This is a genomic window from Pectobacterium peruviense (assembly GCF_003312355.2).
In the GTDB taxonomy this organism is placed as follows: Bacteria; Pseudomonadota; Gammaproteobacteria; order Enterobacterales; family Enterobacteriaceae; genus Pectobacterium; species Pectobacterium peruviense.
In genome coordinates this window covers 1037827-1267490 of record NZ_CP161826.1, presented here as the reverse complement: position 1 = coordinate 1267490, position 229664 = coordinate 1037827, and the positions used below count along the sequence as shown (strand labels likewise).

Annotated in this window: 216 protein-coding genes, 9 tRNA genes, 6 rRNA genes, 6 pseudogenes and 1 other annotated feature (2 of these 238 only partly in view); of the genes and pseudogenes, 108 read left to right on the top strand and 129 right to left on the bottom strand. The window is 51.4% G+C overall.

Translation table 11 applies throughout. The features are described 5' to 3' along the window. Positions 1 to 429: the 5' portion of an ABC transporter permease gene (locus DUT67_RS05800; protein ID WP_039307158.1), read on the bottom strand. The gene continues 342 nt to the left of window position 1, outside the view; only the first 429 of its 771 coding nucleotides appear in the window; the start codon lies at positions 427 to 429; the stop codon falls past the left edge of the window. After that, complete coding sequence (locus DUT67_RS05795) at positions 426 to 1364, bottom strand: ABC transporter ATP-binding protein (protein ID WP_113631568.1); 939 nt, start codon at positions 1362 to 1364, stop codon at positions 426 to 428. The genes DUT67_RS05800 and DUT67_RS05795 overlap by 4 nt, the downstream gene beginning before the upstream one ends. A 403-nt stretch (positions 1365 to 1767) precedes the next feature. On the opposite strand from DUT67_RS05795, the gene can reads away from it, so the two are divergent. Continuing rightward, positions 1768 to 2409 carry a carbonate dehydratase gene (can, locus tag DUT67_RS05790; protein ID WP_005969011.1) on the top strand — a complete coding sequence of 214 codons (642 nt, stop codon included), beginning with the start codon at positions 1768 to 1770 and terminating at the stop codon, positions 2407 to 2409. 59 nt (positions 2410 to 2468) lie between these two features. Here the strand turns inward: can and hpt are convergent, their stop codons facing one another. Further along, positions 2469 to 3002, bottom strand: coding sequence for a hypoxanthine phosphoribosyltransferase (gene hpt, locus DUT67_RS05785; RefSeq protein WP_189339462.1), 534 nt, complete (start codon positions 3000 to 3002; stop codon positions 2469 to 2471). A gap of 152 nt (positions 3003 to 3154) precedes the next feature. On the opposite strand from hpt, the gene DUT67_RS05780 reads away from it, so the two are divergent. Then, on the top strand, positions 3155 to 3589 hold the full coding sequence (locus DUT67_RS05780) for a GNAT family N-acetyltransferase (RefSeq protein ID WP_113627953.1): 435 nt from the start codon (positions 3155 to 3157) through the stop codon (positions 3587 to 3589). Here DUT67_RS05780 and DUT67_RS05775 read toward each other — a convergent pair whose 3' ends face one another. Together DUT67_RS05775 and DUT67_RS05770 are read right to left on the bottom strand one after the other, a co-directional pair. Continuing rightward, positions 3590 to 4675: an ABC transporter ATP-binding protein gene (locus DUT67_RS05775; protein WP_113631566.1), complete on the bottom strand. Its 1086-nt coding sequence runs from the start codon at positions 4673 to 4675 to the stop codon at positions 3590 to 3592. A 4-nt stretch (positions 4676 to 4679) separates the two neighbouring features. Further along, entirely contained in the window at positions 4680 to 6365 is a 1686-nt protein-coding gene (locus DUT67_RS05770) for an iron ABC transporter permease (protein WP_113631565.1), read from the bottom strand. Positions 6366 to 6734: 369 nt separating this feature from the next. On the opposite strand from DUT67_RS05770, the gene DUT67_RS05765 reads away from it, so the two are divergent. The 7 genes from DUT67_RS05765 (at position 6735) to nrdF (ending at position 13283) form a co-directional block, all read left to right on the top strand. Continuing rightward, positions 6735 to 7082: a YacC family pilotin-like protein gene (locus DUT67_RS05765; protein WP_011094845.1), complete on the top strand. Its 348-nt coding sequence runs from the start codon at positions 6735 to 6737 to the stop codon at positions 7080 to 7082. Positions 7083 to 7190: 108 nt separating this feature from the next. Further along, a complete protein-coding gene (speE, locus tag DUT67_RS05760; RefSeq protein ID WP_113631564.1) occupies positions 7191 to 8054 on the top strand; it encodes a polyamine aminopropyltransferase in 864 nt (287 codons plus the stop codon). 45 nt (positions 8055 to 8099) lie between these two features. After that, positions 8100 to 8894: an adenosylmethionine decarboxylase gene (gene speD / locus DUT67_RS05755; RefSeq protein ID WP_113631563.1), complete on the top strand. Its 795-nt coding sequence runs from the start codon at positions 8100 to 8102 to the stop codon at positions 8892 to 8894. Positions 8895 to 9494: 600 nt separating this feature from the next. Continuing rightward, a complete protein-coding gene (gene nrdH, locus DUT67_RS05750) occupies positions 9495 to 9734 on the top strand; it encodes a glutaredoxin-like protein NrdH (protein ID WP_011094848.1) in 240 nt (79 codons plus the stop codon). 10 nt (positions 9735 to 9744) lie between these two features. Beyond that, positions 9745 to 10152 (top strand): class Ib ribonucleoside-diphosphate reductase assembly flavoprotein NrdI, encoded by a 408-nt coding sequence (gene nrdI / locus DUT67_RS05745; RefSeq protein ID WP_010280810.1) that lies wholly within the window; start codon positions 9745 to 9747, stop codon positions 10150 to 10152. Further along, positions 10131 to 12296 (top strand): class 1b ribonucleoside-diphosphate reductase subunit alpha, encoded by a 2166-nt coding sequence (gene nrdE, locus DUT67_RS05740; RefSeq protein ID WP_113631562.1) that lies wholly within the window; start codon positions 10131 to 10133, stop codon positions 12294 to 12296. Before nrdI ends, nrdE begins: the two co-directional genes overlap by 22 nt. Before the next feature lie 24 nt (positions 12297 to 12320). Then, the gene (gene nrdF / locus DUT67_RS05735) at positions 12321 to 13283 is read left to right on the top strand and encodes a class 1b ribonucleoside-diphosphate reductase subunit beta (protein ID WP_048261654.1); all 963 of its coding nucleotides are present in this window, start codon (positions 12321 to 12323) and stop codon (positions 13281 to 13283) included. Positions 13284 to 13404: 121 nt separating this feature from the next. Here nrdF and DUT67_RS05730 read toward each other — a convergent pair. Further along, positions 13405 to 13481, bottom strand: a tRNA-Asp gene (locus tag DUT67_RS05730). Between the two features lie 171 nt (positions 13482 to 13652). Further along, positions 13653 to 14390 carry a DNA polymerase III subunit epsilon gene (gene dnaQ, locus DUT67_RS05725; protein ID WP_048261657.1) on the bottom strand — a complete coding sequence of 246 codons (738 nt, stop codon included), beginning with the start codon at positions 14388 to 14390 and terminating at the stop codon, positions 13653 to 13655. Between dnaQ and rnhA the strand changes: the two genes are divergently transcribed. Continuing rightward, positions 14344 to 14910 (top strand): ribonuclease HI, encoded by a 567-nt coding sequence (gene rnhA / locus DUT67_RS05720; protein ID WP_167389302.1) that lies wholly within the window; start codon positions 14344 to 14346, stop codon positions 14908 to 14910. The genes dnaQ and rnhA overlap by 47 nt on opposite strands. A gap of 19 nt (positions 14911 to 14929) precedes the next feature. Here the strand turns inward: rnhA and DUT67_RS05715 are convergent, their stop codons facing one another. After that, complete coding sequence (locus DUT67_RS05715; RefSeq protein WP_113631561.1) at positions 14930 to 15640, bottom strand: class I SAM-dependent methyltransferase; 711 nt, start codon at positions 15638 to 15640, stop codon at positions 14930 to 14932. Between the two features lie 43 nt (positions 15641 to 15683). Between DUT67_RS05715 and gloB the strand changes: the two genes are divergently transcribed. Both gloB and mltD read left to right on the top strand, forming a co-directional pair. Next, complete coding sequence (gene gloB, locus DUT67_RS05710) at positions 15684 to 16439, top strand: hydroxyacylglutathione hydrolase (protein ID WP_113631560.1); 756 nt, start codon at positions 15684 to 15686, stop codon at positions 16437 to 16439. Positions 16440 to 16509: 70 nt separating this feature from the next. Then, a complete protein-coding gene (mltD, locus tag DUT67_RS05705) occupies positions 16510 to 17883 on the top strand; it encodes a murein transglycosylase D (protein WP_113631559.1) in 1374 nt (457 codons plus the stop codon). Positions 17884 to 17952: 69 nt separating this feature from the next. Here mltD and DUT67_RS05700 read toward each other — a convergent pair whose 3' ends face one another. The 9 genes from DUT67_RS05700 to rluD all read right to left on the bottom strand — a co-directional run bounded on the left by DUT67_RS05700 (position 17953) and on the right by rluD (position 29186). Beyond that, positions 17953 to 18741 (bottom strand): endonuclease/exonuclease/phosphatase family protein, encoded by a 789-nt coding sequence (locus DUT67_RS05700; protein WP_113631558.1) that lies wholly within the window; start codon positions 18739 to 18741, stop codon positions 17953 to 17955. Between the two features lie 233 nt (positions 18742 to 18974). Beyond that, positions 18975 to 19051 (bottom strand) — tRNA-Asp (locus tag DUT67_RS05695). A 52-nt stretch (positions 19052 to 19103) separates the two neighbouring features. Beyond that, positions 19104 to 19219 (bottom strand): 5S ribosomal RNA (gene rrf, locus DUT67_RS05690). A 129-nt stretch (positions 19220 to 19348) separates the two neighbouring features. Continuing rightward, a 23S ribosomal RNA gene (locus DUT67_RS05685) occupies positions 19349 to 22254 on the bottom strand. Between the two features lie 228 nt (positions 22255 to 22482). Beyond that, positions 22483 to 22558, bottom strand: a tRNA-Glu gene (locus DUT67_RS05680). Positions 22559 to 22700: 142 nt separating this feature from the next. Continuing rightward, a 16S ribosomal RNA gene (locus tag DUT67_RS05675) occupies positions 22701 to 24243 on the bottom strand. Together the 16S, 23S and 5S rRNA genes with 2 tRNA genes alongside form the textbook arrangement of a ribosomal RNA operon. A gap of 487 nt (positions 24244 to 24730) precedes the next feature. Further along, positions 24731 to 27307 carry an ATP-dependent chaperone ClpB gene (clpB, locus tag DUT67_RS05670; RefSeq protein ID WP_113633161.1) on the bottom strand — a complete coding sequence of 859 codons (2577 nt, stop codon included), beginning with the start codon at positions 27305 to 27307 and terminating at the stop codon, positions 24731 to 24733. A gap of 133 nt (positions 27308 to 27440) precedes the next feature. Continuing rightward, complete coding sequence (gene yfiH / locus DUT67_RS05665; protein WP_113633160.1) at positions 27441 to 28166, bottom strand: purine nucleoside phosphorylase YfiH; 726 nt, start codon at positions 28164 to 28166, stop codon at positions 27441 to 27443. Positions 28167 to 28208: 42 nt separating this feature from the next. Further along, positions 28209 to 29186 carry a 23S rRNA pseudouridine(1911/1915/1917) synthase RluD gene (gene rluD, locus DUT67_RS05660; protein WP_048261714.1) on the bottom strand — a complete coding sequence of 326 codons (978 nt, stop codon included), beginning with the start codon at positions 29184 to 29186 and terminating at the stop codon, positions 28209 to 28211. Positions 29187 to 29320: 134 nt separating this feature from the next. On the opposite strand from rluD, the gene bamD reads away from it, so the two are divergent. The 3 genes from bamD (at position 29321) to pheA (ending at position 32231) form a co-directional block, all read left to right on the top strand. Beyond that, a complete protein-coding gene (gene bamD / locus DUT67_RS05655) occupies positions 29321 to 30055 on the top strand; it encodes an outer membrane protein assembly factor BamD (RefSeq protein ID WP_011094861.1) in 735 nt (244 codons plus the stop codon). A 323-nt stretch (positions 30056 to 30378) separates the two neighbouring features. Continuing rightward, positions 30379 to 30720: a ribosome-associated translation inhibitor RaiA gene (gene raiA, locus DUT67_RS05650; protein ID WP_048261716.1), complete on the top strand. Its 342-nt coding sequence runs from the start codon at positions 30379 to 30381 to the stop codon at positions 30718 to 30720. Between the two features lie 196 nt (positions 30721 to 30916). Continuing rightward, positions 30917 to 31042 (top strand) — a sequence feature (Phe leader region). Between the two features lie 28 nt (positions 31043 to 31070). Beyond that, on the top strand, positions 31071 to 32231 hold the full coding sequence (gene pheA / locus DUT67_RS05645) for a bifunctional chorismate mutase/prephenate dehydratase (RefSeq protein ID WP_113628059.1): 1161 nt from the start codon (positions 31071 to 31073) through the stop codon (positions 32229 to 32231). Positions 32232 to 32332: 101 nt separating this feature from the next. Here pheA and tyrA read toward each other — a convergent pair whose 3' ends face one another. After that, complete coding sequence (gene tyrA, locus DUT67_RS05640; RefSeq protein ID WP_113628060.1) at positions 32333 to 33454, bottom strand: bifunctional chorismate mutase/prephenate dehydrogenase; 1122 nt, start codon at positions 33452 to 33454, stop codon at positions 32333 to 32335. Between the two features lie 6 nt (positions 33455 to 33460). After that, on the bottom strand, positions 33461 to 34534 hold the full coding sequence (locus tag DUT67_RS05635) for a 3-deoxy-7-phosphoheptulonate synthase (protein ID WP_113628061.1): 1074 nt from the start codon (positions 34532 to 34534) through the stop codon (positions 33461 to 33463). A gap of 229 nt (positions 34535 to 34763) precedes the next feature. Here DUT67_RS05635 and btsR point away from each other — a divergent pair, with 229 nt between their 5' ends. From btsR to DUT67_RS05620, 3 genes are all read left to right on the top strand, one after another. After that, the gene (gene btsR / locus DUT67_RS05630) at positions 34764 to 35480 is read left to right on the top strand and encodes a two-component system response regulator BtsR (protein WP_048261727.1); all 717 of its coding nucleotides are present in this window, start codon (positions 34764 to 34766) and stop codon (positions 35478 to 35480) included. 48 nt (positions 35481 to 35528) lie between these two features. Then, the gene (locus DUT67_RS05625) at positions 35529 to 35876 is read left to right on the top strand and encodes a DUF2799 domain-containing protein (RefSeq protein WP_113628065.1); all 348 of its coding nucleotides are present in this window, start codon (positions 35529 to 35531) and stop codon (positions 35874 to 35876) included. Positions 35877 to 36133: 257 nt separating this feature from the next. Next, a complete protein-coding gene (locus tag DUT67_RS05620) occupies positions 36134 to 37072 on the top strand; it encodes a class I SAM-dependent methyltransferase (RefSeq protein ID WP_113628062.1) in 939 nt (312 codons plus the stop codon). Positions 37073 to 37322: 250 nt separating this feature from the next. Here the strand turns inward: DUT67_RS05620 and DUT67_RS05615 are convergent, their stop codons facing one another. From DUT67_RS05615 to DUT67_RS05595, 5 genes are all read right to left on the bottom strand, one after another. Beyond that, entirely contained in the window at positions 37323 to 37790 is a 468-nt protein-coding gene (locus DUT67_RS05615) for a hypothetical protein (RefSeq protein WP_048261735.1), read from the bottom strand. Continuing rightward, the gene (locus DUT67_RS05610; RefSeq protein ID WP_368350135.1) at positions 37790 to 37948 is read right to left on the bottom strand and encodes a hypothetical protein; all 159 of its coding nucleotides are present in this window, start codon (positions 37946 to 37948) and stop codon (positions 37790 to 37792) included. Before DUT67_RS05610 ends, DUT67_RS05615 begins: the two co-directional genes overlap by 1 nt. A gap of 509 nt (positions 37949 to 38457) precedes the next feature. Beyond that, on the bottom strand, positions 38458 to 39057 hold the full coding sequence (locus tag DUT67_RS05605) for a DUF2441 domain-containing protein (RefSeq protein ID WP_113633159.1): 600 nt from the start codon (positions 39055 to 39057) through the stop codon (positions 38458 to 38460). A 2-nt stretch (positions 39058 to 39059) separates the two neighbouring features. Next, entirely contained in the window at positions 39060 to 40088 is a 1029-nt protein-coding gene (locus tag DUT67_RS05600) for a site-specific integrase (RefSeq protein WP_113633158.1), read from the bottom strand. 18 nt (positions 40089 to 40106) lie between these two features. Then, entirely contained in the window at positions 40107 to 40970 is an 864-nt protein-coding gene (locus tag DUT67_RS05595) for a helix-turn-helix domain-containing protein (protein WP_113633157.1), read from the bottom strand. A gap of 159 nt (positions 40971 to 41129) precedes the next feature. Here DUT67_RS05595 and DUT67_RS05590 point away from each other — a divergent pair, with 159 nt between their 5' ends. From DUT67_RS05590 to DUT67_RS05580, 3 genes are read left to right on the top strand one after another with little or no spacing between them, the layout of a single operon-like run. Beyond that, positions 41130 to 41315 (top strand): hypothetical protein, encoded by a 186-nt coding sequence (locus DUT67_RS05590; RefSeq protein WP_223254660.1) that lies wholly within the window; start codon positions 41130 to 41132, stop codon positions 41313 to 41315. 38 nt (positions 41316 to 41353) lie between these two features. After that, on the top strand, positions 41354 to 41863 hold the full coding sequence (locus tag DUT67_RS05585) for a phage regulatory CII family protein (protein ID WP_113633155.1): 510 nt from the start codon (positions 41354 to 41356) through the stop codon (positions 41861 to 41863). A gap of 13 nt (positions 41864 to 41876) precedes the next feature. Then, positions 41877 to 42281, top strand: a complete 405-nt coding sequence (locus tag DUT67_RS05580; protein WP_113633154.1) for a hypothetical protein — start codon at positions 41877 to 41879, stop codon at positions 42279 to 42281. Here DUT67_RS05580 and DUT67_RS05575 read toward each other — a convergent pair. Further along, positions 42259 to 42465 carry a hypothetical protein gene (locus DUT67_RS05575; RefSeq protein ID WP_113633153.1) on the bottom strand — a complete coding sequence of 69 codons (207 nt, stop codon included), beginning with the start codon at positions 42463 to 42465 and terminating at the stop codon, positions 42259 to 42261. The two genes, DUT67_RS05580 and DUT67_RS05575, sit on opposite strands and share 23 nt — an antisense overlap. 136 nt (positions 42466 to 42601) lie before the next feature. On the opposite strand from DUT67_RS05575, the gene DUT67_RS05570 reads away from it, so the two are divergent. From DUT67_RS05570 to DUT67_RS05520, 11 genes and pseudogenes are all read left to right on the top strand, one after another. Further along, a complete protein-coding gene (locus DUT67_RS05570; protein WP_189339561.1) occupies positions 42602 to 42778 on the top strand; it encodes a hypothetical protein in 177 nt (58 codons plus the stop codon). Beyond that, complete coding sequence (locus tag DUT67_RS05565) at positions 42775 to 43275, top strand: replication protein B (protein ID WP_113633152.1); 501 nt, start codon at positions 42775 to 42777, stop codon at positions 43273 to 43275. The genes DUT67_RS05570 and DUT67_RS05565 overlap by 4 nt, the downstream gene beginning before the upstream one ends. Positions 43276 to 43336: 61 nt before the next feature. Next, positions 43337 to 43585, top strand: coding sequence for a DUF2732 family protein (locus tag DUT67_RS05560; RefSeq protein WP_113633151.1), 249 nt, complete (start codon positions 43337 to 43339; stop codon positions 43583 to 43585). Further along, the gene (locus DUT67_RS05555; protein WP_113633150.1) at positions 43585 to 43893 is read left to right on the top strand and encodes a DUF5405 family protein; all 309 of its coding nucleotides are present in this window, start codon (positions 43585 to 43587) and stop codon (positions 43891 to 43893) included. Before DUT67_RS05560 ends, DUT67_RS05555 begins: the two co-directional genes overlap by 1 nt. Continuing rightward, a complete protein-coding gene (locus DUT67_RS05550; RefSeq protein ID WP_113633149.1) occupies positions 43893 to 44117 on the top strand; it encodes a TraR/DksA family transcriptional regulator in 225 nt (74 codons plus the stop codon). The genes DUT67_RS05555 and DUT67_RS05550 overlap by 1 nt, the downstream gene beginning before the upstream one ends. Further along, positions 44114 to 44395 (top strand): hypothetical protein, encoded by a 282-nt coding sequence (locus tag DUT67_RS05545; protein ID WP_223254659.1) that lies wholly within the window; start codon positions 44114 to 44116, stop codon positions 44393 to 44395. The genes DUT67_RS05550 and DUT67_RS05545 overlap by 4 nt, the downstream gene beginning before the upstream one ends. After that, a complete protein-coding gene (locus tag DUT67_RS05540) occupies positions 44392 to 46686 on the top strand; it encodes a replication endonuclease (RefSeq protein ID WP_113633148.1) in 2295 nt (764 codons plus the stop codon). Before DUT67_RS05545 ends, DUT67_RS05540 begins: the two co-directional genes overlap by 4 nt. Position 46687: 1 nt before the next feature. After that, positions 46688 to 46886, top strand: a pseudogene (locus tag DUT67_RS05535) (hypothetical protein). Positions 46887 to 47648: 762 nt separating this feature from the next. Continuing rightward, positions 47649 to 48215, top strand: a complete 567-nt coding sequence (locus tag DUT67_RS05530; RefSeq protein WP_113633145.1) for an ABC-three component system protein — start codon at positions 47649 to 47651, stop codon at positions 48213 to 48215. Further along, a complete protein-coding gene (locus DUT67_RS05525) occupies positions 48209 to 48709 on the top strand; it encodes an ABC-three component system middle component 5 (protein ID WP_113633144.1) in 501 nt (166 codons plus the stop codon). The genes DUT67_RS05530 and DUT67_RS05525 overlap by 7 nt, the downstream gene beginning before the upstream one ends. Continuing rightward, a complete protein-coding gene (locus tag DUT67_RS05520; RefSeq protein WP_113633143.1) occupies positions 48696 to 50633 on the top strand; it encodes an AAA family ATPase in 1938 nt (645 codons plus the stop codon). Before DUT67_RS05525 ends, DUT67_RS05520 begins: the two co-directional genes overlap by 14 nt. Positions 50634 to 50958: 325 nt before the next feature. Here DUT67_RS05520 and DUT67_RS05515 read toward each other — a convergent pair whose 3' ends face one another. Together DUT67_RS05515 and DUT67_RS05510 are read right to left on the bottom strand one after the other, a co-directional pair. Further along, positions 50959 to 51978: a phage portal protein gene (locus DUT67_RS05515; protein ID WP_113633142.1), complete on the bottom strand. Its 1020-nt coding sequence runs from the start codon at positions 51976 to 51978 to the stop codon at positions 50959 to 50961. Further along, positions 51975 to 53744, bottom strand: coding sequence for a terminase ATPase subunit family protein (locus DUT67_RS05510; protein ID WP_113633141.1), 1770 nt, complete (start codon positions 53742 to 53744; stop codon positions 51975 to 51977). Before DUT67_RS05510 ends, DUT67_RS05515 begins: the two co-directional genes overlap by 4 nt. 139 nt (positions 53745 to 53883) lie before the next feature. Here DUT67_RS05510 and DUT67_RS05505 point away from each other — a divergent pair, with 139 nt between their 5' ends. The 11 genes from DUT67_RS05505 to DUT67_RS05455 all read left to right on the top strand — a co-directional run bounded on the left by DUT67_RS05505 (position 53884) and on the right by DUT67_RS05455 (position 59499). Then, positions 53884 to 54738, top strand: coding sequence for a GPO family capsid scaffolding protein (locus tag DUT67_RS05505; RefSeq protein ID WP_113633140.1), 855 nt, complete (start codon positions 53884 to 53886; stop codon positions 54736 to 54738). Positions 54739 to 54787: 49 nt separating this feature from the next. Next, a complete protein-coding gene (locus DUT67_RS05500; RefSeq protein WP_113633139.1) occupies positions 54788 to 55903 on the top strand; it encodes a phage major capsid protein, P2 family in 1116 nt (371 codons plus the stop codon). 3 nt (positions 55904 to 55906) lie between these two features. Further along, on the top strand, positions 55907 to 56566 hold the full coding sequence (locus DUT67_RS05495) for a terminase endonuclease subunit (protein ID WP_113633138.1): 660 nt from the start codon (positions 55907 to 55909) through the stop codon (positions 56564 to 56566). Positions 56567 to 56657: 91 nt separating this feature from the next. Then, entirely contained in the window at positions 56658 to 57161 is a 504-nt protein-coding gene (locus tag DUT67_RS05490; protein ID WP_113633137.1) for a head completion/stabilization protein, read from the top strand. Then, positions 57161 to 57364 carry a tail protein X gene (locus tag DUT67_RS05485; RefSeq protein WP_039475917.1) on the top strand — a complete coding sequence of 68 codons (204 nt, stop codon included), beginning with the start codon at positions 57161 to 57163 and terminating at the stop codon, positions 57362 to 57364. The genes DUT67_RS05490 and DUT67_RS05485 overlap by 1 nt, the downstream gene beginning before the upstream one ends. Then, positions 57355 to 57576, top strand: a complete 222-nt coding sequence (locus DUT67_RS05480) for an HP1 family phage holin (RefSeq protein ID WP_039276177.1) — start codon at positions 57355 to 57357, stop codon at positions 57574 to 57576. Before DUT67_RS05485 ends, DUT67_RS05480 begins: the two co-directional genes overlap by 10 nt. Next, complete coding sequence (locus tag DUT67_RS05475) at positions 57560 to 58069, top strand: lysozyme (RefSeq protein WP_113633136.1); 510 nt, start codon at positions 57560 to 57562, stop codon at positions 58067 to 58069. Before DUT67_RS05480 ends, DUT67_RS05475 begins: the two co-directional genes overlap by 17 nt. After that, a complete protein-coding gene (gene lysB, locus DUT67_RS05470) occupies positions 58066 to 58512 on the top strand; it encodes an Rz-like lysis system protein LysB (protein WP_113633135.1) in 447 nt (148 codons plus the stop codon). The genes DUT67_RS05475 and lysB overlap by 4 nt, the downstream gene beginning before the upstream one ends. After that, positions 58397 to 58639, top strand: a complete 243-nt coding sequence (lysC, locus tag DUT67_RS05465; protein ID WP_223254661.1) for an Rz1-like lysis system protein LysC — start codon at positions 58397 to 58399, stop codon at positions 58637 to 58639. Before lysB ends, lysC begins: the two co-directional genes overlap by 116 nt. Further along, the gene (locus DUT67_RS05460) at positions 58602 to 59057 is read left to right on the top strand and encodes a phage tail protein (protein WP_113633133.1); all 456 of its coding nucleotides are present in this window, start codon (positions 58602 to 58604) and stop codon (positions 59055 to 59057) included. The genes lysC and DUT67_RS05460 overlap by 38 nt, the downstream gene beginning before the upstream one ends. Then, positions 59050 to 59499 carry a phage virion morphogenesis protein gene (locus DUT67_RS05455; RefSeq protein ID WP_113633132.1) on the top strand — a complete coding sequence of 150 codons (450 nt, stop codon included), beginning with the start codon at positions 59050 to 59052 and terminating at the stop codon, positions 59497 to 59499. Before DUT67_RS05460 ends, DUT67_RS05455 begins: the two co-directional genes overlap by 8 nt. Positions 59500 to 59538: 39 nt before the next feature. Here DUT67_RS05455 and DUT67_RS05450 read toward each other — a convergent pair whose 3' ends face one another. Beyond that, a complete protein-coding gene (locus tag DUT67_RS05450; protein WP_113633131.1) occupies positions 59539 to 59856 on the bottom strand; it encodes a BrnA antitoxin family protein in 318 nt (105 codons plus the stop codon). Beyond that, on the bottom strand, positions 59819 to 60094 hold the full coding sequence (locus tag DUT67_RS05445) for a BrnT family toxin (protein ID WP_113633130.1): 276 nt from the start codon (positions 60092 to 60094) through the stop codon (positions 59819 to 59821). Before DUT67_RS05445 ends, DUT67_RS05450 begins: the two co-directional genes overlap by 38 nt. Positions 60095 to 60462: 368 nt before the next feature. On the opposite strand from DUT67_RS05445, the gene DUT67_RS05440 reads away from it, so the two are divergent. Next, positions 60463 to 61128: an ORF6N domain-containing protein gene (locus DUT67_RS05440; protein ID WP_113633129.1), complete on the top strand. Its 666-nt coding sequence runs from the start codon at positions 60463 to 60465 to the stop codon at positions 61126 to 61128. A 40-nt stretch (positions 61129 to 61168) separates the two neighbouring features. Here the strand turns inward: DUT67_RS05440 and DUT67_RS05435 are convergent, their stop codons facing one another. After that, positions 61169 to 62227, bottom strand: coding sequence for a hypothetical protein (locus DUT67_RS05435; protein WP_113633128.1), 1059 nt, complete (start codon positions 62225 to 62227; stop codon positions 61169 to 61171). 92 nt (positions 62228 to 62319) lie between these two features. On the opposite strand from DUT67_RS05435, the gene DUT67_RS05430 reads away from it, so the two are divergent. The 14 genes from DUT67_RS05430 (at position 62320) to DUT67_RS05365 (ending at position 74633) form a co-directional block, all read left to right on the top strand. After that, positions 62320 to 62955, top strand: a complete 636-nt coding sequence (locus DUT67_RS05430; protein WP_113633127.1) for a phage baseplate assembly protein V — start codon at positions 62320 to 62322, stop codon at positions 62953 to 62955. Continuing rightward, a complete protein-coding gene (locus DUT67_RS05425) occupies positions 62952 to 63296 on the top strand; it encodes a GPW/gp25 family protein (protein WP_113633126.1) in 345 nt (114 codons plus the stop codon). The genes DUT67_RS05430 and DUT67_RS05425 overlap by 4 nt, the downstream gene beginning before the upstream one ends. 3 nt (positions 63297 to 63299) lie before the next feature. Next, positions 63300 to 64208 (top strand): baseplate assembly protein, encoded by a 909-nt coding sequence (locus DUT67_RS05420; protein ID WP_113633125.1) that lies wholly within the window; start codon positions 63300 to 63302, stop codon positions 64206 to 64208. Further along, a complete protein-coding gene (locus DUT67_RS05415; RefSeq protein WP_113633124.1) occupies positions 64201 to 64812 on the top strand; it encodes a phage tail protein I in 612 nt (203 codons plus the stop codon). Before DUT67_RS05420 ends, DUT67_RS05415 begins: the two co-directional genes overlap by 8 nt. After that, on the top strand, positions 64809 to 66710 hold the full coding sequence (locus DUT67_RS05410; protein WP_368350115.1) for a phage tail protein: 1902 nt from the start codon (positions 64809 to 64811) through the stop codon (positions 66708 to 66710). The genes DUT67_RS05415 and DUT67_RS05410 overlap by 4 nt, the downstream gene beginning before the upstream one ends. Next, the gene (locus DUT67_RS05405) at positions 66710 to 67351 is read left to right on the top strand and encodes a tail fiber assembly protein (RefSeq protein ID WP_113633122.1); all 642 of its coding nucleotides are present in this window, start codon (positions 66710 to 66712) and stop codon (positions 67349 to 67351) included. The genes DUT67_RS05410 and DUT67_RS05405 overlap by 1 nt, the downstream gene beginning before the upstream one ends. Before the next feature lie 255 nt (positions 67352 to 67606). Beyond that, positions 67607 to 68776: a phage tail sheath protein gene (locus DUT67_RS05400; protein WP_113633121.1), complete on the top strand. Its 1170-nt coding sequence runs from the start codon at positions 67607 to 67609 to the stop codon at positions 68774 to 68776. A gap of 14 nt (positions 68777 to 68790) precedes the next feature. Further along, positions 68791 to 69312, top strand: a complete 522-nt coding sequence (locus DUT67_RS05395; protein ID WP_113633120.1) for a phage major tail tube protein — start codon at positions 68791 to 68793, stop codon at positions 69310 to 69312. Between the two features lie 67 nt (positions 69313 to 69379). Next, a complete protein-coding gene (locus tag DUT67_RS05390; RefSeq protein ID WP_113633119.1) occupies positions 69380 to 69676 on the top strand; it encodes a phage tail assembly protein in 297 nt (98 codons plus the stop codon). Positions 69677 to 69690: 14 nt separating this feature from the next. After that, a complete protein-coding gene (locus DUT67_RS05385) occupies positions 69691 to 69813 on the top strand; it encodes a GpE family phage tail protein (RefSeq protein ID WP_010310409.1) in 123 nt (40 codons plus the stop codon). Further along, on the top strand, positions 69806 to 72685 hold the full coding sequence (locus DUT67_RS05380; RefSeq protein WP_113633118.1) for a phage tail tape measure protein: 2880 nt from the start codon (positions 69806 to 69808) through the stop codon (positions 72683 to 72685). Before DUT67_RS05385 ends, DUT67_RS05380 begins: the two co-directional genes overlap by 8 nt. 1 nt (position 72686) lies before the next feature. Then, entirely contained in the window at positions 72687 to 73172 is a 486-nt protein-coding gene (locus tag DUT67_RS05375) for a phage tail protein (protein WP_113633117.1), read from the top strand. After that, on the top strand, positions 73169 to 74332 hold the full coding sequence (locus DUT67_RS05370) for a phage late control D family protein (protein WP_113633116.1): 1164 nt from the start codon (positions 73169 to 73171) through the stop codon (positions 74330 to 74332). Before DUT67_RS05375 ends, DUT67_RS05370 begins: the two co-directional genes overlap by 4 nt. 82 nt (positions 74333 to 74414) lie before the next feature. Next, positions 74415 to 74633, top strand: a complete 219-nt coding sequence (locus DUT67_RS05365) for a DNA-binding transcriptional regulator (RefSeq protein WP_072010066.1) — start codon at positions 74415 to 74417, stop codon at positions 74631 to 74633. Positions 74634 to 74806: 173 nt separating this feature from the next. On the opposite strand, the gene rplS is transcribed toward DUT67_RS05365, so the two are convergent. The 5 genes from rplS to ffh form a co-directional block, all read right to left on the bottom strand. Continuing rightward, entirely contained in the window at positions 74807 to 75154 is a 348-nt protein-coding gene (gene rplS / locus DUT67_RS05360; RefSeq protein ID WP_005970359.1) for a 50S ribosomal protein L19, read from the bottom strand. Between the two features lie 62 nt (positions 75155 to 75216). Continuing rightward, on the bottom strand, positions 75217 to 75972 hold the full coding sequence (gene trmD / locus DUT67_RS05355; RefSeq protein ID WP_039350655.1) for a tRNA (guanosine(37)-N1)-methyltransferase TrmD: 756 nt from the start codon (positions 75970 to 75972) through the stop codon (positions 75217 to 75219). Between the two features lie 38 nt (positions 75973 to 76010). After that, the gene (rimM, locus tag DUT67_RS05350; RefSeq protein ID WP_012822831.1) at positions 76011 to 76559 is read right to left on the bottom strand and encodes a ribosome maturation factor RimM; all 549 of its coding nucleotides are present in this window, start codon (positions 76557 to 76559) and stop codon (positions 76011 to 76013) included. Positions 76560 to 76577: 18 nt separating this feature from the next. Continuing rightward, a complete protein-coding gene (gene rpsP, locus DUT67_RS05345) occupies positions 76578 to 76826 on the bottom strand; it encodes a 30S ribosomal protein S16 (protein ID WP_015841363.1) in 249 nt (82 codons plus the stop codon). Between the two features lie 157 nt (positions 76827 to 76983). Next, a complete protein-coding gene (gene ffh, locus DUT67_RS05340; protein ID WP_113628063.1) occupies positions 76984 to 78345 on the bottom strand; it encodes a signal recognition particle protein in 1362 nt (453 codons plus the stop codon). 169 nt (positions 78346 to 78514) lie between these two features. Between ffh and DUT67_RS05335 the strand changes: the two genes are divergently transcribed. Together DUT67_RS05335 and DUT67_RS05330 are read left to right on the top strand one after the other, a co-directional pair. Beyond that, positions 78515 to 79309, top strand: coding sequence for an inner membrane protein YpjD (locus DUT67_RS05335; RefSeq protein WP_113628064.1), 795 nt, complete (start codon positions 78515 to 78517; stop codon positions 79307 to 79309). Positions 79310 to 79418: 109 nt separating this feature from the next. Beyond that, positions 79419 to 80674 (top strand): IS3 family transposase gene (locus tag DUT67_RS05330; RefSeq protein WP_113628139.1). Its coding sequence is split into 2 segments (ribosomal slippage): positions 79419 to 79770 and positions 79770 to 80674, totalling 1257 coding nucleotides; the frame shifts between segments, so codons are not numbered across the junction. Positions 80675 to 80694: 20 nt separating this feature from the next. Here DUT67_RS05330 and luxS read toward each other — a convergent pair. From luxS to DUT67_RS05260, 14 genes are all read right to left on the bottom strand, one after another. After that, positions 80695 to 81210 (bottom strand): S-ribosylhomocysteine lyase, encoded by a 516-nt coding sequence (gene luxS / locus DUT67_RS05325; RefSeq protein WP_048261743.1) that lies wholly within the window; start codon positions 81208 to 81210, stop codon positions 80695 to 80697. A 150-nt stretch (positions 81211 to 81360) separates the two neighbouring features. Beyond that, positions 81361 to 82914 (bottom strand): glutamate--cysteine ligase, encoded by a 1554-nt coding sequence (gene gshA, locus DUT67_RS05320; RefSeq protein WP_113625547.1) that lies wholly within the window; start codon positions 82912 to 82914, stop codon positions 81361 to 81363. An 82-nt stretch (positions 82915 to 82996) separates the two neighbouring features. Then, positions 82997 to 83425 carry a YqaA family protein gene (locus DUT67_RS05315; RefSeq protein WP_048261749.1) on the bottom strand — a complete coding sequence of 143 codons (429 nt, stop codon included), beginning with the start codon at positions 83423 to 83425 and terminating at the stop codon, positions 82997 to 82999. After that, positions 83422 to 83988: a fructose-1-phosphate/6-phosphogluconate phosphatase gene (yqaB, locus tag DUT67_RS05310; RefSeq protein ID WP_113625546.1), complete on the bottom strand. Its 567-nt coding sequence runs from the start codon at positions 83986 to 83988 to the stop codon at positions 83422 to 83424. Before yqaB ends, DUT67_RS05315 begins: the two co-directional genes overlap by 4 nt. Before the next feature lie 388 nt (positions 83989 to 84376). After that, a tRNA-Arg gene (locus DUT67_RS05305) sits at positions 84377 to 84453 on the bottom strand. A 51-nt stretch (positions 84454 to 84504) separates the two neighbouring features. Beyond that, a tRNA-Arg gene (locus DUT67_RS05300) sits at positions 84505 to 84581 on the bottom strand. 71 nt (positions 84582 to 84652) lie between these two features. Then, positions 84653 to 84729 (bottom strand) — tRNA-Arg (locus tag DUT67_RS05295). Positions 84730 to 84737: 8 nt separating this feature from the next. After that, positions 84738 to 84830 (bottom strand) — tRNA-Ser (locus tag DUT67_RS05290). Positions 84831 to 85124: 294 nt separating this feature from the next. Next, entirely contained in the window at positions 85125 to 85310 is a 186-nt protein-coding gene (gene csrA, locus DUT67_RS05285; RefSeq protein ID WP_005972168.1) for a carbon storage regulator CsrA, read from the bottom strand. Positions 85311 to 85629: 319 nt separating this feature from the next. Next, positions 85630 to 88257 carry an alanine--tRNA ligase gene (gene alaS / locus DUT67_RS05280; RefSeq protein WP_113625545.1) on the bottom strand — a complete coding sequence of 876 codons (2628 nt, stop codon included), beginning with the start codon at positions 88255 to 88257 and terminating at the stop codon, positions 85630 to 85632. 137 nt (positions 88258 to 88394) lie between these two features. After that, positions 88395 to 88883, bottom strand: coding sequence for a recombination regulator RecX (gene recX, locus DUT67_RS05275; protein ID WP_113625544.1), 489 nt, complete (start codon positions 88881 to 88883; stop codon positions 88395 to 88397). A gap of 45 nt (positions 88884 to 88928) precedes the next feature. Then, positions 88929 to 90002 carry a recombinase RecA gene (gene recA / locus DUT67_RS05270; RefSeq protein ID WP_048261760.1) on the bottom strand — a complete coding sequence of 358 codons (1074 nt, stop codon included), beginning with the start codon at positions 90000 to 90002 and terminating at the stop codon, positions 88929 to 88931. 107 nt (positions 90003 to 90109) lie between these two features. Continuing rightward, on the bottom strand, positions 90110 to 90604 hold the full coding sequence (gene pncC / locus DUT67_RS05265) for a nicotinamide-nucleotide amidase (RefSeq protein WP_113632987.1): 495 nt from the start codon (positions 90602 to 90604) through the stop codon (positions 90110 to 90112). Between the two features lie 235 nt (positions 90605 to 90839). Beyond that, positions 90840 to 91175, bottom strand: coding sequence for a hypothetical protein (locus DUT67_RS05260; protein WP_048261765.1), 336 nt, complete (start codon positions 91173 to 91175; stop codon positions 90840 to 90842). Positions 91176 to 91656: 481 nt separating this feature from the next. Here DUT67_RS05260 and DUT67_RS05255 point away from each other — a divergent pair, with 481 nt between their 5' ends. From DUT67_RS05255 to DUT67_RS05245, 3 genes are all read left to right on the top strand, one after another. Further along, a complete protein-coding gene (locus DUT67_RS05255; protein WP_113632986.1) occupies positions 91657 to 92145 on the top strand; it encodes an SRPBCC family protein in 489 nt (162 codons plus the stop codon). Between the two features lie 82 nt (positions 92146 to 92227). Continuing rightward, a complete protein-coding gene (locus tag DUT67_RS05250) occupies positions 92228 to 92902 on the top strand; it encodes a MarC family NAAT transporter (RefSeq protein ID WP_048261769.1) in 675 nt (224 codons plus the stop codon). Between the two features lie 177 nt (positions 92903 to 93079). After that, a complete protein-coding gene (locus DUT67_RS05245) occupies positions 93080 to 94678 on the top strand; it encodes a sensor domain-containing diguanylate cyclase (RefSeq protein ID WP_113632985.1) in 1599 nt (532 codons plus the stop codon). Positions 94679 to 94938: 260 nt separating this feature from the next. On the opposite strand, the gene DUT67_RS05240 is transcribed toward DUT67_RS05245, so the two are convergent. Together DUT67_RS05240 and DUT67_RS05235 are read right to left on the bottom strand one after the other, a co-directional pair. After that, positions 94939 to 96135 (bottom strand): MFS transporter, encoded by a 1197-nt coding sequence (locus DUT67_RS05240; RefSeq protein WP_189339552.1) that lies wholly within the window; start codon positions 96133 to 96135, stop codon positions 94939 to 94941. 121 nt (positions 96136 to 96256) lie between these two features. After that, positions 96257 to 97138, bottom strand: a complete 882-nt coding sequence (locus tag DUT67_RS05235; protein ID WP_113632983.1) for a LysR family transcriptional regulator — start codon at positions 97136 to 97138, stop codon at positions 96257 to 96259. A gap of 215 nt (positions 97139 to 97353) precedes the next feature. Here DUT67_RS05235 and grxB point away from each other — a divergent pair, with 215 nt between their 5' ends. Then, positions 97354 to 97989, top strand: a complete 636-nt coding sequence (grxB, locus tag DUT67_RS05230; RefSeq protein ID WP_113632982.1) for a glutaredoxin 2 — start codon at positions 97354 to 97356, stop codon at positions 97987 to 97989. An 88-nt stretch (positions 97990 to 98077) separates the two neighbouring features. On the opposite strand, the gene DUT67_RS05225 is transcribed toward grxB, so the two are convergent. The 6 genes from DUT67_RS05225 to DUT67_RS05200 form a co-directional block, all read right to left on the bottom strand. Further along, positions 98078 to 99403: a glycosyltransferase gene (locus DUT67_RS05225; RefSeq protein ID WP_113632981.1), complete on the bottom strand. Its 1326-nt coding sequence runs from the start codon at positions 99401 to 99403 to the stop codon at positions 98078 to 98080. 11 nt (positions 99404 to 99414) lie between these two features. Next, a complete protein-coding gene (locus DUT67_RS05220; RefSeq protein WP_189339551.1) occupies positions 99415 to 100269 on the bottom strand; it encodes a TauD/TfdA family dioxygenase in 855 nt (284 codons plus the stop codon). 67 nt (positions 100270 to 100336) lie between these two features. Further along, positions 100337 to 101302, bottom strand: a complete 966-nt coding sequence (pvcA, locus tag DUT67_RS05215; RefSeq protein ID WP_113632980.1) for an L-tyrosine isonitrile synthase — start codon at positions 101300 to 101302, stop codon at positions 100337 to 100339. 431 nt (positions 101303 to 101733) lie between these two features. Next, positions 101734 to 101934, bottom strand: coding sequence for a hypothetical protein (locus DUT67_RS05210; RefSeq protein WP_223254652.1), 201 nt, complete (start codon positions 101932 to 101934; stop codon positions 101734 to 101736). 67 nt (positions 101935 to 102001) lie between these two features. Next, positions 102002 to 102190: a hypothetical protein gene (locus DUT67_RS05205; RefSeq protein WP_368350134.1), complete on the bottom strand. Its 189-nt coding sequence runs from the start codon at positions 102188 to 102190 to the stop codon at positions 102002 to 102004. Between the two features lie 13 nt (positions 102191 to 102203). Beyond that, entirely contained in the window at positions 102204 to 102437 is a 234-nt protein-coding gene (locus DUT67_RS05200; protein ID WP_368350114.1) for a hypothetical protein, read from the bottom strand. 19 nt (positions 102438 to 102456) lie between these two features. On the opposite strand from DUT67_RS05200, the gene DUT67_RS05195 reads away from it, so the two are divergent. Then, a complete protein-coding gene (locus tag DUT67_RS05195) occupies positions 102457 to 102612 on the top strand; it encodes a SymE family type I addiction module toxin (RefSeq protein WP_113632979.1) in 156 nt (51 codons plus the stop codon). A 95-nt stretch (positions 102613 to 102707) separates the two neighbouring features. On the opposite strand, the gene DUT67_RS05190 is transcribed toward DUT67_RS05195, so the two are convergent. Beyond that, on the bottom strand, positions 102708 to 103178 hold the full coding sequence (locus DUT67_RS05190; RefSeq protein WP_113625534.1) for a hypothetical protein: 471 nt from the start codon (positions 103176 to 103178) through the stop codon (positions 102708 to 102710). 335 nt (positions 103179 to 103513) lie between these two features. Beyond that, positions 103514 to 105313: pseudogene (locus tag DUT67_RS05185) on the bottom strand (RHS repeat-associated core domain-containing protein); the annotation flags it as partial. A gap of 37 nt (positions 105314 to 105350) precedes the next feature. On the opposite strand from DUT67_RS05185, the gene DUT67_RS05180 reads away from it, so the two are divergent. Further along, the gene (locus tag DUT67_RS05180) at positions 105351 to 105506 is read left to right on the top strand and encodes a SymE family type I addiction module toxin (RefSeq protein ID WP_113633055.1); all 156 of its coding nucleotides are present in this window, start codon (positions 105351 to 105353) and stop codon (positions 105504 to 105506) included. A gap of 82 nt (positions 105507 to 105588) precedes the next feature. Here the strand turns inward: DUT67_RS05180 and DUT67_RS05175 are convergent, their stop codons facing one another. From DUT67_RS05175 to DUT67_RS05160, 4 genes are all read right to left on the bottom strand, one after another. Further along, positions 105589 to 105924, bottom strand: coding sequence for a hypothetical protein (locus DUT67_RS05175; RefSeq protein WP_113633056.1), 336 nt, complete (start codon positions 105922 to 105924; stop codon positions 105589 to 105591). Beyond that, complete coding sequence (locus DUT67_RS05170; RefSeq protein WP_113633057.1) at positions 105924 to 106355, bottom strand: hypothetical protein; 432 nt, start codon at positions 106353 to 106355, stop codon at positions 105924 to 105926. The genes DUT67_RS05175 and DUT67_RS05170 overlap by 1 nt, the downstream gene beginning before the upstream one ends. A 1057-nt stretch (positions 106356 to 107412) precedes the next feature. Beyond that, positions 107413 to 108456 (bottom strand): site-specific tyrosine recombinase XerC, encoded by a 1044-nt coding sequence (xerC, locus tag DUT67_RS05165; RefSeq protein ID WP_113633059.1) that lies wholly within the window; start codon positions 108454 to 108456, stop codon positions 107413 to 107415. Between the two features lie 33 nt (positions 108457 to 108489). Continuing rightward, positions 108490 to 111369: a CHC2 zinc finger domain-containing protein gene (locus DUT67_RS05160; protein WP_113633060.1), complete on the bottom strand. Its 2880-nt coding sequence runs from the start codon at positions 111367 to 111369 to the stop codon at positions 108490 to 108492. 114 nt (positions 111370 to 111483) lie between these two features. On the opposite strand from DUT67_RS05160, the gene DUT67_RS05155 reads away from it, so the two are divergent. The 3 genes from DUT67_RS05155 (at position 111484) to DUT67_RS05145 (ending at position 112624) form a co-directional block, all read left to right on the top strand. Next, positions 111484 to 111879: a helix-turn-helix domain-containing protein gene (locus DUT67_RS05155; RefSeq protein ID WP_113633061.1), complete on the top strand. Its 396-nt coding sequence runs from the start codon at positions 111484 to 111486 to the stop codon at positions 111877 to 111879. Positions 111880 to 111953: 74 nt separating this feature from the next. Beyond that, complete coding sequence (locus DUT67_RS05150) at positions 111954 to 112283, top strand: SymE family type I addiction module toxin (protein ID WP_113633062.1); 330 nt, start codon at positions 111954 to 111956, stop codon at positions 112281 to 112283. Further along, entirely contained in the window at positions 112280 to 112624 is a 345-nt protein-coding gene (locus DUT67_RS05145; RefSeq protein ID WP_113633063.1) for a SymE family type I addiction module toxin, read from the top strand. Before DUT67_RS05150 ends, DUT67_RS05145 begins: the two co-directional genes overlap by 4 nt. Before the next feature lie 42 nt (positions 112625 to 112666). Here the strand turns inward: DUT67_RS05145 and DUT67_RS05140 are convergent, their stop codons facing one another. The 4 genes from DUT67_RS05140 to DUT67_RS05125 all read right to left on the bottom strand — a co-directional run bounded on the left by DUT67_RS05140 (position 112667) and on the right by DUT67_RS05125 (position 118437). Next, on the bottom strand, positions 112667 to 113056 hold the full coding sequence (locus DUT67_RS05140; protein WP_113633064.1) for a hypothetical protein: 390 nt from the start codon (positions 113054 to 113056) through the stop codon (positions 112667 to 112669). 10 nt (positions 113057 to 113066) lie between these two features. Beyond that, on the bottom strand, positions 113067 to 113483 hold the full coding sequence (locus DUT67_RS05135) for an HNH endonuclease (RefSeq protein ID WP_368350113.1): 417 nt from the start codon (positions 113481 to 113483) through the stop codon (positions 113067 to 113069). Positions 113484 to 114480: 997 nt separating this feature from the next. Continuing rightward, complete coding sequence (gene xerC / locus DUT67_RS05130) at positions 114481 to 115524, bottom strand: site-specific tyrosine recombinase XerC (protein WP_113633059.1); 1044 nt, start codon at positions 115522 to 115524, stop codon at positions 114481 to 114483. A gap of 33 nt (positions 115525 to 115557) precedes the next feature. Further along, positions 115558 to 118437, bottom strand: a complete 2880-nt coding sequence (locus tag DUT67_RS05125; protein WP_113633060.1) for a CHC2 zinc finger domain-containing protein — start codon at positions 118435 to 118437, stop codon at positions 115558 to 115560. A gap of 114 nt (positions 118438 to 118551) precedes the next feature. Between DUT67_RS05125 and DUT67_RS05120 the strand changes: the two genes are divergently transcribed. The 3 genes from DUT67_RS05120 (at position 118552) to DUT67_RS05110 (ending at position 119692) form a co-directional block, all read left to right on the top strand. Then, complete coding sequence (locus DUT67_RS05120; protein ID WP_113633061.1) at positions 118552 to 118947, top strand: helix-turn-helix domain-containing protein; 396 nt, start codon at positions 118552 to 118554, stop codon at positions 118945 to 118947. A 74-nt stretch (positions 118948 to 119021) separates the two neighbouring features. Next, a complete protein-coding gene (locus DUT67_RS05115; protein ID WP_113633062.1) occupies positions 119022 to 119351 on the top strand; it encodes a SymE family type I addiction module toxin in 330 nt (109 codons plus the stop codon). Then, entirely contained in the window at positions 119348 to 119692 is a 345-nt protein-coding gene (locus DUT67_RS05110) for a SymE family type I addiction module toxin (protein WP_113633063.1), read from the top strand. The genes DUT67_RS05115 and DUT67_RS05110 overlap by 4 nt, the downstream gene beginning before the upstream one ends. Before the next feature lie 42 nt (positions 119693 to 119734). On the opposite strand, the gene DUT67_RS05105 is transcribed toward DUT67_RS05110, so the two are convergent. From DUT67_RS05105 to DUT67_RS04975, 27 genes are all read right to left on the bottom strand, one after another. Continuing rightward, complete coding sequence (locus DUT67_RS05105; RefSeq protein WP_113633064.1) at positions 119735 to 120124, bottom strand: hypothetical protein; 390 nt, start codon at positions 120122 to 120124, stop codon at positions 119735 to 119737. A 10-nt stretch (positions 120125 to 120134) separates the two neighbouring features. Beyond that, positions 120135 to 125024 carry an RHS repeat-associated core domain-containing protein gene (locus tag DUT67_RS05100; protein WP_368350112.1) on the bottom strand — a complete coding sequence of 1630 codons (4890 nt, stop codon included), beginning with the start codon at positions 125022 to 125024 and terminating at the stop codon, positions 120135 to 120137. Positions 125025 to 125044: 20 nt separating this feature from the next. After that, positions 125045 to 125962: a DUF4123 domain-containing protein gene (locus tag DUT67_RS05095; protein ID WP_113625533.1), complete on the bottom strand. Its 918-nt coding sequence runs from the start codon at positions 125960 to 125962 to the stop codon at positions 125045 to 125047. Beyond that, entirely contained in the window at positions 125959 to 126915 is a 957-nt protein-coding gene (locus DUT67_RS05090) for a DUF4123 domain-containing protein (protein WP_113625532.1), read from the bottom strand. Before DUT67_RS05090 ends, DUT67_RS05095 begins: the two co-directional genes overlap by 4 nt. 159 nt (positions 126916 to 127074) lie before the next feature. After that, on the bottom strand, positions 127075 to 127773 hold the full coding sequence (locus DUT67_RS05085) for an ankyrin repeat domain-containing protein (protein WP_113625549.1): 699 nt from the start codon (positions 127771 to 127773) through the stop codon (positions 127075 to 127077). Between the two features lie 80 nt (positions 127774 to 127853). Then, the gene (locus DUT67_RS05080; RefSeq protein WP_048261795.1) at positions 127854 to 129227 is read right to left on the bottom strand and encodes a PAAR domain-containing protein; all 1374 of its coding nucleotides are present in this window, start codon (positions 129225 to 129227) and stop codon (positions 127854 to 127856) included. Positions 129228 to 129236: 9 nt separating this feature from the next. Next, entirely contained in the window at positions 129237 to 131273 is a 2037-nt protein-coding gene (gene tssI, locus DUT67_RS05075; protein ID WP_113625531.1) for a type VI secretion system tip protein TssI/VgrG, read from the bottom strand. Positions 131274 to 131448: 175 nt separating this feature from the next. Beyond that, positions 131449 to 131967: an Hcp family type VI secretion system effector gene (locus tag DUT67_RS05070; RefSeq protein ID WP_048261798.1), complete on the bottom strand. Its 519-nt coding sequence runs from the start codon at positions 131965 to 131967 to the stop codon at positions 131449 to 131451. A gap of 549 nt (positions 131968 to 132516) precedes the next feature. Next, a complete protein-coding gene (locus tag DUT67_RS05065) occupies positions 132517 to 133872 on the bottom strand; it encodes a tetratricopeptide repeat protein (RefSeq protein ID WP_113625530.1) in 1356 nt (451 codons plus the stop codon). 28 nt (positions 133873 to 133900) lie between these two features. Continuing rightward, on the bottom strand, positions 133901 to 135337 hold the full coding sequence (locus DUT67_RS05060; protein ID WP_039293263.1) for a VasL domain-containing protein: 1437 nt from the start codon (positions 135335 to 135337) through the stop codon (positions 133901 to 133903). Between the two features lie 49 nt (positions 135338 to 135386). Next, positions 135387 to 138884: a type VI secretion system membrane subunit TssM gene (gene tssM / locus DUT67_RS05055; RefSeq protein ID WP_113632886.1), complete on the bottom strand. Its 3498-nt coding sequence runs from the start codon at positions 138882 to 138884 to the stop codon at positions 135387 to 135389. 24 nt (positions 138885 to 138908) lie between these two features. Continuing rightward, positions 138909 to 140333, bottom strand: coding sequence for a type VI secretion system protein TssA (tssA, locus tag DUT67_RS05050; RefSeq protein ID WP_113632887.1), 1425 nt, complete (start codon positions 140331 to 140333; stop codon positions 138909 to 138911). 11 nt (positions 140334 to 140344) lie between these two features. Further along, on the bottom strand, positions 140345 to 140905 hold the full coding sequence (gene vasI, locus DUT67_RS05045; RefSeq protein WP_113632888.1) for a type VI secretion system-associated protein VasI: 561 nt from the start codon (positions 140903 to 140905) through the stop codon (positions 140345 to 140347). Then, positions 140905 to 142473, bottom strand: a complete 1569-nt coding sequence (locus DUT67_RS05040) for a sigma-54-dependent Fis family transcriptional regulator (RefSeq protein WP_113632889.1) — start codon at positions 142471 to 142473, stop codon at positions 140905 to 140907. Before DUT67_RS05040 ends, vasI begins: the two co-directional genes overlap by 1 nt. A 2-nt stretch (positions 142474 to 142475) precedes the next feature. Beyond that, a complete protein-coding gene (gene tssH, locus DUT67_RS05035) occupies positions 142476 to 145073 on the bottom strand; it encodes a type VI secretion system ATPase TssH (RefSeq protein ID WP_113632890.1) in 2598 nt (865 codons plus the stop codon). Between the two features lie 13 nt (positions 145074 to 145086). Continuing rightward, entirely contained in the window at positions 145087 to 145863 is a 777-nt protein-coding gene (gene icmH / locus DUT67_RS05030; RefSeq protein WP_048261814.1) for a type IVB secretion system protein IcmH/DotU, read from the bottom strand. 15 nt (positions 145864 to 145878) lie between these two features. Continuing rightward, on the bottom strand, positions 145879 to 147216 hold the full coding sequence (gene tssK / locus DUT67_RS05025) for a type VI secretion system baseplate subunit TssK (protein WP_048261817.1): 1338 nt from the start codon (positions 147214 to 147216) through the stop codon (positions 145879 to 145881). 2 nt (positions 147217 to 147218) lie between these two features. Beyond that, a complete protein-coding gene (tssJ, locus tag DUT67_RS05020) occupies positions 147219 to 147740 on the bottom strand; it encodes a type VI secretion system lipoprotein TssJ (RefSeq protein ID WP_113625524.1) in 522 nt (173 codons plus the stop codon). Next, on the bottom strand, positions 147740 to 148960 hold the full coding sequence (tagH, locus tag DUT67_RS05015; RefSeq protein ID WP_113625523.1) for a type VI secretion system-associated FHA domain protein TagH: 1221 nt from the start codon (positions 148958 to 148960) through the stop codon (positions 147740 to 147742). Before tagH ends, tssJ begins: the two co-directional genes overlap by 1 nt. 2 nt (positions 148961 to 148962) lie before the next feature. Then, positions 148963 to 149961 carry a type VI secretion system baseplate subunit TssG gene (gene tssG / locus DUT67_RS05010; protein ID WP_048261823.1) on the bottom strand — a complete coding sequence of 333 codons (999 nt, stop codon included), beginning with the start codon at positions 149959 to 149961 and terminating at the stop codon, positions 148963 to 148965. Next, positions 149925 to 151691, bottom strand: coding sequence for a type VI secretion system baseplate subunit TssF (gene tssF, locus DUT67_RS05005; protein WP_048261825.1), 1767 nt, complete (start codon positions 151689 to 151691; stop codon positions 149925 to 149927). Before tssF ends, tssG begins: the two co-directional genes overlap by 37 nt. A 2-nt stretch (positions 151692 to 151693) precedes the next feature. After that, a complete protein-coding gene (gene tssE, locus DUT67_RS05000; RefSeq protein WP_005972060.1) occupies positions 151694 to 152125 on the bottom strand; it encodes a type VI secretion system baseplate subunit TssE in 432 nt (143 codons plus the stop codon). A 5-nt stretch (positions 152126 to 152130) separates the two neighbouring features. Continuing rightward, positions 152131 to 153609 carry a type VI secretion system contractile sheath large subunit gene (tssC, locus tag DUT67_RS04995; RefSeq protein ID WP_048261827.1) on the bottom strand — a complete coding sequence of 493 codons (1479 nt, stop codon included), beginning with the start codon at positions 153607 to 153609 and terminating at the stop codon, positions 152131 to 152133. Positions 153610 to 153640: 31 nt separating this feature from the next. Continuing rightward, a complete protein-coding gene (gene tssB / locus DUT67_RS04990; protein ID WP_010282535.1) occupies positions 153641 to 154144 on the bottom strand; it encodes a type VI secretion system contractile sheath small subunit in 504 nt (167 codons plus the stop codon). Between the two features lie 1160 nt (positions 154145 to 155304). Beyond that, positions 155305 to 156717 (bottom strand): efflux transporter outer membrane subunit, encoded by a 1413-nt coding sequence (locus tag DUT67_RS04985; RefSeq protein WP_113625522.1) that lies wholly within the window; start codon positions 156715 to 156717, stop codon positions 155305 to 155307. Then, a complete protein-coding gene (locus tag DUT67_RS04980; protein WP_113625521.1) occupies positions 156714 to 159857 on the bottom strand; it encodes an efflux RND transporter permease subunit in 3144 nt (1047 codons plus the stop codon). The genes DUT67_RS04985 and DUT67_RS04980 overlap by 4 nt, the downstream gene beginning before the upstream one ends. Before the next feature lie 82 nt (positions 159858 to 159939). Beyond that, positions 159940 to 161112: an efflux RND transporter periplasmic adaptor subunit gene (locus DUT67_RS04975; RefSeq protein ID WP_113625520.1), complete on the bottom strand. Its 1173-nt coding sequence runs from the start codon at positions 161110 to 161112 to the stop codon at positions 159940 to 159942. A gap of 189 nt (positions 161113 to 161301) precedes the next feature. Here DUT67_RS04975 and DUT67_RS04970 point away from each other — a divergent pair, with 189 nt between their 5' ends. Continuing rightward, positions 161302 to 161874, top strand: coding sequence for a TetR/AcrR family transcriptional regulator (locus tag DUT67_RS04970; RefSeq protein ID WP_113625519.1), 573 nt, complete (start codon positions 161302 to 161304; stop codon positions 161872 to 161874). 169 nt (positions 161875 to 162043) lie between these two features. Further along, positions 162044 to 162184, top strand: coding sequence for a hypothetical protein (locus DUT67_RS04965; RefSeq protein ID WP_262983459.1), 141 nt, complete (start codon positions 162044 to 162046; stop codon positions 162182 to 162184). Between the two features lie 68 nt (positions 162185 to 162252). Here DUT67_RS04965 and DUT67_RS04960 read toward each other — a convergent pair whose 3' ends face one another. Further along, complete coding sequence (locus tag DUT67_RS04960; protein ID WP_048261837.1) at positions 162253 to 162567, bottom strand: PTS sugar transporter subunit IIB; 315 nt, start codon at positions 162565 to 162567, stop codon at positions 162253 to 162255. Between the two features lie 197 nt (positions 162568 to 162764). Here DUT67_RS04960 and DUT67_RS04955 point away from each other — a divergent pair. After that, positions 162765 to 162872: pseudogene (locus DUT67_RS04955) on the top strand (NIPSNAP family protein); the annotation flags it as partial. 29 nt (positions 162873 to 162901) lie between these two features. On the opposite strand, the gene DUT67_RS04950 reads toward DUT67_RS04955, so the two are convergent. Beyond that, entirely contained in the window at positions 162902 to 163447 is a 546-nt protein-coding gene (locus DUT67_RS04950) for a hypothetical protein (RefSeq protein ID WP_113625516.1), read from the bottom strand. Positions 163448 to 163564: 117 nt separating this feature from the next. Here DUT67_RS04950 and DUT67_RS04945 point away from each other — a divergent pair. Beyond that, positions 163565 to 163823 (top strand): annotated as a pseudogene (locus DUT67_RS04945) (tyrosine-type recombinase/integrase); the annotation flags it as partial. A gap of 274 nt (positions 163824 to 164097) precedes the next feature. Then, positions 164098 to 164730 (top strand): hypothetical protein, encoded by a 633-nt coding sequence (locus DUT67_RS04940; protein ID WP_113625515.1) that lies wholly within the window; start codon positions 164098 to 164100, stop codon positions 164728 to 164730. 226 nt (positions 164731 to 164956) lie between these two features. On the opposite strand, the gene tssD is transcribed toward DUT67_RS04940, so the two are convergent. After that, a complete protein-coding gene (tssD, locus tag DUT67_RS04935; RefSeq protein ID WP_368350111.1) occupies positions 164957 to 165325 on the bottom strand; it encodes a type VI secretion system tube protein TssD in 369 nt (122 codons plus the stop codon). 562 nt (positions 165326 to 165887) lie between these two features. Here tssD and DUT67_RS04930 point away from each other — a divergent pair. After that, entirely contained in the window at positions 165888 to 166535 is a 648-nt protein-coding gene (locus tag DUT67_RS04930) for an EcsC family protein (RefSeq protein WP_113625513.1), read from the top strand. Positions 166536 to 166846: 311 nt separating this feature from the next. Next, a pseudogene (locus DUT67_RS04925) lies at positions 166847 to 167149 on the top strand (tyrosine-type recombinase/integrase); the annotation flags it as partial. 14 nt (positions 167150 to 167163) lie between these two features. Here the strand turns inward: DUT67_RS04925 and DUT67_RS04920 are convergent. Next, a tRNA-Thr gene (locus DUT67_RS04920) sits at positions 167164 to 167239 on the bottom strand. Between the two features lie 527 nt (positions 167240 to 167766). Here DUT67_RS04920 and DUT67_RS04915 point away from each other — a divergent pair. Further along, a complete protein-coding gene (locus DUT67_RS04915; RefSeq protein ID WP_113625512.1) occupies positions 167767 to 168186 on the top strand; it encodes a hypothetical protein in 420 nt (139 codons plus the stop codon). Between the two features lie 270 nt (positions 168187 to 168456). Here DUT67_RS04915 and proA read toward each other — a convergent pair whose 3' ends face one another. From proA to gpt, 5 genes are all read right to left on the bottom strand, one after another. After that, on the bottom strand, positions 168457 to 169710 hold the full coding sequence (proA, locus tag DUT67_RS04910) for a glutamate-5-semialdehyde dehydrogenase (RefSeq protein ID WP_113625511.1): 1254 nt from the start codon (positions 169708 to 169710) through the stop codon (positions 168457 to 168459). Between the two features lie 10 nt (positions 169711 to 169720). Beyond that, on the bottom strand, positions 169721 to 170824 hold the full coding sequence (proB, locus tag DUT67_RS04905; protein ID WP_048261848.1) for a glutamate 5-kinase: 1104 nt from the start codon (positions 170822 to 170824) through the stop codon (positions 169721 to 169723). 123 nt (positions 170825 to 170947) lie between these two features. After that, on the bottom strand, positions 170948 to 171322 hold the full coding sequence (crl, locus tag DUT67_RS04900; RefSeq protein ID WP_048261851.1) for a sigma factor-binding protein Crl: 375 nt from the start codon (positions 171320 to 171322) through the stop codon (positions 170948 to 170950). Positions 171323 to 171426: 104 nt separating this feature from the next. Next, entirely contained in the window at positions 171427 to 172677 is a 1251-nt protein-coding gene (frsA, locus tag DUT67_RS04895; protein WP_113625510.1) for an esterase FrsA, read from the bottom strand. A gap of 217 nt (positions 172678 to 172894) precedes the next feature. Then, a complete protein-coding gene (gpt, locus tag DUT67_RS04890) occupies positions 172895 to 173353 on the bottom strand; it encodes a xanthine phosphoribosyltransferase (protein WP_048261856.1) in 459 nt (152 codons plus the stop codon). A gap of 332 nt (positions 173354 to 173685) precedes the next feature. Between gpt and pepD the strand changes: the two genes are divergently transcribed. Continuing rightward, the gene (gene pepD / locus DUT67_RS04885) at positions 173686 to 175146 is read left to right on the top strand and encodes a beta-Ala-His dipeptidase (RefSeq protein ID WP_113625509.1); all 1461 of its coding nucleotides are present in this window, start codon (positions 173686 to 173688) and stop codon (positions 175144 to 175146) included. Between the two features lie 64 nt (positions 175147 to 175210). Here the strand turns inward: pepD and dinB are convergent, their stop codons facing one another. Beyond that, complete coding sequence (gene dinB / locus DUT67_RS04880; RefSeq protein WP_113625508.1) at positions 175211 to 176269, bottom strand: DNA polymerase IV; 1059 nt, start codon at positions 176267 to 176269, stop codon at positions 175211 to 175213. Positions 176270 to 176344: 75 nt separating this feature from the next. Further along, the gene (locus DUT67_RS04875; RefSeq protein ID WP_113625507.1) at positions 176345 to 177145 is read right to left on the bottom strand and encodes a helix-turn-helix transcriptional regulator; all 801 of its coding nucleotides are present in this window, start codon (positions 177143 to 177145) and stop codon (positions 176345 to 176347) included. A 222-nt stretch (positions 177146 to 177367) separates the two neighbouring features. Between DUT67_RS04875 and DUT67_RS04870 the strand changes: the two genes are divergently transcribed. Then, a complete protein-coding gene (locus DUT67_RS04870) occupies positions 177368 to 178138 on the top strand; it encodes a class I SAM-dependent methyltransferase (RefSeq protein WP_317616509.1) in 771 nt (256 codons plus the stop codon). Positions 178139 to 178406: 268 nt separating this feature from the next. Further along, a complete protein-coding gene (gene dpaA, locus DUT67_RS04865; protein ID WP_048261866.1) occupies positions 178407 to 179141 on the top strand; it encodes a peptidoglycan meso-diaminopimelic acid protein amidase in 735 nt (244 codons plus the stop codon). Here dpaA and DUT67_RS04860 read toward each other — a convergent pair. Then, a complete protein-coding gene (locus DUT67_RS04860) occupies positions 179112 to 179879 on the bottom strand; it encodes a class II glutamine amidotransferase (protein WP_048261868.1) in 768 nt (255 codons plus the stop codon). The two genes, dpaA and DUT67_RS04860, sit on opposite strands and share 30 nt — an antisense overlap. Before the next feature lie 50 nt (positions 179880 to 179929). Further along, the gene (gene lpcA / locus DUT67_RS04855; RefSeq protein WP_005975726.1) at positions 179930 to 180511 is read right to left on the bottom strand and encodes a D-sedoheptulose 7-phosphate isomerase; all 582 of its coding nucleotides are present in this window, start codon (positions 180509 to 180511) and stop codon (positions 179930 to 179932) included. 347 nt (positions 180512 to 180858) lie between these two features. On the opposite strand from lpcA, the gene fadE reads away from it, so the two are divergent. Continuing rightward, positions 180859 to 183306: an acyl-CoA dehydrogenase FadE gene (gene fadE / locus DUT67_RS04850; RefSeq protein WP_113632891.1), complete on the top strand. Its 2448-nt coding sequence runs from the start codon at positions 180859 to 180861 to the stop codon at positions 183304 to 183306. A 265-nt stretch (positions 183307 to 183571) separates the two neighbouring features. Then, on the top strand, positions 183572 to 183922 hold the full coding sequence (gene yajD, locus DUT67_RS04845; protein ID WP_048261875.1) for an HNH nuclease YajD: 351 nt from the start codon (positions 183572 to 183574) through the stop codon (positions 183920 to 183922). A gap of 75 nt (positions 183923 to 183997) precedes the next feature. Here the strand turns inward: yajD and mtnK are convergent, their stop codons facing one another. After that, entirely contained in the window at positions 183998 to 185200 is a 1203-nt protein-coding gene (gene mtnK / locus DUT67_RS04840) for an S-methyl-5-thioribose kinase (protein WP_113632892.1), read from the bottom strand. A gap of 118 nt (positions 185201 to 185318) precedes the next feature. Between mtnK and mtnA the strand changes: the two genes are divergently transcribed. Then, positions 185319 to 186347, top strand: a complete 1029-nt coding sequence (gene mtnA, locus DUT67_RS04835; protein WP_113632893.1) for an S-methyl-5-thioribose-1-phosphate isomerase — start codon at positions 185319 to 185321, stop codon at positions 186345 to 186347. A gap of 246 nt (positions 186348 to 186593) precedes the next feature. Here the strand turns inward: mtnA and DUT67_RS04830 are convergent, their stop codons facing one another. The 3 genes from DUT67_RS04830 to DUT67_RS04820 are packed head-to-tail and all read right to left on the bottom strand — an operon-like array spanning position 186594 to position 188439. Beyond that, on the bottom strand, positions 186594 to 187139 hold the full coding sequence (locus DUT67_RS04830; protein WP_113625502.1) for an acireductone dioxygenase: 546 nt from the start codon (positions 187137 to 187139) through the stop codon (positions 186594 to 186596). Further along, positions 187136 to 187825 carry an acireductone synthase gene (gene mtnC / locus DUT67_RS04825; RefSeq protein ID WP_011094991.1) on the bottom strand — a complete coding sequence of 230 codons (690 nt, stop codon included), beginning with the start codon at positions 187823 to 187825 and terminating at the stop codon, positions 187136 to 187138. The genes DUT67_RS04830 and mtnC overlap by 4 nt, the downstream gene beginning before the upstream one ends. Next, the gene (locus DUT67_RS04820) at positions 187822 to 188439 is read right to left on the bottom strand and encodes a methylthioribulose 1-phosphate dehydratase (protein ID WP_048261892.1); all 618 of its coding nucleotides are present in this window, start codon (positions 188437 to 188439) and stop codon (positions 187822 to 187824) included. The genes mtnC and DUT67_RS04820 overlap by 4 nt, the downstream gene beginning before the upstream one ends. Before the next feature lie 180 nt (positions 188440 to 188619). On the opposite strand from DUT67_RS04820, the gene DUT67_RS04815 reads away from it, so the two are divergent. Together DUT67_RS04815 and DUT67_RS04810 are read left to right on the top strand one after the other, a co-directional pair. Beyond that, positions 188620 to 189777 (top strand): pyridoxal phosphate-dependent aminotransferase, encoded by a 1158-nt coding sequence (locus DUT67_RS04815; RefSeq protein WP_011094993.1) that lies wholly within the window; start codon positions 188620 to 188622, stop codon positions 189775 to 189777. Next, positions 189765 to 190532, top strand: a complete 768-nt coding sequence (locus DUT67_RS04810) for an amidohydrolase (RefSeq protein WP_011094994.1) — start codon at positions 189765 to 189767, stop codon at positions 190530 to 190532. The genes DUT67_RS04815 and DUT67_RS04810 overlap by 13 nt, the downstream gene beginning before the upstream one ends. Before the next feature lie 42 nt (positions 190533 to 190574). Here the strand turns inward: DUT67_RS04810 and hpxK are convergent, their stop codons facing one another. The 7 genes from hpxK to DUT67_RS04775 all read right to left on the bottom strand — a co-directional run bounded on the left by hpxK (position 190575) and on the right by DUT67_RS04775 (position 197372). Further along, on the bottom strand, positions 190575 to 191837 hold the full coding sequence (gene hpxK / locus DUT67_RS04805) for an allantoate amidohydrolase (protein ID WP_113632894.1): 1263 nt from the start codon (positions 191835 to 191837) through the stop codon (positions 190575 to 190577). Continuing rightward, positions 191834 to 193078 (bottom strand): alanine--glyoxylate aminotransferase family protein, encoded by a 1245-nt coding sequence (locus DUT67_RS04800; protein ID WP_113632895.1) that lies wholly within the window; start codon positions 193076 to 193078, stop codon positions 191834 to 191836. Before DUT67_RS04800 ends, hpxK begins: the two co-directional genes overlap by 4 nt. A gap of 49 nt (positions 193079 to 193127) precedes the next feature. Then, complete coding sequence (locus DUT67_RS04795; RefSeq protein WP_113632896.1) at positions 193128 to 193871, bottom strand: amino acid ABC transporter ATP-binding protein; 744 nt, start codon at positions 193869 to 193871, stop codon at positions 193128 to 193130. After that, a complete protein-coding gene (locus DUT67_RS04790) occupies positions 193852 to 194505 on the bottom strand; it encodes an amino acid ABC transporter permease (RefSeq protein ID WP_011094998.1) in 654 nt (217 codons plus the stop codon). The genes DUT67_RS04795 and DUT67_RS04790 overlap by 20 nt, the downstream gene beginning before the upstream one ends. Further along, positions 194502 to 195170, bottom strand: coding sequence for an amino acid ABC transporter permease (locus DUT67_RS04785; protein ID WP_011094999.1), 669 nt, complete (start codon positions 195168 to 195170; stop codon positions 194502 to 194504). The genes DUT67_RS04790 and DUT67_RS04785 overlap by 4 nt, the downstream gene beginning before the upstream one ends. Before the next feature lie 12 nt (positions 195171 to 195182). Continuing rightward, a complete protein-coding gene (locus DUT67_RS04780; protein ID WP_113632897.1) occupies positions 195183 to 195989 on the bottom strand; it encodes a transporter substrate-binding domain-containing protein in 807 nt (268 codons plus the stop codon). Between the two features lie 543 nt (positions 195990 to 196532). Next, positions 196533 to 197372, bottom strand: a complete 840-nt coding sequence (locus DUT67_RS04775; RefSeq protein ID WP_113625489.1) for a MurR/RpiR family transcriptional regulator — start codon at positions 197370 to 197372, stop codon at positions 196533 to 196535. 192 nt (positions 197373 to 197564) lie between these two features. Here DUT67_RS04775 and DUT67_RS04770 point away from each other — a divergent pair, with 192 nt between their 5' ends. The 4 genes from DUT67_RS04770 to hpxZ are packed head-to-tail and all read left to right on the top strand — an operon-like array spanning position 197565 to position 201159. Further along, positions 197565 to 199151, top strand: a complete 1587-nt coding sequence (locus tag DUT67_RS04770) for a gamma-glutamyltransferase family protein (RefSeq protein ID WP_113625488.1) — start codon at positions 197565 to 197567, stop codon at positions 199149 to 199151. Positions 199152 to 199176: 25 nt separating this feature from the next. Continuing rightward, positions 199177 to 199368 (top strand): oxalurate catabolism protein HpxX, encoded by a 192-nt coding sequence (gene hpxX, locus DUT67_RS04765; RefSeq protein WP_113625487.1) that lies wholly within the window; start codon positions 199177 to 199179, stop codon positions 199366 to 199368. Then, positions 199365 to 200783, top strand: a complete 1419-nt coding sequence (locus DUT67_RS04760) for an AtzE family amidohydrolase (protein WP_113632898.1) — start codon at positions 199365 to 199367, stop codon at positions 200781 to 200783. Before hpxX ends, DUT67_RS04760 begins: the two co-directional genes overlap by 4 nt. Next, the gene (gene hpxZ / locus DUT67_RS04755; protein WP_113625485.1) at positions 200773 to 201159 is read left to right on the top strand and encodes an oxalurate catabolism protein HpxZ; all 387 of its coding nucleotides are present in this window, start codon (positions 200773 to 200775) and stop codon (positions 201157 to 201159) included. The genes DUT67_RS04760 and hpxZ overlap by 11 nt, the downstream gene beginning before the upstream one ends. A gap of 45 nt (positions 201160 to 201204) precedes the next feature. On the opposite strand, the gene DUT67_RS04750 is transcribed toward hpxZ, so the two are convergent. After that, complete coding sequence (locus tag DUT67_RS04750; RefSeq protein WP_113625484.1) at positions 201205 to 201597, bottom strand: VOC family protein; 393 nt, start codon at positions 201595 to 201597, stop codon at positions 201205 to 201207. A 669-nt stretch (positions 201598 to 202266) separates the two neighbouring features. Between DUT67_RS04750 and proV the strand changes: the two genes are divergently transcribed. The 3 genes from proV (at position 202267) to proX (ending at position 206064) form a co-directional block, all read left to right on the top strand. Beyond that, entirely contained in the window at positions 202267 to 203469 is a 1203-nt protein-coding gene (gene proV / locus DUT67_RS04745) for a glycine betaine/L-proline ABC transporter ATP-binding protein ProV (RefSeq protein WP_113625483.1), read from the top strand. Continuing rightward, complete coding sequence (gene proW / locus DUT67_RS04740; protein ID WP_113625482.1) at positions 203462 to 204745, top strand: glycine betaine/L-proline ABC transporter permease ProW; 1284 nt, start codon at positions 203462 to 203464, stop codon at positions 204743 to 204745. The genes proV and proW overlap by 8 nt, the downstream gene beginning before the upstream one ends. A 314-nt stretch (positions 204746 to 205059) precedes the next feature. After that, entirely contained in the window at positions 205060 to 206064 is a 1005-nt protein-coding gene (gene proX / locus DUT67_RS04735; protein WP_048261913.1) for a glycine betaine/L-proline ABC transporter substrate-binding protein ProX, read from the top strand. A 102-nt stretch (positions 206065 to 206166) separates the two neighbouring features. Here the strand turns inward: proX and DUT67_RS04730 are convergent, their stop codons facing one another. Next, positions 206167 to 207057: an alpha/beta fold hydrolase gene (locus DUT67_RS04730; protein ID WP_113628055.1), complete on the bottom strand. Its 891-nt coding sequence runs from the start codon at positions 207055 to 207057 to the stop codon at positions 206167 to 206169. Between the two features lie 90 nt (positions 207058 to 207147). Here DUT67_RS04730 and DUT67_RS04725 point away from each other — a divergent pair, with 90 nt between their 5' ends. Then, positions 207148 to 207729 carry an ABATE domain-containing protein gene (locus DUT67_RS04725; protein WP_113628054.1) on the top strand — a complete coding sequence of 194 codons (582 nt, stop codon included), beginning with the start codon at positions 207148 to 207150 and terminating at the stop codon, positions 207727 to 207729. A gap of 137 nt (positions 207730 to 207866) precedes the next feature. Here the strand turns inward: DUT67_RS04725 and DUT67_RS04720 are convergent, their stop codons facing one another. Next, positions 207867 to 209027, bottom strand: a complete 1161-nt coding sequence (locus DUT67_RS04720) for a lactonase family protein (RefSeq protein WP_113632899.1) — start codon at positions 209025 to 209027, stop codon at positions 207867 to 207869. A gap of 169 nt (positions 209028 to 209196) precedes the next feature. Here DUT67_RS04720 and DUT67_RS04715 point away from each other — a divergent pair, with 169 nt between their 5' ends. The 7 genes from DUT67_RS04715 (at position 209197) to DUT67_RS04685 (ending at position 216742) form a co-directional block, all read left to right on the top strand. Continuing rightward, entirely contained in the window at positions 209197 to 210417 is a 1221-nt protein-coding gene (locus DUT67_RS04715; protein WP_113632900.1) for an MFS transporter, read from the top strand. A 169-nt stretch (positions 210418 to 210586) separates the two neighbouring features. Further along, positions 210587 to 211318, top strand: coding sequence for an AzlC family ABC transporter permease (locus DUT67_RS04710; RefSeq protein ID WP_048261924.1), 732 nt, complete (start codon positions 210587 to 210589; stop codon positions 211316 to 211318). Beyond that, a complete protein-coding gene (gene ygaH, locus DUT67_RS04705; RefSeq protein ID WP_113632901.1) occupies positions 211315 to 211656 on the top strand; it encodes an L-valine transporter subunit YgaH in 342 nt (113 codons plus the stop codon). Before DUT67_RS04710 ends, ygaH begins: the two co-directional genes overlap by 4 nt. Before the next feature lie 176 nt (positions 211657 to 211832). Continuing rightward, a complete protein-coding gene (mprA, locus tag DUT67_RS04700; protein WP_048261927.1) occupies positions 211833 to 212348 on the top strand; it encodes a transcriptional repressor MprA in 516 nt (171 codons plus the stop codon). 276 nt (positions 212349 to 212624) lie between these two features. Continuing rightward, positions 212625 to 213800: a multidrug efflux MFS transporter periplasmic adaptor subunit EmrA gene (emrA, locus tag DUT67_RS04695; RefSeq protein ID WP_048261930.1), complete on the top strand. Its 1176-nt coding sequence runs from the start codon at positions 212625 to 212627 to the stop codon at positions 213798 to 213800. A 17-nt stretch (positions 213801 to 213817) separates the two neighbouring features. Beyond that, complete coding sequence (gene emrB / locus DUT67_RS04690; RefSeq protein WP_048261932.1) at positions 213818 to 215353, top strand: multidrug efflux MFS transporter permease subunit EmrB; 1536 nt, start codon at positions 213818 to 213820, stop codon at positions 215351 to 215353. Positions 215354 to 215557: 204 nt separating this feature from the next. Beyond that, positions 215558 to 216742 (top strand): NupC/NupG family nucleoside CNT transporter, encoded by a 1185-nt coding sequence (locus DUT67_RS04685; RefSeq protein ID WP_113628049.1) that lies wholly within the window; start codon positions 215558 to 215560, stop codon positions 216740 to 216742. 193 nt (positions 216743 to 216935) lie between these two features. On the opposite strand, the gene DUT67_RS04680 is transcribed toward DUT67_RS04685, so the two are convergent. Next, positions 216936 to 217385: a DUF3574 domain-containing protein gene (locus tag DUT67_RS04680; RefSeq protein ID WP_048261935.1), complete on the bottom strand. Its 450-nt coding sequence runs from the start codon at positions 217383 to 217385 to the stop codon at positions 216936 to 216938. 69 nt (positions 217386 to 217454) lie between these two features. Next, a complete protein-coding gene (locus DUT67_RS04675) occupies positions 217455 to 218606 on the bottom strand; it encodes a tRNA/rRNA methyltransferase (protein WP_113628048.1) in 1152 nt (383 codons plus the stop codon). 249 nt (positions 218607 to 218855) lie between these two features. Between DUT67_RS04675 and trxC the strand changes: the two genes are divergently transcribed. The 5 genes and pseudogenes from trxC (at position 218856) to DUT67_RS04650 (ending at position 224791) form a co-directional block, all read left to right on the top strand. Next, on the top strand, positions 218856 to 219275 hold the full coding sequence (gene trxC, locus DUT67_RS04670; RefSeq protein WP_048261939.1) for a thioredoxin TrxC: 420 nt from the start codon (positions 218856 to 218858) through the stop codon (positions 219273 to 219275). A gap of 146 nt (positions 219276 to 219421) precedes the next feature. Beyond that, on the top strand, positions 219422 to 220174 hold the full coding sequence (locus tag DUT67_RS04665) for a tRNA-uridine aminocarboxypropyltransferase (protein ID WP_317616508.1): 753 nt from the start codon (positions 219422 to 219424) through the stop codon (positions 220172 to 220174). A gap of 32 nt (positions 220175 to 220206) precedes the next feature. After that, entirely contained in the window at positions 220207 to 222855 is a 2649-nt protein-coding gene (locus tag DUT67_RS04660) for a bifunctional acetate--CoA ligase family protein/GNAT family N-acetyltransferase (protein ID WP_113628047.1), read from the top strand. 199 nt (positions 222856 to 223054) lie between these two features. Continuing rightward, complete coding sequence (pssA, locus tag DUT67_RS04655; RefSeq protein ID WP_113628046.1) at positions 223055 to 224410, top strand: CDP-diacylglycerol--serine O-phosphatidyltransferase; 1356 nt, start codon at positions 223055 to 223057, stop codon at positions 224408 to 224410. A gap of 62 nt (positions 224411 to 224472) precedes the next feature. Then, positions 224473 to 224791 (top strand): annotated as a pseudogene (locus DUT67_RS04650) (YfiM family lipoprotein). On the opposite strand, the gene DUT67_RS04645 reads toward DUT67_RS04650, so the two are convergent. From DUT67_RS04645 to DUT67_RS04620, 6 genes are all read right to left on the bottom strand, one after another. After that, positions 224788 to 226068, bottom strand: coding sequence for an MFS transporter (locus tag DUT67_RS04645; RefSeq protein ID WP_113628045.1), 1281 nt, complete (start codon positions 226066 to 226068; stop codon positions 224788 to 224790). The pseudogene DUT67_RS04650 and the gene DUT67_RS04645 overlap by 4 nt on opposite strands. 263 nt (positions 226069 to 226331) lie before the next feature. Beyond that, positions 226332 to 227587 (bottom strand): IS3 family transposase gene (locus tag DUT67_RS04640; RefSeq protein ID WP_113628139.1). Its coding sequence is split into 2 segments (ribosomal slippage): positions 226332 to 227236 and positions 227236 to 227587, totalling 1257 coding nucleotides; the frame shifts between segments, so codons are not numbered across the junction. 105 nt (positions 227588 to 227692) lie between these two features. Continuing rightward, positions 227693 to 227808, bottom strand: a 5S ribosomal RNA gene (gene rrf, locus DUT67_RS04635). A 36-nt stretch (positions 227809 to 227844) separates the two neighbouring features. Further along, a tRNA-Thr gene (locus DUT67_RS04630) sits at positions 227845 to 227920 on the bottom strand. An 18-nt stretch (positions 227921 to 227938) separates the two neighbouring features. After that, positions 227939 to 228054, bottom strand: a 5S ribosomal RNA gene (gene rrf / locus DUT67_RS04625). Between the two features lie 129 nt (positions 228055 to 228183). Then, positions 228184 to 229664: ribosomal RNA gene (locus DUT67_RS04620) — 23S ribosomal RNA — on the bottom strand (it continues 1425 nt past the right edge of the window).

The following is a 229664-nucleotide window of genomic DNA, read 5'->3' as shown; positions in this document are numbered from 1 at the left end:
AACGATGATCCACCAGGCATGAACATGCAGCGGAACGAAGAACAACGACACGGCAGTAACCAGTACACCAACGCAGACACCACGCGCGATTCCCCCACCAATATAACCCGCAATAATCACATGCGTTGGCACCGGTGCGACCAGTAACTCTTCAATATTGCGCTGAAACTTGGCGCTGAAAAAGGAAGAGGCCACATTGGCATACGCGTTGGTAATCACCGCCATCATGATCAGACCCGGCACGATAAACTGCATGTAAGTGAAACCATGCATTTCACCAATACGTGAGCCGATCAGGTTGCCGAAAATAATAAAGTACAGTGTCATGGTGATCACTGGTGGCACCAGCGTCTGAATCCAGATCCGCCCAAATCGGGTCACTTCTTTAACCCAAATACTCTGTAGCGCCACCCAATACAAATGCATCATGCCTTTTCTCCCTTACCGTTCGCCCCGTCCCCATTAACCAACGTGACAAACAGCTCTTCCAACCGGTTAGCTTTATTACGCATACTTAATATTGTTATCCCTTGCGCGCTTAGCTGGCTGAATAACGCGTTCAGGCCTTGCTCGCGCATCACATCCACTTCCAGCGTTGACGTATCTGTCAGGCGGAACACATAACCTTCAATCTGTGGTAGCGGGCTTTTCGCCGCCAGATCGAAAATAAACGTTTCGGACTTAAGCTGAGCAAGCAACTGCTTCATCGAGGTATTCTCCACCAGCTCTCCCCGCTGGATGATCCCGATGTTGCGGCACAGCATTTCCGCTTCTTCCAGATAGTGCGTCGTCAGGATAATCGTGGTGCCCTGCGCATTCAGCTCCTTCAAAAAGCCCCACATGGAACGACGTAATTCGATATCCACACCAGCGGTCGGCTCATCAAGAATCAGCAGCTTAGGCTCATGCATTAACGCACGTGCGATCATCAAGCGACGCTTCATCCCGCCGGACAACATCATCGCTTTTTCGTTACGTTTCTCCCACAGATCCAGCTGTTTCAGGTATTTTTCGGCACGCGGCAACGCATCCTGACGTTTAACGCCATAGTAACCCGCCTGATTAACCACGATCTGTAATACGGTTTCGAAAGGATTGAAGTTAAATTCCTGCGGAACCAACCCCAGTTGGCGCTTCGCATTGACTTTATCCAGTTCAAGGTCGTAGCCAAAGACGCGAACTTTACCGGCAGTTTTGTTCACCAACGAGCTGATAATCCCAATCGTGGTCGATTTTCCTGCGCCGTTCGGCCCCAGTAGCGCATAGAAATCCCCCGCTTCCACGTTCAGGTCGATTCCCCGTAACGCCTTGACGCCTCCCGAATAAGTTTTGGTTAGTTGCGCCAGTTCCAGTGCATATGTCATAAGAAATGGATTGCCTTATTATCAGTGAGTTCTACAGATTCGAAGTGTGACAAATAAATACTCTAAATAATTCAAGTTTCAGGACAAAACGTTAACGTTTTGAACAACGCAACGCGTTGGCCCTTTAGGGCGATGCTCAACCATGAGCATCGTAACGCGGCAAGAGAAGGACAAATTCGTCGGGAACGAATTTGACCAGCCAACGGCTGGCATCCGGTGAGAGACAGGATGTCTCTCATTTCATCCCGATGAGCTTACTCAAGTAAGTGATTCGGGTGAGTGAACGCAGCCAACGCACATGAAATTTGAAGTATGACGAGTATAAACTATCGTTTTTCAAACGACGCATGTTGCCTTATATTACTCCCCACTGCCCCTTGTTTGTTACAGGTCATTTACTTTCATGAAAGAAATTGAAACGCTCATCGCGAACAACCAGCTTTGGTCTAAAACGATGGTGGAAGAGGATCCTGGCTATTTTGAACGTCTGGCGCAGGCACAACGTCCTCGTTTTCTATGGATTGGATGCTCGGACAGTCGCGTACCTGCGGAAAGTCTGACAAGCCTTGAACCTGGTGAGCTGTTTGTTCACCGTAACGTCGCAAATCTGGTCATTCACACCGATCTCAATTGCCTGTCAGTTGTACAGTATGCTGTCGAAGTTCTCGAAGTCGAACACATCATCATCTGCGGCCACTACGGCTGTGGCGGTGTTCAGGCGGCGGTGGAAAACCCTGAATTGGGTTTGATTAACAACTGGCTGCTGCATATCCGTGATTTGTGGTACAAGCATAGTTCGCTGCTGGGGGAATTGCCTCCCGAACAGCGCCTGAATACGCTCTGTGAAATCAACGTTGTCGAGCAGGTTTATAACCTCGGCCACTCCACCATCATGCAGTCCGCATGGAAGCGTGGGCAAAAAGTCACAATCCACGGTTGGGTTTACGGTATTCAGGATGGCCGTCTGCGCGATCTGGAAGTGACTGCGACCAACCGAGAGACGCTAGAACAGCGTTATCGCCGCGCGATTTCCACGCTGTCTTGATTCGCTGTCTGACGCCCACTCGCTGGGCGTCGCTCACGGCATCGGCCTTATCTTGGCTGTTATTCTTGCGGAACAACCTTGCCGACGTAAGGTAAATGGCGATAGTGCTGAGCATAGTCGATACCGTAACCCACGACGAACTCATCAGGGATCGAGAACCCAACCCACTCCACTTTCACTGCCACTTCACGGCGCTCCGGTTTGTCCAGCAACGTACAGATAGCCAACGATTTCGGCTCACGCAGTTGCAGAATTTCCCGCACTCTGCTCAGCGTATTGCCCGAGTCGATGATATCTTCGACGATCAATACGTCCTTACCGCGAATATCTTCATCCAAATCTTTCAGGATTTTAACATCGCGCGTACTGTTCATACCGCTGCCATAGCTGGATGCAGTCATGAAATCTACTTCGTGAGGGACATCGATCGCCCGGCATAAATCAGCCATAAAGATAAACGATCCGCGTAATAGCCCCACCAGCACCATATCGCTGCCGCTATCGCGGTAGTGTCCGCTGATCTGTTGCCCCAGTTCGGCAACCCGCGCCATCACTTCCTGCTCAGAAATCATGACTTCCACGGTATGTTTCATCATACTGATAACTCTTTGAAGTAAGGTATTCAGCACCATCGGCAAAATGACAGACTCATTATCGATGATGCGCCAATGCTGATGTTTAAATCAGTCTGGGCAGTGCCCAGGCGCGCGAAGTATATCAGAAACCACACCATGAAGGAGACATCATGAGCACACCACCTGTGGATGTTTGCTACAAAGTGAACGCCCCGCTTTCCAGCCAGCAGTTCGTTGAGCTCTTGGCGAAAACCTCATTGGGACCGCGCCGTCCGCTGGATGATGAGACGGCGATTGCAGGTATGCTTAAGCACGCCAACCTACTGGTTTCCGCATGGCAAGGGGAAACACTGGTTGGCATTGCGCGCAGCGTGACGGATTTTCATTTTTGCTGTTATCTGTCCGATCTGGCGGTATCAGACGACTGTCAGCATGCGGGAATAGGAAAGAAGCTGATTCAGCAAACCGCCCAGCAGTTGGAAAAAGGCTGCAAAATTATTTTGCTGGCCGCACCGCTGGCGGTGGATTACTACCCGAAATTGGGGTTTGAAAAGCACAACAGCGCTTGGCTCATGCCTGCATCAGATCTGCACTCAGAGGCGTAATCATTTCGTTTCGGGGCTTTCAGCCGTATTGCTGACGGTCGGTAAAGCAGGATACAAGACCGGAGGATCCGTCTTAATGCTTAAACGCACCTGCTGTCCTGGTTCAAACCAGTTGCCGGTCTGCACCAGCAGCATCAGCTCTCCCAGCTTCACCCGATACAAATTTGACGTGCCCATAAATAATCGATCTTCGATCGACGCCGGGCCATCGGGATCGAGCGCGAGCGCTACATCTGCCGGACGCACCATCCAATCGCACTGCGAATCGATCGACTGATTGAGCGGATGTGTCGCGTGGTGATCGCCCAATGGGCTCTGCCATTGATGGTCGCTCATAATTTTCACAGGCAAATAGTTCGTATTCCCCATAAAATCAGCCACAAAGCGGCTATTCGGACGATGATACAGCTCGGATGGGTAGCCCTGCTGCATGATCTTCCCTTCATCCAGCAGAATCAGATGGTCGGCGCAGGCAAAGGCTTCCTCTCTGCTATGAGTGGCGAAAACCGCCGCGACATGACGCTGTTTGAGAACCTGCCGTAACTCGGTGATCAGGCGATAGCGAGTCTGGCTGTCCAGACCTGGAAATGGCTCGTCCAGCAGCAATAGCTTTGGCTCACAGGCCAGCGCACGGGCAATCGCCAAACGCTGCTGCTGTTCATTAGATAACTCGTGTGGATAACGCGCAGCGACATCATCCAACTGCAAGAGCGCCAGCATCTCCGCACAGATGGGCTTCACCTCGCTTTCCGGGCGGCCATATAAACCAAACGCAATATTGCCTTCCACGGTGAGATGCGGAAAAAGCGCATAGTCCTGAAAAATCAGTCCAATCTGACGCAGTTCAGGCAAGACATATTCCTGCGGTGAGCTGACAGGCTCTCCCTCTAGCAAAATCTTGCCCTGAGTAATCGGCAGCAGGCCCGCGATCACCTGTAATAGCGCCGTTTTACCGCAGCCGTTCCTGCCCAGCAGACAGATAGTCTCATCATTGCGCACGGCAAATGAGATGTTCTCCAACACGGGAGACTGCTGCAACGTACAACTTACCGCCTGAACGCTCAGAATATCTATCGACGCGGCCATGTGACTATCCTTTTATATTCAGTGCGCGATTCAGCCAGAAAACCGGTATCAGCCCTACCGCGACTAACATCAGCGCTGGAAAAGCCAATGACGCAATCTGCTCACTCGCCGTAAAGCGAAAAACATACGTTGCCAACGTATCAATCCCAAAAGGACGCAGCAGCAGCGAGATATTCAGCTCTTTCATACTTTCAGTGAAGATCAGCAACGCCCCGATGAACATGCTGCGACGCAGCAGCGGAATATGTACGCGTGACCAACGGTTAAGGGGAGAAGCCCCCAGCACGAGACTCGCGCTGTCCAGCGACCTTGGAATGGCTTCCATACTGCGCTCAAGACTGTCCAGCATCAGACGTCCAAATTTAACGCTATAGGCAACAATGAGAATAAATAGCGACCCTGCCAGCAAAGCGTCCGCACTGGGAAGCCCGGCAGCGCTGGCAAACAGATTTATTCCGCTATCCACCAGCGACAGCAAGGTAAACAGCCCGACGGCTAGTACCGCGCCAGGTAAGGCAAAACTCAGGCTAACCAGCCGAACCGGCGTCTGATTGGCGAACACGCCAGCCGTGCGTGTGTAGAAGATAAACGACAGTGTCATTAACGTAATGATGATGGTCGCCGTGGCGGACGCCAACAGGCTATTCATCACCGCGTGGAGGAATGCCATATCCCATATCGACATCATGTGTCGGATAGCGAGAAAGAGTAGATATAGAACTGGCAACAGGAACGACAAACAAACAACGCCCCAGCAATAACAGCGAACCGCCCTGCTGCGCCAACCACTCAATACAGGCGGCACAACCAGAGAGGAATTCGCTTGAGCTTGATAAATTTTCTGCTTCCGACGCCAGAGATTAACCAGAAACATCAAGAGAAAAATCGCGGGCAGAATCAATACCCCAAGGCGCGCGGCTGCCCCCAAATCGCCCTGTCCCTGCCAGATATCCAGCACCTGTGTTGTCATGGTTGGAATACCCAGATAAGACGCCGCACCATAATCACCCAATGTCTCGACCACCACTAACGCACCACCACAGGCAATCGCCGGCAGTGCAATAGGCAAACATAAGCGGCGGAATACCTGAGCGCGCGTCTGATTCAGTAAGCGAGCTGAATGAATCAGACTGGCAGGTTGTTTTACTAACGCTTCACGCACCAACAGGTAAATGTAGGGATACAACACCAGCGCCAGAACCAAACTCACACAGCCAAGTGAAACGGGTAGCCCAGCAACGTAGGATTCTCCCCACGGCGATGCTATCCGCAGTCCTTCTTCCCTTAACAACAGGAACAGGTGCCGTAACGCATCGGTATAAAGGTAAGCGAGCAGGAAAGCAGGCATCGCAAGCGGCAGGCAAAGCGCCCATTGCAATACGCGATGGCCGGGAAAGCGGTACATGGCGATAAACCAGGCCGAAGGCAAGCCAAACAGTAGACTGAAGAAAAGCGTCCCCATTACGATGGCTGCAGAATGTATCAGGTAAGTGGGTAAACCGATTTGCCACAGTTGCGCAAACCCCAGTCCGCTGGCAAAAAAAGCCTGATAAAAAACCGTCGCTAAAGGAAGCAGCAACAGTCCCGCCAACAACCAACTACTGACGCGCCAGACACCGGAGATCATAGAATAAAAACTGTATTGGATGAGATCGCTGTTATTAATAACAGAGCCTGACAGCCGCGTCATCGTATCAAACAGCGATAAATAGGCTCTAATCCTACGATTAACCCAAGATGATTTTCATTACTTAGCATCGATAAAATAAATGTTAATTATTTCAAAAGATTACACTCATGCGCTTTCCATCTTCTCAGTACTTATTTTTTATCACGATCCCCTAAATAATTCGAGTTGTAGGGAAAAACGTGAGTATTTTTCACCACGTACAGCCTGAGCCCGACAGGACGAGGTCCACGAATGAATAAAGTAACAAAACCAACGCCCATGCAGCTTGAAGAATAGCGCGGGATATCAGATGTTTCCCGTAAGAAAACTTGGAATCCCATGGGATATCTGTGATAACGTCATCTGACGATATTTGGAACAGGTTCAACCATGAAAAACTCTGCGCTGGCTCTGCTCCTGCTAAGCCTGATGAGCTTCTCTTCCGCCAGCAAGGCGCTGAATGAATTTGAAGCGGAAGATCTGGCCGATCTGACCGCGATCTTTGTCTATCTGAAAAACCACTGTGGCTATCAAGACCTGCCGAATGAGCAAATTCGTCGGACGCTGGTTGCCTTTGCTCAGCAGAATCGCTGGGACCTCAGCAACTACAACGCTTACGACATGACGGCAATGGGTGAAGACAGTTATCGCGATCTCAGTAAAATCGCTATCCCGACACCGAAGAAATGTCAGTCTCTGGCACGTAATTCACTTGGCTTGCTCTCCTACGCACAATAATTCCTTTGCTCCTCCGCATTGACTGAAAGTTGACCGTGCAAGCGGTAAAAGAGTCGGCTATGATGGCGCGCCAATTTTCATGGCTGTTATCGCGGAGGAAGCTCTAACATGTCCCAGAAAGAAATTTGGTATGAAACCCTGCATGCCAACTTTGGCCAGTATTTTTCGGTTGATCGCGTGTTGTATCACGAGAAGACCGATCATCAAGATCTCATCATCTTCGAAAACGACGCATTAGGCCGCGTGATGGCGCTTGATGGCGTGGTGCAAACCACCGAGCGCGATGAATTCATCTATCACGAAATGCTCACCCACGTTCCTCTTCTGTCGCATGGCAACGCCAAACGCGTACTGATTATCGGTGGCGGCGATGGCGGCATGCTGCGGGAAGTCAGCCGACACCGCGGTGTCGAGCAAATCACGATGGTGGAAATCGATGCTGGCGTGGTGGAATTCTGTCGCCAGTATTTGCCCAACCACAGCGCGGGTAGCTATGACGACCCACGTTTTAAGCTGGTGATCGATGACGGCGTCAACTTCGTCAGACAGTCCAGCGAAAAGTTTGACGTCATTATTTCCGATTGCACCGACCCCATCGGCCCTGGCGAGAGCCTGTTCACCTCAGATTTCTATCAGGGTTGCGCCCGCTGCCTGAACGAAGGCGGGATCTTTGTCGCTCAGAATGGCGTGTGTTTCCTGCAACAGGATGAAGCCATCGGCAGCCATAAAAAACTCGGCCACTATTTTAATGATGTCAGCTTTTATCAGGCGGCGATCCCGACGTATTACGGCGGCATTATGACATTCGCCTGGGCCAGCAATAACCCGGCACTGCGCCAGATAGATGCCGCAACCCTGCGCCAGCGTTTCTCGCAATCCGGCATCACCTGTCGCTATTACACGCCTGATGTTCACATCGGCAGCTTTGCCCTGCCACAGTATCTGTTGAGTGCGCTACAGAATGCGCAATAATCCATCACTTAGGGTAATCACACAGCCACAAGGGGGTGACGTAAATTGCACAAGCTGAAGCTACACGGCTTTAACAACCTGACGAAAAGCCTGAGTTTTTGTATCTACGATATCTGTTACACCAAAACGGCCGACGATCGCGATGGTTATATCGCCTATATCGATGAGCAATATAATGCTAACCGTTTAACAGAGATCCTCACTGAAACCTGCTCAATTATCGGTGCCAACGTCCTTAACATCGCGCGCCAGGACTATGACCCACAAGGCGCTAGCGTAACCATTCTGGTCAGCGAAGAACCTATCGATCCGCGTGACGTGGACACATCAGAACACCCTGGCCCGCTGCCTAACTCCGTCGTTGCGCATCTGGATAAAAGCCATATCTGCGTTCATACCTACCCGGAAAGCCACCCCGAAGGCGGGCTTTGCACCTTCCGCGCAGATATCGAAGTTTCTACCTGTGGCATAATCTCACCGCTGAAAGCGCTGAACTACCTCATCCACCAGCTTGAATCCGATATTGTGACCATTGACTATCGCGTGCGGGGATTCACTCGTGATGTTAATGGCATAAAGCATTTTATCGACCATCAAATCAACTCAGTCCAAAACTTCATGTCCGAGGATATGAAATCGCTCTATCACATGATGGACGTGAACGTGTATCAGGAAAATATCTTTCATACCAAGATGTTATTGAAAGACTTCGACCTTAAGCATTACCTGTTCAACGTCAGCCCAGAAGAACTCAGCGCTGCCGAACGGAAAAGAATCACCGATCTGCTGTATCACGAAATGCAGGAGATCTATTACGGCAGAAACCTGCCCGTCCTGTAATCGACCGCCAAAGGCAGCGTTGCTGCCTGATACTGCTGACAAAGCCTGCCATGCGGTAATAACGGATAGATCGTAAAGACGCTGTGAATACATCCCTGTACGCTCGAGCCGCGACATCCTTGTCGCGGACGCTTTACTCTTCTATTCCGTTACTACCGTTTTCGTTCGGTAAATAAGTTTGTCGACAGCCTTTGGTAAATAGAGCTCCTGAGACATCCGCGGCTATCAGACATTGTCATCAACCAGCATCACGGTTTTATTCTGATCGAGCAAAAGTCGTTCTTTCTATTTCCTCCTCCTTCCCTTTTCGTTTTTTCGCACACTATTTCGTCAAGAATGATGTGCATCACATTTATTTCTTTCTGCATTTTTTACTTGCATTCTCTAACGGCCTTGCCACATCTGGGTTCGCGTTAATTTAGATAAGGCCAACTAAAAATCATATATCTTGTGTGGTTGAAATTTTAAATGCCTACATCTAGTATTCCTTGTGTGGCACTCGCGTAACGGGTCGCTACCCAGTGGATCGGTTCGGGTGAACGCGCCCTGAAGATAGCCGCTCCGACATACTTCTTTCACGCCAAAGGGTAAATACGAATCATGCGTATTACTATTTTCACCAAGCCAGATTGTGTTCAATGCAACGCCACATGTCGTGCGCTGGATAAGCAGGGAATTAACTATCAACTGGTGGACTTAACTGAAGATGAACAGGCGTTACAGCAGGTAAGAGCGTTGGGCTATCAGCAGGTGCCCGTCGTGATGACGGCCAATGACCATTGGAGCGGCTTCCGCCCAGATAAGATCAGTACTCTGAACGCCGCCCTGCAATTGCAGTAAGGGAGGCACTATGAACCCGCTGGTCTATTTCTCCAGCCAGTCGGAAAACACGCATCGCTTCATTTCCAGGGTTGGTTTACCAGCCCTGAGAATTCCGATAGCGACAGAACAGCCTGCATTGAAAGTTGATCGCCCCTATATTCTGGTTGTCCCCAGCTACGGCGGAGGCAGCACGAAAGGGGCAGTGCCGCGTCAGGTCATCATCTTTCTCAACGATCCGCACAATCGCGCTTACCTGCGCGGCGTGATTGCCGCAGGCAATACCAATTTCGGTGCAGCGTACTGCATCGCCGGTGACATCATCGCGCAGAAATGTCAGGTGCCCTACCTGTACCGCTTTGAATTGCTAGGCACAGCAGAAGACGTTGCAAATGTGCGTAAGGGAGTAACTGAATTTTGGCAACAACAGACCACGTGAGTGTAAAGGCAACCAAGGCCGAAGCGGAAGCCCACTCGCTCGATTACCATGCGCTGAATGCCATGCTGAACCTCTACGACGCGGAGGGAAATATCCAGTTCGAGATGGATAAGCTCGCGGCACGCCGTTATTTCCTACAGCATGTGAACCAGAACACCGTGTTTTTCCACAATCTGGAAGAAAAACTGCGTTATCTGGTTGAAGAAGGCTACTACGAAGCGGACGTGTTGGATCAATACAGCTTCGATTTCATCAAGAGTCTTTTCCAGCAGGCTTACGCTCACAAGTTTCGCTTTCAAACCTTTCTGGGTGCATTCAAGTACTACACTGGCTATACGCTCAAAACCTTTGATGGCAAACGCTATCTGGAACGCTATGAAGACCGTGTCTGCCTCGTAGCACTCGCCCTCGCCAAAGGGGACACCGTACTGGCTAGCGCGCTGGTCGACGAGATCATCAGCGGGCGCTTCCAGCCTGCCACGCCGACGTTCCTCAACTGCGGTAAAAAGCAGCGCGGTGAGTTGGTCTCCTGCTTCCTGCTCCGTATTGAAGACAATATGGAGTCGATTGGTCGAGCGATTAACTCCGCGCTTCAGCTCTCAAAACGCGGTGGCGGCGTAGCCTTCATGCTCAGCAACATCCGCGAAACCGGCGCGCCAATCAAGCGTATTGAAAATCAGTCGTCCGGCATTATTCCTATCATGAAAATGCTGGAAGACGCCTTCTCCTACGCCAACCAGCTTGGCGCACGTCAGGGGGCTGGTGCGGTATACCTCAATGCGCACCACCCGGATATTCTGCGTTTCCTGGATACCAAACGGGAAAATGCCGACGAGAAAATCCGTATCAAGACGCTGTCTTTGGGCGTAGTCATCCCCGATATCACGTTCCAACTCGCCAAGAATAATCAGGTGATGTACCTGTTCTCACCTTATGATGTCGAACAGGTTTACGGGGTGCCGCTGTCAGAAATTAGCGTGACCGAAAAATACCATGAGATGGTCAACGACAAGCGCATCCGTAAATCCCAAATCAAGGCCCGCGAGTTCTTCCAGGTTCTCGCCGAAATCCAGTTCGAATCCGGTTATCCCTACATGATGTTTGAGGATACGGTGAATCGCGCGAATCCGATTCACGGCCGCATCAATATGAGCAACCTGTGTTCTGAGATTTTGCAGGTTAATGATGCCAGTCTGTACGACGACGATCTCGGCTATCGCCATATTGGCAAAGACATCTCCTGCAACCTCGGTTCGATGAATATCGCCAATGCGATGGCATCGCCTGATTTCGGCCAGACGGTTGAAATGGCGATCCGCGCACTGACCGCTGTTTCCGATATGAGCCACATCAGTTCTGTGCCGTCTATCGAAAAAGGTAACGACGAATCGCACGCGATTGGTTTAGGTCAGATGAATCTGCACGGCTACCTGGCGAAAGAGCGTATTTTTTACGGCACAGAAGAAGCCATCGATTTCACCAATATCTATTTCTACACCGTCGCTTTCCACGCGATTCGGGCATCGAATGCGCTAGCGATAGAGCGTAATCAGCGCTTCTCAGGCTTTGAGCTCTCCAAATACGCCACAGGCGAGTATTTTGATAAATACATCGAACAGCAGTGGGAACCAACGACAGACCGCGCACGTGAGCTGTTTGAACAGGCTGGCATCCACATTCCCAACCAGCAAGACTGGGCAGCGCTGCGCGAATCTGTGATTGCACACGGTATTTATAATCAGAACTTGCAGGCTGTTCCGCCGACTGGTTCGATTTCGTATATCAACCACTCGACATCCAGCATCCACCCGATTGTGTCACGCATCGAAATTCGTAAAGAGGGCAAGATTGGTCGCGTCTACTACCCTGCCCCTTACATGAACAACGACAACCTGGAGTATTACCAGGACGCCTATGAAATCGGGCCGCAGAAGATCATCGACACCTACGCCGCCGCAACGCAGCACGTCGATCAGGGGCTGTCGCTGACGCTATTTTTCCGCGATACCGCCACCACGCGTGACATCAATAAAGCGCAGATCTATGCCTGGACCAAGGGCATTAAAACTATTTATTACATTCGCATACGGCAAATGGCGCTGGAAGGCACCGAAGTTCAGGGCTGTGTGTCCTGTGCGCTATAAGCCATCGCGGAAGGAAATCGAAACATGACCGCACTCACTCGCGTCCAGGCGATTAACTGGAACAAAATTGAAGACGACAAGGATTTGGAAGTCTGGAACCGGCTAACGTCTAATTTCTGGTTACCAGAAAAGGTGCCGCTCTCTAACGATATCCCGTCGTGGAGCACGCTAAATACCCGCGAACGTCAGTTGACGATTCGTGTGTTCACCGGCCTGACGCTACTGGATACCATCCAAAATACGCTAGGCGCACCAACGTTAATGCCCGATGCGGTGACGCCGCACGAAGAAGCCGTGCTGTCTAACATTAGCTTTATGGAAGCCGTGCACGCTCGCTCTTACAGCTCCATTTTCTCAACGCTGTGCCTGACCAGCGAAGTGGATGATGCTTATCGCTGGAGCGAAGAGAATCCGGCACTACAGAAAAAATCCGACATTATTCTGTCGCACTACCGTAGTGACGATCCGCTGATGAAAAAAGTCGCCAGCGTGTTTCTGGAGTCATTCCTGTTCTACTCTGGATTTTACCTGCCGATGTACTGGTCAAGCCGCGCCAAGCTGACCAACACGGCGGATTTAATCCGGCTTATCATTCGTGACGAAGCCGTACACGGCTACTATATTGGCTACAAATTCCAGAGAGCACTAGCGAAGGCCGATCCCGCTCGCCAGCAGCAGGTAAAAAACTTCGCTTACGACCTGCTACAGGATTTGTACGATAACGAGGTGCTGTATACACAGGAACTCTATGACGGCGTGGGTTGGACGGAAGATGTGAAGAAATTCCTTCACTACAACGCCAACAAAGCACTGATGAATCTGGGCTATGAAGCGTTGTTTCCCGCCAGCATGACGGATGTGAATCCTGCGATTCTCTCGGCGCTATCGCCAAATGCCGATGAGAACCACGACTTCTTTTCTGGCTCCGGTTCGTCTTATGTGATCGGTAAAGCCGTCAACACCGAAGACGAAGATTGGGATTTCTAAAAAAATGGCCACCGCGTTCTGCGGTGGCCATTTTTCTACAAGCTATTTTCTACAGCTCTTTTTTATAAGGGCTATAAATGAAAAAACCCTGAATCATTGCTGATTCAGGGTCTCCAATAAGTGGCGGAACGGACGGGGCTCGAACCCGCGACCCCCTGCGTGACAGGCAGGTATTCTAACCAACTGAACTACCGCTCCACTCGTGCTCACTGAGCGGGATGAATACTAAGATGATGGCACTATTACGTCAATGCTTTTTATAACTAACCGTTTCTATTTGTTTATAATTTCATCTTACTGACTATTTTCTCACCCAAGGCATCATCAAACAATCCGTTTTGCTACGCAAAGGGCAACACTTCAGCGACGTTATTCTGTCCGCCACAGGCAACTACCGCCTTTTTTAGCAACCAAATCCAGACGTTGTTCATGCGCGAGCAGCTCTGTTTCATCAGCGTAAAGCACCTTTAACGCCGATTGAGGGCGGACAATCCTCTGGATAGTTTCATTATTCTCATTCTGCCGCTGCGCTTCACCTTCCATCGAAAAAGTCAGAGAAGTTTGACCACCGGTCATCGCCAGATAAACTTCTGCCAGAATTTCGGCATCGAGCAATGCGCCGTGCAACGTACGCTTGCTGTTGTCTATCAAATAGCGATCGCAGAGCGCATCCAAGCTGTTACGCTTACCGGGAAAGATCTTCCGCGCCATAAACAGGCTATCGGTGATCTTACAGAATGTCTCTGTCTTGGGAATATCCCGATTCAGCAACCGAGATTCGTAATCCATAAAGCCGATATCAAACGTCGCGTTATGAATGACCAATTCCGCGCCACGGATAAAATCGAGAAAATCATCTGCAATATCAGCATACGTCGGTTTATCAGCAAGAAACTCATCGCTGATACCATGTATGTTATAGGCTTCTGGATCCACTAAACGATCGGGTTTGATGTAGACGTGAAAATGACGGCCAGTCAGGCGGCGGTTAATCACTTCGACCGCACCGATCTCGATAATTTTATGCCCTTCGTAGTGAACCCCCAGCTTATTCATACCGGTGGTTTCTGTATCCAGGACGATTTGTCGCGTAATTTCAGTGCTCATCGTTTTCGTTTATGTCAGACTTGCCGTTTTTACCATGAGGGAGAGTCTACCAGAGATGCGCAAACAGGTAGAAATTTTCACCGACGGATCTTGCCTCGGTAATCCCGGCCCCGGCGGTTATGGTGCCCTGCTGCGCTACAAGCAGCACGAAAAAGCATTGAGTGCTGGTTATCGTCTTACGACGAATAACAGGATGGAGTTGATGGCCGCAATTGCAGCGCTTGAAACACTGACTACCGACTGTGACGTCGTACTCAGCACAGACAGTCAATATGTTCGTCAGGGAATCACCAGTTGGATTCATAACTGGAAAAAACGTGGTTGGAAAACAGCCGACAAAAAACCTGTCAAAAATGTCGATCTCTGGAAAAGACTGGATAGCGCGATTCAGCGCCATTCCGTGCGCTGGGAATGGGTAAAAGGGCACGCGGGTCACCCAGAAAACGAGCGCTGCGATGAACTCGCTCGCGCTGCCGCCAGTGCGCCAACGCTTGATGACACCGGTTATCAGGCTGAGTAAATCACCTTAGCCGTCCACCTCATCTCCGATATATCTTTGTTGCGCCCACCGTGCGGCGCACAGATGCTTTTCGCAACCGCGCTCTCATCGGCGTGAACGTCAGTGGAATGGTTCGCTTTCGGGCAATAATCAGCATCAGGCATCCCAGCATCGGAATATGTTTATTCAACTTCCCTTTATTCTTTCGCCATGGCGTAACGTGAAAATGAGTCTGATGAATAACTTCGTAGTTCAATAGTCCCAGCCAGTCCGTGATACGCATTCGAGTGAACATGCGGCTGCAATAGGGATGCTTTTTATTAAGCCGAGGGATCAGTTTGCCAAGACCAACCAGACTGATCGGGTTAAACGTGCTGAGTATTAGCCAACCATCATCCACCAAAACACGATCAACCTCCCGCAGAATGCGATGCGGGTCCGATGAATAAGAGAGCGTTTGGGCGAGCAAACAGGCATCAATAGACTTTTCAGAGAAGGGTAATTGATAGGCATCAGCCATAACGTGAAGGTTATCACCGTGTGGAGCAACATTGACCTGATGCGCAATTGCGCACTCTGTTACTTGGATTTCCGCACTCAATGCCCCGATCTTGATTAGATGAAAACCAAAGAGTTTTGGCCACCATGGCAACAAGGCCTGTTCAAGCGACTCACGATAAAATTGCCCGCAGGTGATATCATCCCATGAATCAGGTGCAACAATGGTCTGAGGGATTTGTGCCGATTTCATCTTCTGTTGTCGTCCCCAGGCTACTAGCAAAAAGAGGTGATGAATGAATCTTATCAGTATCCCCGCACTTCAGGATAACTACATTTGGTTATTGAGCAATAAAGCAAACCGCTGTGTGATCGTCGATCCAGGTGAGGCAAGTCCAGTGCTTAATGCGCTCGCTCAAAACTCACTTTTGCCCGAAGCAATTTTGCTCACTCACCACCATAACGACCACGTGGGAGGCGTCAGTGAGATACTCAATCATTACCCTAACCTGCCCGTTTTTGGCCCAAAAGAAACTGCGAAATGCGGCGCAACCTACCTGGTTGAGGAAGGAAATACCGTCTCTTTGTTAAATTCGGAATTTTCTGTAATTGAGGTTCCAGGACACACTTCTGGTCATATTGCCTACTATAATGCGCCATTTTTGTTCTGTGGCGATACGCTATTTTCAGCAGGATGTGGTCGTATCTTTGAAGGCACACCGAAGCAAATGCATGAATCCATTCAAAAAATAGCAGAACTTCCTGACGATACCGTGGTGTGCTGCGCTCATGAGTACACGCTATCAAACTTAAAATTTTCTAATGCTATATGGCCTGAAGATCCAGATATTGAATCTTATCTTCATAAAATCAGTCAGATACGAGAAAAATCGCAGTCTAGTTTACCAACAACACTAGGTCTGGAGAGAAGAATCAATCTATTTCTCCGCTGCCATGATATTGATTTAAAAAGAAAATTATCAAATGAACCTGAAAATATAGAGAATTGGCAAGCTTTTGAGATGCTACGCAGCAAGAAAGACTGCTTTTGAAGGTTTAGGTTGTGCTATTCCTCTAATCAAAGTATCCTTGCTCGTCTTTTAAGCAACTATTGACCAACATATGAAGGCTAAAGCGATGATTATCGCCTCAGTCTTGCTGGCAGGTTGTCAGGTCTCACCCCATGACACCTCGCAACCTAAACAGCATGCACAGAGTTTGTCTTCGGCAAGTCAAAGTGAAGCAGGAAAGTACACAGATGGTCGAGAGGCCTCCGCGCGATGGCTAGATGACGATAGTCTCGTGCAACGAGATCTGTGGAACTTCATTGGCGACGAGCTGAAGATGGAGGTTCCGGATAACGCCCGGATCCGCGAGCAAAAAATGCGTTATTTGAAAAATAAGAGCTATCTCCACGATGTAACATTACGGGCAGAGCCGTACATGTACTGGATAGTCGAGCAGATTAAGCAACGTAAGATGCCGATGGAACTGGTACTGCTACCCATAGTGGAGAGCGCTTTTGATCCAAGTGCCACATCATCCGCCAATGCCGCTGGGCTATGGCAGATTATCCCTGGCACAGGACGTAATTATGGTTTGAAACAGAACCAATGGTACGACGGGCGTCGCGACGTGATTGCGTCTACGACGGCTGCGCTGGATATGATGCAACGCCTCAACACGATGTTTGATGGTGACTGGTTATTGACAGTTGCTGCATACAACAGTGGTGAAGGACGTGTCATGCAAGCGATGAAATCGAATAAAGCAAAAGGAAAACCGACCAGCTTCTGGGCATTGGCGTTACCACGTGAAACGTCAATTTATGTTCCTAAAATGCTGGCCTTAAGCGACATTCTTAAAAACAGCAAAAAATACGGCGTGAATCTGCCACAGCCCAATGAAAGCCGGGCATTAGCCAAGGTGGAATTGGGGCAGCAGATAGAGTTGACACAAGCAGCTGAGATGGCTGGCCTGTCGTTGAACAAACTGAAGAGCTATAACTCGGGCTATAAACGTAATGTTACCGCGCCAAATGGGCCACATTACATTATGGTTCCTAAAGCTCATGTTGAGCAGTTGAAAGACTCACTAGCTGATGGCGACATCGCAGCGGTTCAACCAACACGTTTAGCGCAAACACAGTCAACACCAGCGTCACAGCAGTATAAGGTACGTTCAGGTGATACCTTATCGGCTATTGCAGCACGGCTTAATGTCAGCACGAAAGATTTACAAAGCTGGAACAATCTGCGTAGCGCTGGAGCGCTTAAGGTTGGTCAGACGCTGCAAGTTGCTAAAGTTTCAGGCAATAGTGGCTCTATCACCTACCAAGTACGAAAGGGTGATTCGCTTGCAAGCATTGCTAAACGCCATGGCGTAAATATCGCTGATGTGATGCGCTGGAATACGGTTATCAACAAGAATGCCAACATCCAGCCAGGCGATCGTCTGACGCTATATGTTAGCAGCAATATAAAACCTGATTCTTAAGGTATTATCAGAATCAGCTACAAAAAACAGCCCTCCTACAGTTTGTAGAGGGCTGTTTTTTTATGGCAATTAAATCAGGCTAAATTCGACGAGCAGTGGATTATGATCTGAGGCCTGGGTTACCAATACAGAAGACTGGTTAACGGCCATCTCACGGTAAAAAATGAAATCTAACGGTCGACCAAACGCTTTACGTCGCTGATCATCGACGAAATTCACTTCCTGCAGCCCCATCCTTGTCGCAAATCGATTCAGTGCATTGATCCGTTGTTGGCTCCATGCATTAAAATCTCCAGCCATAATAGCCGGCCCTTGATGATGCACGAGTTGCTCTCCAATTGCAGCCAACTGCTTGGTATAAACCTCAACACCAAAGCTAAAGTTAACCGCATGGATGTTGATAACCATCAGCCTCTGGCCATTCTGAAGCGCATAAACCGTTACCAGAGAGGACTTAGCCAAACGCAGCAAAGGTTCCCTTTCACGTAAAGGACAGCAATATATCGGCTGGGCAGCTGATAGCGTCATCACACCTGATGGGTGTTGTGGAAGGATAATCGCAGGTACTTGATCGGCTGAGAGGTAGTTAGTGGTTGCAAAACGGATGAGTTCTGGCGTACTTTGCGCTTCCTGCAACAGGACTAATTGGGTGCCTTTACCGAAATTCTGCAATACGGAAAGCCAATTCAACCTTTGCTGCTTGAAAATGTTCCACACCATTACGCGTAAGACATCGCCCTCCAGCAGCAATGAGCCTGTCGGTAGAGCTTGTTCGGGGTAATTAATTTCCCCAGGAGGAAAGATACGTACAGCTGGCTGGCCAGCAACATATCTCATTGCATAAGTTCTTTTCCGCACGCCTCATCCACAATTAGTTTCAATACACCAATACCCTATCAAAAAAGAGTCTCCTTCTGTTATAAGAATTTTATCGCAGAGTGGCTATGCACGCCCATCGACAGGAAAGGAAAAGGTAAAATGGTTAGCAAAAAAACGTAAAGAGAAGGAAAAATAGGAAAGTATCTAAAAAATTCTAATCTATACATATGCAAAAAGCCCTAAGCTAACGCTTAGGGCTTTTTGCAAATAAGTGGCGGAACGGACGGGGCTCGAACCCGCGACCCCCTGCGTGACAGGCAGGTATTCTAACCAACTGAACTACCGCTCCACCGAATTTCTCTACAACCACCAGATTTCTCCGGCTTACTGCTTAATTTGATGCCTGGCAGTTCCCTACTCTCACATGGGGAGACCCCACACTACCATCGGCGCTACGGCGTTTCACTTCTGAGTTCGGCATGGGGTCAGGTGGGACCACCGCGCTATCGCCGCCAGGCAAATTCTGTTTCATCCCAACCGTTATGCACTGCTTACGCGCTCGCACAACCATCAGAACCAATCTTTGAACAAGCTGAATTTCGTTTTATATGAGTCTTTCATCACACCAAAACATCTTCGGTGTTGTAAGGTTAAGCCTCTCGGGTCATTAGTACTGGTTAGCTCAACGTATCGCTACGCTTACACACCCAGCCTATCTACGTCGTCGTCTTCAACGGCCCTTCAGGGGCATCTAGTGCCCAGGGAAGACTCATCTCGAGGCAAGTTTCCCGCTTAGATGCTTTCAGCGGTTATCTCTTCCGCACTTAGCTACCGGGCAATGCAATTGGCATCACAACCCGTACACCAGTGGTGCGTTCACTCCGGTCCTCTCGTACTAGGAGCAACCCCTCTCAATCTTCCAACGCCCACGGCAGATAGGGACCGAACTGTCTCACGACGTTCTAAACCCAGCTCGCGTACCACTTTAAATGGCGAACAGCCATACCCTTGGGACCTACTTCAGCCCCAGGATGTGATGAGCCGACATCGAGGTGCCAAACACCGCCGTCGATATGAACTCTTGGGCGGTATCAGCCTGTTATCCCCGGAGTACCTTTTATCCGTTGAGCGATGGCCCTTCCATTCAGAACCACCGGATCACTAAGACCTGCTTTCGCACCTGCTCGAGCTGTCACTCTCGCAGTCAAGCTAGCTTATGCCTTTGCACTAACCTCCTGATGTCCGACCAGGATTAGCTAACCTTCGTGCTCCTCCGTTACTCTTTGGGAGGAGACCGCCCCAGTCAAACTACCCACCAGACACTGTCCGCAACCCGGATTACGGGTCTACGTTAGAACATCAAACATTAAAGGGTGGTATTTCAAGGTTGGCTCCACAAGAACTGGCGTCCTCGCTTCAAAGCCTCCCACCTATCCTACACATCAAGGCTCAAGGTTCAGTGTCAAGCTATAGTAAAGGTTCACGGGGTCTTTCCGTCTTGCCGCGGGTACACTGCATCTTCACAGCGAGTTCAATTTCACTGAGTCTCGGGTGGAGACAGCCTGGCCATCATTACGCCATTCGTGCAGGTCGGAACTTACCCGACAAGGAATTTCGCTACCTTAGGACCGTTATAGTTACGGCCGCCGTTTACCGGGGCTTCGATCAAGAGCTTCGCCTTGCGGCTGACCCCATCAATTAACCTTCCGGCACCGGGCAGGCGTCACACCGTATACGTCCACTTTCGTGTTTGCACAGTGCTGTGTTTTTATTAAACAGTTGCAGCCAGCTGGTATCTGCGACTCCCGCCAGCTCCATCCGCAAGGGACTTCACCGACAGGAGCGTGCCTTCTCCCGAAGTTACGGCACCATTTTGCCTAGTTCCTTCACCCGAGTTCTCTCAAGCGCCTGAGTATTCTCTACCTGACCACCTGTGTCGGTTTGGGGTACGATTTGATGTTACCTGGAGCTTAGAGGCTTTTCCTGGAAGCGTAGCATCGGTTACTTCATCACCGTAGTGACTCGTCATCACGCCTCAGTGTTAACAATGACCCGGATTTACCTAAGTCATCCACCTTCACGCTTAAACCGGGACAACCGTCGCCCGGATAACCTAGCTTTCTCCGTCCCCCCTTCGCAGTAACACCGAGTACAGGAATATTAACCTGTTTCCCATCGACTACGCTTTTCAGCCTCGCCTTAGGGGTCGACTCACCCTGCCCCGATTAACGTTGGACAGGAACCCTTGGTCTTCCGGCGTGCGGGTTTTTCACCCGCATTATCGTTACTTATGTCAGCATTCGCACTTCTGATACCTCCAGCAACCCTCACAGGCCACCTTCAACGGCTTACAGAACGCTCCCCTACCCAACAACACCTAAGTGTCGCTGCCGCAGCTTCGGTGCATGGTTTAGCCCCGTTACATCTTCCGCGCAGGCCGACTCGACCAGTGAGCTATTACGCTTTCTTTAAATGATGGCTGCTTCTAAGCCAACATCCTGGCTGTCTGTGCCTTCCCACATCGTTTCCCACTTAACCATGACTTTGGGACCTTAGCTGGCGGTCTGGGTTGTTTCCCTCTTCACGACGAACGTTAGCACCCGCCGTGTGTCTCCCGTGATAACATTCTTCGGTATTCGTAGTTTGCATCGGGTTGGTAAGTCGGGATGACCCCCTAGCCGAAACAGTGCTCTACCCCCGAAGATGAGTTCACGAGGCGCTACCTAAATAGCTTTCGGGGAGAACCAGCTATCTCCCGGTTTGATTGGCCTTTCACCCCCAGCCACAAGTCATCCGCTAATTTTTCAACATTAGTCGGTTCGGTCCTCCAGTTAGTGTTACCCAACCTTCAACCTGCCCATGGCTAGATCACCGGGTTTCGGGTCTATACCCTGCAACTTAACGCCCAGTTAAGACTCGGTTTCCCTGCGGCTCCCCTATACGGTTAACCTTGCTACAGAATATAAGTCGCTGACCCATTATACAAAAGGTACGCAGTCACCCAACTAGTAGGCTCCCACTGCTTGTACGTACACGGTTTCAGGTTCTATTTCACTCCCCTCGCCGGGGTTCTTTTCGCCTTTCCCTCACGGTACTGGTTCACTATCGGTCAGTCAGGAGTATTTAGCCTTGGAGGATGGTCCCCCCATATTCAGACAGGATGTCACGTGTCCCGCCCTACTCATCGAACTCACAACTTGTGCATTTTTGTGTACGGGACTATCACCCTTTACTGTGCGACTTTCCAGACGCTTCCACTAACACACAAACTGATTCAGGTTCTGGGCTCCTCCCCGTTCGCTCGCCGCTACTAGGGGAATCTCGGTTGATTTCTTTTCCTCGGGGTACTGAGATGTTTCAGTTCCCCCGGTTCGCCTCATGACACTATGTATTCATGTCATGATAATGTGTCGAAACACATTGGGTTTCCCCATTCGGGTATCGTCGGGTATAACGCTTCATATCAGCTTACCGACGCTTATCGCAGATTAGCACGCCCTTCATCGCCTCTGACTGCCTAGGCATCCACCGTGTACGCTTAGTCGCTTAACCTCACAACCCGAAGATGTTTCTTTCGATTCATCATCGCGCTGCGATTATTTGAGAGACTCATTGACAGACTGACTCATCACGACCTACCCGAAGGCAGTCCTGTATGTTCAGCTGTCATGTTTCAATTTTCAGCTTGTTCCAGATTGTTAAAGAGCAATATCGTAAACATGACTCCAAAGAATCATCTTTAAGATATTTGGTGATAATGTCTTTCACTCATTATCGGATTGGCGTCCCCAAGGGGATTCGAACCCCTGTTACAGCCGTGAAAGGGCAGTGTCCTAGGCCTCTAGACGATGGGGACACGAAAAATCCGTACCGAATTAAAAATCCGGCACTATCGCGTCAGCATGAGTCTACACTCATGACATCAACAGGTGCGCTTGCTCAGTATTTTCATCAGACAATCTGTGTGAGCACTTCACGTAACACACATCTTTTTTTGGTAAGGAGGTGATCCAACCGCAGGTTCCCCTACGGTTACCTTGTTACGACTTCACCCCAGTCATGAATCACAAAGTGGTAAGCGCCCTCCCGAAGGTTAAGCTACCTACTTCTTTTGCAACCCACTCCCATGGTGTGACGGGCGGTGTGTACAAGGCCCGGGAACGTATTCACCGTAGCATTCTGATCTACGATTACTAGCGATTCCGACTTCATGGAGTCGAGTTGCAGACTCCAATCCGGACTACGACGTACTTTATGAGGTCCGCTTGCTCTCGCGAGGTCGCTTCTCTTTGTATACGCCATTGTAGCACGTGTGTAGCCCTACTCGTAAGGGCCATGATGACTTGACGTCATCCCCACCTTCCTCCGGTTTATCACCGGCAGTCTCCTTTGAGTTCCCGCCATTACGCGCTGGCAACAAAGGATAAGGGTTGCGCTCGTTGCGGGACTTAACCCAACATTTCACAACACGAGCTGACGACAGCCATGCAGCACCTGTCTCAGAGTTCCCGAAGGCACTAAGCTATCTCTAGCAAATTCTCTGGATGTCAAGAGTAGGTAAGGTTCTTCGCGTTGCATCGAATTAAACCACATGCTCCACCGCTTGTGCGGGCCCCCGTCAATTCATTTGAGTTTTAACCTTGCGGCCGTACTCCCCAGGCGGTCGACTTAACGCGTTAGCTCCGGAAGCCACGCCTCAAGGGCACAACCTCCAAGTCGACATCGTTTACAGCGTGGACTACCAGGGTATCTAATCCTGTTTGCTCCCCACGCTTTCGCACCTGAGCGTCAGTCTTTGTCCAGGGGGCCGCCTTCGCCACCGGTATTCCTCCAGATCTCTACGCATTTCACCGCTACACCTGGAATTCTACCCCCCTCTACAAGACTCTAGCCTGTCAGTTTTGAATGCAGTTCCCAGGTTAAGCCCGGGGATTTCACATCCAACTTAACAGACCGCCTGCGTGCGCTTTACGCCCAGTCATTCCGATTAACGCTTGCACCCTCCGTATTACCGCGGCTGCTGGCACGGAGTTAGCCGGTGCTTCTTCTGCGGGTAACGTCAATCAGCAAGGTTATTAACCTTACTGCCTTCCTCCCCGCTGAAAGTGCTTTACAACCCGAAGGCCTTCTTCACACACGCGGCATGGCTGCATCAGGCTTGCGCCCATTGTGCAATATTCCCCACTGCTGCCTCCCGTAGGAGTCTGGACCGTGTCTCAGTTCCAGTGTGGCTGGTCATCCTCTCAGACCAGCTAGGGATCGTCGCCTAGGTGGGCCATTACCCCGCCTACTAGCTAATCCCATCTGGGCACATCTGATGGCAAGAGGCCCGAAGGTCCCCCTCTTTGGTCCGAAGACGTTATGCGGTATTAGCTACCGTTTCCAGTAGTTATCCCCCTCCATCAGGCAGTTTCCCAGACATTACTCACCCGTCCGCCGCTCGTCACCCGAAGAGCAAGCTCTTCTGTGCTACCGCTCGACTTGCATGTGTTAGGCCTGCCGCCAGCGTTCAATCTGAGCCATGATCAAACTCTTCAATTTAAGATTTGTTTGATTTGCTGAACTCGTCAGCGATGCTCAAAGAATTAAAACTGTTTATTCGTAATGAATTTCACTGTTGTTCACTCTTCAAGACTTTTTATATCGTTAAGATACGGTCTTGTGAGTGCCCACACAGATTGTCTGATTATATTGTTAAAGAGCAGTGCCACTTCTTCGGTGGCGCGGGCTGCATATACTATGCTAATCCGCTTTAAAGTCAAGTCATTACTGACCGCCTTCATTAAATCTTTTTCCTGTCACCACAACCGCGTGTCGCTGTTGCCGTGTCAGTGGATGCGCATTATAGGGACTTCTCGGCGGCTGACAAGCGCTAAATGCAAAATAATTCCCAAGCGTTCAAAAACAAACCAAAAAACATCATTTAGCACATTACCCATACAAAACATGAATACAATATGAGCTTAAGACGTAAAAACGGGAGACATTCATTAGCGAATGCCCCCCGTTGATGACTTACCGCTTCACATTATTCTTGCCGTGCGACTATCAGTTCACCTTCAACATCTAATGTGATCGGTTTACCGGGTATCAGTTTCCCCCCCAGTATCTGCTGGGCGAGTGGGTTCTCTATCAGTTGCTGTATCGCTCTTTTAAGCGGACGCGCACCATAGACAGGATCAAACCCGACCTCTCCGAGCATATCTAAAGTAGCATCCGCGATTGTGACGCTATATCCACGCTCTTCAAGACGTTTGTACAGTCTCTGGAGCTGAATTTGTGCGATCGAAGTAATATGTGCCCTTCCTAGTGGATGGAATACGACGACTTCATCAATACGGTTAATAAACTCAGGACGGAAGCTGTGGCTAACAACTTCAAGAACCATATCTCTCATTTCGGTATAGCTGCGCTCACCAAAACGTTCCTGAATAAGGTCAGATCCCAAGTTTGACGTCATGATGACGACAGTATTGCGGAAGTCGACCGTTCTCCCCTGTCCATCAGTAAGGCGGCCGTCATCCAATACCTGAAGCAAGATATTGAACACATCAGGGTGTGCCTTTTCGATCTCATCCAGCAAAATGACCGAATAGGGACGACGGCGTACGGCTTCCGTCAAATAGCCCCCTTCTTCATAACCGACATATCCAGGAGGCGCACCGACCAAACGTGAAACCGAGTGTTTCTCCATAAACTCAGACATATCGATACGCACCATCGCATCGTCACTGTCGAAGAGAAAAGTTGCCAGCGTTTTGCAGAGTTCAGTTTTCCCCACACCTGTTGGCCCGAGGAACAGGAATGAACCGATTGGACGATTAGGATCGGATAACCCTGCTCGGCTACGACGAATAGAATTCGCTACCGCCTCAACGGCTTCGTTCTGCCCGATCACTCGCTGATGCAGCTCATCTTCCATTCGCAATAATTTTTCTTTCTCACTTTCCAACATGCGAGAAACAGGAATTCCAGTCCAGCGTGCCAGCACATCGGCGATTTCAACATCTGTGACTCGATTACGCAGCAAATGCACCGTTTTTCCTTCCTGCTGCGTTGCGGCTGCCAACTGCTTCTCTAGCTCGGGGATTTTGCCGTATTGCAGCTCAGACATTCTCCCCAGGTCTCCCTGACGTCGAGCCTGTTCCAACGCAATTTTGGCCTGCTCTAAAGAAGCCTTAATATTCTGCGTTCCGGTGAGTGACGCTTTTTCCGCTTTCCACTCTTCGTCTTGTTGGGAATATTCACGCTCTTTTTGGTCAAGTTCCGTACTTAGCAACTCAAGCCGCTTTTGACTGGCCTCATCAGATTCTTTCTTCAGAGCCTGTTGTTCCAGCTTTAACTGGATGATTCGTCGCTCAAGCCGATCGAGAGGCTCTGGTTTTGAATCAATCTGAATACGAATACTGGATGCCGCCTCATCAATCAGGTCAATGGCTTTATCCGGTAACTTACGATCCGAAATATAGCGATGGGACAACATTGCCGCTGCAACAATCGCTGGGTCAGTAATTTGCACATGATGGTGCAATTCATAACGCTCTTTCAATCCACGCAAAATCGCAATGGTGTCTTCAACGGTAGGTTCCGCGACAAACACTTTCTGGAAACGACGCTCAAGCGCGGCGTCCTTTTCAATATATTGACGATATTCATCCAGCGTCGTCGCCCCAACACAATGCAGCTCACCTCGAGCCAGCGCGGGTTTTAGCATATTGCCGGCATCCATCGCGCCATCAGCTTTACCCGCCCCCACCATCGTATGCAGTTCATCAATAAACAGAATGACATTACCTTCCTGTTTAGACAGATCGTTGAGCACACCTTTCAGACGTTCTTCAAACTCACCACGATATTTCGCACCAGCCACCAGCGCGCCCATATCTAGAGAAAGCACGCGCTTGTTTTTCAGGCCTTCAGGCACTTCTCCATTAACGATACGTTGGGCTAACCCTTCAACTATCGCCGTTTTACCCACACCGGGTTCACCAATTAATACCGGATTATTTTTGGTCCTACGCTGTAAGACCTGAATAGTGCGACGAATCTCTTCATCACGCCCGATAACCGGGTCGAGCTTGCCTTGTTCTGCACGTTCAGTGAGATCAATAGTGAATTTTTTTAATGCCTGGCGCTGATCTTCAGCCCCTTGATCGTTCACTTGCTCTCCTCCTCTCACTTGATCAATCGCGTTCGTTACACCTTGCTGCGTGACACTCGCCTTTTTCAATATATCCCCCAGCGTGCCGCGAGACTCCAAAGCAGCAAGCACGAAAAGTTCTGAGGAAATAAAGGTATCACCACGCTTTTGCGCAAGTTTGTCGCACATATTCAATGCGCGAACTAACTCGTTCGAAGGCTGGACATCACCATCAGTGCCTTCAACCTGAGGCAAACGCGTGATTGCCTGGTCGATTTCAGCTTTCAGGTGATTAAGATTGGCTCCTGCGACAGTCAGAAGTGGACCAACAGTTCCTCCGTCCTGATGAAGCAAAGCGCTCATCAAATGAAGTGGTTCAATAAACTGGTGATCGCGCCCAAGGGCAAGAGACTGGGCATCAGCAAGAGCAAGTTGGAATTTGTTGGTAAGACGATCCAGACGCATAACACCTCCCGTACACTGGTCAAAATTGCTACTGGAGATTAAATGAGGTCATCCCTCAAAAATTTCAAGGTTATTTTGCCAGTCGTGACGGGATTTAAATGTTACTTATCTTGGATCGCCTTAATTCAATAGGTTATATCAGCCAGATTAAACTTGCCATACGGCCCGTCACGCCATCACGCCGATAAGAGAAGAATTTGTGAGGTTCGCTCACAGTACAGGAATTCCCACCAAAAATTTGCGTTATCCCTGCAGCGCGTAAACGCAGACTCGCTAGCTGGTATATATCGGCAAAAAATTTGTTTCCTTCAGGCCTAAATGCAGAGGCCGCCGACGCGTTATGCTGAATAAACGCATCCCTAACTTCAGGACCGACTTCAAAAGCATCAGGCCCGATAGCGGGTCCAAACCATGCCATAATTTGCGCGGGCTTCGCTCGAAAACAGGCTACTGTCTCTTCCAGCACACCCGCGTGTAATCCTCGCCAACCAGCATGTGCGGCAGCGACTTCATTGCCGTTGATTGCACAAAAAAGCACAGGCAAACAGTCGGCCGTCATCACCGCACAAACCTGACCTTTCTTATCGGTATAGGCAGCATCACCGCAAACGGACGATGGCAACGCCTCGCCAATACGAATCACATCAGTACCGTGAACCTGTTCCAACCAATGTGGCATAGCAGGAAGACCAGCCATCTCCACCAGCGTTTGCCGATTTGCGCTGACTAGTTCGGACTCATCACCCACATGATTCCCAACATTCAGCGAGCCATAAGGTGCCAAACTACGCCCGCCAATACGCGTCGTGCTGCAAGATTTCACACTTTCTGGCAAAGGCCAGTCGGGGTATATCAGCATAGTCCGTCACCTCTATAGTCAGCACTTATCGTATTGAATGCATTACCAGTCGAGTTGATCCTGAAACGCCGCGGTATCGGCTTTCAACGCATCAATCAAATCGACCATATCCTGCGGCAGTGCCGCATGCCATTCCATTTGAATTCCGGTAATAGGGTGGTAGAAACGTAACATGGTAGCGTGTAGTGCCTGACGATCGAAGCCACGCAGCGTTTTAATGAAATCATCCGACGCACCTTTTGGCGGACGAGGACGACCACCGTATAACTGATCGCCAACCAACGGATGATCAATATGCGACATATGCACACGAATCTGATGGGTGCGCCCCGTTTCCAGACGCAACCGCAAACGGGTATGCGCACGGAAATGCTCCATAATGCGATAGTGAGTCACAGCGGGCTTGCCCATTGGGTGCACCGCCATGTGAGTACGCTTGGTTGCGTGACGGGCGATAGGTTGCTCTACCATGCCACCAGCCGTCATCGAACCAATCGCAACAGCCTCATACTCACGGGTAATCTCGCGCGCTTGCAATGCTTCAACTAAACGTGTCTGTGCTGGTACAGTTTTCGCCACCACCATAAGCCCAGTGGTATCTTTATCAAGCCGGTGCACAATCCCTGCGCGAGGCACATCAACAATCTCAGGATAGTGATGTAACAAGGCATTCAATACCGTGCCATCTGGATTACCCGCACCGGGGTGAACCACTAGACCTCTGGGTTTATTGATGACCAGAATGTCCTCATCTTCATACACGATATCCAGCTTGATATCCTGTGCTTCCCAGCGTGCTTCTTCTTCAATCAATGCATCAATGGCTACCGATTCGCCGCCAAGTACTTTCTCTTTTGGCTTATTGATGACATTGCCGTTAATCTGTACCCGATTCTCAAGAATCCACTCTTTTATGCGGGATCGTGAATAATCAGGGAACAATTCGGCCAAAGCCTGATCTAAACGTTGTCCGAGTTGAGATTCGGCCACCGTTGCGGTGAGTTGTACTTGTTGTGCCATATTATGCAGCTTCTTCGTTAACGTTGGGTTTTGACGGCGATGCCGTTTAAAATAATGTACTATTGTAGCTGGTCTAAATCGGGAGCTAAACGGACAGCCTCCCGGAATAACATTCTGAGGATAATCAAAACGTCATGACGCGTATGAAATATCTGGTGGCTGCCGCCACGTTGAGCCTGGCGCTGGCTGGTTGCTCCAGCAATTCCAAAGATGCGGTTCCTGATAGTCCGCCATCTGAAATCTATGCCAATGCTCAACAAAAACTGCAGGACGGCAACTTTAAAGCAGCCATCACGCAGTTGGAAGCACTGGATAACCGGTATCCCTTTGGTCCATATTCGCAGCAAGTACAGTTGGATTTGATCTACGCCTATTACAAATCCGCGGAGCTGCCATTGGCCCAAGCTTCTATTGACCGCTTCCTGCGACTCAACCCGACCCATCCAAACGTGGATTATGTCCTGTACATGCGCGGCCTGACCGACATGGCGCTGGATGATAGCGCGTTACAAGGCTTCTTCGGCGTCGATCGTTCCGATCGCGATCCGCAGTATGCCCGCACCGCATTCCGGGATTTCAGTAAGCTCATTCAGGGGTATCCGAACAGCCAATACGCCACCGACGCAAACAAGCGTTTGGTTTACCTCAAAGAGCGTCTGGCCAAGTATGAACTTTCTGTCGCGCAATACTACACGAAACGTGGCGCTTATGTGGCAGTAGTTAATCGCGTTGAGCAAATGCTGCGTGATTACCCAGATACTCAGGCAACAAAAAATGCCCTGCCGTTGATGGAAAGCGCTTACCGTGAACTGCAGTTGGCCGCACAGGCAGACAAAGTCGCAAAAGTGATTGCCGCTAATCCTGCATAAACGATAAGTGACAGCCAATAATGAGACGGCAGCTTCGGTTGCCGTTTTTTTATGTTTCTACCAGTTCGTTATACATCGATAAGCAGGAAAAAATAGGGTTAGCAGGAGTCAAAAACAGCGCGGTAACATCAATACATCCTATCAATAATGGCACAGGCCAGATGACCCCTCAAGTACTTCCCTTCTATTCCCGATGGCGCTTCACAAATCGCGTTTTCTTGACAAAAAGTGACGAAAAAAAGCGATCAAAATCACGCTTTTTGCCACAACTCGCTGTATGCTGAAATTATCCAAGACGGACATAGGCAGAGAGGTAAGTTTATATGACTATTAATATTACCAGTAAGCAAATGGATATCACCCCCGCAATTCGTCAACATGTCGAAGACCGTCTTACTAAGCTGGATAAGTGGCAAACCCAGCTGATTAACCCGCATATCATTCTGTCAAAAGAACCTCAGGGTTTTGTGGCTGATGCCACGATCAGTACGCCGAATGGCCCGCTGGTTGCCAGTGCTAAACATGACGATATGTATGCCGCTATCAATGAGTTGATTACCAAGCTCGAACGCCAGTTGGACAAACTCCAACACAAAGGTGAAGCCAGACGCGCGGTAGCGGGTGTTAAAGAAGCGAATCTACAACCGACGCAAGAAGAAGAGTAATCTCCACTCTCTTCATCTCAATATAACGCGCCCTTGGGCGCGTTTTTGCATATTAAGCGCCGCTATCTGCGTCCTAAAGAGCCAATGCGATACACAGTTTAAAAGTGCACTCGGCGATTTTGTATTGACAGGATGAAAAGCCAACAGTTACCTTACCTGCTCAGAATCTGGATATTTTCCTGACTAACCGAGTAAACATGATCAATAAACTGTTCTTCTTCGTATTCTTTTTCACCTTCCCCTGATTTGGGAGGCGATTCGTCGTAAGAGTAAGAATACGAAGACGAACAAAAAAGCCTCCTGACCAGGAGGCTTTTTTTATATAAGAACATAAGACAGGTAACAGCATCATGACAGACAACCCATTACTGGTACTGCGAGAGCGCATCAGCGCATTGGATCTGCAATTAATTGAACTATTGGCACAAAGACGAGAACTCGCGTTGGACGTAGCCCGTAGCAAATTACATTCGCATCGTCCAATCCGGGATAAAGAACGTGAGCGTGATTTGCTGGACAAGCTGACAGCCGCAGGGAAAAAACACCACCTTGATGGTCATTACGTTACCCGCTTATTTCAGCTCATCATTGAAGATTCAGTACTGACGCAGCAGGCGCTCTTACAGCACCACCTCAATCAAACAACGTCACACTCTGCCCGCATCGCCTTTCTCGGTCCGAAGGGGTCTTATTCCCATCTCGCAGCCCGCCAATATGCCGCACGACATTTCGAGCAATTTATTGAGTGCGGTTGCCAGAAGTTTCAGGATATTTTCAACATGGTGGAAACAGGGCAAGCCGACTATGCCGTTTTACCCATTGAAAATACCAGTTCCGGCTCGATTAACGATGTCTACGACCTGCTGCAACACACGGGGTTATCCATCGTTGGTGAATTAACCAACCCTATTAACCACTGCGTCTTAGTTGCTACCGATACGTCATTGACACAGATCGAAACGGTTTACAGCCACCCTCAGCCATTCCAGCAGTGTAGCCATTTCATAAATCGTTTTCCGCACTGGAAAATTGAATATTGCGAGAGCACAGCTGCGGCGATGGAAAAAGTGGCTGCGCTCAATTCTCCAACAGCAGCAGCACTCGGCAGCGAAGCTGGTGGCCAACTTTACCAGTTACAGGTACTGGAACATGATCTGGCCAATCAATCGCAAAACATCACTCGCTTCATTGTATTAGCTCGTAAGCCGATTGACGTGACTGAACAAGTACCCGCAAAAACCACGTTGATTATGGCAACAGGTCAACAGTCAGGTGCACTGGTGGAGGCACTGCTGGTATTACGTGATAACGGCATTGTGATGACCAAGCTGGAATCCAGACCGATCAACGGTAACCCGTGGGAAGAAATGTTCTATCTTGATGTGCAGGCCAATTTACGCGGCGATGCTATGCAGAAAGCGCTAAAAGGATTAACCCCCATTACCCGCTCGTTGAAAGTGTTGGGCTGTTACCCCAGTGAAAACGTCGTACCTGTTGATGTAAACGAATAGTCGATGTGAACGAATAATTGAAAAAGCCATCATGGTTTCCCACCGGGATGGCTTTTCAAGCACAATTCCAATATCAAGCACCATCTAAAACTCAAACGTACTTACTGGCGAATATCATTTGCCTGACGTAAAAGCACGCGGCTTTCAGCCTGAAAGCGTTTGGCATAGTCGCCGAACCAGTGTTCAACCTTCTTAAAGCTGCTGATAAACTCCGCTTTATCTACCTGCTCCAGTAACTCAATGGCTTCGCCAAAACGTTTGTAGTAACGCTTAATCAACGCCAAATTGTCCTCTGAAGACATAATAATGTCGGCATACAACTGTGGATCCTGCGCAAACAGTCGCCCAACCATAATCAATTCCAGACGATAGATTGGTGATGACAGCGCTAATAGCTGTTCAAGTTGCACATTCTCTTCCGCTAAATGCAGGCCATAGGCAAATGTCGCGAAGTGACGCAGCGCTTGAATAAACATCATGTTCTGATCGTGTTCGACCGCGCTAATGCGATGCAGACGCGCACCCCATACCTGAATCTGTTCCAGTAGCCACTGATAAGCTTCCGGCTGTCGGCCATCGCAATAAACAACAACCTGTTTGGCAAGGCTACCGCTGTCTGGCCCAAACATCGGGTGCAAACCGAGTACCGGACCATCATGCGCCGCCAGCATCGCCTGAAGTGGACCATTTTTCACTGAGGCCAAATCAACCAAAATACAGTCGTCTGGCAAGGCAGGCAGACGAGCAATAACCTGTTCGGTAACATGAATCGGCACGCTGACAATCACCATGCCAGCATCAGACAATAGCTCATCCGCACGCGGCCAGTCATCTTGCTCCAGGATCCTCACCTGATATCCCGACAGCGTCAGCATTTTCTCAAACAGATTCCCCATTTGACCACGGCCACCAATGATGACAACCGGACGCAATTGTGGGCACAGCGTTTTAAAGCCTTTGTCGTTTTCGCTGGAATAGGATTCGCGCATGGTGCGCCGCAGGATATCCTCAATAAGATCCGGCGGAACTCCCATCGACGCCGCCTCTTTACGGCGTGAGCTGAGCATGGCCGCTTCACGATCGGGCGCATAAATGGGTAAACCATAGCGACTTTTCACTTCACCCACTTCCGCCACCAAACGCAACCGACGTGATAAGAGCGCGACAAGCTCCTTATCTACTTCATCTATCTGATCACGTAATGCGGTCAGTTCAGCTACCATATCTTGTTACTCTCCTGAATGTTTCACACGTGCGGCACTCAGATCTTGATGAACGGAACGCAGCAACGTTTCTGTACTTTCCCAACTGATACAGGCATCCGTGACCGATACACCGTAGCGCATATCTGAACGCGCTTGTTCTGAAGACTGGCTCCCCTCGTTAAGGTGGCTTTCCAGCATCAATCCTATAATCGAACGATTTCCCGCCTTGATTTGCTCAATTGCAGATTCAACAACAAGTGGCTGACGGCGGTAGTCTTTATTCGAATTGCCGTGGCTACAATCTATCATCAGCGCAGGTCTCAGTCCCGCTTCCTGCATCTGTTTTTCACATTCGGCGACATCTTGCGCACTGTAGTTTGGTTCTTTACCACCGCGCAGAATCACGTGACCATCAACGTTACCCTGCGTTTGCAGCAAACAAACTTGCCCAGTTTGATTGATACCGACGAAGCGGTGAGGCATCGCGGCAGCTCTCATCGCGTTGATCGCTGTTCCCAAACTGCCATCAGTACCATTTTTGAACCCGACTGGCATCGACAGGCCAGAAGCCATCTCGCGGTGCGTTTGTGATTCAGTCGTACGTGCGCCGATAGCTGACCAGCTAAATAGATCGCCCAGGTACTGCGGACTGTTCGGATCAAGCGCTTCTGTCGCTAGCGGCAGCCCCATATTCACCAGTTCCAACAGCAACCCACGAGCGATGTGCAGCCCTGATTCCACATCAAATGAACCATCCATGAACGGATCGTTGATGAGCCCTTTCCAGCCCACGGTTGTGCGTGGCTTTTCAAAATAAACGCGCATCACAATGTAGAGGCGATCGTTCAATTCAGCAGCAAGCGACTGCAGGCGGCGCGCGTATTCCAACGCAGCATCCGTATCATGAATAGAACAAGGCCCGCAGACAATCAGCAGCCGGTCATCACGGCCATGAATAATATCTGCGATGGTCGCTCTCGCTTGCGCAATGTCGCGTTGCTCCGCGTCGTTAAGCGGAAACTTGGCTTTCAATTCATCGGGAGTAATCAAAACCTGTTCTGCACTGATATTAATATTATTAAGTGAATCTTTTTGCATGATCCCATTCCTGAAGAGTTCGGTATGTTCGCGATCGTCTTTACAACCTACGCGTAATGTTTACACCATAACACGAACCGTAAAGATTTCAATCCACATGGTGTAAATAAAAAATCACCACCCTAAATATTGCCAGAAAAACAATATCTGCATGCTCTATCACTCCCCGACGCAACCATGCTAATCCCTAGCATGAATAATGGTAGAATCACGCTAACAAGGGGGAAGGATGCTGAAAACCATAATCATCGATGACGAACAGCTGGCACGCGAAGAGCTCAGCCTGCTATTGGAAAATGAATCTGATATCACCATCATTGCACAGTGCAGCAATGCGCTAGAGGCAATACCCGCTATCCATAGGCTGCAGCCGGATGTGATTTTTCTGGATATACAGATGCCAAAGGTCAGCGGGTTAGAGCTGGTTGCCATGCTGGATCCAGAAAATATGCCTTACGTCGTCTTCGTGACAGCCTATGATGAATACGCAGTAAGAGCATTTGAAGAACATGCTTTTGACTATTTGCTAAAACCACTGGATGCACAGCGGCTGAGTAAAACACTAAATCGTCTGCGCCGCGGCACAAGTGTAAATAAAAACGTACAGATAATTTCAGAACCTTTGCTGCGCCATATTCCCTGCAACGGACACAATCGTATTTTTTTGCTCAAGATTGAGGAAGTCGAGTATCTTTGTTCGGAACTCAGTGGCGTGCACGTAGTGGGAGTCAGCCAGTCTGGCTACACCCAACTTTCACTGAAAACGCTGGAAGAGAAAACGCCTTTTGTCCGTTGCCATCGTCAATATATGGTTAACACGGAGCAACTGAAAGAAATCCAGCTAATGGAGAACGGCGCAGCAGAAGTGCTAACACACACGGGAAAACATATCCCCGTCAGTCGCCGCTACCTCAAGCTACTGAAAGAAAAGCTGGGCATCGCCTGATAACGATGTTCATTCAGGCCAATGGCCGCAAATATTAAAGGTTTGATGATGAAATACAGTTATGTCTTGGCTGTAATTCTTTCAATGACAGCATGCCAAAGCAACACACCGTCTCTACCGGCTAAAAGCGAGTCAGGATTCTGGTATGAAGCTGGTTACCAGGATGCGACCTCTGGCATGGTCGTAAAAGACGATGGCACCTTGCAGGAATGGTTTGGTAATCCACAGGTTGACCGTGACACCTACCTGCGCGGTTATCAGGCAGGGCAATTGGCTTTTTGTCGTGCAGATAACATGGAAGAATGGGGAAAAGCAGGGAAAAACTTTCCCGCCAGCTGCGATGGCGTAGAAGCAGCGGAGACACTGCGAACCCACTGGCAACAGAATCTACCTTAACATCTTCCTGAATAACGATGATCCATACTAATACGCAACGTAGCTGACAGAAAGCTAGGATTCATCGCATCTGGTAACAATTCCACTCACTTTTGTACTCGCACAGAAATACGCCAGACATACCTCGCCCCTATTATTGCCAACATGAATAATCACATTAAGTTATTAAAAATCTAATGTTGGGATAACGAAAGCTCATAGGTCACTTCGAGTTAATCCCATTATTTCTGATAGCGATTATATTATGGAGTGCTCATATGCCCGGTTCAAACAAGCCTCATAACGCGTCTCTGAATAGTAGCCCAAGACTCTTGTCACACGATACCTCATCAAAAGAAAGCCATGATGAACGGGTCGCGGCGGTAAAAAACAAAATTCTCGAGTCAGGCGTTCACCTCGGGATTTCCGTAGAAGAACAGTTGGCGCTTCTGGATGCTTTTTCCCATCTTGAGTTAGGTCAGTTTTTACTAAAACACCATGGGCTAAATGCGTACTGGACACATAATGTGATAACACATCGGCCAGATCGCTATGTTAATCCACTCGAAGAAATCATCTACACACAGTTACCCAGCGTTTTGGCAACACGTGAACGATTCGGTATTTTCCAGCGCCTGCTTCAAGAGCTCTTGCGCCCCGACGCCATCATGGTATCCGTCCCCTGCGGCGTCATGGCAGATTTACTGCTGCTGGATTATACGCGGCATCGAGATGTGAAATTAATCGGGATCGATCTGGATAAACAAGCGCTGGAAGAAGCGTATAAACTTGCCAGTCAGCAAGGGTTAGAAAACCAGATATCATTGGTTCTTGCTGATGCCTGGACAATTGATCTAGCAGCACAAGCCGATGTGATTACCAGCAATGGACTCAATGTTTATGAGCAAGATGATGACAAAGTCACTGAGCTTTACCGCGTGTTCTACTCTGGATTGAAGCCAGGAGGCACGCTGATAACCAGCTTTATGACACCGCCCCCTACGCTGTCGCAAGATTCCCCATGGGCAAGCTCTGACCCGAAATTGCTAGCACTTCAGTATGTACTTTTCTCGCGCATTATTGGCGCAACATGGACAGCATTTCGTACCCACAAACAAACACAGTCGCAGTTAGAGCAGGCCGGATTCACAGACATTCAGTTTATAAACGATCGTATGCACATGTATCCAACAGTTATCGCGAATAAACCTTTCTGAGCAGGATAGGAAATTGGCACCAACGCGATACGTTGATCGCCGTAACCGATCAATATCGGAAAATTGATCTGTATAAACGTTTATAAAATAACCACATCTGATGTCATCATGATGCTGAAATTCAAACAATAATGATGGCATCAGGGAAAGCGAAGCCCACCAAAGATGGTGGGCTTTTTACTGTCATAATAGTGTTCAGGCACCGGTTAGGGATAAAATGGCGGCACTAATTAACCGCCATAAAAATGCTCTAATTTACAAATACACAATTACGACCGGCTGGAGCACCAATAATACGCGTTACACTTTCACATCTAACAACAATCTTCTGTCCTTTCTTTAAAGAGATCGCCGTTGATTTCTCTGAATCGATAATATGCATCATTGCAGGAAGAAACTCATTACTAGTTTTTAATTGAACAATAATAGCGTCGGTAAAATCCTTATCAATAGATTGTACTGTGCCTGATATTTCTACAATCTTCCCTTTCATTTTTTCATCTATAGCAACTTCATTCTCTTCATAAGCGTTGAACAATCCGCTAGCAGTAGTCTTATAAACCTCTGGCGCTTTACTTTCTGGCACAGGAGTACTTACAGCGTTACTCACAGAAGCGTTAGATTCACTACCTTTGTTTGCTTTTTTGTCATCTGCGAAATAACCAATAACAATTAAAGCAACAAAAATATAAAGTACCCACTTAAAAAACTTCTTCATTACATATCCCTGAGTAATACAACTTTTTTAGTTTCCATCACAACCCCCAGAAGGGTTACCTTATCAATATCACATTCAAAACTTATTGTTTCACCCGTAATATTAATTCTTTTATCAGGAAGAACGGCAACAGTATAAACGTCGTAACTCCCATCAATATCAAGTAACCATAAGCCATTACTTGATTTTTTTGCTAAAATCGATCATCCAAGAGTAATTCACCTTTCCAACGAGCCTTGAATCATTACCGACAGAAGAAATGAAGTCAGGTTCCAAAGACCAATATTAATTAGCTCACCGGATACTCAAACAAAACAACTCCAGCAGGTAGTCACCGAACTAACTATCACGTTAAAACAATTACTACGTGCAATAATGGACTGTCGTTATAATCAAACCAGAGAGCCTTATTCGTAACTGGCTCTCTGACGGAACTATCATACTCGTCCCTGCAAGTACCTGAGATGTCTTTTATCTATCTTTTCTCTGCCGCCACTCAGACAAAAAAAAGCCTAGCAATTTCGCTAGGCATTTTAAAAATAACAACTTTCGGATGTTGCGAAAGCGCTATCTTAGTTAAGACGCTCTTATGCAATAGCATTGAAAAATATGGTTATTTTATAAAATACAGTTAGTTATGTGTACATCTGGTGCAACCAAGTGTAGCCTAAAACGTGTTGCGTGGACATAATGTGGACTCGACCCCAACTACAACTACTCCCCCTTCCACCAATATCTCTTTCCTACCGTCTTCATTTCCAGTCCAATATCCACGCGCCTTAGACATCATTTGGTCATCATTATAAGTCGGTTCAAGATTATCTAAGTTACCAGCATAAGTAACAAAAATATTAGCGTTTGGTAAAGGCTCGACTACTAGGAGGGAGTAAGGGCTATTGGTTTCATTGAGGCTGTCTATCCAGCACTCAAGATCTTCTTTCCTAGGTAATAAAAATGTACAAGATTGTCGTGATGGCAAACAGGGATATTCTGAAGCTCGAACCCTTTCAAAAACCTGCTCCCGATGGAGATGCTTTAAAGCTTTGGCACGGCCATTGATTGCCAGCAGTTGCGACTTACGATAAGTAGCTGGAAGAGTGAGAATATAATCTATGGGAACAGAGTCCTCACCATTTGCCGCATATACACAACACTCCACTATATTTTTATAATAATTATTATATCCAGAGTGGTTTATTTTTTCACCTACACTCCATTGTTTATTGGGTGCTTTATGAACATTAAGATGATAGAAATAATTTGGCATCACTATTTTCCATTTGATTTACTTAAAGGATTTAATATCACCGCTTCTTCTAAATGATCCGGTGCAAAGTGCGCATACCTCATCGTTTCGCGGATATTAGCATGACCTAAAATTCTCTGTAATACTAAGATATTGCCCCCATTCATCATAAAATGGGAAGCAAAGGTATGTCGCAAAACGTGCGTTTTCTGCCCTTCTGGCAGAGTAATACTTGTCGTCGCCAGCACTTTCTTAAATGTCTGGTAGCAGGGTTTGAACATTCGCCCCTGTCGTGTGGCTAATTCATCATGCAGCCACTGCGAGATCGGCACCGTTCGATTCTTCTTCCCTTTAGTCTTGAAAAAAGTCACTTTAAAAGGCGACAGCTGGGAACGGGTCAGGTTTTCCGCTTCGCTCCAACGCGCACCAGTAGACAAGCACACCTTCACAATCCACGTTAGATCTTCATTGCCGTATGATTCACACGCCCCCAATAATTCACGAATCTGAGGGTGTGTTAACCACGCCATTTCCTTGTCTTCTTCTTTGAAAACACGGATACCGTCTAGAGGGTTAGGCAAATTCCACTCCCCTAGCCTTTTTAATTCACTGAACACAGCGGTTAGATACTGTAGCTCTCGGTTGACTGTGATCGGTTTCACAGCCCAACGCTCTGGATTGTCATGGTATCCGTTACTGATTTCACCCCGTAACCGCTTATCACGGTAGTGCGCAAAATCTTTAGCAGTAAAACGAGACGCTATTGGGTCGCCCAACCCATCACAGACAATTTTCAGCTTTCCCATGCGGGAACTGATAGCCGTAAGAGATTGGCCGTGTAAGTGATACCAGAGATCGATAACTTCACTAAGACGGCGGCGATCTTCTTTCTCTCCTAACCACGGCTTTTCACTGGCTTCATTCAGAGTGTATTGCTCAAACGCAGTCGCTTCGCCTTTGGTCTGGAATGTTTTACGGACGCGCTTACTATCGCGCCCGTTAATACGGAAATCAGCGCGCCATTCTCCAGAGGGGAGTTTAGTTACAGCCATAACGTTAATGCCTGCTATTTAAATATGTTTTTCCAACGTTAAGAAAACTAGACCAACAGGTTTAACGTCACTGACATCACAATCAAACTGCGCAGAACTACTGCTTACTTTGAGCTTATTCCCCGGCAATCGAGCGATATCGCAAACATCAATAGCCCCGTCTAAATCAACGAACCAACGCCCATTACTGATAGTTTTTGCGTCTCTATCGATTACCCAGGAATTTTTAGTGCCATCTACAAACGCGGGGGAAGACACAGAAGCAGGTATGAGGGCTTTGTCACATACCCATGAACCAACGGATTTTAACTCGCCGGATAAGAGCTGGTATTTAGGGATATCCGTTACATTCTCATTAGCGGGTAGAGAGAACGCCGCTTCACCTTTCATGTCTCCCTGCCCTGTTACCAGCCAACGGAGAGAAACCCCAGTTTCAAGAGCGCAGGTCACGACAATATCACCAGGGAAAAAATTACGTCGAACCCATGAACTGATCGTGCCTGACGATAGGTTGAATCGCTCACCTAACTCTTTTTGCATTTCAAAGCCGTAAGCATCCAGCATGCGTCGCAGAATCGGCTTACCCCCTGCCGAGAGCACCATATCGTAAAGGCTTTTACCCACTTTTCCTTTCAAACGGTCATTAACAACCGATGAACTTAAATTTTTAAGTTCTCCTGTTAATAACCAAATGAGATCGGCTCCTGTATCAATAGCACAAGAAAGAATTGCACTGCTCGGAACGCTGCCCCGTTGCATCCAGTTGCTTACATTTCCGGGATGAATTTTCATAACCTCGGCCAAAGCCTTCTGAGAAGAAACGTTATAGGAGGCATAGAGCCTTTCTAAAACCTCTTCAGCATTCTGAGTTTCACTAATCATTTTACGCCCAATGGAAATCTAAAGACTTTACAAAAGTCATAAGGTGTTTTAGATTGTCCCCCGTAGAGACAAAATGCACGCCAATGCACTAAAACAACAGCCAACTAGAGATATTGATTTATGACATCACAAATTGCAATCCCTTCCGGAAAGGACGTCATGACATATGACGAGTTTGCCGCCGCCTACGGGTACAGCCTGCGAACCGTCAAACAGATGGTTTTCGATGGCGATCTCCTTATCATGCCTCGTAAAAAAGAAGGAAGTGCCGCCCGTATTAACATGGTTGCTTTCCGTGCCCGGCTGCTACAGCAAGGTATCAACTGCCGTTACGTTGCTGCGTAAGCTGAACTTAATTATTTAAGTTAACAGGGATGATGACTATGTTTGATTACCAAATGGCTAAACAACCGCACTTCAACAACGCTTGCCGGGCATTTTCCAACAAGCAGAATCTGGCTGATGTGGCCGAACGTATCGGCATGAATGCGCAAATGTTGCGTAACAAACTGAATCCAGAGCAGCCGCACAAATTGACCTGTGACGAGCTGATGACCATCACCGATGTAACCGAAGACGCCACGCTGATCGATGGGCTTTTGGCGCAGCTTAATTGCCTGCCAGCCGTGCCAGTGAATGAGGCAAAGGCGGAACGGCTAACCACGTATGTATTGCAGGCCACCGCCGCAGTGGGCGCGGTTGCTGCTGAAAGCGTATCCGATGAGCGTATGACGCCAGCGCGTCGTCATAACGTGATCGAGAGTATCAACGCGGGTGTGCGTTATTTGTCGCTGGTCGGCTTAACGTTACAGACGCGTATTCAAGCTAATCCCGCGTTAGCGTCAACCGTAGATGCACTGAGCGGTATTAGTGCGTCGTTGAATATTGGGTGAAATCGGAGTTCATATGTCATCACTTGTTTCTTATTCACATACCAGTCAAAAAGTAGATAGCATCAAAATTGAAGATTCCTCAAAACCAATAGTTTATCGGGGGGATTTAGATGATGTGGATTTTATTGCATGGTTAAGAAAAGTTGCATCAGCTATTGAAGGAAAGCAGCGATATGAAGCTGAAATTAAATCAGCGAAGATATCATTAAGAGATAAAGAAAATGAGCAAAAAAGTGCATACGAATTTATTAATGCATTCGTTTATTTAGCACATGAAGATGTAGAACTGGATAAAGGGAGGTACAAAGCAGAGATAAAACACAGAAAAAACGGCATGTCTATGGATGCCGTTTTGTACTCAAATAAACCAATAAATGCTGATGATGTAGGTGAGGTTATTCAGCGTTACGTAAGTTGATTTGTGCGCCTAATATCGAATGAAGCTCTTTCGCTTGTTCTAAAGTAATTTGCAATGAAAGTATATCGCTGGCGTTTAATTTCGTTTCGGCGCTAATGGATATATGGATGTTAAAAAAATCATCACTTTTAAATCCACCAGATATGATTTTTTCAGGGTGAATCTGAATAACATTTCTTGCCATTAGTACGCTCCTTGCGTGGTTGGTTGTTTTTGGCGATTCAATCCTACCACAACACCATGCGCCGGGCATGGCTAAAACCCGGCACCTATTCGCAACCGTCTATCCGTGGGCGGTTACCAATAGGAAGGAGGAAACCATGCAAGCACCAATATCAATAGCGCCGTTCCTCTGGTGGCACCAGACGGAGACAAAGCCAGACTTTACGATCACCCACGGCAAAGGCCGTCAGGGGATCATCATTCGTACCCGCCGGGAGAGTGTTAGCCAGCGGGTTATCCACTCTATCAAGTCAGTGTTACGGGGGAAAGCATGACAGCCTTTACCGTCAGCAGTATGCAGAATTTACCCGCCGGGCTGCGTAATGTGATCGGCAAGCACTTTGCTGATAGTCGCTGGCGTGAAACCTGCGCCTATTACAACGGGCTACATGAGCGCGACCGTTTAACTATCTGCTTTCATGCGCAGATGAAAAAGAGCCAGACCGTTTACCGTCTGGAGGAAATGCCAACCGCAGAGCGTGAGCGGATTGTTTGCGCAATTGATGAGCTGCGCCGCATATTCTCGCTGAGCCGCAAGCGTCGTGAAAAAACCTCGACCTTTTTAAGTTGGTTAAGTGTCGGTGAAAGGCGAACGTTATTTTTTCATGCGGGATTAAGTGAAAATGAATTTAATCAGCCTTACTGGAGGATTGATGATGTTTCATGTCCGTGGCGAAATAAAATATCACATGCCTTAAATGAGCTATTCAGCTTGTTTGAAGCCGCCCCCGATATCCTGACGGCAATTAAACCCGAAGAATATCTGAATTAAATAACCCCTGAAATTAATTAGGCGCTTAACCGCGTCGGGACTCCCTTTATCTGAGGATTATATGCACATGTATAAAACAGTCGGTCAGGCGATGCACCGCAAGGCTGAAAGCGAGGGCATTCAGTTAATGCTTTCTCAGGCACGCAATGAGGCGAAAGCCGATGCGCACACGTCGTTTTCTTCTCGTCTGGATAAGTTGGCGACTCACGCCGCTATTAATGAATTAAGCAGTGTTGAAATCATCGAATTATTACGTCAGGAATCAGACGCCTTTAATCATTCCGGGTCAGATATCAAGGCGGTGATGTAATGGAAAACCCAGCTTACAACCGCGTCGATATCAACGGCAATTATGCAATAGCGAAAGTCGGCTATGACTTTGCGCTGGGCGAAATTAAATGCGGGAAAGAAGACGGCGACCAGCCTTATTTATCCACGCTGGCTGTTTATCAAAATCCCGTCAGCCTCATTAACGATTTTGTGCATCGTGCTATCGCCACCGAAATTTGGCGCGGAAACGTCACCGATGCCAAGAAATTGATGACCGAAAGCAAGCGCTTTGCGGCGCTGTGCCAGTCAGCTTTTGACCAGCTCAATAACGATAAGGAGCAAGAGTAATGCCGGATTTAATGGACATGGTGCAGCAGCGCCAGCAAGACATGTTAGACCATCAGATCACCAACGCCCGGAACGTCCAGCGCGGCGTTTCTGCGTTCGAGTGTGAAGACTGCGATCAACCGATACCCGAAGCGCGCCGCGCTGCAATCGACGGCGTGATCCGCTGCGCGACCTGTCAGGGCATTCACGAACTGAAAGGTAAGCATTATCGGGGTGGGTTATGAGTCCTCGCATTATGCCTGCTGGGCTTGTTCGTCCCAATTGTCCACCGTCTCCGCCGTCTCCATCCCTTGAGGCGCTGGGATTAGTAATCAGAGCACGCGAATTAGCACAAGAGATTGCCGAGCAAGAGCGAGACAAAGCTGATTTAACGCAACTGGTTCTAAGTGAAATTAGTGATTTTTTTGCAGGTATAAGCCAACCCGGCACGCCAGAGACAGCGGAAGAAATGCAGGCCGCATTAATGGCGCGTGTTGAATCAGTGATGCGCGATCATCAATGAGCGTTACCCACCGGGGGCGCTCCGCTCCCACCCCACCGCCATCTTTCCCCGGCAGCACCCGCGATGCGTTCGTGGGTGCGCATTCGTGGAATGCCCCCCGCCCGGCCATCGTGCCAGAAGAGAGACAGCTTACCCGTGAGGAATGGACTCAGGGGCAAGCCGTTTTATCGAAAATTAACCAGCAACCGCACTTCCTGCGGGAAATCTGCCTGAACCGTTACGCGTACCTGAAAAAAAATAAAGGGATGCTCACCGCTAATCGTTTTCTGGTTAATAGCTTTATGCAGCGCATGTGGCCGCGTATTGAGGCAATCAATACGCGCCATGCCATGAATCGCCACGCTTCCGAGCGTTTCCTGTCTGAATCTGACGATTATCAAACGCTGCCCGGTATGAATGACAAAGCGCTGGGGCGTCTGGCTGCGCGCATTTCCGACCAGATATTTTCGGCGTATGAAGAAATGAGCGATGCCATGAAAGCGGAGCACGGCGATCAGCCTGATGCGCTCTTTACCGATGCGGCACAGGCTGAGCTTTTCGGCCATGTCGCCAGAATGGCTCGTGCGTTCAATATCACCCCGCTTTTCTGGAAGAACTACCGCAAAGGCACGCTGAATATACGTAAAGCAATAGCCAGCCTGCGCCGACTGTTTAATGAAGAATGGTGGGTGCGCCAGCTTAAAGCCCAGCGCACACGCTGGCGTGAGGCGTTGATGATTGCCGTCGGGCAGGTCAGTAAAAAAGCCTCACCCTATTCCAGCAAGATGGCGATCCGCGATGTACAGGCGCGTCGTCTTGCCAACATGGATTACCTGAAAAGTTGTGAGCTGGAGAACGTCGCTACAGGTGAACGTATCGACCTGATCGACAAGGTAATGGCGAGTATTTCCAACCCAGAAATCCGCCGTATGGAGCTAATGAGTACCATCGCGGGAGTGGAGCGTTACGCCAGCGAACAGCGAGATGTCGGGATGTTTATCACCATCACGACCCCGTCGAAATATCACCCGACCCGCGTGATCGGCAAGGGCGAAAACGAGACAGTCCAGTTTAACCGGAACTGGGACAACGAAGCGTTTACGCCGAAAGACGGCCAGCGCTATCTGGTCAAAATTTGGAGCAAAATGCGCACGGCATTTAAAGACGCAGACCTGAAAGTTTACGGGATGCGCGTTGTCGAACCGCATCACGACGGGACACCACACTGGCACATGATGCTGTTTTGCAAGCGCGCACATCGCCAATCAGCCATCGATATTATGCGCCGCTACGCCATGAAAGAAGACGGCGCCGAACGCGGCGCGGCTAAGTACCGCTTTGAATGTAAACACCTCAATAAAGGCGGCGCGGCTGGCTATATCGCTAAGTACATCGCAAAAAATATTGATGGGTACGCGCTCGACGGCCAACTGGACGACGAAACCGGAAAGCCGCTGCGTGATATGGCCGCTGCTGTCACCGCGTGGGCGTCAACGTGGCGCATCCCCCAATTTAAACCTATCGGTATTCCCACTATGGGCGCTTACCGCGAGTGCCGTAGCGGCACGTTACGCAGCGTCAATCTTACTGACCAGTTCGACGAGCAAGTCGAGGCGGTTCGCTGTGCCGCCGATGTTGGCGATTTTTCCGCATACATGGCCGCACAAGGCGGCGCGAATGTTTCCCGCGAACTGCAAACGGTGCGTGTTGCGCGCCGGATATCTGACCAGCTCAACGAGTATGACGAAGAGGTGCAAAAGGTGGTCGGAATTTTCGCCCCGCATTTGGGCGCGGGTCATGTTTTTGAAACCCGGACAACCGAGTGGCGCATTGTTTCTAAAGCCGTTGAAGTTCAGCCTTTGACTTTAAAAAGCGCCCCCGGCGCGCCTCGGAGTCCTGTCAATAACTGTGGGTTGGGTTCTCAACGGTCAGGCGAAAATGTCAAAACGCAGGCCGAAAACAGCGGCATAGCGACGACATCAGAAACCGATAACACACCGATTGACTGGAATGACGACGCGGCTGTGAGGGCGCTAGGAATGCGTCTGCGTGAGCAATCCGTCAGGAAGAATCATAAACAACGCGACTTTGACCCCAATACCCTCCGCGATCCGTCACCGTCAGCCAGATTAACGGGCGAAGAACGGGAGCGGATACCCCGCATTCAGCGTGATTTGATGCAGCGCGGTATCAGCGTTCAACGCTGGGAGCTGGAAGCACTGGCGCGCGGGGCAAAGATGAAGGTTGACGGCGAACTTATTTCATACCCGGCGGCTGATGAGTGGCCGGGGTTTAGTCATAAGATGGAATAAAATGCCTAAATCCCCCACCGAACGTAAAGCCACCCAGCGCGCACATCAGCGTAATGCTGGCGTGATGAAGGTCGAAATTCATGTTGATGCGCGAGAGCTGGAAATGCTGGGAGAAATTACCTGTTACTGAGGGCTGCCTATCCGGTGCGTCTGAGTGTTGGAACCAACAAAGCTGGCATGATTTAAAGTTAATTCTGTGAATACCAAGGCGTGAAATGTTTAAGTGACATGTCACACCGTATTAATCGCGCTGGACACATAACCAATCAGTCACACAGAGCACACTAAGTGATTGACGAAAATTTCAATATGCACAATACTGTATATGTATACAGTAAAGATAAGGAAGTGGCCCCCCTTGGAAAACACGGAACACATACAAGCTGTTTTGTCGCGGGTTCAGTTAATCGCTGACATATCGTTAGTGGCTCAGTGCGATGTAGGAGAATTAAAAACCGCGATGTCAATCATTGCGGATTTGACGAGCGGCACGATAGAAACCAGAGAACACCGAGGGCTTAGTGATAAATCGGAACTGGTCGAGTACCTTAAAAAACGATTAGAGGATGCCGTCTTTTAGCAATGCATGCAAAATCTAAAAAGCAGATGGTGGTTGTGGATATGGCTAGCTCTTTGAGTTTTTTTATTAAGAAATGAGTATGTGATCCATTCCGCATAAGCAGTTGAAGTTCTTGAGTTGTAGATAGGCAGTATTCATTTTAATATGCGTGCATAAAATCTACATCAAGGATATCAGAATGGACTGGATTACTCATATCATCACTTTTTTGGTTGGGCTTGGCTCTGGTTGGTCGATTCGAATTGCGTATTCGTCACGCAAACAAGTTGGCGATTCTACTGCAAATTCAAACAATAACACTGTGACTCAGACAGGTAACAGTGTTACGAACGGTAGCATTGTTGGCGGTAACCAGGATAACTCACATTAAGAGGGATTTAGTGTGTCTATCGAACAGTCAGGCAACGCCGTTACCAATGGCGACATAATTGCTGGTAATCAGACCAATCAGACTATTCATCAGTACGCTGCAAAGAGTACTAATCGCGAGATACAGGGTCTCTATGATCGTCTAAAGAGGGGAGATTCTGGTGATTCAAACTCGGCATTTTGTGCTGAATTGGAGCATTACATGTCTCTTCAGCCAGAAATTGATGTTAGAGGTTTGGATGTTAAATTAATTGAGAGTAATAGAAAGGATTTATTATTTTTAGCGAAACAGATGAAGGAAAAAGCAGCAAAAGCTATAATGCGCCGTCAAACCTCACGAACTGCACAAAGAATATTTGTAATTATTTTAGACCAGATCCATTATGATTTTATAATGAAGGTGACTCCACTTATAGAAGAAGACAGCCCCAGAATAATTGTTGATGAAAAAATTAGCTCAATAATTGATGATTTATATACTTCATTAGGTGAAAACTTATTAGAGTTGACAGCTAAAGATCTTTTGGGGTTATTATTTTTCCTCGGTGGAAATTGTCATATAAGGTGGGATAAATGTTAATTTACCATCCAGCATATGATGCGTATCATTGCATTTTTAGAATGATTGCGTTGATAGATCATGTAAACGAAATTGAAGTTGATAAAGTAAGAATATTAGATTTTTATCTTATTTTCCCGGCTTTGGTTTCTGAAATTAGAATGCCTCATAACTACAGCTCTGTTAAAAAAGAGGCAAAAAAGTATTCCAATGAGTATAGGAATCCTATTAACACCTCGTCAACCTTTAGAGATATGCATGAGATTCAGATGGCAGCGATTAGGTGTCTGGCAGCTACTGGGTTGATTGAGATAAAACCTCTTGAAAGAGATCTTATCAAGCGAACGAATAAGTCTATACCAGATGGTTTACTCTTATCAATGCGCGATTTTCTCAATGCGAAAGAAGAGATCTATACTTTTATCATAAGTAAATTATCGAAATTCCATCTGACAGGGAAGGATGGGCTGAAAGATAGAACGAATTTAATGGAGTTTAGATATGACTTTTCTTAATCCATCTTTTTCTGTAATTAAATTGAAAGTTTTTCAACATGGACACGAAGCATTTAGCTGCGATTTTCATAAAGGTGTGAATGTCATCAGAGGACGTAATAGCTCTGGTAAAACAACCATTATGGATCTGCTTGCTTTTTCTATTGGTGCAGAAAACATTAGGTGGAAACCTCAAGCTCTTCTATGTACCTTGACTCTGGTTGAAGTTCTTTTAAATAATAAGCCCGCATGTTTCAGAAGGGAGATTAGTAAGGAATCCATGCGGCCATTAAGTATTTTCTGGGGGGGGATGGATGAAGCACTACAATCTTCACCTAGCCAGTGGGAAACATACCCTTTCAAACGTTCAGAAAAGTCATTGAGTTTTTCTCAAGTGATTTTGAATGCGTTAGATATGCCACTAGCACAGGGAGAAGGTGCATCAATTTTAACGATGCATCAAATTCTTCGTGTACTATATGCAGATCAACCTTCGGTTCATAGTCCTATTTTTAGAAACGATAATTTTGATAGAGCCCTAACCAGAGAAACTGTTGGTGATTATTTATGTGGTATATTTGATGACATTCTATATAGTTCATTGATTAGACTTAAACAAGTCGATTCTGAACTGTCGACTAAAATTACAGAGTTGAAAAGCATATTTACAGTGCTAGGGCGTTCTGGTCAATCCGAAAACATTCATTTCATCGAGCAAAGAATAAATGATTTAGAGAAAGAGAAAAGTGATATTTATCATAAAATAAATGAATTGAAAGGTCGTCCGGTATCTGATGGAAATAATAAAAAATCTGACAGGGAAAAAACAAATAATCTACGTAAAAGTTTGAATAAAGCGAAAGAAGAGGAAGTAAAAAACACTGATAATATTAACGTATTGGAGATGGAAGTAGCTGACTCTGAGATGTTTATTAATGAATTAGAGGCAAGATATCAAGCACTGAATGAATCAGGTATAGCGAGAGAATATTTCAGCAATGTACAGTTTCAATTTTGTCCTAGCTGTTTAAGTGAATTGCATAGTTCCTCTGAAAGTGGATGTTCGCTGTGTAAAAGTCATGCGCCAGAAGGAAGCGAAGCTCCGCAGTTACTGAGGATGAAAAATGAAATCTCTGTGCAATTGAAAGAGTCAAAATATTTACTTGAACATAACGTTGAGAAATTAAAAATCCTGAGACTCCAAGCACCAATATTAAAGAAAAATGTTCAAGCTCTTATTCGAGAGTATGAAGCTGTTTCTACCGTATGGGAAAATGCCTACGAAATAGAATTTGAAGCACTAACTAAAGCGCTTGGTCGAGTTGAAGAAGAGATTAATCAAGCGTATGAGTCGCAGAAATTAAGTGATGTAATTTCTGAATTGCAAAAGAATCGTGATGATTTGCAATCAGAGAAAGAGCGACTAGAGTCACTCATAGAATCCTTGCAAAGCAAAGAGGAGAACAGGAAAAAAGATATTTCTCAGACTGTTGAATCTATTATGACAAGGCTTCTTAAGCTAGACCTCCCATTACAAACTGAATTTATTAATCCTAAGCAAATTAATTTTAGCTTTGTGGATAACGAAGTATATGTTAATGGTTCTAAAAATTTCTCAGAAAGCTCTGCTGTAGTGCTAAGACATATTTTTCATTTGGCGCTTCTTACTGCAAGTCTTGAAAAACCTTATATGAGGTTGCCTCGATTCTTAATGCTAGATGGGATCGATGATGGTGGTATGGAGAAGGAGCGTAGCCACAATCTGCAGAAAATCATAGTCCAAGAAGCAGAAACATATGAGTATGATTTTCAGTTGATTTATGCAACGTCAGAAATTAATCCGAAGTATGACAACACAGATTTAATCGTTGGAAGATATTTTAATCCTGAAGATCGATCTCTCAATGTGAGTTATATCGCAACTGATAATGGAAAATTAATCTAAATGCATAGGAACCATGCAATATAGTGCATGATTTTGCATTCTTTTTTACATCAGATTTTTCCAGCTATCAGCAGTGCTGGCGCGGCTAGGAACTCCTAATGCACCTGCATGAAAACCGACACACAAAGCGGGCAGGCGTGGCGGGGATAGCATTGCGCGCAAGGGCGTTTAGGCGTGATTCATCCCGCGCCGCTGCGTCCCGCTATGAGGTGTTCCGCTTTGATGTCGTCGTGAGATTGGTTTTTCACTGGAGCGCGTAGAACGCGATTGGTGAGGTCTGAGCGGGTGTAAAAAAAGCCGCGGGTTAGGCGGCTGGGTTGCAGGGTTACTCTTCTATCAGTTTGTAGGGCTTAAACGCGATCACCTCTATTCCCACGTAGTTATTAATTTCCTTCATCCTTTCCTGTAACGGCGTCAGCTCGTTTCTGACAAACACCTGACTCGCCTTTTCCACATCCCCAAAGCCGCCCGTGTTATTCGGGATAATCCCCATCATCTGCGGCGGTACGCGGTGGGCGCTGAGCAGGTCGTCACGGCTGGCGTTCTTAATGTTAAAGAAATCATCTTTAGTTGCCACCTCGCTGAGCGGCACAATCTTGATGCCGTCCGGCTTGCCGTTGGGGGCGTAGAAAAACAGATTCTTAAAATTCCCCAGCCCCTTTGTATTACTCATCGCGGCGCGTAACTTGTCTACGTCGGTGCCGCTTTGTGCCGCATCGGTCACGTACATGATGTAACCCGCATGTGCACCATTCTGGTAATACTTGCGCCGGAACAGCGTCGCCGATTCGTTCAGCCATGCCGAGTTCAACGAGCTGATATATTCCGGCAGGCCGTACATTTCCTGATTAATATCAGGCTCAAGCAGATGGAACACGCTACCCGGTTCAAAGCGGTGCGGTTCTTTGAATGACTGCACGAACCAGTAAACATCGTCCTCTATCCCGCGCCGGGTATATTTGGCCGGGCTAGATTCCAGCCGCAATAAGCCCCCTACCCGATTCAATCGTTTTTCCAGAAACGCATTCCCAAACACCAGATAGTCGAGCACGAAGCGGCTAAAATCCTGCTGACTCAATAGCGGGTGCGGGATAAACGTGCTCACCAGAATGTTACGTTTCACATAGATGGGTGAGCTGTGGTGTACCGCCGCACGCAGGCTTTTAGCCAACCCGCTAAAGTTGATCGGCGGCTCAATCCATCGGCCATTATGGATACACTCGGCATAGTCCAGAATGTCGCGGCGATCCAGAACGGCAGACGGTTCACCAAAGGTAAATGCTTCCATCGGCTGCGGCTGGTTGACGGGCTCCGATGTTGACTTGCGATATTTACGCTTTTTCATTCGTTAAAATCCAAAATGCTGACAGGGACATGACCGTTAATCGCGGTCAGGGGTTCGTTTAACAGCGCGTGCATGGTTGCCCATGCCACATCGGCGTGGCTGATTTCTTCGCTGCGGCTGGCTTCGTAAGTTGTGCGGTTACCGCTGGCCGTCATGGTTTTGCGTATGGCCATAAACGATTGAGTGATGTCGGTGTGGCTGGTGTCGTACTCCAGCCGCCCACTTGTGATCGTGTCTTTGGCCTTGAGCACCATCGCGGTTTTGATTTCGGGTGAGTATTTGATTTCACGCGCGGCGGGGAAGAAGCCGCGCACAAGCTGGTAAACGCCCTGACCGATGCCAGTTGCATCAATGCCGATGTATTCGACGATGTATTTTTCCGTTAGCAGCTTGATAGCCTCGGCCTGTGCGGCAAAGTCCATTCCTTTCCACTGGAAGCGCTCAAGGATACGAAACTTACCGCCCGGAGCCTGCGGCGGTGCCAGTACCACACAGCCAGCGCTGTCACCTGTGTGTGACGGGTCGTAACCAATCCAGACAGGTTTATAGGCAAACGGGCGCAGCGCGTAGGGGTTAAAATCCTCCCACTCTTCCAGCGCATCGACCATGCAACGCTGTAATTCCTCAAACGGGAATACGGACGCCTTATCATCAACAAACTCGCACATCAGCAGGTTCTGATACTCTGCCGGGCTGTATTCCAGCGTGAGTTGGTCAAGGTCGAACAGGTTACAGCCCCCGGCCAGCGCATCTTCTACCGTCACAATCTGCCGCCACTGGCCGTCACCGCACAGCACGCCGCCGGACAAATTCGCGTGGCTTAAATCCAGATGGAGGTGATCGGCCTTGTTGCTGCGCCCCTTGTTGAACAGCTCACCCGACCAGAACGGATAGGCGCTGTGTGCCAGACTCGATGGCGTTGAAAAGTACGTGCTGCGCCACTTTTTGTGCAATGACATGCCACTGGCGACTTTGCGCAACTCCTGAAACTTGGGTATCCAGAAATATTCATCCAGATACAGGTTTCCGGTGTAGCTCTGCGCGGTACGGATATTGGTGCCGAGGAAGAACAGGCGCGCTCCGTTGGGCAGAACCATCGGATCGCCTTTCAGGTCAACATCGACCAGCCGGGCAAAGTCGATGATGTAATTTTTAAAGACGTGTGCCTGCGCCTTACTGGCACTGAGGAAAATCTGATTGCGCCCGGTAGTGAGCGCATCAATCAGCGCTTCCCGCGCAAAATAGAACGTCGCCCCAATCTGGCGCGATTTCAGGATATTGCGGATACGGTGCTGTAGTCCGGCCTGATGCCAGCCGCGCTGGTACTCGAAAATCTCACTCAGGAAAATGTCGTTCAGCTTCTCGATAGCCGACTCGCTGAACATATTCTTTTCTGGTGCCTTACGTTCACCCTTGTTGCGGTTGCGCACGTTGGGATTGAGATCGGCCTCGTTGCCAGTCTGGCTGTAGCGGTTTACCCGCGCCAGCCGCTCAATCTGACGGCCTAACAGGTCAATCTCTTTGTAGTCATGCCCCTCCTTTTTCGTCTTCATGATGAGCTGAATCAACCGCGCCTCAAGGCTGGCTTCAACACGCGATACCGGGGCGATAGCGTCCCAGCCGTCGCGCTGTTTCCAGCTCTGAACGGTCGGCGTTTTCTGGTTCAGCATTTCCCCAATCTGACGCACCGAAAAACCCTGCCAGTAGAGCAAAGCCGCCTGTCGCCGTGGGTCGCTGATGATGGTGGTATCGATGGCTGTATTCATGACGGCAAGGCTACGTCAGCGACGCCCCTCCCCGCCTTAAGTGCCTGTTGTGCCAGCGGTTAGCAAACCGTGATTGATGGCGCGCCATAGTGTCACGCCGGATACTCGCCCCGACTTCCCGCAAACAACGGATGAGAAAATGGCAAAGAAAGTTTCTAAGTGGTTCCGCGTTGGTGTCGAGGGTGACACTTGCGACGGTCGCGTGATTGACGCGAACGATATTCAAAACATGGCGGAGACGTTTGATCCGCGCGTCTATGGTTGCCGCATCAACCTTGAGCACCTGAAAGGTTTACTGCCTGACAGTCCGTTTCGTCGTTATGGCGATGTGGTCGAGCTGAAAGCCGAAACGATTGATGATGATTCAGCCCTAAAGGGCAAGCTGGCGCTGTTTGCCAAAATCACTCCGACCGACGAGCTGGTCACTCTGAATAAGGCCTCGCAAAAGGTCTATACCTCCATGGAGATCCAGCCCAATTTTGCCAACACAGGCAAAGCCTATCTGGTCGGTCTGGCGGTTACTGACGATCCAGCCAGCCTCGGCACGGAAATGCTGGAGTTCAGCGCCAAAGCCAAACATAGCCCGCTGGCAACCCGCAAATCCTCCCCGGAAAACCTCTTTTCTGTCGCCACCGAAGTAACGCTGGAGTTTGAAGACCTACCGGACGTGGAGCCGACGCTGTTAACCCGCGTAAAAGCCCTGTTTGGCCGCAAACAGTCCAGTGATGACGCCCGTTTCAATGATGTGCATGAGGCGGTGGCCGAAGTGGCCGGACAGGTGCAGACCAACGCCGACAGCGTGGAGCAGCGCTTCACCCAGCTTGAGCAGCGCCAGCAGCAGGACGTTGCCACCCTGACGCAAAAGCTGAGCGCCAGTGAGCAGCAGTTAAGCGACCTCAAAGCCACGCTGGACGGCACAGAGAGCTTGTCGCAAAAGCGCCGCCCCCCGGCAACAGGTGGCGACGGCGAAGCCTCGTTGCTGACCAACTGCTAACCGGGGCACTGATCCTCGATACCCTTTTTCGGAAAGAACAGGAAAAACCATGCGTAAAGAAACCCGTTTTAAATTTAATGCCTACATGACCCAGCTTGCCGCACTGAATGGCGTTGAGGTGGAAACGCTGAGCAAGAAATTCAGCGTTGAGCCGTCCGTCACGCAGTCGCTGATGGAGGTGGTGCAAGAGTCCTCTGACTTCCTGACCCGCATCAACATCGTGCCAGTTGCTGAGCTGACCGGGGAAAAGATCGGCCTCGGCGTGTCCGGGTCAGTTGCCAGCACCACGGATACATCAAACGGTGACGAGCGTGAAACCGCTGATTTACTGAGTCTGGAAGCACGCCAGTACAAGTGCGAACAGATGAACTTTGATTTCCATATCCGTTACAACACCCTTGACCTATGGGCGCGTTTTCAGGATTTCCAGTTGCGTTTGCGTAACGCTATCGCCAAACGTCAGTCGCTGGATTACATCATGGCCGGATGGCACGGCGTGAAGCGTGCGGCGACCTCTGACCGTGCTAAAAATCCGCTCTTGCAGGACGTGGCGGTGGGCTGGTTGCAAAAGTACCGCAATGAATCTGCCAAACGTGTGATGAGTAAAGTCGTGGGCGAAGACGGCGCAGTGATTTCCGAGCAAATCCGCGTCGGTGAGAACGGTGATTATGCCAGCCTCGACGCCCTCGTGATGGATGCGACCAACACCATGATCGACGAATGGCATCAGGAAGACCCGGACTTGGTGGTGATTTGTGGCCGTCAGTTGCTGTCAGACAAATATTTCCCACTGGTCAATAAGCAGCAGGAAAACAGCGAAATACTGGCCGCTGATGTGATTATCAGCCAGAAGCGTATCGGCAACCTGCCTGCCGTGCGCGTGCCGTACTTCCCGGCCAATGCCCTGATGATCACCCGTCTGGATAACCTGTCTATCTACTACATGGACGACAGTCACCGTCGCCATATTGAAGAAGTCGCCAAACGAGACCGTATCGAAAACTACGAATCCATTAAACAGGATTATGTCGTGGAAGATTACGGCTGTGGCTGCGTGATCGAAAACATCCAGCTCGGTAAGTTCCCTGAACCACCTGAAGCGGAAAAAGCCGCAGAGCCTGCCGCGTCAGGTACTGAAACCTCAACCGATAACGCCGGAGCTTAAGCCATGCTAAGCCCCGCCCAGCGTCACATGATGCGGGTATCGGCTGCTGAGGCGTCGCAGCGGGAGAATGATCCGCTGCGACAGGCCACCGGGTACGAGCAAATGCTGTTCCGGCTTGCGGCTGACAAACGCACGTTAAAACAGGTGCGCTCCATCGAGCGTAAAGCCGAGATGAAAAGCGGGCTGTTACCCAGCTATGCACCCTGGGTGGCGGGTGTCCTCGCCAACGGTCGCGGCGCACAGGACGCGGTATTAATGACGGTCATGGTGTGGAAGCTCGACGCCGGGGACGTTCCCGGCGCGCTGGAGATTGCCCGTTATGCCACCGCACACAAGCTGGTGATGCCAGAGGGGTACACCCGCCCAACGCCGTACCTGTTAGCCGAAGAGGTGGCCGACGCGGCGACCCGCGCCCATACCGCCGGGCAGGCGGTCAATATTGAGCTGCTGATCGACACGCTGACGCTCACCGACGCCGAAGACATGCCCGATCAGGTACGCGCCAAACTGCACAAAATCATCGGCCTGATACTGCGCAGCGGCAAGCCTGAGCAAGCCCTGTTTCACCTGAAACGCGCCTTTCAGCTTGATAGCCGAAGCGGTGTGAAAAAAGACATAGAGCGGCTGGAAACCGCGCTGCGCAAAGCAGCGGCCTGTCGTTAACCCAACGCGCCCCGCGCCGGGCGGCACACAGGCCGGAACAGTTCACTGTTTTCTGTGCCTGTGTCCACCGCCCACCTATTCAGAGGTTGTCATGACGACAATGATTTTCCCCGTGAAAGCGGAGCCACACCCGGATGCGGTGGTTATCCCTGTGCCTGCGAAACAGGATGAGGTAATCGAAAACACTTTTTTCTGGCCTGCTGTGGATCCGGGAACGCTGCGCACGCTGATGCGCCTTGAGAACACCGTCACGCCGGAGCGCCTGCGCCATGCGGCGAAAACCGCGATTTCTGAGGTTAACGCCGAGCTATACGAGTACCGCGCGGCACAGATGGCGGCAGGGTTTAAAACGCTGGACGCGGTTCCCGCAGAGCGACTCGACGGCCAGAGCGAAAAGGAGCACCACTATCTGTGTGCGGTCAGTGCCATTACCACGGCGACGCTGTACGAGCGTTACCGAAGCTATGACGCCAGCGCCAAAGGCGACCGCAAGGCCGATGCGCTCGACGGCACGATTGATGAGCTGTGGCGCGATGCGCGCTGGTCAATCAGCCACTTGCAGGATAAGCCCCGCTGCATCATCGGGCATATCTGATGAACGTTATCGCACAGCAGGGCGACACGCTGGACGCCCTGTGTTATCGCCACTACGGACGCACGCAGGGTGCCGTTGAGGCGGTGTTAGCGGCTAATCCGGGGTTGGCTGAATACGGGGCGATTTTGCCCCACGGCACCGCAGTAACCTTGCCGGATATTGCCAGCGCCCCTGTCGCAGAAACGGTGAGTTTATGGGATTGAATATGGAAAGAATCACGTCGTTTATCGCGTACTGGATAAGCGTGGCGCTGGCCTTTTTTGGGGCGATGACGCCGCAGGATTTCGCGGCCTATTTCGGGGCGCTGGGGGTGGTGTTCACCGTTGGCGTTAACTGGTACTACCGCCGCAAGAGTTACCAGCTATTGAAGAGCATCGATAATCCCCGCGAGGTTATTCATGAAATCACTCGTTAAACGCTGTGTTATTGCCACGGTGTTAGCGCTGGCCGCGTTAGTGCCGGATTTTTCCTTGCTGAAAACGTCACAGGAGGGGCTGGCGCTGATTGCCGACCTTGAGGGGTGCCGCTTAAGCCCCTATCAGTGCAGCGCGAACGTGTGGACAAACGGGATCGGACATACCGCAGGCGTGGTGCCGGGGAAAACCATCACCGAGCGTGAGGCGGCGGTCAATCTGGTTGCCGATGTGTTGCGGGTAGAAAAGGCGTTGGCACGCTGTATGGCCGTTAATATGCCGCAGGCCGTCTATGACGCGATAGTGAGCTTTGCGTTTAATGTTGGTGTCGGTGCGGCCTGCCGCTCTACGCTGGCGTTTTTTATCAATAAAGGCCAGTGGCGCAACGCCTGTGACCAGTTGCTGCGCTGGGTGTATGTCAACGGCGAGGTATCACGCGGTATTGAAACCCGTCGCCAGCGTGAGCGCGCCGTCTGCCTTAAGGGGGCTTCATGAGCAAGCCCCTGACGCAGTTCTTCGCCATCGTTGCCGCCTGCCTGTTGGCTGTGCTGGTTATCACTAAGTGGCAACTGTCCCGCGCTGAAAACTCGTTAAGCCAGCAGGCTATTACCCTGAGCCAGCAAAAAGACACGTTGCTGGCGCAGGATGCCGCCATCGGGTCGTTGCAGGACAACGCCCGGCGCAATGAACAGGCACAGGCGGAACTCCGCACGAAACTGTCACAGGCCGGGCAACTGGCCGCGTCCCGCGATAAAAAAATCACGAGGTTACTCAATGAAAATGCCGATCTGCGTCGCTGGTATGCCGCTGCTTTGCCTGACGATTTTAAGCGGCTGCACACCCGCCCCGCCTTTGACAACCCCGACGCTTATTTACGTTGGCTGTCCGAAAGTAACGAGCTGCCCGATGCCGGGCAGCAGCCCGGAAACGAACGGTGATTTAAGCGCGGATAACCGCCAACTGGAAAGCGCACTGGTGAGCTGTGCGCTACAGGTCGAAACCATCAAACACTGTCAGGAGCAACACGATGCTGAAACCCAACAGCCTGCGCCGCGCCTTAAGTGATGCGGTGCCGGTACTGAAAAATAACCCGGACATGCTGCATGTATTTATCGACAGTGGCGCGGTGGTGTCCACGCTGGCCGCGTCGCTGTCGTTTGAGAACCAGTACACGCTGAATCTGGTTATCACGGATTTTACTGACGATATCGACTGGTTATTAGTACCGATTCAGGCGTGGTTACGAGAAAATCAACCGGATATCACTCATGACAGCAAAGGCTTTACCTACATCGCTGACATTAACGATAACGGTAGCTGTGATATCAGCATCAGCCTGAAACTCACCGAGCGGGTGATCGTGAAAGAAGTTGATAAAGCACTGCATGTGACCCACGCGCCAGAGCCGCCGTTACCTGTTCCCGTCGAGCGTCCGATGTCACTGTACATCAGCGGTGAGTTAGTGAGTACGTGGCATGAGTGAGCTGAAACCGTTTGATGACAAGCTGGCCGGGCTGCTTGCCAGCCTGTCGGTGTCTGGCCGTCGAAAACTGGCCGGAACAGTGGCAAAAGCCCTGCGCGGTAGCCAGCAACAGCACATCAAACAGCAGCAGGCACCAGACGGCACGGCCTATGCCCCGCGCAAAGCCCAGCCAATCAAGGGCAAGAAAGGCCGGGTTAAGCGCCAGATGTTCCAGAAACTGCGTACCGCTAAATATCTGAAAGCCAAAGGCACCGCCGATGCGGCCAGCGTGGAATTTATCGGGCGGGTACAGCGCATGGCACGGGTGCATCACTACGGTTTACGTGATCGGCCTAGCCGTAACGGTGGCGACGTGCAGTATGAGGCAAGGCCGCTGCTGGGGTTTAGCGATCGAGAGATAAAAGAAGTTGAGGGATTACTGATAGAACATCTGAGCAAATAGGTGAAGCCCCGCGGATGCGGGGCAGCAATGACGTGTTTTTTATCTGCGAAAATTTGGATGAGTAGCCAGCCATTCCTTTAATGCCTCATTCATTCGCGTTTGCCAACCGGGGCCACTGGCCTGAAAACGTTCAATCACGTCAGCATCGTAGCGGATAGTTTTAGCGACTTTCGTGGGTGCCTTCTGTAGTCCCCGTGTTCTACCAATCGTTTTTCCGCCAACTTTCATCACCGCACCTGACCAGTCATCTGCGGTGGTGAGTGGGTTATCATCGTCATGGGCAATGTCGCTATCTTTCAAAGCCTTTAGGCGATTCAGGTCAGTTCGGATAGTGGTTCCAATAGAATTTTTGCTCATGTTTATCCGCCTTTCTCATTGAAATAATATGGTCATCGTCACCGCGTGGCGTATGGGCTACCATCACAACCACCACGCCACCCAGCAGGCCAAGCGTCTGATAACGCAGTTCGTCATACTCATAACGAGTATCTTCACGAGTAATCGTGAAACCCTCAAAGACATGGGGCGCATCTTTGAAATCAATTCCATGCTTTTCCAGATTGATTAAGCGCTTATTTTCGTCGTAGCTGATCATCCCCCCTCCTTTGATAATTAAATTGTAGTTACAATATGGCATCGCGTCAATTTTTTTGTAGTTACGATATGCGGCAAGCATCGCGGGAGAAACAAAACGGTTGATTTTACCTGACAGTTTCCGCTATGGTTCGCTCAACGAGGCGTCGAAACCTCTTCTCAGTGCGGTCAGAACCAACCCCGACAGTGTTGGATTTTTTATGCCTGTCATTTAGTGAGCGCAATAAGCGATCACACCCCGATCTATGTCGGGAGGGCGACGAATACAACACCCGCAAGGGAAATTAGTCCGCGGTCTCACTGAGCCGTTTCGAACCTCCCGGCACCACTCCGATTGTGGTAATTCGAAAAAATCAGTGAGGTCATTTTATGACTAACCAACTATCTGTAGAAAGCCTGTCAGTTCTTACCTATAACGCAGCACCTGTAATCACTACAGAGTCGCTAGCTCAGCTTTACGGTACAAGTTCTCATTCCATAACAAAGAACCATCGCAGCAACGTTGCGCGATTCGTGGCGGGGAAGCATTTCTTTAAGATAGAGGGGGACGAGTTACGTCTCTTTAAGCACAGAGTCACTAATAGTGACTCTGTTAAAAATGACAGACTGACAGATAGTCAGTCTGTCGCAAGACAAGCCCGTAGTCTCATCCTCTGGACGGAACGCGGCGCAGCGCGTCACGCGAAGATGCTGGAAACCGATCAGGCGTGGGATGTGTTCGAGAAGTTGGAAGAATGCTACTTCAACCCGCAGGAAAAAACCGTTCCACCTGAACCGAAAAAGCCCGTTCACCCTTGCGAACTAGAATTTTATATTCCTGAGACGCCACTTATCTTCAACCATATTCAAACCTCGCAGCTCAATGCGTTATTCAAATCGGTGGAATATCTGACCATGGATTTTTGGCCGCATATGCAAGCGCTATTCCCAACACTGGATTGCAAACACGGCTCAGCAGTTAATACCGTGAATTTGTTGATGCGGTTGTTAAAGGATAAACGTGCAGAGTGTGATGAACTGAGTAAGCAGAACTGATTTATTGGCAACTGCCCCGCTTGAGCGCGGGGCTACACATTCATTTTCCCTTCACGCTTTCAATCAATTTTGCTATTTGCTCAATCCCGTCAAAGGTCGAGGGGATTTTATCTTCTGATGGCATGATGTTTGAAAAAATTATTGATTCGAATTTTTCCAATGAATTTCCGTCATTGGCTTTCATTTCCTTTGCATACTCAGAATATTTTTGTATAAAGCGACAAAGTGTTTTCCTTAATTCAATTTGATTAGTCTGGGCTTTTATAGAGGTGTAATTAGTCAAGGAAATCCTAAAGTAATAAATGAATATGAAGGTCAATGTAAAGGCCGGAACCAAACTAAATAACGAAAGCATTGAGTCAAGTTTAATAATCCCTTTGTAAACCAAAGAAACGTCAATACCAAAAGGCAATAAAACCAAAACCCCAATTACTAAAGTAAACCAAAAAGCTCGATTTAATTCTTTCTCTTTATTTTTTGATAAATCATTAAAGCCATCATATAATGCTACAAAGTTATAAGCATTCTCCTGTTGTTCAAGTTTGGATTTCAGTACCTCAACTTTATTTATTTGCATTTCTATTTTCCCATCCCAAGAATCCATACGTGTCTTTAAATTCCTTTCAGCTTCCGATGCTCTTATAAAATATTGAATATCATCACCTTGGTAACATTCCCTCAATAGAAAAAAAGGCATTAAAGTTAGCGTGAAGTCAATTTGATCTTGAGTTGTTTCACTGAATTTATGTTTGTTTTTAACTGCAAAATCAGATATACCAGCAAGGTTAAACCCGATCTTTTCTTTTTTGTAAAAATAAAGCTCCATGAAAAACCTAAATAAAGATGAAAACACTAAATCTATCATTTCATTAGTTGGCTCAGGTTTTAATTCATTTCTAAAATCATTACCAATGCGTTTTATATTGTAATAAGTGAATTTATCCCACTCTAATGCTCCATTCCTCATGCTATTCAGAATATTTATCATATATTCATTTCTTCTTTTTTCGAACTCACCCTCCAGAGTAAGAGCAGATAGTTTTCCCTCATAAATTTCTATTAATCGTTTAGTTGATTCATCGTTAAAAAAATCGTCCATGTAATCGCTCTCGTATCAAATAATCAGTTGTTTAGAAGCAGGCACAACAGCACTAGTTTGCCTGAAAGGCCACCAGTATCCATCATGAAATCATGAACACACAAGCCACCCTTACCGAAATCCTGCGCCTCTTGCGCAATCTGAACCGTGTCGGCGTCGTGACCCACGTCAACACGGATGACGCCTTATGCCGGGTGCAAACAGGCGAAATGACCACAGGCTGGTTGAACTGGCTGACGCGTCGCGCCGGGCGTTCACGTGACTGGTGGGCACCGTCCATCGGTGAACAGGTGTTGATCTTGTCCATCGGCGGCGAACTGGACACCGCCTTTGTGCTGCCCGGCATCTATTCCGATGATAACCCCGCGCCGTCAGTCTCTGCCGATGCGTATCACGTCAGCTTTCCCGATGGTGCGGTGGTCGAGTACGAACCTGCTACCGGGGCGCTGACCGTCAGCGGGATTAAAACCGCCGATATCACCGCCTCTGAATCCCTCACCGCCACAGTGCCACTGGTCACGGTGAGAGCGTCAACCCGCATCACGCTGGACACGCCCGAAGTGGTCTGCACCAACAAGCTGATCACCGGAACGTTGGAAGTACAGCAAGGCGGGGAAATGCGCGGCAATATTCAGCATTCCGGCGGGTCGCTGTCGTCCAATGGCAAGGTGTTGCATACCCACAAACACCCCGGCGACAGCGGCGGCATGACAGGTGCACCACTATGACAGTTCGCTACCTCGGCATGAGCCGTGAAAACGGCCAGACGCTCGGCGACCTTGAGCACATTCGCCAGAGCGTGCGCGATATTCTCATCACGCCCGTCGGGTCGCGGGTGATGCGCCGTGATTACGGGTCGCTGCTGTCGGCGCTGATCGACCAGCCACAAAATCCCGCCGTGAAATTACAGGTCATGGCGGCGTGTTACATGGCGCTGCTGCGCTGGGAGCCACGCATTACGCTGACGGCCATCAACCTGACCAGCGCATTCAACGGTCAGTTGTACGTTGATATCACAGGCGCGCTGGCTGACAGCAACGCCTTTTTCCTTTCTGTTTCTGTGAGCTGACCAATGGCGATGATTGATTTAAGCCAGCTTCCCGCGCCTGCCGTGGTGGAAGAACTGGATTACGAGGCAATTTACACCGAGCGCAAAGCCATGCTGCTGTCGCTCTACCCGGAAGACCAGCGCGCCGCCGTTGCACGCACGCTGTCGCTGGAATCCGATCCACTCGTCAAGCTGTTGCAGGAAAACGCCTACCGTGAACTGCTGTGGCGGCAGCGCGTCAATGAAGCCGCACGCGCCGTGATGGTGGCGTTTGCGCAGGGTGATGACCTCGACCAGCTCGGTGCAAATTTCAGCGTGTCCCGTCTTGTGATCACCCCGGCTGACGATTCAACCCTGCCGCCAACGCCAGCCCTGATGGAATCCGACAGCGATTTTCGCCTGCGCATTCAACAGTCGTTTGAGGGTTTGAGCGTGGCCGGGTCGGTCGGGGCTTACCAGTACCACGGACGCAGCGCCGACGGTCGCGTGGCGGATGTGTCGGTTATCAGTCCCAGCCCGGCCAGCGTCACCGTGTCGGTACTGTCACGCGAGGGCGACGGCAGCGCCAGCCCGGAGCTGGTCGCCATCGTCGCCGCCGCGCTGAACGGTGAAGACGTGCGCCCAGTGGCTGATCGGGTCACGGTGCAGTCTGCCGCCATTGTGCTGTATGAGATTGACGCCACGCTGTACCTGTATCCGGGACCGGAAAAAGAGCCTGTTCGCGCCGCTGCTGAACAGAAGCTGAAAACCTATATCAGTGCGCAGCACCGATTAGGGCGGGATATTCGTCGCTCGGCGATTTACGCTGCGCTGCACGTCGAGGGCGTGCAACGGGTCGAGCTGACGACACCCGCCGCTGATATCGTGCTGACCGATGCGCAGGCGTCCTATTGTTCCGGTTATCAATTGAGTGTAGGCGGTGCCGATGAGTGATAGCCGCCTGCTGCCTGTCGGGTCGTCGGCGCTGGAAGTGGCCGCCGCCACCGCCTGTGCCGAGATTACCCGCGTACCGGTTCCCCTGCGTCTGCTGTGGAGCCCTGATACCTGCCCGCTGAACCTGTTGCCCTATCTTGCGTGGGCGTTTTCCGTTGACCGCTGGGATGAGGCATGGCCGGAGAGCGTGAAACGGCAGGTTGTCCGCGATGCGTTTTTTATCCATCGCCACAAAGGCACGATTGGTGCGCTGCGTCGCGTGGTGGAACCGTTTGGTTATCTGATCCGTATCAGCGAATGGTTTCAGAACGGCGGAGAGCCAGGCACGTTTCGCCTGGACATCGGCGTGCAGGATAGCGGTATCACCGAAGAGACCTTTTACGAGCTGGAGCGACTGATTGCCGACGCTAAGCCCGCCTCGCGGCACCTGCTGGGGCTGAATATCAACCTCGATACACAGGGCACGGCCTGTGTTGCCGCCACGGTATACGGTGGCGACGACCTGACCGTATATCCCTATTTTCCTGAAAACATCACGGTGTCCGGTCTGGATGTGACCGGAGCAGCACTTCATTTAATTGACAACATGAGCGTAACCGCATGAGCGCAACCTATTTTGCCCTGTTAACGAACATCGGCGCGGCCAAGTTGGCTAACGCCACCACGCTGGGAAGCAGCCTGAACATCACCCGGATGGCCGTCGGTGATGGTGGCGGTTCACTACCCGTTCCCAATCCGGCACAAACTACGCTGATCAACGAAAAACGCCGGGCGGCACTGAATACGCTAAGCGTTGACCCGAAAAACCCCAGCCAGATTATTGCTGAGCAGGTTATTCCCGAAAATGAAGGCGGCTTCTGGATACGTGAGATCGGATTGTTTGACGACGACGGCAATCTGATTGCGGTCGCCAACTGCCCCGAAACCTACAAGCCCCAATTGCAGGAGGGCAGCGGCCGCATCCAGACCGTGCGCATGATTTTGATTGTCAGCAGCACTGACGCGGTGACGCTGAAAATTGATCCGGCGGTCGTGTTAGCCACGCGGGGCTATGTCGATGAGGTGATTGAGGCACACGAAAAAAGCCGCAAACATCCAGACGGGACGCTGACGGCAAAGGGATTCGTGCAACTGAGCAACGCGACGAACAGCGACAGTGAAGCGCTGGCCGCCACCCCGAAAGCGGTAAAAGCCGCGAATGATAACGCCAGCGGGCGCGTGCCGTCTGGCCGCAAGGTAAACGGTAAGGCGCTGACCGCAGACATTACTCTGGGTGCCGGAGATGTGGGGGCATATACCAAACTGGAAACCGATACCGCCGTATCTGTCGTTGCTGCTGCCGCTAACAATGCCGCCACCGCAGCGGCCAGCGCCAACACGAACGCCAATGGCCGTGTGCCGTCTGGCCGAACCGTCAACAGCAAAGCGCTGTCGGCAGATATTTCCCTGAGCGCTGGGGATGTCGGTGCCTATACCAAAGCCGAAACCGATACCCGCGTCGCCGCAGCGACCACCGCCGCCAATAATGCCGCCACCGCAGCGGCCAACGCCAACACGAACGCCAATGGCCGTGTGCCGTCTGGCCGAACCGTCAACAGCAAAGCGCTGTCGGCAGATATTTCCCTGAGCGCTGGGGATGTCGGTGCCTATACCAAAGCCGAAACCGATACCCGCGTCGCCGCAGCGACCACCGCCGCCAATAATGCCGCCACCGCAGCGGCCAACGCCAACACGAACGCCAATGGCCGTGTGCCGTCTGGCCGAACCGTCAACAGCAAAGCGCTGTCGGCAGATATTTCCCTGAGCGCTGGGGATGTCGGTGCCTATACCAAAGCCGAAACCGATACCCGCGTCGCCGCAGCGACCACCGCCGCCAATAATGCCGCCACCGCAGCGGCCAACGCCAACACGAACGCCAATGGCCGTGTGCCGTCTGGCCGAACCGTCAACAGCAAAGCACTGTCAGCAGATATTTCCCTGAGCGCTGGGGATGTTGGGGCATTACCTATAGCGGGAACCGCAGCGGCAGCGTCCAAGCTGGCGACCCCCAGAAAAATTAATGGCGTGGCGTTTGATGGTACAGCGGATATTAATTTACTCAGTGATTTTCCAGTCGGTGTCCCTATTCCATACCCATCTGCAACCCCGCCCACGGGCTGGATAAAGTGCAACGGGCAATCATTTAATAAATCACAGTATCCTATTTTATCCTCCCTCTATCCCTCCGGCGTTCTACCTGATTTGCGCGGCGAATTTGTTCGTGGATGGGATGACGGACGCGGTGTTGATGCGGGACGTACGCTGTTGTCATATCAGAATGATGAGCTGAGGTCACACGCGCATGGCAACGTTCCGAAATATTTAGCCCCTGGCGGAGATAGTGACCGTGGCAGTTTTTTTTCATTGTTTTCTGTTGATGACGTCGGAATAACAGCAGAGGTGGGTGGTACAGAAACCCGTCCCCGCAATATCGCCTTTAACTACATCGTGAGAGCAGCATAATGAGCAACTATTCAACCCAAATTAAAAACGCAGAACTGAACGAGCGCGGGCTGGCGATTAACTCAGGATGGATTACGGTCTATCACGTTAATCCTGCTACGCGAGAATACCAGAGCGCCAGCTATGAATATGTGATGCAGGGCGTTGGCCTGCCTGCCGACAGCTACGCAGACGAGCCGCAATTGCCGCCTGTCGGCCAAGCCCTGCGCCGCAGCGATGACGACAAATCATGGGAACAAGTGCCGGACTATCGCGGCCAGACGGTTTACAGCACGGAAACCCGCCAGTCGCAGATCGTTACGCAGTTCGGTGAACTGCCGGATAGCGTCACGCTGCTGAAACCCGCTACGGAATTCGATAAGTGGAACGGGAAAAAGTGGCTGATCGACAAAGCAGCTAAAGCCACCGCTGCTATCAAATCCGCACAGCAGGAGCTGGCAACGCGCAAAGCGGACGCCACGTCGCGCATTACCGAGCTGACGTATGCGGTTAATCTGGACATTGCGACCGACGCCGAAAAGACCGCGCTGGCAGCGTGGCAAAAATACACCGTGTTGCTGAACCGTATCGATGTTAACGCTACTGATATCGACTGGCCGATGGCACCGGGTAACGAATTGATCGCTACCGCCGATCAATAACGCCTAATCGATCTGTATAAACGTTTATAAAATAGTCACCCAAAATGCCATTATGTTGTTGGTTTTAAAAATAATGACATGTCAGGGAAAGCAAAGCCCACCGTTAGCGAGACGGTGGGCTTTTTTTGTGCATGTTTTCCGTCTACGTGTTGTGCCAGCCCCCACCGTACCAGCATCACTCGCCCACACCCGCACCACGCCAGACAATAGCCGCTCCTAATGCAGCAATCGTGCTATTAGCTGGAGCCTGAATTTATGAGTGATTTTCACCACGGCGTGCAGGTCGTCGAAGTTTCCGACGGCACGCGCGTTATTTCCACCGTTTCCACCGCGATTATCGGCATGGTGTGTACTGCACCCGATGCCGACGCGGCCACCTTTCCCCTCAATACCCCGGTACTGATTACCAACGTGCTGTCTGCCGCTGGCAAGGCCGGGAAAAAAGGCACGCTGGCTGCGGCGCTGTCTGCCATCGCCGACCAGTCCAAACCCGTTACCGTTGTGGTTCGCGTGGCCGAGGGCGACGACGAGGCCGAAACCGTCAGCAACGTGATCGGCGGCAGTGACGAAAACGGCAAATATACCGGGATGAAAGCCCTGTTAGATGCGCTGACCGTCACGGGCGTAAAACCGCGCATTCTCGGTGCGCCGGGGCTGGATTCGTTACCCGTTGCCACCGCGTTAGCGTCCATCTGTCAGTCGCTGCGTGCCTTTGGTTACGTCAGTGCGTGGGGCTGCAAAACCCTGTCGGATGCCATCAACTACCGCGAGAATTTTAGCCAGCGTGAATTGATGGTGATCTGGCCGGATTTTATCGCGTGGGACACCACGGCCAACGCCAGTACCACGGCATATGCCACCGCACGCGCGTTAGGACTGCGCGCCAAAATCGACCAAGAAACCGGATGGCATAAAACCCTGTCTAACGTCGGTGTGAACGGCGTGACAGGTATCAGCGCGTCGGTGTATTGGGATTTGCAGGCACCCGGCACCGATGCGGATTTGCTGAATCAGGCAGGCGTAACCACGCTGGTTCGCAAAGACGGCTTTCGCTTCTGGGGTAACCGCACCTGTTCTGACGATCCGCTGTTCCTGTTTGAGAACTACACCCGCACCGCGCAGGTGCTGGCCGACACGATGGCAGAGGCGCACCTGTGGGCGGTGGATAAGCCCGTTACCCCGACGCTTATCAACGACATTATCGAGGGGATCAAAGCCAAATTCCGCGAACTGAAATCCGGTGGCTACATTATTGACGCCAATTGCTGGCTGGATGAAACCGCGAACGATAAAGACACGCTCAAGGCCGGGAAACTGTATATCGATTATGACTATACCCCGGTTCCCCCACTTGAAAATCTCACCCTGCGCCAGCGCATCACCGATAAATATCTGGTGAATCTGGCCGCGTCGGTCAACAGCTAAGGAGCTAACGCGCTATGGCACTGCCTCGCAATCTGAAATTTATGAACCTGTTCAACGACGGGATGAGCTACATGGGTGTAGCGACTGCCGTTACGCTGCCGAAACTCACGCGCAAGCTGGAGAACTATCGCGGCGGTGGCATGCCCGGCAGCGCGCCCATCGACTTTGGGCTGGATGATGATGCACTGGCGATGGAATTTACGCTCGGCGGTTTTGCTGACGAAACCCTGTGGAGCCAGTACGCCGCACCGGGTGCCGATAAAGTGCTGCTGCGCTTTACCGGGTCATACCAGCGTGATGACACCGGGGAAATTTCTACCGTCGAAGTGGTGATGCGTGGCCGTCATAAAGAGATCGACGGCGGCGAGAGTAAGCAAGGGGAAGCCACCGAAACCAAAGTGTCAACCCAATGCACGTACTACAAGTTAACCATCGACGGCAACGAAATGATCGAGATTGACACCATCAACATGATTGAGCGTGTTATGGGCGTTGACCGTCTGGAACAACATCGCCGGGCGATTGGTCTGGCGTAACCCTGTCCGGCCAGCCCGGTGCTGGCCGTCTTCTTTCTATTTTTTATCTGAACACAGAGGCAACATCATGAACAAAGACGACAACATTGTAACGCTGGAAACCCCGATTAAACGCGGCGAAACCGTCATCGACACTATTACCCTGATTAAACCGAATACCGGAACGCTGCGCGGCGTCAGTCTGGCGGCACTGGCCGGATCGGACGTTGACGCGATGATTAAAGTGCTGCCGCGCATGACGATGCCAGCCCTGACCGAGGCCGAAATCACCCGCCTTGAACTGCCGGATATGATTGCCATCGCTGGCAAGGTGATCGGTTTTTTGACGCCGAAATCGCAACAGGAAACCTCCCCCGAAGCCTGAGTGTTGATGAACTGATGGCGGACATCGCGGTGATTTTTCACTGGCCGCCATCGGAGCTGTACCCAATGACCCTCACAGAGTTGATCCTGTGGCGCGACAAAGCGCTGAAACGCAGCGGACACCATAACAATGAGTAACACTCTACAGTTAAGCGTTTTGCTGAAAGCCGTGGACAGGGCAACCCGCCCGTTTAAGGCGGTGCAAACCGCCAGTAAAAAACTGTCGGGCGATATCCGTGATTCACAGACCCAGCTCAAAGACATGAACGCGCAGGCCGGGCGTATCGACGGTTTCCGCAAGGCGAAAAACCAGCTCAGCGAAACAGGCACGGCACTCCAGCAGGCGCAGGCGAAAGCCGCCGGGCTGTCGGCAGCTCTGCGCAATAGCGAAAATCCCACCAAACGGCAGGCACAGGCGCTGGAGCGGGCGAAACGTCAGGCCTCCACGTTAAAAACAGAGTATGCGGCGCTGCGCCAGTCGGTACAGCGCCAGCGTACCGAGTTAGAGCAGGCAGGCGTCAGCACGCGCAACCTGTCCGGCGAAGAGCGCAAATTACGCACGAATATTACTCAGACAACGACGCAGCTTGACCAGCAACGCGCCGCGCTTTCCCGCGTCAGTCAGCAACAGGAAAAACTGAACGCGGTCAGACAGCGTTATGAAAAAGGCAAAGAAATCACCGCCGGGGTGCGTAATACCAGCGCGGCGGCGTTTGGCCTCGGTTCAGCGGCGCTGTATGCCGAAAGCCGACTGATTGCGCCGTCGGTGCAGGCTGACGGACACGGGGCGCGCATTGCGGCGCAGACGGGCGGGAATGCCGCCGACGGCGAACAGTACACCCGCGTTATCAAGGAGGTTAACGCCTCCGGTGTGAGTAACGATCTCACTCAAATAGCGGACGCGGTGGCCGCCGTTCGTAGCACGTTGGGGACGCTGGGCGAGGTGGGCGAAACCGAACTGGCGCGCATATCGCGTAAAGCACTGGACATACAAACGGCGCTCGGTGGCGATGCGACAGAGAGTATCCAGATAGCCGCCATCATGATGAAAAATGGCCTCGCGAAGAACAGTGACGAGGCGTTTGACTTGATGGTGTCCGGGATGCAGCGCGTGTCTGCGCAGATGCGCGGCGAACTGCCGGAAATCCTGCATGAGTATTCGACCCACTTCCGCAACATGGGATTCAGCGGATCGGAAGCCATGACACTGTTAGTGGACATGGCGCAGCAAGGCAAGTTTGCGCTGGACAAGACAGGCGACGCGGTTAAAGAGTTCTCAATCCGTGGGTCGGACATGTCCAAAGCCAGTATTGAAGCCTATGACGCTGCCGGACTCAATGCCGCCAAAATGTCTACCGCCATTGCCAGCGGCGGCGATAAGGCGCGGGCGGCAATGCAGAAAACCGCCAACGGGCTGCTGAAAATCAAAGACCCGGCAGAACGGGCAAACGCGGCCATTGCCCTGTTTGGTACGCCGATTGAAGACCTGTCGATTGACCAGATACCGAAATTTCTGGCCGCGCTGGCCGGAGCTGAAAACAAGCTCGGTGACGTGTCCGGGGCGGCTGACCGCATGGGCGATACCCTGCGCGATAACCTCGAAGGGGATATCGGGCGGCTACAGGGCGCGATGTCCAGTCTGCGCTTTAACCTGTTCAATGACGATGACGGCGCGCTGCGCAAACTGACGCAGGCCGCGACGGAATGGTTAAATCGTGTCAATGAATGGGTCAAGGCTAACCCGGAGCTGACGCGGCAGATAGTGATGGTGGGTGGCGCTGCCACGGCGTTAATTACGGCACTGGGCGGGATCGGGCTGGTTGCGTGGCCTGTCATGAGCGGGATTAACGCATTAATTGGCGGAGCGGGTTTACTGAGTGCCGGATTGCGGTTCGCCGGAACACGCGGCATTACGCCCTTGTCAGGGGGATTAAACCGCCTCGGCGGGATGATCGGCTGGCTGGCAAAGTCGCCGCTGATGCTGCTACGTGCCGGAGCCTCTGCGTTGACCTCGGTATTCGGGTCGGTCAGTAACCCGCTGACCATTATCCGGGGCGCGATGTCAGGGTTTGGCCGGGTGCTGATGTGGCTGTTTACGTCACCGCTGGCACTGCTGCGCACAGGCATTACGCTGGTTGGCAGTGCGTTAGGCGTGTTGCTGTCACCCGTCGGGCTGGCCGTCGCGGCGATTGTTGGCGGTGCGCTGCTTATCTGGAAGTATTGGGAGCCCATCAAGGCGTTTATCAGCGGCGTGGTTGAGGGATTTGTTGCAGCCAGTGCGCCGATTATTGCGGCGTTTGAGCCGCTTCAGCCTGTCTTTACGTGGATAGGTGACAAAATCAAGGCGCTGTTTGGCTGGTTCGGCGACCTGCTGACGCCTGTCAAATCCACTGCCGCCGAGCTGGACAGCGCGGCCAGCATGGGGAAACGCTTTGGTGAGGCGCTGGCAAGCGGGCTGAATATCATCATGAACCCGCTGGAGTCGCTGAAAAAAGGCGTGTCGTGGCTGCTGGAAAAGCTGGGGCTGGTTGACGATAAATCGAAGAAGCTGCCGACGGCTGAAAATATTATGCCGCCGGAGGAAGCCGCCGCGCTTAAGGCGGGAGTCAGCACGGCACCGGTTCCGCAAGGTAACGACGCAAAGGCGATTGCAGATCGCTACAGCGGTGTACGCGATAACGGCGGTGGGATCAAGCTGGGAGAGTTTGCCGTCGTCGGTGAACATGGCCCGGAAATCGTTGAGGGTCCGGTCAATGTCACCAGCCGTAAAAAAACGGCGGCGATGGCGTACGCTGCCATGAACATGTCAACTTATCGACCGATAGCGCCGACGATTCAGGCCAGCGCGGCATCATCCCCGGTCAGCATTCACGCGCCAATTAGCATTGTTGCCCAGCCCGGTCAGAGTGCGCAAGACATCGCGCAGGAAGTCACACGCCAGCTTGAGCAGCGGGAACGGGCGGCACGGTCACGCGCATTCAGCCAGTACAGTTATCAGGGAGGCGAATAAGATGATGCTCACATTAGGGCTATTTGTGTTCCAGCTCCAGACCCTGCCCTACCAGAACATGCAGCGCAACGTTGATTACCGCTGGCCGTCAAACAGCCGCGTTGGTCAGCGTCCGGCGTTGCAGTTCTTAGGCATTGAAGACGAGAAAATCACACTGTCGGGGGAACTGCTGCCGGAAATCACAGGCGGCACGCTGTCATTGTTGATGCTGGAGACGATGGCCGATCAGGGGCGCTCATGGCCGCTGATTGAGGGTAGCGGCACCATTTACGGTGTGTTTGTGGTGAACAGTATCAGCCAGACGAAAACCGACTTTTTCACGGATGGCCGCGCCCGGCGGATTGAGTTTACCATCACGCTGACCCGCGTGGACTCGTCGCTGTCTGCCATGTTGGGCGATTTACGCCAGCAAGCTGACGGCTTGATCGGCAGCGCCGGGGAAATGGCTAACAGGGCGCAATCCGCTATCGGGGGATTATTCGCATGATTAACCCGCTGAATGTTCGTGCGGGCAGTAAAACCGCCCCGGCGTACCTGCTGCGCCTGAATGAGCAGGACATCACGACCGTTATCACCCCGCGCCTGCTATCACTGAGCCTGACAGATAACCGAGGCTTTGAGGCCGACCAGCTCGACATCGAGCTGGACGACAGCGACGGGTTGTTGCAGTTACCCCGCCGGGGCGCGGTGCTGTCGGTATTTTTGGGCTGGGAAGGTGAAGCGCTGATCGGCAAAGGCGATTTTACGGTGGATGAAATAGAGCACCGTGGCACGCCGGATACGCTGACCATCCTGGCGCGGAGTGCCGATTTTCGCGGGTCGCTGAACTCCCGGCGTGAGCTGTCGTATCACGACACCACGCTGGGGGCGATTGTTGAACAGGTAGCGAAGCGTAATAACCTTGCGCCGATGCTTGCCGATGGTTTTGCGGGGATAAAAATTCCGCACATCGACCAGACGCAGGAAACCGACGCGGTATTTATTACCCGGCTGGCCGAGCGCAACGGGGCGATTGTGGCAATCAAGGCCGGGCGTTTGCTGTTCATCCGTCCCGGAACGGGGAAGACGGCCAGCGGCAAGCCCATCCCGCAGCAGATTATTGAACGCAGCGACGGCGATCAGCACAGTTTTAGTCTGGCTGACCGGGGCGCGTATACAGGCGTAACGGCAAGCTGGCTGCATACCAAAGAGCCGCAGCCTGAAAAGCCGAAAACGGTGACAGTAAAACGTCAGAAAAAAGTGTTATTGCATCAGGGGGCACAACCACAGAAGACACACCCTAAAGCGAAAAAGGCAAAGAAGGAGCCAGAAGCCCGCGAGGGGGATTATCTGGTTGGCACCGATGAAAACGTGCTGGCGCTGACCACGGTTTTTGCGACTAAGGCACAGGCCATACGTGCCGCACAGGCAAAGTGGAACAAGCTGCAACGCGGTGTCGCGGAATTCTCTATCACGCTGGCAATGGGGCGCGCCGACCTGTTCCCGGAAACGCCTGTTCAGGTGAGCGGATTCAAACAGGTGATCGACGAACAGGAATGGACAATCTCAAAAGTGACGCACAGTTTGAGTAATTCAGGGTACGTTACCGCGCTGGAGCTAGAAGTGCTGCTGTCTGATATTGAGTATGAGAGCGATGAGGAATCTTAAAAAAATAACATTAAGTTTAAATTTTTAAGTTTAATGTTTTTGTCTATAATGCGGACATTATTAGACAAGACAGGTGATTTCTATGATGCATTGTCCGCTCTGCCAAAATGCAGCGCACGCGAGATCCAGTCGCTACATTACAAATAAAACAAAAGAACGTTATCACCAGTGCCAGAATATCAACTGTGGTTGTACATTCAAATCAATGGAAACTATAGCGGATATTATTATGACACCGGGCGATGTTAAGCCCGTACCGCCACATCCTGATCGGTCAAATCAGGGGTCGCTTTGGATTTGATGAGCCAATTAAGAAGCCTGCGAAAGCGGGTTTTTTTACGCCTATTGGATAGCAACGACCCTTGGCTTTTATTTTTCCGTGGACACAATGTGGACATCAAGACAAAAAAAAGCCTAGCTATTACGCTAGGCCTTTGAAAAATAACAACTTTCGGATGTTGCGAAAGCGCTATCTTAGTTAAGACGCTCTTTGATACGAGCAGACTTACCAGTACGCTCACGCAGGTAGTACAGTTTGGCTTTACGCACGGCACCACGACGTTTAACAGAGATGCTGTCAATAACTGGAGAGTGAGTCTGGAATACACGCTCCACGCCTTCGCCGTTAGAAATTTTGCGAACAGTGAATGCAGAATGCAGACCGCGGTTACGAATAGCGATAACCACGCCCTCGAATGCCTGCAGACGTTTTTTGCTGCCTTCAACAACCCATACCTTCACTTCTACGGAATCACCCGGACGAAATGCAGGTACGTCCTGCTTCATTTGTTCGTCTTCGATTTGCTTAATAATGTTGCTCATAATATGTCTCTTACCCTAGGTAAACTGATAGTTGGGTTCGCGCAGTAAACTGGCGTAACCACCTAATACTCTTGTTGCTCAGACTGATATTCACGTTGGAATTCAGCCAGCAACCTTGTTTGCTCGTCAGTCAGAGCTAGGCTTTTCAGAAGTTCAGGTCTTCTAAGCCAGGTTCGGCCCAGCGACTGCTTCAATCGCCAGCGGCGTATTTCCGCATGGTTGCCAGACAGTAGTACTGCCGGAACGTCCATGCCTTCCAGTATTTCAGGGCGAGTGAAATGAGGACAATCCAGCAATCCATCGGCAAAAGAATCTTCTTCTGCTGAAGCCTGATGTCCCAGAACGCCCGGTATAAAGCGGGCGACGGAGTCAATCAGGGTCATCGCTGGCAGTTCCCCACCGCTGAGTACGTAATCCCCTATAGACCATTCTTCATCGATCTCGGTTTTAATTACGCGCTCATCAATCCCTTCGTACCGTCCACAGACCAGAATCATCTTCTGGTTCGTAGCAAGTTGACGTACGCCTTGCTGATCTAATTTACGGCCTTGAGGTGATAAATAAATCACTCTCGCGCCTTCGCCTGCCGCTGCTTTTGCTGCGTGGATCGCATCCCGTAAAGGTTGCACCATCATCAGCATACCGGGGCCGCCGCCATAAGGCCTATCGTCCACGGTGCGATGCCGATCGTAAGTGAAGTCGCGAGGACTCCAATACTGTACGTTCAGCAGGCCATTTTTAACTGCCCGGCCAGTGACTCCGTAATCAGTAATTGCCCGGAACATCTCTGGAAACAGGCTAATCACCCCAATCCACATAGCTTCGTTCCGTTGGATACTACTGGTCGATTCAGAGTTCAAAAACCAGGATCCCAATCTACTTCAATAGTCTGAGCAGAAAGGTCGACGCGCTTAACAACCTGTTCGGTGAGGAACGGAACCAGCCGCTCCTTGACTCCGAAGGCATCTTTCAGGTTAGCCTTTATCACCATCACATCATTCGAGCCGGTTTCCATCATGTCGATGATTTTACCCAACTCATAACCTGTTACGGTCACGACCTGACAGCCAATAAGATCCTTCCAGTAATAATCACCTTCACCCAGATCGGGCAGTTGTGACGAATCTACGACAATTTCACAATTGGTCAGTAAATTAGCCGCATCACGGTCATCAGCACCTTTCACTTTGATGATCAGATCCTGATTGTGATACTTCCAGCCTTCAATCTCGACAAGCTGCCAACCGCTTTTACTCTGGATAAACCAAGGTTGATAATCAAAAATGCTATCGGCATCTTCGGTGGATGAAAACACTCTGAGCCAACCTCGGATGCCATACGCCGACCCAATTTTCCCCATCACAATCGGGTTAACGGGAGGTTTTGGACTAAGTTGATTGCTCATTATCACCACCGCAACAGATTATGCTGCTTTTTTAGCGTCTTTGATCAGCGAAGATACGCGATCAGACACAGTTGCACCCAGACCAAGCCAATGCTCGATACGGTCCAGATCCAGACGCAGGGCTTCTGCTTGACCAGCTGCGATTGGGTTGAAGAAACCTACGCGCTCGATGAAACGACCATCACGCGCATTGCGGCTGTCGGTCACGACTACTTGATAGAAAGGGCGTTTTTTCGCGCCGCCACGTGCCAAACGAATTGTTACCATAACATCCTCTTTAGTGAATAAAACAACTGGGCCCCATCGAGGAACGGAGCCCAGTATGTCATATAAAAAGCCCGAAAATTTTACTCATTTTGGCGCAAAAAGCAATCTAAAGCGTATAATCTCGCCAAGAGTTTCTCTGCACCATCGGTTTTGAAGGTTAACGCCCCGGGAATCCTGGTGGCATCATCCCTTTCATACCGCGCATCATTTTCGCCAAACCGCCGTTTTTCATCTTCTTCATCATTCGCTGCATGTCATCAAATTGCTTCAGAAGACGGTTCACATCCTGCACCTGCATGCCAGAACCCTGTGCGATACGACGTTTACGCGAACCTTTGATAATCTCGGGTTTAGCACGCTCCAGAATCGTCATCGAATTAATGATCGCCTCCATACGCACCAGCACCTTGTCATCCATTTGCGATTTAACATTATCAGGTAGTTGGCCCATGCCAGGCATTTTACTCATCATGCTCGCCATGCCGCCCATGTTGCGCATCTGCTTAAGCTGATCCAGGAAATCGGTCAAATCGAATCCGTCGCCCTTCTTCAGCTTCTTGGCCAGCTTCTCTGCCTGTGTACGATCCACCTTGCTTTCAATATCTTCAATCAGCGAAAGCACATCGCCCATGCCAAGAATGCGTGATGCGACGCGATCGGGATAGAATGGCTCTAGCGCTTCGGTTTTTTCGCCGACACCAAGGAATTTAATCGGCTTGCCAGTAATATGGCGGATAGATAACGCCGCACCGCCGCGGGCATCACCATCAATTTTGGTGAGGATCACACCAGTCAGCGGCAGTGCTTCATTAAAGGCTTTCGCCGTATTCGCCGCATCCTGCCCCGTCATGGCATCAACCACAAACAGCGTTTCAACCGGCTTAATCGCTGCATGAACCTGCTTGATTTCATCCATCATCGCGTCATCGACGTGGAGACGACCGGCGGTATCGACCAACAGGACATCGTAGAATTTCAACTTAGCGTGTTGTAACGCACGTTCTACGATAGCAAGCGGCTTCTCCTGCGCATCAGACGGGAAGAAATCGACACCTACCTGCTGTGCCAGCGTTTCCAACTGTTTAATCGCCGCAGGGCGATAAACGTCAGCAGAAACCACCAGCACCTTTTTCTTCTGCTTTTCACGCAGGAACTTACCCAGTTTGCCCACGCTGGTCGTTTTACCTGCACCTTGCAGACCCGCCATCAGGACCACCGCAGGCGGCTGAGCGGCAAGGTTCAGCTCGGCATTAATTTCGCCCATTGCGCTGACAAGTTCGTTTTTAACAATCTTGACGAACTCTTGACCCGGCGTCAGGCTTTTGTTGACGTCATGCCCAACAGCACGTTCTTTTACGCGATTGATAAAATCACGCACCACGGGTAACGCTACGTCGGCTTCCAGCAATGCCATACGGACTTCACGCAGCGTTTCTTTAATGTTTTCTTCAGTCAACCGCCCGCGGCCGCTGATATTGCGCAATGTGCGCGAGAGTCGATCGGTTAAATTTTCAAACATATCTCATGCTCAACGTAAGACAGGCCGCCAGCGCGACACGAATGGAAGAGATTATACACAAAAGCGGGAACGATCTCAGCGCTGCTGACGGAGAACTGTTGGTACCCACGACGACTAACGCTATACTGATTCTCTATTTTACCTAGTTGATATTTAATAACCTATTTGTATGTCTGTTTTCGCTATTGTGGCGCTTGTCGCCTACACACTCAGCCTCGGACTGATTATCCCCAGTCTGCTGCGCAAGAACAGTGCATATCGTCGGCTGGCAATACTCTCGGCCAGCGCTGCGCTAATCTGCCATGCGGTGGCGCTTTATCAACGCATTTTCGATGTTCAGGCGGGTCAAAACCTTAGTCTGTTGAATATCGGTTCGCTTGTCAGCCTCATTATTTGTACGGTTATGACGATTGTCGCAGCACGCGATCGCGGCTGGTTTATTCTCCCTATCGTCTACACCTTTGCGCTGATCAATCTCGCCTTCGCCAGCTTCATGCCAAGTGAGTTTATTACGCATCTGGAAGCGTCACCGGGGTTGATGATCCATATCGGCCTGGCGCTTTTCTCCTATGCAACCTTGCTGATTGCGGCACTTTATGCGCTCCAGCTTGCCTGGCTTGATTATCTGCTCAAGAACAAAAAACTCGGTTTTGCCGCTGACATGCCTCCGCTGATGGGCATTGAACGTAAGATGTTTCACATCACGCAGATTGGCGTCATCCTGCTCACGCTGACGCTCTGTACCGGCTTGTTCTATATGGATAACCTCATCGATAACAAAGAGAACCTGCACAAAGCGGTGTTCTCCCTGTTTGCCTGGTTCATCTATATTCTATTGCTCTGGGGGCATTACCATGAAGGCTGGCGAGGTCGGCGCGTCGTCTGGTTTAGCCTCATTGGCGCACTGATGCTGACGCTTTCCTACTTTGGCAGCCGGGTTATACAACATTTTCTCGCGGTCTGACATGTTCACGAGCACAAAAAAGAGAGCCCACTTTCGGCTCTCTTTTTTTATCTGTTTGATCCGTCCTGAATAGCGTTGACACGTCCCTGACTTAAATACGGAGAACGTGATGATGACTGAGTTCAAACGTACCCAACGTGATTATCCTCTATCCTTTAAAATAGCCGTCGTTGAACAGGTCGAAAAAGGCGAGATGACCTATAAACAGGCCCAGCAGCGATATGGCATTCAGGGGCGCTCCACCGTTCTTGTCTGGCTGCGTAAATATGGCCAGCTTGACTGGAGTCCCGGACTTCCTGACCTGATGAAAAGGAAACTGCTTGTGGCTCAGACAAATACCCCACTTACACCCGAGCAAAGAATCAAAGAACTTGAAGAGCAGCTTAAGCTGGCGAATCAGAAAGCTGAGTTTTTTGAATCTGTTATCAACGTCCTGAAAAATGATTACGGGGTAAGTGTCGTAAAAAAGCGGCCCGGCAAGTCCTTGCGCAGAGTCAGGCCCCAAAAGTCACCGTGACACGCGCATGCCAGCTCCTGGGGCACAGCAGACAGGCATGGTACCAGCATAATGCAAGGTGCAATAAACGACATGAACACAATAGTCAGGTTCTTGATTTTATTGCCCGAGTTCGGTGCCGTCAGCCACGTATAGGCACACGCAAACTCCACTCTCTGTTGAACCGTCAGGCAGGTGAAACACTCAATATCGGGCGTGACCGCCTGTTTAGCCTACTGGGTAAACACCGGCTTCTGGTACCCGTAAAGCGGGCATACCACAAAACGACCAACAGCCATCATCGTTTTTACCGGCATCCGAACTTGCTGAAGTCTGGCCCCGAACAGGTTACTGTCCTTCAGCCGGAGCAAGTCTGGGTCGCCGATATTACTTATCTACCAGTACGCAGTGGCACGGTCTATCTGAGTTTGGTCACGGATGCCTGTTCCAGAAAAATCATGGGTTACCATGTAGGGGATAATCTGCAAACTGAAAATGTGGTAAAAGCCTTCAAACGTGCGTTACGACAAAGAAAAACAAAAGGGCCGTTGATACACCACTCTGACAGAGGGCTACAATACTGTTCAGCGCTTTACCAGTCGGTACATGAGAGAAATGGGATAACCTGTTCAATGACAGATGGTTATGACTGCTATCAGAATGCGCTGGCTGAACGGATAAACGGCATCCTGAAAAATGAGTTTTTACTCTCTCGCCCAGCTAATCTGGCACAAGCGAGGAAAATGGTAAAAGAATCTGTGGCGATTTATAACCATGAGCGGCCACATCAGGCCCTGAAATACAAAACGCCCGATGAGGTTCATCAGGCGTTTTACAGGCAGAAAACTGTCAACCCATATCAGGACTAGTCAGTTCATACCCAAAAAAACTAGATATGTAGCTCAGCCAGTTTATCTTTCGGCAGTGCCAGATCGTCATTTTGGTTGATACCAACATCGTGATCCAGAATATGCTGAGCGATTTCCTGAGCTTCTTCCAGTGAATGCATATCATAGGTGCCGCATTGGAATTCATTCAGTTCAGGGATTTTACGCTGGTCAGTCACTTTCAGAACGTCCGCCATCGCGGCTTTCCAGGAAGCAGCAACACGTTGCTCATCCGGCGTACCGATCAGGCTCATGTAGAAACCGGTACGGCATCCCATCGGAGAAATATCGATAATCTCAACGCCATCACCGTTTAAATGATTCCGCATGAAGCCAGCAAACAGGTGTTCTAGCGTATGAATGCCACGCTCAGGCATGACTTCGATGTTCGGACGGCAGAAACGCAGATCAAATACCGTAATAGTGTCGCCATGAGGGGTTTTCATGGTTTTAGCGACCCGAACAGCAGGTGCAGCCATTCGAGTGTGGTCAACGGTAAAGCTATCTAGTAACGGCATAATGCCATCTCCTCATAGAAAAAATTCATTTTTTCTCGTTTCCGGGAAACTTTTCCTTTTTATGCGAGTCTGACTTACTGAAAGACGCGCATTTATTATCATCCCTATTAGAGATGTTTATTTGGCCACAGTTTCTGTGGCCTTTTCTTTTTAATGCGTCGCCAGATAATCGTCAAAACCCATCGTATCTTCAGACTCAATCTGACGCTGGCGCTGCCAAGAGCGTTCGCTCTCAGCGGCCAATTGTTCTTCCGTCAACACCTGCAACGGCTCACTGCTGAGCATTTTGCGGTATTCTTCCGCTAAATTCAGCCCAACGCTACCATTGCCTTCTTGCTTCATCAACGTTAACAGTCGGCCAGAGAACGTCGTTTCGGGATCGTCAAAACCAACGAGTAGCTCATCACATACCTGCTGATAATGTGGTTGATCGTTTTCCGCGTCCAGCACTTCCGCAACACGACGTAAATCCGCAAACAGGGATTTTCCCACCTCAGCAATCGGTTGTTGGATGGTTTCACACCGCATACCTACCGTTTGCCCTGGCTTACGACCTTCAAGGATCACGCGATTCCAGTTTTTACGTGTACACAGTAGTTCATCCGCGCTCATTTCTGGCGCATCCGCCAACGCACACCAGATCAGGAATAAATCCAGGAAACGCACCTGACTTTCACTCACCCCGGTCGGAGAGAACGGGTTGATATCCAGCGAGCGGACTTCGATATATTCGATCCCACCACGCAGTAAGGCATCCGATGGCGTTTCACCCGCACGCGTCACACGCTTAGGACGAATTGGCGCATAGAGCTCGTTCTCAATCTGCAAGACGTTCGTATTCAATTGTAGATAACGACCATCCTTCTTCATACCAACCTGAGCATATTCCTCAGACGGCGTTTTTATCGCACGTTTTAACGCGGCGACATAGGTGTCCAGATCGTTAAACGTAATTCCCAAGTTGCTCTGTGATTTATTGGTATAGCCTAAATCACTGAGCCGTAGAGAGGTCGCATAAGGCAGGTAAAGCATGCCTTTTTCAGTACGCTCAAACGGCAGTGCAGTTTCTCGCCCTCTCAGGAAAGAAGAACAGATCGCCGGAGACGCGCCAAACAAGTAAGGGATAACCCAGCCAAAGCGGTAATAGTTACGAATCAGTCTGAAGTATCCCGCAGATATGGCTTTTTTCCCGCTTTCTGCGTCAGCGACGCCTTCTCGCGCCTGCCAGAATGACAGCGGAAGAGAGAAGTTATAATGCACGCCGGAAATGGTCTGCATCAATGCGCCATAGCGATTTTTCAGCCCTTCACGGTAAAGCGTCTTAAAACGCCCGACATTTGAAGAGCCATACTGCGCCAACTCTATATTTTGCTCGCTGTCGATAAAGCACGGCATGCTCAATGGCCACATCCTTTCATCGCCCAGATTACGGGAAACGTGACGATGAATATCGCGCAGGAACGTCAGCAAGTGATCGACATCTTTGTCGACCGGCGTAATGAACTCCAACAGCGCTTCTGCAAAGTCCGTCGTAATCCATGGGTGTGCCAACGCAGAGCCCAATATTTCAGGGTGCCCTGTCGTAGCAAGATGTCCGTCTGCTGTTACGCGCAATGTTTCGCGCTCAATTCCACGCTGAATACCCTTCACTGCCAATGGGTGTTTTTCCAGCCAAGAAAGTGCTTCTGAAATGTCCGGGATCAAATCGACCTCCCGTTGTTAAAATGTAATGGTTGTAAGCATAATTGAAACTCAGCAGCACTCACCAGTTTGCATTGCAACCTGGCTAAGACCACCACGCCATACCCTGTAACGTTATACCTGCTAATACGATATATCGTAGCGCTTTTCCAATTCCGATAAAAACCGCCGATTTCACCCAGGGCATACGTAACCAACCCGCTAACACGCACAATAAATCGCCTACTACCGGCACCCAGCTAAATAACAGCGCAGCGCAACCATAGCGCTGTAACCAGCGCATGGCCACCGTATACCCAGCTTGTTGTTTTGGTTGAGGGAGTAAGCGCCCTATAAAAATATTTGTTAACCCACCCAGCGTATTTCCTACCGTTGCTACTGTGATCAACAGGTAGGGCTTTGCGCTGTCAGCCAGCAATAATGTCACCAGCAGAACTTCCGAACTGCCGGGCAACAATGTTGCGCTGAGCAGGCTACTCCAGAAAAGAGAAAAAACGGCCCAGAACTCACTCACAATGTTCGGACATCAACCACGGCCATATTGGCTCGCTTAGCGGCTTCAACACCGTAATCGGCATCTTCAAACACGATGCAGTGTTCCGGTGCGACAGAAATCAACGCTGCGCAACGCAGAAAAGTATCGGGGAAAGGCTTATGCTGCGTGACATCATCAGCCCCAACGATCGCGTCAAAATAGTCATGCAGACCCAAATGCGTGAGTAATCTGTCTGCCATACCATGCGTGCTACCCGTGCCGACCGCCATAGGACGACGCCCGCGATAATGTTTAACAACATCAATCAGCGGCAGTGGTTTCACAGTATCTAGCAGCATTTCCTCAACAATGGCGTTTTTTTCCGCGGCCAGTTGGTGAGCATCAATATCAGCCTGATGTCTGTCGATAATACGCTGCGCAATACGCCAGGTAGGCGAACCGTTCAATGCGGTCATGGCACTGGCATCATAACTCATACCATATCGGGCAAGAACCAGATCCCACGCTTTATGGTGCGTCGGCTCTGTATCAAGCAGGGTGCCATCCATATCAAAGATCAGCCCTTGATAGCGATCGTACATCATGACTCCATGACCACTGAAAAGAGAGCTTACTTTATCGTAAAGTGAAAACGTTGTCGCTTACTCAATAACCTTATAAAAAACAGGTAATTACCACTATAGGAGTAAAGCAGTCTTCATTTATACGTAGGTTCAATCTCAATATATAGGCAGGAGAAGAGATAAGAGTTCATGCAGGAGCATGCTTAGAAAAATATCGGTCTGAATTAGCAGAACAAGAAAACAGTGACGCTGTAGCGCTGAAAGTATAGAAGAGAGCGAAGTGGTAAAACAAAGATGGTGCTTCTGAGAAAAATTTTCTACTTAATCTTTAAACGCCTTCGCTTATACGAAGCTATTCAGTTAGCAGCTAGACAAGAAAAAATAGTAATTTATTTACGTCAGAATATGGTGCATCCGGGAGGATTCGAACCTCCGACCGCTCGGTTCGTAGCCGAGTACTCTATCCAGCTGAGCTACGGATGCAGAGTGTGGTGCAGAAATATGGGGTGAGCAATTAAACGAGATACTTAAGAATGGTGCATCCGGGAGGATTCGAACCTCCGACCGCTCGGTTCGTAGCCGAGTACTCTATCCAGCTGAGCTACGGATGCATTACTAATTCTTCATCTACGACAAAACTTGCTTTTACTAATACTACTTGCCTTGCAAAGGCAGTCTTTAATGGTGCATCCGGGAGGATTCGAACCTCCGACCGCTCGGTTCGTAGCCGAGTACTCTATCCAGCTGAGCTACGGATGCATATTAAATGGCGGTGAGGGAGGGATTCGAACCCTCGATGCAGCTTTTGACCGCATACTCCCTTAGCAGGGGAGCGCCTTCAGCCTCTCGGCCACCTCACCTTACATTACCTGTTTCGCTACTAAGTACTTCTTGTTAGTGCTCACCGGTACTGCGTGGCGCACATATTACTTTCCCAGACTTATAAGTCAAACAATTTTTCCCACCTTGCGTTCGTTTGAACAATTCGCATCCAAGACGCGCACTTTCACAACAAAAAGTCTGTTTTATCGACAGAAAAACAGACGGTTACCTTGCGACAATAAGCGCATAGTAAAAGTCGATGCATCGATAAATGTGTGGGGGAAAAGCAGGAAATAACAATTGCGTCCCGCGAACACGAGACGCATTGTCAATCAATATGACGTAGGTTGAGATTTTTCTGCCTGAATACGCTGATAGATCTCTTCACGGTGGACAGAAACCTCTTTAGGCGCATTAACACCAATACGCACCTGGTTGCCTTTCACTCCTAATACGGTAACCGTTACCTCATCGCCAATCATGAGGGTTTCGCCAACTCGACGAGTCAAAATAAGCATTCTTTGCTCCTTGAAAGATTATAAAGAGTCGGGTCTCTCTGTCTCCCCGCCATTATCCATCATGTGCCGTGAAAACGTAAACCTAGACGATGGTATAACCACCATCACACTCCGGTGTCACTACTTGTTAGTTTAGTCGATATCAGTAGCTTGTGCTTTTGTTATCACAACAACAGGACTGAGCATATAAAGCTTCAGAATATCTGAAGGTAACACACTTTATATCCTGTTTGCCGGATCCTTTTCCGCAGACAAAAACGCCACAACCAGAAAGTTATGGCGTTTTGTTGGATAACGCGAATAAAACGTTATCTATCGTTTATAGCTTCGCAGCAACCCAAGATTCAACGCTCGCCAGTGCAGCAGGTAACGCAGATACGTCTGAGCCACCAGCCTGAGCCATATCTGGACGACCACCACCTTTGCCGCCAACCTGCTGGGCAACAAACCCAATTAGCTCCCCAGCTTTTACGCGATCGGTCAGATCTTTCGTTACACCAGAAATCAAGCTAACTCGGCCTTCTGACGCCGTTCCGAGAACGATAACAGCAGACCCAAGCTGATTCTTCAGGTCGTCAACCATCGTGCGCAGCAGCTTAGGATCTACGTTGTCCAGTTGCGTAACCAGCAACTTCACACCGTTAACCTCTTTTGCCTTGCCGGACAGTGACGAACTTTCCTGCGCCGCTTGCTGAGCCTTCAACTGCTGAAGCTCTTTCTCTAACGCGCGGGTACGATCTAGAACAGAGCGTACCTTATCCGTCAGGTTGTGACTATCCCCTTTCAGCAGTTGCGCAATGTCCTGCAGAACGTCGCTTTGGCGGTGCAGCGCGGACAGCGCATTCTCACCCGTGGTCGCTTCGATACGACGCACCCCGGCAGCAGTACCCGATTCAGAAATGATTTGGAACAGACCGATATCACCGGTACGACTTGCGTGCGTGCCCCCACAAAGCTCAATGGAGAAATCACCCATCGTCAGAACGCGGACATGATCGTCATACTTCTCGCCGAACAGCGCCATCGCGCCCTTCGCTCTCGCATCATCCAACGCCATAACATCCGTTTGTACGGTAAGATTACGACGGATTTGTGCGTTGACGATATCTTCAACCTGACGAATCTGTTCAGGTTTCATCGCTTCCGTATGTGAGAAGTCAAAGCGCAGATAGCTGTCATTAACCAGAGAACCTTTCTGTGCGACATGATCGCCCAGAACCTGACGCAGCGCAGCATGCAGCAAGTGCGTCGCGGAGTGATTCAGACGAATGCGCTCGCGGCGTTGGTTATCAACATTCGCATCGACACTGTCGTTAACACGCAGCGTACCCTGCGTCAGTTTACCAACGTGGCCGATTGCCTGACCGTATTTCTGCGTATCCTGAACGGCAAAGCTAACGCCTGCATTTTTCAGTTCGCCCTGATCGCCAACCTGACCGCCGGATTCACCATAGAACGGCGTTTCGTTCAGAATCACTACCGCTTCATCACCTGCCGCGATCTGATCAACCGCGTTCCCATTGTGATAAAGCGCAATGACTTTTGCTTGCTGCTGCGTTTTTTCATAGCCGCAGAATGGCGTATTCTCATCTACACGGATGAGGCTGTTGTAATCCACACCAAATCCACTGGCATCACGCGCGCGCTGGCGCTGAGCCGTCATCGCAGCTTCAAAGCCTTCTTCATCGACTTTCAGGCCACGCTCGCGGCAAACGTCCGCCGTGAGGTCAACAGGGAAACCGTAGGTGTCATACAGGCGGAAGGCAGTTTCACCATCCAGCGTATCCCCTTTCAGGTTTTTAATTTCTTCGTCTAGCAGAGACAAGCCACGTTCCAACGTGCGGGCAAACTGCTCTTCTTCCATCTTCAGCGCCTGCTCAACCACAGACTGCTGCTTTTTCAACTCTTCAGCCGCCGGGCCCATGACTTCAATCAGCGGCGCGACCAATTTGTAGAAGAAGGCATCCGTAGCGCCCAACATATTGCCGTGACGCGCAGCACGACGGATAATACGACGCAGAACATAACCCCGATTTTCATTGGATGGCATCACGCCATCGGCAATCAGGAATGCACAAGAACGGATATGGTCGGCAATAACACGTAATGATTTATTGGTTAAATCCGTTGTACCGACGGCTTTCGCTACCGCAGCAATCAGCGTTTTGAACAAATCAATGTCATAGTTTGAATTGACGTGCTGCAACACGGCAGAAACACGCTCTAATCCCATACCGGTATCGACGGAAGGTTTCGGCAGCGGCAACATTGTGCCATCAACCTGACGGTTGAACTGCATGAATACCAAGTTCCAGATTTCGATATAGCGATCGCCATCTTCATCAGGGCTTCCCGGCGGGCCACCCGCGATGTGCTCACCGTGATCGTAGAAAATCTCGGTACATGGACCACACGGCCCCGTTTCGCCCATCTGCCAGAAATTATCAGACGCGTAAGGCCCGCCTTTGTTATCACCAATACGAATAATTCTTTCGTGCGGTACGCCAACTTCATCAGCCCAAATGTTGTAGGCCTCATCATCCGTTGCGTATACCGTTACCCACAGTTTTTCTTTCGGCAGGTTGAACCACTGGGGCGAGGTCAGCAATTCCCACGCATAGCGGATCGCATCATGCTTGAAGTAATCACCGAAGCTGAAGTTACCCAACATTTCAAAGAAAGTGTGGTGGCGTGCGGTATAACCTACGTTTTCCAGGTCATTATGTTTACCACCGGCACGCACACAGCGCTGTGAGGTCGTCGCTCGGACATAGCTGCGTTTATCCAGCCCGAGGAACACGTCTTTGAACTGATTCATACCCGCATTGGTGAATAACAATGTCGGATCGTTGTTCGGCACCAGAGAGCTGCTATCAACAACCTGGTGTCCCTTACTGTGGAAAAAATCGAGAAACGCTTGACGGATCTCAGCGGTGCTCTTGCTCATAATTGTCCTGGAATCAAGCTAGAAGAACAGATCGCGGGCAAGGTTAGTCCAGCATGCTGACGTTACCGAGCAACTCACGAACAAAAAGTGGGAATAAGATAAATTTTCTTCGCTGGGAAGTAAAATCCCGTGTGCGTTCAATCTGAAAAATTCGTATAAATTGACTGGATTTCTTCATGAAAGAAGCCACGATAGAGCAGATATCGCTGATGTTTGACTTTGTCTTTCCATTCATCGGACAGGGGATGTCCGAATTTTCGTTCCACAACAGATTTCGCTAGCGCGCACCAATCGATATCACTCTCGTTCAATGCCATGGCTAACGTTGTCTTATCGATTCCTTTCTGGCTTAGCTCCATTCTAATCCGTTGGGCACCGTAACCTTTACGGCTCCGGCTGCTGATATAACGGCGAGCATAGCGCGCATCATCCAGCCAATCGTGTTCTTTGCAGTAAGCAATGGCAGCTTCTATGTCTTCTGTCGCAGCTCGGGCAGCGGCTTCATCTGCTTCACTTTCCGTACTTTCTGACTTATATAAATACGCCGCACATTTGCGGCGTATTTCGGTTTCACTATAATCGCGAACAGAAAGCACGTTCATCGCATAGCGTAATGGTTTATTCATCCATCTATCCGCTGAAGTGTTCTGTCACAGATAATTCAACCACCCTTAAAACTCTTCATTGCCTTCACCAGCGAATTCGCCTTCGTCATGGCTATTTCCCGCTGCGGCAGGCGTCAGCTCATTACCTTTATGCAACAGCATTTCACGCAATTTCTTATCCAGTTCAGCAGCAATCGCTGGATTCTCTTTCAGGAAATTACAAGCATTCGCTTTACCCTGACCGATCTTGTCGCCGTTATAGCTATACCAGGCACCCGCTTTTTCGATGAGTTTGTGCTTCACACCCAGATCAACCAGCTCGCCGTGGATATTGATGCCTTCGCCGTACAGAATTTGGAATTCAGCCTGTTTGAACGGTGCTGCCACTTTGTTCTTCACGACTTTCACGCGAGTTTCGCTACCGACAACCTCTTCGCCTTCCTTAATAGCGCCAGTACGACGGATATCCAGACGAACAGAGGCATAAAATTTCAGTGCGTTACCACCAGTAGTGGTTTCAGGGTTACCAAACATCACACCAATTTTCATACGGATCTGGTTGATGAAGATCAGCAGCGTATTGGCTTGCTTCAGGTTACCCGCCAGCTTACGCATAGCCTGGCTCATCATACGTGCCGCAAGGCCCATATGAGAGTCACCGATTTCACCTTCAATTTCAGCTTTTGGCGTCAAGGCTGCAACTGAGTCGACAATGATAACGTCAACAGCGCCAGAGCGTGTTAGCGCATCACAGATCTCCAGCGCTTGCTCACCCGTATCCGGCTGAGAACACAGCAGGTTATCAATATCTACGCCAAGCTTTTTCGCATAAATCGGGTCTAACGCATGTTCAGCATCGATAAACGCACAGGTTTTACCTTCGCGCTGAGCAGAAGCAATCACCTGTAAAGTCAGCGTGGTTTTACCAGAAGATTCAGGACCATAAATCTCAACGATGCGGCCCATAGGTAAACCGCCGGCACCTAAAGCAATATCAAGGGACAAAGAGCCTGTAGAAATGGTTTCAACATCCATTGAGCGATCTTCGCCCAACCGCATGATAGAACCTTTACCAAATTGCTTTTCGATTTGGCCCAGTGCTGCCGCAAGTGCCTTTTGTTTGTTCTCATCAATAGCCATTTCTGCTCCTGTCATGCGGCGTAAAGCTACTGTCTCTACGCGGCGGCTTAATCATGAATTGCTGAATAATTACTGACATTATACTGTATACACATACAGCATCAAGGTTATTTTTTCAGAAACGCGTCGAGCACCGTTTGCAGCGCAAAATGGACCGATTGCAGACGTACCGCGTTTCGGTCTCCGTTGAACCGCATTGTCCGAGCGAATGCCCCCCCCTGCTTGTCGGTGAAGCCGAACCACACTGTGCCGACAGGTTTCTCTTCCGTCCCCCCGTCTGGCCCAGCAACGCCGCTGATCGATACGGAAAAATCTGCATCGGCGGCCTGCAAAGCCCCCGCGGCCATCTCATTGACGACGTTTTCACTCACTGCGCCATGTCGTTCCAATGTGTCTGCGCTAACATTGACCAGACGCTGCTTAGCCAGATTGCTGTACGTTACAAACCCGTAGTCAAACCAGCCAGAGCTGCCCGCAACATCAGTAACAGACTTAGCCAGCCAGCCTCCAGTGCAGGATTCTGCACACGTCAACGTGGCACCACGCGCTTTCAGTTTCTCGCCCACCAAAGCACTCAACCGTAGAATGTCAGCTTCCGTCATTGCTGCCTCATCTTAATCAAGGATTGTTTGGTCAGGGTAACACTTTTACCCGAAAAAGACGCCCCGCTGCACGGTATGCGAGGCGCATAGCAAAGGCGATGAAAAAGGAATGAAAAACGAGGAAAAGCCGTATAAAACGCCGTCGAATAATCAAGCAGACAACAACATTGTCTTAATAGATTAAGGTTCGACGGAAAGACTGAGGGATTGGAGGAATTAATAATGACAGTCTGATTTACATACAACCCGCACAACTAGTACATCGCCAGTCCTGCTTATTTATAGCCTGAAAAAAATATCTAAAATAACACTCTTCGATAGGGATATTGTTCTCTTCAAAACTATCGGCAAGCCAGTCGATATTTCCAAGAATCCAATCATCCTCATCTAATCCGTCTCGGTAGAGTTCATCATCAGGATCAATGATAGAGTAGATCCCCATCGTTCCCATATGATTTTCTTTATATTTTTCCGGCAGCGCGAAGTCTTTTTCTTTATAAGATATTAGCCAATGGCCGTGACAAAGCAGGTTACCATTACGGCTCCACTTGGCAACAAATGGATTATTCATTTTTATTCCCACCAGCATAAAAGCTGGCTATAAACGTATCACGACATAGCTAAAAAGTAAATCATCCACAATCAGCACATTATTTATAATTCAAAACACATGGATAAATAACTATTACATCTTAATAGGTACAAATCTATTAACGATAAATTGACCAATATCAATTCGCATAAGAATAAAATACCTAAATAGGGAAATGAAAATAAAAAAAAGCCCACTAAAAATAGTGGGCGGGGTACTGCTATTATTGTTATGTAAAAACCCTGGTGTTTTGCGGCACTTCATTCGGCTTCTGTCTGATACTTACAGTACCGAATGAACATTAACGCAACATTAGCCGCGTAAAAGTTCGAGCTATTGCTGCAATAGCCTGCACCCACACTATCGCCACCCTATCCAACTTTGCTTCGCTGGGCGATATCGGTCAGAATGGCGTATATATGCCCATTAAGGGGTAACAATCCATTAGGGAGGATGACGGGTGTTTCCCTCTTTCTTAAGAAAAACCGCAGCGAAAAACGGCAGTTATGCCAATGAAATCAGCAGCAGCATTACGATTAATCGCCCGGCAGAACGCTTGTTTGATCTTTGGCGCAAACCGGAAACGTTGCCGATTCTGATGGGTCATTTCGCCAGTATCGAGATACTGAACCATACCGATTCCAACTGGCGAATTAACACACCGATTGGCGCACTCATTGAGTGGCAGGCTCGCATTATTGACGAAAAACCGGGGGAATATATCCACTGGCGTTCTCTGGAAGGAGCACGCGTTCCCAATGAAGGTCGACTGTCTTTTCACCCTGCAGCGTCGGAAGCGGGTACGGCTGTGACGCTGACGATCCGCTATAATCCCCCAGGAGGCTTGATCGGGAAAAAGATCGGCCAAATGTTCGATATGTTTTCTCGCGATATGCTGACGAAAACACTCTATCGTTTTAAGAAATTAGCGGAGGATGAGCCGGCCTAAGCTGCGCCAGACACCATAGCGACAGGTCATTACTGACCATTTTCCTGAACTGACGAAAACGACCCAATAAAAGGAACGTAGAATGCTGGAATTGATTCAAACCATTGGTCTTGGTCTGGTGTTAATCCTGCCACTCGCGAATCCACTGACTACGGTAGCGGTATTCTTGGCAATGTCCGGCAACATGAGCCAAGGGGAGCGAAATCGTCAGATCTTTCAGGCCTCGCTCTATGTCTTCATCATCATGACCGTCGCGTACTACGCGGGCCAAATCGTTATGAACACTTTCGGGATTTCCATTCCCGGATTGCGTATTGCTGGTGGGCTCATTGTGGTCTTCATCGGCTTTCGCATGCTTTTTCCCCAGCAAAAGCCAGAACACGCGCCTGAAGTCAAAAGTAAAAAAGAAGAAATTGACGACAGTTTCTCAGCCAATGAAGTCAATATCGCCTTCGTTCCACTGGCTATGCCCAGCACAGCGGGGCCCGGCACCATTGCCCTCATCATCAGTTCTGCCTCACAGATCAAGAGCGGCGTAGACATCACGCCATGGGTTGTTACCGTTGCCCCCGTACTCACTTTTATGTTGATCAGCCTGATCGTCTGGCTCAGTCTGAAAAGCTCTGGCCTGATTATGCGCCTGATCGGAAAAAGCGGTATTGAAGCCATTTCACGGTTGATGGGATTTTTGCTGGTTTGCATGGGTGTGCAATTCATCATTAACGGCACACTGGAGATCGTGCATTCCCTCCATTAAGCTGAAGTAGTGGAGATCTTGCATGTTGCAAGATAGTCCAATTAGCGTCTATAACTTTGAATAGGAGGAATTTATTCAACGGCCGCAAGGGATGTTCAGCCCGTGTTACATAACAAATTTTCATAAAAACAAGAAAGATTAAATTTGCTTACCTAGCGGAAAGTAGGTGCGGACACCATGAAAATAAGAAAGCGGCTCCCAATCAATTTACGTTCGCTCATTTTATCCCTCGCGATTATCAGCATGGTGATTACGCTGACGAATGCCTATATCGCCGTTTACAACGTACAAAAAAAGCTCATTACCGATCAGATACTTAATTCAAACCTTAATTACTCCACCAAATTGGCTGCCACCACCGAAAGTTTTTTATCCTCCGCGCAGCAGGAACTAGCCTACAGCGCGACATGGATTGCAGATAATTTTAGTAACGATAATGCGCTGTTAGAGAAAAGCGAACAGGCATACCACATGAGCCAAAGCTTTAATTCTATTTTTATTGCGGACAGCCAGAACCGCATACGCGCGGTTTACCCAACGTCACTCAACCTAAAAGGAAGCACGCTGACCTCAGATGCCAGCAAGTTGGCGTTGACGGAACAGAAGCCGCTAATCAGCCAGCCTTATATTTCCGTGACGGGGAATCTACTCGTATTGATTTCCTCCCCCATAAAAGACAAACAGGGAAATTATCTCGGTTACATCGGCGGAACAATTTATTTAAAAAGTAAAAGCTTCTTGAACGAATTCATGAATACCCATTTCTATAATGATTACTCCAGCGTTTATGTCATCGATAAAAACGGCGTGGTTCTCTATCATCCGGATAAACAGTGGGTCGGCAAATCCATCAGTGACAAGAAAATCAAAGACGTATTTCAGAACAAGAAGAGTGGAACTCTCGCCATGCCCGACATGCAAGGTACTCCGTCTCTGGTTGGTTTTGATACAGTAGAGTCATCTGGCTGGGTGATCATTACCTTACATCCTTCCCAAAACGTGATCGATTCAATTAACGGCGTCATGCGTTCCGTCTTATATGAAGGTGCGCCGGTAATGCCATTAACGCTTATTGCTCTCACCCTACTCGCCTTTTATATTGCCAACCCTTTACGTTTGCTGGCAGTTTCAGCCAGCAAAATGGAGGAACACGGCGTCATTGAAAAAATTAAGAAAGTTCCCTCATGGTACTTTGAAGTCGATCAGCTAAAACGCGTTATTCTTTTTGGTACGGTGTTACTGCACAAGCGGATTGGAAAACTGAGTTTACAGGCCCACACCGACCCGCTCACTGGGTTACTCAATCGCCGTGGCATCTATGAAAATATTGAACTCATTCTGTCAAAAAGTAATCAGGTTGCAGCCATCGTGATTGATATCGACCATTTTAAACGCGTGAATGATACCTACGGACATAATATTGGCGATGACGTCATCAGACTGCTGGCTAAAAACATAAAACAAGGCTCACGCGGATCCGATCTGATTTGTCGCACCGGCGGGGAGGAGTTTCTGGCACTCCTGCCCGATACGGACATGAAGCAAGCCACTGAGATTGCCGAACGGCTGCGTAAAAAAGTTGAAAAAATGCCGCTGCCAATTCCTGAAAACATCACGATTTCATTAGGCGTCACCTGTTTTATTCCAGGAACGGAGCAAATCGATAGCGTGTTGAAAACTGCGGATGACGCACTCTATCAGGCCAAGCATGAAGGCAGAAATCGGGTCGTTACCAAAATAGTCCCCGATCATTCAATCCAAAACGACACGGTATAGATACGTTCAGCGCGAATACCGCTAGCCAGAACGCAGGCAAAAAAAACCCGCACAAGGCGGGTTAAGGTCATTCTAATGACAGGGATGGTTAACTACACAACACTCACAGAGATGTGAGGTACTGACAAGGGATGCAAGGACTATAGCAAGCCAAATGTATAGTATTGTCATCAGCAAGTAAGGTTAATCTGTCGGTTGTAAAACAACATTGGCGATGCTTCTCTCTCGCAATATCTTGCTATTTCAGCCTGCTTTTCCGATCATAATTCCGCTTTTTTTGTGCCCATAAGCACAGCCAGCAGGGCCAAAATTGCTAACGCGCTGGCAAGCCCCCCAACCATCAACCACCCTCCCTGATGCCATGCAGCCATCGCAACTGAGGATCCTCCCGCGCCACCCAAAAACATACCGCCCATGAACACAGTATTGATTCGTCCTCTGGCAGCATCACCAAGCCCATAGATCACATGCTGATTGGCAATTAACGCACTTTGAACACCAAGATCGAGCAGGACAACGCCGATAATCAGGCCAATAACAGAATCGAAACCGATGAATATCCCCCATGACAGCAGCGTCAGGAGTACTCCAACGATCACAACAGGACGGCTACCGATTCTATCGGCCAATCTTCCCGCTAGCGGAGCAGCAAAAATACCCGCCACACCAATCACACCAAACAGGCCCGCGGCAGCGGCCCCCATTTGAAAACGTCCGCTTTCCAGATACAGCGCAAGCACGCTCCAGAACGCGCTGAACGATGCAAACAGCAGCGCCTGAATCAGCGTGGCTTTGCGCAATGCGCGTTCATTCCGCCACAGCGTCACTAGCGAACGCATCAGATCACGGTAACGAACGACTTGATTCGAAGGTGAGGCCGGTAACATTCTTCCCATCGCCCACGCGCCCGCCAGTGCCAGCGGTACGCTCAACCAAAACATCGCACGCCAGCCTGCGCTTTCCGCCACAAGACCCGCAACCGTACGGCTAAGCAGGATGCCGCTCAGCAACCCGCTCATCACCGTCCCGACAATCGCGCCGCGCTGTTTCGCATCAGCAAGTGCTGCGGCAGCCGGAACAATCTGCTGTGCGGCGGTAGCCCCAAAACCGATGAGCAGCGAAGCACTTAATAAGGTGAAAGCTGATGTCGACAGTGCAGCAAACGCAGAAGCCAACGCCAGCATCAAGAATTGCCACACAATCAGCCGACGGCGATCAAACTTATCACCGAGTGGAACCAGCAATAGCAGCCCCAAGGCATAGCCCAGTTGCGTTACCGTTGGGATGAGTGAGGTCGCACCGCTCGACGTAAAGCTTTCGCTAATCACGCCCAACATCGGTTGGTTGTAATAGATATTGGCAACAGAAATACCACTGGCTGCCGCCATTGAGAAAATCAATACCTTGCCGGGAGCATGCGGTGTTCTGACATCGGCTTCGCTGGATAATGTACTCATCGTCATACCTGTCTGTGTGTTTCCTGCCGGAAGTCGGCAAGCGATGAGTGCAGCATAAGAGGCGGTAATCATTCCCAGTAGAGAGGTAAAATGGATATCACCTATTCCGAATAGGAATAAATTAAGAAAAAAGACGCTGAACGAAGCGGGTAAAAATTCTGGCGCGAGCTGATGTCATGCGGCCTCCGGGATAGACAGCCCACAAATCCATCTTACCCAACGACCATGAATCCAGTGCCGTAACGACCTGCCCGCTCTCAAGCTCTGGTGCAAACATCCATTCAGACGCCACAATCAACCCTACACCGGACAGCACCGCGGCACGCACACCTTCCGCCGCAGACACACGAATACGCCCATTGGGGAATACCGTAGTCTGTGTTCCATCCTGAGAAAAGGTCCAGCGATCGGTTCTCTCTCCCTGCAAATAGATGACAGCAGGATAGGCAGTCAGTGCGTCAGGAGAAGCGGGAATACCATAACGCGCGAAATAGTCAGGGGTTGCCAACAGACGCATGGAACACGACGCCAGCCGGTGGGCGATCAGGCTTGAATCCTTCATCTCGCCCAAACGCAGTGCCACATCAATCCCTTCAGCAATCAGGTCGATCGGACGATCGTCAAGAATGACATCAACGTTTAGCTGTGGATGCTCTGCCATGAATTCATGGAGCCGCGGTATTATGAGTTGTCTGGCGAAAGTAACGGGTGCACCGATGCGTAGCCGGCCGGACAGCGCAGCGCTCCCACTCACGACATGATCTTGAGCATCCCCCAGCATTTTTAATGCGGGGGAGATTTGCTCATAAAAATTCTGCCCGGCTTCTGTTGGCGTCAGGCCTCGGGTAGAGCGGATCAGCAGTGGCGTTGCCAGTTGGTTTTCAAGCTGCATAATCGCTTTGGAAACCGCAGGCTGCCCAATACCGAGTCTGCGGGACGCGGCGGAAAACGACCCCGTTTCAAAAACGCAGATAAATGCTTCCAACGCGCTCAGGCGATCCATTTTTTCTCTTCCGCAAAAGGAGTTACATCGCATCATACCGCAATCCAGCATGAGTCATGCGGATTCACATCGTGCCTCTCCTTTTCTTGCACTCAGCAGAGGTGACCACATTCGCTTTACCGCTGACTGCATCAAGTATTACTCTGATGGCATAACTTGTCATGACAGGGCTGGCAAACTTTTGCCGCCTTTTTCAAAATCTTACGAGGCGATGTATGAAACTTTTCATTTACGAACACTGCCCATTCTGTGTCAGAGCCAGAATGATTTTTGGTCTGAAAAATCTGCCTGTTGAGCAATCCGTCATTATGGAAGGCGACGCCGACACACCAACGCGCATGGTAGGCCGCAAAGTCGTGCCTATCCTGCAGAAAGAAGATGGCAGCTTCATGCCGGAAAGCATGGATATCGTCCACTATGTTGACAGCAAGCAAGCCCCGTTAATCGCCGACAAACCGGTTGATGCTGAGATTGAAGCCTGGTGTAAGTCCGTTTCCAGCGCGGTGTTTAACCTTGCGATTCCCCGCTTCACGAAAGCCGATTTCAAAGAACTTTCCACGCCAGAAGCACGTCATGCCTACATTCAGCGTGAAGAAAAAGCCTTTGGCGATCTGGATGCACTGATAGCGAAAACGCCGGAATTGATTGCGGAAGTAGAGCAGAAACTCGAAGCGCTGGAGCCGCGTTTGGCAAACATCAACGCTATTTCCACCACCGATTTTATTCTGTTCCCTATTTTACTGTCGCTCACGATCGTGAAAGGCGTGCAGTTTGGCCCTAACGTCCACGCCTACCTCGAGCGCGTATCAACAGCTAGCAAGGTCGCATTGTTGACCGACAAAGCGCTATAGAAATAACATGATCGCCATAGCGTTATGGGGCACCATTTCACCCCATAACGCGTGGCTGATTTCAGCACATGGCTATGTAAAATAATGGCTAGACATGGAGCAGAGAGGTATGACTCGCTGATGTGATACCGCCCTCCTTTGCCTGACATAGCGTATTAACTTCAGCATTAATCAGAGCAAACGCATCATGGCTGGCATAATCTGCCTGAATCCATCTTGCTCGCTGTAAATAGCCGGGATCCTCCAATATCTCAATAACGGATTGCTTAATCTGCTGTTCACTTGGCGTACTGGTTTGCAGGTTAATCCCACATCTGGCAAACACCACGCGCGCAGCGCCCTCCTGTTTATCTTCCCCTACCCCAGCCACAATGAGTGGAACGCCATCTTTCAGCGCAGCATTAATCGAACCATATCCACCATTGGTTATTAATATCGACGCCGTCGGCAGCCAATCGTCATAAGAGAGGAAACTCACCACCCTGGCATTTTCAGGCAAGGATGCTTGCAGGGAATCGACTGAACGTCCTCCCGTGGTCGCCAGCACCCTGACGGGTAAGTCAGCTAGTGCGCGTAACGTTGGCCCAATGAGTTGTTGGAGATCGACATTCGCCAGTGTGCCTTGTGAAACGATAATAAGCGGCCGACTGTCGTCCGGCGCCCACCACTCAGGAACACACTCAGTTGCAACATGGTGAGATAATGGTCCAACAAATCGCACACTTTGTGGTAAATCGTCACGCTGATACTCAAGCTCAGTAGTGGATAGCTGTAAGAAACGATCGCAATGGCCAATCAACGCATCCATAAAAGGCCGCTCAAGCGGCTTTCCTCCCGCCTGCACCATCGCGTGATTAAATGCGTGCTGAACCTCGTTCATGAATCCCCGAGTTTCCTCATCGACAAGCTGCTCATGGCTTAGATCGGGCAGCAGCAATTTAGGGGGTATGCGGGGCCCATAGAAAACAGAATCTGTTGTTGAGTAGGACAACGGTGTAACGCCTATCACGATGACAGGAGGCCGCCTCTTAGAGAGCAACAACGGCAAGGCACCATAAAAACAGTTTTCAACCATGAGCAGGTCGGCATTGGTTTTTGTCAGCGCTTCACGCAATTGGCGATCCAGCAATGGAATCGGCGCAGCAAAGAAATTTTTCAGCGCCAGAGCCATCTGCGCGTTACCTGGTGGCAGCGTGGCTCGCAGAGGGAAATGCTGCTCAAGGTGCCTGTAGTCAAAATCAATATCATCGCTAAAAGGAATAAACCCTACCCCAGCGGCCTCCGCCTGCTCACGGAATAACGCACCGCTAAACAGCGTGACATCGTTCCCCTGCGCAACCAAATAGCGAGCGATGCTCAGCAACGGATAAACGTGCCCCGGCGTTGCCATCGCCGCCATGAGAATATGTGCCATGATGCTTTCCCTTATGCTGCGTTATCAATACAGGTATTCACGCAAATCGGGGTGCCCTGAATGTGCACACGTTGCAGGTGACGAGCCGAATGAGCCGTAAACGCTTCGCGTCCATGCAATAGCGAGAAGTTGTCGGCTATCACAACATCGCCCTGTATCCATTGGTGCGCATAATAATAACGGGGATCGTACAGATACTGCCGTAACGTCTGGCTAAATGTGTTTTGCGCTTCCGGCATAACATGATGATATTCCAGCGCATGCTGGTTAAGGAAACGCTCCCCTTCGGTCGGCGGTTCGTTATAACGCATGATCTCACCAACGCCGTTAGGATGAGGAATGACCAATGGTGAAGTCACTTCACCACCGTAATGCACAACGGCCTTAATGCGATAAGTGATTGAAACACGACGCCACTCCTCGACTAACGGCGCATCGGCCTCAGCCAGCAAGCGTGTGGTATCAACGAAGGTGGTGCGTCCACCTTGATCCTGCCCCGGCGCAGAAACGCAATGGAACAGTTGAAATTCGGGGATCGTTGGCTTGTACATTCCATCCCAGTGTAGCGGCACATAGCTGTTATCGAAGATGTGATCCTTGGTGTCCGCATGCTCTTTTACATCCAGCACTGCCCCGAAAGGCCACATCATGATTTCCCCCCAGTGACCGGCATACTCAGTCAACGTTTCGGGATCGGAAAAACCAGAAGAAAACCCACGTAGCACCAGAAGGTGATACTCGCGAGCAAGTTCACGCAGTGAGTCGATCGGCAGTGTGGCGATGCTCTGCCCCGCTTCAACAGGGGTCAATAGCGCGCCAAAAGGAGAAAGCAGCTCGATGCTGCAATTCACTCTATTTTCCATCATGTATATTCCTTTATAAGATGACAATATCGATGTTTTCAGCAGATCATAAGGTGAGAAAAGAGCACGCTTATGCCACGTCCGACTGTTTAACTAAGTAGTGGCTAGGCGTACCACGGATTTCCACAACTTCACCGGCCAACTGCTGCGCATCTGTATTCTTCATAAGCACAAACTGCCCATTAACATTGGCAGCGACACCATGCCAAGGCGTTAACCAGTCATCTTTGGTGGGCATCATATGAATACCCAGTTTCAGGCTGTCCGCAGGTTGAGGGTGAATAGACAAACGGATAGCGTCTGGGAAATTTTCAGCAAGCAGATTGCCCCACGCCCAGCTACGTTGAATAACGCCACATGCGCGTTTTTTAGCATCCTTCTGTAAGGCTGCATTAGAGCCGGTATAGTCAGGCCGCAGGCTATCTTCATAGAGGAAGCGAGTTATTGAACGATAAAGCTGTAAACCTTCTTCGCTCTGCATAAGCTGCTCCTTGATCTCCTCTGCCGATTCGGCGTAATCCTCAACCAGCCGTTGGCGAAGATGGTCATAGTCAGCGGTGAGTGCCGCCATATTCTCTACATCCTTAAGATTAAAGACGCTGAGATGAACCGCGCCCAGTTCATGCAATAAGTTTTCGATCTCATCCTGATAGGTGTTAATGGTTTCGTCGCTGGTCCCAATCAGATCGCCAAATACATGTCCATCCGAGCAAATACGGATATGTGCGCCGGGTGGATAATAAAGCTGAATACGCTGACATAACGAATTCAGAAATATCAGGGACAACCGCTCTGCCATGTCTGGCATTCTCCCCAGCACCTTATAAGGGCTGGGAGATTTAACGGGAAACGCTGGTAGAATAAGTTCAACCCGACGACCTTCGTCAACAAAAGCACGAATTCTGGGTAATTGAACCTGAGTTACCTGAGACTCTTCTTCACTCACTGATTTCGTCGAGTGGGTGAATCGACGCCGGTATTGAATTAACTCACTTAATATTAGTGATGAAACTAATTCATTATTAATTATATCCAAAATAACCTCATTGATTTACATTAATTTAAAAATGGAATTAACCACATAGCTATGGCGCAGAAACAATAGAATAAAAATCCTTCATGTGTACAAAGAAAATACTGAATAACATATTCAGTATTTTTATTTACAATGCTAATAATTAATTTAGATCATAAATTTAATATAGGAAAATAGAGAACGTTTTATGTATCAAAAATGAGGAGGGGAATTATGCGGCAGGCACTATTAGCAACAACGGCAATGCTATGAATAAGGGGGGATAATTATAATGGACATTGGACTACACAAAACAAGCTAATCACCCAATCGCTGGCGATTGAAGCGTTGCTTGACAGGAAAGAGATTCGGGTAGAAAGAAGGGAGTATTTATCGTAATACGCTGACACTTGATTAGTTAACAAGCAGTGATGAATAACAGATTGCGTTAATTATTTTTCTTCAACTTTATAATGCCTTGAATCTGACCATGAAATAATTTTATACTTTCCTGCATAGAGTCCTTTTTCTTTATAATTCGCCATAACCTCTGACGGACACCAACCGTAACCAAATAGGAACAAAGCATCTACTTTAACCAAATCCCTAATGAGATCTAATTTATCGCTCTCACTCTCTACGCTTTTCACCATAAAATCGTCAGACTGTAAAAACCAAGGTTTTTCATCTTCGTGACTACGTCATCTCTTCTCATTATAATTATTCCAGTTCGGTGATGCCGTCCGTTTCCCCATCCGCGCTCCGCGCCGTGATACGCGTTATCCGACCTGCTGCATTATGTTCATAATGAAGAGCGCTGCCATCCGGTGCCGTGCGCTGCACCAGACGGTCTGCCACATCGTAGTGATAGCGGTATACCCGGCCGTCGTAATGCCTCTCCTCACTCAGCCGTCCGCTGTGGTCAAAGCCGTACGTCCAGTCCCTGACTGTTCGTCACCCCGGCGAACTCCGCTTCCGCATTGTAGTGGTAGCGAACGGTTGCGCCCAACGGGTCGGTCGCCCCCAACAGATTATCGAATGCCCCATAGCGGAACTGGTAGCGCTGACCCAGCGCATCCGTCACTGCCGTCAGGTTACCTTCCACATCATAACCAAACCGAGTCTCGCTGCCGTCTTCTTGATAATAAGCTACCAAAACAGAGCGTGACTACACCGTGGGATACGCGTCGCACAACGGCAAGCCCAACCCGCCGTCTGCCATCAACCTTAAAGGCCGCTGGCTCGAAGAGTGTGGCTTTATCACCGGGATGCCGGTAACCGTCACGGTGGAGCGCGGCAGGATTATTATTGAGACGCAGATTAATTTATAGCGACTGACCAGACTATAAAATAAAATAGCCGGAAGGATCGTGGCGATCGCTTCCGGCTTTTATTTAATATATCAAATAACATATGAATATATTTATCAGCATATTATTTCATAAAGAGTATCCGGTGGCTCTTGATATATTTCAAAATCACCACCAATAACTTCATGTATTTCCGATGGTTTTATCGTCTTGATTATTTCTATCTGACTACTATCAGTAATAGCCACGAGCATCTTCTCAGGGTTAACTATTGATAAAATATCGCTTAGTACATCTAACAGTATGTTTAACCTATCTTTCGGATTACTAGGGAAACCAATAGTTGATGAGTCAGGATCATATTCACAATAGTCAATTAGATATGTAGCATTACGATAATCAGGCCTATCTCCAATCAAAAACGCAAAGATATCGCCTTCAGGAATCATTTCAAGAGGAATGTTATAAAGCTCCTCCTTGCTAATTCTAAATACTCCTATATCAAGATTAGATATATAATTAGTTAGTTTTTTGTAATCATCCCCAATAGGAGATGGATATATATACCCAAACACATCGTTTGACATACCACCTCCTATTATTTATCTAGAATCCATGGGCCTACAGCCTTACCGTTTTTATCAAGTTCACGATAATGTTTTTTATCCACATATCCTCTATCATTATAAGTAATTCTATGTTCATGAGGTGGAACCTTACCATTCGCATCATATCCTAAAAGGTCATGTGTACGCTGCTGCCCATAATCTTCGCGAGAAAATGTTCTTCCCTTATCATCGTAGTAAGTAATACTCCTTGAGCCATCAGCTCGGGAAACCTCATAAATAGAATTAGGGGTTGATGTTTTAGGAGCTTTTCCTGAAGAGACTACGGTATGTTCAGTTTCAAAACACCCAGCCTCAGTCAACCCCAGCGGATCAACCCATTCCAACGGATTATGCACATAACCCTGCGGCCTTATCCCCCCACCCAGCCCTATCGGGTCCGGTGACAGATACTGTCCGCTCTCCGCATCATAGTAACGATGCCGGTTGTAGTAAAGCCCCGTTTCCGCATCGTACAGCTGTCCCTGATAGCGCAGCTCACAGTACACCTCCTCGTTTGCCGCATCCCCCAGGTAGCGCCGCAGCGGGATGGGTCGCCGCTCTTCACGATGCGCACCCCACAAACCCTGTTCGCCGCGCCAGCGGATTTCCCCTTCCTCGCTGCACAGCTCTCTCGCGGTCCCTGTCAGGTCAGTGACGATGTAGTGCAGTTGTGTGCTGTCGCCCTGCGCTTCCACCTGTGCCAGTGGTCGGAAGCTTCCCGGCTCGTATACCCACTGCACTTCCCGCGCCGCGGAGCCGTCTGCCCGGTACTGCTGCTGACCAATCAGCTGGTCACCATCCCACCGGTACGCCACCCGCGCTACCGCCTGCGCCGACGGCACCTGCCCCTCGCGCACCTTGTTGACTCTGCGACCAAACGCATCGTAACGGTAGCGCCACCGTGCGCCGTCCGGCAGACTCACCCGTACCAGCCGGTCCTGTACGTCCCAGTCGAAGTACGTTTCCTTCGGCCTGAACCCCGGACGCGTTTCACGTTTCATCGCCAGACGCCCGCAGTCATCATACCGGTACTGCGTATGGCCCCGCTCGATTACCCGGCCTGCCGCATCGTACCGTGCCGACGACTGCACCACCGCATCCTGCACCTTCAGCGTCTCACCCAGACCCGGCGCTATCTGCGACACCTCGCACAGGTTCTGTTCGCTGTCGTAGCCAAATAGCCGTGCCTGACGCCGACGTCCCTCATCACGGCGCTCCGCCGTCACCTGACCCGCCCCGTTCAGCCGGAAGGCCTGCTCACCCCAGTGGCTGTCGGTGATACCCGTCAAACGGTCCAGTGCATCGTACTGATAACGACGCTCCAGCACGTCATTCACCCGCCCGTCCGCCCCTTCCAGCGCCTGACGCTGCAGCAGCCCCGTCGGGCTCCACTCGTGACGTAATGCAAACCCGCTGCCGTTACTGCGTCGCTGCTCTTCACCCGCTGCGGTATGGCTGAACTGCAACGGCTGGTGTGAACCGATACCCAGCGACGACAGCCGCCCCGACTGCCATGCCAGCTGCAGTGGCGCCAGAATGCCGTCGACAATGGCACGCTGACCGCCCGCGTCGTAACCGCTCTGCACCGCCTCGCCGTTGACCGTCTCCGACGTCACCTGACCCGCCCGGTTATAGGCGTATTCCACCACCGCATCCGGGCTGACGGCTTTGGTCAGCCTACCGGCAACATCATATGCCAGCTCGGTGATGCCGTCCGTTTCCCCGTCCGCTCTCCGCGCCGTGATACGCGTTATCCGCCCTGACGCATCATGTTCATAATGAAGAGCACTACCATCCGGTGCCATTCGCTGCACCAGACGGTCTGCTACATCGTAGTGATAGCGATATATCCGGCCGTCGTAATGCCGCTCCTCACTCAGCCGTCCGCTGTGGTCAAAGCCGTACGTCCAGTCCCGTCCCTGACTGTTCGTCACCCCGGCGAACTCCGCTTCCGCATTGTAGTGGTAGCGAACGGTTGCGCCCAACGGGTCGGTCGCCCCCAACAGATTATCGAATGCCCCATAGCGGAACTGGTAGCGCTGACCCAGCGCATCCGTCACTGCCGTCAGGTTACCTTCCACATCATAACCAAACCGAGTCTCGCTGCCGTCTTCTTGATAATAAGCTACCAAAACAGAGCGTGACTACACCGTGGGATACGCCCCGCATAATGGTAAATCCAACCCGCCTTCGGCCATCAGCCTCAAAGGCCTCTGGCTGAAAGAGTCGGGCTTTATTACCGGCATGCCGGTCACCGTGACGGTAGAACGCGGCAGGATTATTATTGAGACGCAGATTAATTTATAGCGGCTGACCAAAGACTAAAAATTAAAAGCCGGAAGGATCATATGATCGCTTCCGGCTTAATTTAAATAAAACAACTTAATAACTAGATATATTTATCAATAGCACTCTTTATCTTAACCAAGAAGCTTTTTTTATCCAGAACTTCACAATCAAAAACAAAATCCACCTGATTAAATACATCATCAAGCTCACTATTATTAATCGCTAGATCCAAGGATTGAATCACCTTACCTTTAGCCTCAAAGGAATAGGATTGAAACCATGGAACAAGAATTAATTCTATTATATTCTCTTGTTGAATATCATCATTAACATTACTATTTTTTATTAATTCATAATCTTCATCAGTAACAACATTGTCATCAAGGGATGACAGTAAACCGACTAGAGCTGCATATTTTAAATTAATATTACTCATTATCTCCCCCATTGAGGAAAAGCAGTTATTGGTTGCCCGTTAGGATTTAATATCACTTTTGAGGTAGTTGAAGTCCCATATGCCAGGCTACCTTTTTTATATCCTTCACCAATAATTTTTCCATGGTCTACTTCTGCCTTGAGCACGGAACCTCCTGACTGCCTATAGATCGTCTGAGCTCTCTGAATCGCATTTAATTGATCTCTGTGGCTATTAAAGCGAGTGGCCGCTGGCGGTATACGTTGTTGAACTCCCGTGGTCGGATTAGTACCATCGGTTGCTCGCCCAAGCTGTGAATCTAAAGATGTTTGAGCCCCGTGCCTTTCCAGGAAATGTCCATTAGGCGTTGCATTTTCTATTTCTTGTAATCGACGATGAGCATTGGCTTCAGCAAGCTCATCAATCCTTGCCTGCCTTTCTGCCCTCGACATTTTCTTCGGATCAGTCTTACATCCAGATTCAGCTAATCCTAGCGGATCTACCCAAGTGAGAGGATTATGTACATAAGCCTGAGGCCGGATACCACCAAGTAACCCTATCGGGTCATAGGGACGATCCTGACACGGTCGTACTTTTTAGCGCACTTAACCTATTGATGCAACGGCCTTTTCAGACAGCGTTTTCGGCCTGTTTAACATCACCGCAACCCCAACACCCCGACGCGCACTTTTAGCCCCAGACACGCTACCGCCACGCTGTGACTTCCCTGTCTGCATAAGCCACATCATAGCAGCGGCGCCAGCCGCTGCCATTAGTCGTTTCGCCTTTTGGGGGTTTACCACCTCAACCCGCCCGGCTTCCGCAACTCGCTTGGGGAAGCCGGGCGGGTTCTGCGGGGGCGGGCGGCAAAGAGTCCGCAAGCGTCGCCCTGCGACGCTCTGGTGCACCGTGCAGGAGGGAACCGCAGGTTTGCATGACAACGCCACTCCGGGGCGGGTAGCGGAAGCTGGCGAGCGGGGAAGGAGCGAGGAGCTTGCGACTGCGACCCCGCGCAGCCAGACGCAGCCGGGCGGGCATGAAGCCGTTAAGCGGAGGCCGAAGGCCGACAACCCCTTTTCTGTTGACGTTTGCTGAGGATTGACGCCGCAGCCTGCGCCGCCAGGGAGGGCGGCCACACTGTGGGAGCCGAAGAACGGGCGCGATATTCGCAGCAGAGCGAGCCTGCGAGCTGTGCGCCACACCTTACCCAAGAACCGAACCCCGGCGGCCAGCCGCACACCGTGGCCGAAGTAGCCGCAACGCGCCCATTAGCTGCCCGGCGCCGACATAATGTGGCATTACGCGCGGGTTGCGTTCAGCAACTTGCGCGTAATGCCACATTATGTTGAATGACGTTCGGCCAGCAACGTTACATACAGAGAACGCCATTGGCTGGCGCTGGCCGAGCGACATTTACCGCCGGAGCGCCTTGGCCGCATAAGGCAAGCGGTGCGCCACGGAGGGCGCAGCGTTTGCCCTGCACCGTCCTGCGGCCTTGAAGGGAGTGAGCTACTTTTTCGGGCTGTCCGGCTGCGGCGTGGTGTCCGGTTTGCGTTTCTTCCTGCGTCGCGTTTTCGGTTTCTGCTCTGCCGGATGGGTTTTCTCATGTACCTGTTTCAGATGCCCGATAGCAACCCGCGTGTAGACCTGCGTGGTTTCCAGCTTTTCATGACCTAAGATAGCTTGTATGTGTCGTGTGTCTGCGCCGTTCTCTAACATCTGCGTTGCCATCGAGTGTCGGAACACATGACACGCCCCCGCCTTTTTCAGGTGCGCCTGTTCGCGGATAGCGCTTCCCGCCAGTATCGTCAGCGTTGACCGGGCCAGCCGTTTGCCCCATATCGTCACGAACAGATAGCCGCTGTCGTGCTTCGTCGTCAGCCGTGGCCGCACCGCATCCAGATAGCGTTGTACCCAGACCAGCGCCCGCAGCCCCACTGGCACCACTCGGTCTTTGTTCCCCTTGCCCTGCCGCACCACCAGAACCCCGCGCCCCACGTCCACATCGGCCAGCATCAGCCCGGCCAGCTCTGAACGTCTTAGCCCCGTGCTCCACAGCATTTCCAACACGGCGCGGTTACGCAGTCCGGTTAACGTCTCGGTGTCCTGTGCGTCCATCACCGCTTCTGTTTCTTCCTCGCTCAGTATCTGCGCCGGAAGTCGTTTCTCCGCTTTCGGCAGCGTCATCTGCTCCGCCGGATTGTACAGGATATGATGGCGGTGCAGCAGCCAGCGGAACAACATCCGGATAGCCGTCAGGCGGTTAAGTTGCCCGCCTTGTGCCAGCGGTTTGCCGTCGGCTTTGCGGTAGCCGTGCAGATGCCGCTGATACGCTTCCAGCACTGCCAGACTTACCTGTGCTGCCTGCGTGAGTCCACGTTCTTCGCACCACGTCACGAACGGCCGCAACCGTTCACCGTACCCTTCCACCGTGCGCGGGCTGTGATTCGTCGCGCTCAGGTGAGCAAGGTAAGCCGTGGTGTACTGGCGCAGCGTCTGTGACAGGCCGCTAAGGTAAAGGGCTTCCGGGCTGGGTGGTTTGGGTCGGGTCATGGCGGCGCGTCCTGCGAAGTGAGAAGAAGGGAACTACGATGTGATGCGCTTAGCTGGCTTTGCCGGAACCGTGCTTTTACCGTAAACCCGACTTGCGACAGATGAACCCTTATCGGCTGCGGCTTGGCGCGGTTTTGCTGACCCAGACTTGGCCCCGACTTGGGGCAGACTTGACCCCGACTTGCCATTACCAGACCCAGACGTGCGCAAGTCGTACCCGTCTTTTTCACTGACTTCCGGCTCGATTAACCCGCACAGGTGCGCCCCTTCCGGCACTGTGCCATCCCACAGCAGTTCGTACTGCAACAAGTGTCCCCGGCTCCCGCCATGAACCAGCAGGTATTCCATTTCAGCCAGTCGCAGGCAGTGCAGCTTAAGCTGACTGTCACTCCACTGTGTCGCGTTGCGGATATCCCGCCGGGTAAAGCGCACCTCACCCGGTTTTTTGTTCTGCGCATGCGCTAACTGGTTCACCATCCCCTGTATCAGCAGCAACAGCTTGCGCGTCTGCGGCGGCATCTCGTCCAGCGTCCGGCCAAGGATTTCGTGGGCTAACCGATTGGCCAGCACGATATCCGACCGTTCCACCTCGATGTATTTGATGACCGTGCCACGGTGCTCTACCGTCTTCACTTCCCGCTGGTACTGATGCAGCAGCGCGACAGACTGGATTAACGTCAGGTACTTCATATGGTCACGGCGGGTGCGGGTTTTATCGCTCAGGAACGTCAGTTGTGAGGCGAACGGGTTCACCACTTTTAACGGTTTCAGTAACCGCTGGGCGTTCTGGTGCAACTCCGTCAGATACCCTTTCTCGTTCTCCATCAGCAACCCTTCCAGCGTTTGCTTGTGGCGCTGCAAGGCGTGTATCGCTTCCGTCTGTTCGCGGGATTCGTTCACGCTGAGAACCAGACAACGGTTTAACAGCTCTTCATCCACATCGATGGCTGTCGTTGTTAACATCAACATCACCGGGCCTTTCACCGTGTACTGTTTGGTAACAAGGTTTCCCGTCGCATCATCCTTGCCCGTTGATGCTATCGTCAGTTCTCCGTCACTCTGCAACAGCTTCAGCGCATAGGCGGCTTGCCTGACGCCTTCTTCTTCCGCTATCGCCAGTATCTTGTGCTGTAAGTTCGTTTCGCCCAGATAGAACAGGCTCTGTCCCGTCATGGCCGAGTATTGCAGCCGCTCTTCCGGTGGGATGAGGTTCAGTACCGCATCCATCAGCGAGGATTTTCCCGCCGCCGAACTGCTCTGGATTAACACCGCTAACGGTCTGTCCAGCTTGCGCGATACTGCCGCCAGATACCCCGCCACTAAGTTGGTCGATTCCCCCACCACGCCACAGGCGGCAAGATCATCCGTCAGCCTGCCGATAAGGTTCGGGTCTTGCAGCAACGCCAGCGCGTCGGCTTTCGCGGCATCGTCCAGTTCTGGTGCGGTGTCACTGGCGGTTTCCGGCTGGCTCAGATGACTTTCCAGTGCCAGCAGCACCCGTCCCAGAGTGCGTTTAAGGTCACTTTCCGCTAACCCTAACTCACTCGCGGCCAGCCGCGCATACCCTGCACGCGAACGCGCACTCATCATGTCCACGCTGTCCGCGAACACCACGCCGCTTTCCGTATCCAGTACCTGCGCGTTCACCTTCATCGCGCCGCTGCCCGCTTTCACCGATGCCATGCCCCGGATGCGCCACTGCTGGCCGGACAGCGCTATCTCAAGCTCACCGTTTGGCAGGGCGTCAACCACAACCCCGGCAGCTAAAGAGGCGGCAGGTTGAGACGGTTTTTCAGGCTGTGGCACGGATTCAGGTTCAACGCTGACCGCTTCCCCCATTGGCAACGCGCCGTCAACCAGTAACCCGAACGCTGCTTCTGGTTCGGCCACACTGCATAAGTAGCCGTTCGCATCCATGCCAGACGGGAACACCACGCGGAACGGGGTGATGCCCTCAGCGGCTAAGGACTCAGCCAGTGTTACCGCCGCCGTATTGCCTGCCTCATCGTTATCGAACGCGATAAGCACCTGTTTTACCCCGTGGCGGATAAAGGCTTGTCGCATCTCATCGGTAAAGCCATTTACCCCATACGCCGCCGTCACATTACGATACCCCGCCACCCAGAACGACATCGCATCGATAAGCGATTCGCATAAGATGACCGACTTACTCGCAACCAGTGCCTGTTCGTTCCACACCCCGCCGTGTGGCCCCGGCAGGTACAGGTGTTTTGGCGTCCCGGCACGCAACTTGTCGCACAGTTTGCGCCCGTACAGCTCCCGCACCTGACCGTGACTATCGATAACAGGAACAACCAGTGAACCCGCCAGATGTTCATGGCCGCTGTCACGCATCACCCCGATGGCCTGCAACTGCGCCCGGATGGCCGCACCGTCTTTCAGCTTCTTTGATGGCAGACGATAGCCCAGCGTCCGGTTGGCGAACCCCAAGCGGAACTGCGCCACTAACTCAGGATGATTGAGGCGGCGTTTTTCCAGATAGGCGATGGCGTCCGGCGCATTGAGTAAGGTGTGATGATAGAACTCGGTAACACGATGCAGTAACGCCTGCTGCTCTTGTTCATTCGCGATATCCGCCACAGGGGGCAACGGCTCAGCGGCGGGCACACTCCCCAACTCACGCCGCAGTTTATCGACCGCATGCGGCAGGCTTAAGCCCTCCGTCTTTATTACCCAGTCAATGACCGAGCCGCCCGCGTCACAGCCGAAGCAGTGATAGAGATTCTTGTCCGGCGAGATAACCATAGACGGGGTTTTCTCCTGATGGAACGGACACAGCGCCACCCAGTCCTTGCCACGCTTCACCACCTTGCGACCTTGACCACGCACCACCTCAACCAGTGACACGGCGGCTTTGAGATGCTGCAACTCAGATTCGGGGATGCGTGCCATAAACGGATTTCCTCTAAAAACCTGTCAATAGTAAAAGAGTATAAATAACTCCGTTGCAGAGTACTCCATTATAGAGTATTGTCAACTGAGTTATCAAAAACACGAGGTACTCTCATGGCAACGTTAACCAGACAACAGCTACAAGCCATGAACACTAAAGACGAGACATTCTTTAAGGAACTCGGAACGAGGATTGCACTGGCGCGTAAAGCCCAGCAACTGACTCAGCAGCAACTGGCTGAACAACTTGGCATCGCGCAGCAGACAATGGCGCACTATGAAGGCGGGAGACTCAAGGTTTCTGCGGCGTTATTACCTCAACTCGCGCAGATACTCAGCCTGTCACTGGATGAACTGCTCGGATTGCCTGCAACCCGACAGGGCAGCAAGCGCGGGCCAGTCTCGCGCCTTGAGCAGCAGATAGACGTTATCAGCCGATTACCCAGGGCAAAGCAAAAACTGGTGTCGGAGATTCTGGATAATGTGATTGGTAAAACAGAAGAGCAGTAAAACGATAACGCGACTGCTACAGGAGGCAACCTGTAACAGCCGCTCACCACAAGCAACTAACAGGAGTAGTTACCATGGCTGACGTGCATTCTACGCCAGATACCACCGTTTTTAAAATCTCTCAGGCCGAGCGCTTTACCCGCGTTGGATATCGCCCCATCAAGGGCAACCATGATACCCCCGCGATTAACATTGCCGGGCAGTGGCTAAAAGACGCCGGATTTACCACCGGGCAACCGCTCAAGCTACGCATTATGCCCGGCTGCATTGTCATCACCACGCAGGATATCCATGAACTGTGGGGCAACCTGCACGCCCTGAGCATTGCGCCGTTTGATGAGTATGCCGTCACCCACTGGCTCAACCATTTTCCCGGCGGGCTGAACATGGAGGGCGCACGATGAGTATTCATTATGCTTTCCAGCGCGGTGACCTGCCGGAACTCACGCTGACAGGCCATGAACTGCAACAGGCGGGATTTTCCGCCAAGACGTTGTTTCGTATTGGTCTGTACCGCAACGGGTTAATACTGACGCGACTGGATGAGGATACGGATATCGCGGCGCTGCTAAACGAACTGGACGGCAGCGAGACGGAGGGCGCGGACTGGGTGGGGGACAACGGGGAACTGACGCTGGCAGGGGACTGGCTGACGCAGAGCGGGTTACTCGGCCAGTCGTTAAGCATTGAGGTGCGGCTCGGTAAAATAACCATTCGGGCAGAACAGGGAAGTATGCTGGCGTAATAAAAAGCCGGAAGGATCATGAGATCGCTTCCGGCTATTATTTTATAAAAATGCTATTTCTGAACTTCCTATTTTTTTAACCAATAAACCTGAGAATTTAATACCAATGCCGTGTTCTGTATCCCCGCCCCATCTAAATACAAAACCAAATTCATCTTCAACATCAGGGAAAATATAAATCTTCACCAACTTGAAGGATACATCTTTAGATTTATAAACACTATGAACATATGAAGATATTGCACTCACTGATAATTTAAAAAATTCATCCTGATTTTTAAATATAAAATCAATATCGCCAACCATCTTTTCATCACTAGATTCTGATTCTAGATAAATTACTTGGATCTCAGACTCATTAAAAACGTCAAAGATAAGATCAACTGCAACACCTTCATCATCTTCATAAAAATCAAAGCTCTCACTGTCCATTTAAACCTCTCTATTTCTGTTTGCAAACCTTAGGTGGTTTAGGCTTATTCATTTCTTTAGCAATACGTTTAGCTTCTGGTGATTCATATTCCACGCCATGATGCTTTTCAAATTGACTTACAGATCCAGAATGAGGGAATGTTTTTTCATGCGCTTCAGTTTTTACCAATTGCATTGTTGATTCGTTAGTGACTGGATCATAATCATCAAGATGATGCCAAGTATACCCAGCAGGATGAGCTTTACCCGTAGCTTTTCCAGAAGGACCATTATATCCAGCAAGATCATTTGCAGCTTTGAAGTCGCCATACCTCCCGCCAGTCATTTTAATTTTGACGGTATTTTCTCCACCTTGATAGAGAGCATCTGTACCAGAGAAATCAACGCCGGGATATTTGGATAATCCTAAAGGATCGATCCACTCCAACGGATTGTGTACATACGCTTGAGGATGGATGCCACCTCTTAGCCCTATCGGGTCATAGGGACGATCCTGACACGGTCGTACTTTTTAGCGCACTTAACCTATTGATGCAACGGCCTTTTCAGACAGCGTTTTCGGCCTGTTTAACATCACCGCAACCCCAACACCCCGACGCGCACTTTTAGCCCCAGACACGCTACCGCCACGCTGTGACTTCCCTGTCTGCATAAGCCACATCATAGCAGCGGCGCCAGCCGCTGCCATTAGTCGTTTCGCCTTTTGGGGGTTTACCACCTCAACCCGCCCGGCTTCCGCAACTCGCTTGGGGAAGCCGGGCGGGTTCTGCGGGGGCGGGCGGCAAAGAGTCCGCAAGCGTCGCCCTGCGACGCTCTGGTGCACCGTGCAGGAGGGAACCGCAGGTTTGCATGACAACGCCACTCCGGGGCGGGTAGCGGAAGCTGGCGAGCGGGGAAGGAGCGAGGAGCTTGCGACTGCGACCCCGCGCAGCCAGACGCAGCCGGGCGGGCATGAAGCCGTTAAGCGGAGGCCGAAGGCCGACAACCCCTTTTCTGTTGACGTTTGCTGAGGATTGACGCCGCAGCCTGCGCCGCCAGGGAGGGCGGCCACACTGTGGGAGCCGAAGAACGGGCGCGATATTCGCAGCAGAGCGAGCCTGCGAGCTGTGCGCCACACCTTACCCAAGAACCGAACCCCGGCGGCCAGCCGCACACCGTGGCCGAAGTAGCCGCAACGCGCCCATTAGCTGCCCGGCGCCGACATAATGTGGCATTACGCGCGGGTTGCGTTCAGCAACTTGCGCGTAATGCCACATTATGTTGAATGACGTTCGGCCAGCAACGTTACATACAGAGAACGCCATTGGCTGGCGCTGGCCGAGCGACATTTACCGCCGGAGCGCCTTGGCCGCATAAGGCAAGCGGTGCGCCACGGAGGGCGCAGCGTTTGCCCTGCACCGTCCTGCGGCCTTGAAGGGAGTGAGCTACTTTTTCGGGCTGTCCGGCTGCGGCGTGGTGTCCGGTTTGCGTTTCTTCCTGCGTCGCGTTTTCGGTTTCTGCTCTGCCGGATGGGTTTTCTCATGTACCTGTTTCAGATGCCCGATAGCAACCCGCGTGTAGACCTGCGTGGTTTCCAGCTTTTCATGACCTAAGATAGCTTGTATGTGTCGTGTGTCTGCGCCGTTCTCTAACATCTGCGTTGCCATCGAGTGTCGGAACACATGACACGCCCCCGCCTTTTTCAGGTGCGCCTGTTCGCGGATAGCGCTTCCCGCCAGTATCGTCAGCGTTGACCGGGCCAGCCGTTTGCCCCATATCGTCACGAACAGATAGCCGCTGTCGTGCTTCGTCGTCAGCCGTGGCCGCACCGCATCCAGATAGCGTTGTACCCAGACCAGCGCCCGCAGCCCCACTGGCACCACTCGGTCTTTGTTCCCCTTGCCCTGCCGCACCACCAGAACCCCGCGCCCCACGTCCACATCGGCCAGCATCAGCCCGGCCAGCTCTGAACGTCTTAGCCCCGTGCTCCACAGCATTTCCAACACGGCGCGGTTACGCAGTCCGGTTAACGTCTCGGTGTCCTGTGCGTCCATCACCGCTTCTGTTTCTTCCTCGCTCAGTATCTGCGCCGGAAGTCGTTTCTCCGCTTTCGGCAGCGTCATCTGCTCCGCCGGATTGTACAGGATATGATGGCGGTGCAGCAGCCAGCGGAACAACATCCGGATAGCCGTCAGGCGGTTAAGTTGCCCGCCTTGTGCCAGCGGTTTGCCGTCGGCTTTGCGGTAGCCGTGCAGATGCCGCTGATACGCTTCCAGCACTGCCAGACTTACCTGTGCTGCCTGCGTGAGTCCACGTTCTTCGCACCACGTCACGAACGGCCGCAACCGTTCACCGTACCCTTCCACCGTGCGCGGGCTGTGATTCGTCGCGCTCAGGTGAGCAAGGTAAGCCGTGGTGTACTGGCGCAGCGTCTGTGACAGGCCGCTAAGGTAAAGGGCTTCCGGGCTGGGTGGTTTGGGTCGGGTCATGGCGGCGCGTCCTGCGAAGTGAGAAGAAGGGAACTACGATGTGATGCGCTTAGCTGGCTTTGCCGGAACCGTGCTTTTACCGTAAACCCGACTTGCGACAGATGAACCCTTATCGGCTGCGGCTTGGCGCGGTTTTGCTGACCCAGACTTGGCCCCGACTTGGGGCAGACTTGACCCCGACTTGCCATTACCAGACCCAGACGTGCGCAAGTCGTACCCGTCTTTTTCACTGACTTCCGGCTCGATTAACCCGCACAGGTGCGCCCCTTCCGGCACTGTGCCATCCCACAGCAGTTCGTACTGCAACAAGTGTCCCCGGCTCCCGCCATGAACCAGCAGGTATTCCATTTCAGCCAGTCGCAGGCAGTGCAGCTTAAGCTGACTGTCACTCCACTGTGTCGCGTTGCGGATATCCCGCCGGGTAAAGCGCACCTCACCCGGTTTTTTGTTCTGCGCATGCGCTAACTGGTTCACCATCCCCTGTATCAGCAGCAACAGCTTGCGCGTCTGCGGCGGCATCTCGTCCAGCGTCCGGCCAAGGATTTCGTGGGCTAACCGATTGGCCAGCACGATATCCGACCGTTCCACCTCGATGTATTTGATGACCGTGCCACGGTGCTCTACCGTCTTCACTTCCCGCTGGTACTGATGCAGCAGCGCGACAGACTGGATTAACGTCAGGTACTTCATATGGTCACGGCGGGTGCGGGTTTTATCGCTCAGGAACGTCAGTTGTGAGGCGAACGGGTTCACCACTTTTAACGGTTTCAGTAACCGCTGGGCGTTCTGGTGCAACTCCGTCAGATACCCTTTCTCGTTCTCCATCAGCAACCCTTCCAGCGTTTGCTTGTGGCGCTGCAAGGCGTGTATCGCTTCCGTCTGTTCGCGGGATTCGTTCACGCTGAGAACCAGACAACGGTTTAACAGCTCTTCATCCACATCGATGGCTGTCGTTGTTAACATCAACATCACCGGGCCTTTCACCGTGTACTGTTTGGTAACAAGGTTTCCCGTCGCATCATCCTTGCCCGTTGATGCTATCGTCAGTTCTCCGTCACTCTGCAACAGCTTCAGCGCATAGGCGGCTTGCCTGACGCCTTCTTCTTCCGCTATCGCCAGTATCTTGTGCTGTAAGTTCGTTTCGCCCAGATAGAACAGGCTCTGTCCCGTCATGGCCGAGTATTGCAGCCGCTCTTCCGGTGGGATGAGGTTCAGTACCGCATCCATCAGCGAGGATTTTCCCGCCGCCGAACTGCTCTGGATTAACACCGCTAACGGTCTGTCCAGCTTGCGCGATACTGCCGCCAGATACCCCGCCACTAAGTTGGTCGATTCCCCCACCACGCCACAGGCGGCAAGATCATCCGTCAGCCTGCCGATAAGGTTCGGGTCTTGCAGCAACGCCAGCGCGTCGGCTTTCGCGGCATCGTCCAGTTCTGGTGCGGTGTCACTGGCGGTTTCCGGCTGGCTCAGATGACTTTCCAGTGCCAGCAGCACCCGTCCCAGAGTGCGTTTAAGGTCACTTTCCGCTAACCCTAACTCACTCGCGGCCAGCCGCGCATACCCTGCACGCGAACGCGCACTCATCATGTCCACGCTGTCCGCGAACACCACGCCGCTTTCCGTATCCAGTACCTGCGCGTTCACCTTCATCGCGCCGCTGCCCGCTTTCACCGATGCCATGCCCCGGATGCGCCACTGCTGGCCGGACAGCGCTATCTCAAGCTCACCGTTTGGCAGGGCGTCAACCACAACCCCGGCAGCTAAAGAGGCGGCAGGTTGAGACGGTTTTTCAGGCTGTGGCACGGATTCAGGTTCAACGCTGACCGCTTCCCCCATTGGCAACGCGCCGTCAACCAGTAACCCGAACGCTGCTTCTGGTTCGGCCACACTGCATAAGTAGCCGTTCGCATCCATGCCAGACGGGAACACCACGCGGAACGGGGTGATGCCCTCAGCGGCTAAGGACTCAGCCAGTGTTACCGCCGCCGTATTGCCTGCCTCATCGTTATCGAACGCGATAAGCACCTGTTTTACCCCGTGGCGGATAAAGGCTTGTCGCATCTCATCGGTAAAGCCATTTACCCCATACGCCGCCGTCACATTACGATACCCCGCCACCCAGAACGACATCGCATCGATAAGCGATTCGCATAAGATGACCGACTTACTCGCAACCAGTGCCTGTTCGTTCCACACCCCGCCGTGTGGCCCCGGCAGGTACAGGTGTTTTGGCGTCCCGGCACGCAACTTGTCGCACAGTTTGCGCCCGTACAGCTCCCGCACCTGACCGTGACTATCGATAACAGGAACAACCAGTGAACCCGCCAGATGTTCATGGCCGCTGTCACGCATCACCCCGATGGCCTGCAACTGCGCCCGGATGGCCGCACCGTCTTTCAGCTTCTTTGATGGCAGACGATAGCCCAGCGTCCGGTTGGCGAACCCCAAGCGGAACTGCGCCACTAACTCAGGATGATTGAGGCGGCGTTTTTCCAGATAGGCGATGGCGTCCGGCGCATTGAGTAAGGTGTGATGATAGAACTCGGTAACACGATGCAGTAACGCCTGCTGCTCTTGTTCATTCGCGATATCCGCCACAGGGGGCAACGGCTCAGCGGCGGGCACACTCCCCAACTCACGCCGCAGTTTATCGACCGCATGCGGCAGGCTTAAGCCCTCCGTCTTTATTACCCAGTCAATGACCGAGCCGCCCGCGTCACAGCCGAAGCAGTGATAGAGATTCTTGTCCGGCGAGATAACCATAGACGGGGTTTTCTCCTGATGGAACGGACACAGCGCCACCCAGTCCTTGCCACGCTTCACCACCTTGCGACCTTGACCACGCACCACCTCAACCAGTGACACGGCGGCTTTGAGATGCTGCAACTCAGATTCGGGGATGCGTGCCATAAACGGATTTCCTCTAAAAACCTGTCAATAGTAAAAGAGTATAAATAACTCCGTTGCAGAGTACTCCATTATAGAGTATTGTCAACTGAGTTATCAAAAACACGAGGTACTCTCATGGCAACGTTAACCAGACAACAGCTACAAGCCATGAACACTAAAGACGAGACATTCTTTAAGGAACTCGGAACGAGGATTGCACTGGCGCGTAAAGCCCAGCAACTGACTCAGCAGCAACTGGCTGAACAACTTGGCATCGCGCAGCAGACAATGGCGCACTATGAAGGCGGGAGACTCAAGGTTTCTGCGGCGTTATTACCTCAACTCGCGCAGATACTCAGCCTGTCACTGGATGAACTGCTCGGATTGCCTGCAACCCGACAGGGCAGCAAGCGCGGGCCAGTCTCGCGCCTTGAGCAGCAGATAGACGTTATCAGCCGATTACCCAGGGCAAAGCAAAAACTGGTGTCGGAGATTCTGGATAATGTGATTGGTAAAACAGAAGAGCAGTAAAACGATAACGCGACTGCTACAGGAGGCAACCTGTAACAGCCGCTCACCACAAGCAACTAACAGGAGTAGTTACCATGGCTGACGTGCATTCTACGCCAGATACCACCGTTTTTAAAATCTCTCAGGCCGAGCGCTTTACCCGCGTTGGATATCGCCCCATCAAGGGCAACCATGATACCCCCGCGATTAACATTGCCGGGCAGTGGCTAAAAGACGCCGGATTTACCACCGGGCAACCGCTCAAGCTACGCATTATGCCCGGCTGCATTGTCATCACCACGCAGGATATCCATGAACTGTGGGGCAACCTGCACGCCCTGAGCATTGCGCCGTTTGATGAGTATGCCGTCACCCACTGGCTCAACCATTTTCCCGGCGGGCTGAACATGGAGGGCGCACGATGAGTATTCATTATGCTTTCCAGCGCGGTGACCTGCCGGAACTCACGCTGACAGGCCATGAACTGCAACAGGCGGGATTTTCCGCCAAGACGTTGTTTCGTATTGGTCTGTACCGCAACGGGTTAATACTGACGCGACTGGATGAGGATACGGATATCGCGGCGCTGCTAAACGAACTGGACGGCAGCGAGACGGAGGGCGCGGACTGGGTGGGGGACAACGGGGAACTGACGCTGGCAGGGGACTGGCTGACGCAGAGCGGGTTACTCGGCCAGTCGTTAAGCATTGAGGTGCGGCTCGGTAAAATAACCATTCGGGCAGAACAGGGAAGTATGCTGGCGTAATAAAAAGCCGGAAGGATCATGAGATCGCTTCCGGCTATTATTTTATAAAAATGCTATTTCTGAACTTCCTATTTTTTTAACCAATAAACCTGAGAATTTAATACCAATGCCGTGTTCTGTATCCCCGCCCCATCTAAATACAAAACCAAATTCATCTTCAACATCAGGGAAAATATAAATCTTCACCAACTTGAAGGATACATCTTTAGATTTATAAACACTATGAACATATGAAGATATTGCACTCACTGATAATTTAAAAAATTCATCCTGATTTTTAAATATAAAATCAATATCGCCAACCATCTTTTCATCACTAGATTCTGATTCTAGATAAATTACTTGGATCTCAGACTCATTAAAAACGTCAAAGATAAGATCAACTGCAACACCTTCATCATCTTCATAAAAATCAAAGCTCTCACTGTCCATTTAAACCTCTCTATTTCTGTTTGCAAACCTTAGGTGGTTTAGGCTTATTCATTTCTTTAGCAATACGTTTAGCTTCTGGTGATTCATATTCCACGCCATGATGCTTTTCAAATTGACTTACAGATCCAGAATGAGGGAATGTTTTTTCATGCGCTTCAGTTTTTACCAATTGCATTGTTGATTCGTTAGTGACTGGATCATAATCATCAAGATGATGCCAAGTATACCCAGCAGGATGAGCTTTACCCGTAGCTTTTCCAGAAGGACCATTATATCCAGCAAGATCATTTGCAGCTTTGAAGTCGCCATACCTCCCGCCAGTCATTTTAATTTTGACGGTATTTTCTCCACCTTGATAGAGAGCATCTGTACCAGAGAAATCAACGCCGGGATATTTGGATAATCCTAAAGGATCGATCCACTCCAACGGATTGTGTACATACGCTTGAGGATGGATGCCACCTCTTAGCCCTATCGGGTCCGGTGACAGATACTGTCCGCTCTCCGCATCATAGTAACGATGCCGGTTGTAGTAAAGCCCCGTTTCCGCATCGTACAGCTGTCCCTGATAGCGCAGCTCACAGTACACCTCCTCGTTTGCCGCATCCCCCAGGTAGCGCCGCAGCGGGATGGGTCGCCGCTCTTCACGATGCGCACCCCACAAACCCTGTTCGCCGCGCCAGCGGATTTCCCCTTCCTCGCTGCACAGCTCTCTCGCGGTCCCTGTCAGGTCAGTGACGATGTAGTGCAGTTGTGTGCTGTCGCCCTGCGCTTCCACCTGTGCCAGTGGTCGGAAGCTTCCCGGCTCGTATACCCACTGCACTTCCCGCGCCGCGGAGCCGTCTGCCCGGTACTGCTGCTGACCAATCAGCTGGTCACCATCCCACCGGTACGCCACCCGCGCTACCGCCTGCGCCGACGGCACCTGCCCCTCGCGCACCTTGTTGACTCTGCGACCAAACGCATCGTAACGGTAGCGCCACCGTGCGCCGTCCGGCAGACTCACCCGTACCAGCCGGTCCTGTACGTCCCAGTCGAAGTACGTTTCCTTCGGCCTGAACCCCGGACGCGTTTCACGTTTCATCGCCAGACGCCCGCAGTCATCATACCGGTACTGCGTATGGCCCCGCTCGATTACCCGGCCTGCCGCATCGTACCGTGCCGACGACTGCACCACCGCATCCTGCACCTTCAGCGTCTCACCCAGACCCGGCGCTATCTGCGACACCTCGCACAGGTTCTGTTCGCTGTCGTAGCCAAATAGCCGTGCCTGACGCCGACGTCCCTCATCACGGCGCTCCGCCGTCACCTGACCCGCCCCGTTCAGCCGGAAGGCCTGCTCACCCCAGTGGCTGTCGGTGATACCCGTCAAACGGTCCAGCACATCGTACTGATAACGACGCTCCAGCACGTCATTGACCCGCCCGTCCGCCCCTTCCAGCGCCTGACGCTGCAGCAGCCCCGTCGGGCTCCACTCGTGTCGTAATGCAAACCCGCTGCCGTTACTGCGTCGCTGCTCTTCGCCCGCCGCGGTGTGGCTGAACTGCAACGGCTGGTGTGAACCGATGCCCAGCGACGACAGCCGCCCCGACTGCCATGCCAGCTGCAGTGGCGCCAGAATACCGTCGACAATGGCACGCTGACCGCCCGCGTCGTAACCGCTCTGCACCGCCTCGCCGTTGACCGTCTCCGACGTCACCTGACCCGCCCGGTTATAGGCGTATTCCACCACCGCATCCGGGCTGACGGCTTTGGTCAGCCTACCGGCAACATCATATGCCAGCTCGGTGATGCCGTCCGTTTCCCCGTCCGCTCTCCGCGCCGTGATACGCGTTATCCGCCCTGACGCATCATGTTCATAATGAAGAGCACTACCATCCGGTGCCATTCGCTGCACCAGACGGTCTGCTACATCGTAGTGATAGCGATATATCCGGCCGTCGTAATGCCGCTCCTCACTCAGCCGTCCGCTGTGGTCAAAGCCGTACGTCCAGTCCCGTCCCTGACTGTTCGTCACCCCGGCGAACTCCGCTTCCGCATTGTAGTGGTAGCGAACGGTTGCGCCCAACGGGTCGGTTGCTTCCAGCAGGTTATCGAACGCCCCGTAGCGGAACTGGTGGCGCTGGCCCAGCGCATCCGTCACTGCCGTCAGGTTACCTTCCACATCATAACCGAACTGCGTCTCGCTGCCGTCTTCGTATACCACTTTCGACGGTGACTCGCGCACGCCGTCATACTCCCAGCGCCGAACCTGCACGCCCATCTCATGCCCGATATGTCGCTCCGTCAGGCGGTCAAGGTCGTCATACCGGAACGTTACCGGTGGCGCATTATCCCGTTCAAGGCTGCTCAGCAGGCCACGGCGGTTATAGTGATAACGCTGCAATACACCGTCCGGCCCTATCACCGTCGATAGCTGTCCCGTTTCTCCATAAGAATACAGCCACTCACGACCTTCAGGGTCGTTCACCTCCATAACCTGCCCGGTCGCATTACGCTGGTAGTACCATTCACTGCCCAGCGGGTCGGTATAGGCCAGAAGATCTCCGTTATCGTCATACGCGCATTGGTGCGTGGCACCATCAGGCAGGATAACCTCAGTCACCAGTCCCCAGTCATTGCGCTGATACGTCGTGCGTCCACCCAGCGGGTCGGTCTCCGCCACCAGTTGGTTGTCCACCCACTCGAAATGGGTCTCACCGCCATCTGGTGTACGCTTTAACAGAATATTATTACGCTCATCGCGCACATAGCTGATCACTCCACCAAACCCGCTATAGTAACGGCTGGTTAGGGTATCATCATCATATTCAAAGTGCCCCGGCCAGTAGCCTTCCGAGGTTCTATCACGTATTACACGACCTTTTTTATCGTAGTCGTGTTCAACCCAAGTCAACGCTAAATCCGACCAGCGCAGCAGCCAGCCTTCAGGAGAATAACGATAATCAAAGTTGCGCCCTTCGTCAGCCCGCACGCTCAGTAAATGCCCGCGACTGTCGTAGATATAGTTAGCCAATTTTTTCAAAGGGTTGCGATGAGCATCGCATAACGTTAAACAAGTAATACGTTGGCGACGAGTTTCCACATGAATCAAGCGCTTGTCAGGCAAAGCAACCCAACGTAACACGCCAAACTCCCAAATCAGCGAGATCTGGTTATCCTGCCGATCCTCTATGGATGTTAGGCATAATTCCCTCCCTCTGGCGTGCTCAAAGCGATAGTGTAAACCACCAGCATCTTGCAGAATCAAACGCCCCTGTTGGCGGGTCAATCTCCACTGCGGGTTAGACGGTGAACGAGTACATTCTCCCTCAACAGGCAAAACAAATATCGCCTGATTGAATTCACCGTCAATCAGAGTCACTACACCTTCTTTAAGTGTCAGGCTCATATCCCAGTTACTACGCCATAATGATCCTAATAAACCAGGTTTCCGCTCACCACCAGACCGGTAATAGCGTTTCATCGCCAGCGGTAAAATACCTGCTAGTTGGAAATCAGTACGCCACTCCACCATATATCCCGTGGCCATATCGACCGGTTCACCTTCACCTTGGCACTTATTTGATGTAGAGCAGGTCTTTCCATCTGCGGTGCCAGCGGTAGATGACGTATGGCCGGGAGTGCCATCAACATCTAGTGGCGTTTTATCCGCTACCTTAATTTCAGGCTTTGTCGCCTCCCCTTTACCTACCGCTGATCCAGATTTTCTGGTAATAATCTTCCCAATAAACGTATTAACTTTCTGGATAATCTCATCAACAATTTCTTTAAATTTATTAATGAGCTTTTTAATAACACCACAAATTGCAGAAAAACTATCTTTTGCAAATGCAACAATCCAACTTTTTGCTGAACTTGTGGCATTTTTTACCATCAGCTCAATAGCCGTAATTATTTTATTGAGCAAACTTATAGCTTCTTTAGCTTCTTTATTTATTTTTTCGGCAAAATCCATTAACCATCGAACAATATTACCATTAGATAGATTTCTAATTTCACGAACAGCCAGTTGAACGGCTTGATTATCCAACGCACTTTTTTCTAATGCTTTCATTGCACGGACAACAGATTTACCTGCAATTTTTAGAGCATGTCCAGGGCCAGGAATAACGCCTACGACATTCAGTGCACCCTCAGCAAGGAAATAGTTATCCTCCAGGTTATCTGGTTTTTTATAGGCAGCCCAGCACCACTCACCAATAAAATAAACATCGGGTGCCTGACCAACCACTGGGATAAAGCCGAGAATAATTTGACAAAGTAGCAAAACCGCTGTTTCTGTTGTCTGATCGGCAACTTCTGCTGACAGGCTATGATGAATTTTATTAATTGCCCGCTTAAATTCACGATCACCCGCATTAATCTGTTTTTTTAATGTTTGAAAACGGTCATAGGCTAGTTGATATTTATCTTCAACGTTAGAAAAAAATCGTCCACTCAATGTACTATCATCAACATTCACTTCATCATAACGTTCGCTGTCTTCAGCGTCGTACTCTACAATTCCTTTTTCATGCAATAGTAAATAAAGGGTAAAATACTCTCCAGCTAATGCTGCGTGAGCGGGATTAGCTTGGAGTACTGGGTTATTTTCTACGGTATCAGGGGAATCAAAATCATCTGAACCTTCCTTAATATCAAGTTGATAAGCATTGCACGCCATATTTTGGATTTTAAAGTACCCACTTCCATCCGTTTGCCCATCCGTTTTATTCCCTTTGCTATCGGTTAAAACAAAAGGAGCATTTGGTACAGGATCCCCTGACGAGTAGACATATTGAACAAAGGTTTCACACTCACATTCTTTACACCCCCCTTGAATGATTTTATCCGTTGAAAACTTTTTTTCCGCAGCGGCACTACTTTGGTGTAATGAATCCTGCTTGTCCTGACTCATGAAATGACGTCCTTTTTATTTTATGCTTCGTCCAGGTGGTCAATTGCTGCCTGATACAGACGATCCATACGGCTTTGCGTGCCGATGTATTCCGGCTGTATCAGAATATTTTTTGCCCAGGGCTGATGAATGAATTCCGGCGAGAGTTCTGTCGCCAATGCCAGCCAACGCACGATATCGCGGTCATTGTTAAAGCCGTTGTTCCTCGCCTGTTCCGCCTGCTGGTAGGTAAACGTCTGTAGCTCATCGTCAGGCGCATGTTGCCAGCCAGCATGGTAAGCGCGCAGGTGTTCCCTGTAGCGCGCCAGATTCTGATGTTCAGAAGGCACCATGATGGCTTGCCATTGTTCATCGCTCAGTTGACGCGGCAGGATGTCGGGAATGGAGTGGGGTTCACGGGCTGTCAGGTTTAAAGCACGTACGTTTCCATCAGGCGAAATATCGCAGAAGCTGGCTATCGGGCCATAGAGCGCGCAGGCTTCTTGTACAGAACTGGCTGATAGCAGTTGATTCACCACCCGCCAGTCACCCACACGCAGAATGACATTTTCCCCGGAAGGTGAAGCCACCAGACTCCACTGCCGCAGATGCTTTGTTACCTCAAGTAATTGATCGAGCGGCGAGTACGCCTGCATAAACCATTCCAGTTGCAGACCCATTCCCCACCCAGACTGGGTGATAATGTGTTCTTTCACCTGCGACCAGTTAGCCGCGTTAAGCGGGATGCAATACGGCGCTACCGACGCATGAACGCGCCCCGTTTCCCCCCAATACAAACGCGTCTGTTCCAGACTCCCTCCCCAGCGCTCGGCCAGCCAAGGCACTGCATCATTCATTGATGCCTCAGCAATAACAAAACAGCCACCCTGAGCAACACGCGTTTGCCAGGCGGTATCATCTTCCGGCGTCAGTTCAAGGAAAGGTTGCGATACACTCACAGCGTGACCTCCGTCATGTCAGGTAACTCTCCCCGCATCCAACCGGGGCGATGGTAATTAAGCTGTACACTTTCAATACGTTCAGGCTCAGATTTAAAAATCCGAATACTGTCCGCAATCGAATAGCGTTCAATCAGATGAATAAAAATCGAGTGTAAATAGAATTCGCTACCGAGTACCCAGCGATGAGCAGACCAGGCTTCACATTCCGCTTCGCTGGCTTTAGGGTAATATTTTTCAGCTAATGCAATGCCGCTAATAAATCGAGCCTTTACTACTTCGAGATCCAGAGGAAAAGCACATTGCGCACTGACAAAAAGAAAGAGTTCATTCGCTAATCGGTGTAATCGATTGTCATTGGCGAGAAGGTAGTATTGATAATTCGTTAAGTTAATTTGGTAATTTTTATTAATTTCGATCTTATTTTCTTTATTAACAGCCTGCTGTGAAAATAGCTGATACTCCCCTCGTTCGCTATTCACTATAGGCAAATACATATTATTTAACGGACCAAGAAAATCAGTTTGAGCAGCAAGGTCAAGGGTAGACCACCAGGTCGATAAAACCTCTGGCACATAGCTACGAAACAGCGCTCGTGTGCCATCAGGCCAGAGACAGAAAATACGCGTCTGCCAAAAGTCAGCAACCTGCTGCAATGTCAGTGAGCTATGCGTAAGAATCACGCCACCATGCCGCTCCGGCTGCGTCTCTGTCAGCCAATGCAATAAGGTTTCGCCTGGTTTGCCTTCTTCTATTTTCACCACAATTGGAGCCCACATCTGCCAGTCTTCAGCATCCTTGCCAAAATGCAGCTGTTGCCATATATCCGCAGCAGCAGGTTGAAAAGCCTGCCAATATTCAGGTAATTTGGGATAACTCAGCGGCGAGATAATAGCGTATAAAGGCGCATCGAACTGGCTGATTTCAAACAGAGTATAACCGTTTGCCATCATCATTATTTGCCTGTAAATAAATAATATAATTTTTAATACGATGAGGTGTATTCATTGATCGCAGCACCGACCAGATAATCAGCATGATTATCTGGTCGGTAAACGCAGTTTATTTTTATGACACGAAATGGATAATAAACACTACAAATCGAAAAGAAATTACAGCGGTAGTCCTTTTTCCCAACGCTCCCGAACTTCAGCAGGCGACAACGGTGGGAATTTAACACCGCGATCCAGTAACAGTTGTTTTACCTTCAGCGCCCAAGGATAGTGAGGTGATTTAGGGGACATAATGGATAAGCTGTCGTGTACACGCCACGCCAAGCTACTACCGGTTGAAGAATAAGTATCGAAACTTGCGCCCTGCTCAATCAACCAATACACAATTTCGTATTCATTTACATAAGCGGCATAAAGCGCACTATTTCTTTTATTTTGATCTTCTAAATTCAGATCAGCCCCTTTCTCAACGAGTAGCTTAATATCAGCCCACCGTTGCTCATTAATGGCACTAAATATTGCCGGCTGACCACGACGACCAATTGCATTTGGATCGCCCCCCGCATCCAGAATAATGCGAAGCCAATCTGGATCTTTGGCTCCCGCCACGGAATTAACTGCGCTGTCGCCAAATCCGTCTTTATAGTTTGGATCGACACCCAGTTTCAGCGCCAGCGTGACGGCTTTTTTATCCTTCGTCTCATAAATCAGCCACAACAACGGAGTAACACCTTCTTTTCCCTTAATATTCAGGTTAACGCCCTGTGACAGTTGATGACGGGCTGCTGATTCGTCACCTTTTTGAATGCTTTCCAGCACAGCCACCACAGGTGGTTCAAAAAGTTCACTCGCCCGCATACTGTGTCCTCCTGCCTGACAAGCGGTTAATAATCCCAGAATAACGACGCCTACCCATTTTATACGTGCCAACCATTGCATTATATTCCCCTGAATGTATTGGTTATCTTCCCGATATCTTCCTTTTTCTGGCTTTCAATACCCGCAACCACCTGATCCATACCGTGACGCGCAATCGGTGAACCGCCAACAGCGGGAAGCGCCATCATATCACCGCTTGCTTTCGGCAGCCCCCCTCCCAGTAGCTTTGCAACACCGATAACGCCCCCTAGCGCCGCACCGGCGGTTCCGCCAATCAATGCGCCCGCACCGGATAGCAAGCCTGGAATCAAAGCTTTACCGTAGGTTTGCACCATGGTTAATATCTCGCCATCAACCGCTTGTGTTTTAATCAATGATGCCGTTTCTGCCAATGTCGCACCACCACCTCGCAAGGCAGTATTCTCATGTAATCCTGCGGCATTGAACGTATAGCCGGGAAGTTTTGTCGCACTGACCGCTGCAGAGGCTAACCCGCCCCCCAGAGAGTGGCCAACAATAACAGGTGGAGGATTTGGCATCAGATCTTTGACTTGAGTCGCGAGATCCATTGCTTGTTTGTATTGCGCTGATTCAAATCCCATACCCTGAGTGGCGTTAGTCAACCAGTCTTTCACTCCCGTCACCGCATTATTGGTACCCCTATAGGTCAACATGGTTTCACCATTAATCGCTGATTTGAACAGGGCAGAACCAAACCCTGTTTTCTTATCCATAAAATCATTGTCCGTCAAACCAGGAAGTTTTTGGACATCCAGCAGTTCCAGACCAACCGGAGCCTTAGGCAGTTTATCCAGCACGCCTCGTCGAAATTCATCGACCGAATAAACGTACTGAGCCGCCTCAGCGCGCAAGATGCTGTCGTTATTAAACGCCAGCCGTTTTGCCGCATCGGCTAATCCCGGCAGCGTCGCCGCCTCGGTCGCCAACTTGGCGCGCGCCAGATAACGCTCTTTACGCTGGGCGACGGAGAGCAGATCATCAAGAATGGGCAACTCGGCGACCGAAGCCCACTCCATTAATGTCGGTAACAGCATCGGCGTTAATGCTAGTAGAGGCGCGCGACTTTTGGCCGATTGTTCGGCACACGGTTTCACAGGGGACTGATAAGGCGAGTCGCCAATGATTACGTTCCCACTGCCTGCAGCGACCGAGCCGCCACAGCCAATCGCATCACCGATACGCGCCGCCAGCTTTCCATTGATGATGACCGTACCGGAACCCGCAGATATCGCTCGACTGTGTACGCCGTGAGGCACATTCGGGCAAGGACAGGCATGAAGTAAGACTGCATCACTTTTACGGGCTGCGGGTTTGCCATTGATGATGACATCACCACTGCCTTCAATAATTGGGGTGGCAGGAAAACAGCCGTGACCCGCGCAGCTGTCTCCTAAACGTGCAGCACCTGGCATAGTTCCTCCTTAACGTCTGTCTGGCGCATCCGGCTGCGTAGGCTTAGTCGGGTCTTCTGGCGTAATCGACACCGGCGCCGTCCCTACGCCAGCCGCACCACCATCGTTGATTTTCACAATCGTCCCGGAGATCGTGACGCCCGCGCTATCAATCTTGATAAAACCGCCAGGCGCTTTAATCGTCAGAGCCTGCCCTGCTTCCAGCACAATATCCGCGGCTTTCAGATAGCTGTCCGTATTGACCAGAACACGCTGGTGCGCTCCGATCAGCGTCTCTTCAGAGCCGGACATCGTAGTCTGACGGCTTCCTTCAATACGGGTAATCTCTCCCCCACCGATAAAGCGCTTGAACGAAGAGCCAATCTTCTGAATGAAGCTTCGGCCAATTTCCTGATGATGATCCTGACCGATGTTTTCAAAGTCATCTTTGCCTATCGTTCGGTGACGGTGACGATCGACCCGTTGGAACTGATCCTGAGCGACGCTAAGGTGCTGATCGCGCCCCACGCTCTGCCGATGGATGTTGTTGATGACGCCATCCATATCTTTTTGAGCGTGATAGTAAATTTGTTCACGCGTCGCCTCATCTTCAAAACGCAGTTCGTTGAAGCCATTGCCTTTATGCGTATCAGTACGCAGCGTTGTGCGCGTTTTATGTGCGGGTAAAACGTACGGCGTCGGGTTGGTCGCGTGGAAAGTACGTCCGGTGATAATCGGCTGGTCCGGGTCGCCTTCGAGGAAGCTGACGATCACTTCATGGTTGATGCGCGGGATCGCGATCATGCCGTACTGGCCGCCTGCCCAACCCTGACTGACACGCACCCAGCAAGAGCTCTGGTCGTTGCTCGCGCCGTAGCGATCCCACGGGAATTGCAGTTTTACCCGACCGTACTGATCACAGTAAATCTCTTCCCCCGCCGGACCGACCACCGTCGCGATTTGCGGGCCGTCCACCATAGGTTTATACGGCATCGCAGCGCGCCACGTCGTCGTGCCTTTCACCACCGCAAAGCTGTTGCTCATGGTCGTCGGCTCGCCGCCGCTTTCTTCTTCCAGCGCCTGCGGTTGCTGCCCGACGTGCGTCACGCTCACTGTCTGCCATACTGCGTTCAGCGTCGCATTCGGGTGCTCCGTCAGGGTAAAGGTATTACCCGGCATCAGCCCCGCACAGTTGGATTCCCCTTCGCTCGTCACCGCCCCTGACCGCAGCGCATCCAGACGATAGCCGCTGAACGCCTTGCCGCTCGGATCTTGCTTATAACGTCCCGGATAGTCGTAGTGCTGATAGCTTTCGCGCTGGTGCTCAAGCTCACCGCTCATCTTCTTGTGCGACAGCCCATAAGCTGGCGTCTTGAAGCAGTAATCCTTCAGTTCCACTTCGGCGGTGCTCACGCGTTCCGCATAGTGGAAACGTCGCACGTACTCACCTTCACTCAACCCCTGTGTGGCGAGATTGAAGAACAGTTCTGGCCCTTTGGTCAGTGCACCCGCATCGTCGGCAAACACTAACCGATGTTTGCCTTCCTCAAACTCGTGGAAGAAATACAGACCTTCCTCTGCCGCCAGTCGGGTGATAAAGGCTAAATCGCTTTCCCGGTACTGCACGCAATATTCCCGTACAGCGTGCTCGTTACGCAGCGCAAAGGCATAGTCGGTAATGCCCGCCTCCTCCAGCAATGCACCGATGATTGCTTCCGGCTTCTGCGCCTGAAAGATACGGGCGTTGGTGCGTAGCCCCAGCCGCCACATAGCAGGCCGAATTTCCGCTTGATAGCGCGTGCGCCGGAATCCGGTATCGCCCTGCGTAAATCCACTGATCACTCCGCTGACCCGGCGCTTCAGTTCGCCTTCATACCAAATCAGTAGCTCGCACGGCTGGTCCAGTACCGCGCCAAAATCGATATCCGGCAACGCGCTCGCCAGACTCAGCGACAGGCTGAAGGGCCGATTCAGCCCCTCATCCAGCCTGAAATCCACCACCGCAAAGGTGCCTGCCTCCAGGGCGCCAACCTTTACGGTGAACTGTAATCCTGTACTGTTTGCCACCTGTCCTCTCCTTACTGGCCGTTGCCATGGCTACCGCACGCCTCGGGTTCCTCCGGAGCGGTACGTCGCTATCCTGATAAAAATGAAAACCTGAGCTGTGGTCTGAGTCTGCTCACACCACGACTCACATCAGAGAAAAAACAGAAAACCCGGGCAAGCCCGGGTTAAATAGGAATTACGCTTCGACCGGCGCACGCCAGTCATCAGAACCGGACGTACCAGCAACGGTGTGTTCCCAGTCAATTTTGCGGTAGGCCAGCGACACCTCAATCAGTTGGGTGTAGTCCATCTTTGACGGATCCTGGCAGTGTGGCATTTTGCAATCGATGTCCACGATGGTGGAATCGGTCAGTACGGTAGAGAAGAAATGCTCTTGTTTACCTTCAACTGACGTGCGGTACCATTTCAGGGTCACGGTTGGCAGCATTTCGCCAGACGCCAGGGCGTTGTACATCAACGGAACCGCTTTGTTCAGCGCGACAGTAAATTTGAACGGCTTGTGCACGCGTTGGCCAGATGGCTGACCAGACTGCGGGTCGGTCGGTACGGTTACAATGTGTTTGAATTCCTGCACCAGCATTTCGTCTTCGTGGCCTTCCACATAGATGTTGCCGACAGAATCAGATGTGAAGGCACCAGCGGTGATATTGCCCTGAGTTTTACCTTCGATGCTGATATAGCATGGAGTTGGCATAGTCTTGCTCCTTGTTGTTGAAACGGGGAATGGTTAAACGGGTTTAGTAACTTCACCGTCTGTATAGCAATCCCCATGCCAATTTTTATCTTGTTGTTTTTAATGAAAAATAACTTAACTAAAATTCCCCTTAAGCAAAATTTGAGCAATAAGTTGCGCAGACTTCTCGCATCGTTTGCAAACATTGCGCAAAAAGTGATTTACACCAGAAAGTGAGCAAGAAGTTGCGCAGAATGCGCAGTTATTCTGAAAGTTTTTATTAGTGCTGAATTAATCAAATAAATAACCAATTAAAATAGTGATCATTAATAGTAAAGAACGATATATGGCGATAATTTGTTCATTTCCTATAAGAAGATAAGTAAGTAATCACTTTCATTTATGATGAAAAATAGGCATGTAGATCGCGGAATAACAACAAAAAAGCGGGTGTTGCTATCACGCAACACCCGCCTGTTATTGTCATTACGATCTCATTAAACCGTGATGATGTATCGGTTCTACCTTAACTATTCATCAGCTATTTACCACCAACAAATCCACAGTAGATTACTCTGTCTTTCCTGACGACCAGTGCATCGCCAGCCGCTGTCCGGCTTTGATTTCATCAGACTGCATTGTCGCTTCCAGATCGTTACGCGCATGGATGGCTTCGCTCATCCCCTCCGTCGCCGCCATGGCATACCAGGCGTAAGCATGAATACGATTGCGGGATGCCCCCAGCCCATCCTGACGCATCATCCCCATACGATACTGAGCCATACGGTTACCGTCATTCGCCGCCAGACGATACTGCTTCATCGCTTCAACATAATCCTCTTTACCGCCTTGTCCCAGCCGCAGCATCTCGCCATAGGCCAGTTGTGACAGAGAGTCTCCTGCTGAAGCCGCTTTGGCATATTCTTCACGCGCACGCGCGAATTCGTTCACTTTAAATAGCCGCTCACCCAGTTCACGTTGCGCTCGGATATAGCCCGCAGAGGACGCCTGAACCAGATAATGTTCACGCTTTTCATGGGTTGTTTGACTCTGGCTAAGTAAATAATCTGCTTCGCCCGATCCTCCAGATGCAGCACGTTCCAGCCAGTAACGCGCCTTCTGCTCATCCCAAGGTAAGCGCTTACCTTCACGGTATGCCTTACCCAGCCAAAGCTGGGCTTCCGCATCACCTGATGACGCGGATTTTTGATACCAGTTCAACGCATTCTCGCCGTCTTCATGTAGGGCCATCCACCGTTGCGCCTGTGCCTGACCGAGCGTCGCGGCACGGAAATACCAGCGTTCGGCCAGATCGCGACGGATAACCACGCCGTTGCCCTGCTCATAGCGCTGCGCTAGCTGATATTGCGCATCCCGATTGCCAAGTTCAGAAGCCTTCAGCAACCACACTACAGCCTCTTTTTCACCGCCCGCATGCGTCGCATGCCACTGAGCAACAATCAGCTGCGCGGGGGGATAGCCATTCGCCGCTGCAGACTCAAACGCATTCAGGCAGGCTGCTACCAGCTTTCCCTGATGCTGAACCTGACAGTCCATACCGAGCCGATGCCCCGCTTCGCCATTTCCCAGACGTGAGGACGTTCCCCACCACTGGCGGGCAGACGGGCTATTCTTTGGCGCGCCTAACCCGGCCTGATACCAATCGCCGACCTGAAGCGCCGCAGCTGCGCGCATTTCTGCATTTCCGGGGAGTTCAGACAGCCCAGACGCCTTCTGCATCCATTGCATCGCCTCGGTGTACTGGGAACGTGTGGCTAGCGTCTTTGCCAGCTGATATTGCGCTTCACCATTTCCGCGGTTCGCTGACGCCACTAACTCCGATTCAGGCAGCGACGTCACGGGTGCCTGACATGACGCCAGCCAGCAGGCCGACAGGACTATCAATAATTTGTTGTATTTCATCATGGGCTCAGCGGTTTTCCCTTCACGATAATCAACTGGCAGAATTACCCTGCTGCAAACGGTACAAGCGAATATTGAAGGCGCGCAGCTCATCTTCCATACCGCGTAGCTCCGCTGGCGTCAGCGATTGGCTCTTGATTTTACGCGCCTCAAGTTCACGCAGCCGTATCCCAAAGGGGACGTCCGATATCAGATCTTTTTGCATATCGTAGAGTTTTGATTTCAGGTAGGAGATCGTCACCGTCCGCCGCTGACGCTCCAGTTCCAGCAGTTGCTGCAACGTCTCGTTGACTCTGGCACGCGCCTGTTCGTAACCCTGTGTTTTCGGTTCATCACCCTGCTGGCGTTCAAGCGCAATTTGCCACTGACGCTCCATCTCCTTCACCGCCAGCGAATCAGGGTAAAGCTGCTGCATCACGTTTTTCAACCCATTGCCGTACTGGTACAGGTAGAAAGGCGACGCATTTTTCACCTGTTCCAGTTGTGCCTGATAGCGGTTGATCAGTTCGCCTTCCATGCCCTGCAATTTCTGCTCACCCAGAACAATACGCACCCGGCGAATGTCATTATGATCGGGGGCAGTAGGCAAGGCGTACGCGGGCTGTTGCAGCAATGCCAGCGCATCGGCTTTCTGTTCCTGCCAATACTGCCACCCCGTAATAGCGGCGACAGGTAGCGCGCAAGTCAGCAACCCGGAGACAAACCAGAACCAGGCTGGCTTCTGCTTTTTATGCGCCTCAATTTTCAATACCGTCGGTTTCATTTGCCCCTTCTCCCGTCCGATGAGAATGCTACCCGCGGGCAGTGCAGCCTGACCCGAGCCTGATGAACCACCGCTTTGCACCGTCGCACCCGGCTCCATGTCTGAATGAAAGAACACCATAGGCGGAATCTGCATATCCTGTTTTCTCAGCTCCTGATCATCCGACACAATGACAATCTCGGTTTCATCAAACAGATGGGTATAACCTTCGACGAAGTGCAGCAGATTCTCGACGCGGGGAATGCGGCTCAACCCTGAGTTGTGCAGCTTTTCACTCATCAATTGCAGCGCGCGTTCGCAACGATAAACCAGCCGCTTGTGTTCATGGCTGATAGCGTACTGCCGCACCACTTCGCTGATGCGGGCAATGAACCAGTCCAGCATCTCGATACGTGCCCGTTCCTGATGCACTGGTGGCCAGAAGTTATCCCACTGCGTCACGATCAGATTCGCCAGAAACTCACAGCTTTCCGTGAATCCTGTCAATCCAGCCAACCGCGAGCGCGCCAAGGTGAAATAGATCGCAGTCTGGAGATCCACACCCTGCTTTTCAAAGATGGTGGTGGCCATATCGTGCACCAGCATCCAATCCACATCGGGACGAGACGCGTGACTCAACTTGTTAATTTCCGCCCGAAGTGCATCAAACTCCGGCAGCATCCGTGGATCCCGGCCCACTTTCAGGGCTTGTTGTGCATCTTGCATATCACATCATCCAGCAATAGGGAGCCTGAGCAGGCTCCCGAGAGTTAAGTTAATAAAGCGAGTCAGGCAGCGTGAATTGGCTGAACAGACCACCAGCAAACGGGTTATGGCTGGCATCGGTATATACGCGATACGTCATCGCGCCGTTTTCCAGCGAGAAGCGCACATCGAAGGTGTTCTCATTAACCTGCGTCAACTGGTCGCTGTTGATTAACCGGAACATCGCCCACGGACCGCTAAAGCTCAGGCTACGTGGTGAGCGCTCACGATCGTCCGGCACCAGAGTCAGCTTGCTTTCGGCTCCATCGCGCATACTGTTTGGCCACACCAGCGGTGTTTTCTGACGACGACCGTGGCTGTATTCCAGCAGTTGTCCGTCCAGATTGAGTACGCTGCGACGCTTGTTCGCCGTCAATTCCAGCGGCTCCAGAACAAAATGCACTTCCAGGCTACCCTGCGCATTAAACAGGGTCTGGCGGATGCGGGTAGCGCGTTCAAGCTGTTTCACCAGCTCGGCCTGCAACGGTGAAGCCATGCCTTCTTCCAGCATGCCGCTTTCCATCATCGCCTTGAGGTTGGTTTGATAGAAGCTGTCTAGCGTCCCGCCAGTCATGAAGAACATTTCCATTTCCGATAGCGGCACATCCTTGTTCGATGACGGGTCGAAGGGGTAACGATCCGCCAGCTTCTCATTGAATGGCGTCACAACTTTATCCAGCCACTCTTGATTCAACGACGACATCGCAAGGCCGGTCACCAGACTGGCGCTTTCTCCAGCTAATTGTCCTACCCAGCGGTCCAGCGGCGCGGGGAGGCTGCGGGCGTATTGCTGTAAGGCGAAGACCGGATCGGCAAATTTATTTCCCTGCCGAGCCTGCACCGCCTTCAACGCTGCCTGACCTGGGTCGGTCGCGTTGACGATCTGATCGAGGTAGTGATAGAGATCGGTCAGCTTCTGATTAACCTCTTGCACCAATGGCCCCTGCTCACCACGTCCGCTCAGTGCCGCATTGATAGTCATAAACGGACGACCCGTGCGCGTGTTGATACCTTGCGCCGCGTCGTTATCATCGTCGGACAGCTTACGGATTCGGGTGTTATCACTGACCGTGGTCAACACACGCTGGAAGGGCTGATCGTTGCCGGTAATATCCGTGAGAATATCGAGCGCCTGCTCCGGCGTATCGAGCGTCTGCACATCAATGTTCGCCAACACTTTCTGCCACTGGTTGATGTAATCCGTAATGTAGCGATCGTTCACCTGACGCAGAATTTCCCGACGGTCTGCCTCGCTAAACTGCGCACGCTCACGCTGGCCCAGAACCCAGGCGTCCAATGCCGTCAGTTCTAACAGCGCTTTGTCCTGCTTGAGGTAATAATCACTGAAACCGGGATACGTCAGCAGCCGCGGCACACTTCCCGCTTTGTCATTACGCAAGGAAAACACCGGATCAAACGTCGGGCCGACTTCATCACGGATCGCTAAATCCGGCGGCAGCACCTGCGTCGCTTTCATCACCAAACTCTGATAAACGCGCTGATACATCGGCAACTTGCTCAGCTCCTGTTGAGCCAACGTAATCGGCTGATTAAATGGCGCAAAGGTACTGATCGCCGCCGCATCTTTTTGCTCACGGGCCTTATGCCAGTCGGTATGCTCAAGGGCGTAATCCAGATGCTGCATCAGTTGTTCCTGCACATTGCCCTGTGCGGGAAACGCCTTCTGCCAGCGCTGCGCCATAAACTGTTCGACCAGCGCTTTATTGCGTCCTGACGCATCATCCAACATCCGCATCACACGCAGAATCGTCAGCTTTTGCTCGCTATTAGCGGGTGCCTGATTCAAGTCCTCCAACAGCCCCTGCATCACCGCAGGGAGAAAGCGCTGGTTCAGCATTTGCAGATAAGTGCCTTCAACATAAGGCCCAATCTTACCGCCCTGATACAGGCCAAGATCGGCTAGCAGCGGCGTACGTTCGTGGTAATTACCAAAGGATAAGGTCGCATCGCGAATCAAATTCAGACGCGGCAACTGCTGATAGCCATAGCCCGGCTGCCCTTCCAGCTCATTGGTGCCGATAAACGCCTGCGCTTTCGTCAGTACGTTACGCCCGGCCTCTTCATTGACCCGATAGAAATGGTGCCAACTGCCGACCAGCGCCAGACTGGCGAGCAGCATGCAGCCTACGCCGATACTGAGTCGACGCCGACGATAGAGACTATGCATCCGGTTTTCACCCGCCAGACTGGCTTCCGGGAAAATGACGTCAGGGAAAAGACGTTGTACAAAGAACGTATTCGATTCACCGCGCAGCGCAGCGTTAATCGGCTCTGGCAGTTGATAGCGTCGGGAAGCCGACTGCGCAAAGGCATCGAACGGCACCCCTTGTTGATAGACAGAACTGACGTAGACGCCACGGATCAGGAACGCGCGATCCTCGCCCGTCGCTAACGTTTCCGTCAGCACTTCCATCACATAATCTTTCACTCCAGCCAGCTGGCGGACGAACGAGAACAGCGAATTGCGTACACTTCTGTCGGATTGCGTCAGCAGCATGTCTGGCAGATTGTCATTCAGGTGCGTAACCCACTCGTCCCAGAAACGCTCTAATTCCTCCAGCCACCCTTTGCTGTTGCTCGCCTGCGGCGTAAACGTCACGCCTAAAACGGCCTGACGCGCGTCGCGGTTTAACTGGCGATAGACCTTATCGAAGCCGCTCAGCATATCCAGTCGAGTCAGCGCGATATACACCGGTAAGCGCGTATTGATGTTCACCGAAATTTCCTGCAACCGCGCGCGCATGACCTGTGCGTAGGCTTTGCGATCCGCGACACCGGCCTGTGCCAGCCAGGAAATATCCAGCGTGAGAACCAGACCGTTGAGCGGCTGGCGGCGGCGATTTTCACTGAGCCACTGTAGCAGGTGCTGCCACAGTCGGGCATGGCGCAGCCCGAGCGAATCGCCCTCCAACTCAGGCTGTGCGAGTAGCTGTCCGCTAGGATCCCAAATGACGGCGGATTCCCCGACCCAGCTGCTCACCTGCTGGCCTGCCGCCACGTCTCGCAGCTCTGCATCCAGCTTCGGATTCATTTTGTTTGCCGGATTGGCGCGATGGATCAGGCTACTTTTGCCACTGCCAGCCAGACCAATCGTCAGATACCAAGGCATCGCATACAGCGCTTTTTTACCCAACTGAGTCTGAAACGCTTCCAGCCAGCGATCGAGAAACGTCTGCTGGCTGTCGACATACACCTGCAAGGGATCCTGTTCAATCACCTGCTGTTCATGACGTTCCGCACGCATCTGCTGCACGCGACGCCAGACCAGCCAGGCACTGTAGGAGAACGCCAGCCACAGCCAAACCAGCGTGAACACCACGCGGCCCCAGATTCCCTGCAATGGGCGTGACTCGCCCACTGTCAAACGCGGTCCCAGCCACCAGGCCAGAACCAACACCACGACCCACAGTACCGCCCCCAAAAGCAGCCAGGAGGGTTTCAGTTTAGGCAACTGCTTGCGTAGAAAGGTTATGATTGTTTTAAACATAAGTGACCATTCACTCCGAATGTCTTATTTTTTGCGGGATGCCGCCAACCGCTCCACGCGGCTGACCATTCCCGGTTCCCATTGCATCAGGCCCAATTGTTGGCTTTCCTGCCACATGTGCTGATAGTGCTGTGCTGCCAGTGATTTCATCCCTTCTTCAGCGAGTAAATCCGCCAGTACCAACTCGGCATAAAAGCGATCGCGAGGCTCTTTCAGGCGACGCATGCGTTCATCCAGTAACAACATCGCCGTGCCAATGCCTTTCTCATCCCGACAGGAGGCAGCCTCTGTTGCCAGATCGTCCTGCCGCGCACCGCCGCCACCGCGCACTGGCTGGCTGGACTGCAACCACTGACTACACTTCCCAGTCAAAAATGGCGCGCCATCGCTGAACGCCAGTTCACGCAGTTCCGGCAAACGCTGAATAAACGCAGAAAGCTCTTCCGCCATCGCCGTGGCAACCGACGTATGTCCCAGTCTGGAAGCCACCGAGGCAGACAGCATGTGGCCATCAAACCAGTAAGGTGCCAGCACCAGACTTTGTTCTATACGTTCCCACAGCGCCAAATCAGCCTGTGCAAGCGCACTTTGGTATTCATCCACACGGTCTGACGAAACGGGTGCCAACTGCGTTTTATGCCCCTTCGACGACATCGGCGGAGTGGCAATGCTGGACCAGATAGCATGGCGCCGCAGACGATAGCCCATCGGTGAATCAGGATGACGCTCGACCAACAATGCAGCGACGCTCAACTGGGTTTGTCGCCAGCTGCGCTCATCGGATGAATTAATCTCCACCGAACTGACTGGCGTCGAGGCTGCACTGCCGCTGGTTTCACTCCCGCCTGAGTTACCGCTACCGCTCACTGCCGGGGTCGGTTTCGCCGTCTGATTCGCCTGTTCTTGCGCCTGCTGCCGCTGTCTGGCACGCTTAACGCCCTGTACCAGCTCATCCATCAGCGCGGCTTTGTCGCTGGCCAGCTCGCCCCAACGGGTCGCCACCTGCTCCGTTAACTGCTGTAATTGCTCTAGCTCTGCGCTGGATGCAGTCTCCGCAATACGAGGGATCGCACTCTCAAAACGCCGAACAATCTGGATCATCAACTTCTGTTTCTGCACCGGGCTGGCAGGCCAGGCGGTCACCCAGTAACTCTCCAACCAGCTATCCAACAGCATCAGCGCGGTAGAAAATGGCGTCGCTTTAGCCGGGTGCTGTAAGCAGCGCAGTAGCTGCACCAGTACCCGCATGTCTTTGGTTTTGCTTTCCAGTAACGTCAGGCAATAACCCGCTACCACGTTAAGATCGACCTGGTTATGCGCCAGCGATCCTAGCTTGACCAGTTCCGTTTCTACCTTTTCCCAGAGCGGATCGTCAGCCAATACCGCCGCGCGCAACCGCTCATCCGGCAACGAGGTTTGCAGGCGTTTACACCAGGGATGTGCATGCATGAACGCCTCCTCTACCAGTGACACTGCTGACGCAGCGGCGCTACTGCTTCGCCTAACCCTGCGAGTTCAATACGCAGCGCGTGACCGTCTGTACCGTTAAGCACCAGCTCGCGATGCCCAATCCAGCGCTTTAACGCATCAATCGCCACTAGGCCGCGTCCTGACTCCAGCAGCAGCCCGCGGTTACGGATAAACCAACTGTCGGAGACCGTCACACCATCGAGCTGCGACGTGACGGATTCGCCTGCCCAAGGTTCGCTGAGGGTAATGCGCAGATGCGTAATATTGCTGGCACAGCTAATCACCAGCGTATTGCCATCGGCCAGCACGCGGGTGAGCGTCATATCGCCGCTGTCTGCTTCACGTCCCAGTTGAAACGTTCCGCCAGCAGCAGCTTTATCGTCCTGTGGGGACAGCGTACCGGTGCGCTCAGCTTCCCGACCCAGCGCGTCATAACAGGCCAGTCGAAGCTCTGAAGCCGTTTCATTACGGCACTGATCCCATAGCAACTGCCAGGCAGGATCGGGCATCGCGGCGGTTGCCAACAGTAGGGGTGCCATCATCAGAAACATCAATTTACCTCCAGCTTCTGGCATTTGTGGTCAAGGGTACGTTTAGGGATATTGAGGCTATCGGCCACCAGCAGGCGGTTGCCCTGAAACTGACGCAGGCGTGCCTCAATCACAGCCGCTTCATACAGCTGTGTGGCTATACGCAAATCGTGGATATGCTGATAACAATCGTGTTCCTCCGTCGTACTGCTCGTCAGCCGATCGCGCAGTTCAGGCGGCAGCGATGTCAGGGACAGCGCCTCACCGTCCGGCGTATGCGCGCAGGCGACTTCCAGCAGGTTACGTAGTTCCCGCACATTGCCGGGGAAGTCATACGCCACCAGTTGACGCAGGAAGGCACGACTCAGTGGCCCAAGATGCTTTTGTGGTTTGTCTGTAAATTGTTTATCTGCAAATTGCTTGTCGGCAAACTGACCGATGAAGTGCTCGCACAGCAGGCGAATATCGTCCGGCCGCTCACGCAACGGAGCAACCTGCAATAAACACTGACAGAGGCGGTGATAGAGATCCTGCCGAAACACGCCGTCAGACACTTGCTGTTCCAGCGGCTGATGGGTCGCAGCAATCAGACGGAAATCAGAATGAACTTCTTTCTCCGCGCCCAGAGGACGGAAGCTATGCGTCTCCAATACCCTTAACAGCTTGGCCTGCATGGACTGCGGCATATCACCGACTTCATCCAAAAACAGCGTGCCGCCGTTAGCCTGTTCTACCAGACCAATTTTGTTGCTTTGTGCGCCAGAGAACGCCCCTTTCTGGTAGCCAAACAGTTCGCTTTCAATCAGGTTTTCGGGAATTGCAGCACAGTTGATGGCAATAAAGGGTTTGTCGGCACGTTCGGAGCACTCATGCAGCAAGCGCGCCACCACATCTTTCCCTGAACCGGTTTCGCCCTGAATCAGCACCGAAAGGCGGTGTTTTGCCGCCTGATAAATCTGCTGATGCAGCTCTTTAATCACCACAGACCGGCCAATCAGGGTGGCTTCCACCCGCTTTTCCTGCTCGCGACGACTCTGTCCCTCATCCTTAATCTGGCGGAGAGAATCTCTTAACGCGACCTGTTCCCGTCGGGTGTGTGCCAGCTCACGCAACAGCATCAGCTGGCGACAAAACACCTGCGCCAGCCGTTCGCATTCCCCTCGTTGATGCAGCGTTTGCAGGCGCATTGGCGTATCCAACAGCGCCAATACCGCCAGCGGCTTGCCGCTGTCCGACAGCAGCGGCAGCGCGTGAAGCCCGCAATTCGTCCCGACAGAAACCAGCATCTGCCGAAACTCACGATGCTCAATGCGAGCACCGCCATAGAGGGAATCCCAGGTACGCGCCTGATTCTTATGCAGTGCATAAGCCAGCGGGTGGCTAAAGTCATCCACCCCCAGACTCAGCGCCACCGACGTCTCATGCACCCGCCCCTGACAAGTCAGTTGCCTGCCGCTGACATCCACCATACCCAGTAGCATCCCTTGCGGCTGCCAGGCGGCCTGCATCGTCTCCAGCAGCCAGTCGCACAGACCGGCCTCATCGTGCTGTCGGGTGAGTGCGAGCGCCAGTTCGAGGGCATGTTGCATACTCAGCCCTCCACCTCAGTCTGGAACTGGCCGGCTTCGACACGGAAATGAATACGGCTGACGGGTTCACCCGCAGACATACGTTGCAGCAGCTGTAGCGAAACCGGTGGCAGCAAGGCGCCATCAATCACCGATTCGAGCATGCGTGCCCCGTTTTCGCTGCGGTTCGCCAACCGTAGAATCTCTTCCGGCACCTCGTCTTCAATGATGACTTCCGCACCAAAGCGCTGTTGCAGCAGAGAAACCAGACGCGACAATTTGCCCTGTACGATCTCGACCATGGTGTCATGTGCCAGCGGCAGATAAGGGATGACTTCCATACGTGCTAACAGAGCAGGTTTGAAGAAAGCCGCCAGCTCAGGATAGAGCGCATCCAGCAACACCTCTGATTGCTCAGCGTAGGTAACAATCGTCTGGAACCCGAGGTTGGACGTCAGGAAAAACACTACGTTACGGCAGTCGATGACACGGCCTTCACCATCGGCCAACTCGCCTTTATCAAACGCCTGATAGAACAAATTCAGAACATCCGGGTGTGCCTTCTCTACTTCATCCAGCAGTACCACAGAATACGGTTTCTGACGGATCGCTTCGGTCAACACGCCACCTTCGCCAAACCCGACGTAGCCCGGAGGCGAGCCGATCAGGCGTGAAACCGTATGTTTTTCCTGATATTCCGACATGTTGATGGTAGTCAGATAGTTACGTCCGCCAAACATCAGGTCAGCAATCTGAACTACGGTTTCCGTTTTACCGACACCGCTCGGCCCCACCAGCAGGAAAGCCCCCAGCGGACGCCCCGGACGACGGAGGTCCGCACGCGCAGTCAGCAAGTGTTTATGCAATTGAGCAATCGCCAACTGCTGCCCTTTAATAGATTCCCCCAGGAATTCAGGCAGGCGCGTGACGATATCCATCTCTCCCTGAGAGATCCGATTCAGCGGCACGCCCGTCCATTCAGCAATCACTGCAGCAATCTGCATTTTATCGACGTGGGGGGAGACCAGCACGGAAGCTTGCTGAAGTATTTCAAGCGCTTGCTCACAGGTGGCCAGTTCCGCCGCCGCCGATACCGCATCAAAGTCGACGGCTTGCTCTTCATCCAACAGCGCCGTACGCAGTTCGATCACGCGCTGAACCTGTGTTTTCTGCTGCTGCCAATCGGCTTCCAGCTGTGCCAGCGATGCCGCGCCTGCTTCGCGGGCGTCACGCAGTTCGACTAACCGCTCTTCGGTATTGCCGAGACCGATGCGCGCCTGACGCTCAAGCTGGGTGATTTCCATTTTCTGCTGATGCAGGCGAGTTTGTAGCTGGCTGACTGCACGCGGTGGCGTCGTCAAGTTAATCGCCACGCGCGCACTCGCGGTATCCAGCACGTCAATCGCCTTATCGGGCAGTTGGCGACCGGAGATATAGCGCGCCGACAGCTGCGCCGCCGCCTGAAGCGCATCTTCATCAATCAGGACGCCGTGCGCTTTCTCATAGATGCCGCGCAGCCCACGCAGGATAACCGTGGCTTCTTCCGCGTTTGGTTCACCGACTTTGACGAGCTGGAAGCGACGAGAAAGCGCCGCATCTTTCTCGACGTATTTTTTATATTCGCTCCAGGTCGTCGCCGCGATGGTACGCAGTTCACCGCGTGCCAGCGCAGGCTTGAGCAGATTGGACACATCCAGCCCACCGGCCTGATTGCCAGCCCCGATTAGCGTATGCGCTTCATCGATAAACAGAATGATCGGGCGTGGCGCATCCTTCACTTCCTGCATCACACCTTTGAAGCGTTTCTCAAATTCGCCTTTAACCGAGGCACCGGCCTGCATCGCCCCTAGGTCGAGCGTAAGCAGTTCTACATCCCGCAACCTTTCCGGTACGGCACCCGCCACAATACGCAGCGCCAACCCTTCGATCAGCGCACTTTTACCGACGCCCGCTTCCCCCACCACAATCGGGTTGTTTTTACGGCGACGGGAGAGAATGTCGATCATCAGATCGATTTCATGATCGCGGCACAGCACCGGATCCAATTGCCCCTGTCGGGCAGATTCCGTCACGTTTTGCGTATAGCGGGACAGCTGCGTGCTTGCCGCAATAGCCTGTTCCGCCGTGGCAGACTGCACCGCCACTTCCGTTTCAACAGAATCCTTCACCCACTCATCAAACTGCTGGCGTAAAAGTTCACGGTTAATCTGTGCCAGCGGACGGGATATCGCGCCTGCCACATAGCGATTTGGCGTCAGCAGCAAAACCAGCAGCAAGATACCGCTACGCAGATGCACATGTTGGAATTCAGCCGAGGCCAGCAACCAGCTGTCCTGTAACCATTCCACCAGCAGAGGAGAGAATGAGGGATAGCCCGCATCAAATTCTTTATCCACGGAGGAAGGTAGCAGCAGCGAAGACAGCTCATCCGCATCGACGCCAGCACGCTTGAGGATCTGGCGCACATCGCACAGCGGCGTTTCCAGCATTTTCATCAACAGGTGCTCAATGCGGATTTCCGCACCCTGATGTTGAATACAGAGTGCCGCCGCTTCTTCCAGCATATGACGGCACACAGGGTTGAGTCGTTCAACCAGTGTCGGCAGTTCAATTCGAATCACGGTGTAGCTCCTGTTATTGTAATAATTCTCCCAGCTGACGCAGTACGTCCTGGGTTTGATGAGTTAGCTCGTAACGGTACAGGCCGAATGCGGCCACCAAGACCACAAAAACGCCGATAAACAACGTGCGCAATGACACCTGTCTACGCAGGTGGTAACGCGAGGCCTGCTGCCCCAGATTCAGGTGAAATACCGTCGGCGAATTAGCAGGCTCAGGGCGCAACGTGTCATGTAACTTACTCACGACGCGGTTCAACTCCTCACGCCCCTGTGTCATCACCCGATAGCGCCCTTCAAAACCCAGACAGAGGCAAAGGTAGATAAATTCCAGGATGTCGCGGTAGCGGGTGGGATCGTCCAGCAGCTTCTCCAGCAGGACAAAAACCTTTTCGCCCCCCCAGGTTTCATTGTGAAAACGAGTCAACAGGGAATGAGCCGACCACATGCTTTGCCCGCCCCACTCCCGTCCCATCACGGCTTCATCAATGAAGGTGCAGAGGATGTAGCGGAAGGACAAAATCACGCCGTTTTCATAGCCATGAGAATGCAGTTCCTGCTCGATAGCCTGAATTTCAGATACCACGCGCTGATAAAGATCCTCCACGCCGTCATAGGCAGAGAGCTGGCGAACTCGCTCCACCATGCCCAGCAGCGGTGTGACCGCATCAACCATCGGATTAATGCTTTGCCCACGCAGGCGGAACCAGTAGTCGGAATCCATATCCAGCTGTCGGGCGTGGTCAAAAAGTAGATCGCCCAGTTGATCGTTTTTAATAACCTCGATGCTCATCTCTTCCTCTCCTGACTACTGGCCACGGATGGCCCAAAGCTGCATATCCAGTTCCGGGAATTCACCAGCAATGTGGAACGCCAGCGTGTTGCCAGACACCAACACCTGCCAGGCAGGGCTTTGTCTATCCAGTTGGAAATAGCTGTAACCCGCGTGATAAGGCAGTTGACGCGGCGCAACCGGCAGCGGCAGCAGTGGGATGCCAGGCAATTGCAGACTGATCAGTTCGCGGATCTTCTCGCTGGAGGCAATCTTCGTTTGTTGCAGCAGCTGTTTACGCAGATGTTCCTGCGGCATACGCGCACGCACCGCCAGCACAAACTCGGCGCTGGTCATCAATTCCGCATCGCCAACCATTGCTACCATCACGCCATACGGCTGTTTCTTCAGTTGGATGGAGACGGCACGCGGCGACAGCACGGTGCTCAAGGCTTGACGCAGCGCCATCATCAGCGGCTCAAAGCTGGCCTGCTGATGTTCATGGCGATAGGCGGGGAATTCTGGCGGCAGGCGTGATTCATCGGTAAACGTCATCAGTTCACCGCACAGCTCAACCAGCGTTTCGTGCAGGCGTTCAGGGTGCAACGTACCAAGACGCGCCAAATGCGACAGCTTGGGTTGAGCGCGGTTGAGTAATTGCAGCATCATGAATTCGGCTACGTCCGCTACGCCCTGTTGTCCCGGTGCGGCAATACGCTGCGACAGGCTGCGTGCGCGTTCAGCAACTAAACCCGCAGATTCGCCCAAAAAGCGTTTTAAACTGGGGATTGCAGTAACGCTGATGCTACACGGCATAAAGTTAGGATCCAGGATCAATCCGCCGTCAGGGCGTTTATCCAGAATGTTGGCGATCGCCAGCGAGGCATAGGCGCTGCGATCGTCACGATCGAGCATCAGGCGCAGGCTGACCTTACCAACCTCCAGAGAAACGATATCGCCACCGTCGCTGTGCAGATCGCGCACGTCATGCCGGTGCGATTGCAGACGGCTGGCGATCCCCTGCCCTGGCTGGCCGACTTCACTGACGCCATTTACCGCCAGCGGTAGCGCCAGATACACTTTCTGGTTTGCCAGCGCGACATCGGTGATCTCCAACGGCAGCGGCAGGGCATCATCACCGGGAATATTGAACACGGTGCCGTCAGGCATCACACCGCTGGCGTTAACCAGCGCGATACGGCCAAAATTGAGGTATTCCTCATTAATCGCCAGCGACTGCAAACCATAGAAATAATCACTGAGGGCGCTGAGACGCGCGTGCAGTGCGTAATCGGTGTGTCTTTGCTGCTGTTGAAAATGCTGCGGTTTAATGAACAAACCTTCCCGCCAGATAATGCGATTGCGACTCGACATAATTATTCTTCTTCTTGGTCTTTTTTGATTTCGACTTCATCCCGGCGCAGGTGCACGAGAATCTGATACGTTTGCCCGGTATTCTTTAGCTTGATGACTTTGCGCCACTCCGCACTTTCCGAATCGGCATACCGAGCCACCACGCCGAGGTAGTGCACCTTTTCATCCAGCACTTCTGGCGGCAGATATTTGAACTGCCCCGGCAATAGCGTGTAGTCCTGATGGCTGATGTAATTCTTGGCTAACGCTTTTTCGATATCCGTCGTGATCTGGTCGTAATCGGTGGCTAACAGACGCGAATCTTCCGCCAGCAGAACCAGTTGGAATTCGATAGGGGCGGCTTCACCGCTGTCGTTCGGATTCACGTCCGGTTCCGCCAGCAGGCTAAACCCCACGGTAGAAGGCTGATGATTGTTGCTTCCCACTTGGATATCCGGATTCGCCGCGACCTGCGCCATCTTGCCCAGTGTGGAACACCCCGACAGTAGGAACATCAGGGAACATAAGCACAGTGCCCGCAGCATTATTTTTGCTCCTGCTGCTGACGCACGGCACGGTCATACGCTTGCGCATACACCTGATGGAACAATTTCTGGAAACCCTGCTGGCGGGGTGACGTCAATTCTCGGAAGTAGTGCTGATACATCTGCCACGCCCAGCCATCATCCGCAGCCAACGGTTCGCCACTACGACGATAGTGTTCAAAACGGCTAAGCAGCGCGGCTGGCGAAAAGGCCTGAAGAATGTTTTCCAACGCCACGGCAATCGCCTGCTGGTTCGCAATATGATGCACTCGCATATTGTTCAACACCTCTTCCACCGCGGCGGGCGCTGACAAATGAACCGGGCTTTTCCCCTCGGCAAACAGCACCGACAGCGTATCCGCATAACCCAGCCCCAGACGCAGCGGGTTATCTTCAATTGGGCGTAAGTGCGTGTCCGCCAGTGCCGCCTGTTCTGTCTGCAATGCCAGCAAGCCTTCAACCATGGCGCGCAGGCTTTTCCCCATCTCTTCCAGCATTTCACGCAGTCGCGCATCATCACCCGGCTGAAGCGACAGCCCCAGCCCGCGCATCAGCGGAGCCAATGAGGTGCCGTCGCTGTACCCTTCCAGCTCATCTCCCGCATAGCGTGTGTTGATAGTCGGTAATTCGACAAATTTCTGATCCATGGTGTCCTCAGCAGAAGAAAAAGAAGAAAGAGAGGTCGTGAGTGATTCTCCGGCCGTCTCACTGTCTGATAGCAAGAGTGACTGGCTCTGTTCTTTCTGTAGCGCCCACAGCGGGTCGTTCAACACGACGGTAGAGTCTGCAAGATCCGTAGAGCGCCTTTTTTTATCTTCACTTAGCCAGCCGCCCAGCACATCGTCCGTGCGCTGTCCTAATACCTGATCGATATCCTGTTCCGTTGTGGGATCGCCGATATACACGCCCAGCCGGAAAGGCCCAATCACTAGCTCATCGCCGTGCGACAGAATGACTTTACGATCTCGCCCAATCGGCGACAGGGAACCGTTAATAAAAGACTGACCGCTCAGATCGCACAGGCTGAAATAGCCGTCGGTCATGTCGATACGGGCGTGCTCCGGCACGACGGAGCCCAGCCGATCCCGCAGTTGCCACTGGTCTTTTTCCGACGCACCCAGCGTGCCGCCACGGTGATCGAACTGGTGCTGCACCTGAGAATTGATATCGAGCTGCTCACTGTTAAGCACAACCAACGTGAGTGGGTGGGTTACGTTCACATTTACTCCTGCACACAAATCGTCACATAGGGATCCGTTGGCGGCTGCCCGAGAAAGCTGCTCCATCCCAAACGGCTGCTTTGCTCACTTCCCAGGCTTAAGCCCTTAGCTTCGCCTTCCGCGAAACCAAGACGCAGATCCCAGGCCAACTGATCGCGAAGAATGAAAGAGACAAAACGCACCAGCGGCTGAAAATGCTCACCGTTGGGCAAAAAACTGAGAAAGCGGCTGAAGCTGAGATTGCCAACCTTGAGCAAAAACTTGCCCGCACAGTCATTCACTTTGTCGCCGATCACAAAATCACCGCCCAACATCATGTTTCCTTTTCCCAAGCGGTTCTGCTGCCCTTCGTGAATGGGAACACGGCGGTGCTGCCAGGCCATGACGGCGACGTCGTCCAGATCAAAACAGTGAATAACCAGACCCGCGACGACTTCCGGGGAACGGCTGGGACTTGCCAACACCCCGGCGTAGGAAAGCATCTTGGCGCGGTTAACCGGCAGGCTGTCGCGTACGGCGTCATTTCCTAGCCCGACGAGCGCAAACATCAGGCGAGAGAATCCATCCTCCCCCTCATTCTGAAAGCGGACGTGATAGCGGTATTTACGCCATGCGCGGTGCAACAGCGTGAGCAAGCGGTGATGGAAGAAATCAAGAAACACGCCCAGCTTCTGTTCGCCCTGCGCGTATTCCCAGGCTAGTTCTTCGAGGTAATAACCGGGCATCGGTGACTGGCTACCGTGCAGACCCAGAAACGCGACTTCCAGTTCCTGACGGCCCTCTTCATCGCGTCCCACCTGCAAGATATCGCTAGGGTGAAAGCCAATAGATGCCGTAGAGCGAAAGCGAAGACGCTCCTGTTCAGGACGAAAATCCAGATCTTGTTCCAGATCCACGCCTTCCAGTCGATTAAGCAATTCCACCAATTGGAAAAAATTAAAGCGCGAGACATCCTGGCGGAACGTCACATCATCGAGTGTTGACCTATCTGTACCGGCCATCGGTAGCGCTCCTTGTTATCGATGTTGACCACTTCCAACAGGTGGAAAGCGTTGACGCTGGCGTATAGCGAGAAGAAGTGCGCCAGCACCGTACTAAACAGATAGAGTTCCCCTTCACTGGAGAACGCGGATTGCCGTACCGACAGGATTGATTTCAAGCCGCGCACCGGCATGCCCTGAACTAGGCGATCAATAGGCGTGGTTTCGATAGACTCAATACCCGCCAGACGCTTACGCGAGGCTTGCTCTGCCTGCTTATCGTGCAGCGCCGGGAAATCGTAAGTACGCAGAATCTGTACCAGCGCATCACGCCGTAGCAACGATACGTAGTTCAGGGACAGGTTGGAGATCAGCGTCCAGTGCAGGCTGCCATCCATCGCAGGCCGTAACGGTCGCGTCGGGCGAACCAAATTACGAAACGTCGCAAAAGACGGTGAATTGCCGGTGGGTACGCAGATCGCCCCAACGGACAGCTGTGCCGCCCGCGATCGATTGGTACAGGTCAGGGTCACCGAGATGGACTCATCCAAATCAATCACCTCTTGCTCATCGCCACGCACAAAAGAGAGCATGTGATCAAAACCGTTGCCGTTCACGGCTTCTCTTACCCGGATGCGGTAATAGAGCGCCAACCGTCCTTTGGCTCGCTCTATTTGGTGCTGAAAACTCTCAAAAGGCTGATACGTACGCGGAATGCCCCGAGAACGACCTGAATTCCCTTCAACCCAGCCTTCAACCTTATCCACGGAGAAGATTTCAAAGCTATCGGCATTACGGTAGCTGGCTTTCAGCGGGTAATCCGTCTGGCGTCCGCTGAGGTTGATCGGTTCGCTATCGTGTTGGAAGAGGTTGATCGCCGGCACGCAATTGAGCATGAACGAATCAGGGCGGATCTTCAGTTCCGCTGGTAACGGACGGTCAAAGCAAAAGTGCAGACGGAATTCTGTTACCGTCAGCGGGAGATCCGGCCATACCGCGCCAGCGAGTTGGAAAAAGAGAAAACTTTCAGGAAAACAAAAGTATTCCTGCAAGATGCGGTAACCCGAATAGACATTGCCGGGATACGGCAATAGCGCATCGTCACGCTCAAAGCCGACCGTCTTCAGCACGCTGGCTTCCTGACGGAAGCGTTGGCCATCGACTTCCAGCTCAATATGCGACAGCTGGCTGGCGATCCAGAAATAGAGTTCGTAGGCCGTATAGGTATCACCGCCCAGATAAAAGCGCAGCTTGTCGAGTTGCAGATCGCTGAGTGAAAGCGGGCCATGCAGCCCAATATCTAGCGTAATCGTAGAAAGATCGTTGCCGCTCTGTACCTTGATGTCACGAATATCCGCCGGATAAATCCAGGCATCGTGACAGGTCTGAAAATGGCAAACCACATCATCAATCGGCAGGCTGTCGAGTTCACAGCCACGCTCAACAAACGCAGGCTGTGCAATCGCGCCGGGGAGTACCGAAAACTGCATAATGGTCATACTCGGTACGGGGCGCAGGTAATTCGGCCACAGCATGCCCAGCAGACCGTGTGTCAGTTCCGGAAATTCATCCTCGATCTTCGCCCGCAGGCTCCCCGTCAAAAAGGCGAACCCTTCCAGCAGACGCTCTACGTCTGGATCCGTGGTTTGTTCTGACAAAAATCGGGTAAGCTCAGGGTGCGCCTTGGCGAATTCACGCCCTTGCAGGCGCAAGTAGGTCAGCTCATCCCTGAAAAAATGTTCCAGTGACATAATCAGATCATTCTGTAGTGGCGGTGGCTATCCATATGGATATTGAAAGAGGCAACCTGCTCCAGATCTTCCAATCTGACCCGAGCGGTAACCTGAAACGACATCTCCATCGGATTCGATAAATAGTCCGATGTGTCGACATCCACATGAACAATTCGAGGTTCAAAGCGACAGATACACTGTCGGATCGCCTCCCGGATTTTCCCTCGAATGTCCGCACCACCCTGCGTCGCGTCATTAAAATCAATCACGCCAAGCTCAGGTGCGCTGCGACAATTTCCGGGCCGGGTGTTGAGCACGTTGTCCAGTTGACGCTTAACGGACTCGATCAGTGCTTCAACTTCCGTTTCAGGGGAGGAACGACGTTCCTCCCCACGGATACGATCAAACAGACTTGCCGCGTTTCCCCTTTCCCAAGCAGAAAGAGACGGCATAAGTCTTATTCCTTATCTAAGCGCCCTACCAGCGACAGCTCAAAGTTCGCCCCCATGTACTTGAAGTGCGGGCGCACAGACATGGTGACCTGATACCAACCTGGTTCTCCTTCTACATCCAGCACTTTGATCTGTGCGGCACGCAGAGGACGACGGCTACGAACATCTGCCGGCGGGTTTTCCTGATCGGCGATGTACTGTTTAATCCAGGTATTCAACTCACGTTCAAGATCCTGACGCTCTTTCCATGAGCCAATCTGCTCACGCTGAAGCACTTTAATGTAGTGCGCCAGACGGTTGATGATGAACATGTACGGCAGTTGCGTACCCAGCTTGTAGTTGGTTTCCGCTTCTTTGCCTTCTTTGGTGTTCGGGAACACCTTCGGCTTCTGCACCGAGTTAGCAGAGAAGAAGGCCGCATTGTCACTGTCTTTACGCATCGTCAGCGTGATAAAGCCTTCTTCGGCCATTTCATATTCACGACGATCGGTGATCAGAACTTCAGTCGGGATCTTGGCCTGAAGTTGACCCATGGCTTCATAAACATGCACTGGCAGGTCGGTAATCGCACCACCGCTCTGCGGACCAATGATGTTCGGACACCAGCGGTATTTCGCGAAGCTGTCCGTCAGCGCCGTTCCCATCAGATAGGCGGTATTGCCCCACAGATAGTGTTCGTGATTGGTGCTGATATCTTCCTTGTAGTTGAAGCCCTTAATCGGGTTTTCTACCGGGTCATAAGGCAGGCGAGCCAGGAAGCGCGGTGCCGTCAGGCCCAGATAACGACCGTCTTCAGATTCACGTAGCGAGCGCCATTTCGTGTAGGCTGGGCCTTCGAAAACAGATTTCAGATCTTTGATGGAAGGCAGATCGGTGAAGCGATCTACGCCAAAGAAGGTCGGTGCAACAGAAGAGATGAACGGCGCATGCGCCATCGCGCCAACGGCGCTGACATACTGCATCAGCTTGATGTCTGGTGAGCTTTGCGTCAGCGCATAGTCACCAATCACGCCGCCGATAGGCTGACCGCCAAATTGGCCGTAGCCGCTAGAGTAAACGTGTTTATAGAAGCCAGACTGGGAGATTTCAGGCGCGAATTCGAAATCTTCCAACAGCTCTTCTTTTGTCGCATGCAACACCAACAGTTTGATGTTTTCACGGAAATCAGTGCGATCGATAAGCAGTTTCATCGAACGCCAGGAAGATTCCAATTCCTGAAGTTCTTTCGCATGCAGAATAACGTCAATCTGCTTGCTGAGTTTTTTGTCCAGTTCGACGATCATGCTATCGACCAGCGCTTTATTCACGGGTTCTGCTGCATTACCGCTATCAAGAATGTTAGCAACCAGCGCGGCAATACCTTGCTTAGCCACGCTATAACCTTCATCGACCGGGCTAATGCGTGCTTGAGCCATGATGTCATCAAGCAGTGATCCAGAGGTGCTGGCAGCCCCTGTCTGAGCCTGTTCTTCAATTATTGACATATTATTTCCCTATTTCGTCAGTAAACATCAATTATTCGGCGGGTTTCACCAGATCGAGCTCTTTCAAAAGCTGCTCTCTGGCTTCTTCGCTGGACAACAGATCCTGCAAACGATTACGGAATGAGGGAATATTGCCGAGGGGGCCTTTCAGCGCGACTAATGCTTCACGTAAATCAAGCAGCTTACGTAATTCAGGCACTTGCTGGGCGATGCGGTCAGGGGAGAAATCATTCAAACCGCCGATGCTCAATTTCACTGGCAGGTCGTCCTGACTTTCTTCTTCAAGGCGATTTGGCACACTGAAATTCAGTTCCAGATTTGCTTCTTTCATCACGGAGGTAAAATTGTTTTTATCGATCGATACGGTCTGACGCTCCTCGATCGGCGTTTCCTCTGTGCGCCCTTTCATATTTCCCACGATCATCAGCGTTAACGGCAATTCTATTTCCGCCTGCTGACCACCAGTGGCCGGAACATATTTGATATTAATACGTTCCTTTGGTGCGACAGATGCACCATCAGTTCCTTTTGCCATGTGTCTATACCAACGTAAGGGCACTCGGGCCCGGAGAAGTAAAGTCGATTCCTACCAAAAGCCCGCCATAATCCATAAGCACGGCAGCGACTCGGCAAACAAATATCCCCGTCATACTTCGAGTTGCATGTACGTTGGCTGCGTTCAGTCACCCGAATCACTTACCTGAGTAAGCTCATCGAGATTTCTTCTCTTGCCGCCTTCCTGAAACTCGAATTATTTAGGGTATAGCGTATTTGTTTTTCGACCAGCGAGATGAAATAAATTTAAATCGAATTAAAAAACCATAATAAAACCGTAAAGTTACGATTTATATCGGAGTGAAAGACTCACACCAAGAAGGAAGTTAAATACATTCATATTTTGAGTTTAGATCATACACACAACACAAACGCACGGTCAACGCTTATATAGCAGAGCAAGTAAATGGAACGACTAAAACAAAAAACACAGTAAAAACAAAAAACTAAATTAAACTTAAGTAAAAATATCCATAATAAAACAGAATAATCCATTGAGTTTCAATTGACGGAAAAGGAATATATTTCGTGCCTTTTAATTTCGTTAACAACGAAATACTTAACTCGCTAATAAATGATAAAAATAACAAATAACTCATTAATTTTAATTTAGTTAAAATATTCACTATCTATTTTTTACTTTTAACAGAATAAATAACTCTATCACCTTAAGAAACTATTTCCGTGTTAAGAAATAAATATTAGATAGTTTAGCAATCATTGATTTTTTAATGAAAATTATTAGTTTTTTATACTATCAAAAAACACAAAATAAGTAATATACGCTAAATCATGAAAATTAGCGGAGTTTCATAACAAAAATTACAGAGTGAAGCAGTGGAATGATCTTTTAAACGACACTTTTAGGTTAAAAAAATAGCAATCATCCGGCAGAGTAACCTTCCAGGCGATACCTAGCGGCCAAAGCACAACGAAGAGGAAAATGAGGAGTAAGGCATGAAACCATCAAAACATCTCGTGAAGCGGGTCATCAACAATAGCGTGGAATAAGAGCGCCCTAATAGGACGCCCTTCTTTGTATGACTTCAGATTATCGTTGGAGAACGAGATCGGCGCTTTCAACTGCTAGGCTCGTATGATAATTCAGCAGCACGCTATTTAACGGGTTACCGAATATGCTTAACGCGCTTGCCGATTTTCTTCATTCCAGCCACCGCCCAGCACGCGGTAGAGTGTAGATAACGCCATTTGATGCTGTGTTCGGATATCAATAAGTTGAATCTGACTACTCAATGCCCGGCGTTGTGCATCAAGATAGCGCAAGTGGCCATCCACCCCACTGGCATATCTTGCCTCAGCCAGCCGCAACGACTCAAGATTGGTCTTCGTCAGGCTTTCCTGTGCCAACGCCTCCCGCCGTAAGGTATCCGTTGCATCCAATGCGTCAGACACTTCACGAAATGCCGTCTGAATGGTTTTTTCATAATCTGCCACAGCAATATTTTTCCGCAGGTTTGCGACATCCAGATTAGCCATATTGCTTCCGCCGGAAAATAACGGCAGCGTTATCTGTGGGGAAAATGACCAAGCCTGTTGTCCACCACTGAAAAGATCGGATAACTCAGTACTGGCACTGCCGTACATGGCTGTTAAAGAGATGCGAGGAAAAAAGGCTGCCCGCGCAGCGCCAATACTGGCGTTTCTTGATTTCAGCCGATGTTCTGCTGCTTCAATATCGGGCCGGGACGCCAACAGCTGAGAGGGTGTACCCGGTGCAATATTTTGCAGAATCGCGTCTTCAGCGACAGGCTTCTGAGGTAGATAACGGTCAATATCGTTAGTGCCAACCAGCAAACGCAGCGCGTTCTCTGATTGTCTTAACTGACGGGTGACCTGCTCCCTTTCCGCCCGCGCTTGCTCCACAAGCCCCAGCGCTTCCTGATAATCAAGAGCGGATACTACGCCTACAACACGTCTTTCTGAAATGAGCCTCAGGGAGTCCTGCCGCGACTGTAATGTGCTGTTTGTCAGCTCGTAACGCTGCACCGCACCATTGCGAGTGAGATAAGCCTGCACGACCTCCGCTATCAGCGTAATTCTCGCACCACGGGCATTGGTCTCTGTTGCCAGATACTCTTCCATCGCAGCATCAGAGAGGCTTTTAATTCTCCCGAACAGATCGAGTTCAAAAGCTGCCAGACCGATCCCTGAGCGCCACTCGTTCTGAATAGCCGCTTGGCCGGTTGGGGATATATCGCCAGGAACACGCTGGCGTGAACCCGATCCTTGAGCCTCAATACCCGGTAATCGATCGGCACGTTGGATGCGATATTGCGCCCGAGCAACATCCACATTTAACAGGGTTTGCCTTAAATCCCGGTTATTGGCGAGCGCTATATCGACCAAATTTCGTAACCGTTCATCCTGAATAAATATCTTCCAGTCGGTTGTGGCAGATGAGTGCTGAGTAGCCCGATCACTTTTCCATTGTTCCGTTATCGGTGACGGTGGCGTGGTATAGTTGGGTGCCATGGAGCACGCTGCTAACAGAAGCGTAACCGCGATCAGACTGAGTTTATGAGGCGTTATCATTTTCCTACCTCCTTGGCATCCGTCTGGCTATCAGACTGCGTCTTTTCTTTGCTTTTGTTCATCAAAGACATGACCCAAACATAGAAGACTGGCACAAACAGCACACCCAGTAAGGTCGCGCTCAACATCCCTCCCATGACACCCGTACCGATAGCGCGCTGGCTAAGTGCGCCCGCTCCAGTTGCAATCGCAAGCGGTACCACGCCAAGAATGAAGGCAAGCGAGGTCATCACGATGGGACGAAAACGCAAGCGTGCGGCTTCAATAGCGGACTGCCTGAAAGATTTCCCTTCTGCGTGGAGATCCTTTGCAAACTCGATGATAAGAATTGCGTTTTTCGCCGCAAGCCCAATGATCGTGATCAGACCTACCTTGAAATACACGTCATTAGACATCCCCGCAGCCATTACGGCTGCAACAGCCCCCAACGCCCCGACAGGAACAATCAGCAGTACCGAGAACGGAATCTTCCAGCTTTCGTACAAAGCCACCAGAACCAGAAAGACCACGACGAGTGCCAGGGCTAATAGCATCGGAGCCTGAGAACCGGCGGCTTTTTCCTGATAGGACAAGCCGGTCCACTCATACCCAATACCCGGCGGTAATTGCGCCACCAAGCGCTCAATCTCTTTCATCCCTTCACCCGAACTCATGCCGGGCACCACGTCACCAGACAGTTTGAGGCTTGGATAACCGTTATAGCGGACAACTTGCACAGGGCCATGCTTCCACGCAATGTCGCTAAACGCTTCCAGAGGAACCAATTCCCCATTGCGGTTGAGAATATTCAGTTTACGCAGCGTTTCCGGCGTAGCGCGGTTTTCAGGCGCGGCTTGGACAATAACGCGCTGCATACGCCCCTGATTTGGGAACTCATTGACTAAAGCCGAACCGTAGGCGGTCGAGATGGCATTATTAATGGCATCAAAAGGAACCCCCATTGCTTCGGCTTTCTCACGATCGATACGAAGGTCAAGCTGTGGTGCATCAGCCAATCCTTCCACCATGATGTAAGCAAAAGTCGGGGACTCATACACCATACCCATTAGCTGTTGGCTTGCGGCAAGCAGCGCATCACGACCCAGTCCGGCACGATCCTGAAGGCGTAACGCAAAGCCACTTGAGTTCCCCATGCCTTCAACCGAAGGCGGAACGATAGAAAATAGCGTGCCGTCTTTTATGCTCTGGAAAACACCGCTGGATTGATCTGCTTCATTTTGCACAGATTCCTCACTGGAGCGTTCCGACCAGTCTTTGAGCATAACAAACCCCATGCCAGCATTCTGCCCCGTACCGGAAAAGCTGAATCCTTGGAGTGTCAGCACATCGGCAACCGCAGGACGTTCAAGAAAGTAGTTTTCCATTTCCTTGGTTGATGTCATCAGCCGCTGATATGTCGCCCCCGGGGGAAGCTGAATATCCGTCATGACATAGCCCTGATCTTCTGACGGAAGAAACGCCGATGGCAGCCGGGTATAAGCCACAGCAAGCACACCAAGAATGGCGACATACACCAGCATCACTCTGCCTGTGCGTGACAGCAATGTAGATGTGGTAGAAGAGTAACGTTCCGTCAGGCTACTGAATTTACGGTTGAACCAGCCGAATAGCCCTTTCTTCTCGGCATGGTGACCTTTAGCGATAGGCTTAATCAAGGTGGCGCAAAGCGCAGGCGTCAGCGTAAGGGCAAGGAAACCAGAGAAAAGAATCGAAATGGCCAGAGAAACAGAGAACTGACGATATATCACCCCAACAGAACCACTCATGAATGCAAGTGGCAGGAACACCGCAGCGAGCACGAGGGTAATCCCCACGATTGCCCCACTAATTTGGGACATCGCTTTGATCGTCGCCTCTTTAGGCGGCAGACCTTCTTCAGCCATGATGCGTTCGACATTTTCCACGACCACAATGGCATCATCCACCAGAATACCGATGGCCAAAACCATACCAAACATGGTCATCATGTTGACGGAGAACCCTAACGGCAACATCACCGCCAGCGTACCAAGCAAACAGATAGGAACAACAATCGTCGGGATAAGGGTGTAGCGAATATTTTGCAGAAACAGCAGCATGACTAGAAAGACGAGCACAACAGCTTCAAGCAGCGTCATCAGGACTTTCTTAATGGCCACTTCAACAAATTTCGATGTGTCATGAGGAACGCTATAACTGATATTCTCTGGGAAGTTCATCGACAATTCAGCCAGTCGAGATTTGACGGCTTTTGCTGTCTCAAGTGCATTTGCCCCAGGGGAAAGTTGCACACCGATCCCTACCGCAGGTTCACCATTGAGCCGTGATGATAAACGATAATCCTGCCGTCCCATTTCTACTCGACCAACATCACTCAAACGGACAGTCGATCCGTCGGCATCGGCCTTAAGCACAATACGAGAAAATTCCTCAATAGAGGACAGTTGCCCCTGAACCAGTATGTTTGCAGAGATTTCTTGATCAGGCGGGCTGGGCTGCTCTCCCAGGCTCCCACCGGATACCTGCGCGTTCTGCGCTTTGATAGCATTATCTACATCATTAATGGATAACCCGTAGCTAATCAGCTTCGCCGGATCTATCCATACACGCAAAGCACGCTCAGCGGAAAACATTTGCACACGGCCTACGCCTGTGACTCGGCGAATTTCGTTGTTAATGTTTCGCGCGGCATAGTCGGCAAGGTTGACCTCATCAGCATTCTTATCTTTGGCGGTTAGAGCAAAGATCATCAGGAAGTTTGTGCTCGCCTGCTCGACCTGTAGCCCTTGTTGGGTTACCGAAGCAGGAAGACGGGATTCGACTTTTTTAATACGGTTCTGTACGTCAACCTGAGCGAGATCGGGGTTGGTGCCCGGCTGAAAGGTAATGGTTATTTCTGCTAAGCCAGCACTGTTGCTCTGAGATTCATAATAGAGCAGCCCTTTTGCGCCATTAAGCTCTTCCTCTATCAGGCTTGTGACACCGCTATTGATGACTTCAGCGGAAGCACCGGGATAAGTTGCCGTCACCACAATTTGTGGCGGAGCAACAGCGGGATACTGCGAAACAGGCAACGACGAAATGGCAAGCAGCCCTGCCATCGCGATGAAGATAGCCACAACCCAGGCAAAGTTGGGTCTGTGAATAAAAAAATTAGGCATGATTTATTCCGGCACGTATGATTTTTGCGGATTAAAAAAACACTGATGGTGCAAATCGAACGAGATAACGCCCCCGTCAGTGCTAAGAAGAGGCATTGCCATCCTGTTGTTTTGGCGTTTGTACTTCCTGTTGAGCCGTATCAGCAGTTTTTACAGACATTCCTGGCTGAATTTTATCTACGCCATTGATAATGACCTTATCCCCAGCGCTCAATCCTTCCGTTATCTGCCAGTCCTTGCCTTGCATCACACCAGTAGTCACGTGTTTCTCAACAGCCATACCTTCAGCATTGATGACAAAAACCTTTGCAGTTCCATCCGTTCCACGGATTATTGCCCGCTGTGGAATGAAAATAGCCTTCTGATCCACACCCAGTTCGGTACTCACTCTCACATACATACCAGGCAGGAGCCGGTTATCCGGATTGGGGAATTCTCCACGCAGCATGATTTCGCCAGTGTTTCTGTTGACCGAAATGTCAGTGAACAGCAATTTACCCGTTGCGGTATAACCCGTTCCTTCGACATGAATGCTCACCTTCGGCGCTGAATCCTTATTCGCTGAAAGCTGCCCCTTTTCCATTGCCTCACGCAATTGCAGGGCGGTATTCGCAGGCTGATTGAAATCGGCATAAACTGGATCGATTTGCTGTATCAAAGCCATTGGCGTGGTTTCTCCCTGCCCCACCAGACTTCCTTCACTCACCAGACTTTTACCTATCCTGCCGGAGATCGGTGCCCTGACAGTGGCATAGCTGAGATCCAGTTCAGCAGTTTTGACGTCCGCACGAGCGGACAAGCGATTGGCCTTCGCTGTTTGTAGGGCAGTATCCGCATCATCGTATTCTTGGCGGCTTACAGCATCGATTTTCACAAGCGGGGTATAGCGACGAACAAGGGATTCGGCCTGTTTTACCTGTGACTCCGACCGCACCAGACCCGCTTTAGCACGGGCAAGGGCTGCTTCAAACGGTTCCTGTGCAATGGTGAAAAGCAGTTCCCCCTCCTTCACCGCGGCACCTTCAGTGAAGTGCCTTTTCTGAACAATCCCTGCTACGCGCGCCCTAACCTGTGCGACACGGACAGGTTCGATTCGTCCTGGCAAGTCTGCCGTCATGGTTTTCATCTGCGGGATGACGGTCTGAGCTTCAACCTCTACCGATTGCGGCGACTGCTGTTCAGACGCAGTCGTTTCATCACCACAACCTGCCAATAACAAACTCAAGGCAAGCGCACTCATTTTTAACCTAGCCATACAACCCCCTGGGCCACACTGGAATTTTTGCTTAAATTTGCGACGCAGATAATACTTTCAAGCCCCAAATGAGTCAATATTGATTCAAAAGAAACAAAACAAATCAAAATGAGGTGTTTTTTTTTCATTGCGGGTATGGAAAGATAGGCAGGCACCCTGACGGGGCTGACAACAAGAAAAGGAAAGAGGATGTCTGAAAATATCAGTGACAAGCTGGCTGGAGCTCTGGCCCTTGCAATCGCCCGCAATCCCAGAGCAAATCTGCAACAAATAGCCAAGAAAGCGGGGATTAGCAAAGCCACTCTGTACCGCATCGCACCGACCAGAGAGGAAGTCATTGTACTCTTGCTTGAACGTGCCACCCGTCACCTTGAACAGGCTCTTTCCTGTGCGGAACTCGCAAAGCCACCTTATCCTGATGCATTGATTCGGCTCACGCAGAACGTCATTGCTGGACGTGATTTTTACATGTTTTGGAATGCGGCTCAGTGGGTGCAGATGGTTGATGACAGAAAAGATGCCGTGGATGAAGCCATTCCTTCCTTTTATGGTGAAGCACTAGAAGAATTTTTCAGGCGGGGTCAAAAGGAAGGTGTGTTCCGCGTTGACATGCCAGCTCGCTGGCTCGCCAAAGCTTACGATTTTATGCTTTATGCTGCTGTTGATTCTGCATTACGCGGCGAAATTGCCCCCATTGATATGGCGGTGCTGGTTAACTCCATGTTTCTTAATGGGGCGAGTTCGGAGACGGAGAAGGGTTGATTGAAAAATACCGTTCTCTCGATATGTAAACAACATCGGCAAATCACGTTTTTTGCACAGTATCTAAGCCAATAACATTGTTACGCCGCTATTCGGCGACAATTTTTTACAAGGCCTTGAGCGTCCGATACCAATAACCCGATTAACAGAATACTATTCAGGTTTGAATGTGATTCATCCGTTTCGGGAAATCAATGGACGCTCTCAGCATTTATTATTCGAGCATGTGATTATCAATTGTGACTATGGTGTATCTTTCAAAAATATCGATACCAGAAAATATCTTTTACCATTGATAAATCGGAATTAATTCGCAATAGCGGAGAATCTCAGCCAATGAGAACAGCCCACTAAACACCAAGCTACCCGCTCCGCAACTTAATTAATATTTTCAGGTATATAAGTCTGAGCAAACTGTAATACTTTTTTTCCGTCGAATGATGCATATGGCAGGCTATCTATAACAGCAATGAACCGCGACTCACCAACAATATTCCTGAGTTCAGGGAGTTTATATTGAATGTGTGGCGCAACAAGAAAGCAGTCAAAAGCAGGCGCAATACTGGCAAAATTATCCAGCCCTACAGCACTGATCATAATCTGATAATTCTGAGCATCTGCCGCTTTCTGCATTTTTTTTGCAAGAACATTGGCCGTATTTCCGAACAAGCAACATATCAGCAACTTTTTCATGAGTATGCCCTCCAGATAACCACTCAAACACTATTCCTTACAACCCTGTAAAAATGCGTACTGGCTCATGTTTACAGAACAAAGATGACTGGTGGAGGTTAATGCAAGACTTTGACGTAACCGATATAGCAGGAACTATTCTCTGGTTAGCATCCGAAGTTGGAGCGTTTGTAACTGGCGCGGCTTTCCAAAGCATCATGCGGGAAACCAGCGTTCCTCTCCATCAACGCCACGGGAACGATGTGGCTTCGTTTGGCAACTCTCCGGATGATCTGGATTGCTACTATCTGATTCGTGCGTTTGATATGCCCTGAAAATATAACTGCCTGAGCTATCAACGCACAAGTTTAATGCCCGACCAGTATCCTGATCGACTCACTTTCTGCCTTTTCCAGCCAGCTTTCTGTAGCTCTCTGGCAACCAGAACATTCATAAAACCATGTCCAACACTTAATACATATCCATGTGTTTCTGCCATTTTATTCAACTCACAGGAAACGAGCTTCGCTCTTATCTTTACTGAAGAAAAAGTTTCTACGCCTCCACTACCTCCCACCATCCAAAAAATACGAAATAAAGCAGCCCAAACAAGTGGGGTTAACTTTAGCAAGGGGATATTAAAAACAGGCAATCGTGCTTCATGCAGTTCATCAATGATGATATCTGGCTCCAATCCAAGAGCAACTACAGACTCAAGAGCCCGTTGCATTGGACTAGAAACTATAAATTTCCCCTCACTAGCAGCGACGGTTGAAGCATCGGGCGAATCCAATATACCAGCCGCATCATACTCCTCTATCCACGAGTACATATCGACCGATCTGATTGCCATCGAACTTCTAATATTAGGCTTTCCATGTCGCAGCAAAAATAACTCCATGAAGCAGATTCTCCTGTTAAAACAGAAACACCTATTTACCATAACATTAATTTTTAATTGTCCAACGACCTCAGTATCCACTGCGCCACTTGCTGCAAAGGAGCACCCGTTAATGGAGCGCTAAAGCGAACAGGCATTAGCAATTTCCAATTCCATGGCTTGAGACACACGTGGGAGTTGGCTGGTGCAGGCTGGCGTGCCGATATCTGTATTGCAAGAGATGGGTGGATGGGAATCTATCGAGATAGTTCGACGCTATGCGCATCTTGCCCCCAATCACCTGACTGAGCACGCACGACAAATTGACGCCATTTTTGACGTTTGTGTCCCAAATTCGCCCCACTCATCAACAGGAATAGAGAGGATTGATAGATAAGTGATTGATTTTTATGGTGCGATAATGGGAGCAATATCTATTGCATATTTTATTGATTCTGAAGAACAAACTGTTGTTCTATTTTCGCACATGCCCCCAATAGATTTTGTGTCCAATTTAAGGGAAAACGCTATAGAGCTTTTCTTCCATCAGAAATAGAAATAATCGCCATATAAATAGCACGCTAGTAATATAACAAGAATGTATTCCGCTCACTAACCGATTACACTACAATCAACGCTAAGTAACCTTGTCATTCATGGATGGAATAACAATGACCGAAGCAGATTTGGATGAACTGGCTGACCGTATAGTAAAGATGCTAACCACTACGGATTTTTATGAAGGGATGGGTTCTGGCATATCAGAGATAGGTAAGAACTACGGTTATCTCGCATATGGCTTTATAGATACTGACTCTCGCTCATCAAGAGAAAGAGAGGTAGAAAGGCTGATCAGAGCGATTCATAAAGGGATTGTCTCAAGAGATAAGATCATTGAAGCAATAACCCGCATATTCAATATCTTCAACCGTAATGTCTCCGAAGCTAAAAAAGAGGAAATTTATAATAAGGTAGCGGGAGGATTGGTCGGTGGATTTATTGTTTCTCAGGCTGTGATGATCACATCAAAACGCATTGGTAATATGCCAAAAGTGTCTACCGCTATGGTGTATTATGTATTGCTATTAGGTGGAATGATGGATAGAGCAATATATAGATCCCGGTCGTTGAGAGAGCAGAATCCTGAAGTTTATTCAGAATTAAGAAGAGACGACTTAGATCTTCTTTTCTTTCTTTTCGAAGATCAAGTGGAGCCATTGGTTGAAGCGATAAAAATGAGAAGAACTTATGGCGCAGGTATGTTTAACAATCTGATTGATAAAGTTGAATACCGGATGAAATGACATGCTTAAACTCTTAAAAAAAACGGTCTATTTTTTATTTAAAAACATCATATTTGCTCTTTTCAGCATATCCTTTCTTTGTATCATCTATATTTTATTGGTTGGATATGCTCCGTGGAATGAAAAGACCATTCATCTCATCATCGCCATCGCAGTCTGCTTCGGATTAGGGAAGTTCTTCACATGGCTTGATGAAAAGTGAATGCAGGGTCTCCCCTGCACTTATTTAGTTCATAAACTTAGTCATTTCCCACAGCGCATAACCAGACGTTCCGGCTTTGTGGTGCGTCCATGTCACATCTTTATATCTGATAGAGATATGCTCCAATATCAGGCCAGCACCATCATCAATGATGTTAGGCATAACGAGGTTGATATCAGATATGAGTCCATCATTGATCTGAATGGAGAAAAACTTCTCTTGCTTGGCATGTTGCGTCGTGCGGTAAAAGTCGAGTAGCACTTTAACCTTCTCTTGCTCGTTCAATGCCATTGCCAGTAACGGCGTTGACTTGTCGATAGGTTTTACCAGGGTGATCGGGTTATGGACTGCATGGCCGTCATTACTCATCATATGGTTAAAAGCCAAAATCATGATTTCATCGGTATGCCCTGCCTGATATCGGTTACCAATAGATTCTAATGTGGAGCAACCCTAAGAAATCAATCCCTGTGATTTACCTTCGATAGTCATGTATGCATAATTAGCCATATAAATTTCCTTTTCAATGGTTTTAAGTTTTTCATATTATCGTTAATGAACACACAGGACCATTGATGCAAATAAAATAATTAGGGTGATATGAATATCAAAGAGCTCAGTGAATCAATTTGCTCATTCGTAAACTATAATGGACTCTCCCCGTTGACTAAGAACGAAATAACCCTAATATACGAGTTTAAGAAAAAAACCTTTGGTTGTGAGGTTGAATCTCGTGATGTTTTGTTGAAACGTATTTAAAGCACTATAAGCACTAAGCCATGGGTTCAATAAAATCTGGTAGGCAGCGAAGTGCTAAGAGCAGACATAACTATGACAGGAAGAGTAAAAACGACCTAACACTAATATAAATAAAATTGTATAAGAATCGATTAAATATAACTTTTCACTTTAATTTTAATTTTAATTTTAATTTTAATTTTAATAGGATATGAAAATGGCTGAAAAACTTAGTGAAGGTAAGATCATGCAAGTCCTAAACTGGGCTTACGATAAAGCATTGGATGGTACGATTCCGGGAACAGATTCATCTTATGATATGGCTGAAAACTACCTGAAGGGGGAAGGGAATTTACCGGATAAGGTTAATTCTCTGGTTAGATGGCAAAACACTAAATCTGCCACTACCGGGTTTGTATCTGGGCTTGGTGGTATTATCACTATGCCGGTTGCAATTCCAGCAAGCATTGCAACTGTGATTTATGTCCAGATTCGCATGATAACAGCAATAGCTATCATGGGAGGATATGATGTTAAAGATGATCGCGTTAAAGCGCTAGTTTACTCCTGCTTGGCTGGCAATGCAGCAAAAGACATCCTTAAAGGAACAGGAATAGTTATTGGCTCAAAGATGTCCATGCAGTTAATTAAGAGCATATCAAAGGAAACGATTTTCGCTATTAACAAGCGGGTTGGTTTTAGACTGCTAACTAAATTTGGTGAAAAAGGTGTGATCAACTTAGGTAAAATGATTCCACTTGTAGGCGGCGTTATCGGTGGAACGTTTGATGGTATTTCAACTAATATCGTAGGTAACATTGCCAGAAAAACCTTCATCGAAAGTAGCGCTATAAACGAATTGTAAGAATGTCTCTGTATGTTGAGCATGTGACATACATAATCATATTTGTGATGTCTCAGAAATACTAACCTGCCGCACTATTACGGACGTTACTTCCAGCGCAACGTCCGTTTCTGGCGATGAGTTCAACGGGTCGATGCAACGCTACGCGATTTTCACCGCGCCAGACGGCAGCAGAGTTAAATAGTATCTTAAAACAGAGGACAAAAGGCAGGCTCAAGAGTTGCACGATAAACTAAAGGCTGAGGCGTAGCACGTTAGCAAAATTGGCAAATTCCCGTCTATCACGTTCGATGAGGCGTGTTTGCGATGGAGTTAGAAAAATGTGCTACGACTCCAATACAGCGTGGCGGGCTGCGCTAAAGCGGGTAGGCATTAGCGAATTCAGAGTCCATGACTTGAGGCATACATGGGCAAGTTGGCTGGTTCAGTCGGGTGTTTCTCTTCTGGCACTGAAGGAGTTGGGTGGATGGGAAACGCTGGAAATGGTTCAGAGATATGCGCATTTATCATCCGGACACCTGAGTGAGCACGCAAGTAAAATTGACGCGATTTTAGAGCGCAATGGCACAAATATGTCACAAGGTGGAAACGTATTTTATATGAAATCAAGGTAAGTGATTGATTTTTATGGTGCCGATAATAGGAGTCGAACCTACGACCTTCGCATTACGAATGCGCTGCTCTACCAACTGAGCTATATCGGCTTTGGGACCGTCGTGGCGAGAGCCAGACGTGAACTACGGGGTGACAAATTAGTGATAATGGTACAGCAAGTCAAGCGTTTGGCGATCGTCTGCTGGTTTTATCATCATCCGCTCTGTGCTGATAATTTTCAGTGCTAATAACGTCATACGCTATATCTTTTCGGCTTAACAGATGCACATACAGAACACGTCTCCTAAATCGCCATCGTCTTCAGAAGAATGACCAAAAAGATAATACCTGATTATGTGAAAACTATGCTTTCTGTGGAGATAAATATTAAGTTTTATATACAGCGTGATATTTACAATAAAAATATCTTTTTACCCTTCGACTATAACCGCAACACATAACAATACCCACCTGTACGGTTTAAGATAATTCCCTATTCTTTTTATTTTCTATTTTGCTCTACTTAAGCAGCCAAGACGAAAAGGATGTGGTCTTAACGTGAAGCTCTCAATAATACGTTGTCGACGACAAGATTATTGTTAGCGTAGTCATAACGCGCTGTAAGAGGAAATACACCATGAATATGAAACCACTGTTTTTAGGCTTAATACTGGGAACCAGTTACATTGGCATGGCGGCAGCAAATGACCTGGATTCAGCCCGAGCATCGGCGGAATCTGCCTTCAGCCACGATCGTGTTGAAGCGAGAGAAAAAGCGTCAGAAGCGCGAACTAAAGCGCATGAGCATGAAACTCAGGCGCGGGAAAAAGCGAATGATTTCAAAGCCGATCTAAAATCAAGGGGGCCAGAAGCCCGAGAAAAAGCAGACAAAGTCAACGCTGATGTAAAATCCAGAGAATCCGAAGTCAGAAAAGACGCCGAAAAAAGCTGGGCTGATGCCAAAACGAAAGCAGATAATTTTAACAGCCGAGCGGAAAAACAGGCTCACGAAACTGCCAACTCAATCCATAACGCCACAGAGAAGCATCAACGTTAATATGAAATAATGTATTTTTGAAACAAAGGATAAATAATTATCCTCCGATAGCAAGACAGACTATGGATCTGTGAAATATCGCACAAAGCATAGTTTGTTACTATTGGAGGATATTTTTCTGATGCAGTTATTTTATTGCATTTATATTTTCGCATTAAATTTCAATTTAAATAACGATGGCGCAGCAGAGCAATACAGTTGAAATAAATACTTTTATCGGAATAAAAATAATTGCTGCGCATCTCTTTGAGATGCGCAGCAATTAATCGATTAGGCACGAATCAAATCATCACCATAACCAATCCACTTATAGGTGGTCAGCGCTTCCAGCCCCATTGGACCACGAGCGTGCAGTTTCTGAGTACTGACCGCCACTTCCGCGCCCAGACCAAACTGGCCACCGTCGGTGAAGCGCGTACTGGCGTTGACATACACCGCTGAGGAATCCACTTCACGCACGAAGCGCTCCGCATTGCTCAAAGAACGCGTCAGAATCGCATCAGAGTGCTGCGTACCATGTTCGCGAATATGGGCAACCGCCGCATCCAGATCGTCCACCAGCGTGACGTTCAGGTCGTTAGAGAGCCATTCATCATTGTAGTTGGCGTCTTCCACAGCAACGACGTTAGCGGGGCCAATGGCCAGGTAAGACATTGCTGAAGGGCTGGCATGGAGCGTGACGCCCGACGCTGCCATTTTCTTGCTCAGCTCAGGCAGGAAACGCTCGGCAATGCTTCGATTGACCAACAGCGTTTCCAGGCTGTTGCAGGCGCTAGGGCGTTGCACTTTGGCGCTTTCAATCACCGTCAATGCCTTGTCGAAATCGATGCTGTCATCGGCATAGATGTGACAAACACCGATACCACCGGTAATGACTGGAATCGTCGATTGTTCACGACACAACTTATGCAAGCCTGCGCCCCCGCGTGGAATCAGCATATCTACGTAGCGATCCAGCTTCAGCAGTTGATTAACCAGCTCACGGTCTGGGCTTTCAATCGCCTGCACCGCAGCAGCTGGCAGGCCGCACTGCGACAGTGCCTGCTGAATGACTTTGACCGTCGCCGCATTGGTGCGGTACGTCTCTTTGCCACCGCGCAGAATCACCGCATTACCGGTTTTCAGGCATAGGGAAGCCACATCAATAGTAACGTTCGGGCGCGCTTCATAAATCACACCGACCACGCCCAGCGGCACACGGCGACGCTCCAGCTTAAGCCCGTTATCTAGCATGTTGCCATCAATCACCTGCCCTACCGGATCGGTCAAGCGACACACCTGGCGCACATCGCTGGCAATCGCACTCAGTCTTTCCTGCGTTAAAAGCAGACGATCCAGTAACGCCTCGCTCATGCCATTTTGACGTGCATCGGCTAAATCCAGCGCGTTAGCCGCCAGGATCGTTGCACTCTCAGCTTCCAGCAAATCTGCAATTGTCAGCAGCGCACGATCTTTCTGAGCCGTGCTCAAGACCGACAGTTGATAAGAGGCCGCTTTTGCCGCTTTACCCATTTGTTCAAGCATCGCGAACTCCTTAATTGATAATCATATCGTCGCGATGGATAGCCACCGGACCATATTCGTAGCCAAGAATATCGGCAATCTGTTGAGAGTGATGTCCGGCAATCAGACGCAGCGCATCGCTGTTGTAGCGCGTCACGGCATGCGCTACATCGCGGCCCGCCAGGCTACGCACACGAATCACTTCGCCACGAGAGAAATTCCCTTCTACCGTGCGGATACCTTTAGGCAGCAGCGAGCTACCACGTTCGAGGATTGCCGAAAGCGCGCCGTCATCGACGGTGATTTCCCCCGCTGGGGGTGCACCGAAAATCCAGTGTTTGCGGCTTTCCAGCGGTGCATCCAGCGCATGAAAACGCGTTCCAACGGAAATATCAGCAATCACATCGCCAATCACGCCCGGCTTGCTGCCTGCGGCAATCACCACGTCGATACCGGCACGACAGGCCACATCGGCAGCCTGTAGTTTAGTCGACATGCCGCCCGTTCCGAGGCCAGACACGCTGTCACCCGCAATGCTGCGCAGCGCATCGTTGATGCCGTTCACTTCACGGATCAACTCTGCATCAGGATTATTACGCGGATCGGCGGTAAACAGCCCTGCTTGGTCGGTCAGCAGCAGCAGCTTATCCGCATCGGCCAGAATCGCGGCCAGCGCAGACAGGTTGTCGTTATCGCCAACCTTGATCTCAGCGGTCGCAACCGCATCGTTTTCATTAATCACTGGAACAATGTTGTTATCCAGCAGCGCCCGCATGGTGTCACGCGCGTTGAGGAAACGCTCACGATCTTCCATATCCGCACGCGTCAGTAGCATTTGCCCAATATGGATACCGTAGATGGAAAACAACTGTTCCCACAGTTGAATCAGGCGGCTTTGACCCACGGCGGCCAGCAGTTGTTTGGTCGCAATCGTGGCCGGTAGCTCGGGGTAACCCAAATGTTCACGTCCGGCGGCAATCGCCCCTGAGGTGACAATAACAATCCGATGCCCTGCCGCATGTTGCTGCGCGCACTGGCGCACCAGTTCAACAATGTGGGCACGGTTAAGACGGCGCGAACCGCCGGTTAACACGCTGGTGCCCAGTTTCACAACCAAAGTCTGGCTGCCGCTCATAATTTCTCTGCCGTTGAATGTGAAAAAATAAGAATAAGGAAAACGTTGTAACAGGACAGGCGCGTTATGCCAACAGGCATAACGCGAAAACCTGCGAATAAATCGGGGAGCGTCAAAGAAGCATCACGGTCGTGCGACGAGGGTACAGGCGGGTTCCAGCGAGTGCAGCAGTTTCTCCAGTCGAACATGAAAAGCCTGTTTGGCATTTTCTACCTGTTCAATCACGGCTTTGTCCTTAATTTTTTCCTCACGCCAGTTACCCTGTTTATCAAACAGACCGTAGTGATACTCATAAGCAAAGGTTTTACCCGTATCTTCCAAATTCAGCCACCAGCCCCAGAACTCACGCTCTTCCGGTGCAGGCTTGATATTGACGCAAACCGCCAGGCAATCAAAGAAGAACGCGGTATCCTCGCACTGCGCTTCACGGATATAAGGCCCCAACGACGTAAAGTTTTTCATGAGTCGGCTTTTGGGGTGTCCACTCGGTAACATCATTTACGATCTCCTCTGGTTGAACATTCTTTTTAGCAGAGAATGGCAATTTATCAACCACCTGGCATAAGGTTACTGCTCGGCGCCCACGTGTTTATTCATCATGTTCAACACACTTTATCCTGCAACCACGCGCTGATTTGCTGTAGTGCGCGATCAAAATTCTGGTACACCGGAGAGAAATTAACCGGCATCAGCTTTCCTTGTGCGGATGAATTCACAATCAGGCTGGCCTCTTCTTTCGGGCATAGCAGATCGTTATCCCAGTATCCTGCCAACATCGGCGTCGGGCAGCGACGCCCTAGCAGCCCCTGAGTTTTCAGCGAATAGCGCCCTAGCTCGGTCTTCAGCGACGCATCCGTCGAGTACGGCATGCCCAACCGGCTTGCCAGCACATCCATAAACATATCTGGTACCTGCTGCTGGCGAGTCGGATCGCTTAACAGATGATGCACCACTGGGCCAAGACAGGCTACGCCGCATAAACGCTGTGATTCCAGATAAGCCAGCCGAACGGCAATGTTGGCACCAAAGCGGAAACCAAATGCAGCAACGCGAGTGTGATCGACCCACGGGACATCCGGCAACGCGCGTAAGACCTGCTGGTGCAAAAAACTGGAATCCTGAGTCAACTTCCAGCGGGAAGAAAATCCAACGGAGGGAACATCAATCGTCAACATCGCCATGCCCGCTGGCGCAAAATAGTCCTGAAATAGGCGGTGATAATCGCTCTGCAACGTTTCCAGACTGCCACACATGAGGACAGTCGGGAAAGGGGCTTTTCCTTGCGATGGCATATGCAGAAAGCCAGTCAGCGTACCGCCGCCAGCAATCGGAAAAGTCAGTTCTTTGAGTTCGTACGGCAAGTACTTAGCGGCCTCTTCATAGGCGCGATTTGCCAGCGTTTGCGCCTGCTCCGCCAGCTCATCGCCTTTAATATGCGGATACGCGGCAATGCTGTAGAGGTTGGCCGCATTCAACCAAAACTGTCCGGTTTGCGCGTCATCGCCACTTTCTGTAGCCCGCTGCTGCCAGTCTGCGCCCTGTTTCGCCCACTCATAAATCCAGTTACCACCTCGGTAGCCGATCACCGTATCGAGCAGCTGTTCATTGCTTCGGTCAGACTTGCTGGCCGCGATACGTGACAGCACGTCTTCAATTTCCCACGGGTCGACACCACGCCAAATCCACATCAGTCGGTTAATCATCCGATACCAACTGCTGGTCTTTTCTCCTTCCAGCGTAGAATGTATCCCCTGCGTTTCCTGATCGTGTCGCGTACGTCTGACCAACGTCGAGGTTTCTGGATGTTTGAAGGATGGTTTGAATAGCGTTTCAGACAGGTTAGCTTGCGCCACAGCAGCCTCCGTTAATGTGAACCGCCGTTAGCGGACATCAGACGACTTCTTCGTCACCTGCTAAAGTGTAACGAACTCAGGCTAGGGAAGACAAATGCCAACGTCAGAAACACACGATCGGATCAAGCCCTGCGCCAGAAATCATAAGGGAGTAGATACAACAATGCCCGGCTAAACCGGGCATTGTTGGGAATCGGTGAGGATTGTCGCTAAGCGATTAACGGCTAGACAAAGGCGGAACAAACACCACGCCCATATCCCACGGCTGTTCAATCCAGGTATCCTGCGGGATATCAATCACGTAGTCGTCGACCAGCGGTTGACCAGCAGGTTTGGCGAAAATGGTCACAAAGTGCGCTTTCGGATACATATCACGAATCGCCTTTGCCGTACCGCCGGTATCAACCAGATCGTCAACCACGATAAATCCTTCGCCATCTCCCTCGGCGCGCTTGATCACTTTCATTTCGCGCTGGTTGTCATGGTCATAACTGGAGATGCAAACGGTATCAACGTGACGAATGCCCAACTCACGCGCCAGCAGCGCGCCAGGAACCAGACCACCACGGCTGACGGCAATGATGCCTTTCCATTGTTCGGCAGGCAGTAAACGCTGTGCCAGTTTGCGGGCATGAATTTGCAACATATCCCAGGTTACGACGTACTTTTCGCTCATAAAATATATCCCAGCCGAATAAAAACCGGCTTAAGTTGAGTCTGAGAGGGGGAAAAAGGTTGCGCGAGATTATAGATAGCCAACAACATAAAAACCAGTTTTTCTCAACGCGAGAGCCGAGTTTTTCCTGACAACCTGCGCCCTGCCAAGCCTGTTGACTTATATTGCGGAATGAAAAGTAAGCGGGAACGACGGCAATTTCCCCTGCTTTGATGGAAAATGATATTCTCTTGTGACACGCCACCTTACGTGGCTAACTGCGATTAACTTTTAACCTCTAGCCCCTGCACGCCAGAATGCGAAAACAGGCAGCTAACAAGGAGACTGAAATAGTGTCTGAATTGTCTCAACTTTCCCCCCAGCCTCTGTGGGATATTTTCGCCAAAATCTGTTCTATTCCGCACCCTTCTTATCATGAAGAAGCGCTGGCCGCGCACATTCTGGAATGGGCTAAAGAGAAAGGCATTTATGCCGAACGCGATCAGGTTGGCAATATTCTGCTGCGCAAAGCGGCAACCGCAGGTATGGAAAATCGCAAACCTGTCGTGTTGCAGGCGCATCTAGATATGGTGCCGCAGAAAAACAACGACACCGTGCATGATTTCACTACCGATCCGATCCAGCCTTACGTGGACGGTGAATGGCTGAAAGCACGCGGCACCACACTGGGTGCGGATAACGGTATTGGTATGGCTTCCGCGCTGGCAGTGCTGGCCGATCCGCGCGTCGAGCACGGTCCGCTGGAAGTACTGCTGACCATGACGGAAGAAGCGGGTATGGATGGCGCGTTTGGCCTGCAACCTAACTGGCTTCAGGCCGAAATCCTGATCAACACCGATTCGGAAGAAGAAGGCGAGATCTACATGGGTTGCGCGGGCGGTATTGATTTTATTACCCGTCTACCGCTGGTACGTGAAGTGCCACCAGCCGATTACCAAACGCTGAAGCTGACGATTAAAGGGCTGAAAGGCGGCCATTCAGGTGGCGACATTCATCTGGGACTGGGTAACGCCAACAAACTGCTGGCACGTTTCCTGTTCGAACAGGCGAAAGCGCTGGATATCCGCATTCTCGATCTGAACGGTGGCACGCTGCGTAACGCGATTCCACGTGAAGCCTTCGCGACGCTGTCACTGCCTGCCGCTAACGTCGAGCAGTTGAAGACGCTGAGCCAAGACTATCTGACCGTGTTGAAGAATGAACTGTCTGCCGTTGAGAAAAACCTGACCGTGCTGGTGGAAGCCAGCGACAGCAACGAACACCCACTGACGCAGGACAGTCGCGACCGTCTGCTAGCGCTACTCAACGCGACGCCGAACGGCGTGATCCGCATGAGTGACGACGTCAAAGGCGTGGTGGAAACTTCACTGAACCTCGGCGTTGTCACCATGGAAGACGACCACGCGGAAATTATCTGCCTGATTCGTTCGCTGATCGACAGCGGCAAAGACGCTGTAGTCGGTACGCTGACGTCGCTCGGCCAATTGGCTGGCGCGAAAACGTCACCGAAAGGCGGCTACCCAGGCTGGCAGCCAGATGCACATTCGCCGGTCATGGCGCTGGTTCGCGAAACGTATCAGAAGCTGTTCAACAAGACGCCGAACATCATGGTGATTCACGCAGGGCTGGAATGTGGTCTGTTCAAGAAACCGTACCCAGACATGGATATGGTCTCTATTGGGCCGACCATCACCGGACCGCACTCGCCGGATGAGCAAGTACATATCGGCAGCGTGGATCTGTACTGGAAATTGCTGACAGAACTGCTGAAAGCGATTCCGCCACGCGCTTAATTGCATTGCTGTAAAAACCAAGGCGACGGATATCCGTCGCCTTTTTATTCCCAGTCTGTACCGACTATCCCCAATCAAACACCAACTGTCGCTCAATTTGCGGGTCGAGCAGCGTCACATGTAGCCCAACTAGCCGGACGCCTCTGGATTTACGCCGCTCCTGCCAGGTTTGTTGTGCCAGTTTCAATAAATCCTGTTTATTCAGCATCGGCCACACATGTTCCTGCGTCGTTTGCTGAAAATCATCGAACTTGAGTTTTACCCCCTGACGCGCAATATGCAGATCGGGTTTCACCCGTTTCAGACGAACTTCCAGCTCCTGATAAAGCTGTTCGATCAGGTTTTCACACTGATCCCAATCGTGGATATCCTGCGCTAGCGTCTTCTCCACCCCAACGGATTTTCTCAGTCGATCCGGTGAAATCCGTCGATCGTCAATCCCCTGACATCGCTCCCAGAGCACCCGACCAAACTTGCCGAATGCTTTGAGCAGATCCGCCAGCGCATATACCCGCACATCGGCACAGGTATGCAGACCGCGTTCTTCCAGCCGTTTCGCCGTCACTTTCCCGACGCCGGGAATCTTCTCCAGCGGCAGCGCGAGCAAGAAATCATCAACCTGCTCCGGTGTAATCACATATTGTCCATTCGGCTTATTTAACTCAGACGCGACCTTCGCCAGAAACTTGATCGGCGCAATGCCTGCCGAAGCGGTAAGATTCAGCTCATGCGCAATCGTTCGGCGGATTTCTTCGGCGATACGCGTCGCCGAGCCGTTGCAGTGCGGGCTATCAGTGACATCCAGATAGGCTTCATCCAGAGAAAGCGGTTCGATCAGAGAGGTGTAGCGGGCGAAAATTTCTCGGATCTGGCGCGAAGTGGACTTATACACCTCCATGCGCCCCGGTAACAACGTGAGCTGCGGACACAGGCGCAGGGCGGTTGCGGTCGCCATCGCGCTGCGGACACCGTAGCGTCGGGCAGGATAGTTAGCGGTACTAATAACGCCACGTCGATCGGCGCTTCCACCAATCGCCAGAGGAATATCGCGCAGGCGCGGGTTATCACGCATCTCAATTGCTGCGTAGAAGCAGTCCATATCAACATGAATGATTTTGCGCATACTAGCCCTCTGACAACACTGTATGAATATACAGATCAAAGTCAGTGTAGACAAGTTGCACGATGCTTGCTGCGTTTACTGCATGATGAGCATCACCAGTTTAACTTCTCCATGTCCGGCAGGATGGAAAGTCTGTTGATGGTAGGCGACATCGCCAAGCAAAGGATGATGAAAACGCCGCTCGCCACCTTCACGGGCGGTGACCGCCTGCTGCGACCACCAAAGGTTGAATTCGCGGCTTTCTTCACACAGCGCCATCACGATTTGCCGAACGGACTCGGTTGGCGCGTAATGACTTGATTCCGCGCGAAACTCTGCCACCACGCGCTTTGCTCGTTCCGGCCAGTCCACCACCAGCGATCGTGCTAATGGATTAAGAAACATGAAACGCAGCAGATTAGGTTCGGAATCATTTCCCAACCACCCGGCAAACAACTGTTCCGACGGCGCATTCCACGCGAGCATATTCCAGCAGCCATCCAGAAGATACGCAGGGCAGGCAATGTGGTGCAGGCTGGCGGCAACCTGTGCATCCAGCAACGTTGCCCTATTCTGCTTCTGAGGATCCTTCACGCCAGCAAGACTAAAAAGGTAGTCACGTTCAGCGGGTTCCAGTTTTAATGCCTGCGATAAACGGGTCAACGCAGATGCCGAAGCGGACACATCACGCCCCTGCTCAATCCAGGTATACCAAGTGGTGCTGATTCGGGCGATTTGCGCCAATTCTTCGCGGCGTAATCCACTGGTGCGCCGCCGCCCAGAGGCAGGCAGACCGACCATTTCCGGCGTTGTCCGCTCACGCAGCGCCCGTAAGAAAGCCCCTAGCGCTTTTGGACCACTCAGAGAATTGGCAGACATAAACGTATTTGCAGACATAACCCAGTGTCCTTTTCATTCTGTTCATCCAAGTGACTTACGATGACAGCGGCAAAAATGTGCTAATCAAACAGGGAGTATTTTATACCCGTATAAATGCTCATATTGTACCCGTATTTTTCCCTGATTATAGTGTTCTCAGACTAAGGTCTTCTTTACTGGCAGGCGCGCCGCCGTTTAACCATGACGAAACGAAAAAACTCAGATAAAGCGGGAGCAATGATGGAAGAAAAACAGAATCATAATCGTCGTGTCGAACACCAGTTCGGCTCACAGGCGCAGAGCTACCTGACCAGCGCGGTGCACGCGCAGGGCAAAGATTTAACCCAACTGGCAGCGTTATTGGCTCCTTTTCCGCAGGCACGCGTGATCGATGTTGGCTGCGGTGCCGGACATGCCAGCTTCGCCGCCGCACAGGCCGTGGCGGAGGTTGTCGCCTATGACCTGTCATCCCAAATGCTGGATGTGGTGAGTCAGGCCGCAGAGCAAAAAGGGCTGAATAATATCCGCATTCAACAAGGCGTAGCCGAGTCTTTACCATTCGATAACGGCAGTGCGGACATCATCATCAGCCGTTATTCCGCACACCACTGGCATGATGTCGGGCAGGCGTTACGTGAAATGCGGCGCGTGCTGAAACCGGGCGGTCGCGTGATCATGATGGACGTCGTTTCGCCCGGTCATCCGTTGTTGGACATCTATTTGCAGACGGTAGAGAAGCTGCGCGACACGTCGCACGTGCGCAACTACGCGCCGGGCGAATGGCTGAGTCTGTTTACAGAAGCAGGGTTTACCGTGCGCAATGTTACCAGCGACAGGCTGACGCTGGAATTCAGCAGTTGGATCGCACGTATGCGCACGCCTGAACATTTCGCTATCGCCATCCGTGAGTTGCAAAAAACGCTGGCGGACGAGGTGGCGCAGCATTTTGACGTACAGGCAGACGGTTCCTTTGTCACCGACATTATGATGATAGAAGCCACCCGCGCCTAATACGCTTTTCTCCGCAATTAACGACGTAAAAACGATCTCAAATTGGGCGGCCCGCATCCTTTCGGGCCGTTTTTTGTAAATGTTATTTCCTAGCGCTTTTCAACGCTTGATTAATATGAAACCAATGATAATGTGATTTCGTTTTCGTCGTTCTCTATTTGGCGACGAAATACAGAACGATAACGGCTGTCCCAACGCTTTCGCTAAAGCACCAGTATCGCGACGCGGATGCCGCGTGTAGCAGGCAATTTTATTATCAGGAACCATAATGCAAAAAATCGCGCTGTCGTTTGCGATGTTGTTTTTTTTGCCTTCTCTTGTTGTTACCAGCGCCGCCAGCGAGACTGCACCACCGCTTGCGCCGATAGCAAAAGAATTAAAACAGCAATTATTAGGCTCTCCGATCTATATTCAGATCTTTAAAGAAGAGCGAATATTCGAACTCTATGCGAAAGTCGGCAACGAATATCGTTTATTGGAACAATATCCAATTTGTAAATATTCGGGTGGATTAGGGCCAAAACGCGTTGAAGGCGATTTAAAAAGCCCGGAAGGTTTCTATCAGGTCGATCTGCGCCAGCTCAAGCCAGACAGCCAATATTACCGCGCGATCAATATCGGTTTTCCCAACGACTATGATAAATCACAGGGATATTCTGGCCGCTATTTAATGATCCACGGTGAATGTGTGTCGGTTGGCTGCTATGCCATGACTAACAACTATATGGATGTGATTTATCGCTATGCAGAAGCGGCGCTACGCCACGGGCAGGCGAAAATTGATATCGCCATCTATCCGTTCCGCATGACGGAACAGAACATGCAGCGCCACCGCAGTTCTACCTATGCCAGCTTCTGGAAACAGCTTCAGCCGGGATACGCTTACTTTAATCAGCACAACCAGCCGCCGGCCATCACGGTTTTTAACGGGCAATACGTCGTTAACCCACCGCTGATGACCAGCCAGCCAACCTTAAAGTATGCGCTCGCCGAAACAAAATAGAACGAATTCACCTGGCATTATCTGATGCCAGGTTTCGTTGCCCGTTAGCGGCTGCGTCGCCAGCACGGTGACGACATCATTGGGCGTAGTCTGCTGCTGGAAATCAATCTCTACATCCTGATCTAACAGCGTCGCTTTGCCAAACGGCGCGCGGCGGGTGATCCAGTAGAGTTTGGTTGAGCAATACCCCATCACAAATCGCCCGTCCGACAGCAGCATGTTAAACACGCCTTTCTCCCGCAAGACATCCGCCTGTTTAGCGATATAGCGGAATACCGCAGGCCAGTTACCCGGCGTGCGTGGATAGCGCTCGGACAGCTGGGACAACAGCCAGCAGAAGGCAAATTCGCTGTCCGTCTGGCCGACAGGGCGAAACATCCCCGTTTTCAGGGTGTGGTAGCCTTTAAGCTGCCCGTTGTGGGCGTACGTCCAGTTCCGCCCCCATAGCTCGCGAGTAAACGGATGGGTATTTTCCAGCGAAACCTCACCGCGATTAGCCTGTCGAATATGTGAAATCACCGCACACGATTTGATCGGGTAATCCTGCACCAGCCGGGCAATCGGCGAGTTATAGCTCGGCAGCGGATCTTTGAACGTACGACAGCCGTTCCCTTCATAAAAGGTAATCCCCCAGCCATCCCGGTGCGGACCGGTGTTCCCACCGCGTTGTATCAGCCCAGTAAAGCTAAAGCAGATATCCGTCGGTACATTCGCGCTCATCCCCAGCAGTTCACACATCTGACTTCCTACCCTTCCCTTCTTGCCCTTTTAGAGCGTATTAATGCGGCTTACTGATCCGCCATCTCTTTTTCAATCAGTTGAATCAGGATGTGAATCGCTTTGATATGGATTTCCTGAATACGGTCGGCATAACCAAAGTGCGGAACACGGATTTCCACATCGGCCGATCCTGCCATTTTACCGCCGTCTTTCCCCGTTAGCGTAATGACCTTCATGCCTTTCGCTTTTGCCGCAGCAATAGCTTTAATGATATTGCCAGAATTACCAGAAGTGGAAATCCCCAGCAACACATCGCCTTCACGTCCCAGCGATTCAACGTAACGGGAGAAGACAAAATCGTAGCCAAAATCGTTGCTGACACAAGACAGGTGACTTGGATCGGAGATCGCAATAGCTGGGTAGCCCGGACGATTCTCACGGTAACGACCCGTCAGCTCTTCGGCAAAGTGCATCGCGTCACAGTGTGAGCCACCGTTACCGCAGGAAATCACTTTACCACCCGCTTTAAAAGCGTTAGCCAGCAGTACCGCAGCGTTTTGAATCGACTGAATGTTCGCATCATCACTCAAGAAATTATTCAGTGTTTCTGCCGCTTCTTTCAGTTCACTACGGATTAAATCCTGATACATGGAATCCTCTCATTTTGTCTGGTGACAGTATCATCTTCTGCATGCAGTGTAGCGGATTGAACAAACAGCGAGAAGCGCGTAATCACGGGATCGAGAGGATCGCTGATGCCCGTCAGAAAACGCGTGACGGCCGTTCGGTTTGTGAAGTGAGTTGTAATTATGATGTAAACGAATTGATAAAAATAATCAGATAAACTAAAACAAATATAAGCAACAGGTCAGACCTCTTACAACATTGACCTCTTACGCCTTATTTCACTGATGAAACGGTTCTCGCTTTCCACTATCACGCAATACTCGGTGGAGGGAAGAAACCTTTAATTCGATCACAATGCTGGAGACACGTTATGGTTGCTGTCAGTATCCTCCTCCTACTGATTATCATCGGAGCGATGTTTTACCATCGGCTCAATCTGCTGCTCGGCAGCGCCATCCTACTGGCCTACTTCGCAGCCATGTCCGCCATGCTACTGTGGCCCGTCTGGCTGATGATTCCGCTCGTAATTCTGCTGATTCCGATTACGGTTCCCGCCCTGCGTCAAAAGCTGGTTTCCGCTTCCGCGCTGCGCATGTTCCAGAAGGTCATGCCGCCGATGTCGAACACGGAAAAAGAAGCGATCGATGCTGGAACAACCTGGTGGGAAGGCGATCTGTTTCGCGGCGCGCCGGACTGGAAAAAATTACATAACTACCCGCGCCCACAGCTGACGGCTGAAGAGCAGGCGTTTATCGACGGGCCGGTTGAAGAAGCCTGTCGAATGGCCAACGACTTTGAAATCACCCACGAACGCGCCGATATTCCACCGGAACTGTGGGCATTTTTAAAAGAACACCGCTTCTTCGCCATGATCATCAAAAAACAATACGGCGGTCTGGAATTCTCTGCCTATGCACAGGCGCAGGTGCTGCAAAAACTGTCGGGCGTCTCCAGCATTGTAGCGATCACCGTCGGTGTTCCTAACTCACTCGGCCCCGGCGAACTGCTGCAACACTACGGTACGGAAGCGCAAAAAGATCACTACCTGCCACGTCTGGCACGCGGTCAGGAAGTTCCCTGCTTTGCGCTGACCAGCCCAGAAGCGGGATCTGATGCAGGTTCAATTCCCGATACCGGCATTGTCTGCTACGGCAACTGGCACGGGGAACAGGTCGTAGGTATGCGCCTGACCTGGAATAAACGCTATATCACACTCGCGCCGGTCGCCACCGTGCTCGGGCTGGCCTTTAAGCTGTACGATCCCGATCACCTGTTAGGCGATGAGGATGACGTAGGGATTACCTGTGCGTTAATTCCGACGGATACTGACGGTGTTAAAATCGGTCGCCGCCATTTCCCGCTGAACGTTCCGTTCCAGAATGGTCCGACGCAGGGCGAGAACATTTTTGTTCCGCTGGATTACATAATTGGTGGTGCGAAGATGGCAGGTCAGGGCTGGCGCATGCTGATGGAGTGCCTGTCAGTGGGGCGCGGCATTACGTTACCGTCCAATTCCACCGGCGGGCTGAAGTCGATTGCCCTCGGCATTGGTGCTTATGCCCACATCCGCCGTCAGTTCAAAATCTCCATCGGTAAGATGGAAGGCATTGAAGAACCGCTGGCACGCATCGCGGGTAATGCTTACGTGATGGACGCCGCTGCAACGCTGATTACCAGCGGCATCATGCAGGGTGAAAAGCCGGCGGTGCTTTCCGCTATCGTCAAATATCACTGTACCCACCGTGGTCAGCGCAGCGTGCTGGATGCGATGGATATCGCTGGCGGTAAAGGCATCTGTCTCGGCCCGTCCAACTTTCTGGCGCGCAGCTATCAGGGCGCACCAATTGCTATCACCGTGGAAGGAGCGAACATCCTGACACGCAGTATGATTATCTTCGGCCAAGGTGCAATCCGCTGTCATCCTTATGTACTGGAAGAAATGGCAGCCGCACAGGACAACGATGTATCGCGCTTTGACCGTGCACTGGTTGGGCACATTGGCCACGTTGGCAGCAATAAGGTACGTAGCTTCTGGCTCGGCCTGACCCACGGTCTTCTAAGCCGTGCGCCGGTAAACGACAAAACACGTCGCTACTATCAACAACTCAACCGCCTCAGTGCGAATCTGGCACTGCTGTCTGATGTATCGATGGCGGTACTGGGCGGTAGCCTGAAGCGTCGTGAGCGTATCTCGGCACGTTTAGGCGATATTCTCAGCCAGCTCTATTTAGCCTCTGCGACGCTGAAACGCTATGAGGATGAAGGTCGCCAGAAAGCGGATCTACCGCTGGTGCACTGGGGCGTGCAGGATAGTCTGCATCAGGCAGAGCAAGCGTTGGACGATCTGCTGCGCAATTTCCCGAATCGTGTCGTGGCGGGGTTGCTGACCGTCATTATCTTCCCACTAGGCATGCGCTGCGCTGCGCCGTCTGACCGCCTCGACCATGAGGTCGCGAAGATTCTGCAAACGCCATCGGAAACGCGTAGTCGTCTGGGACGCGGCCAATATCTGGTTGCCAGTGAGCATAACCCCGTCGGGCTGCTGGAAGAGGCATTACTGGATATCATCGCAGCCGAGCCGATTTACCAACGCCTGTCGAAAGCCAGCGATAAACCGCTGCCGTTCATGCGATTGGATCAACTGGCAGAGCAAGCGCTGATCGAAGGTCAGATTACCGCAGAAGAAGCGGGGATCCTGACCAAAGCCGAAGCCAGCCGCTTACGTTCTATTAATGTGGATGACTTTGCGTTCGACGCGCTGGCCGCCAACAATCCCGCGTCCGTACCGCAACCAGAAAGAAAAACCGAAGCGGCATAAATAGAATCAGGCCGCCAATATGGCGGCCTAAAATTGCTGATAAAGGCAGTGGAGCGGTAGTAACGGATAGATCGTAAAGACGCTGTAAACACATCCTTGTGCGCTCGGCTTGCGCCATCCCTGGCGCAAACGCTTTACTCTTCTATTCCGTTACTCCCGTTTTCATTCGTCAAATAGGTTGGTTAACAGTCTTCCAGTTCCTTCCTTTACACGTTCATCAGTTGTAAAATCGATGCCATCTTTTCTTCTGAATGAAACCCTACACATGGCTTACATCCCCAAGAACTACGCCAGACTTGAAAGCGGCTACCGCGAAAAAGCGCTCAAACTTTTCCCGTGGGTGTGTGGTCGTTGTTCACGCGAATTCGTCTATTCCAACCTGCGTGAATTAACCGTTCACCACATCGATCACGATCATGGCAATAACCCGGAAGACGGCAGTAACTGGGAAATGCTGTGCCTCTACTGTCACGACAATGAGCATTCGAAATACACCGATGCAGATATGTACGGTTCGACCGTCGTTGCAGGTGAAGATGCGCAGAAGGATGTTGGGGTTGCCACGCATAATCCTTTTGCGGATTTACAGGCCATGATGAATAAAGGGAAGAAATAGAGATAAAACATCATAGGATTGCCGCTCCCATCCGGTTCGTTGACGGGAGCGGATCATGGAATTGCTAACTAATTATTAAGCACCGCTCTGCCGTACACGCGCCAATAGCGCATTCACATCGGCAATATGTGGAGCAGCCAGCACCAACGTCCTGCCCAGCGAAAGCGCATGACGCTGACACGCCAGACGGGCTTCCGTCTCCTGAATGCTATCAAGATCGGCAACGTGCGCCAGCCCAATCGTGCGGCGAATCAGTTCAGTTCCACAGTATCCGATAGCATCCAGCCAAACCTGCTGTAAAAACAGCGCGGCATAACCCGATCCCGCCAACGTCGGCTCGCGGCTGTCACTTTCGCTCAGTGCCAGGAAACGTGCAGAAAAGGTCAGCCAAAGCGCACGAATATCTTCCAGACGCCGTTCACGCCCTGCCGCCGCTTCACGCGGGGCTAACAGCCCCGGCAGGCCACAATAATTCAGCAGCAGGTTGCCAATGGCAGTGCCAACGTCAAAACCAACCGGCCCATAGAAACCGAATTCAGCGTCAATCGCCTTTAAGCGCCCTTCCGCCACAAAGATCGATCCACTGTGGATATCCCCGTGCAGCAGCGCTTCAGCTTTGCTTAGGAAGCGGTGCTTAAGCCCAGCAACCGCCAGCTTCAGCGCCCGATCGTCACGCAATGCCTGCACATCCAGCGTCAACGCCGCATCAAACTGATTTCTTTCGTGATCGATATAAGGGTCGGTAAAGAAAAGATCTTCGGTAATCTCACACAGTTCAGGGTTAGTGAACTGGCTCACCGCCGCTTTCTTCTCATGCGGATGCTGATAGAAATCAGAAGTATGGAATAACGTTTGTGCCAGATATTCCCCTAACTGCGCCGCCGCCTGAGGATAATCCACTCCCTTGATCAACTCGCTGCGCCAGATGCGATGATCGGAGAGATCTTCCTGCACCATCACCGCCAGTTCGGGATCGTGATATAGCACGGTCACGGTATGTTGCGGACAAAAACGCGCGTGCGTCAGTAACGTTTCGGCCTCAATACGGGCGCGGTCGAGCGTCAGCGGCCAGGATTCCCCGACACAGCGTACGTAGGGCAGCGCCTGTTTAACAATCACCCGGCTGATGCCCGCTTCATCTTTAATTTTAAATACCAGATTCAGATTGCCATCGCCGATCTCTTCTGCGGCTACCAGCGTTTGCGGCTGACTGACACCGCCGTACTGGCGGGCATATTCAACAGCGTCATCCGCCGTAAAAGTGCGGTAAAGTGACATTCCAACTCCTCGCTATTCTTAAATTCAAGATACGGACATAAAAACGTTCGGACGTCTATACATCTATCAGGCATCTTGGCAGAATACGAATATCGATGCAACATGGATTTAACGACCTATGCAGACACTTAACACAACCAGCCTGAAAATCGTAGATAACCAACTGTGGATCCTCGACCAGCAGGCGTTACCGCAAGAAAAAAGATGGAGCCCTTGCCCGGATGTCGCGTCACTGGTTGAGCATATCCAGACGCTACGGGTACGCGGCGCGCCGCTCATTGGCCTGTCTGCCAGCCTGCTGCTCGCGCTGCTAGCGGAGAGAGGCTTATCGCAGACTGAACTGGCGCAAGCGCTGGAGACGCTACGGGCATCGCGTCCTACCGCCGTTAATCTGATGAACAATTTGGATCGCATGAAGCTAGCGCTGGCACAGCCGCAGTTTGTCGATGCGCTGGTGCAGGAAGCGCTGCGTCTGGTAGAAGAAGATCGCACCCTGTGTGAACGCATTGCCGATCACGGCGCAGCGCTGGTGAAATCCAACAGTCGCTTGCTGACCCACTGCAACACCGGCGGGCTGGCAACGGCGGGAATCGGCACTGCTATCGGCGTGCTGCTGCGTGCACATCAGCAGGGGAAAGTGGCGCAGGTGTGGGTCGATGAAACCCGCCCGCTATTACAGGGCGGACGCCTCACAGCCTGGGAACTGGGTGAACTCGGCATTCCTTATCAGCTAATCTGTGATTCGATGGCTGCCAGCCTGATGGCGCAGGGTCAGGTCGATGCGATTTGGGTCGGCGCAGACCGCATTGCCGCCAACGGCGATGTCGCCAATAAGATCGGCACCTACAGCCTCGCCGTGCTAGCGCACTATCACCAAATTCCATTTTACGTCGCGGCACCGCACACCACGCACGATCCGGCGTGTCCAGACGGTCGGGCAATTCCTATCGAACAGCGTGCCGCAGCCGAAGTCACTGGCGTTTCCGGCAGCTTCGGCCACTGCCAGTGGGCACCGCAGAATGCGTCAGTCTACAACCCAGCGTTTGACGTCACCCCCGCCGCATTAATCAGCGGCTGGGTACTCGACACCGGCGTAATCACCCCACAGGACGTCAAAGAAGGGATATTCCAGGCGGCGTTGAAATAGAGAAATAAATTTCAGTCATGCAACTCTTCTCGGCGTAACTACTCTGTGAGTAAAACAGGGCAGAGGAGATGATGGGCTTCTGGATGAGCCGCACGGACGCGGCGAAAGCCAGAGTTCCCAGGGCGACGGCGATTGAGCCGCCCTGGGTCGGGCGCTTCGTAACATGCAACATAGAGCGGCAAATGTCGAAACGCACGAAACATACTCGTTCATTCACAGAGCATTCGTTTACAACAGTCTAGAGCACTAACGCTCCAACTTCGGATACGCATCAGCAATCTTGTCGCCGGTAAAATGCGCGATCCAGCCTTCCGGGTTATCGAACAGGCGGATGGCAGTGAAATGCGGCTCTGGCCCCATATCAAACCAGTGTGCCGTACCTGCCGGTACAGACAACAAATCGTTCTTCTCACACAGAATCTGGTAAATCTTGCCGTTCAGATGCAGGCAGAATAGTCCCGCGCCTTCCACGAAAAAGCGCACTTCATCTTCGTGATGGACATGCTCGGATAAAAACTTGGTGCGCAGCTCCGCACGCTGCGGATTGTCCGAACGCATGCTGATCACATCCCAGCTCTGATAGCCTTTTTCTGCCACCAGCTTATCGATTTCATGCTGATATACCGCCAGCACTTCCTCGGAGGACGGCGCGTCGCTCAGTTTTTGACTGGCTTCCCAGCGCTCAAAACGGACACCGATATCATTCAGCTGTTTCTGAATCGCATCGGCATCCTGGCTTTGCCAAATCGGCTGGCTTGCATCACTGTCGCTAAAAATGGTTAATCCACTCATTGGGCGTACTCCGGTAAGTCGATCTGGTCAAAACGAGCCGCCTGACGGTGACGGCTTACGCTATCCGCGTCATCACGAATAAGCTGACAGGTGTGCCAACCGGCTTCCTGCGCGGCATCCAGCTCCTGACGAATGTCCGATAGGAACAACAGTTGCTCAGCAGGCAACCCGATGGCTTGTGCAATCGTGCGATAAGAATCAGTCTCCCGCTTCGCGCCGACGCGGGTATCAAAATAGTCGCTGAACAGCGGGCGCAGATCGCCCGCGTTGCTGTAACCAAACAGCAACCGCTGCGCTTCCACCGAACCCGATGAGTAAACATACAGGTGCAGGCCTTGCTGCTGCCACGCGGCGAGCTGTGCCGCTACTTCAGGATACAGATGCCCCTGAAAATCGCCGTTACGGTAGCCCGCACGCCAGATAATGCCCTGCAGCAACTTCAGCGACGTGGATTTACGGTCTTCATCCATAAACTGATTCAGCGCGGCAATCAGTGTATCGCTATCTGCATCAGGCTGAGCTAACTCCTGACGCAGCGCGTTCAGCACCTGTGCGATCTCAGGATCGCTGTCGTGCTGTCGCACCGTATCGGCCAGTCGCTCGCGAGCATAAGGAAACAGCACGCTGTGAACAAAACGGATGTCGCTGGTGGTGCCTTCAATATCAGTGACTATCGCCTTAATCATGCTTTCGCCTCCAGCAGTCGACGCTGCAATTCACACTGGAACAAGAACTCTAACCCTTCTAGATGACGACGCGCTTCTTTCACCGTCGCCCCCCAGCAGTAAAGACCGTGGCCGCGCACCAGAAAACCGTAGCGTAGCGGCGTGTGGCTAGCGAACTCCGTTACTCGCTGCGCTAGCGCTGGAATATCCTGATCGTTATCGAAAATCGGGATCGCCACGCGATCCAAATGAGTAGTCTGCCCTGCAAGCGACTTTTGCATTTCGTAGCCGTGCAACACCAGCTCAGTGCCTTTCTCCACCCGGGACAGCACCGTCGCGTTCACCGAGTGCGTATGCAGCACAGCGCCAATAGTCGGCTCGCGGCGGTACAACAGCGTGTGCAGCCCCGTTTCCGCCGACGGCGTACGGCCACTGGGCACATGGTTAGTGGCAATATCCACCAGCAGGAAATCCTCTGTCTGAAGACTACCTTTATCTTTACCCGATTCGGTAATCAGGCACTGCGCGTCATCCAGGCGCACGGACATATTGCCGCCCGTCGCCGGACACCAGCCTTTCTCGCCGATCCAGTGGCAGGCCGCAAGCAGCGCCGTCAATTGTTGATGTTCAGTCATGAGGCTTCCCGTTTTTGGTCTTTCTGTTTCAAAGCATACAGTTGCAAGGTTTAGATCTTTTCATTATGTCTTAGCACGCAAAGGCATTTAGCCATTTAAACGTCCAAGCGTCTTGATTGCCAAATACTAACAGCATGTTATATTACCAAGCAATACAGGCTTGCAGGAGTCCTATCCGCTATGAGCGCCGCTCTGATCCCCGACAGTAAACTGCCTTCGCTGGGCACCACCATTTTTACCCAGATGAGCGCACTGGCCCAACAGCATCAGGCCATCAATCTATCACAAGGTTTCCCTGATTTTGACGGCCCGGATTATTTACAGCAGCGGCTGGCGTATCACGTCAGTCAGGGCGCCAACCAATACGCGCCGATGACCGGCGTCTCGCCACTGCGTCAGGCCATTGCCGAGAAAACGGAAGCACTGTACGGCTGGCGACCGGATGCGGATAGTGAAGTCACCGTCACGGCGGGTGCAACCGAAGCGCTGTTTGCCGCTATTGCCGCACTGGTACGCCCCGGCGACGAAGTGATTTGTTTCGATCCCAGCTATGACAGCTACGCGCCTGCCGTTACGTTGGCTGGCGGCGTACTCAAACGCATCGCCTTGCAGCCACCCGCATTTCGCGTGGATTGGTCATCTTTTACCGACTTGCTGAGCGATCGCACTCGGTTGGTGATTCTGAACACGCCGCACAATCCGTCCGCCACCGTCTGGCAGAAAACCGATTTTGAGCAGCTATGGCAGGCGATTGCCGCGCGCAATATTTTCGTATTGAGTGATGAAGTCTACGAGCATATCTGCTTTGATAATGAAGGGCACGCCAGCGTGCTGGCACACCCGTCGCTGCGTCAACGCGCTATCGCCGTTTCCTCGTTTGGCAAAACCTTCCACATGACCGGTTGGAAAGTCGGCTACTGCGTCGCACCAGCGGCATTGAGCGCGGAGGTCCGTAAGGTTCACCAATATCTGACGTTCTCCGTGAACACGCCCGCTCAGTTCGCTATCGCCGATATGCTGCGCGAACAACCGCAACACTGGCGCGAACTGCCCGATTTTTACCGCGCACGCCGCGATCGCTTCATCAATGCGCTGGCAGGCAGCCGTTTCGAGATTCTGCCCTGCGAAGGTACCTACTTCCTGCTGGCGGACTATCGGGCGATTTCCGATCTGGACGATGTCAGCTTCTGCCGCTGGCTGACTGAGCACGTTGGTGTCGCCGCTATCCCGCTCTCCGTCTTTTGCGCCGATCCGTTCCCACATACGTTGATTCGACTATGCTTTGCTAAACAGGAAGCAACGTTGGATGCCGCGGCGGAGCGTTTATGTCAACTTTAAAGATTTCATTGCTGCAACAGCCACTCGTCTGGCGTGATGGGGAAGCGAATCTACGCCACTTCGATACGTTATTGGCGGAGATGAACGAGCGTGATGTCATTGTGTTACCGGAGATGTTCACCACCGGCTTTGCGATGGAAGCGGCCAAAGGTAGTTTGGATCAGTCGGTCGTCGAGGCGTGGTTACACCAGTGGGCGCAAAAGACCAACGCGCTGATCGGCGGTAGCGTCGCGGTGAACACGCCGAAAGGTGCAGTGAACCGTTTCCTGCTGGTCGATCCGCACGGCCACGTGTATCACTACGATAAACGCCACCTGTTCCGCATGGCGGATGAACACCACCACTATCAGGCAGGAACGGAGCGAGTCACCCTTGAGTGGCGCGGCTGGCGCATCTGCCCGATGATCTGCTACGACCTACGTTTCCCAGTATGGTCGCGCAATCGACAGGATTACGATCTGGCACTGTATGTCGCCAACTGGCCTGCACCGCGTGCAGCGCACTGGCAAACACTGCTGGCCGCGCGCGCCATTGAGAATCAGGCCTACGTTGCAGGCTGCAACCGCGTTGGCACCGACGGCAACGGCCACAGCTACCGTGGCGATAGCCTGATTATTAACGCTCAAGGGGAAATTCTGGCCTCTGCCGCCCCCAACCAGCCTGCCCAACTGGACGCCGAACTGTCGCTGGAAGCACTGCAGAGCTACCGGGAATCCTTCCCCGCGTGGCGTGATGCAGATCGGTTTACGCTGTAACAACTGCCGCCGTCGTCGGTGAGGTGATAGTTGCGGTGGGCGTTACCGTGCTGATGCGTGATGAAACACCATCTGATAGAGCGCCTGTAGTGCCAGCGCCACATCCGCCGTGATAACCGATTCGTCGGGATGATGGCTGATACCGCCGCGACAGCGGACAAAAAGCATCGCCACCGGCCAGCGCTCGGCAATCGCGATGGCATCATGCCCCGCACCGCTCGGCAGCATCAGCGTTTTCCCCTGTACCTGCGCCACCGCCTCGTTTAATGCCGACTGCAACGCGGGATCGCAGCGGGTTGCTGCAATACGATAATACTCTTCGGCGCTGAACTGGCAGCCGCGCTGGTGCGCGATAGCCTGTGCTAGCGTCAGGAGTTTTTGTAGCAACGCATCCAGCGGCGCATCCTCCGGCCCGCGAATATCCAGCGTCATCTTCACTTCACCGGGGATCACGTTTGCCGCACCCGGTAAGCATTGCAGCGTGCCAAACGTAGCGACCAAATGAGGATCGCTTTCCCGCGTCACCCGTTCTGCCTGTGCCATCCAGTCAGCGGCCGCCACCAGCGCATCCTGTCGCTGCGTCATCGGCACCGTTCCTGCGTGCCCCGCCAAACCGAGGAATGTGCAGTTGAGCCGCCGCGCCCCGTTGATCGCTGTAACCACGCCTAGCGCCAGATCCTGCTGTTCCAGACACGGCCCCTGTTCGATATGCAATTCCAGATAGGCGACGATATCACTGACCGGGCGCGCAGCCTGTGCCACCTGTAACGGATCCAGCCCTGCAATGGTCAATGCCTGCGCCACGCTGGTGCCTTCTGCATCCTGACATTCCAGCCAGTTTTCCGGCCAGGTGCCCGTCAAACCTCGGCTTCCCAGTAGGGTAATGCCAAAACGCGTACCTTCCTCATCGCCGAAGCCGACGATTTCCAGCGCCACGGGCAACCGGATTCCCTGCTGATGAAACGTGCGTACCACTTCAATCGCCGTTAATACGCCCAGCATGCCGTCGTAACGCCCAGCATTGCGCACCGTGTCCAGATGCGAACCCAGCAGCAGCGCCGGTGCATCCGGCGTCAGCCCGTCATAACGACCACAAATATTGCCCACGCTGTCCTGCCAGACGTTCATTCCGACTTCGCGCATCCACTCCCCCACCTGCCTATTGGCACGCAGGTGTTCCAGCGATAGGTAGACGCGAGTTAGTTGACCGGGCGTTTCGCTAATTTCAGCCAGCACATCGCAGCGCGACATAATCAGTTCAGCGGCAGCCTGTGCAGCAGGCGACGACAGTAGAGGTTCACTCATGCACGCTCCTCGTTCGCCGCATAGCTGTTCCAGGCGGCCTGCATAGCCTCGCCCTGCACGGTGCGGAAGCCAAGACGGTTCAGCACCGCCTCCAGTGCAGTTAACGTTTGCATCACGCAGTCTTTGCGTGCGTTGTAACCCATGGTGCCAATACGCCAGATTTTGCCCTGAAGCGGGCCAAACGAAGTGCCGATCTCAATAGCAAAGTCTTCCAACAGCAGCTTACGAACCTGCTCGCCGTGAACGCCGTCAGGAATCACCACGCCCAGTACGTTATTCATTTTGTGGCTGAGATCGCCAAAGGTTTCCAGCCCCATCCCCTGAACCCCTGCCACCAGCGCATTACCATGTAGTGCATGGCGGACAATGCTGCGATCCAGCCCTTCTTCGAGGATCACCCGCGCGCACTCGCGTGCAGCAAACAACATGCTTGTCGCTTCGGTATGGTGATTCAGGCGCTCCGGCCCCCAGTAATCCATCACCATGCCCAGATCGAAATAGTTGGAATAGATCATCTCGTCGTCGCCGTCCTGATGTGCGTCGGTTCTGATCCCCTGCTCAACGCATTTACGGCGGCGGATCACCGCTTCCATCTGTGGGCTTAACGTGATCGGCGAACTACCAGACGGCCCTCCGAGGCACTTCTGTAACCCAGCGGAGACCGCATCCAAACCCCATTTATCGGTTTCCAGCGGGTTACCGCCGAAAGACGCCGTGGCATCGGTATAGAACAGCACGCCGTGGCGGCGGCAAATCTCGCCCAGCGCCTCCAGCGGCTGCAACATAGTGGTCGAGGTATCGCCCTGCACCGTCAGCAACAGACGCGGACGCACCGTTTTGATCACATCTTCGATCTGGTCGGGCGAGAACACCTCACCCCACGGCACTTCAATGGTATGAACCTCGGCACGACAGCGGCGGGCAATCTCACACAGCAAATGACCAAAACGACCAAACACCGGTACCAGCACCTTATCGCCGGGGCGGATCGCCGACAGCAGAATCGCTTCGATGCCCGCACGCGAGGTGCCGTCCACCAGCATCGTCCAGCGGTTCTCCGTGCGGAAAAGCTGGCGATAGAGTTCCATGACCTGATTCATATAATGGGTCATCGCGGGGTCATACTGACCAACCAGTTGGCTGGCCATTGCCCGTAATACGCGCGGATCGGCGTTGATCGGCCCCGGCCCCATCAGTAAGCGATGAGGGGGGTTAATTTGCGCGTACAGTTCGCTGCTCATGGTTATTGCTCCAGACTTTTGTTTCGACTTACACACTCGAAAAGCGTCATTAGGCTTCCGATAATCCTCGGACCGAGGCGATAAACTGTTTCAACTCGCGGGTCTGCGGGTTAGCAAACAGCGTTTTACTGTCGCCCTGCTCCCAGACTGTGCCCTGATGCATAAACACCACGCGATCGCCCACTTCACGGGCAAAATTCATTTCATGCGTGACCAAAATCAGCGTCATGCCTTCTGCGGCAAGCTGTTCCAGCACTTTCAACACTTCGCCGACGAGTTCAGGATCGAGTGCTGACGTAATTTCGTCACACAGCAGGACTTTTGGATTCATCGCCAATGCACGGGCAATAGCGACTCGCTGCTGCTGACCACCCGACAGATTGCCGGGATAATAATGAAGGCGTTCGCCCAGCCCGACTTTGTTGAGCATCTGTTCGCCTAACGCCTGACACTCCGCTGCGCTTTTACCCAGCACGCGGCGCGGTGCCAGCATCACGTTTTCCAGCGCCGTCATGTGCGGAAACAGATTGAAGTTCTGAAATACCATCCCGATCGAACGGCTGATCTCCCGCGCCTGCGAATCCCTGTCGGTGACCGTCACCCCGCCCAACTTGATGCTGCCGTCCTGATAACCTTCCAGACCGTTCATGCAGCGCAGTAGCGTGCTCTTACCCGAGCCGCTACGCCCGATGATCGAAATGACCTCACCCATTTCGATATCCAGATCCACCCCTTTCAGGACATGGTTCTGACCGTAATATTTTTGAACCTGATTAATGGTGATGAGCGGCATTGAATTTCTTCTCCAGATAGCGGCTGTAGTAAGAGAGCGGATAGCACATCAGGAAATAGCCCAGCGCCACCAATCCGAACACTTTAAACGGCTGATAGGTCACGTTATTCAACATGGTTCCCGCTTTAGTCAGTTCGATAAATCCGATGATCGACGCCAGCGCGGTGCCTTTGATCACCTGCACAGAGAACCCAACGGTAGGCGCGATAGCGATACGCATCGCCTGCGGTGCAATCACCCGATAGAGCGTCTGACCGAAATCCAGCCCGAGACAGCGCGACGCTTCCCACTGCCCTTTCGGTAACGCTTCCACACTGCCGCACCAGATATCCACCAGAAAAGCGCTGGTAAATAGCGTCAGCGCCAATGCCGCCGCCGTCCACGGGCTCACATCAATACCGAACAACGCCAGCCCGAAAAACGCGAGAAACAGCTGCATCAGCAGCGGCGTGCCCTGAAATAACTCGGAATACAGATGGACAAAGCGCGTCGCCCATTTGCGCTTGGTCAGCCGCAACAGCATGAGCGGAAACGTCACCAGCGCACCGCCGATGAAGGCCGTCAGCGACAATAGCAACGTCCAACGCGCCGCCAGCAGCAGGTTGCGCACAATATCCCAGTCGGTAAATGTCATGATTGCTGACTCCCTAAGAAACGCCGACCCGCCAGCAGTAAGAGTTGCCGCATCAGAACCGATAGCACGAGGTAACACAGCGTGGTCGCCAGATACACTTCGAAGCTCAGAAACGTACGGGACTGAATCAGGTTAGCGGCAAAGGTCAGTTCCTCGTAGGAAACCTGCGACACCACCGACGATCCCAGCATGACGATGATGCATTGGCTGACCAGCGCCGGATAAATCCGCTGAAGCGCGGGTGGCAAAATCACGCGAAGAAAAGTCTGCATCCGCGTCAGTCCCAGCACGCGAGCGGCTTCCCACTGACCCTTTGGCGTCACCTGAATCCCCGCGCGGATAATCTCAGTGCTATACGCACCAAGATTAATCAACATCGCTAACAGCGCAGCCTCCCCGGCCGTCAGCTTCCAACCCAGACTCGGCAAGCCGAAGACGATAAAGAACAGCTGAACCACAAACGGCGTATTGCGGATCAGCTCGACGTAGATCCCCCATAGCCGACTCAGCAGGGTCGGCTTGCCGCTACGCAAAGCCGCACCACAGATACCGATGGCGATGCCGCCGAGGGTTGCCATTACTGTCAGCTCAATGGTGACCCACAGCCCCGCCAGCAACTCAGGCCAGAACGGCAACAGCGCGGAAAAATTAAGCTGATAGGTCATGGCGCGCTCCCGTTACGCTTTGATGCTGGCTGGCAACGGCGCTTTCAGCCATTTTTCCGACAGGCTATTGAGCGTCTCGTCTTTCAACGCCTGTTCGATCAGCGCATCGACTTTCGCTTTCAGTGCAGGCTCGTCTTTCCTCAGCCCGATGTAGCACGGCGAATCCTTCAGCATAAACTTCGCGACAGGCGCTTTTGTCGGGTTCTGCTCAGCGATGGCGGCGACAACCAGATTGCCCGTGGCGACAAATTCCACCTGTCCTGACAAATACGCCGACAGCGTGGTGTTGTTATCTTCGTAGCGCTTAATCTGTGCGGCCTTCGGTGCCGTTTCCGTCAGAACCATATCTTCTACCGCACCGCGTGTGACGCCGATACTCTTCCCTTCCAGCGCTTCTGACGAGGCTAACGCGCTGTCTTTCGGTCCGAATACACCTAAAAAGAACGGCGCATAGGCGCGACTGAAATCGATCACTTTTTCACGCTCGGCATTTTTGCCCAAGCTGGAGATCACCAGATCGACCTTGTTGGTTTGCAGATACGGCACGCGGTTGGCGCTGGTTACCGGAACCAGCTGCAACGTTAGTTTCATCTCTTTCGCCAGATAGCGGGCGATATCGATGTCATAGCCCTGCGGTTGCAGATCGGTGCCGACCGATCCAAACGGTGGGAAATCTTGCGGTACTGCGACACGCAGCACACCGCGCTTCTCGATATCCTGCAACTGATCGGCCATCACGCTACCGGCCTGAACCAGTAACATTGCCGCACCCATCACCGCCAGTAACCCTTTTTTGATGCCCAGTTTATTGATCAACATCGTCTCTGCCCCCGGTTAGTGTAATTGAAACGAAAGATTCTTTAAAAACAAATACTGAAACTATCGTTACAGATACTAAGCAAGGAATGTGCCAGATTCCATTCGTATTCTTGGCGATGAGGAACAATGTAGAAGGTCAGAAAATTGTGATGAAATATGGCAGTGGGATATGCATATGAAGTATTGGCGGAATATTTCGGGCGTGATTGCAGAAAGATAATTTATGCAACTCATGCACCACGCCCGAGTCTTTTGTTTTTTATGACTTATTCGCGTAAAAAATTACGCTGAGGTGAGCATGACCGCAGGATGAGCGGCAGGGACGCCGCGAAGCGGCGCAATTCCGCGAAAAAAGCCTGGGTTCATAGGGCAAGCGGCGTTTGAGCTGCCCTATGTCGGGCGTGGCGCTGCGTCACAAAAATAATCCAGTGCTATCACGCACGAAACAATCCACATGATTACATGACAGATAAACGCATCAGGAGCCGATAACGTTCACTTTAACGCATCATTTCGGTGCAACAGCACCACACTAACGCACCATTAGCGTTGTTCAAGCTCATCCAGTTCACCATAAAGATCCGCGATCTGATGGATGCGCTGGCGTCCATCACGCAGCATTTCATGCAATAACGCATTGCTGATCACATTCACCAGACTCATGGCGGACGAATAGCTGTCAAACGCCGATACGCTGTCCAGCGGAACGCACAGCGACCAGGTTGCCAATGGCATCAGCGCACTCACCTGCGGTTCGCAGAGCAGTAGCACGGGCACACCGCGTTTTTGCAGTTGTGCTAGCAGCGGTTGAATCAGGCGTGGACGGCGGCGAAAGGCCACCACAATCACAACATCCTGCGCGGTGAGATCGACCAGCTCTTCGGATAGCGTCTGCCCCGGCTGCGTCAGCAGCGTGACCTGTTGACGAATCTGAAGCAGTTGTTGCCGCAGGTGCAGCGCGACCGGATAGCTGTTGCGTAGCCCAATCAGACACAGGCGCTGCGCCTGCATCAGCGCCTGAATCACGGCACCAAACTGTACGGGATCAATCTGATTTATCCACTGCGTCAGGTTCGCCATTTCCTGTTTGTAATGCCGCGCCAGCAGCGTATTCCCCTGCACCGCATCACGGTTATCCGCCAGCGGCATCCCGCTCTGGCGCAACGTTCTCAGTTCATCGCGCATGTCACGGTAGCTGGGGTAGCCCAACCGCTTGAACAAGCGGCTGACGGTCGCTTTGGAGGCGCCGCTCAGCCGCGCCAGCTCGGCGCTGTTGTAGCTGATCAGATCGTCAAAGTGATCGAAGATGAAATCCGCGACGCGCTGTTCCTGCGGCGAAAGCTCGCTATAGCGATCCCGTAATCGTTCATCTATTTGCATCATCGTCTCTCGTCCATTACGCGTGCTGTAACGTTTGTTTCATTGCGCAGAACATAGCACAGGATTGTCAGGATGATACAGATACACCTTTTGGCACCGTATACCGACTTTCCACTACACCGAAAAACTGGAACGCCATTTGCTTATAGCTAGGGTTAATAGAACTCATCACCCTACATAAAAAGGAATATCGAAATGATGCAAAGTAATACCGCCCCGCTAGGCATGGCGGTGGCACCTCATCATTTAGCCAGCGCCAGCGCCTTGGCTGTTCTGCGCGAAGGCGGCAACGCCATTGAAGCCATGGTCGCGGCGGCAGCAACCATTGCCGTGGTGTACCCACATATGAACGGGATCGGCGGTGACGGCTTCTGGCTAATTGTGCCGCCACGCGGCGAACCTGTCGCCATTGATGCCAGCGGCGCTGCGGGGTCGCTGGCCTGCCGCGAGTGGTATCGGGGTGAGAGCCGTATTCCGCATCGAGGCCCGAAAGCGGCGCTGACGGTCGCGGGTACTGTCGGCGGCTGGCAGGAAGCGTTGGCATTCTCTCAAGAACTGGGAGGAGAACCGCTACCGCTCGCTCGCTTGCTGTCTGACGCGATTCGCTATGCGGCGGACGGCATTCCCGTCACACAATCGCAGGAAGATGCGCTCACCCAGCGCTATCACGAACTGAGCGATTTTCCGGCCTTTAGCCAACTTTTTATGCCGCAGGGAAATATCCCGCGCGCGGGTAGCCGTTTCACGCAGCCCGACTTAGCCGATACCTTAACGGCGCTGAGCATTGAAGGGCTGGACAGCTTTTATCGCGGCTCCGTCGCCGCCCGCCTTTCAGCACAGATGACACAGATCGGGATGCCGCTGACGGCCGACGATCTGGCGAACTACCGCGCCAAGCGAACAACACCGCTGGTGCTGAAACACAGTAAAGGCGATATTTATAATCTCGCGCCACCGACGCAGGGTCTGGTGTCCCTCGCGATCCTCGGCCTGACCGATCATTTAGAAATGGAAGATCTGAGCGATAGCCAGACGATCCATCGTATTGTCGAATCGACCAAGCTGGCGTTTGGCCTGCGTGATCGCTTCATTACCGATCCCAAACTAATGACGCAAAATGTTCAGGCGCTGCTGGAAAACGATGCGCTTGGTGCACTGGCGAGACAGGTCGATACGCGAAAAGCCGCATCGTGGGGAGAAGGCAAAGGCCCCGGCGACACCGTCTGGATGGGCGTATGCGACAGCAGCGGCCTGTGCGTCTCTTTCATTCAAAGCATTTACCACGAATTCGGCAGCGGTGTTGTGCTGCCGGGAACAGGCGTGCTCTGGCAGAACCGCGGTGCCTCATTCAGCCTCGATCCAGCACATCTGCAGGTGTTAGAGCCGGGCAAACAGCCTTTTCATACCTTAAACCCTGCCGCCGCACGTTTATCCGACGGACGGACGATGGTCTACGGCTCGATGGGTGGAGATGGACAACCGCAGACGCAGGCGGCCATCTTTATCCGTCATGTCCAGCAAGGGCTGCCGCTGCAACAGGCGATTACCGCTCCACGCTGGTTGCTGGGTCGCACCTGGGGACAATCCTCCGACACGCTGAAGATCGAAGATCGCTTTAAACCCGCGACCGTAGATGCGCTGCGTCAGCTAGGGCACGACGTCGAGCTGTTGAGCAGCTTTAGCGAAACCGTCGGCCATGCGGGTGCCATCGTGCGCCACACCAACGGCATGCTGGAAGGCGCTTTCGATCCACGCAGCAACGGCAGCGCGGCAGGCTTTTAGTTCTACTTAACCGGGAGAAAACAGAATGACGATGATCGAACAAGACGCACTGACAGTGTATCTGCAACAGATGGAAACGCTGCTATCTCTGCAACTCAGCCAGGAACGACGTCAGGAACTGCTGGTGCAATTCAGCCGCATCCACGCCATGGCGCAGCCGCTGATGGATTTTCCTCTTGATGAGCATCAGGAAATTGCTGGGGTTTATACGCTATGAGTTTATACGCCAAGCGTGCGTCCTCACCGTTATCTATCCGGCAGATTCAGCAAGGCTTGCAGGCTGGAACTTTCTCCGCCAAAGAGCTTGCACAGCAGGCACTAGCCGCGATTGAGCAAACCAATCCTACAATTAATGCTTATACCCATGTCACCGGCGAACGCATGTTGGCGGAAGCAGAGCGTATCGACGCATGCCGTCAACGCGGGGAAACCTTACCCGCGCTGGCCGGTGTGCCTTATGCCGTAAAGAACCTGTTTGATGTCAGTGGCGAAACCACGCTGGCAGGTGCCGAGCTTCTCAGCCAACGCCCACCCGCCGTGCAGGATGCTTTTGCCATCCGTCAACTTGCCAGTCAGGGCGCGCTGCTGTCAGGCATGTTGAATATGGACGCCTATGCCTACGGCTTTACCACCGAGAACAGCCATTACGGCCCCACGCGTAACCCGCTCGACACACAGCGTATTGCCGGAGGCTCGTCGGGGGGATCGGCGGCAGTTGTCGCCGCAGGGTTGGTTAACTTCACGCTGGGCAGCGACACCAATGGCTCGATCCGCGTGCCGTCGTCGCTATGCGGCATTTTCGGGCTGAAGCCGACGTTTGGCCGTTTATCACGTCACGGTAGCCACCCGTTTGTCGCCAGCCTCGACCACATCGGCCCGTTCGCACGTAGCGCAGACGATCTGGCATTAGTGTTCGACGCACTACAAGGTCGCGATGATCACGATCGTTTTCAGGCGAAGCGGGAAACGCAGCATACCACCAAACAGCTGGAAGCAGGCAGCGACGGGCTACGCTATGCGGTGCTCGATGGCTACTTTTCCACATGGAGTAGCGAGGAGGCAAAAGCCGCCGTCTGCCAGATCGCGCAGGCGCTGGGCGCACAGGACAGCCTGACGTTAACCGATGCCGCGCTGGCACGCAGCGCCGCCTTCATTCTGTCGGCCAGCGAAGGCGGGAACCAGTATTTGCCCGACTTACGTACTCAGCCTGAGCGTTTCGAGCCACTGTCACGCGAGCGGCTGCTTGCTGGCGCGATGATCCCCGCCGCCTGGTATGTGCAAGCCCAGCGCTTCCGTAATTATTTTCGTCAACAGACGTTGGCGTTGTTTGAACACACCGACCTGCTGATTGCCCCCGCGACGCCCTGCTCCGCCACGCTTATTGGGCAGGAAACCATGCGAATTAATGATACCGATTTACCTGTCCGCGCCAGCATGGGCATGCTGACACAGCCAATCTCTTTCGTCGGGCTGCCCGTCGTGACGGTGCCAGTGGCAACCGCCAGCGGCTTGCCGATCGGTATTCAGATTATTGCCGCACCGTGGCGCGAGGATCTTTGTCTGCGGACGGCGTGGGCGCTAGAACAACAAGAAATAATCTACACAGTAGAGGAAAGAAAATATGTTGCCTGACGATATCAACCAAGCGGATGTGCTGGCCGATGTGACTGCCGCGTTTTATCGCTACGAAGAAGCCTTAACCGGTAATGACATTGCGGTGCTGGATGAGCTGTTCTGGCACGATGAAAAAACGGTGCGCTACGGTGCGGGAGAAAATCTGTACGGAATCGAGGAAATCCGCGCCTTTCGCCTCGCTCGTCCCTCTGCCGGTTTGGACAGAACCCTGCGTAATACGGTCATCACCACCTACGGTCATGATATGGCCGTCGCCAGCACCGAGTTTACCCGCACAGGCAGCACGAAGATTGGCCGCCAAATGCAGACCTGGGTTAAAATGACCGAAGGCTGGCGTATTGTCGCCGCCCACGTCAGCGTGATGAGCGAGTGACAAAGGGGGATTCCCCCCTATCACCACGTCCACATAATTCGACGTTCAAGGCTGGCGGTGATACACCGCTTCAATATTGTATCCATCCGGGTCGCGCACGAATGCGGCGTAATAATCCTGATGATAATTCGGACGCAGCCCCGGCTGCCCATTATCTATGCCACCCACCGCAATAGCGGCAGCAAAAAAAGCATCCACACGCTCTCGCGAGGCGGCGCTGAAAGCAAAGTGCACCGCCGGGCAAGGCTCACCCTTTGACTGATAAATCCAGAATTCGCCACCGGGATCGCTTGACTGCCCATATCCTTCCGTCACCGCAAAACTGACGGCAAACGACATGTCCTTAATCAGTGTATAACCCAATGGTTCAAGCGCCGCTGCATAGAATTGTCGGCTACGGGCAATATTCCGTACTGGTATGCTCAGGTGATCTAACACGATGGCCTCTTGCGATAGTCGTTATGGATGATATTTAACCATCATAACCCTATATTTTATCTGGATAACGCGATCGCGATCGGCAAAATGCACATGCACGATAACGCACGAAGCATCTCACCAAATTGGTCCAGCATCTCGACTTTATTACGCTGCAAAAATGAAGAATATATTATTCAGAACACTCTCATTTATTGGTGGGAATTAACACAATCATTTAACCCATTATATCTTTGCTATACTGTATAAAATACCGACAGATATCATAAGTAAAAAATGTACCTGCGTCGGCCTATTCGAGTGTCTATAAGCCCAAAAACGTGATTTATTTATCATATTATTCGACTAGTGGAATTCACTATAAATAGCGATTTATCCACAATCAGAAAAGGTTATATCATCCGCAAATTCAATATGTAAAAACCAGCAGGTAACGTACTGTTATAAAAAGAATTACCCTTCAAGAGAAAAATCACAAAGATCACATAAATCATGAAGATAACATAGCAATAATCGCGTTGTCGCTCTGGCTAATATTCGCCTAGCGAGAGGCGACGCTGGGGCAATAAAGGGTTGTCTCAGAATCTGAGTATGATAGGGTAGATTATGTTTAATCATTATCAGGGTTAGGTTATAGAATTATAAACGACACAGGAAAACAATAATTTCATGGCAATTAAACTTGAAGTAAAGAATCTTTATAAGATATTTGGCGAGCACCCAGACAGAGCATTTAAACTGATTGATAAAGGCCTGAGTAAAGATCAGGTATTTGAAAAAACAGGGCTTACTGTCGGGGTAAAAGATGCCAGTCTGGCCATTGAAGAAGGCGAGATATTTGTCATCATGGGATTATCCGGTTCCGGCAAATCAACCATGGTACGCCTTCTCAATCGTCTGATCGAACCCACTCGGGGTCAGGTGCTGATCGACGGTGAGGATATCTCCAGGATATCTGATACCGCGCTGCGCGACGTGCGCCGCAAGAAGATCAGTATGGTGTTCCAATCCTTTGCGCTCATGCCGCATCTGAATATCCTCAACAATACCGCCTTTGGTATGGAACTGGCTGGCGTGCCGAAAGCGGAGCGTGAGCAAAAAGCGCTGGATGCGTTGCAGCAGGTTGGGCTTGAAGCCTACGCGGCGTCTTACCCAGATGAGCTGTCTGGCGGGATGCGCCAGCGTGTCGGTCTGGCCCGTGCGTTAGCGAATGACCCCGATATCCTGTTGATGGATGAGGCATTCTCTGCGCTCGATCCGCTGATCCGTACTGAAATGCAGGATGAGTTAGTCAAACTCCAGTCCCGTCATCAACGCACTATCGTCTTTATCTCGCACGATCTGGATGAAGCGATGCGCATCGGTGACCGGATTGCCATCATGCACGGCGGTGAAGTAATTCAGGTCGGTACGCCCGATGAGATCCTGAATAATCCAGCCAATGACTATGTGCGCACCTTTTTCCGCGGTGTCGATATCAGCCACGTGTTTAGCGCCAAAGATATCGCCCGTCGTCGCCCAGTTACCTTAATCCGTAAAACCCCCGGCGTAGGACCGCGTTCCGCGCTGAAAATCCTTCAGGACGAAGACCGTGATTACGGCTACGTACTGGAAGGTGGGAAACGCTTCATTGGCATCGTGTCTATTGATTCACTGAAGCAGGCGCTGAAAGAACAGCAGCCGCTGGAACAGGCGTTACTGCCCGAACCTGCTCCCGTGCCCGCAGATATGTCACTCAACGAGCTGATTTCTCAGGTCGCACAGGCTCCCTGTGCCGTTCCTGTTGTCGGCGAGAACAATGAGTACATTGGCATCATTTCCAAAGGAATGTTGCTTCAGGCACTGGATAAGGAAGGAGTGACCAATGAGTAAATCAACACCGAATCCGTGGGACAACACCACGGCACAAAATCAACCTGCCGACCAAAATGCAACGCCTGAGCAGGGTAATAGCGCCGCGCAAAGCGATCCGTGGGCAACCAGCACACAGAACCCACCTGCCGATCACGCTGCAGATAGTGCTACATCGGCACAGCACGGTTCAACGCCTGACAGCGCATCGCAAAGCGATCCTTGGTCTACCGCCGCGCCTGCTCAAGATGCACCGGCTAACGGCAGCGATGCTTGGAGCAGTGCTCCGGCTCCCGATGGTTCTACCGATGCCGCACATCAGGCTGCGCAATCCGGCAGTGACTGGCTAAACAGCGCGGCTCCTGCGACACCCGAGCATTTCAACCTGCTCGATCCGTTTAAAGACACGCTGATTCCGCTGGACAGTTGGGTCACCCACGGTATCGACTGGGTTGTGCTGCACTTCAGACCGATCTTCCAGGGCATTCGCGTGCCGGTCGATTTTATTCTGGGCGGCTTCCAGCAGTTTCTGCTGGGAATGCCTGCGCCGATTGCCATTCTGGTGTTTTCGTTGATTGCCTGGCAGATGTCCAGCCTCGGCATGGGCGTAGCAACCCTACTGTCGCTGATTGCGATTGGCGCGATTGGTGCCTGGTCACAGGCCATGATTACGTTAGCGCTGGTGCTGACCGCGCTGTTCTTCTGCGTGCTCATCGGGCTCCCCATGGGGATCTGGCTAGCACGTAGCGAACGAGCCGCGAAGTTTATCCGACCGCTGCTCGATGCCATGCAGACCACACCCGCGTTCGTCTATCTGGTGCCTATCGTCATGCTGTTCGGTATCGGTAACGTGCCGGGTGTCGTGGTAACGATTATCTTCGCCCTGCCACCGATTATTCGCTTAACGATTCTGGGGATTCGTCAGGTGCCCGCCGATCTGGTTGAAGCCGCTGAATCATTCGGTGCCAGCCCGCGCCAGATGCTGTTTAAGGTTCAGCTCCCGCTGGCCATGCCGACCATCATGGCTGGTGTTAACCAGACGCTGATGTTGGCGCTGTCGATGGTGGTTATCGCCTCGATGATCGCCGTGGGCGGCCTGGGTCAGATGGTGCTGCGCGGGATTGGCCGTCTGGATATGGGTCTGGCTGCCGTCGGTGGTGTCGGGATTGTTATTCTGGCCATTATTCTTGACCGTCTTACCCAGTCTCTGGGGCGCGATCGTCGCAGCAAGGGCAATAAAAGCTGGTACGCCAGCGGCCCAATTGGCCTGCTGACCCGTCCTTTCATCAAGCAGTAATGCTCGTCCCGATTGTCTGACACACGTCAGACAATCGGCGACATTCACTATTCGTTTTATCCACACGTTAATTTTATTAGCAACACTTACCATTTACCCTAAATAATTCGAGTTTCAGGCAGGCGGCAAGGGAAGGCATCCCGATGAGCTTACAGAGGTAAGTGATTCGGGTGACTGACAAATCTGCCAAAGGCAGATTTGAACGCTGCTTGCAGCGGCCCCTACGGGGCGAGGTACACGCAAGTGTACCGAGTAACGCAGCCAACGCACATGCAACTTGAAGTATGACGGGTATAAAGACAGAGGGAATCATGATGCCTAACACCAAACTTTGGGCCGCCGCCCTGACTACCGCACTGTTGAGTACGCAGGTTTACGCCGCTGACACCGCGCAGCCGGGTAAAGGTATTTCCGTTATTCCCGTGCAAAGCACCATCTCCGAGGAAACGTTCCAGACGCTGCTGGTCAGCCGCGCGTTGGAAAAGCTGGGCTATGACGTGCAAACGCCTCGTGAAGTGGACTACAACGTCGCCTACACCTCGATTGCTTCCGGCGATGCGACATTTATCGCGGTTAACTGGGATCCGCTACACGCAGACCAATATAAAGCGGCTGGCGGGGACGCGAAATTCTACCGTCAGGGTGAATATGTCTCCGGTGCCGCTCAGGGTTACCTGATCGACAAGAAAACGGCTGAAAAATACAAAATCACCAATATTGCGCAGCTAAAAGATCCGAAAATTGCCAAGATTTTTGATACCAATGGCGACGGCAAAGCCGATCTTACGGGCTGTACGCCGGGCTGGGGATGTGAAGCGGCCATCAACCATCACCTTCCCGCCTATGGCTTAACCAACACGGTCGAGCACAATCAGGGGAACTATGCGGCGATGATCGCCGATACCATTACCCGCTACAAAGAAGGCAAGCCGATTCTTTACTACACCTGGACGCCGTACTGGGTCAGTGATGTGCTGGTTCCGGGCCGTGACGTAGTCTGGTTACAGGTGCCTTTCTCTTCTCAACCGGGTGAAATGAAAGATGTCAGCACCAAGCTGCCAAACGGTGCCGACTATGGCTTCCCCGTTAACACCATGAAGATTGCCGCGAACAAAGCGTGGGCCGAGAAAAACCCCGCAGCGGCGAAGCTGTTCGCCATCATGAAGTTGCCGATTGCCGATGTGAATGCGCAGAACCTGCGTATGCATGAAGGTCAGGGTTCACAGAAAGATATCGAACGTCATGTTGATGGCTGGATCAAAGCCCACCAGCAGCTGTTTGATGGCTGGGTGAAAACCGCCGCCGATGCTGCGAAATAATCCCCTATAGACGAGCGCCCTTTCTAACAAAAGGGCGCTCATTTTCTCCGTTCTCGAAACAACACTTTCCCCGCTGACACCTCACCAAACCCAATCAGAAAATCATTTTATATTGTCGTCCAGGAATGCGTGGATGACGGGGATGATGTCGTTTCCATGCGTTTCTAAAGCAAAGTGCCCGGTATCGTAGAAACGGATATCAGCATGGGGAATATCCCGCTTCCACGCTTCCGCACCGGCAGGTAAAAAGTAAGGATCATGGCGGCCCCAGACAGCAAGCAGCGGCGGTTGCTTCTCACGGAAGTAAGTCTGGAATTCAGGATAACGCTGAACATTGGAGGCGTAGTCCAGTAGCAGATCCAGTTGAATATCAGCATTGCCTGGACGGGACACGTGCAGACCTTCAAGAGTGTATCCATCGGGGGAGACAAGGCTGGTATCACTTACGCCTTCTAAATATTGCCATTTCACAGAGGCTGCGGTCGGAAAATCATGAAGGGCAGCACGATTCTCTGCCGTCGGTGATTGCCAATACCGTCTGATCGCATCCCATCCTTGCGCCAAACCCTCTTCATAAGCATTACCGTTCTGCGAAATAATTGCCGTGATGCGATCGGGATGAGCCGTAGCAAGACGCCATCCAACCGGTGCACCATAGTCATGAACCATGATCGCATAACGCGGGAGCTTCAGCTGTTCAGTGAACTGCTCGATCGTCTTCGCCAGATTATCAAACGTATAGTCATACTCATCGCTTCCCGGCGATTCCGTGAAACCGAAGGACGGCAGATCGGGAGCAATCACGTGATAATTATCAGCAAGTAACGGAATCAGTTCTCGAAACATGTACGAGGATGCAGCAAATCCATGCAGTAGCAAAATGCTGGGTGATGATGGCTTTCCTGCTTCACGATAGAAAATATTGACGTTACCCACCTGCTCATAGCGATAGTGGACTTGGGTCTCGGGTGTCGTTGCTATATCAGTATTCACAGTCTTTTTCCTTTGTAACCTATAAAGTGGTTATTTGAAGGTTACAGATAATTAGTGTAACCTGTCAATACCATTTTAAGGGTTACATCAATGCACACATCACCGATAACTCAGCCCCACTTTCTCGCGAACAATCTCGCGTTGGACCTCATCAACAGTGCATTTGGAACAGGAAGCGAATACCACGACTGTTTGACGGATGACGCAAGTGTCATCACATGGCTTAAAGCGGCGAAGCAACTACCTGAAAATTTTACAGATACGCCGACCGGCCTGATTAATGAAGCTCTGGCATTGCGTCAGGCAATGGTTCAGACAATAGATGCCGTCCGATCGGGTAAGGAATATCACCCTGAACGAATAAACCATATTCTTGATAGTGGACGGCCGGTAAGAATGCTGGAATGGGATAGTCAGCAAGCTGGTTTTAGCGTTGTTGAATGCAGGAGGGATAATAGCTGTGCCAGCTTACTCGAACCGATAGCAATGGCGTTCGCTGCTCTGATTTCCGGATCTGAGGTAAAATATATTCGCCAGTGTGAGGCTCACGACTGTACCTTGTTCTTTCTGGATACCACCAAATCACATCGTCGGCGATGGTGCAGCATGGCGCTCTGTGGCAACAGAATGAAAGTCGCGGCATTCCGCTCGCGTAAGCAGGAAGCTGACTGACAAGGGGAAAATGAACGTTCACGCTAACCATGAGAAAACGTCAAAAGTACGCGTTATACGTCCGGTAGAGGCATTCTTCCTTCTTTCTACTACGCCCCTTTCCAGCGAAAGGGGCGTTTTTTATTGCTGAAGGGCAATTACGGCAGTTTAACGATTTCGACCCAGTTCGCGCCTTTTCCGGTCGGGTAGTGACCTACTCGCACTAAATCTCCGTTGTCCTGATTGATGCGATACACCGACAGCGACGTCGATTTTTCACCGCTGGCGATCAGGAATTTCCCGCTTGGATCGATCTGAATACCGCGCGGCTGCGTTTCCGTCGGGTAGCGCGTAATATATTTCAACTGACCCGTTTTCGGCTCAACCCGCAGCAGCGTAATCGTGCTTTTGGTGCGTTCCGATACGTACAGGAATTTTCCATTTGGCGTCAGACGTAAATCGGCGCTCCAGATCTGTGGTCGGCTATCGGCGTTCTTTTTATCCGGTGTGATCGTTCCCGCTCTCATCCCTGCCTCGGCCGGAATGGTGTCGGTGTAATCCAACAGCGTAAGTTGCCCAGTCTTTTCATCCAGCGCCAGACGCGCAACTTTGCCGGACAATTCGTTGCTCACGTAGAGCGTTTTATTATCGGGTGATAACACCAGATGGCGCGGCCCGTTCCCTTCAGGCAGTTTAATTTCGGCTGGCTCATTCGGCGTCAACGTTCCCGTTTTCGCATCAAACCGGAACTGTACAATTTGGTCGCTGCCGAGATTGCTGGCAAAGACGAATTTATTTTTGCGATCGGCAATAATGCTGTGCGCTTTCTCGCCTGTCGGCACCACGGTGACCGCACTCGCGTTCACCTTGCCGTCTTTATCAATGCCATTAACCGCGATTTTATTGCCGCCATACGAGGCACTGAATAGCCATTTCCCCGTAAGATCCGTCGAGATGTAGGCCATGCTGTCCGGTAATTCTGCTTTGCCTAATGGGCTCAATACACCGCTCTTGGCGTCGATTTTATAGCTAACCGCCGAGTAGGGAATGCCACGCGTAGCAGCATAGAGGAACGATTTATCTGGGCTAACGGCCAGCGGCATCACCTTCGCCCCAGCGGCCGCTTTCCCGATGGCGGTCAATTCGCCGCTTTGCGTATTAAGTGTGTAGACATCGATCGCGCCGTCAGTGGCAGCAGAGACGTAAACCGCCGTGACTGCCTGCGCCCCCATCGACCACAGTGCCGCTGCTTGCAGAAGTGCATATCCCATTAGCATTGCAATGCTGTTTTTCTTAAACACCTGATAATGCTTAAACATAATATCCCCTGTCGATAGTGTTATGACGCTGGGGATAAGCTAAATCAATCCCGGCAAAAGCGAAACATCTCCGTCATATTTAAGAAGCGGAAAGATATTCTGGCATCTCATTAGGCTCTGCCGGATACTATAGACTCTGCTTTTAACATCATATTAACGTTCAAACACTATGCCTCTTCAGCAACAATCTGCATCCTCTACACCACAACCAGGGCTTAGCCTGTCTTTGACCCTGATTATGTCTATCGCGACAGGCCTTGCCGTCGCTAGTAACTATTATGCCCAGCCGCTGCTGGAGACGATTGCCAGAGTCTTTGCGCTTTCCGTTAATCAGGCGGGATTCATTGTCACCGCCGCGCAGCTGGGTTATGCCGTTGGCCTGCTGTTTTTGGTGCCACTGGGGGATATGTTTGAACGCCGGACGCTCATTGTCGGCATGACGCTACTCGCCGCAGGCGGGATGCTGATCACCGCTTCTGCGCCCACACTTTGGATAATGATTGCTGGCACGGCATTAACTGGCTTGTTCTCCGTTGTCGCGCAGTTGCTGGTTCCTCTTGCCGCAACGCTGGCAACGCCGGAAACACGCGGCAAGGTCGTTGGCACGATCATGAGTGGCCTGCTACTGGGGATTCTGCTGGCGCGTACCGTCGCGGGTGCGCTGGCTTCACTCGGTGACTGGCGTACCGTTTACTGGGTTGCCAGCACGCTGATGGTCATCATGGCGCTGATTCTGTGGCGGGCATTGCCGCGTATTCCTCAGCAAAACACGCTGAACTACCCGCAGTTACTGGTCTCCATATTCCGCCTGTTCTCTGCAAATCCGCTGCTGCGCACGCGCGCAATCCTTGGCTGTCTGTCCTTTGCCAACTTCAGCATTCTGTGGACGTCGATGGCATTCCTGCTGGCTTCACCACCCTATGGTTATTCCGAAGGCGTTATCGGCCTGTTCGGGCTGGTCGGTGCCGCAGGCGCATTAGCAGCATCACGCGCGGGTCGTTTAGTCGATCAGGGCAAAGCCAAGCCGACCACCAGCGTTGGGATTATCCTGCTTTTGCTGTCGTGGGGCTTTATTGCGCTCGGTATTCATTCCGTGGCGGCGCTGCTCATTGGCATCATCGTACTGGATCTGGCAGTTCAGGGCGTGCACGTGACCAACCAGAGTGTGATTTACCGTATGATGCCCGACGCACGTAACCGACTGACGGCAGGCTATATGACCAGCTATTTCATCGGCGGTGCACTGGGATCGATCCTCTCTGCTTCGGCTTACCAGCAGTGGGGCTGGCTCGGCGTTTGTACCGCAGGCAGCATTATCAGCCTGTTGAATCTGCTGGTGTGGTGGCGAAGCCATCATCACGAAACACAGGAAGCGATGGCGGCGCTGTAGCCGCGCTTATTTGCAACTGTCTCGACTGCAATCGTCTCATTCGAGACAGTTTCCCATGAGAAAGTTACGCACGAGATCATCACGCCCGTTCCGCAATAACGTGAAATTCCGGTAATGCTTTGCTAGTGTTACCGGTTAATTCCCTTTAAGTGCAAAAAATATCAAGCCAGTGAAGACATTAACCACATCTGCACCGACAAAATCGGCGTCTTTTAGCGAAGGCGTATTTGACAGCTTGCCAATTGTTATCGGCTATATGCCCGTAGCCTTCGCGTTTGGCATGAACGCCGTCAAGCTAGGATTTACCCCGCTGGAAGGCATTTTTCTTTCGTGCATCATTTACGCTGGTGCCAGCCAGTTCGTCATCACCGCCCTGCTTAGCGCAGGTATGTCCATCTGGGTAGCAGCGTTGACCGTCATGGCGATGGATATCCGCCATGTGCTCTATGGGCCTGCGTTACGGCATCGTATTGCACAACGTCTGCCAACCCGAAAAACCGCGCTGTGGGCGTTCGGCCTGACGGACGAAGTGTTTGCTGCCGCAGCCGCTCGGCTGGCGAAAGACAATCGACGTTGGTCAGAAGACTGGATGATGGGCGTGTCGCTTTTAGCCTGGCTCTCCTGGGTGCTTGGCACGGTGATCGGTGCCGTATTCGGTAACGGCCCGCTGGATGATTACCCTGCCGTCGAAGCCGCGCTGTCTTTCATGCTGCCTGCGCTTTTCCTGAGTTTTTTGCTCGCGTCCTTCAAGCGGAAACAGAGTCTGGTTGTGGCCTGCGCGCTAGGCGGCGCACTGCTTGGGCTGCTGCTTTCTTCTATCCCTGCCGCGATACTGCTCGGCATTCTCAGCGGCTGTCTGGCCTCACTGGTTAACCCCGCCACACCGCAGGTGAACATATGAGTACAGACGTTATTCTTATCGGGCTGATGGTCGGAATGGTGAACTATCTCTTCCGCTATCTGCCTCTGCGGCTGAGCGCCTCACGTGCTTCCGGTTCACTGCAACGCGGCAAAAAAGCCCTGTTGCTTGATAGCATTGGCATTGCTTCCATCTGTGCGCTGCTGATAGTTTCCAGCGTGCCGGATATTCTCGCGCATCACGAAAAGTTGCTGCCAACACTCGTAGGCTTTATGACGCTGACCGCCTGCTTTTATAAAACCCGCAGCATCGTCTTATCGACGTTACTGGGAGCATTCTGCTACGGCATTGCGTTTAAACTGCTGGAATCCACAGTGTAAATTATCAAATAAGATTTTGATTTAAATAAAGTAAGCGGTGAATAATCCCTACTTCACACTATTCTCCGCTTACGTTCTGTCACAGAAATAAGCACAATTTCCCACCTGAATGCCGTTTACCCATTTAGTAACATTAGTTACTATGCATACCGTGATTAATGAGGTTTATATAAAAAATGGACAGTTCATTCACTCCTATAGAACAAATGCTCGATCTGCGTGCTTCACGCAAACCCGGTTTCCCACGTCAGGAAGTTTTGTTACTGCGTCTATTCATGCACGTTCAAGGCAAAATTCTGGAACACAGAAACAGAATGCTGAAAGATCAGGGAATTAACGAAACCCTTTTCATGGCATTGCTGACGTTAGAATCTCAAGAATCTTACAGTATTCAGCCATCTGAGCTCAGTGCAGCGCTGGGATCGTCACGCACCAATGCGACACGCATCGCTGACGATCTGGAGAAAAGAGGCTGGATAGAGCGACGCGAAAGCAGCAGCGACAGACGCTGCCTGCACCTGCATCTGACAGAAGAAGGCAAAACGTTTCTTGGCCAACTGATTCCACCACAACATGACAGTCTCCATGTGCTTTGTTCAGCACTTGAATCAGGAGAGCAAAAACAGCTCGAAACCCTGATGAGAAAGCTCTTGGTTAGGCTGGATGAGATGGACGATTTCGGCAACATATAGCAGAAGAACAACAACAAAAAATCATAACCAGCACCTTTTTCACCCGAAATGACCCGATGCTTAGGTATCGGGCAGGTGAGTTTTGCTGCGAAAAATACGCATGATCTTTCCGTGGTCTCAACCTGCGGCTTAGCACAACGGCAATCTCACGCTCCGGGTGGGCAATCTGAAAACTCCCCCGGGCGGCACAGTAATACGAATTCATTGCGACTATCGCCAGGCTGCTCTGTCTGGTGCGATAGCCGATACAAAGAAAATAAGAAGAGAGAGAACAGCATGAGTGAAAGTGTGGAAAATCAGGTGCCGCAGACGCCCCAAAGAAACAAGAAACAGCAGCGTAAACGGGTCTTGTCGCTGCTGACATTTATTTTCGTCGTACTGGGCTGTGCCTGGCTGGTTTACTGGTTCCTGGTGCTCAGACATCACCAAAGTACCGACGACGCCTACGTCGCAGGCAACCAGATTCAGATCATGGCGCAGGTTACGGGTAGCGTCACCCATGTTAACGTCGACAATACCGATTTCGTTAAACAGGGACAGGTCTTGGTGGAGCTGGATCCTACCGATGCCCAGCAGACCTTTGAGCGCGCGAAAACCGCACTGGCCAACAGCGTGCGCCAAACGCACCAGTTGATTATCAACAGCAAACAATATCAGGCCAATATCGAGCTACGTCAGACTGAACTGAACAAGGCACAAAGCGACCAGAGCCGCCGTGAAGCACTGGGCAGCGCAAATGCCATCGGACGTGAAGAAGTACAGCATGCCCGTGATGCCGTCGCGACCGCCAAAGCGGCGCTAGAAGTTGCCAGACAACAATATCAGGCGAATCAGGCAATGATTCTGGATACGCCACTCGAGAAACAACCCGCCATACAGCAAGCTTCCGTAGAAATGCGCGATGCCTGGTTAGCGCTACAGCGTACCAAAATTGTCAGCCCGATTGACGGCTACATCTCACGCCGCAGCGTGCAGATTGGCGCCCGCATTTCCTCGACTTCAGCGCTGATGGCCGTGGTTCCTGCCAATCACCTGTGGGTCGATGCTAACTTCAAAGAGACGCAGTTAGCCAATATGCGCATCGGCCAACCCGCAACCGTGATCGCGGATATCTACGGTGATGATGTTGTGTATCAGGGAAAAGTGGTCGGCCTCGATATGGGTACCGGGAGCGCGTTTTCTCTGCTGCCCGCCCAGAATGCTACAGGCAACTGGATCAAAGTGGTTCAGCGCTTGCCCGTACGAATTGAGATCGATCCGAAGCAGGTTGCCGAACATCCGCTGCGTATTGGCTTGTCTGCCTTGGTGAATGTCGATACCGCCAATACAGAAGGCAGCGCGTTAGCAGAAACGCCGCGCACCACGCCAGCCTACCAAAGTGATGCTCTGACGCTGGATCTGACCCCTGTTAACCAAGATATTAGCGCCATTATTCAGGCGAATGCCGGTTAATCGACCAGGAGAGAAACGTGCAGAGAAAACCGCTTAAAGGCGCGAGTCTCGCCTGGATGACCGTTGCTCTGTCGCTGGCAACGTTTATGCAGGTGCTGGACTCCACCATCGCCAACGTCGCTATTCCGACCATCGCCGGTAATCTGGGTGCGTCCAACTCACAGGGAACGTGGGTCATCACCTCGTTCGGGGTCGCTAACGCCATCTCTATTCCTATCACTGGCTGGCTAGCAAAACGGTTTGGTGAAGTCCGCTTGTTTCTATGGTCAACGGCACTCTTCGCACTGACCTCTTGGCTGTGTGGGATGTCCACCAGCCTGGAAATGCTGATTTTCGCCCGCGTATTGCAGGGGATTGTCGCTGGGCCGCTGATCCCGCTGTCACAGAGTTTGTTGCTAAGTAATTATCCTCCCGCAAAACGCAGTATCGCTCTGGCACTGTGGTCAATGACCGTAGTCGTCGCACCGATCTGTGGCCCTATTCTGGGCGGCTGGATTAGCGACAACTATCACTGGGGCTGGATATTCTTCATCAACGTTCCGCTGGGCATCGCCGTGGTGTTTATTGCCTTGCAAACGCTGCGCGGACGGGAAACCAAAACAGAGATCAAGCCCATCGATACCATCGGGCTGGCGTTGTTGGTCGTTGGCATCGGTAGCCTTCAGATGATGCTCGACCGAGGCAAAGAGCTGGACTGGTTTAACTCGACGGAAATTATCACCCTCACCGTGGTGGCGGTGATTGCAATCGCGTTCCTGATTGTCTGGGAGCTGACGGACGACCATCCGGTGGTGGACTTATCCCTATTTAAGTCGCGCAACTTCACCATTGGCTGTCTGTGTATCAGCCTCGCCTATATGTTCTACTTTGGGTCGATCGTGCTCTTGCCGCAGCTGTTGCAGGAGGTGTATGGCTATACTGCTACCTGGGCAGGGCTGGCATCCGCACCTGTTGGGCTGATGCCAGTGGTACTGTCGCCGATTATCGGTCGATTCGCGCCGCGTCTGGATATGCGCAAGCTGGTGACGTTCAGCTTTATTATGTACGCGGTCTGTTTTTACTGGCGTGCGTACACCTTTGAGCCGGGTATGGATTTCGGTGCATCAGCCTGGCCGCAGTTCGTACAGGGGTTTGCCGTCGCTTGCTTCTTCATGCCGCTGACGACTATCACGCTGTCGGGTCTTCCGCCTGAACGTTTGGCGGCAGCATCGAGTCTGTCGAACTTTGCACGAACGCTGGCAGGTTCAATCGGGACATCGCTGACCACCACGCTCTGGACGCAGCGAGAATCGCTGCACCATGCGCACTTGACGGAATCTATCACGCCGTATAACCCGATAGCGCAGGAAACGTACCAGCAGCTTCAGGCAATGGGGATGAGTCAAACGCAGGCTTCGGCTTACATCGCAGAACAGATTACGGCTCAGGGGCTGATTATTTCCGCCAACGAGATCTTCTGGGGCGCCGCAGCCGTATTTCTGGTGCTATTGGTGCTGGTCTGGTTCGCCAGACCGCCCTTTACCACCGGCGGTGGAGGTGGAGGCGCGCACTAACCCGTCATAAGCCTCCTTTCCCCTTCGGCCAATCACTGGCGAAGGGGAACCCTTTTGTCACATTCCCACCTTCCCTGATTACTCGAATACACCTCCCCATTTTTATAGCGCCGTAGTGAATAAGGATTTACAGATTCGGGATAAACATATTTTCACATTCCGATTACAATGCGCCTCTTTTATTCGGGGATTGAGTGGTTCTCTATGTCACAGGTTTTACATTTCATTTTGGCAACGACTGCCATTTTTTTACTGGCATTACTCGTCAGTCACGACAGAAAACGCATCCGAGTGCGCTTTATCGTGCAACTGCTGGTGATTGAAATTTTGCTGGCCTATTTCCTTTTACATTCCAGCATTGGGCTTAACGCGATTAGCTCCTTTGCCGGTTTGTTTGAAAAGCTATTATCTTTCGCCAATCAAGGGACCGATTTCGTATTTGGCGGCATGAATGCGCAGGGGCTTTCCTTTATTTTCCTCAATGTGCTCTGCCCTATCGTCTTTATTTCCGCACTGATCGGGATTTTGCAGCACTGGAAAATTTTACCGTTGGTTATCAAAGGCATTGGCACGCTGCTGTCCAAGGTTAACGGAATGGGGAAACTGGAGTCGTTTAACGCTGTGAGTACGCTGATGCTGGGGCAATCAGAGAATTTTATCGTCTATAAAGGCATCATCGCCGACATGTCGCCACGGCGGATGTACACGATGGCCGCAACGGCAATGTCGACCGTTTCTATGTCGATCATCAGCGCTTACATGACCATGCTGGACGCCAAATACGTCGTTGCGGCACTGATTCTGAATATGTTCAGCACCTTTATCATTCTATCTATCGTCAACCCTTATCTGCCTGACGACGAACCAGAACTGAAGCTGGAAAAGCTGCATGAAGACCAGAGTTTCTTTGAAATGCTGGGGGAATACATTCTTGCTGGTTTTAAAGTCGCGATGATTATTATGGCGATGTTAATCGGCTTCGTGGCCTTGATTGCCGCCGTCAATGCGCTGTTCAGCACCGTCTTTGGCATTAGCTTCCAGGCTATCATGGGCTATGTCTTTTCACCGCTGGCCTGGCTGATCGGCATTCCGTCTTCCGATATCCTGAACGCAGGCAGCATCATGGCAACCAAGCTGGTGGCCAATGAATTCGTTGCCATGATCGAATTGAAGAAGATCGCGGCAGAAATGTCGCCGCGCGGTTTGGGAATTTTGTCTGTCTTCCTGATTTCCTTCGCCAACTTCGCATCAATTGGCATTATCGCAGGCGCAATCAAAGGGCTGAATGAAGCACAGGGCAACGTGGTATCACGCTTTGGTCTGAAGCTGGTTTACGGTTCTACACTGGTGAGTTTGCTGTCTGCGGCAGTGGCGGGATTGGTGCTGTAATATGTGATAAAAGTCAGTCGAGCGGTGATAATGGGTAGATCGTAAAGACGCTGTGAATACATCCCTGTACGCTCGGGTTGCGCCATCCATGGCGCAAACGCTTTACTCTTCTATCCCATTATCACCGTTCTTGTTCTGTCGATGGGATTACAAACGATATGAATCAGCCCCTAAAAAGGGGCTGATGAAAAAATCAGAAGGCGACGCAGACAGGGGCATCAATCCGCATAACGGATTCCTGCGCGAAACGTGATTTATAGGTGGTGCGCAGCGCTTCGATATCGCGCTCTTTATCAGCGCCATGAATCAACATCAGCGCCTTGCTGTTCTCTCGGGCAACCAGTCCATTGTTCCCCAGCCATTGTCCTTTGGCATCAAACACCGTCAGCCCTTCTTTAAAGCGTGGCGTCACCTCACCGTCCAGAAATGCTTTCCATTCGGCATCAGAAATCGCCGGGCCAGCAGGACGGTTCAAACCAAAATACAGCGTGGTCTGTACCTGCTTGTCGCCAATTTGGCATACATCAGCGGTTGGTACAGCGGCAACAGTAGTGGATGAGCGCGGCAGAGAACTGCAGCCGCTTGCCAGCAACGCGCCCAACAGTAACGATACCGCGATAACTTTCTGCTTTTTCTGCTTCATCAATCGTTCTCTCATCCATGGTGATGCCTTCTCAGGGAGCAAATTCCCCCTGAGAATTGACGCGTGATATCAGGCTTGATTCTGTCGCCACCACTCGGACAGCAAAATGCCCGTTGCGACTGAAATGTTCAGGCTTTCAACCTTACCAGTACCGCCGATAGAGACTTTTACATCCCCTTGTTGCCAGGCGCTATCTGACAGGCCATCACCTTCCTGACCCAGCACAATCACGGTTTTCGCCGGAAGCGTTGCTTGCGACAATGCCGTACCTTTATGGCTAGAGGTGGTCACGATGGTGTAGCCAGCGTTACGGAACTCCGCTAGCACAGACAGGAAGTCGTCAGCGTTGATCGCTTTAACATGTTCCGCACCGCCTTCTGCCGTGCGAACCGCAGCACCGGACTCCAGCAGCGCCGCATCCTGAACTAAGACACCTTTCACGCCGAAATGCGCACAACTACGCATAATGCCGCCGAGGTTATGCGGGTTACCCACATCTTCCAGCGCCAGTACACAGTCATTCTCGCCAGCCGTTTTCAGGTACTCACGCACATCCATTCCCTGACGTTTTTTAATCAGGAAGCAGACGCCGCCGTGGTGTTCAGTGCCGGAAGCCTTAATCAGCTCTTCCTCTTCCACAACGTGGTAAGCCTTGCGGTTCGCCGCCATCCAGCGCAGTGCATCGCGGAAACGCGGCGTCACTTCTTGCAGGAACCAGGCACGAACAATCACCTCAGAACGATTTTTAAACAACGCCTGACAGGCATTTTCACCGTAGACGCGTGTTTCTTCCTGACGCTGGCGACGCAGTTGTTCAGGATCGATCTGGCTCTTGCCAGTAATACCGCCGTGATCCGGCGTATCGCTCTCGCTTGGCGCACGAGACACGGTTTTCCACGGTGATTCATAACCACCAGTGTCTTCACCACGCGGGCGACGAGGCTTGTCGCTGCTGCGTTCGTTACGATCTTTATTGCCCCACGGCGTTTTCGCACTGCTATCGCCGTCGCGTGACGGATTTTCACGGGCATAACGCGGGTTAACATCACGCGGATGCTTCGGCTTTTCACGCTGATCGCGAGAGCCACCACCATCACGTCGATCGCCACGACGATCTTTATCAGCAGGACGCTTGTTTTTATTGTCTTTCTCGCCCTCATCATCACTGCGGACGTACATCACACGGACTTTGCCGCTTTTACTATTGAATGAATCGCTCATTGTTTTCTCCACCTACGCGCTGGGCGCGAAGATTACCTTATGTACACCCGCTTAGCCACACGCTTGTGGTAAAAGAGCGCTAACAGTCAGAAGCTATTGTAGCTATTGGGCAAACCACGTTGTTGCCATAATGTCTCCCCACCATAATTTATTCACGTTTACGCGCCATGCCGTTGACCTTCTAATGCAGCATTGCGCGCATTTTATCAGCGACATCTTTATTTTAGCCCTTTTATCTGAGGCCCTGTTATGAATACGGTATGTGGATCTTGCCAAACAACCAATCGCCTGCCAGAAGAGCGTGTTGATGACCATGCAAAATGTGGTCGTTGCGGAGAAACCTTATTCAGCGGTGGTATCATCAATGCCACTGAAGCGACGCTCGATAAATTGTTACAGGACGATCTTCCCATTGTGATCGATTTCTGGGCTCCCTGGTGCGGCCCCTGCGTCAACTTTGCCCCTGTGTTTGAAAACGTCGCGCAGGAGCGCAGCGGGAAAATCCGCTTTATTAAGGTGAATACCGAAGCTGAACCCGCACTCAGCGCCCGTTTCCGTATCCGCAGTATCCCAACGTTAATGATCTTCAAACAGGGCCAGATGGTCGACATCCTCAACGGTGCACTACCAAAAGCACAGTTTGAAAGCTGGCTAGATGAATCGCTGTAGCGAAACGCGGTAGAAATGTGGGGCATTATTGCCCCGCCTCTTTTGGTCAACCCGTCTGTCGATTAGAATGTCGCCTTTCTGAACTGGCTTCCCAATAATGAAAACGAAGCAGGTTCGTTGCAGAATCTCATGGCGTCACTAATTTCATGATCAACCGCCCATCTATGGCAAACCGTCCTTTCATCGGAAACAATGCCGTACTCCGCCTGCGCCAACAACGTCTTGAGCAGTCCACCAAACCATTTCGCGCACGCGGCTGCCGCGTAGTACGCTGCCAGCAATGTTTATTGCCCTCAATCAACTGCCTGTGTCACACCATTCAGGCGCAGCAATCCCGTAGCCGTGTCTGTCTGGTGATGTTTGATACCGAGCCGTTAAAACCAAGTAATACCGGACGCCTCATTGCCGATATTCTGCCCGACACGCAGGCGTTTCGCTGGTCACGCACTGAGCCCGATCCCCAGTTGCTTGCTACTCTGCAAGATCCGAACGTTCAGCCGTATCTGGTCTTCCTTGCCGATGCCGCGGAAGAAGGACGTCAGGTGTTTCAACAGCTTCCCGCAACAGAAAAGCCTGCTCTGTTTGTCTTACTCGACGGGACTTGGCCGGAAGCGCGTAAAATGTTCCGCAAAAGTCCCTATCTGGACAATCTGCCGATCCTGTCGCTGAATGTAGAGGCGCTGTCCCGCTACCAGTTGCGTGAAGCCAACAGTGCAGGACAGCATTGCACCGCCGAGATTGCCATCGCTCTGCTCGCACAGGCGGGGGATATTGTCGCGGCCGACGCACTATCACAGCATTTTGATCGCTTCCGCCGACACTATCTGGCGGGGAAACCACACCACCATTTGCAGGAAAGTTTACCCATCGTCACAGCAAAACCGGCAGAAAGCGTTTAGTATCAAAGGGGATTGATGTGAAGGAGTGACGCATGAGCCAGCGCGGATTGGAAGCACTGTTACGCCCTAAGTCTATCGCCGTTCTCGGCGCGTCAGAAAAACCGGGACGAGCCGGTTTTCTGATGATGAAAAACCTACTAGACGGCCATTTCAGCGGCCCCGTGCTACCTGTTACGCCAAAGTATCGTGCCGTTTGCGGCGTGCTGGCCTATCCCACCGTCACCAGTCTGCCCATCACGCCCGACCTTGCCGTGATTTGTACCAACGCTAGCCGTAATCTAACGCTGTTAGAGGAGCTGGGGCAGAAAGGCTGCAAAACCGTCATCATCCTCTCCGCACCGCCGACCCAGTTCAGCGAATTAAAGGCCTGCGCAGTGCGCTACCACATGCGCCTGCTTGGCCCCAACAGCCTCGGGCTGCTCGCGCCCTGGCAAGGTCTGAATGCCAGTTTCTCCCCCGTTCCTATTATGAAAGGCAAGCTGGCATTTATTTCGCAATCAGCCGCGGTTTCCAACACGATACTGGACTGGGCACAACAGCGCGGCATCGGCTTTTCCTATTTCATCGCTCTGGGCGACAGCCTGGATATCGATGTCGACGACCTGTTAGATTTCTTGGCTCGCGATGGCAAAACCAGTGCGATTTTGCTGCATCTGGAACACATCAGCGATGCACGTCGTTTCCTTTCCGCGTCCCGCAGCGCGTCCCGAAATAAACCGATACTGGTGATAAAAAGCGGTCGTAGCCAGCAGGCACAGCAGTTGCTAAATGACCAGCGCCACGGCCTTGATGCCGCCTATGATGCAGCCATTCAACGTGCGGGTTTACTGCGCGTACGGGACACGCATGAGCTTTTTTCCGCAGTGGAAACCTTAAGCCACCTGCGACCGCTGCGCGGTGAACGCTTGATGTTGGTAAGCAATGGCGCATCACCGGCTGCACAGGCGCTGGATCAGCTACTCAGTCGGCAAGGCAAACTCGCACCGCTCAGCGATGCGACTCGACAAGCGCTACAGGAAGTGCTGCCGCAAACCGTCACTCTCGGTAATCCGCTCGATCTGCGTGATGACGCAACCGCATCCCGTTATCTGGCTGCGGTCTCTGTATTGCTAGACAGCGATGAAATCGATGCACTCTTAATTATTCATGCGCCCAGCGCCGCCGCCCCGAGTACCGATTGCGCCGCGCAGTTGATTACGCTCTTCCAACAGCATCCGCGTGGGAAAAGAATTACGTTGCTGACCAACTGGTGCGGTGAGTTCTCCTCGCAGGAAGCACGCCGCTTATTTAACGATGCAGGCATTCCGACCTATCGCACACCAGAAGGCGCGGTAACGGCATTTATGCATATCGTCGAGTATCGGCGTAATCAGAAACAGCTCAAGGAAACTCCGGCACTGCCGCTGAATTTAGGTATCAATGCCAGTCAAGCGCACGCGCTGATTCATCAGGCGCTGTCGGATGGTGTGACTCAGCTCGATACGCATGAAGTCCAGCCAATTCTGCAAGCTTATGGTTTGAATACGTTACCCACCTGGATTGCTGGCGACAGCGCCGAAGCCGTTCATATCGCCGAGCAAATTGGCTATCCGGTCGCAATTAAGCTGAGATCGCCAGATATTCCGCACAAATCAGAAGTTCAGGGCGTCATGCTATATCTGCAAACCGCCCGAGAAGTCCAGCAGGCGGCAGATGCAATTCTTGACCGAGTGAAACGCACCTATCCGCAGGCACGCATTTACGGCCTGTTAGTGCAGAGCATGGCAAATCGCGCGGGTGCACAGGAACTCAGGATTGCCGTTGAACAGGATCCCGTTTTCGGTCCGCTGATTATGTTGGGAGAAGGTGGCGTGGAATGGCGAGAAAAGCAGGCTGCCGTCGCACTACCTCCGCTAAATATGACGCTGGCCCGCTATTTGGTATTACAGGCAGTGAAAGGCGGTAAGATTCGGGAATACAGCGCTCTGCGTCCGCTGGATATTCCCGCGCTCAGCCGCTTGCTGGTTCAGGTTTCCAACTTAATTCTCGACTGCCCTGAAATTTCCCGGCTAGACATCCACCCTCTGCTGGCGTCCGGGGACACGTTTACACTGCTGGATGTCACGCTGCATCTGACGCCATTCAGTGGCGATCCGCAGTCAAGGCTGGCAATCCGCCCCTATCCACATGAGCTGGAAGAAACGGTTATCCTCAAAAATAACGATACTTGCCTGTTCCGGCCAATTTTACCGGAAGATGAACCGCTGCTCAGTTCGTTCATCGCAAGGGTGACGAAAGAAGATCTGTATTACCGTTATTTCAGCGAAATTAATGAATTTACTCACGAAGACTTAGCCAATATGACACAAATTGACTACGATCGTGAGATGGCATTCGTTGCCGTGCGACAGCGTGGGGAAGAGACGGAAATTATTGGCGTGACACGCGCGATTTCAGATCCTGATAATACCGATGCGGAATTTGCCGTGCTGGTGCGATCCGATCTGAAAGGACTTGGCCTTGGCAGACGACTGTTGGAAAAGTTGATTGATTACGCTCGGACGCATGGCCTCTCCCGCTTGACCGGCATCACCATGCCGCATAATCAAGGCATGATTCAACTGTCCAAAAAGCTTGGTTTTCACATCGACGTACAATTAGAAGAGGGTATTGTGACGTTGGAATTGCCGCTGAAAGACTGATCGCAGGATGTGATATGGCTCTTGCAACAGCGATGGCGATGCCAACCAACGGCAAAACAGGCTCACAACGGCCGGAAAGTAATGGTATTATCGCTCATTCGGCTACTCCTTAACTTTTGATAATGACCAGAAGGTCATATACCTTAGCGCAGCTTGAAGTATGGCGGGTATAAACTGATGAGAGAAGAAACGCACTGTGATGCTGTCAAATTTTAAACGCAATAAATACCAACAGCACCTTGCACAACTGCCCAGAATTCCTCAGAACGCAGATGATGTTCAGACGTTGCATTCGCCGGAGCTTTTCCGCACGACGCTGACTAACGCCATTCTACGTGCTAAAAAGCGCGTCTATATTGTGGCCTTATATCTTGAGCGTGATGACGGCGGTATCGGAATTCTATCCGCAATTTATGAAGCCAAACGGCAGTGCCCTGAACTGGACGTCCGTGTTTTAGTAGACTGGCATCGTGCTCAGCGCGGCAGGATCGGCGCAGCAGCAGAAAATACCAATGCCGATTGGTATTGCGATATGGCGAAAAAGCATCCAGATACACATTTCCCTATCTATGGTATTCCGGTCAACACACGTGAAGCGTTAGGTGTACTGCACCTGAAAGGATTCATTGTCGATGACACTGTCATCTACAGCGGAGCCAGCCTGAATGATGTTTATCTGCATCAGCATCAGAAATACCGTTATGACCGCTATCAGCTGATTCATAACCCCGTATTGGCTGATACGATGGTGCAATATATCCAGACCATGCTGTCCGCACCGGCAGTACAGCGATTGGATCATACCGATCGTCCAAAAAGTCTGGAAATCAAAAATGATATCAAGCAGTTCCGTCAAACGTTGCGTACCGCCAGTTATCAGGCCCCGGGACACAGCGCTGATGCCAATGAATTAACCGTCACGCCATTGGTTGGGTTAGGAAAACAGAGCCCGCTGAATAAGACCATACATCACCTGATGTATTGTGCTGATGAGCATGTGGTCATCTGTACTCCCTATTTCAACCTGCCCGCGCTGCTGGTCAGAAATATCATTCGGCTATTGCGGGACGGCAAAAAAGTAGAAATCATTATTGGCGATAAGACCGCTAATGACTTCTATATTCCAGAAGACCAGCCTTTCAAAATCATCGGCGCATTGCCGTATCTCTACGAGATCAACCTGCGCCGCTTCCTCAGTCGTCTGGAGCGCTACATTGAGAGCAAACAGCTTGTTGTACGACTATGGAAAGACGGCGACAACAGCTTCCATCTGAAAGGCATGTGGGTAGATGACAAGTGGCAGTTGCTGACGGGGAACAACCTTAACCCTCGCGCATGGCGCCTGGATCTAGAAAACGCGATCCTGATTCATGATCCTCAGCAGGTTCTATTGCAACAACGTCTGGATGAATTGGATACGATCAGAACGCACACTCACGTCGTAAAAAGCTACACGGAGCTGGAGAGCATCGCGCAATATCCAGTGAAAGTACGTAAGCTGATACGACGTCTGCGCCGTATTCGTATAGACCGGCTCATCAGTCGTATTCTCTAAAACCCGCGCTATACTTTGAAAAACCTCGGCTTCCGAGGTTTTTTATTATCATGGGGAAAACTATGCGCTTATTGTGTGTTGCAGCAATAATTTGCTGCTCTGGATGTAGCCATATTGCCCAAGATCGCTGGACAGGATAAAGCTCAACATTTTCTCGCCTCAGCCGCCATCAGCGCCGCCGGATATGAATATGGTACTCATCAGCGCTGGAGCTCAGATCGTAGCGGAGGATTCGGTATTATGCTGGCAATCAGCGTAGGCATGGCAAAAGAGCTTTATGATAGTCGGGAAGGCGGAACAGGGTGGAGCTGGCAAGATCTTGTTTGGGATATAGCCGGTGCAACCACCGGCTATGCATTATGGCAATTATCTGAAAACTAAAGCTTCATCCCTTTGCCTCTGCGATGCAGCGTTAACGACACAATAAACGCAACCGCCCCCATCGCTGATACGTACCAGAAGAAAGCGGTTTCCATACCAAAAGATTTCAGCGAAAGCGCAACATACTCAGCAGATCCACCGAACAACGCATTAGCAACCGCATAAGATAAGCCTACGCCTAACGCACGCACTTCAGGCGGGAACATTTCTGCTTTTAAAATACCGCTGATCGATGTGTAGAAGCTGACAATAATCAGAGAAAGCATCACCAACGAGAAAGCAAGGACAGGACTAGTCACATTCTGTAAAACCGTCAGAATAGGAACCGTCAGTAGTGCCGCAAACCCGCCGAAGCAGAGCATTGAACTACGTCTGCCAATCTTATCCGACATCGCACCAAAGAAAGGCTGCAGTAGCATAAAGACAAACAATGCGAGGGTCATTATCCCGCTAGCGGTTTTCGCATGCATCCCTGCCGTGTTCACCAGATATTTTTGCATATAAGTCGTGAACGTATAAAAAGCTAAAGACCCACCTGCCGTAAAACCCAGTACGGTAATAAAGGCGCGACGATGTTTCCACAAGCCCGCAAGAGAGCCAGCATCTTTATGTCCACGCGTCGTTTTATCAGATGTTTCATTCAGCGAACGGCGTAAATAAAGCGCCACAATAGCCAGAACCGCACCGAGAGCAAAAGGAATACGCCACCCCCATGCACGCAAATCTTCATCACTCAGAATCTGCTGTAATATCACGACGACCAACAGCGCAAGCAACTGACCACCAATCAACGTGACATATTGGAAAGAAGCATAGAATCCCTTTCTTCCCTCAACGGCAACTTCACTCATATACGTTGCACTGGTACCGTATTCCCCACCGACAGAAAGCCCCTGAAATAAACGGGCTAATAACAGTAATAAGGGTGCCCAAGTACCAATAGTTTCATACCCTGGTAAGCATGCAATAACCAGAGATCCAAAACACATCATGCAAACCGAAATTAGCATTGAATTTTTACGACCATGCTTGTCAGCAATGTAACCGAAAAGCCAACCGCCTATCGGTCTCATTAAAAAGCCTGCTGCAAAAACCCCTGCGGTTTGTAGTAATTGAGTGGTGGTATTTCCCGAAGGGAAAAAGATGTGGGCAAAATAGATTGAGCAAAAGGAATAAACATAAAAATCAAACCACTCAACCAAATTACCCGATGAAGCGCCAACTATAGCTCGAATACGCTGACGCGTATCTTTCGCATTTTCCGTTAGATCAGTCATCCTATTTTATTCTCCTGTTTTTCTGAGCATAAAACGATGCCCGTTATAGTAAAGCAGTACTTAAACCCAGAGGCAAAAAGTTCCTGATTGTAATAATTTATTAATGCAACAGCGTAACCCAGCGCCTTTAATTATCCTTAATTGAAGGATAGACAAATAAAATGATGACAAACAATACGTTATTATTAGGTGAGTTAATTAAGAAGGTAAGCAGAAATTTTTATTCGGATAGAAGAGAAGATCTAACAATCTGAAATCGGTGACTAGTCCTGATATGGGTTGACAGTTTTCTGCCTGTAAAACGCCTGATGAACCTCATCGGGCGTTTTGTATTTCAGGGCCTGATGTGGCCGCTCATGGTTATAAATCGCCACAGATTCTTTTACCATTTTCCTCGCTTGTGCCAGATTAGCTGGGCGAGAGAGTAAAAACTCATTTTTCAGGATGCCGTTTATCCGTTCAGCCAGCGCATTCTGATAGCAGTCATAACCATCTGTCATTGAACAGGTTATCCCATTTCTCTCATGTACCGACTGGTAAAGCGCTGAACAGTATTGTAGCCCTCTGTCAGAGTGGTGTATCAACGGCCCTTTTGTTTTTCTTTGTCGTAACGCACGTTTGAAGGCTTTTACCACATTTTCAGTTTGCAGATTATCCCCTACATGGTAACCCATGATTTTTCTGGAACAGGCATCCGTGACCAAACTCAGATAGACCGTGCCACTGCGTACTGGTAGATAAGTAATATCGGCGACCCAGACTTGCTCCGGCTGAAGGACAGTAACCTGTTCGGGGCCAGACTTCAGCAAGTTCGGATGCCGGTAAAAACGATGATGGCTGTTGGTCGTTTTGTGGTATGCCCGCTTTACGGGTACCAGAAGCCGGTGTTTACCCAGTAGGCTAAACAGGCGGTCACGCCCGATATTGAGTGTTTCACCTGCCTGACGGTTCAACAGAGAGTGGAGTTTGCGTGTGCCTATACGTGGCTGACGGCACCGAACTCGGGCAATAAAATCAAGAACCTGACTATTGTGTTCATGTCGTTTATTGCACCTTGCATTATGCTGGTACCATGCCTGTCTGCTGTGCCCCAGGAGCTGGCATGCGCGTGTCACGGTGACTTTTGGGGCCTGACTCTGCGCAAGGACTTGCCGGGCCGCTTTTTTACGACACTTACCCCGTAATCATTTTTCAGGACGTTGATAACAGATTCAAAAAACTCAGCTTTCTGATTCGCCAGCTTAAGCTGCTCTTCAAGTTCTTTGATTCTTTGCTCGGGTGTAAGTGGGGTATTTGTCTGAGCCACAAGCAGTTTCCTTTTCATCAGGTCAGGAAGTCCGGGACTCCAGTCAAGCTGGCCATATTTACGCAGCCAGACAAGAACGGTGGAGCGCCCCTGAATGCCATATCGCTGCTGGGCCTGTTTATAGGTCATCTCGCCTTTTTCGACCTGTTCAACGACGGCTATTTTAAAGGATAGAGGATAATCACGTTGGGTACGTTTGAACTCAGTCATCATCACGTTCTCCGTATTTAAGTCAGGGACGTGTCAACGCTATTCAGGACGGATCACGGAATAAACAAAAGGCCATCCGATTAAGGATGGCCTTTTGTTTTAATTGAAACCTGGCAGTTCCCTACTCTCACATGGGGAGACCCCACACTACCATCGGCGCTACGGCGTTTCACTTCTGAGTTCGGCATGGGGTCAGGTGGGACCACCGCGCTATCGCCGCCAGGTAAATTCTTTTTAAGCCGAACATTAACCCAAATCACTGGTGCTGATACCCAGAGTCGAACTGGGGACCTCACCCTTACCAAGGGTGCGCTCTACCAACTGAGCCATATCAGCGCACCTGTATAAATTGATGCCTGGCAGTTCCCTACTCTCACATGGGGAGACCCCACACTACCATCGGCGCTACGGCGTTTCACTTCTGAGTTCGGCATGGGGTCAGGTGGGACCACCGCGCTATCGCCGCCAGGCAAATTCTGTTTCATCCCAACCGTTATGCACTGCTTACGCGCTCGCACAACCATCAGAACCAATCTTTGAACAAGCTGAATTTCGTTTTATATGAGTCTTTCATCACACCAAAACATCTTCGGTGTTGTAAGGTTAAGCCTCTCGGGTCATTAGTACTGGTTAGCTCAACGTATCGCTACGCTTACACACCCAGCCTATCTACGTCGTCGTCTTCAACGGCCCTTCAGGGGCATCTAGTGCCCAGGGAAGACTCATCTCGAGGCAAGTTTCCCGCTTAGATGCTTTCAGCGGTTATCTCTTCCGCACTTAGCTACCGGGCAATGCAATTGGCATCACAACCCGTACACCAGTGGTGCGTTCACTCCGGTCCTCTCGTACTAGGAGCAACCCCTCTCAATCTTCCAACGCCCACGGCAGATAGGGACCGAACTGTCTCACGACGTTCTAAACCCAGCTCGCGTACCACTTTAAATGGCGAACAGCCATACCCTTGGGACCTACTTCAGCCCCAGGATGTGATGAGCCGACATCGAGGTGCCAAACACCGCCGTCGATATGAACTCTTGGGCGGTATCAGCCTGTTATCCCCGGAGTACCTTTTATCCGTTGAGCGATGGCCCTTCCATTCAGAACCACCGGATCACTAAGACCTGCTTTCGCACCTGCTCGAGCTGTCACTCTCGCAGTCAAGCTAGCTTATGCCTTTGCACTAACCTCCTGATGTCCGACCAGGATTAGCTAACCTTCGTGCTCCTCCGTTACTCTTTGGGAGGAGACCGCCCCAGTCAAACTACCCACCAGACACTGTCCGCAACCCGGATTACGGGTCTACGTTAGAACATCAAACATTAAAGGGTGGTATTTCAAGGTTGGCTCCACAAGAACTGGCGTCCTCGCTTCAAAGCCTCCCACCTATCCTACACATCAAGGCTCAAGGTTCAGTGTCAAGCTATAGTAAAGGTTCACGGGGTCTTTCCGTCTTGCCGCGGGTACACTGCATCTTCACAGCGAGTTCAATTTCACTGAGTCTCGGGTGGAGACAGCCTGGCCATCATTACGCCATTCGTGCAGGTCGGAACTTACCCGACAAGGAATTTCGCTACCTTAGGACCGTTATAGTTACGGCCGCCGTTTACCGGGGCTTCGATCAAGAGCTTCGCCTTGCGGCTGACCCCATCAATTAACCTTCCGGCACCGGGCAGGCGTCACACCGTATACGTCCACTTTCGTGTTTGCACAGTGCTGTGTTTTTATTAAACAGTTGCAGCCAGCTGGTATCTGCGACTCCCGCCAGCTCCATCCGCAAGGGACTTCACCGACAGGAGCGTGCCTTCTCCCGAAGTTACGGCACCATTTTGCCTAGTTCCTTCACCCGAGTTCTCTCAAGCGCCTGAGTATTCTCTACCTGACCACCTGTGTCGGTTTGGGGTACGATTTGATGTTACCTGGAGCTTAGAGGCTTTTCCTGGAAGCGTAGCATCGGTTACTTCATCACCGTAGTGACTCGTCATCACGCCTCAGTGTTAACAATGACCCGGATTTACCTAAGTCATCCACCTTCACGCTTAAACCGGGACAACCGTCGCCCGGATAACCTAGCTTTCTCCGT

What these genes read in the sequence shown, in the direction of transcription:
- DUT67_RS05795 (WP_113631568.1), bottom strand. Translation starts at nt 1,364, where the DNA reads ATGACATATGCACTGGAACTGGCGCAACTAACCAAAACTTATTCGGGA.
- can (WP_005969011.1), top strand. Translation starts at nt 1,768, where the DNA reads ATGAAAGAAATTGAAACGCTCATCGCGAACAACCAGCTTTGGTCTAAA.
- hpt (WP_189339462.1), bottom strand. Translation starts at nt 3,002, where the DNA reads ATGAAACATACCGTGGAAGTCATGATTTCTGAGCAGGAAGTGATGGCG.
- DUT67_RS05780 (WP_113627953.1), top strand. Translation starts at nt 3,155, where the DNA reads ATGAGCACACCACCTGTGGATGTTTGCTACAAAGTGAACGCCCCGCTT.
- DUT67_RS05775 (WP_113631566.1), bottom strand. Translation starts at nt 4,675, where the DNA reads ATGGCCGCGTCGATAGATATTCTGAGCGTTCAGGCGGTAAGTTGTACG.
- DUT67_RS05770 (WP_113631565.1), bottom strand. Translation starts at nt 6,365, where the DNA reads ATGACGCGGCTGTCAGGCTCTGTTATTAATAACAGCGATCTCATCCAA.
- DUT67_RS05765 (WP_011094845.1), top strand. Translation starts at nt 6,735, where the DNA reads ATGAAAAACTCTGCGCTGGCTCTGCTCCTGCTAAGCCTGATGAGCTTC.
- speE (WP_113631564.1), top strand. Translation starts at nt 7,191, where the DNA reads ATGTCCCAGAAAGAAATTTGGTATGAAACCCTGCATGCCAACTTTGGC.
- nrdH (WP_011094848.1), top strand. Translation starts at nt 9,495, where the DNA reads ATGCGTATTACTATTTTCACCAAGCCAGATTGTGTTCAATGCAACGCC.
- nrdI (WP_010280810.1), top strand. Translation starts at nt 9,745, where the DNA reads ATGAACCCGCTGGTCTATTTCTCCAGCCAGTCGGAAAACACGCATCGC.
- nrdF (WP_048261654.1), top strand. Translation starts at nt 12,321, where the DNA reads ATGACCGCACTCACTCGCGTCCAGGCGATTAACTGGAACAAAATTGAA.
- dnaQ (WP_048261657.1), bottom strand. Translation starts at nt 14,390, where the DNA reads ATGAGCACTGAAATTACGCGACAAATCGTCCTGGATACAGAAACCACC.
- DUT67_RS05715 (WP_113631561.1), bottom strand. Translation starts at nt 15,640, where the DNA reads ATGAAATCGGCACAAATCCCTCAGACCATTGTTGCACCTGATTCATGG.
- gloB (WP_113631560.1), top strand. Translation starts at nt 15,684, where the DNA reads ATGAATCTTATCAGTATCCCCGCACTTCAGGATAACTACATTTGGTTA.
- mltD (WP_113631559.1), top strand. Translation starts at nt 16,510, where the DNA reads ATGAAGGCTAAAGCGATGATTATCGCCTCAGTCTTGCTGGCAGGTTGT.
- clpB (WP_113633161.1), bottom strand. Translation starts at nt 27,307, where the DNA reads ATGCGTCTGGATCGTCTTACCAACAAATTCCAACTTGCTCTTGCTGAT.
- yfiH (WP_113633160.1), bottom strand. Translation starts at nt 28,166, where the DNA reads ATGCTGATATACCCCGACTGGCCTTTGCCAGAAAGTGTGAAATCTTGC.
- rluD (WP_048261714.1), bottom strand. Translation starts at nt 29,186, where the DNA reads ATGGCACAACAAGTACAACTCACCGCAACGGTGGCCGAATCTCAACTC.
- bamD (WP_011094861.1), top strand. Translation starts at nt 29,321, where the DNA reads ATGACGCGTATGAAATATCTGGTGGCTGCCGCCACGTTGAGCCTGGCG.
- raiA (WP_048261716.1), top strand. Translation starts at nt 30,379, where the DNA reads ATGACTATTAATATTACCAGTAAGCAAATGGATATCACCCCCGCAATT.
- pheA (WP_113628059.1), top strand. Translation starts at nt 31,071, where the DNA reads ATGACAGACAACCCATTACTGGTACTGCGAGAGCGCATCAGCGCATTG.
- tyrA (WP_113628060.1), bottom strand. Translation starts at nt 33,454, where the DNA reads ATGGTAGCTGAACTGACCGCATTACGTGATCAGATAGATGAAGTAGAT.
- DUT67_RS05635 (WP_113628061.1), bottom strand. Translation starts at nt 34,534, where the DNA reads ATGCAAAAAGATTCACTTAATAATATTAATATCAGTGCAGAACAGGTT.
- btsR (WP_048261727.1), top strand. Translation starts at nt 34,764, where the DNA reads ATGCTGAAAACCATAATCATCGATGACGAACAGCTGGCACGCGAAGAG.
- DUT67_RS05625 (WP_113628065.1), top strand. Translation starts at nt 35,529, where the DNA reads ATGAAATACAGTTATGTCTTGGCTGTAATTCTTTCAATGACAGCATGC.
- DUT67_RS05620 (WP_113628062.1), top strand. Translation starts at nt 36,134, where the DNA reads ATGCCCGGTTCAAACAAGCCTCATAACGCGTCTCTGAATAGTAGCCCA.
- DUT67_RS05615 (WP_048261735.1), bottom strand. Translation starts at nt 37,790, where the DNA reads ATGAAGAAGTTTTTTAAGTGGGTACTTTATATTTTTGTTGCTTTAATT.
- DUT67_RS05605 (WP_113633159.1), bottom strand. Translation starts at nt 39,057, where the DNA reads ATGCCAAATTATTTCTATCATCTTAATGTTCATAAAGCACCCAATAAA.
- DUT67_RS05600 (WP_113633158.1), bottom strand. Translation starts at nt 40,088, where the DNA reads ATGGCTGTAACTAAACTCCCCTCTGGAGAATGGCGCGCTGATTTCCGT.
- DUT67_RS05595 (WP_113633157.1), bottom strand. Translation starts at nt 40,970, where the DNA reads ATGATTAGTGAAACTCAGAATGCTGAAGAGGTTTTAGAAAGGCTCTAT.
- DUT67_RS05590 (WP_223254660.1), top strand. Translation starts at nt 41,130, where the DNA reads ATGACATATGACGAGTTTGCCGCCGCCTACGGGTACAGCCTGCGAACC.
- DUT67_RS05585 (WP_113633155.1), top strand. Translation starts at nt 41,354, where the DNA reads ATGTTTGATTACCAAATGGCTAAACAACCGCACTTCAACAACGCTTGC.
- DUT67_RS05580 (WP_113633154.1), top strand. Translation starts at nt 41,877, where the DNA reads ATGTCATCACTTGTTTCTTATTCACATACCAGTCAAAAAGTAGATAGC.
- DUT67_RS05575 (WP_113633153.1), bottom strand. Translation starts at nt 42,465, where the DNA reads ATGGCAAGAAATGTTATTCAGATTCACCCTGAAAAAATCATATCTGGT.
- DUT67_RS05570 (WP_189339561.1), top strand. Translation starts at nt 42,602, where the DNA reads ATGCAAGCACCAATATCAATAGCGCCGTTCCTCTGGTGGCACCAGACG.
- DUT67_RS05565 (WP_113633152.1), top strand. Translation starts at nt 42,775, where the DNA reads ATGACAGCCTTTACCGTCAGCAGTATGCAGAATTTACCCGCCGGGCTG.
- DUT67_RS05560 (WP_113633151.1), top strand. Translation starts at nt 43,337, where the DNA reads ATGCACATGTATAAAACAGTCGGTCAGGCGATGCACCGCAAGGCTGAA.
- DUT67_RS05555 (WP_113633150.1), top strand. Translation starts at nt 43,585, where the DNA reads ATGGAAAACCCAGCTTACAACCGCGTCGATATCAACGGCAATTATGCA.
- DUT67_RS05550 (WP_113633149.1), top strand. Translation starts at nt 43,893, where the DNA reads ATGCCGGATTTAATGGACATGGTGCAGCAGCGCCAGCAAGACATGTTA.
- DUT67_RS05545 (WP_223254659.1), top strand. Translation starts at nt 44,114, where the DNA reads ATGAGTCCTCGCATTATGCCTGCTGGGCTTGTTCGTCCCAATTGTCCA.
- DUT67_RS05540 (WP_113633148.1), top strand. Translation starts at nt 44,392, where the DNA reads ATGAGCGTTACCCACCGGGGGCGCTCCGCTCCCACCCCACCGCCATCT.
- DUT67_RS05525 (WP_113633144.1), top strand. Translation starts at nt 48,209, where the DNA reads ATGTTAATTTACCATCCAGCATATGATGCGTATCATTGCATTTTTAGA.
- DUT67_RS05520 (WP_113633143.1), top strand. Translation starts at nt 48,696, where the DNA reads ATGACTTTTCTTAATCCATCTTTTTCTGTAATTAAATTGAAAGTTTTT.
- DUT67_RS05515 (WP_113633142.1), bottom strand. Translation starts at nt 51,978, where the DNA reads ATGAAAAAGCGTAAATATCGCAAGTCAACATCGGAGCCCGTCAACCAG.
- DUT67_RS05510 (WP_113633141.1), bottom strand. Translation starts at nt 53,744, where the DNA reads ATGAATACAGCCATCGATACCACCATCATCAGCGACCCACGGCGACAG.
- DUT67_RS05505 (WP_113633140.1), top strand. Translation starts at nt 53,884, where the DNA reads ATGGCAAAGAAAGTTTCTAAGTGGTTCCGCGTTGGTGTCGAGGGTGAC.
- DUT67_RS05500 (WP_113633139.1), top strand. Translation starts at nt 54,788, where the DNA reads ATGCGTAAAGAAACCCGTTTTAAATTTAATGCCTACATGACCCAGCTT.
- DUT67_RS05495 (WP_113633138.1), top strand. Translation starts at nt 55,907, where the DNA reads ATGCTAAGCCCCGCCCAGCGTCACATGATGCGGGTATCGGCTGCTGAG.
- DUT67_RS05490 (WP_113633137.1), top strand. Translation starts at nt 56,658, where the DNA reads ATGACGACAATGATTTTCCCCGTGAAAGCGGAGCCACACCCGGATGCG.
- DUT67_RS05485 (WP_039475917.1), top strand. Translation starts at nt 57,161, where the DNA reads ATGAACGTTATCGCACAGCAGGGCGACACGCTGGACGCCCTGTGTTAT.
- DUT67_RS05480 (WP_039276177.1), top strand. Translation starts at nt 57,355, where the DNA reads ATGGGATTGAATATGGAAAGAATCACGTCGTTTATCGCGTACTGGATA.
- DUT67_RS05475 (WP_113633136.1), top strand. Translation starts at nt 57,560, where the DNA reads ATGAAATCACTCGTTAAACGCTGTGTTATTGCCACGGTGTTAGCGCTG.
- lysB (WP_113633135.1), top strand. Translation starts at nt 58,066, where the DNA reads ATGAGCAAGCCCCTGACGCAGTTCTTCGCCATCGTTGCCGCCTGCCTG.
- DUT67_RS05460 (WP_113633133.1), top strand. Translation starts at nt 58,602, where the DNA reads ATGCTGAAACCCAACAGCCTGCGCCGCGCCTTAAGTGATGCGGTGCCG.
- DUT67_RS05455 (WP_113633132.1), top strand. Translation starts at nt 59,050, where the DNA reads ATGAGTGAGCTGAAACCGTTTGATGACAAGCTGGCCGGGCTGCTTGCC.
- DUT67_RS05450 (WP_113633131.1), bottom strand. Translation starts at nt 59,856, where the DNA reads ATGAGCAAAAATTCTATTGGAACCACTATCCGAACTGACCTGAATCGC.
- DUT67_RS05445 (WP_113633130.1), bottom strand. Translation starts at nt 60,094, where the DNA reads ATGATCAGCTACGACGAAAATAAGCGCTTAATCAATCTGGAAAAGCAT.
- DUT67_RS05440 (WP_113633129.1), top strand. Translation starts at nt 60,463, where the DNA reads ATGACTAACCAACTATCTGTAGAAAGCCTGTCAGTTCTTACCTATAAC.
- DUT67_RS05435 (WP_113633128.1), bottom strand. Translation starts at nt 62,227, where the DNA reads ATGGACGATTTTTTTAACGATGAATCAACTAAACGATTAATAGAAATT.
- DUT67_RS05430 (WP_113633127.1), top strand. Translation starts at nt 62,320, where the DNA reads ATGAACACACAAGCCACCCTTACCGAAATCCTGCGCCTCTTGCGCAAT.
- DUT67_RS05425 (WP_113633126.1), top strand. Translation starts at nt 62,952, where the DNA reads ATGACAGTTCGCTACCTCGGCATGAGCCGTGAAAACGGCCAGACGCTC.
- DUT67_RS05420 (WP_113633125.1), top strand. Translation starts at nt 63,300, where the DNA reads ATGGCGATGATTGATTTAAGCCAGCTTCCCGCGCCTGCCGTGGTGGAA.
- DUT67_RS05415 (WP_113633124.1), top strand. Translation starts at nt 64,201, where the DNA reads ATGAGTGATAGCCGCCTGCTGCCTGTCGGGTCGTCGGCGCTGGAAGTG.
- DUT67_RS05410 (WP_368350115.1), top strand. Translation starts at nt 64,809, where the DNA reads ATGAGCGCAACCTATTTTGCCCTGTTAACGAACATCGGCGCGGCCAAG.
- DUT67_RS05405 (WP_113633122.1), top strand. Translation starts at nt 66,710, where the DNA reads ATGAGCAACTATTCAACCCAAATTAAAAACGCAGAACTGAACGAGCGC.
- DUT67_RS05400 (WP_113633121.1), top strand. Translation starts at nt 67,607, where the DNA reads ATGAGTGATTTTCACCACGGCGTGCAGGTCGTCGAAGTTTCCGACGGC.
- DUT67_RS05395 (WP_113633120.1), top strand. Translation starts at nt 68,791, where the DNA reads ATGGCACTGCCTCGCAATCTGAAATTTATGAACCTGTTCAACGACGGG.
- DUT67_RS05390 (WP_113633119.1), top strand. Translation starts at nt 69,380, where the DNA reads ATGAACAAAGACGACAACATTGTAACGCTGGAAACCCCGATTAAACGC.
- DUT67_RS05385 (WP_010310409.1), top strand. Translation starts at nt 69,691, where the DNA reads ATGGCGGACATCGCGGTGATTTTTCACTGGCCGCCATCGGAGCTGTAC.
- DUT67_RS05380 (WP_113633118.1), top strand. Translation starts at nt 69,806, where the DNA reads ATGAGTAACACTCTACAGTTAAGCGTTTTGCTGAAAGCCGTGGACAGG.
- DUT67_RS05375 (WP_113633117.1), top strand. Translation starts at nt 72,687, where the DNA reads ATGATGCTCACATTAGGGCTATTTGTGTTCCAGCTCCAGACCCTGCCC.
- DUT67_RS05370 (WP_113633116.1), top strand. Translation starts at nt 73,169, where the DNA reads ATGATTAACCCGCTGAATGTTCGTGCGGGCAGTAAAACCGCCCCGGCG.
- DUT67_RS05365 (WP_072010066.1), top strand. Translation starts at nt 74,415, where the DNA reads ATGATGCATTGTCCGCTCTGCCAAAATGCAGCGCACGCGAGATCCAGT.
- rplS (WP_005970359.1), bottom strand. Translation starts at nt 75,154, where the DNA reads ATGAGCAACATTATTAAGCAAATCGAAGACGAACAAATGAAGCAGGAC.
- trmD (WP_039350655.1), bottom strand. Translation starts at nt 75,972, where the DNA reads ATGTGGATTGGGGTGATTAGCCTGTTTCCAGAGATGTTCCGGGCAATT.
- rimM (WP_012822831.1), bottom strand. Translation starts at nt 76,559, where the DNA reads ATGAGCAATCAACTTAGTCCAAAACCTCCCGTTAACCCGATTGTGATG.
- rpsP (WP_015841363.1), bottom strand. Translation starts at nt 76,826, where the DNA reads ATGGTAACAATTCGTTTGGCACGTGGCGGCGCGAAAAAACGCCCTTTC.
- ffh (WP_113628063.1), bottom strand. Translation starts at nt 78,345, where the DNA reads ATGTTTGAAAATTTAACCGATCGACTCTCGCGCACATTGCGCAATATC.
- DUT67_RS05335 (WP_113628064.1), top strand. Translation starts at nt 78,515, where the DNA reads ATGTCTGTTTTCGCTATTGTGGCGCTTGTCGCCTACACACTCAGCCTC.
- luxS (WP_048261743.1), bottom strand. Translation starts at nt 81,210, where the DNA reads ATGCCGTTACTAGATAGCTTTACCGTTGACCACACTCGAATGGCTGCA.
- yqaB (WP_113625546.1), bottom strand. Translation starts at nt 83,988, where the DNA reads ATGTACGATCGCTATCAAGGGCTGATCTTTGATATGGATGGCACCCTG.
- csrA (WP_005972168.1), bottom strand. Translation starts at nt 85,310, where the DNA reads ATGCTTATTTTGACTCGTCGAGTTGGCGAAACCCTCATGATTGGCGAT.
- alaS (WP_113625545.1), bottom strand. Translation starts at nt 88,257, where the DNA reads ATGAGCAAGAGCACCGCTGAGATCCGTCAAGCGTTTCTCGATTTTTTC.
- recX (WP_113625544.1), bottom strand. Translation starts at nt 88,883, where the DNA reads ATGAATAAACCATTACGCTATGCGATGAACGTGCTTTCTGTTCGCGAT.
- recA (WP_048261760.1), bottom strand. Translation starts at nt 90,002, where the DNA reads ATGGCTATTGATGAGAACAAACAAAAGGCACTTGCGGCAGCACTGGGC.
- pncC (WP_113632987.1), bottom strand. Translation starts at nt 90,604, where the DNA reads ATGACGGAAGCTGACATTCTACGGTTGAGTGCTTTGGTGGGCGAGAAA.
- DUT67_RS05260 (WP_048261765.1), bottom strand. Translation starts at nt 91,175, where the DNA reads ATGAATAATCCATTTGTTGCCAAGTGGAGCCGTAATGGTAACCTGCTT.
- DUT67_RS05250 (WP_048261769.1), top strand. Translation starts at nt 92,228, where the DNA reads ATGCTGGAATTGATTCAAACCATTGGTCTTGGTCTGGTGTTAATCCTG.
- DUT67_RS05245 (WP_113632985.1), top strand. Translation starts at nt 93,080, where the DNA reads ATGAAAATAAGAAAGCGGCTCCCAATCAATTTACGTTCGCTCATTTTA.
- DUT67_RS05240 (WP_189339552.1), bottom strand. Translation starts at nt 96,135, where the DNA reads ATGAGTACATTATCCAGCGAAGCCGATGTCAGAACACCGCATGCTCCC.
- DUT67_RS05235 (WP_113632983.1), bottom strand. Translation starts at nt 97,138, where the DNA reads ATGGATCGCCTGAGCGCGTTGGAAGCATTTATCTGCGTTTTTGAAACG.
- grxB (WP_113632982.1), top strand. Translation starts at nt 97,354, where the DNA reads ATGAAACTTTTCATTTACGAACACTGCCCATTCTGTGTCAGAGCCAGA.
- DUT67_RS05225 (WP_113632981.1), bottom strand. Translation starts at nt 99,403, where the DNA reads ATGGCACATATTCTCATGGCGGCGATGGCAACGCCGGGGCACGTTTAT.
- DUT67_RS05220 (WP_189339551.1), bottom strand. Translation starts at nt 100,269, where the DNA reads ATGATGGAAAATAGAGTGAATTGCAGCATCGAGCTGCTTTCTCCTTTT.
- DUT67_RS05210 (WP_223254652.1), bottom strand. Translation starts at nt 101,934, where the DNA reads ATGGTGAAAAGCGTAGAGAGTGAGAGCGATAAATTAGATCTCATTAGG.
- DUT67_RS05190 (WP_113625534.1), bottom strand. Translation starts at nt 103,178, where the DNA reads ATGTCAAACGATGTGTTTGGGTATATATATCCATCTCCTATTGGGGAT.
- DUT67_RS05175 (WP_113633056.1), bottom strand. Translation starts at nt 105,924, where the DNA reads ATGAGTAATATTAATTTAAAATATGCAGCTCTAGTCGGTTTACTGTCA.
- DUT67_RS05170 (WP_113633057.1), bottom strand. Translation starts at nt 106,355, where the DNA reads ATGTCGAGGGCAGAAAGGCAGGCAAGGATTGATGAGCTTGCTGAAGCC.
- xerC (WP_113633059.1), bottom strand. Translation starts at nt 108,456, where the DNA reads ATGACCCGACCCAAACCACCCAGCCCGGAAGCCCTTTACCTTAGCGGC.
- DUT67_RS05160 (WP_113633060.1), bottom strand. Translation starts at nt 111,369, where the DNA reads ATGGCACGCATCCCCGAATCTGAGTTGCAGCATCTCAAAGCCGCCGTG.
- DUT67_RS05155 (WP_113633061.1), top strand. Translation starts at nt 111,484, where the DNA reads ATGGCAACGTTAACCAGACAACAGCTACAAGCCATGAACACTAAAGAC.
- DUT67_RS05150 (WP_113633062.1), top strand. Translation starts at nt 111,954, where the DNA reads ATGGCTGACGTGCATTCTACGCCAGATACCACCGTTTTTAAAATCTCT.
- DUT67_RS05145 (WP_113633063.1), top strand. Translation starts at nt 112,280, where the DNA reads ATGAGTATTCATTATGCTTTCCAGCGCGGTGACCTGCCGGAACTCACG.
- DUT67_RS05140 (WP_113633064.1), bottom strand. Translation starts at nt 113,056, where the DNA reads ATGGACAGTGAGAGCTTTGATTTTTATGAAGATGATGAAGGTGTTGCA.
- xerC (WP_113633059.1), bottom strand. Translation starts at nt 115,524, where the DNA reads ATGACCCGACCCAAACCACCCAGCCCGGAAGCCCTTTACCTTAGCGGC.
- DUT67_RS05125 (WP_113633060.1), bottom strand. Translation starts at nt 118,437, where the DNA reads ATGGCACGCATCCCCGAATCTGAGTTGCAGCATCTCAAAGCCGCCGTG.
- DUT67_RS05120 (WP_113633061.1), top strand. Translation starts at nt 118,552, where the DNA reads ATGGCAACGTTAACCAGACAACAGCTACAAGCCATGAACACTAAAGAC.
- DUT67_RS05115 (WP_113633062.1), top strand. Translation starts at nt 119,022, where the DNA reads ATGGCTGACGTGCATTCTACGCCAGATACCACCGTTTTTAAAATCTCT.
- DUT67_RS05110 (WP_113633063.1), top strand. Translation starts at nt 119,348, where the DNA reads ATGAGTATTCATTATGCTTTCCAGCGCGGTGACCTGCCGGAACTCACG.
- DUT67_RS05105 (WP_113633064.1), bottom strand. Translation starts at nt 120,124, where the DNA reads ATGGACAGTGAGAGCTTTGATTTTTATGAAGATGATGAAGGTGTTGCA.
- DUT67_RS05100 (WP_368350112.1), bottom strand. Translation starts at nt 125,024, where the DNA reads ATGAGTCAGGACAAGCAGGATTCATTACACCAAAGTAGTGCCGCTGCG.
- DUT67_RS05090 (WP_113625532.1), bottom strand. Translation starts at nt 126,915, where the DNA reads ATGATGGCAAACGGTTATACTCTGTTTGAAATCAGCCAGTTCGATGCG.
- DUT67_RS05085 (WP_113625549.1), bottom strand. Translation starts at nt 127,773, where the DNA reads ATGCGGGCGAGTGAACTTTTTGAACCACCTGTGGTGGCTGTGCTGGAA.
- DUT67_RS05080 (WP_048261795.1), bottom strand. Translation starts at nt 129,227, where the DNA reads ATGCCAGGTGCTGCACGTTTAGGAGACAGCTGCGCGGGTCACGGCTGT.
- DUT67_RS05070 (WP_048261798.1), bottom strand. Translation starts at nt 131,967, where the DNA reads ATGCCAACTCCATGCTATATCAGCATCGAAGGTAAAACTCAGGGCAAT.
- DUT67_RS05065 (WP_113625530.1), bottom strand. Translation starts at nt 133,872, where the DNA reads ATGATGAAATACAACAAATTATTGATAGTCCTGTCGGCCTGCTGGCTG.
- DUT67_RS05060 (WP_039293263.1), bottom strand. Translation starts at nt 135,337, where the DNA reads ATGCAAGATGCACAACAAGCCCTGAAAGTGGGCCGGGATCCACGGATG.
- tssM (WP_113632886.1), bottom strand. Translation starts at nt 138,884, where the DNA reads ATGTTTAAAACAATCATAACCTTTCTACGCAAGCAGTTGCCTAAACTG.
- tssA (WP_113632887.1), bottom strand. Translation starts at nt 140,333, where the DNA reads ATGCATGCACATCCCTGGTGTAAACGCCTGCAAACCTCGTTGCCGGAT.
- vasI (WP_113632888.1), bottom strand. Translation starts at nt 140,905, where the DNA reads ATGTTTCTGATGATGGCACCCCTACTGTTGGCAACCGCCGCGATGCCC.
- DUT67_RS05040 (WP_113632889.1), bottom strand. Translation starts at nt 142,473, where the DNA reads ATGCAACATGCCCTCGAACTGGCGCTCGCACTCACCCGACAGCACGAT.
- icmH (WP_048261814.1), bottom strand. Translation starts at nt 145,863, where the DNA reads ATGAGCATCGAGGTTATTAAAAACGATCAACTGGGCGATCTACTTTTT.
- tssK (WP_048261817.1), bottom strand. Translation starts at nt 147,216, where the DNA reads ATGTCGAGTCGCAATCGCATTATCTGGCGGGAAGGTTTGTTCATTAAA.
- tssJ (WP_113625524.1), bottom strand. Translation starts at nt 147,740, where the DNA reads ATGCTGCGGGCACTGTGCTTATGTTCCCTGATGTTCCTACTGTCGGGG.
- tssG (WP_048261823.1), bottom strand. Translation starts at nt 149,961, where the DNA reads ATGGCCGGTACAGATAGGTCAACACTCGATGATGTGACGTTCCGCCAG.
- tssF (WP_048261825.1), bottom strand. Translation starts at nt 151,691, where the DNA reads ATGTCACTGGAACATTTTTTCAGGGATGAGCTGACCTACTTGCGCCTG.
- tssE (WP_005972060.1), bottom strand. Translation starts at nt 152,125, where the DNA reads ATGCCGTCTCTTTCTGCTTGGGAAAGGGGAAACGCGGCAAGTCTGTTT.
- tssC (WP_048261827.1), bottom strand. Translation starts at nt 153,609, where the DNA reads ATGTCAATAATTGAAGAACAGGCTCAGACAGGGGCTGCCAGCACCTCT.
- tssB (WP_010282535.1), bottom strand. Translation starts at nt 154,144, where the DNA reads ATGGCAAAAGGAACTGATGGTGCATCTGTCGCACCAAAGGAACGTATT.
- DUT67_RS04985 (WP_113625522.1), bottom strand. Translation starts at nt 156,717, where the DNA reads ATGATAACGCCTCATAAACTCAGTCTGATCGCGGTTACGCTTCTGTTA.
- DUT67_RS04980 (WP_113625521.1), bottom strand. Translation starts at nt 159,857, where the DNA reads ATGCCTAATTTTTTTATTCACAGACCCAACTTTGCCTGGGTTGTGGCT.
- DUT67_RS04975 (WP_113625520.1), bottom strand. Translation starts at nt 161,112, where the DNA reads ATGGCTAGGTTAAAAATGAGTGCGCTTGCCTTGAGTTTGTTATTGGCA.
- DUT67_RS04970 (WP_113625519.1), top strand. Translation starts at nt 161,302, where the DNA reads ATGTCTGAAAATATCAGTGACAAGCTGGCTGGAGCTCTGGCCCTTGCA.
- DUT67_RS04960 (WP_048261837.1), bottom strand. Translation starts at nt 162,567, where the DNA reads ATGAAAAAGTTGCTGATATGTTGCTTGTTCGGAAATACGGCCAATGTT.
- DUT67_RS04950 (WP_113625516.1), bottom strand. Translation starts at nt 163,447, where the DNA reads ATGGAGTTATTTTTGCTGCGACATGGAAAGCCTAATATTAGAAGTTCG.
- DUT67_RS04940 (WP_113625515.1), top strand. Translation starts at nt 164,098, where the DNA reads ATGACCGAAGCAGATTTGGATGAACTGGCTGACCGTATAGTAAAGATG.
- tssD (WP_368350111.1), bottom strand. Translation starts at nt 165,325, where the DNA reads ATGATTTTGGCTTTTAACCATATGATGAGTAATGACGGCCATGCAGTC.
- DUT67_RS04930 (WP_113625513.1), top strand. Translation starts at nt 165,888, where the DNA reads ATGGCTGAAAAACTTAGTGAAGGTAAGATCATGCAAGTCCTAAACTGG.
- DUT67_RS04915 (WP_113625512.1), top strand. Translation starts at nt 167,767, where the DNA reads ATGAATATGAAACCACTGTTTTTAGGCTTAATACTGGGAACCAGTTAC.
- proA (WP_113625511.1), bottom strand. Translation starts at nt 169,710, where the DNA reads ATGCTTGAACAAATGGGTAAAGCGGCAAAAGCGGCCTCTTATCAACTG.
- proB (WP_048261848.1), bottom strand. Translation starts at nt 170,824, where the DNA reads ATGAGCGGCAGCCAGACTTTGGTTGTGAAACTGGGCACCAGCGTGTTA.
- crl (WP_048261851.1), bottom strand. Translation starts at nt 171,322, where the DNA reads ATGATGTTACCGAGTGGACACCCCAAAAGCCGACTCATGAAAAACTTT.
- gpt (WP_048261856.1), bottom strand. Translation starts at nt 173,353, where the DNA reads ATGAGCGAAAAGTACGTCGTAACCTGGGATATGTTGCAAATTCATGCC.
- dinB (WP_113625508.1), bottom strand. Translation starts at nt 176,269, where the DNA reads ATGCGCAAAATCATTCATGTTGATATGGACTGCTTCTACGCAGCAATT.
- DUT67_RS04875 (WP_113625507.1), bottom strand. Translation starts at nt 177,145, where the DNA reads ATGTCTGCAAATACGTTTATGTCTGCCAATTCTCTGAGTGGTCCAAAA.
- DUT67_RS04870 (WP_317616509.1), top strand. Translation starts at nt 177,368, where the DNA reads ATGGAAGAAAAACAGAATCATAATCGTCGTGTCGAACACCAGTTCGGC.
- dpaA (WP_048261866.1), top strand. Translation starts at nt 178,407, where the DNA reads ATGCAAAAAATCGCGCTGTCGTTTGCGATGTTGTTTTTTTTGCCTTCT.
- DUT67_RS04860 (WP_048261868.1), bottom strand. Translation starts at nt 179,879, where the DNA reads ATGTGTGAACTGCTGGGGATGAGCGCGAATGTACCGACGGATATCTGC.
- lpcA (WP_005975726.1), bottom strand. Translation starts at nt 180,511, where the DNA reads ATGTATCAGGATTTAATCCGTAGTGAACTGAAAGAAGCGGCAGAAACA.
- fadE (WP_113632891.1), top strand. Translation starts at nt 180,859, where the DNA reads ATGGTTGCTGTCAGTATCCTCCTCCTACTGATTATCATCGGAGCGATG.
- yajD (WP_048261875.1), top strand. Translation starts at nt 183,572, where the DNA reads ATGGCTTACATCCCCAAGAACTACGCCAGACTTGAAAGCGGCTACCGC.
- mtnK (WP_113632892.1), bottom strand. Translation starts at nt 185,200, where the DNA reads ATGTCACTTTACCGCACTTTTACGGCGGATGACGCTGTTGAATATGCC.
- mtnA (WP_113632893.1), top strand. Translation starts at nt 185,319, where the DNA reads ATGCAGACACTTAACACAACCAGCCTGAAAATCGTAGATAACCAACTG.
- DUT67_RS04830 (WP_113625502.1), bottom strand. Translation starts at nt 187,139, where the DNA reads ATGAGTGGATTAACCATTTTTAGCGACAGTGATGCAAGCCAGCCGATT.
- mtnC (WP_011094991.1), bottom strand. Translation starts at nt 187,825, where the DNA reads ATGATTAAGGCGATAGTCACTGATATTGAAGGCACCACCAGCGACATC.
- DUT67_RS04820 (WP_048261892.1), bottom strand. Translation starts at nt 188,439, where the DNA reads ATGACTGAACATCAACAATTGACGGCGCTGCTTGCGGCCTGCCACTGG.
- DUT67_RS04815 (WP_011094993.1), top strand. Translation starts at nt 188,620, where the DNA reads ATGAGCGCCGCTCTGATCCCCGACAGTAAACTGCCTTCGCTGGGCACC.
- DUT67_RS04810 (WP_011094994.1), top strand. Translation starts at nt 189,765, where the DNA reads ATGTCAACTTTAAAGATTTCATTGCTGCAACAGCCACTCGTCTGGCGT.
- hpxK (WP_113632894.1), bottom strand. Translation starts at nt 191,837, where the DNA reads ATGAGTGAACCTCTACTGTCGTCGCCTGCTGCACAGGCTGCCGCTGAA.
- DUT67_RS04800 (WP_113632895.1), bottom strand. Translation starts at nt 193,078, where the DNA reads ATGAGCAGCGAACTGTACGCGCAAATTAACCCCCCTCATCGCTTACTG.
- DUT67_RS04795 (WP_113632896.1), bottom strand. Translation starts at nt 193,871, where the DNA reads ATGCCGCTCATCACCATTAATCAGGTTCAAAAATATTACGGTCAGAAC.
- DUT67_RS04790 (WP_011094998.1), bottom strand. Translation starts at nt 194,505, where the DNA reads ATGACATTTACCGACTGGGATATTGTGCGCAACCTGCTGCTGGCGGCG.
- DUT67_RS04785 (WP_011094999.1), bottom strand. Translation starts at nt 195,170, where the DNA reads ATGACCTATCAGCTTAATTTTTCCGCGCTGTTGCCGTTCTGGCCTGAG.
- DUT67_RS04780 (WP_113632897.1), bottom strand. Translation starts at nt 195,989, where the DNA reads ATGTTGATCAATAAACTGGGCATCAAAAAAGGGTTACTGGCGGTGATG.
- DUT67_RS04775 (WP_113625489.1), bottom strand. Translation starts at nt 197,372, where the DNA reads ATGATGCAAATAGATGAACGATTACGGGATCGCTATAGCGAGCTTTCG.
- DUT67_RS04770 (WP_113625488.1), top strand. Translation starts at nt 197,565, where the DNA reads ATGATGCAAAGTAATACCGCCCCGCTAGGCATGGCGGTGGCACCTCAT.
- hpxX (WP_113625487.1), top strand. Translation starts at nt 199,177, where the DNA reads ATGACGATGATCGAACAAGACGCACTGACAGTGTATCTGCAACAGATG.
- DUT67_RS04760 (WP_113632898.1), top strand. Translation starts at nt 199,365, where the DNA reads ATGAGTTTATACGCCAAGCGTGCGTCCTCACCGTTATCTATCCGGCAG.
- hpxZ (WP_113625485.1), top strand. Translation starts at nt 200,773, where the DNA reads ATGTTGCCTGACGATATCAACCAAGCGGATGTGCTGGCCGATGTGACT.
- proV (WP_113625483.1), top strand. Translation starts at nt 202,267, where the DNA reads ATGGCAATTAAACTTGAAGTAAAGAATCTTTATAAGATATTTGGCGAG.
- proW (WP_113625482.1), top strand. Translation starts at nt 203,462, where the DNA reads ATGAGTAAATCAACACCGAATCCGTGGGACAACACCACGGCACAAAAT.
- proX (WP_048261913.1), top strand. Translation starts at nt 205,060, where the DNA reads ATGCCTAACACCAAACTTTGGGCCGCCGCCCTGACTACCGCACTGTTG.
- DUT67_RS04725 (WP_113628054.1), top strand. Translation starts at nt 207,148, where the DNA reads ATGCACACATCACCGATAACTCAGCCCCACTTTCTCGCGAACAATCTC.
- DUT67_RS04720 (WP_113632899.1), bottom strand. Translation starts at nt 209,027, where the DNA reads ATGTTTAAGCATTATCAGGTGTTTAAGAAAAACAGCATTGCAATGCTA.
- DUT67_RS04715 (WP_113632900.1), top strand. Translation starts at nt 209,197, where the DNA reads ATGCCTCTTCAGCAACAATCTGCATCCTCTACACCACAACCAGGGCTT.
- ygaH (WP_113632901.1), top strand. Translation starts at nt 211,315, where the DNA reads ATGAGTACAGACGTTATTCTTATCGGGCTGATGGTCGGAATGGTGAAC.
- mprA (WP_048261927.1), top strand. Translation starts at nt 211,833, where the DNA reads ATGGACAGTTCATTCACTCCTATAGAACAAATGCTCGATCTGCGTGCT.
- emrA (WP_048261930.1), top strand. Translation starts at nt 212,625, where the DNA reads ATGAGTGAAAGTGTGGAAAATCAGGTGCCGCAGACGCCCCAAAGAAAC.
- DUT67_RS04685 (WP_113628049.1), top strand. Translation starts at nt 215,558, where the DNA reads ATGTCACAGGTTTTACATTTCATTTTGGCAACGACTGCCATTTTTTTA.
- DUT67_RS04680 (WP_048261935.1), bottom strand. Translation starts at nt 217,385, where the DNA reads ATGAAGCAGAAAAAGCAGAAAGTTATCGCGGTATCGTTACTGTTGGGC.
- DUT67_RS04675 (WP_113628048.1), bottom strand. Translation starts at nt 218,606, where the DNA reads ATGAGCGATTCATTCAATAGTAAAAGCGGCAAAGTCCGTGTGATGTAC.
- trxC (WP_048261939.1), top strand. Translation starts at nt 218,856, where the DNA reads ATGAATACGGTATGTGGATCTTGCCAAACAACCAATCGCCTGCCAGAA.
- DUT67_RS04665 (WP_317616508.1), top strand. Translation starts at nt 219,422, where the DNA reads ATGATCAACCGCCCATCTATGGCAAACCGTCCTTTCATCGGAAACAAT.
- DUT67_RS04660 (WP_113628047.1), top strand. Translation starts at nt 220,207, where the DNA reads ATGAGCCAGCGCGGATTGGAAGCACTGTTACGCCCTAAGTCTATCGCC.
- pssA (WP_113628046.1), top strand. Translation starts at nt 223,055, where the DNA reads ATGCTGTCAAATTTTAAACGCAATAAATACCAACAGCACCTTGCACAA.
- DUT67_RS04645 (WP_113628045.1), bottom strand. Translation starts at nt 226,068, where the DNA reads ATGACTGATCTAACGGAAAATGCGAAAGATACGCGTCAGCGTATTCGA.